Annotated in this window: 213 protein-coding genes and 3 tRNA genes (1 of these 216 running past the window's edge); 127 read left to right on the top strand and 89 right to left on the bottom strand. The window is 70.2% G+C overall.

What is annotated here, in order from left to right; all coding sequences use genetic code 11:
• The first annotated feature begins 70 nt into the window (after window positions 1–70).
• The 6 genes from FPT20_RS00300 to FPT20_RS00325 all read left to right on the top strand — a co-directional run bounded on the left by FPT20_RS00300 (window position 71) and on the right by FPT20_RS00325 (window position 8,684).
• A complete protein-coding gene (locus tag FPT20_RS00300) occupies window positions 71–1,075 on the top strand; it encodes a LacI family DNA-binding transcriptional regulator (protein WP_158861701.1) in 1,005 nt (334 codons plus the stop codon).
• Window positions 1,076–1,205: 130 nt separating this feature from the next.
• Window positions 1,206–3,305: a beta-galactosidase gene (locus FPT20_RS00305; RefSeq protein ID WP_158861702.1), complete on the top strand. Its 2,100-nt coding sequence runs from the start codon at window positions 1,206–1,208 to the stop codon at window positions 3,303–3,305.
• A gap of 40 nt (window positions 3,306–3,345) precedes the next feature.
• Window positions 3,346–4,704: an ABC transporter substrate-binding protein gene (locus FPT20_RS00310; RefSeq protein WP_233265323.1), complete on the top strand. Its 1,359-nt coding sequence runs from the start codon at window positions 3,346–3,348 to the stop codon at window positions 4,702–4,704.
• 77 nt (window positions 4,705–4,781) lie between these two features.
• The gene (locus FPT20_RS00315) at window positions 4,782–5,735 is read left to right on the top strand and encodes a carbohydrate ABC transporter permease (protein WP_158861703.1); all 954 of its coding nucleotides are present in this window, start codon (window positions 4,782–4,784) and stop codon (window positions 5,733–5,735) included.
• Window positions 5,728–6,669: a carbohydrate ABC transporter permease gene (locus FPT20_RS00320; RefSeq protein WP_158861704.1), complete on the top strand. Its 942-nt coding sequence runs from the start codon at window positions 5,728–5,730 to the stop codon at window positions 6,667–6,669. The genes FPT20_RS00315 and FPT20_RS00320 overlap by 8 nt, the downstream gene beginning before the upstream one ends.
• On the top strand, window positions 6,666–8,684 hold the full coding sequence (locus FPT20_RS00325; protein ID WP_158861705.1) for a beta-galactosidase: 2,019 nt from the start codon (window positions 6,666–6,668) through the stop codon (window positions 8,682–8,684). The genes FPT20_RS00320 and FPT20_RS00325 overlap by 4 nt, the downstream gene beginning before the upstream one ends.
• A 21-nt stretch (window positions 8,685–8,705) precedes the next feature.
• Here FPT20_RS00325 and uxaC read toward each other — a convergent pair whose 3' ends face one another.
• Together uxaC and FPT20_RS00335 are read right to left on the bottom strand one after the other, a co-directional pair.
• Window positions 8,706–10,121 (bottom strand): glucuronate isomerase, encoded by a 1,416-nt coding sequence (gene uxaC / locus FPT20_RS00330; RefSeq protein ID WP_158861706.1) that lies wholly within the window; start codon window positions 10,119–10,121, stop codon window positions 8,706–8,708.
• Window positions 10,118–11,158: a LacI family DNA-binding transcriptional regulator gene (locus tag FPT20_RS00335; RefSeq protein WP_158861707.1), complete on the bottom strand. Its 1,041-nt coding sequence runs from the start codon at window positions 11,156–11,158 to the stop codon at window positions 10,118–10,120. The genes uxaC and FPT20_RS00335 overlap by 4 nt, the downstream gene beginning before the upstream one ends.
• Before the next feature lie 146 nt (window positions 11,159–11,304).
• On the opposite strand from FPT20_RS00335, the gene FPT20_RS00340 reads away from it, so the two are divergent.
• The 10 genes from FPT20_RS00340 to FPT20_RS00385 all read left to right on the top strand — a co-directional run bounded on the left by FPT20_RS00340 (window position 11,305) and on the right by FPT20_RS00385 (window position 21,638).
• A complete protein-coding gene (locus FPT20_RS00340; protein ID WP_158861708.1) occupies window positions 11,305–12,660 on the top strand; it encodes an ABC transporter substrate-binding protein in 1,356 nt (451 codons plus the stop codon).
• A gap of 13 nt (window positions 12,661–12,673) precedes the next feature.
• On the top strand, window positions 12,674–13,654 hold the full coding sequence (locus FPT20_RS00345; protein ID WP_158861709.1) for a carbohydrate ABC transporter permease: 981 nt from the start codon (window positions 12,674–12,676) through the stop codon (window positions 13,652–13,654).
• A gap of 14 nt (window positions 13,655–13,668) precedes the next feature.
• Window positions 13,669–14,568 carry a carbohydrate ABC transporter permease gene (locus FPT20_RS00350; protein ID WP_158867675.1) on the top strand — a complete coding sequence of 300 codons (900 nt, stop codon included), beginning with the start codon at window positions 13,669–13,671 and terminating at the stop codon, window positions 14,566–14,568.
• Window positions 14,569–15,420 (top strand): sugar phosphate isomerase/epimerase family protein, encoded by an 852-nt coding sequence (locus FPT20_RS00355; RefSeq protein ID WP_199245619.1) that lies wholly within the window; start codon window positions 14,569–14,571, stop codon window positions 15,418–15,420. It begins immediately after the preceding gene.
• Window positions 15,417–16,568 (top strand): Gfo/Idh/MocA family protein, encoded by a 1,152-nt coding sequence (locus FPT20_RS00360; protein ID WP_158861710.1) that lies wholly within the window; start codon window positions 15,417–15,419, stop codon window positions 16,566–16,568. The genes FPT20_RS00355 and FPT20_RS00360 overlap by 4 nt, the downstream gene beginning before the upstream one ends.
• Entirely contained in the window at window positions 16,565–17,428 is an 864-nt protein-coding gene (locus FPT20_RS00365) for a sugar phosphate isomerase/epimerase family protein (RefSeq protein WP_158861711.1), read from the top strand. Before FPT20_RS00360 ends, FPT20_RS00365 begins: the two co-directional genes overlap by 4 nt.
• Window positions 17,425–18,741, top strand: a complete 1,317-nt coding sequence (locus FPT20_RS00370; protein ID WP_233265324.1) for a mannitol dehydrogenase family protein — start codon at window positions 17,425–17,427, stop codon at window positions 18,739–18,741. The genes FPT20_RS00365 and FPT20_RS00370 overlap by 4 nt, the downstream gene beginning before the upstream one ends.
• A complete protein-coding gene (gene manD / locus FPT20_RS00375) occupies window positions 18,738–19,988 on the top strand; it encodes a D-mannonate dehydratase ManD (protein WP_158861712.1) in 1,251 nt (416 codons plus the stop codon). The genes FPT20_RS00370 and manD overlap by 4 nt, the downstream gene beginning before the upstream one ends.
• The gene (locus FPT20_RS00380; protein ID WP_233265325.1) at window positions 19,985–20,521 is read left to right on the top strand and encodes a gluconokinase; all 537 of its coding nucleotides are present in this window, start codon (window positions 19,985–19,987) and stop codon (window positions 20,519–20,521) included. Before manD ends, FPT20_RS00380 begins: the two co-directional genes overlap by 4 nt.
• A gap of 361 nt (window positions 20,522–20,882) precedes the next feature.
• Window positions 20,883–21,638 carry an SDR family oxidoreductase gene (locus FPT20_RS00385; protein WP_158861713.1) on the top strand — a complete coding sequence of 252 codons (756 nt, stop codon included), beginning with the start codon at window positions 20,883–20,885 and terminating at the stop codon, window positions 21,636–21,638.
• A gap of 1,407 nt (window positions 21,639–23,045) precedes the next feature.
• Here the strand turns inward: FPT20_RS00385 and FPT20_RS00390 are convergent.
• Both FPT20_RS00390 and FPT20_RS00395 read right to left on the bottom strand, forming a co-directional pair.
• Window positions 23,046–24,359: a DUF1254 domain-containing protein gene (locus FPT20_RS00390; protein ID WP_199245621.1), complete on the bottom strand. Its 1,314-nt coding sequence runs from the start codon at window positions 24,357–24,359 to the stop codon at window positions 23,046–23,048.
• A gap of 290 nt (window positions 24,360–24,649) precedes the next feature.
• Window positions 24,650–25,645 carry a helix-turn-helix transcriptional regulator gene (locus FPT20_RS00395; protein ID WP_158861715.1) on the bottom strand — a complete coding sequence of 332 codons (996 nt, stop codon included), beginning with the start codon at window positions 25,643–25,645 and terminating at the stop codon, window positions 24,650–24,652.
• Window positions 25,646–25,733: 88 nt separating this feature from the next.
• On the opposite strand from FPT20_RS00395, the gene FPT20_RS00400 reads away from it, so the two are divergent.
• The gene (locus FPT20_RS00400; protein WP_158861716.1) at window positions 25,734–26,111 is read left to right on the top strand and encodes a VOC family protein; all 378 of its coding nucleotides are present in this window, start codon (window positions 25,734–25,736) and stop codon (window positions 26,109–26,111) included.
• A 72-nt stretch (window positions 26,112–26,183) separates the two neighbouring features.
• Here the strand turns inward: FPT20_RS00400 and FPT20_RS00405 are convergent, their stop codons facing one another.
• Window positions 26,184–26,873, bottom strand: a complete 690-nt coding sequence (locus FPT20_RS00405) for an SDR family NAD(P)-dependent oxidoreductase (protein ID WP_158861717.1) — start codon at window positions 26,871–26,873, stop codon at window positions 26,184–26,186.
• A 112-nt stretch (window positions 26,874–26,985) separates the two neighbouring features.
• Between FPT20_RS00405 and FPT20_RS00410 the strand changes: the two genes are divergently transcribed.
• A complete protein-coding gene (locus FPT20_RS00410; RefSeq protein WP_158861718.1) occupies window positions 26,986–27,849 on the top strand; it encodes a helix-turn-helix domain-containing protein in 864 nt (287 codons plus the stop codon).
• A gap of 42 nt (window positions 27,850–27,891) precedes the next feature.
• Here the strand turns inward: FPT20_RS00410 and FPT20_RS00415 are convergent, their stop codons facing one another.
• Window positions 27,892–28,770, bottom strand: coding sequence for an NmrA family NAD(P)-binding protein (locus FPT20_RS00415; RefSeq protein ID WP_158861719.1), 879 nt, complete (start codon window positions 28,768–28,770; stop codon window positions 27,892–27,894).
• Window positions 28,771–28,857: 87 nt separating this feature from the next.
• Between FPT20_RS00415 and FPT20_RS00420 the strand changes: the two genes are divergently transcribed.
• Window positions 28,858–29,421 carry a TetR/AcrR family transcriptional regulator gene (locus FPT20_RS00420; RefSeq protein ID WP_158861720.1) on the top strand — a complete coding sequence of 188 codons (564 nt, stop codon included), beginning with the start codon at window positions 28,858–28,860 and terminating at the stop codon, window positions 29,419–29,421.
• A gap of 38 nt (window positions 29,422–29,459) precedes the next feature.
• Here the strand turns inward: FPT20_RS00420 and FPT20_RS00425 are convergent, their stop codons facing one another.
• A complete protein-coding gene (locus FPT20_RS00425) occupies window positions 29,460–30,014 on the bottom strand; it encodes a TetR/AcrR family transcriptional regulator (protein ID WP_158861721.1) in 555 nt (184 codons plus the stop codon).
• A 109-nt stretch (window positions 30,015–30,123) separates the two neighbouring features.
• Between FPT20_RS00425 and FPT20_RS00430 the strand changes: the two genes are divergently transcribed.
• Entirely contained in the window at window positions 30,124–31,224 is a 1,101-nt protein-coding gene (locus FPT20_RS00430) for a zinc-binding alcohol dehydrogenase family protein (protein ID WP_233265326.1), read from the top strand.
• Between the two features lie 13 nt (window positions 31,225–31,237).
• Here the strand turns inward: FPT20_RS00430 and FPT20_RS00435 are convergent, their stop codons facing one another.
• Window positions 31,238–32,119, bottom strand: a complete 882-nt coding sequence (locus tag FPT20_RS00435; RefSeq protein WP_158861723.1) for a LysR family transcriptional regulator — start codon at window positions 32,117–32,119, stop codon at window positions 31,238–31,240.
• Between the two features lie 121 nt (window positions 32,120–32,240).
• Between FPT20_RS00435 and FPT20_RS00440 the strand changes: the two genes are divergently transcribed.
• Window positions 32,241–33,161, top strand: coding sequence for a zinc-binding dehydrogenase (locus FPT20_RS00440; RefSeq protein ID WP_158861724.1), 921 nt, complete (start codon window positions 32,241–32,243; stop codon window positions 33,159–33,161).
• A gap of 46 nt (window positions 33,162–33,207) precedes the next feature.
• On the opposite strand, the gene FPT20_RS00445 is transcribed toward FPT20_RS00440, so the two are convergent.
• Window positions 33,208–34,158: an alpha/beta hydrolase family protein gene (locus FPT20_RS00445; RefSeq protein WP_158861725.1), complete on the bottom strand. Its 951-nt coding sequence runs from the start codon at window positions 34,156–34,158 to the stop codon at window positions 33,208–33,210.
• Between the two features lie 105 nt (window positions 34,159–34,263).
• Between FPT20_RS00445 and FPT20_RS00450 the strand changes: the two genes are divergently transcribed.
• The gene (locus tag FPT20_RS00450; RefSeq protein ID WP_158861726.1) at window positions 34,264–34,848 is read left to right on the top strand and encodes a TetR/AcrR family transcriptional regulator; all 585 of its coding nucleotides are present in this window, start codon (window positions 34,264–34,266) and stop codon (window positions 34,846–34,848) included.
• An 11-nt stretch (window positions 34,849–34,859) separates the two neighbouring features.
• On the opposite strand, the gene FPT20_RS00455 is transcribed toward FPT20_RS00450, so the two are convergent.
• Window positions 34,860–35,459 carry a TetR family transcriptional regulator gene (locus tag FPT20_RS00455; protein WP_158861727.1) on the bottom strand — a complete coding sequence of 200 codons (600 nt, stop codon included), beginning with the start codon at window positions 35,457–35,459 and terminating at the stop codon, window positions 34,860–34,862.
• An 88-nt stretch (window positions 35,460–35,547) separates the two neighbouring features.
• Between FPT20_RS00455 and FPT20_RS00460 the strand changes: the two genes are divergently transcribed.
• Entirely contained in the window at window positions 35,548–36,306 is a 759-nt protein-coding gene (locus tag FPT20_RS00460; protein ID WP_158861728.1) for an SDR family NAD(P)-dependent oxidoreductase, read from the top strand.
• Window positions 36,307–36,324: 18 nt separating this feature from the next.
• On the opposite strand, the gene FPT20_RS00465 is transcribed toward FPT20_RS00460, so the two are convergent.
• Window positions 36,325–37,254 (bottom strand): LysR family transcriptional regulator, encoded by a 930-nt coding sequence (locus tag FPT20_RS00465; RefSeq protein ID WP_158861729.1) that lies wholly within the window; start codon window positions 37,252–37,254, stop codon window positions 36,325–36,327.
• Between the two features lie 121 nt (window positions 37,255–37,375).
• Here FPT20_RS00465 and FPT20_RS00470 point away from each other — a divergent pair, with 121 nt between their 5' ends.
• From FPT20_RS00470 to lysA, 4 genes are all read left to right on the top strand, one after another.
• Window positions 37,376–38,923, top strand: coding sequence for an aminotransferase class I/II-fold pyridoxal phosphate-dependent enzyme (locus FPT20_RS00470; RefSeq protein WP_158861730.1), 1,548 nt, complete (start codon window positions 37,376–37,378; stop codon window positions 38,921–38,923).
• A 74-nt stretch (window positions 38,924–38,997) separates the two neighbouring features.
• A complete protein-coding gene (locus tag FPT20_RS00475) occupies window positions 38,998–40,491 on the top strand; it encodes an amino acid permease (protein ID WP_158861731.1) in 1,494 nt (497 codons plus the stop codon).
• Window positions 40,488–41,399, top strand: a complete 912-nt coding sequence (locus FPT20_RS00480; protein ID WP_233265327.1) for a universal stress protein — start codon at window positions 40,488–40,490, stop codon at window positions 41,397–41,399. The genes FPT20_RS00475 and FPT20_RS00480 overlap by 4 nt, the downstream gene beginning before the upstream one ends.
• Before the next feature lie 26 nt (window positions 41,400–41,425).
• Entirely contained in the window at window positions 41,426–42,685 is a 1,260-nt protein-coding gene (gene lysA / locus FPT20_RS00485) for a diaminopimelate decarboxylase (RefSeq protein WP_158861732.1), read from the top strand.
• Window positions 42,686–42,707: 22 nt separating this feature from the next.
• Here the strand turns inward: lysA and FPT20_RS00490 are convergent, their stop codons facing one another.
• The gene (locus tag FPT20_RS00490; protein WP_158867685.1) at window positions 42,708–42,989 is read right to left on the bottom strand and encodes a DUF4287 domain-containing protein; all 282 of its coding nucleotides are present in this window, start codon (window positions 42,987–42,989) and stop codon (window positions 42,708–42,710) included.
• Here FPT20_RS00490 and FPT20_RS18095 point away from each other — a divergent pair.
• The 3 genes from FPT20_RS18095 (at window position 42,989) to pntB (ending at window position 46,309) form a co-directional block, all read left to right on the top strand.
• Window positions 42,989–43,234, top strand: a complete 246-nt coding sequence (locus FPT20_RS18095; RefSeq protein WP_267902688.1) for a TetR/AcrR family transcriptional regulator C-terminal domain-containing protein — start codon at window positions 42,989–42,991, stop codon at window positions 43,232–43,234. The genes FPT20_RS00490 and FPT20_RS18095 overlap by 1 nt on opposite strands.
• Window positions 43,235–43,337: 103 nt before the next feature.
• Window positions 43,338–44,888 carry a Re/Si-specific NAD(P)(+) transhydrogenase subunit alpha gene (locus FPT20_RS00500; protein WP_158861734.1) on the top strand — a complete coding sequence of 517 codons (1,551 nt, stop codon included), beginning with the start codon at window positions 43,338–43,340 and terminating at the stop codon, window positions 44,886–44,888.
• Window positions 44,885–46,309: a Re/Si-specific NAD(P)(+) transhydrogenase subunit beta gene (gene pntB, locus FPT20_RS00505; protein WP_158861735.1), complete on the top strand. Its 1,425-nt coding sequence runs from the start codon at window positions 44,885–44,887 to the stop codon at window positions 46,307–46,309. Before FPT20_RS00500 ends, pntB begins: the two co-directional genes overlap by 4 nt.
• Window positions 46,310–46,330: 21 nt before the next feature.
• On the opposite strand, the gene FPT20_RS00510 is transcribed toward pntB, so the two are convergent.
• Genes FPT20_RS00510 through FPT20_RS00520 form a run of 3 tightly spaced genes read right to left on the bottom strand, consistent with a single transcriptional unit; the run spans window position 46,331 to window position 48,728 of the window.
• Window positions 46,331–47,584, bottom strand: coding sequence for a phosphatidylserine decarboxylase family protein (locus FPT20_RS00510; protein ID WP_158867687.1), 1,254 nt, complete (start codon window positions 47,582–47,584; stop codon window positions 46,331–46,333).
• A gap of 57 nt (window positions 47,585–47,641) precedes the next feature.
• Window positions 47,642–48,385 carry an SDR family oxidoreductase gene (locus tag FPT20_RS00515; protein ID WP_158861736.1) on the bottom strand — a complete coding sequence of 248 codons (744 nt, stop codon included), beginning with the start codon at window positions 48,383–48,385 and terminating at the stop codon, window positions 47,642–47,644.
• A 19-nt stretch (window positions 48,386–48,404) separates the two neighbouring features.
• Window positions 48,405–48,728: a hypothetical protein gene (locus FPT20_RS00520; protein ID WP_158861737.1), complete on the bottom strand. Its 324-nt coding sequence runs from the start codon at window positions 48,726–48,728 to the stop codon at window positions 48,405–48,407.
• Between the two features lie 183 nt (window positions 48,729–48,911).
• Between FPT20_RS00520 and FPT20_RS00525 the strand changes: the two genes are divergently transcribed.
• Window positions 48,912–49,121 (top strand): hypothetical protein, encoded by a 210-nt coding sequence (locus FPT20_RS00525; protein WP_158861738.1) that lies wholly within the window; start codon window positions 48,912–48,914, stop codon window positions 49,119–49,121.
• 34 nt (window positions 49,122–49,155) lie between these two features.
• On the opposite strand, the gene FPT20_RS00530 is transcribed toward FPT20_RS00525, so the two are convergent.
• The 4 genes from FPT20_RS00530 to FPT20_RS00545 are packed head-to-tail and all read right to left on the bottom strand — an operon-like array spanning window position 49,156 to window position 54,237.
• Window positions 49,156–49,992 (bottom strand): DUF6671 family protein, encoded by an 837-nt coding sequence (locus tag FPT20_RS00530; RefSeq protein WP_158861739.1) that lies wholly within the window; start codon window positions 49,990–49,992, stop codon window positions 49,156–49,158.
• Window positions 49,989–50,306, bottom strand: coding sequence for a P-II family nitrogen regulator (locus FPT20_RS00535; protein ID WP_233265328.1), 318 nt, complete (start codon window positions 50,304–50,306; stop codon window positions 49,989–49,991). The genes FPT20_RS00530 and FPT20_RS00535 overlap by 4 nt, the downstream gene beginning before the upstream one ends.
• A complete protein-coding gene (locus FPT20_RS00540) occupies window positions 50,303–52,714 on the bottom strand; it encodes a DUF2309 domain-containing protein (RefSeq protein WP_158861740.1) in 2,412 nt (803 codons plus the stop codon). Before FPT20_RS00540 ends, FPT20_RS00535 begins: the two co-directional genes overlap by 4 nt.
• Window positions 52,711–54,237 carry a proton-conducting transporter transmembrane domain-containing protein gene (locus FPT20_RS00545; RefSeq protein WP_158861741.1) on the bottom strand — a complete coding sequence of 509 codons (1,527 nt, stop codon included), beginning with the start codon at window positions 54,235–54,237 and terminating at the stop codon, window positions 52,711–52,713. Before FPT20_RS00545 ends, FPT20_RS00540 begins: the two co-directional genes overlap by 4 nt.
• Before the next feature lie 119 nt (window positions 54,238–54,356).
• Here FPT20_RS00545 and FPT20_RS00550 point away from each other — a divergent pair, with 119 nt between their 5' ends.
• On the top strand, window positions 54,357–54,644 hold the full coding sequence (locus FPT20_RS00550) for a helix-turn-helix transcriptional regulator (RefSeq protein WP_158861742.1): 288 nt from the start codon (window positions 54,357–54,359) through the stop codon (window positions 54,642–54,644).
• A 22-nt stretch (window positions 54,645–54,666) separates the two neighbouring features.
• Here the strand turns inward: FPT20_RS00550 and FPT20_RS00555 are convergent, their stop codons facing one another.
• The 4 genes from FPT20_RS00555 to FPT20_RS00570 form a co-directional block, all read right to left on the bottom strand.
• Complete coding sequence (locus FPT20_RS00555; protein WP_233265329.1) at window positions 54,667–56,328, bottom strand: SulP family inorganic anion transporter; 1,662 nt, start codon at window positions 56,326–56,328, stop codon at window positions 54,667–54,669.
• Complete coding sequence (locus FPT20_RS00560; RefSeq protein WP_158861743.1) at window positions 56,313–57,074, bottom strand: SDR family NAD(P)-dependent oxidoreductase; 762 nt, start codon at window positions 57,072–57,074, stop codon at window positions 56,313–56,315. Before FPT20_RS00560 ends, FPT20_RS00555 begins: the two co-directional genes overlap by 16 nt.
• Before the next feature lie 100 nt (window positions 57,075–57,174).
• Window positions 57,175–60,333: an HAD-IA family hydrolase gene (locus FPT20_RS00565; protein WP_158861744.1), complete on the bottom strand. Its 3,159-nt coding sequence runs from the start codon at window positions 60,331–60,333 to the stop codon at window positions 57,175–57,177.
• The gene (locus FPT20_RS00570; RefSeq protein WP_158861745.1) at window positions 60,315–60,557 is read right to left on the bottom strand and encodes a hypothetical protein; all 243 of its coding nucleotides are present in this window, start codon (window positions 60,555–60,557) and stop codon (window positions 60,315–60,317) included. The genes FPT20_RS00565 and FPT20_RS00570 overlap by 19 nt, the downstream gene beginning before the upstream one ends.
• A 139-nt stretch (window positions 60,558–60,696) precedes the next feature.
• Here FPT20_RS00570 and FPT20_RS00575 point away from each other — a divergent pair, with 139 nt between their 5' ends.
• Window positions 60,697–60,972 (top strand): hypothetical protein, encoded by a 276-nt coding sequence (locus tag FPT20_RS00575; RefSeq protein WP_158861746.1) that lies wholly within the window; start codon window positions 60,697–60,699, stop codon window positions 60,970–60,972.
• Window positions 60,969–63,620, top strand: coding sequence for a cation-translocating P-type ATPase (locus FPT20_RS00580; protein WP_199245624.1), 2,652 nt, complete (start codon window positions 60,969–60,971; stop codon window positions 63,618–63,620). Before FPT20_RS00575 ends, FPT20_RS00580 begins: the two co-directional genes overlap by 4 nt.
• On the opposite strand, the gene ftsH is transcribed toward FPT20_RS00580, so the two are convergent.
• The 6 genes from ftsH to acsA are packed head-to-tail and all read right to left on the bottom strand — an operon-like array spanning window position 63,528 to window position 70,841.
• Window positions 63,528–65,486: an ATP-dependent zinc metalloprotease FtsH gene (ftsH, locus tag FPT20_RS00585; RefSeq protein WP_158861748.1), complete on the bottom strand. Its 1,959-nt coding sequence runs from the start codon at window positions 65,484–65,486 to the stop codon at window positions 63,528–63,530. The genes FPT20_RS00580 and ftsH overlap by 93 nt on opposite strands.
• Window positions 65,483–65,728 (bottom strand): acyl carrier protein, encoded by a 246-nt coding sequence (locus FPT20_RS00590; RefSeq protein ID WP_158861749.1) that lies wholly within the window; start codon window positions 65,726–65,728, stop codon window positions 65,483–65,485. The genes ftsH and FPT20_RS00590 overlap by 4 nt, the downstream gene beginning before the upstream one ends.
• A 14-nt stretch (window positions 65,729–65,742) precedes the next feature.
• Complete coding sequence (locus FPT20_RS00595; protein WP_158861750.1) at window positions 65,743–67,104, bottom strand: dihydrolipoamide acetyltransferase family protein; 1,362 nt, start codon at window positions 67,102–67,104, stop codon at window positions 65,743–65,745.
• The gene (locus FPT20_RS00600) at window positions 67,097–68,074 is read right to left on the bottom strand and encodes an alpha-ketoacid dehydrogenase subunit beta (protein ID WP_158861751.1); all 978 of its coding nucleotides are present in this window, start codon (window positions 68,072–68,074) and stop codon (window positions 67,097–67,099) included. Before FPT20_RS00600 ends, FPT20_RS00595 begins: the two co-directional genes overlap by 8 nt.
• Complete coding sequence (gene pdhA, locus FPT20_RS00605; RefSeq protein WP_158861752.1) at window positions 68,071–69,042, bottom strand: pyruvate dehydrogenase (acetyl-transferring) E1 component subunit alpha; 972 nt, start codon at window positions 69,040–69,042, stop codon at window positions 68,071–68,073. Before pdhA ends, FPT20_RS00600 begins: the two co-directional genes overlap by 4 nt.
• Complete coding sequence (gene acsA / locus FPT20_RS00610; RefSeq protein WP_158861753.1) at window positions 69,039–70,841, bottom strand: acetate--CoA ligase; 1,803 nt, start codon at window positions 70,839–70,841, stop codon at window positions 69,039–69,041. Before acsA ends, pdhA begins: the two co-directional genes overlap by 4 nt.
• A gap of 150 nt (window positions 70,842–70,991) precedes the next feature.
• On the opposite strand from acsA, the gene FPT20_RS00615 reads away from it, so the two are divergent.
• Complete coding sequence (locus FPT20_RS00615; protein WP_158861754.1) at window positions 70,992–72,059, top strand: alcohol dehydrogenase catalytic domain-containing protein; 1,068 nt, start codon at window positions 70,992–70,994, stop codon at window positions 72,057–72,059.
• A gap of 16 nt (window positions 72,060–72,075) precedes the next feature.
• Here FPT20_RS00615 and FPT20_RS00620 read toward each other — a convergent pair whose 3' ends face one another.
• A complete protein-coding gene (locus tag FPT20_RS00620) occupies window positions 72,076–73,377 on the bottom strand; it encodes a phosphoribosyltransferase family protein (protein WP_158861755.1) in 1,302 nt (433 codons plus the stop codon).
• Between the two features lie 203 nt (window positions 73,378–73,580).
• On the opposite strand from FPT20_RS00620, the gene ppsA reads away from it, so the two are divergent.
• Genes ppsA through FPT20_RS00635 form a run of 3 tightly spaced genes read left to right on the top strand, consistent with a single transcriptional unit; the run spans window position 73,581 to window position 77,837 of the window.
• Complete coding sequence (ppsA, locus tag FPT20_RS00625; RefSeq protein ID WP_158861756.1) at window positions 73,581–75,992, top strand: phosphoenolpyruvate synthase; 2,412 nt, start codon at window positions 73,581–73,583, stop codon at window positions 75,990–75,992.
• Complete coding sequence (locus FPT20_RS00630) at window positions 75,985–76,839, top strand: SDR family NAD(P)-dependent oxidoreductase (protein ID WP_158861757.1); 855 nt, start codon at window positions 75,985–75,987, stop codon at window positions 76,837–76,839. The genes ppsA and FPT20_RS00630 overlap by 8 nt, the downstream gene beginning before the upstream one ends.
• Window positions 76,836–77,837, top strand: coding sequence for a 1-phosphofructokinase family hexose kinase (locus FPT20_RS00635; RefSeq protein ID WP_158861758.1), 1,002 nt, complete (start codon window positions 76,836–76,838; stop codon window positions 77,835–77,837). The genes FPT20_RS00630 and FPT20_RS00635 overlap by 4 nt, the downstream gene beginning before the upstream one ends.
• Before the next feature lie 3 nt (window positions 77,838–77,840).
• On the opposite strand, the gene FPT20_RS00640 is transcribed toward FPT20_RS00635, so the two are convergent.
• Together FPT20_RS00640 and FPT20_RS00645 are read right to left on the bottom strand one after the other, a co-directional pair.
• Window positions 77,841–79,811 carry an erythromycin esterase family protein gene (locus tag FPT20_RS00640; protein WP_233265330.1) on the bottom strand — a complete coding sequence of 657 codons (1,971 nt, stop codon included), beginning with the start codon at window positions 79,809–79,811 and terminating at the stop codon, window positions 77,841–77,843.
• Window positions 79,812–79,823: 12 nt separating this feature from the next.
• Window positions 79,824–81,200, bottom strand: coding sequence for an MBL fold metallo-hydrolase RNA specificity domain-containing protein (locus tag FPT20_RS00645; protein WP_158861759.1), 1,377 nt, complete (start codon window positions 81,198–81,200; stop codon window positions 79,824–79,826).
• A 338-nt stretch (window positions 81,201–81,538) separates the two neighbouring features.
• Between FPT20_RS00645 and FPT20_RS00650 the strand changes: the two genes are divergently transcribed.
• The gene (locus FPT20_RS00650) at window positions 81,539–82,735 is read left to right on the top strand and encodes an ABC transporter permease (protein WP_158861760.1); all 1,197 of its coding nucleotides are present in this window, start codon (window positions 81,539–81,541) and stop codon (window positions 82,733–82,735) included.
• 31 nt (window positions 82,736–82,766) lie between these two features.
• Here FPT20_RS00650 and FPT20_RS00655 read toward each other — a convergent pair whose 3' ends face one another.
• Window positions 82,767–83,162, bottom strand: a complete 396-nt coding sequence (locus tag FPT20_RS00655) for a hypothetical protein (RefSeq protein ID WP_158861761.1) — start codon at window positions 83,160–83,162, stop codon at window positions 82,767–82,769.
• A complete protein-coding gene (locus tag FPT20_RS00660; RefSeq protein WP_158861762.1) occupies window positions 83,162–84,721 on the bottom strand; it encodes an SLC13 family permease in 1,560 nt (519 codons plus the stop codon). The genes FPT20_RS00655 and FPT20_RS00660 overlap by 1 nt, the downstream gene beginning before the upstream one ends.
• A gap of 114 nt (window positions 84,722–84,835) precedes the next feature.
• Between FPT20_RS00660 and FPT20_RS00665 the strand changes: the two genes are divergently transcribed.
• The 6 genes from FPT20_RS00665 (at window position 84,836) to FPT20_RS00690 (ending at window position 91,575) form a co-directional block, all read left to right on the top strand.
• Complete coding sequence (locus tag FPT20_RS00665) at window positions 84,836–86,536, top strand: MFS transporter (RefSeq protein ID WP_158861763.1); 1,701 nt, start codon at window positions 84,836–84,838, stop codon at window positions 86,534–86,536.
• The gene (locus tag FPT20_RS00670; protein ID WP_233265331.1) at window positions 86,533–88,041 is read left to right on the top strand and encodes a leucyl aminopeptidase family protein; all 1,509 of its coding nucleotides are present in this window, start codon (window positions 86,533–86,535) and stop codon (window positions 88,039–88,041) included. The genes FPT20_RS00665 and FPT20_RS00670 overlap by 4 nt, the downstream gene beginning before the upstream one ends.
• Before the next feature lie 91 nt (window positions 88,042–88,132).
• A complete protein-coding gene (locus tag FPT20_RS00675; RefSeq protein WP_158861764.1) occupies window positions 88,133–89,050 on the top strand; it encodes an ABC transporter ATP-binding protein in 918 nt (305 codons plus the stop codon).
• A complete protein-coding gene (locus FPT20_RS00680; RefSeq protein ID WP_158861765.1) occupies window positions 89,047–89,790 on the top strand; it encodes an ABC transporter permease in 744 nt (247 codons plus the stop codon). The genes FPT20_RS00675 and FPT20_RS00680 overlap by 4 nt, the downstream gene beginning before the upstream one ends.
• A 16-nt stretch (window positions 89,791–89,806) precedes the next feature.
• A complete protein-coding gene (locus tag FPT20_RS00685) occupies window positions 89,807–90,961 on the top strand; it encodes a sensor histidine kinase (RefSeq protein WP_158861766.1) in 1,155 nt (384 codons plus the stop codon).
• The gene (locus tag FPT20_RS00690) at window positions 90,958–91,575 is read left to right on the top strand and encodes a response regulator transcription factor (RefSeq protein ID WP_158861767.1); all 618 of its coding nucleotides are present in this window, start codon (window positions 90,958–90,960) and stop codon (window positions 91,573–91,575) included. Before FPT20_RS00685 ends, FPT20_RS00690 begins: the two co-directional genes overlap by 4 nt.
• Before the next feature lie 3 nt (window positions 91,576–91,578).
• On the opposite strand, the gene FPT20_RS00695 is transcribed toward FPT20_RS00690, so the two are convergent.
• From FPT20_RS00695 to FPT20_RS00710, 4 genes are all read right to left on the bottom strand, one after another.
• On the bottom strand, window positions 91,579–92,520 hold the full coding sequence (locus FPT20_RS00695) for a MerR family transcriptional regulator (RefSeq protein ID WP_158861768.1): 942 nt from the start codon (window positions 92,518–92,520) through the stop codon (window positions 91,579–91,581).
• A 45-nt stretch (window positions 92,521–92,565) separates the two neighbouring features.
• Entirely contained in the window at window positions 92,566–92,856 is a 291-nt protein-coding gene (locus FPT20_RS00700; RefSeq protein ID WP_158861769.1) for a DUF2277 domain-containing protein, read from the bottom strand.
• Window positions 92,857–92,922: 66 nt separating this feature from the next.
• Window positions 92,923–93,135 (bottom strand): hypothetical protein, encoded by a 213-nt coding sequence (locus FPT20_RS00705; protein WP_158861770.1) that lies wholly within the window; start codon window positions 93,133–93,135, stop codon window positions 92,923–92,925.
• Complete coding sequence (locus tag FPT20_RS00710; RefSeq protein ID WP_158861771.1) at window positions 93,132–93,800, bottom strand: sigma-70 family RNA polymerase sigma factor; 669 nt, start codon at window positions 93,798–93,800, stop codon at window positions 93,132–93,134. The genes FPT20_RS00705 and FPT20_RS00710 overlap by 4 nt, the downstream gene beginning before the upstream one ends.
• Window positions 93,801–93,959: 159 nt before the next feature.
• Here FPT20_RS00710 and FPT20_RS00715 point away from each other — a divergent pair, with 159 nt between their 5' ends.
• Complete coding sequence (locus FPT20_RS00715) at window positions 93,960–95,105, top strand: lactonase family protein (protein ID WP_158861772.1); 1,146 nt, start codon at window positions 93,960–93,962, stop codon at window positions 95,103–95,105.
• Window positions 95,106–95,156: 51 nt separating this feature from the next.
• Here FPT20_RS00715 and FPT20_RS00720 read toward each other — a convergent pair whose 3' ends face one another.
• Complete coding sequence (locus FPT20_RS00720) at window positions 95,157–95,837, bottom strand: DUF2461 domain-containing protein (RefSeq protein ID WP_158861773.1); 681 nt, start codon at window positions 95,835–95,837, stop codon at window positions 95,157–95,159.
• Between the two features lie 122 nt (window positions 95,838–95,959).
• Here FPT20_RS00720 and FPT20_RS00725 point away from each other — a divergent pair, with 122 nt between their 5' ends.
• From FPT20_RS00725 to FPT20_RS00735, 3 genes are read left to right on the top strand one after another with little or no spacing between them, the layout of a single operon-like run.
• Entirely contained in the window at window positions 95,960–96,679 is a 720-nt protein-coding gene (locus FPT20_RS00725; RefSeq protein WP_158861774.1) for an ABC transporter ATP-binding protein, read from the top strand.
• Window positions 96,676–97,962 carry an ABC transporter permease gene (locus tag FPT20_RS00730; RefSeq protein ID WP_158861775.1) on the top strand — a complete coding sequence of 429 codons (1,287 nt, stop codon included), beginning with the start codon at window positions 96,676–96,678 and terminating at the stop codon, window positions 97,960–97,962. The genes FPT20_RS00725 and FPT20_RS00730 overlap by 4 nt, the downstream gene beginning before the upstream one ends.
• Before the next feature lie 17 nt (window positions 97,963–97,979).
• Entirely contained in the window at window positions 97,980–98,597 is a 618-nt protein-coding gene (locus FPT20_RS00735; protein WP_158861776.1) for a TetR/AcrR family transcriptional regulator, read from the top strand.
• 79 nt (window positions 98,598–98,676) lie between these two features.
• Here FPT20_RS00735 and FPT20_RS00740 read toward each other — a convergent pair whose 3' ends face one another.
• The 3 genes from FPT20_RS00740 to FPT20_RS18145 form a co-directional block, all read right to left on the bottom strand.
• The gene (locus tag FPT20_RS00740; RefSeq protein ID WP_158861777.1) at window positions 98,677–99,414 is read right to left on the bottom strand and encodes a DUF4397 domain-containing protein; all 738 of its coding nucleotides are present in this window, start codon (window positions 99,412–99,414) and stop codon (window positions 98,677–98,679) included.
• Between the two features lie 561 nt (window positions 99,415–99,975).
• The gene (locus tag FPT20_RS00745) at window positions 99,976–100,251 is read right to left on the bottom strand and encodes a DUF6855 family protein (RefSeq protein ID WP_325064799.1); all 276 of its coding nucleotides are present in this window, start codon (window positions 100,249–100,251) and stop codon (window positions 99,976–99,978) included.
• Window positions 100,193–100,408, bottom strand: a complete 216-nt coding sequence (locus FPT20_RS18145; protein ID WP_325064779.1) for a DUF6855 family protein — start codon at window positions 100,406–100,408, stop codon at window positions 100,193–100,195. The genes FPT20_RS00745 and FPT20_RS18145 overlap by 59 nt, the downstream gene beginning before the upstream one ends.
• A 384-nt stretch (window positions 100,409–100,792) precedes the next feature.
• On the opposite strand from FPT20_RS18145, the gene FPT20_RS00750 reads away from it, so the two are divergent.
• The 16 genes from FPT20_RS00750 (at window position 100,793) to FPT20_RS00825 (ending at window position 115,282) form a co-directional block, all read left to right on the top strand.
• A complete protein-coding gene (locus tag FPT20_RS00750) occupies window positions 100,793–101,758 on the top strand; it encodes an ABC transporter substrate-binding protein (protein ID WP_158861778.1) in 966 nt (321 codons plus the stop codon).
• On the top strand, window positions 101,755–102,693 hold the full coding sequence (locus FPT20_RS00755) for an amino acid ABC transporter permease (RefSeq protein ID WP_233265332.1): 939 nt from the start codon (window positions 101,755–101,757) through the stop codon (window positions 102,691–102,693). The genes FPT20_RS00750 and FPT20_RS00755 overlap by 4 nt, the downstream gene beginning before the upstream one ends.
• Window positions 102,690–103,451: an amino acid ABC transporter ATP-binding protein gene (locus FPT20_RS00760; protein WP_325064780.1), complete on the top strand. Its 762-nt coding sequence runs from the start codon at window positions 102,690–102,692 to the stop codon at window positions 103,449–103,451. The genes FPT20_RS00755 and FPT20_RS00760 overlap by 4 nt, the downstream gene beginning before the upstream one ends.
• Window positions 103,452–103,456: 5 nt before the next feature.
• Complete coding sequence (locus tag FPT20_RS00765; RefSeq protein ID WP_233265333.1) at window positions 103,457–104,671, top strand: M20/M25/M40 family metallo-hydrolase; 1,215 nt, start codon at window positions 103,457–103,459, stop codon at window positions 104,669–104,671.
• A gap of 59 nt (window positions 104,672–104,730) precedes the next feature.
• Window positions 104,731–105,585 carry a MurR/RpiR family transcriptional regulator gene (locus tag FPT20_RS00770; RefSeq protein ID WP_158861779.1) on the top strand — a complete coding sequence of 285 codons (855 nt, stop codon included), beginning with the start codon at window positions 104,731–104,733 and terminating at the stop codon, window positions 105,583–105,585.
• A gap of 46 nt (window positions 105,586–105,631) precedes the next feature.
• Window positions 105,632–107,956, top strand: coding sequence for an FUSC family protein (locus FPT20_RS00775; protein ID WP_233265334.1), 2,325 nt, complete (start codon window positions 105,632–105,634; stop codon window positions 107,954–107,956).
• Between the two features lie 101 nt (window positions 107,957–108,057).
• Window positions 108,058–108,423: a VOC family protein gene (locus tag FPT20_RS00780; RefSeq protein WP_158861780.1), complete on the top strand. Its 366-nt coding sequence runs from the start codon at window positions 108,058–108,060 to the stop codon at window positions 108,421–108,423.
• 189 nt (window positions 108,424–108,612) lie between these two features.
• The gene (locus tag FPT20_RS00785) at window positions 108,613–109,677 is read left to right on the top strand and encodes an ABC transporter ATP-binding protein (RefSeq protein ID WP_158861781.1); all 1,065 of its coding nucleotides are present in this window, start codon (window positions 108,613–108,615) and stop codon (window positions 109,675–109,677) included.
• Window positions 109,674–110,885 carry an ABC transporter substrate-binding protein gene (locus FPT20_RS00790; protein WP_158861782.1) on the top strand — a complete coding sequence of 404 codons (1,212 nt, stop codon included), beginning with the start codon at window positions 109,674–109,676 and terminating at the stop codon, window positions 110,883–110,885. Before FPT20_RS00785 ends, FPT20_RS00790 begins: the two co-directional genes overlap by 4 nt.
• On the top strand, window positions 110,882–111,700 hold the full coding sequence (locus FPT20_RS00795) for an ABC transporter permease (RefSeq protein WP_158861783.1): 819 nt from the start codon (window positions 110,882–110,884) through the stop codon (window positions 111,698–111,700). The genes FPT20_RS00790 and FPT20_RS00795 overlap by 4 nt, the downstream gene beginning before the upstream one ends.
• Window positions 111,697–112,512: an ABC transporter permease gene (locus FPT20_RS00800; RefSeq protein WP_158861784.1), complete on the top strand. Its 816-nt coding sequence runs from the start codon at window positions 111,697–111,699 to the stop codon at window positions 112,510–112,512. Before FPT20_RS00795 ends, FPT20_RS00800 begins: the two co-directional genes overlap by 4 nt.
• Window positions 112,513–112,666: 154 nt before the next feature.
• Complete coding sequence (locus FPT20_RS00805) at window positions 112,667–113,398, top strand: MOSC domain-containing protein (protein WP_158861785.1); 732 nt, start codon at window positions 112,667–112,669, stop codon at window positions 113,396–113,398.
• Window positions 113,395–114,078 carry a DUF2510 domain-containing protein gene (locus tag FPT20_RS00810; RefSeq protein ID WP_158861786.1) on the top strand — a complete coding sequence of 228 codons (684 nt, stop codon included), beginning with the start codon at window positions 113,395–113,397 and terminating at the stop codon, window positions 114,076–114,078. Before FPT20_RS00805 ends, FPT20_RS00810 begins: the two co-directional genes overlap by 4 nt.
• Window positions 114,079–114,088: 10 nt before the next feature.
• Window positions 114,089–114,715, top strand: coding sequence for a DUF2510 domain-containing protein (locus tag FPT20_RS00815; RefSeq protein WP_158861787.1), 627 nt, complete (start codon window positions 114,089–114,091; stop codon window positions 114,713–114,715).
• A gap of 53 nt (window positions 114,716–114,768) precedes the next feature.
• Window positions 114,769–115,092, top strand: a complete 324-nt coding sequence (locus FPT20_RS00820; protein WP_158861788.1) for a hypothetical protein — start codon at window positions 114,769–114,771, stop codon at window positions 115,090–115,092.
• Window positions 115,093–115,193: 101 nt separating this feature from the next.
• Window positions 115,194–115,282, top strand: a tRNA-Ser gene (locus FPT20_RS00825).
• A 590-nt stretch (window positions 115,283–115,872) separates the two neighbouring features.
• Here the strand turns inward: FPT20_RS00825 and FPT20_RS00830 are convergent.
• Window positions 115,873–116,364 (bottom strand): ROK family protein, encoded by a 492-nt coding sequence (locus tag FPT20_RS00830; protein ID WP_158861789.1) that lies wholly within the window; start codon window positions 116,362–116,364, stop codon window positions 115,873–115,875.
• Here FPT20_RS00830 and FPT20_RS00835 point away from each other — a divergent pair.
• The 9 genes from FPT20_RS00835 (at window position 116,363) to FPT20_RS00875 (ending at window position 126,209) form a co-directional block, all read left to right on the top strand.
• Window positions 116,363–117,196 carry an alpha-amylase family glycosyl hydrolase gene (locus FPT20_RS00835; RefSeq protein WP_158867705.1) on the top strand — a complete coding sequence of 278 codons (834 nt, stop codon included), beginning with the start codon at window positions 116,363–116,365 and terminating at the stop codon, window positions 117,194–117,196. The genes FPT20_RS00830 and FPT20_RS00835 overlap by 2 nt on opposite strands.
• A 98-nt stretch (window positions 117,197–117,294) precedes the next feature.
• Window positions 117,295–118,506: an ROK family transcriptional regulator gene (locus FPT20_RS00840; protein ID WP_158861790.1), complete on the top strand. Its 1,212-nt coding sequence runs from the start codon at window positions 117,295–117,297 to the stop codon at window positions 118,504–118,506.
• Between the two features lie 59 nt (window positions 118,507–118,565).
• Window positions 118,566–119,459, top strand: coding sequence for a carbohydrate ABC transporter permease (locus FPT20_RS00845; RefSeq protein ID WP_233265335.1), 894 nt, complete (start codon window positions 118,566–118,568; stop codon window positions 119,457–119,459).
• 25 nt (window positions 119,460–119,484) lie between these two features.
• A complete protein-coding gene (locus tag FPT20_RS00850) occupies window positions 119,485–120,267 on the top strand; it encodes a carbohydrate ABC transporter permease (protein WP_199245626.1) in 783 nt (260 codons plus the stop codon).
• A gap of 59 nt (window positions 120,268–120,326) precedes the next feature.
• A complete protein-coding gene (locus tag FPT20_RS00855; protein WP_158861793.1) occupies window positions 120,327–121,574 on the top strand; it encodes an ABC transporter substrate-binding protein in 1,248 nt (415 codons plus the stop codon).
• Between the two features lie 76 nt (window positions 121,575–121,650).
• Window positions 121,651–122,802 carry a glycoside hydrolase family 15 protein gene (locus tag FPT20_RS00860; RefSeq protein WP_199245628.1) on the top strand — a complete coding sequence of 384 codons (1,152 nt, stop codon included), beginning with the start codon at window positions 121,651–121,653 and terminating at the stop codon, window positions 122,800–122,802.
• A complete protein-coding gene (locus FPT20_RS00865) occupies window positions 122,799–125,027 on the top strand; it encodes a glycoside hydrolase family 31 protein (protein ID WP_158861794.1) in 2,229 nt (742 codons plus the stop codon). The genes FPT20_RS00860 and FPT20_RS00865 overlap by 4 nt, the downstream gene beginning before the upstream one ends.
• Complete coding sequence (locus FPT20_RS00870; protein ID WP_158861795.1) at window positions 125,024–125,863, top strand: hypothetical protein; 840 nt, start codon at window positions 125,024–125,026, stop codon at window positions 125,861–125,863. The genes FPT20_RS00865 and FPT20_RS00870 overlap by 4 nt, the downstream gene beginning before the upstream one ends.
• A 230-nt stretch (window positions 125,864–126,093) precedes the next feature.
• Window positions 126,094–126,209: transfer RNA gene (locus FPT20_RS00875), tRNA-Ser, on the top strand.
• A 718-nt stretch (window positions 126,210–126,927) separates the two neighbouring features.
• Here FPT20_RS00875 and FPT20_RS00880 read toward each other — a convergent pair.
• Together FPT20_RS00880 and FPT20_RS00885 are read right to left on the bottom strand one after the other, a co-directional pair.
• Window positions 126,928–127,305, bottom strand: a complete 378-nt coding sequence (locus tag FPT20_RS00880; RefSeq protein ID WP_158861796.1) for a hypothetical protein — start codon at window positions 127,303–127,305, stop codon at window positions 126,928–126,930.
• 226 nt (window positions 127,306–127,531) lie between these two features.
• Window positions 127,532–127,879, bottom strand: coding sequence for a hypothetical protein (locus FPT20_RS00885; RefSeq protein ID WP_158861797.1), 348 nt, complete (start codon window positions 127,877–127,879; stop codon window positions 127,532–127,534).
• A gap of 105 nt (window positions 127,880–127,984) precedes the next feature.
• Between FPT20_RS00885 and FPT20_RS00890 the strand changes: the two genes are divergently transcribed.
• The gene (locus tag FPT20_RS00890) at window positions 127,985–128,401 is read left to right on the top strand and encodes a hypothetical protein (RefSeq protein WP_158861798.1); all 417 of its coding nucleotides are present in this window, start codon (window positions 127,985–127,987) and stop codon (window positions 128,399–128,401) included.
• A 6-nt stretch (window positions 128,402–128,407) separates the two neighbouring features.
• Window positions 128,408–129,280 (top strand): hypothetical protein, encoded by an 873-nt coding sequence (locus tag FPT20_RS00895; protein ID WP_158861799.1) that lies wholly within the window; start codon window positions 128,408–128,410, stop codon window positions 129,278–129,280.
• A gap of 312 nt (window positions 129,281–129,592) precedes the next feature.
• On the opposite strand, the gene FPT20_RS00900 is transcribed toward FPT20_RS00895, so the two are convergent.
• Both FPT20_RS00900 and FPT20_RS00905 read right to left on the bottom strand, forming a co-directional pair.
• Window positions 129,593–130,288 (bottom strand): hypothetical protein, encoded by a 696-nt coding sequence (locus tag FPT20_RS00900; protein WP_158861800.1) that lies wholly within the window; start codon window positions 130,286–130,288, stop codon window positions 129,593–129,595.
• 95 nt (window positions 130,289–130,383) lie between these two features.
• Window positions 130,384–130,836, bottom strand: a complete 453-nt coding sequence (locus tag FPT20_RS00905; RefSeq protein WP_158861801.1) for a DUF4190 domain-containing protein — start codon at window positions 130,834–130,836, stop codon at window positions 130,384–130,386.
• Window positions 130,837–131,085: 249 nt separating this feature from the next.
• On the opposite strand from FPT20_RS00905, the gene FPT20_RS00910 reads away from it, so the two are divergent.
• Window positions 131,086–131,691 (top strand): hypothetical protein, encoded by a 606-nt coding sequence (locus FPT20_RS00910; protein ID WP_158861802.1) that lies wholly within the window; start codon window positions 131,086–131,088, stop codon window positions 131,689–131,691.
• Between the two features lie 193 nt (window positions 131,692–131,884).
• On the opposite strand, the gene FPT20_RS00915 is transcribed toward FPT20_RS00910, so the two are convergent.
• A complete protein-coding gene (locus FPT20_RS00915) occupies window positions 131,885–133,798 on the bottom strand; it encodes a Na+/H+ antiporter NhaA (RefSeq protein WP_199245630.1) in 1,914 nt (637 codons plus the stop codon).
• Between the two features lie 252 nt (window positions 133,799–134,050).
• On the opposite strand from FPT20_RS00915, the gene FPT20_RS00920 reads away from it, so the two are divergent.
• Window positions 134,051–134,803: an SDR family NAD(P)-dependent oxidoreductase gene (locus tag FPT20_RS00920; RefSeq protein WP_158861803.1), complete on the top strand. Its 753-nt coding sequence runs from the start codon at window positions 134,051–134,053 to the stop codon at window positions 134,801–134,803.
• 48 nt (window positions 134,804–134,851) lie between these two features.
• Here FPT20_RS00920 and FPT20_RS00925 read toward each other — a convergent pair whose 3' ends face one another.
• Window positions 134,852–135,670: a helix-turn-helix transcriptional regulator gene (locus FPT20_RS00925; RefSeq protein WP_158861804.1), complete on the bottom strand. Its 819-nt coding sequence runs from the start codon at window positions 135,668–135,670 to the stop codon at window positions 134,852–134,854.
• Between the two features lie 42 nt (window positions 135,671–135,712).
• The gene (locus FPT20_RS00930; protein ID WP_158861805.1) at window positions 135,713–139,906 is read right to left on the bottom strand and encodes a N,N-dimethylformamidase beta subunit family domain-containing protein; all 4,194 of its coding nucleotides are present in this window, start codon (window positions 139,904–139,906) and stop codon (window positions 135,713–135,715) included.
• A gap of 257 nt (window positions 139,907–140,163) precedes the next feature.
• Between FPT20_RS00930 and FPT20_RS00935 the strand changes: the two genes are divergently transcribed.
• A complete protein-coding gene (locus FPT20_RS00935) occupies window positions 140,164–140,949 on the top strand; it encodes a PASTA domain-containing protein (RefSeq protein WP_158861806.1) in 786 nt (261 codons plus the stop codon).
• On the opposite strand, the gene FPT20_RS00940 is transcribed toward FPT20_RS00935, so the two are convergent.
• Window positions 140,943–141,461, bottom strand: coding sequence for a DUF6611 family protein (locus tag FPT20_RS00940; protein WP_158861807.1), 519 nt, complete (start codon window positions 141,459–141,461; stop codon window positions 140,943–140,945). The two genes, FPT20_RS00935 and FPT20_RS00940, sit on opposite strands and share 7 nt — an antisense overlap.
• Before the next feature lie 373 nt (window positions 141,462–141,834).
• Here FPT20_RS00940 and FPT20_RS00945 point away from each other — a divergent pair, with 373 nt between their 5' ends.
• Window positions 141,835–142,566, top strand: a complete 732-nt coding sequence (locus FPT20_RS00945; RefSeq protein ID WP_158861808.1) for a hypothetical protein — start codon at window positions 141,835–141,837, stop codon at window positions 142,564–142,566.
• 75 nt (window positions 142,567–142,641) lie between these two features.
• Here the strand turns inward: FPT20_RS00945 and FPT20_RS00950 are convergent, their stop codons facing one another.
• Window positions 142,642–143,187 carry a L,D-transpeptidase gene (locus FPT20_RS00950; RefSeq protein ID WP_233265336.1) on the bottom strand — a complete coding sequence of 182 codons (546 nt, stop codon included), beginning with the start codon at window positions 143,185–143,187 and terminating at the stop codon, window positions 142,642–142,644.
• Between the two features lie 488 nt (window positions 143,188–143,675).
• Here FPT20_RS00950 and FPT20_RS00955 point away from each other — a divergent pair, with 488 nt between their 5' ends.
• The 6 genes from FPT20_RS00955 (at window position 143,676) to FPT20_RS00980 (ending at window position 149,422) form a co-directional block, all read left to right on the top strand.
• Window positions 143,676–144,980 carry a C-glycoside deglycosidase beta subunit domain-containing protein gene (locus FPT20_RS00955; protein ID WP_158861810.1) on the top strand — a complete coding sequence of 435 codons (1,305 nt, stop codon included), beginning with the start codon at window positions 143,676–143,678 and terminating at the stop codon, window positions 144,978–144,980.
• Window positions 144,981–145,215: 235 nt separating this feature from the next.
• Complete coding sequence (locus tag FPT20_RS00960; protein ID WP_158861811.1) at window positions 145,216–146,070, top strand: DUF4397 domain-containing protein; 855 nt, start codon at window positions 145,216–145,218, stop codon at window positions 146,068–146,070.
• Window positions 146,067–146,735, top strand: a complete 669-nt coding sequence (locus FPT20_RS00965) for a class F sortase (RefSeq protein ID WP_158861812.1) — start codon at window positions 146,067–146,069, stop codon at window positions 146,733–146,735. The genes FPT20_RS00960 and FPT20_RS00965 overlap by 4 nt, the downstream gene beginning before the upstream one ends.
• A 119-nt stretch (window positions 146,736–146,854) precedes the next feature.
• Entirely contained in the window at window positions 146,855–147,655 is an 801-nt protein-coding gene (locus tag FPT20_RS00970; protein WP_158861813.1) for an alpha/beta fold hydrolase, read from the top strand.
• Entirely contained in the window at window positions 147,652–149,049 is a 1,398-nt protein-coding gene (locus tag FPT20_RS00975; RefSeq protein WP_233265337.1) for a sensor domain-containing protein, read from the top strand. The genes FPT20_RS00970 and FPT20_RS00975 overlap by 4 nt, the downstream gene beginning before the upstream one ends.
• 172 nt (window positions 149,050–149,221) lie before the next feature.
• On the top strand, window positions 149,222–149,422 hold the full coding sequence (locus FPT20_RS00980; RefSeq protein WP_158861814.1) for a hypothetical protein: 201 nt from the start codon (window positions 149,222–149,224) through the stop codon (window positions 149,420–149,422).
• A gap of 120 nt (window positions 149,423–149,542) precedes the next feature.
• Here FPT20_RS00980 and FPT20_RS00985 read toward each other — a convergent pair whose 3' ends face one another.
• Window positions 149,543–150,637 carry a fatty acid desaturase family protein gene (locus FPT20_RS00985; RefSeq protein WP_158861815.1) on the bottom strand — a complete coding sequence of 365 codons (1,095 nt, stop codon included), beginning with the start codon at window positions 150,635–150,637 and terminating at the stop codon, window positions 149,543–149,545.
• A gap of 147 nt (window positions 150,638–150,784) precedes the next feature.
• On the opposite strand from FPT20_RS00985, the gene FPT20_RS00990 reads away from it, so the two are divergent.
• Window positions 150,785–152,383 carry an alpha-amylase family glycosyl hydrolase gene (locus tag FPT20_RS00990; protein WP_233265338.1) on the top strand — a complete coding sequence of 533 codons (1,599 nt, stop codon included), beginning with the start codon at window positions 150,785–150,787 and terminating at the stop codon, window positions 152,381–152,383.
• A gap of 104 nt (window positions 152,384–152,487) precedes the next feature.
• Here FPT20_RS00990 and FPT20_RS00995 read toward each other — a convergent pair whose 3' ends face one another.
• On the bottom strand, window positions 152,488–154,335 hold the full coding sequence (locus FPT20_RS00995) for an amylosucrase (RefSeq protein WP_158861817.1): 1,848 nt from the start codon (window positions 154,333–154,335) through the stop codon (window positions 152,488–152,490).
• 169 nt (window positions 154,336–154,504) lie between these two features.
• Here FPT20_RS00995 and FPT20_RS01000 point away from each other — a divergent pair, with 169 nt between their 5' ends.
• Window positions 154,505–155,059 carry a GNAT family N-acetyltransferase gene (locus FPT20_RS01000; RefSeq protein WP_158861818.1) on the top strand — a complete coding sequence of 185 codons (555 nt, stop codon included), beginning with the start codon at window positions 154,505–154,507 and terminating at the stop codon, window positions 155,057–155,059.
• 22 nt (window positions 155,060–155,081) lie between these two features.
• Here the strand turns inward: FPT20_RS01000 and FPT20_RS01005 are convergent, their stop codons facing one another.
• The 8 genes from FPT20_RS01005 to FPT20_RS01040 form a co-directional block, all read right to left on the bottom strand.
• Window positions 155,082–155,480, bottom strand: coding sequence for a hypothetical protein (locus FPT20_RS01005; RefSeq protein ID WP_158861819.1), 399 nt, complete (start codon window positions 155,478–155,480; stop codon window positions 155,082–155,084).
• A gap of 82 nt (window positions 155,481–155,562) precedes the next feature.
• The gene (locus FPT20_RS01010; protein WP_158861820.1) at window positions 155,563–157,188 is read right to left on the bottom strand and encodes a hypothetical protein; all 1,626 of its coding nucleotides are present in this window, start codon (window positions 157,186–157,188) and stop codon (window positions 155,563–155,565) included.
• Window positions 157,185–157,913 carry a RibD family protein gene (locus FPT20_RS01015; RefSeq protein WP_158861821.1) on the bottom strand — a complete coding sequence of 243 codons (729 nt, stop codon included), beginning with the start codon at window positions 157,911–157,913 and terminating at the stop codon, window positions 157,185–157,187. The genes FPT20_RS01010 and FPT20_RS01015 overlap by 4 nt, the downstream gene beginning before the upstream one ends.
• Complete coding sequence (locus FPT20_RS01020) at window positions 157,795–158,874, bottom strand: lysylphosphatidylglycerol synthase transmembrane domain-containing protein (RefSeq protein WP_233265612.1); 1,080 nt, start codon at window positions 158,872–158,874, stop codon at window positions 157,795–157,797. The genes FPT20_RS01015 and FPT20_RS01020 overlap by 119 nt, the downstream gene beginning before the upstream one ends.
• Window positions 158,874–159,686 (bottom strand): SAM-dependent methyltransferase, encoded by an 813-nt coding sequence (locus FPT20_RS01025; protein ID WP_158861823.1) that lies wholly within the window; start codon window positions 159,684–159,686, stop codon window positions 158,874–158,876. Before FPT20_RS01025 ends, FPT20_RS01020 begins: the two co-directional genes overlap by 1 nt.
• Window positions 159,683–160,741 carry a glycosyltransferase family 4 protein gene (locus tag FPT20_RS01030; RefSeq protein ID WP_158861824.1) on the bottom strand — a complete coding sequence of 353 codons (1,059 nt, stop codon included), beginning with the start codon at window positions 160,739–160,741 and terminating at the stop codon, window positions 159,683–159,685. Before FPT20_RS01030 ends, FPT20_RS01025 begins: the two co-directional genes overlap by 4 nt.
• Complete coding sequence (locus FPT20_RS01035) at window positions 160,741–161,139, bottom strand: 6-pyruvoyl trahydropterin synthase family protein (RefSeq protein ID WP_158861825.1); 399 nt, start codon at window positions 161,137–161,139, stop codon at window positions 160,741–160,743. Before FPT20_RS01035 ends, FPT20_RS01030 begins: the two co-directional genes overlap by 1 nt.
• Entirely contained in the window at window positions 161,139–162,116 is a 978-nt protein-coding gene (locus FPT20_RS01040; RefSeq protein WP_233265339.1) for a zinc-dependent alcohol dehydrogenase, read from the bottom strand. Before FPT20_RS01040 ends, FPT20_RS01035 begins: the two co-directional genes overlap by 1 nt.
• A 99-nt stretch (window positions 162,117–162,215) precedes the next feature.
• Here FPT20_RS01040 and FPT20_RS01045 point away from each other — a divergent pair, with 99 nt between their 5' ends.
• From FPT20_RS01045 to FPT20_RS01065, 5 genes are all read left to right on the top strand, one after another.
• Window positions 162,216–163,031, top strand: coding sequence for a CDP-alcohol phosphatidyltransferase family protein (locus FPT20_RS01045; protein WP_158861826.1), 816 nt, complete (start codon window positions 162,216–162,218; stop codon window positions 163,029–163,031).
• 152 nt (window positions 163,032–163,183) lie between these two features.
• Window positions 163,184–164,212, top strand: a complete 1,029-nt coding sequence (locus FPT20_RS01050; RefSeq protein ID WP_158861827.1) for a LacI family DNA-binding transcriptional regulator — start codon at window positions 163,184–163,186, stop codon at window positions 164,210–164,212.
• Between the two features lie 385 nt (window positions 164,213–164,597).
• Window positions 164,598–165,197, top strand: coding sequence for an alternate-type signal peptide domain-containing protein (locus FPT20_RS01055; protein WP_158861828.1), 600 nt, complete (start codon window positions 164,598–164,600; stop codon window positions 165,195–165,197).
• Between the two features lie 56 nt (window positions 165,198–165,253).
• Window positions 165,254–166,912 (top strand): fibronectin type III domain-containing protein, encoded by a 1,659-nt coding sequence (locus FPT20_RS01060; RefSeq protein ID WP_158861829.1) that lies wholly within the window; start codon window positions 165,254–165,256, stop codon window positions 166,910–166,912.
• The gene (locus FPT20_RS01065; protein WP_158861830.1) at window positions 166,909–167,544 is read left to right on the top strand and encodes a signal peptidase I; all 636 of its coding nucleotides are present in this window, start codon (window positions 166,909–166,911) and stop codon (window positions 167,542–167,544) included. The genes FPT20_RS01060 and FPT20_RS01065 overlap by 4 nt, the downstream gene beginning before the upstream one ends.
• On the opposite strand, the gene FPT20_RS01070 is transcribed toward FPT20_RS01065, so the two are convergent.
• Both FPT20_RS01070 and FPT20_RS01075 read right to left on the bottom strand, forming a co-directional pair.
• Window positions 167,516–168,160 carry a GntR family transcriptional regulator gene (locus FPT20_RS01070; protein WP_158861831.1) on the bottom strand — a complete coding sequence of 215 codons (645 nt, stop codon included), beginning with the start codon at window positions 168,158–168,160 and terminating at the stop codon, window positions 167,516–167,518. The genes FPT20_RS01065 and FPT20_RS01070 overlap by 29 nt on opposite strands.
• Window positions 168,160–168,834, bottom strand: coding sequence for a GntR family transcriptional regulator (locus FPT20_RS01075; protein WP_158861832.1), 675 nt, complete (start codon window positions 168,832–168,834; stop codon window positions 168,160–168,162). Before FPT20_RS01075 ends, FPT20_RS01070 begins: the two co-directional genes overlap by 1 nt.
• 269 nt (window positions 168,835–169,103) lie before the next feature.
• Between FPT20_RS01075 and FPT20_RS01080 the strand changes: the two genes are divergently transcribed.
• From FPT20_RS01080 to FPT20_RS01105, 6 genes are all read left to right on the top strand, one after another.
• Complete coding sequence (locus tag FPT20_RS01080) at window positions 169,104–170,051, top strand: helix-turn-helix domain-containing protein (protein WP_158861833.1); 948 nt, start codon at window positions 169,104–169,106, stop codon at window positions 170,049–170,051.
• Window positions 170,052–170,244: 193 nt separating this feature from the next.
• Window positions 170,245–171,831, top strand: a complete 1,587-nt coding sequence (locus FPT20_RS01085) for a purine-cytosine permease family protein (RefSeq protein ID WP_158861834.1) — start codon at window positions 170,245–170,247, stop codon at window positions 171,829–171,831.
• Window positions 171,828–172,220, top strand: a complete 393-nt coding sequence (locus FPT20_RS01090) for a nuclear transport factor 2 family protein (RefSeq protein WP_158861835.1) — start codon at window positions 171,828–171,830, stop codon at window positions 172,218–172,220. The genes FPT20_RS01085 and FPT20_RS01090 overlap by 4 nt, the downstream gene beginning before the upstream one ends.
• The gene (locus tag FPT20_RS01095) at window positions 172,217–172,897 is read left to right on the top strand and encodes a cyclase family protein (RefSeq protein ID WP_158861836.1); all 681 of its coding nucleotides are present in this window, start codon (window positions 172,217–172,219) and stop codon (window positions 172,895–172,897) included. Before FPT20_RS01090 ends, FPT20_RS01095 begins: the two co-directional genes overlap by 4 nt.
• Before the next feature lie 76 nt (window positions 172,898–172,973).
• Complete coding sequence (locus FPT20_RS01100) at window positions 172,974–173,984, top strand: aldo/keto reductase family protein (RefSeq protein WP_158861837.1); 1,011 nt, start codon at window positions 172,974–172,976, stop codon at window positions 173,982–173,984.
• A 235-nt stretch (window positions 173,985–174,219) separates the two neighbouring features.
• Window positions 174,220–174,993, top strand: coding sequence for a hypothetical protein (locus FPT20_RS01105; protein WP_158861838.1), 774 nt, complete (start codon window positions 174,220–174,222; stop codon window positions 174,991–174,993).
• 87 nt (window positions 174,994–175,080) lie between these two features.
• Here FPT20_RS01105 and FPT20_RS01110 read toward each other — a convergent pair whose 3' ends face one another.
• The 3 genes from FPT20_RS01110 to FPT20_RS01120 are packed head-to-tail and all read right to left on the bottom strand — an operon-like array spanning window position 175,081 to window position 178,168.
• A complete protein-coding gene (locus FPT20_RS01110; RefSeq protein WP_158861839.1) occupies window positions 175,081–176,289 on the bottom strand; it encodes an O-antigen ligase family protein in 1,209 nt (402 codons plus the stop codon).
• Window positions 176,286–177,395: a glycosyltransferase family 4 protein gene (locus tag FPT20_RS01115; protein ID WP_158861840.1), complete on the bottom strand. Its 1,110-nt coding sequence runs from the start codon at window positions 177,393–177,395 to the stop codon at window positions 176,286–176,288. Before FPT20_RS01115 ends, FPT20_RS01110 begins: the two co-directional genes overlap by 4 nt.
• A 5-nt stretch (window positions 177,396–177,400) precedes the next feature.
• Complete coding sequence (locus tag FPT20_RS01120; protein WP_158861841.1) at window positions 177,401–178,168, bottom strand: WecB/TagA/CpsF family glycosyltransferase; 768 nt, start codon at window positions 178,166–178,168, stop codon at window positions 177,401–177,403.
• 79 nt (window positions 178,169–178,247) lie between these two features.
• Here FPT20_RS01120 and FPT20_RS01125 point away from each other — a divergent pair, with 79 nt between their 5' ends.
• On the top strand, window positions 178,248–179,477 hold the full coding sequence (locus tag FPT20_RS01125) for a hypothetical protein (protein ID WP_158861842.1): 1,230 nt from the start codon (window positions 178,248–178,250) through the stop codon (window positions 179,475–179,477).
• 352 nt (window positions 179,478–179,829) lie between these two features.
• Here FPT20_RS01125 and galE read toward each other — a convergent pair whose 3' ends face one another.
• Genes galE through FPT20_RS01140 form a run of 3 tightly spaced genes read right to left on the bottom strand, consistent with a single transcriptional unit; the run spans window position 179,830 to window position 182,887 of the window.
• On the bottom strand, window positions 179,830–180,789 hold the full coding sequence (gene galE, locus FPT20_RS01130) for a UDP-glucose 4-epimerase GalE (protein WP_158861843.1): 960 nt from the start codon (window positions 180,787–180,789) through the stop codon (window positions 179,830–179,832).
• Window positions 180,786–181,343, bottom strand: a complete 558-nt coding sequence (locus FPT20_RS01135; RefSeq protein WP_158861844.1) for an arsenate reductase/protein-tyrosine-phosphatase family protein — start codon at window positions 181,341–181,343, stop codon at window positions 180,786–180,788. Before FPT20_RS01135 ends, galE begins: the two co-directional genes overlap by 4 nt.
• Window positions 181,343–182,887 carry a polysaccharide biosynthesis tyrosine autokinase gene (locus tag FPT20_RS01140; protein WP_158861845.1) on the bottom strand — a complete coding sequence of 515 codons (1,545 nt, stop codon included), beginning with the start codon at window positions 182,885–182,887 and terminating at the stop codon, window positions 181,343–181,345. Before FPT20_RS01140 ends, FPT20_RS01135 begins: the two co-directional genes overlap by 1 nt.
• 138 nt (window positions 182,888–183,025) lie before the next feature.
• Between FPT20_RS01140 and FPT20_RS01145 the strand changes: the two genes are divergently transcribed.
• Entirely contained in the window at window positions 183,026–183,838 is an 813-nt protein-coding gene (locus FPT20_RS01145; protein WP_158861846.1) for a glycosyltransferase family 2 protein, read from the top strand.
• A gap of 102 nt (window positions 183,839–183,940) precedes the next feature.
• Here the strand turns inward: FPT20_RS01145 and FPT20_RS01150 are convergent, their stop codons facing one another.
• The 4 genes from FPT20_RS01150 to FPT20_RS01165 form a co-directional block, all read right to left on the bottom strand.
• A complete protein-coding gene (locus tag FPT20_RS01150) occupies window positions 183,941–185,011 on the bottom strand; it encodes a polysaccharide pyruvyl transferase family protein (protein WP_158861847.1) in 1,071 nt (356 codons plus the stop codon).
• Window positions 185,012–185,108: 97 nt separating this feature from the next.
• On the bottom strand, window positions 185,109–186,347 hold the full coding sequence (locus tag FPT20_RS01155) for a DNA polymerase domain-containing protein (protein WP_158861848.1): 1,239 nt from the start codon (window positions 186,345–186,347) through the stop codon (window positions 185,109–185,111).
• Window positions 186,348–186,356: 9 nt separating this feature from the next.
• Window positions 186,357–186,929 carry a hypothetical protein gene (locus FPT20_RS01160; protein WP_158861849.1) on the bottom strand — a complete coding sequence of 191 codons (573 nt, stop codon included), beginning with the start codon at window positions 186,927–186,929 and terminating at the stop codon, window positions 186,357–186,359.
• Window positions 186,930–186,963: 34 nt separating this feature from the next.
• Complete coding sequence (locus FPT20_RS01165) at window positions 186,964–187,956, bottom strand: TerC family protein (RefSeq protein WP_158861850.1); 993 nt, start codon at window positions 187,954–187,956, stop codon at window positions 186,964–186,966.
• 265 nt (window positions 187,957–188,221) lie between these two features.
• Between FPT20_RS01165 and FPT20_RS01170 the strand changes: the two genes are divergently transcribed.
• Complete coding sequence (locus FPT20_RS01170) at window positions 188,222–188,926, top strand: YoaK family protein (RefSeq protein WP_158861851.1); 705 nt, start codon at window positions 188,222–188,224, stop codon at window positions 188,924–188,926.
• Window positions 188,927–188,943: 17 nt separating this feature from the next.
• Here the strand turns inward: FPT20_RS01170 and FPT20_RS01175 are convergent, their stop codons facing one another.
• Window positions 188,944–189,162, bottom strand: a complete 219-nt coding sequence (locus FPT20_RS01175; RefSeq protein ID WP_158861852.1) for a hypothetical protein — start codon at window positions 189,160–189,162, stop codon at window positions 188,944–188,946.
• Window positions 189,163–189,268: 106 nt separating this feature from the next.
• Between FPT20_RS01175 and FPT20_RS01180 the strand changes: the two genes are divergently transcribed.
• The 3 genes from FPT20_RS01180 to FPT20_RS01190 all read left to right on the top strand — a co-directional run bounded on the left by FPT20_RS01180 (window position 189,269) and on the right by FPT20_RS01190 (window position 191,303).
• On the top strand, window positions 189,269–189,811 hold the full coding sequence (locus FPT20_RS01180; protein ID WP_158861853.1) for a sigma-70 family RNA polymerase sigma factor: 543 nt from the start codon (window positions 189,269–189,271) through the stop codon (window positions 189,809–189,811).
• On the top strand, window positions 189,801–190,541 hold the full coding sequence (locus tag FPT20_RS01185) for an anti-sigma factor (RefSeq protein WP_158861854.1): 741 nt from the start codon (window positions 189,801–189,803) through the stop codon (window positions 190,539–190,541). The genes FPT20_RS01180 and FPT20_RS01185 overlap by 11 nt, the downstream gene beginning before the upstream one ends.
• Before the next feature lie 183 nt (window positions 190,542–190,724).
• Window positions 190,725–191,303 carry a TetR/AcrR family transcriptional regulator gene (locus FPT20_RS01190; protein ID WP_158861855.1) on the top strand — a complete coding sequence of 193 codons (579 nt, stop codon included), beginning with the start codon at window positions 190,725–190,727 and terminating at the stop codon, window positions 191,301–191,303.
• A gap of 218 nt (window positions 191,304–191,521) precedes the next feature.
• On the opposite strand, the gene FPT20_RS01195 is transcribed toward FPT20_RS01190, so the two are convergent.
• The 4 genes from FPT20_RS01195 to FPT20_RS01210 form a co-directional block, all read right to left on the bottom strand.
• Window positions 191,522–192,148: a LysE family translocator gene (locus FPT20_RS01195; protein WP_158861856.1), complete on the bottom strand. Its 627-nt coding sequence runs from the start codon at window positions 192,146–192,148 to the stop codon at window positions 191,522–191,524.
• Between the two features lie 18 nt (window positions 192,149–192,166).
• Window positions 192,167–192,898: an alpha/beta fold hydrolase gene (locus tag FPT20_RS01200; protein ID WP_233265613.1), complete on the bottom strand. Its 732-nt coding sequence runs from the start codon at window positions 192,896–192,898 to the stop codon at window positions 192,167–192,169.
• Window positions 192,825–193,490, bottom strand: coding sequence for a phosphatase PAP2 family protein (locus tag FPT20_RS01205; RefSeq protein WP_158861857.1), 666 nt, complete (start codon window positions 193,488–193,490; stop codon window positions 192,825–192,827). The genes FPT20_RS01200 and FPT20_RS01205 overlap by 74 nt, the downstream gene beginning before the upstream one ends.
• Before the next feature lie 68 nt (window positions 193,491–193,558).
• Window positions 193,559–194,224, bottom strand: coding sequence for a TetR/AcrR family transcriptional regulator (locus tag FPT20_RS01210; RefSeq protein WP_158861858.1), 666 nt, complete (start codon window positions 194,222–194,224; stop codon window positions 193,559–193,561).
• Window positions 194,225–194,320: 96 nt separating this feature from the next.
• On the opposite strand from FPT20_RS01210, the gene FPT20_RS01215 reads away from it, so the two are divergent.
• The 4 genes from FPT20_RS01215 (at window position 194,321) to FPT20_RS01230 (ending at window position 198,459) form a co-directional block, all read left to right on the top strand.
• Window positions 194,321–196,078: an MDR family MFS transporter gene (locus FPT20_RS01215; RefSeq protein WP_158861859.1), complete on the top strand. Its 1,758-nt coding sequence runs from the start codon at window positions 194,321–194,323 to the stop codon at window positions 196,076–196,078.
• A gap of 23 nt (window positions 196,079–196,101) precedes the next feature.
• Complete coding sequence (locus tag FPT20_RS01220) at window positions 196,102–196,587, top strand: MarR family winged helix-turn-helix transcriptional regulator (RefSeq protein ID WP_233265340.1); 486 nt, start codon at window positions 196,102–196,104, stop codon at window positions 196,585–196,587.
• Between the two features lie 202 nt (window positions 196,588–196,789).
• The gene (locus tag FPT20_RS01225; RefSeq protein WP_158861861.1) at window positions 196,790–197,590 is read left to right on the top strand and encodes a COG4705 family protein; all 801 of its coding nucleotides are present in this window, start codon (window positions 196,790–196,792) and stop codon (window positions 197,588–197,590) included.
• An 86-nt stretch (window positions 197,591–197,676) separates the two neighbouring features.
• Window positions 197,677–198,459, top strand: coding sequence for a hypothetical protein (locus FPT20_RS01230; RefSeq protein WP_233265341.1), 783 nt, complete (start codon window positions 197,677–197,679; stop codon window positions 198,457–198,459).
• A gap of 155 nt (window positions 198,460–198,614) precedes the next feature.
• On the opposite strand, the gene FPT20_RS01235 is transcribed toward FPT20_RS01230, so the two are convergent.
• On the bottom strand, window positions 198,615–199,643 hold the full coding sequence (locus tag FPT20_RS01235; RefSeq protein WP_158861862.1) for a PHP domain-containing protein: 1,029 nt from the start codon (window positions 199,641–199,643) through the stop codon (window positions 198,615–198,617).
• A gap of 46 nt (window positions 199,644–199,689) precedes the next feature.
• Here FPT20_RS01235 and FPT20_RS01240 point away from each other — a divergent pair, with 46 nt between their 5' ends.
• Window positions 199,690–200,259, top strand: coding sequence for a dihydrofolate reductase family protein (locus tag FPT20_RS01240; RefSeq protein WP_158861863.1), 570 nt, complete (start codon window positions 199,690–199,692; stop codon window positions 200,257–200,259).
• 30 nt (window positions 200,260–200,289) lie between these two features.
• Window positions 200,290–202,632 carry an ATP-binding cassette domain-containing protein gene (locus tag FPT20_RS01245; protein ID WP_158861864.1) on the top strand — a complete coding sequence of 781 codons (2,343 nt, stop codon included), beginning with the start codon at window positions 200,290–200,292 and terminating at the stop codon, window positions 202,630–202,632.
• A 15-nt stretch (window positions 202,633–202,647) separates the two neighbouring features.
• On the opposite strand, the gene FPT20_RS01250 is transcribed toward FPT20_RS01245, so the two are convergent.
• From FPT20_RS01250 to treY, 5 genes are all read right to left on the bottom strand, one after another.
• Window positions 202,648–203,115, bottom strand: coding sequence for a GNAT family N-acetyltransferase (locus FPT20_RS01250; RefSeq protein ID WP_158861865.1), 468 nt, complete (start codon window positions 203,113–203,115; stop codon window positions 202,648–202,650).
• 58 nt (window positions 203,116–203,173) lie between these two features.
• Window positions 203,174–204,031, bottom strand: coding sequence for a serine/threonine-protein kinase (locus FPT20_RS01255; RefSeq protein ID WP_158861866.1), 858 nt, complete (start codon window positions 204,029–204,031; stop codon window positions 203,174–203,176).
• A complete protein-coding gene (gene glgX, locus FPT20_RS01260) occupies window positions 204,031–206,067 on the bottom strand; it encodes a glycogen debranching protein GlgX (protein ID WP_158861867.1) in 2,037 nt (678 codons plus the stop codon). The genes FPT20_RS01255 and glgX overlap by 1 nt, the downstream gene beginning before the upstream one ends.
• Before the next feature lie 221 nt (window positions 206,068–206,288).
• The gene (gene treZ, locus FPT20_RS01265) at window positions 206,289–207,998 is read right to left on the bottom strand and encodes a malto-oligosyltrehalose trehalohydrolase (RefSeq protein ID WP_158861868.1); all 1,710 of its coding nucleotides are present in this window, start codon (window positions 207,996–207,998) and stop codon (window positions 206,289–206,291) included.
• Window positions 207,995–210,247: a malto-oligosyltrehalose synthase gene (treY, locus tag FPT20_RS01270; protein WP_158861869.1), complete on the bottom strand. Its 2,253-nt coding sequence runs from the start codon at window positions 210,245–210,247 to the stop codon at window positions 207,995–207,997. Before treY ends, treZ begins: the two co-directional genes overlap by 4 nt.
• A 190-nt stretch (window positions 210,248–210,437) precedes the next feature.
• Between treY and FPT20_RS01275 the strand changes: the two genes are divergently transcribed.
• Together FPT20_RS01275 and FPT20_RS01280 are read left to right on the top strand one after the other, a co-directional pair.
• The gene (locus FPT20_RS01275) at window positions 210,438–210,611 is read left to right on the top strand and encodes a CsbD family protein (RefSeq protein ID WP_158861870.1); all 174 of its coding nucleotides are present in this window, start codon (window positions 210,438–210,440) and stop codon (window positions 210,609–210,611) included.
• Window positions 210,612–210,751: 140 nt separating this feature from the next.
• Window positions 210,752–211,024, top strand: a complete 273-nt coding sequence (locus FPT20_RS01280; RefSeq protein ID WP_158861871.1) for a hypothetical protein — start codon at window positions 210,752–210,754, stop codon at window positions 211,022–211,024.
• A gap of 7 nt (window positions 211,025–211,031) precedes the next feature.
• On the opposite strand, the gene FPT20_RS01285 is transcribed toward FPT20_RS01280, so the two are convergent.
• Window positions 211,032–211,985, bottom strand: coding sequence for a helix-turn-helix domain-containing protein (locus FPT20_RS01285; RefSeq protein WP_158861872.1), 954 nt, complete (start codon window positions 211,983–211,985; stop codon window positions 211,032–211,034).
• Window positions 211,986–212,070: 85 nt separating this feature from the next.
• Between FPT20_RS01285 and FPT20_RS01290 the strand changes: the two genes are divergently transcribed.
• Window positions 212,071–212,289 (top strand): hypothetical protein, encoded by a 219-nt coding sequence (locus tag FPT20_RS01290; protein ID WP_233265342.1) that lies wholly within the window; start codon window positions 212,071–212,073, stop codon window positions 212,287–212,289.
• A 169-nt stretch (window positions 212,290–212,458) separates the two neighbouring features.
• Here FPT20_RS01290 and FPT20_RS01295 read toward each other — a convergent pair whose 3' ends face one another.
• The 3 genes from FPT20_RS01295 to FPT20_RS01305 all read right to left on the bottom strand — a co-directional run bounded on the left by FPT20_RS01295 (window position 212,459) and on the right by FPT20_RS01305 (window position 214,205).
• On the bottom strand, window positions 212,459–212,824 hold the full coding sequence (locus tag FPT20_RS01295; protein ID WP_158861873.1) for a hypothetical protein: 366 nt from the start codon (window positions 212,822–212,824) through the stop codon (window positions 212,459–212,461).
• A 77-nt stretch (window positions 212,825–212,901) separates the two neighbouring features.
• Complete coding sequence (locus FPT20_RS01300) at window positions 212,902–213,894, bottom strand: quinone oxidoreductase family protein (protein WP_233265343.1); 993 nt, start codon at window positions 213,892–213,894, stop codon at window positions 212,902–212,904.
• Window positions 213,895–213,911: 17 nt separating this feature from the next.
• Window positions 213,912–214,205 carry a GNAT family N-acetyltransferase gene (locus tag FPT20_RS01305; protein WP_158861874.1) on the bottom strand — a complete coding sequence of 98 codons (294 nt, stop codon included), beginning with the start codon at window positions 214,203–214,205 and terminating at the stop codon, window positions 213,912–213,914.
• A 229-nt stretch (window positions 214,206–214,434) separates the two neighbouring features.
• Here FPT20_RS01305 and FPT20_RS01310 point away from each other — a divergent pair, with 229 nt between their 5' ends.
• From FPT20_RS01310 to FPT20_RS01370, 13 genes are all read left to right on the top strand, one after another.
• A complete protein-coding gene (locus tag FPT20_RS01310; RefSeq protein ID WP_158861875.1) occupies window positions 214,435–215,214 on the top strand; it encodes a dienelactone hydrolase family protein in 780 nt (259 codons plus the stop codon).
• A 91-nt stretch (window positions 215,215–215,305) separates the two neighbouring features.
• A tRNA-Arg gene (locus FPT20_RS01315) sits at window positions 215,306–215,378 on the top strand.
• Between the two features lie 291 nt (window positions 215,379–215,669).
• The gene (locus FPT20_RS01320) at window positions 215,670–215,960 is read left to right on the top strand and encodes a WXG100 family type VII secretion target (RefSeq protein ID WP_158861876.1); all 291 of its coding nucleotides are present in this window, start codon (window positions 215,670–215,672) and stop codon (window positions 215,958–215,960) included.
• A gap of 24 nt (window positions 215,961–215,984) precedes the next feature.
• Complete coding sequence (locus FPT20_RS01325; protein WP_158861877.1) at window positions 215,985–216,488, top strand: hypothetical protein; 504 nt, start codon at window positions 215,985–215,987, stop codon at window positions 216,486–216,488.
• Complete coding sequence (locus FPT20_RS01330) at window positions 216,485–216,724, top strand: EsaB/YukD family protein (protein WP_158861878.1); 240 nt, start codon at window positions 216,485–216,487, stop codon at window positions 216,722–216,724. The genes FPT20_RS01325 and FPT20_RS01330 overlap by 4 nt, the downstream gene beginning before the upstream one ends.
• 3 nt (window positions 216,725–216,727) lie before the next feature.
• Complete coding sequence (gene essB, locus FPT20_RS01335; protein WP_158861879.1) at window positions 216,728–217,867, top strand: type VII secretion protein EssB; 1,140 nt, start codon at window positions 216,728–216,730, stop codon at window positions 217,865–217,867.
• A gap of 35 nt (window positions 217,868–217,902) precedes the next feature.
• On the top strand, window positions 217,903–222,312 hold the full coding sequence (gene essC, locus FPT20_RS01340) for a type VII secretion protein EssC (protein WP_158861880.1): 4,410 nt from the start codon (window positions 217,903–217,905) through the stop codon (window positions 222,310–222,312).
• Between the two features lie 3 nt (window positions 222,313–222,315).
• The gene (locus FPT20_RS01345; protein ID WP_233265344.1) at window positions 222,316–222,771 is read left to right on the top strand and encodes a DUF4176 domain-containing protein; all 456 of its coding nucleotides are present in this window, start codon (window positions 222,316–222,318) and stop codon (window positions 222,769–222,771) included.
• A gap of 110 nt (window positions 222,772–222,881) precedes the next feature.
• Window positions 222,882–223,037, top strand: coding sequence for a hypothetical protein (locus FPT20_RS17915; protein WP_233265345.1), 156 nt, complete (start codon window positions 222,882–222,884; stop codon window positions 223,035–223,037).
• Entirely contained in the window at window positions 223,034–223,390 is a 357-nt protein-coding gene (locus FPT20_RS01355) for a hypothetical protein (RefSeq protein WP_158861882.1), read from the top strand. Before FPT20_RS17915 ends, FPT20_RS01355 begins: the two co-directional genes overlap by 4 nt.
• Window positions 223,381–224,616, top strand: coding sequence for a hypothetical protein (locus FPT20_RS01360; protein ID WP_158861883.1), 1,236 nt, complete (start codon window positions 223,381–223,383; stop codon window positions 224,614–224,616). Before FPT20_RS01355 ends, FPT20_RS01360 begins: the two co-directional genes overlap by 10 nt.
• A 5-nt stretch (window positions 224,617–224,621) precedes the next feature.
• Window positions 224,622–225,470 carry a hypothetical protein gene (locus FPT20_RS01365; protein WP_158861884.1) on the top strand — a complete coding sequence of 283 codons (849 nt, stop codon included), beginning with the start codon at window positions 224,622–224,624 and terminating at the stop codon, window positions 225,468–225,470.
• 43 nt (window positions 225,471–225,513) lie between these two features.
• Window positions 225,514–225,744, top strand: the 5' portion of a protein-coding gene (locus FPT20_RS01370; protein WP_158861885.1) for a hypothetical protein. The gene runs 27 nt beyond the window's last position; 231 of the gene's 258 nt are visible here — the first part of the coding sequence; its start codon is at window positions 225,514–225,516; its stop codon lies off the right edge, out of view.

Genomic DNA, 225,744 nt, shown 5'->3' on the forward strand with positions numbered 1-225,744 from the left:
AATATCTCCGTAACAGTCCTCGTCCACCGTCTTTCCTCCCCCTGTCGCCTCGGTGGCTACACTCGGTTCCATGAAGCGTGCCACCATCTACGACGTGGCACGCGCGGCCGGTGTCTCGCATCAGACCGTCACCCGTTATCTCAACGGATTCGAGGGCATTCGCCCGTCGACTCGGGAGCGGGTGCAAGCGGCGCTGGAGGAACTCGACTATCGGCCGAACGGAGCGGCGCGCTGGCTGCGGTCGCGGCAGTCGAACCGGATCGGCATCCTCGCTCACCGCATGGAGCTCTCGGGTCCCGGTCGGATCATGGCGGGCGCGACAAAAGCCGCCCGCAGTCGTGGCTTCGTGCTCGACATCGCGTCGATGGACGGAGAGGACGCCGCGTCGGTGGACCGCGCGCTCGACGTCGTCATGGAGCACCAGATCGCAGGCGTATTTGCGACAGCCCAGACCGTCGTGGTGCGCGACGCAGTCGCCGACCGTCACCTGGACGTTCCCTTCGTCTTGGATTCCGCGGAGGCTCTCGAGCTTGTCGGAGGGCATTCGCGCGCCTATCCCGGGCGGCTCGCCGCCGCACACCTCGCGCAGCTCGGCCACCGGAAGGTCGCATTGGTGAACGGTCCGCACGTGTGGACCGCGTCCGGCGAGCGCCGCAGCAGCTTCGTCGAAGCCGCCGCCGGGCTGGGTCTCGAGGTGGTCTGGGAGTGGGAGGGCGACTGGTCGGCCGAGTCCGGATACCAAGCGGCCGGCCAATTCCCCGGAGAGGCGACCGCGGTGTCTGCGGCGAACGACAGCATGGCCATCGGCCTGATCTACGGGCTCACCGAGCGCGGCATCCGGGTTCCCGAGGACATCAGCGTCATCGGTATAGACGATTCCCCCGAGTCGAGGTTCCACCTGCCTCCGCTGACCACCGTCCGCCTCGATTTCGAGGGCGAAGGCGCGTACCTGATGAATGTGCTGATCGCCAAGATCGAGGGGGAGGATGTCGGTGGCGTCCCCGCCTATCGGGTGCCCGAACTCGTGGCCCGTGGATCGACGGCGGCGGTCGGGTCCTCCGACGCGCGAGCGTAACCGTTCGGTCACGGTTCTTGTGGCGACGTGCGCGTCTGTGTAGCCTGGCCCTCACGAAATGTTGTCGACAACATTGACCGGTCACATCCGGGGTGTTGTCGACGAGCTGAATTGACGCGGAAGGTCGACGATGACGCTTAACCCCCGGTTCCCGGGTGTGCTCTTCGGAGCCGCCTACTACGCGGAGTACCAGGAGGAGGGCGCGCTCGATCGAGATCTCGACCTGATGGTCGAGGCAGGATTCACGGTGATCCGGGTGGGTGAATCGGTGTGGTCGACGTGGGAGCCACGCAACGGCGAATTCGACCTCGACTGGCTCCAGCCCGTGCTGGACGGCGCGCACGCCCGAGGAATCGCGGTCATCCTGGGCACGCCGACATACGCGATCCCGCCGTGGCTGCAGACCTTGCACCCGGAGATCGCCGCGATCGACGGGCAGGGGCACATGCGCGGCTGGGGTGGACGCCAGGAGATGGACCAGTCGGTGCCCGTGTACCGCTGGTACGCCGAGCGGATCATCCGGAGAGTCGTCGCCCGCTATGCCGACCACCCGGCTGTCATCGGGTACCAGGTGGACAACGAACCCGGCAACAATCTGCCGCACAACGAGAGCACATTCCAGGCCTTCGTCTCTTGGCTGCGCGCCCGGTACGGCTCCGTGGAACGCCTCAACGAGGAGTGGGGGCTGGTCTACTGGTCGCACCGCATCGCCGAGTGGTCCGAACTCTGGCGGCCCGGCGGCAACATGATGCCTCAATACCAGCTCGACTGGCGGAGGTTCCAGGGGGAGCAGGCCACCGACCTCATCGCCTGGCAGGCCGACATCGTGCGCGAGTACGCCCGGGAGGACCAGTTCGTCACCACCTGCATCTCGTATTCGCGCCCTCAGATCTCCGACGACCAGCTCGCGGCCTCACTCGATGTCACGGCGGGCAATCCCTACTACCTCATGCAGGACGGCCTGTCGGCCGATGTCGACCTTCCGCGGCGGGCCGACTGGTGGCACACCGGCCCGTGGGCGCTCTTCCAGTGGGCCGACCGCGCGTTCTCCTCCCGCCAGGAGCGCTTCCTCGTCACGGAGACCAACGCCCAGTCCATCGGCGGCCCATGGCAGAACCAGCCCCCGTATCCCGGACAGATCAAGCAGGCCGCACTGGCGCTCGTCGCGCGCGGTTCCCGCATGATCGAGTACTGGCACTGGCACACTCTTCACTTCGGTGCCGAGACCTATTGGGGCGGTGTCCTGCCGCACAGCCAGGTTCCGGGACGCATCTACCGCGAGGTGGCGGAGCTCGGCGCGAGTCTCAAGCGCATCGGGAGCGCGCTCGACGGGTTCGAGCCGGATGCCGACGTGCTGATGCTGTATTCGACCGACACCAAGTGGTCGTTCGAGTTCTACCCGCCGCTCGCAAACGAGGACGGGGAGGCGGACCCCCGATCGTACGCGCGCATCACGGATGCCTTCTACCGCGGTCTCAACGAGGTCGGCGCCCAGGTGCGCGTCCAGCACACCCGGCAGTTCGTCGAGCAGTCGGCCGCGGAGTTGTCCGCGCGGTATCCCGTGCTCATCGCGGCCGCTGAGTACGTCGCGGACGACACGGTGCTCGACGCCCTCCGCGAATACGCTGCGGCCGGCGGTCACCTCGTGCTCGGCATCCGGACCGGTTATGGCGACGAGCTGGCTCGCGCTCGTCGCGGGGTCGCCCCCGACCGCCTGCACGACGCCGCAGGCGCGTGGTACGACGAATACAGCAACCTTGCCGAGCCGCTCGACGTGACCGCGGAGGAGGGTTTCGAACTCGAAGCCGGTTCGCAGGCGACCGCCTGGATCGACGTGCTCAACCTCGACGGCGCACAGGCGCTCGCCCGCTACGAGCCGAACGAGCTCGGCGCGGTGGCCGCCATCACGACGGCAGCGTTCGGAGCCGGCCGGGTGACCTACGTCGGCACGGTGCCGAACGAGCCGCTTGCTCGAAGCCTCGGTCGCTGGCTCGTCCCGGCCAGCGCGGCGGCTGCTTGGCGGGCCGAGATCCCCGTCACCGTGTCGACCGGCCGCACGCGCGGCAAGGAGCTCGCATTCGTGCACAACTGGTCGTCCCGTTCGCACGCGGTCACGGTCCCCGCGGAAGCGATCCACGTGGAGACCGGCGAGAGATTCACTGCGGGATCCCGCTTCACCCTCGAGCCGCGCGGCGTCGCCGTGTTCGAGGTCTCCGCGTCGCAGCCGTGACCGGAAACTCCCCGAGAAACCAAGAGAGAGAGAAACGCTCATGAGCAAGAAAGCACCGAGAACAGCACTGGCGCTGGGCACCGGCCTCCTGGCTGCCGCGCTCGTGCTCACCGGCTGCACCGGAGGGGGCGCCGGCGCCTCGGACGCCGGCAAGCCCGTCACGCAAGCCGAGATCGACAAGGCGATGACGACCCCGACGACCCTCACCTTCTGGACCTGGGTGCCCGACATCAAGAACGAGGTGGCGCTGTTCGAGAAGAAGTACCCGGCCATCAAGGTCAACGTCGAGAGTGTAGGCCAGGGCGCGCCGCACTACCAGAAACTGCGAACGGCGCTCAAGGCAGGCAAGGGCGCGCCGGATGTGGCGCAGATGGAGTTCCAGTACATCTCGTCCTTCACGGTCACCGACAGCCTTCTGAACCTCGCCCCCTACGGCGCGTCCGATCTGGGCGACCAGTACGTGCCGTGGGTGTGGAACCAGGTCAAGCAGAACGACGGCGTCTACGCGATCCCGCAGGACTCGGGGCCGATGGGCAACCTCTACCGGGAGGACATCCTGTCGAAGGCGGGCATCACCGCACCTCCGAAGACCTGGGACGAGTACGCGGCGGACGCTGCGACCGTCAAGGAGAAGACGGGCGCATACATGTCGAACCTCGCTTCCGGACAGGCCGGCCAGATGCTCGGACTGATGTGGCAGGCCGGAGTCAAGCCGTTCGGCTACGACGGCAAGAAGGGCGTCAAGGTCGACGTCAACAGTGCGGAGGCCAAGAAGGTCGCCGCGTACTGGCAGGACCTGATCCAGAAGGGCTACGTCTCGACCGACCCCGACTTCACCGACAGCTGGTACCAGGGTCTGGCCAACGGGAAGTACGCCGGCTGGCTCACCGCGGCATGGGCGCCGGTCTTCCTGCAGGGGACGGCGGCGAAGACCTCGGGTCTCTGGCGGGCGGCGGAACTGCCGCAGACGCCCGGGAGCAAGGCTGCGTCCGGCAACTGGGGAGGCTCGTCCGATGCCGTTCTGAAGACGACCAAGAACCCGATCGCGGCCTACGAGCTGGCCAAGTTCATCAACAATGACCCCGAGTCCACACTCATGCTCGCGACCAAGCAGTTCCTGTTTCCGACCTCGACAGCGACCCTCAAGGACCCCGAGTTCGTCGACCAGCAGGCGCAGTTCTACGGCGGCCAGAAGGTCAACGAGCTGTTCGCCGGAATCTCGACCACCGTCGACACCGAGTTCGATTGGCTCCCCTACATGGACTACGCCTACTCGAGCTACACGGAGACGGTCGGCAAGGCGCTCGCAGCCAAGGGCGACCTCTCGGCCGGATTGGATGCATGGCAGAAGGCGCTCGTGACCTACGGCACCCAGCAGGGCTTCTCCGTCAACAAGTAGCGGCGAACCACGTCGGCGGCGGGCGTGTGTCCCGCCGCCGGCATGGCCGACGTGCACCGAACAAGGGAGTTCACACCATGACCCAGTCCGTCGCGCCCGCCCGGGTGCGTGACCGATGGGCCGCGAGCGACCCGCGGCCCCGGCGCAACGCCAACCAGCGACGGCTGAACCGCGCCGCCTACCTGTTCGTCGCGCCCTTCATGCTCGTCTTCGTCGTGATGCTGCTGCTGCCGCTGTTCTACTCCGGATACTTGAGCCTGTTCACGACGCAGCTCATCGGGGGGCAGACGTTCGCGTGGTTCGCGAACTACATCCGCGCGTTCACGGATCCGGATTTCCTGGCCGGCCTCGGGCGCATGGCGCTGTTCCTGATCATCCAGGTCCCGATCATGCTGGCGCTGTCCCTGTTCTTCGCTCTCGCGCTCGACAGCGGGCGGGTGCGCGGCTCGATCGCCCTACGGCTGCTCATCTTCCTGCCGTTCGCCGTTCCCGGTGTCGTCGCGACACTGATGTGGGGGTATCTCTACGGCAACGACTTCGGTCCGATCGCGCAGACGTTCCGCGCCGTCGGGCTCGCCGCCCCCGATCTCCTGAGCGCTCAGAACATGCTCGGCTCGATGATGAACATCGTCACCTGGGCGTTCGTCGGCTACAACATGATCATCATGTACGCGGCCCTGCGGTCGATTCCGGCCGAGCTCTTCGAGGCGGCCGAGATCGACGGCGCCGGCCAATGGCGTGTCGCATGGAGCATCAAGATTCCCGGCATCCGTCCGGCGATCATCCTGACGATCATCTTCTCGATCATCGGGACCTTCCAGCTCTTCAACGAACCGAGCTTGCTCCACGCGATCGCCCCCGACGTGATCGACAACGGCTACACCCCGAATTACTACGCGTACAACCTGGCGTTCACCAATCAGGACGTCAACTACGCCGCAGCCATCGCCTTCCTGCTCGGACTGGTGATCGCGATCGTGTCGTACGTCGTGCAACTCACCACCCAGCGGAGGGAGGCCCGCAATGAGTGAATCCGCGACCCGTATCGCTCCGATCCCGGTCCGCGAGGCAGAGCCGCAGCGCCGCGGCGCTCGGGGACCCGCGAAGGCCTACAACCGCGAGACCCGCCGGAGCACGCTGTTGACGGTGCTGCTCTGGATCTGCGCCCTGTATTTCGTGCTGCCGATCGTCTGGCTGTTCATCGCGTCGACGAAGAGCAACGGCGACCTCTTCACAACATTCGGTTTCGCCTTCGGACGTTCCTTCGAGCTGTTCTCCAATATCGGCGCCGTCTTCACCGTGCAGAACGGCATCTACGTGCATTGGGCGATCAATACCCTCGTCTATGCCCTGGTGAGCGCCGTAGGAGCGTCGCTGCTGGCGACGATGGCCGGCTATGCCTTCGCCAAGTACCGGTTCCCCGGCGCGACCGCCATGTTCAGCGTCGTCCTGGGGGCGATCATGATCCCGCTCACGGCGCTGGCGCTGCCCACCTATCTCATGTTCAGCCAGCTCGGGATCACGAACACTCCGGCCGCCGTCATCGTGCCTTCCCTGGTCAGCCCGTTCGGCGTATTCCTCATGCGCGTCTATGCGGCCGACGCCCTTCCCGACTCGATGATCGAGGCGGCCCGGGTCGACGGCGCCGGTGAGTTCCGGATCTTCTGGCAGGTGGGACTGCGTCTGCTCGCGCCGGGCATCGTCACCGTCTTCCTCTTCGCGCTAGTGGGGACGTGGAACAACTATTTCCTGCCGCTCATCATGCTGAACAGCTCAGACCTGTACCCGCTCACCGTCGGCTTGGCTCAGCAGCAGGCCACGAGCGCGGCAGGCGGGGGATCGCAGGCGCTGTTCTCGGTCGTCATCACCGGGTCGCTCGTGTCGATCATCCCCTTGGTCATCGCGTTCCTCTTCCTGCAGCGGTACTGGACGACCGGACTCGCGAGCGGGAGCGTGAAGGAATGAGCGACGCGGCGCGGGCGAAAGCCTTCGGCTACGGAGGCGATTACAACCCCGAGCAATGGGCGCCGGAGATCTGGCGCGAAGACGTCGAGCTGATGAAGCGGGCCGGGGTGAACCTCGTGTCGGTCGGCATCTTCTCCTGGGCGCGGATCGAGCCTCGGGACGGCGAATTCGACTTCGCTTGGCTCGACGACGTCCTCGATCTCCTCCACCAGGGAGGGATCAGGGTCGATCTCGCCACGGCGACGGCGTCGCCTCCGCCGTGGCTGGCGCTGAAGCACCCGGAGTTGCTCCCCGTGACCGCGGATGGCGTCACGCTCTCCTCCGGGAGCCGGCAGGCGTACTGCCCGAGTTCGCCGGTCTATCGGCACTATGCGGCCCGTCTGGTGCGGGCGATCGTCGATCGATATGCGGAGCATCCAGCGCTGGCGCTCTGGCACGTCAACAACGAGTACGGCTGCCACGTCAGCCGCTGCTACTGCGACGCGTCGGCGACCGCCTTCCGGTCCTGGCTCGAACAGAGGTACTCCACGATCGAGGCGCTCAACGACGCCTGGGGCACCGCCTTCTGGTCGCAGCACTACGCCGCATTCGACGAGATCCTGCCGCCGCGCGCGGCACCGACCTTCAAGAACCCCACCCAGCTGCTCGACTTCGACCGGTTCAGCTCCGACGAGCTGCTCGCATGCTTCCGGGCGGAGAAGGAGATCATCCGCTCCCGGTCGACCGTGCCGATCACCACGAACTTCATGGGCTTCTTCAAGCCGGCCGACTACTGGGCGTGGGCTCGGGAGGTCGACATCGTGTCAGACGACTCCTACCCGGACCCTGCCGACCCGCTCTCGCCGGTGTATGGGGCCATGCAGCGCGACCTGATGCGGTCCCTCGGCGGCGGCAAGCCCTGGCTGCTGATGGAGCAATCCCCCGGAGCGGTCAACTGGCGCGAGCGAAACGCAGCGAAGCGACCCGGGCAGATGCGGGCGTGGTCGTACCAGAGCATCGCCCGGGGCGCGGACGGCATCATGTTCTTCCAATGGCGCCAAGCCGTGGCCGGGGCCGAGAAGTTCCACGCCGGAATGGTTCCGCACAGCGGCACGGATACCCGGATCTTCCGTGAGGTCGAACAGCTCGGCTCTGAGCTGGCGGCGCTGTCCGAGCGCGAAGGACCCCTCGGCGCCGCCGTTCCGGCGTCGGTGGCGGTTGTCCTCGACTGGGACTCGTGGTGGGCCATCGAACAGGAGGCGTCCCCGACGGCGATCGATTATCTCGCCGGCGTCTTCGCCTGGTACCGGGCGCTTTTCGCCGCGGGCGCCACGGTCGACTTCGTGCGGCCGACGGACGATCTCGCTCGTTACGCCGTCGTCGTCGTTCCGTCGCTGTTCGTCGCGGACGACGCGCAGCTGGCGGCTCTGGCGGGCTACGCGGCCGACGGAGGCACCCTGGTCGTCGGCTACCAGTCGGCCATCCTCGACAAGGATCTGCACGTGCGGACCGGAGGGTACCTGGGCGCGCTCCAGCAGACGCTCGGCATCCGGATCGAGGAGTTCGCGCCTCCCGCGGCACCCGACCTCGCAGCCCTCGGCGGCGGTGAGCCGCCGAGGCTGCGGGTCCGCGGCGATGCGATCGGCGGCACCGGGTCCGCGTCGCTGTGGGCCGAGTACGTCCGCGCGGATTCCGCTGAGGTGCGCGTGGTGTTCGACGGTGGCGTGCTCCACGGCTTCCCCGCGGTGACCCGTCGCCGTTCCGGCTCGGGTGAGGCGTGGTACGTCGCCACCCTTCTCGATGACGACGCGCTCCTCGTCCTCCTCGACGGCATCATGACATCGGCGGGCGTCGAGCGGGGCCCCCGTGTGCCGGGGGTGGAGGTCGTCCGCCGCGGACGTCATCTCATCGCCATCAACCACACGGATGAACCGGTCGAGATCGACCTGCCGGGCGCCGACCTCCTCACCGGGGCGGGCGCGAGCGGTCGCACGCTGGAGGCGCAGGGTGTCGCGATCGTCGGAGGGCTCCCCTGACGACCGCGGCACACCCCGGCGTCAGCCCAGGCGGAAGGTGGCACGCGGTACGTCATCGACGAGCCGGCGCGCGATGCGGAATGCGTCCTCCTCGGAGACCTGATGGGTGAGCACCAGCGAGGCGAGATACGACGAGTCCACACGCCGCGACATGTCGTGGCGGGCCGGAATGGAGCAGAACGCGCGCGTGTCGTCGATGAATCCGCTCGTCTTGGTGAACCCGGCGCTGTCTGTGATGGCTTGGCGGTAGCGGAGTATCGCCGCAGGCGTGTCGAGGAACCACCACGGGGCGCCGGCGTAGACCGAGGGGTAGAAGCCCGCCAGCGGCGCGATCTCGCGAGAGAAGGTCGACTCGTCGACGGTGAAGAGCACGAGACGGAAGGTCGGATTCGTGCCGAAGTCGCGCAGGATCGGCGCGAGCGGGGCGGTGAATGCGCCCACGGCCGGGAGATCGTGTCCGGTGTCGGGGCCGTACGCCTCGAACGTCGGCCGGTGATGGTTGCGGTGGACGCCGGGATGGAGTTGCATCACCAGTCCGTCGTCGGCGGACATCTCCGCCAGCCGGTAGAGCATGTTGCGGCGGTAGGCCACGGCCTCCCCGGACGTCATCGACCCGTCGAGCGCGGCACGATGAATGCGCGAGGCCTCCGCCGGCTCGAGGGGTTCGCAGCCGGCGTCGAGGACGCCCGTGTCGGTGGCCGTCGCTCCCGCCGCGGCGAACGCCGCTCGGCGCGCGCGCAGCGCCTCCAGCAGACCGGCATACGTGGAGGTGTCGACATCGGCTCGCTCGGCGAGCGCGCGGAGCCGGACCGGCCAGTCCTGCTCCTCCGGGTGCATGTAGCGGTCGGCGCGGAACGTGGGGACGACGCGCCCCGTGAAGGTCGGATCGGACGCGAGGCGAGCGTGCGCCTCGAGGTCGTCGGCCGGGTCGTCGGTGGTGGCGAGCACCGCGATGCGGAACCGATCGAACAGCGCCCGCGGGCGGAACTCCGGCGAAGCAAGCGTCGCAGAGAGCTGGTCGTAGAGGTCGTCGGCGTTCGCGGGCGACGGCTGCTCGGTGAGGCCGAACACCTCGCTGAACTCCGACTCGAACCAGAACCGCACCGGCGTGCCGAGGAAGAGATCCCAGTGCTCGCAGAGCGTCCTCCAGACCGTGCGTCCGGGCACCTCGGAGGGCACGCCGTCGCGGGCCAGTCCGAGATCGCTGAGAGGGACTCCGACCGCGTGCAGCATCCGTGTGACGTAGTGATCCGGTGTGATCAGGAGGGCGGACGGGTCGGGGAACGGCTCGTCGTCGGCCAGCACGGACGCCGGCACGTGTCCGTGGGGGGAGACGATCGGGAGGTCTGCGACGGCTGCGTGGAGCCGACGCGCCAGCGCGCGTTCTGCGGGGTCTGCGGGGAAGAGTCGATCCGGGTGCGGGGCGAGCGCGGTCATGCGCGTCCTTTCGTTGGTGCCGGCCCGGTGGAGGCGCGAACAGTGAGATGAGTGGGCAAGGTCGCCTCCTGACGGGTGGCCGGCGCCGGCGTGTCCTGGAGGCGTCCGAGGAGCATGGCGACGGCCGTTCGGCCGGCCTGTTCGATCGGGGCGGTGAGCGTCGTCAGCGGCGGGTTGCAGAAGTCGGCGCCGAAGATGTCGTCGCACCCGACCAGGGAGACGTCGCCTGGGACGTCCACCCCGCGCTCCCGGAACCGGGGGAGCATGCCGATCGCGAGGAGATCGTTGAATGCCAGGCACGCGGTGGCCCCGCTGTGCAGCACGGCATCGGCAGCGGCAGGGCCCGCGTAGAGCCGCGGCGCGAACGGGCCGATCCGGCGCGCTCTGACTCCGTACAGCTCGGCGGCCCGGACCATGGCGCGCCAGCGGCGTTCGCCCGACCAGGAGCTCTCGGGTCCAGCCGCGTACACGAGGTCCGAATGGCCGAGCGAGACCAGGTGGCCGACGGCTTGCTCGACCCCGTTGGGGGTGTCGATGAACACGCTGGGGACGCCGCGAGTCTGCCGGTTGACGGCGACCAGGGGCATCTCCGAGGCGATCGTCGTCAGCCGCCGGTCCGTCAGCCGCGAGGCGGCGAGGATCGCCCCGTCGAAGGAGGGACGGAGCATCCGGAGCATGCCGTCCTCCAGCTCTTCGGACTCTTCCGTGTCGACGAGGATCTGAGTGTATCCGGCTGCTTTGAGCTGATGCTGCGTACCCCGGATGATGCCGAAGTAGTAGGGGTTGGTCACGTCCATGACGAGCACCGCGACGGCACGAGTCCGGCCGCTGGTCAGCGCCCGAGCTTGAGAGTTCGGGATGTAGTTGAGTTCCCGTGCGGCCCGCTGGATCCGCTCCCTCGTCGCGGCGTTGACGCGACCGGGATTGGACAGGGCGCGCGAGACGGTCGATGTCGCGACGCCGCAGGCAGCGGCGACGTCCGCCAGTGTTGCGGGCCTCTCCGGGGCCGCACCCGCCGACGGTGGCTGGTAACTCATATCCGTATCCCATCACGAAATGGCAAACTTTGGCAATCGCTTGCGTTAAATTTGTCGCACTCTCTACAGTCAGCTCAAGCCCCCCGGGACAGAGCCGGCTTTCCGGGCCCCCATATCGATCACCATCCTCAAGGGAGAGACATACGATGAGATCTCGTTTCACGCTGGCAGCGTCGGCGGGAGTCGCCGCCCTGGCGCTGCTGCTCGCGGGATGTTCCGCGAGCACGAGCCAGCCCACCAGCAGTGCCAAGCTCGACGGACGGGGCAAGACCCTCGATGTCATGGTCAACGCCAACGGCAATTTCCCCACCCAGCAGCAGCAGTGGTTCGCGGATGTGTCGGATCAGTTCCAGAAGGAGACCGGCGCCACGGTCAAGTTCGAGACGTTCGCCACGGCGAACGACGAGCTGACCAAGATCCAGACGTCCGTCCTCAGCGGACAGGGTCCGGACATCTACAGCCTGGGAACCACCTTCACCCCGACCGCCTACTCGACCGGCGCCTTCGTCAAGCTCACCGACGCCGAATGGGCCAAGGTGGGCGGCCGCGACCGCTTCGTGCCTGCCACGCTCGGAATCTCGGGCCCCGACGCCAAGGACCAGGTCGGGATCCCGTTCGCGAGCCGGCCGTTCGTGATGGCCTACAACAAAGACCTCCTCGCTGCGGCGGGCATCGACAAGCCTGCCACCACGTGGGACGGGCTGGCCGAGCAGGCCAAGAAGCTCACCTCGGGGGACGTGCACGGCATGGCGATCGCCTATGCCGATACGTTCGATCCGTGGAAGTTCGTCTGGGCGATGTCGATGCAGCAGGGCAACACGATCCTCGACCCCAAGACGAAGAAGGCCACGATCGACGACCCCGCGGTGAAGAAGGCGTACGAGACCTACTTCGGCTGGCTGACCGATGACAAGATCGTGGACCCGGCTTCCGTCGGCTGGAAGAACGCGCAGGCGGTCGCCGCCTTCGCCGCCGGCAAGGCCGCATTCCTGCCGATGGTCTCCTCATCGTCCCGCGTGACGCTGGACAAGTCTGCGGTCGCGGGCAAGTACGCCTACGCCGTGATGCCCACGGTTCCTCCCGGGTCGACCTCGCTCCCGGCCGGAGGCAAGGGCGCCGCGACGATCATCTCGGGTGACAACATGGTGGTCGCCAAGTACTCGAAGAACCAGGATCTCGCGTTCGCCCTGATCAAGATGCTGACGAGCGCCGAGAACCAGGAGCAGTACACGAAGATCTTCGGGGATCTCCCGACGAACGCGACCGCCGCGAAGCAGGTCGAGGACGGCAACGAGCTGATCGCTCCCATCCTCGAGGCCGGCAAGAAGGCGTACAGCACTCCGTTCAGCGGCGCCTGGGGTGACACGCAGCTGGCCCTCGTCAACGTGGTGGTCCAGTCGATCCCGGGCCTGTCGAGCGGCAAGGTCTCCTCGGCCGACCTCGACGCAAAACTCAAGGCTGCGCAGGACACCGCGCAGAGCGCGCTGAGCAAGTCGAAGTGATCCGAGGCGCTCGATGTCGAACTCCACTCTGACCACGTCTTCGGACCAGGTCGTGACGGGCGCGCCGCCCGCGGGGAACACCCCCGCGGGCGGCCGCCCGGCCCGTCGGCGCAGAGGCGAGCGGAACCGCCCGCTCTGGATGCTGCTCCCCGGCGGCATCCTCATGCTCATCGTCATCGCGGTGCCCCTGTGCGTCGCCGTGATCATGACGACGCTCGATCTGGACCAGTACACCCTCCAGAGCTGGCTCCAGGCGCCCTTCATCGGTCTCGGGAACTACATCGAGGCGGTCACGGCATCGCCCCTTCTGCGGTCGATCGGAATCAGCGTCTCGTTCGCGGTGATCGCGGCACTGGTGACCATGCCGATCGGGGTGGCCGCCGCGCTCGCGACTCAGAACCGCTTCCGCGGCCGTGCTCTTGTCCGCTCCCTGTTCCTCATCCCGTACGTGGTGCCGGGATTCGTGGTCGGCACCCTCTGGCGGACCATGCTCCAACCCGGAGGCGTCGTCGACACGACGCTGGGTTCCATCGGCATCCACCCCGGGCTCTGGCTCAACGGGCCCCTGAGCTACTGGGCACTCATCATCGTCCAGATCTGGGCATCGTGGCCCTTCTTCTACCTGCTGGTGCTGGCCGGGCTCCAATCGGTCGACCATGAGGTGCACGAGGCGGCCGCCCTGGATGGCGCCACCTGGTGGATCAAACTGCGGGACATCGTGCTCCCGTACCTGCGCGGACCGATCTTCCTCGCGCTGATCATCGCCTTCCTCCACAACATCAATGCCTTCACGCTGCCGTTCGTGCTGTTCGGCGTTCCCGCACCGCAGGATGTCGACGTTCTGCCCGTGCTCACCTACGTGACCAGCTTCCAGAGCTTCCGTTTCGGCCTGAGCGCCGCGATGGCCGTCTGCTCGCTCGTGCTGATCGCCGTCCCCCTGTACGTCTACCTTCGAGCCGTGAAGCTCGACTCCGGAGAGGAGGAGCAGCGATGACCGAGACGCGTGCGATGCTTGCCGTCTCCGCGCCGAAGCCGGCGCGCCGGCGCGGCCCTGCGTCCGACGTCACCAGGCTCCTGCCGCGCCCCCTGCTCGTGGCGGTCATCGCAGTCCTGCTGACCGTGGTGCTCGGACCCGTCCTCTACATGGTGTTCTCCTCGGTGAACTCGGATGTCTCCGTCGCCTCGGGGGCGTTCTTCCCCACGGAGCTCCACTTGGACAACTACCTCAAGGTGTGGAGCACCGTCGATCTCGGCACCGGCCTGATGAACAGCGTCATCATCTGCAGCGGCGTCGCAGTCGTCTGCGCGTTCCTGGCGGTGGCCACGGCCTACGTCCTGGTGCGCTACGAGTTCCGGGGCCGGCTCACGTTCCTTCGCGGGCTCCTCGGGCTCCAGTCGATCCCGGGCACTCTCATGCTCCTGCCCGTCTTCGTGCTGTTCTCCTCGATCGCCACGGCCTTGGGCGTGCAGATCATCGGGACGCGCACGGCGGTCTTCATCACCTACCTCACGTTCGCTCTGCCGTTCTCGACCTGGGTGATGGTGACCTACCTCCGCGGGCTGCCGAAGGCGCTCGAGGAGGCTGCCCGCATCGACGGCGCGTCATCGTGGCGCATCCTCACCCAGATCGTGATCCCGCTCAGCTGGCCCGGGATCGTCGTCTCCGGCATCTTCGCCTTCCTGCTCGGCTGGAACGACGTGCTCTTCGCCTCGGTCCTCACCAATCCCGAGACGCGCACGGCGGCGGTCGCACTGCAGGTGTTCGCCGCCTCCCAGGAAGGCGGGGCCGTTCCCATCTACGGGCAGATGATGGCCGCATCGCTCATATGCGCCGTGCCGGTCGTCGTGCTGTACCTCGTATTCCAGCGCTACCTGATCGGTGGCCTCACCAGTGGAGGAGTGAAGTAAGTGAGTGACGTTTCCGGGGTGTCCTGGCAGCTGTCCGGATTCGGCGACGAGATCGACCCGGACCCGGCTGTTCAGGTAGCCGTTCTGCAGGCGCTGGGCGCGAACCACATCGAGGTCCGGAGCGCCTGGGGCGTCAACGTGGTCGATCTCGACAACGCACAGCTCGACCGGCTCGCCGGCGTCTTGGCCGAGCGCGGCATGCGCGTCTCCGCCATCGCATCGCCGATCGGGAAGGTCGACGTGTCGCTGCCGGTGGAGCACGAGATCGAGCGGCTGGGCCGTGCGATCGAGGCCGCGAAGCGGCTCGACTCGCGCTACATCCGCGTGTTCTCGTTCTACCGGGGCGCCGGGGTTCCCGTCGAGAGCATTCGCGAAGCCGTCATCACTCGGATGCTTGCGCTCGCTGAATCCGCGGACGCCGCCGGAGTCGTGCTGCTGCATGAGAACGAGAAGGACATCTACGGCGACACGCCCGAGCGATGCCTCGACATCGTCGAGTCTGTCGGTTCGAGCGCACTGCGGCTCGCCTGGGACAGCGCGAACTTCGTTCAAGTGGGCGTGGGCCGCCCGTTCGATGACGGCTATGAGCTGCTCCGCCCGCACCTCGAATACCTCCAGGTGAAGGACGCCCTCTCGGCAACCTCTGAGGTCGTCCCCGCCGGGGAGGGCGACGGGGAGGTGCTCAAGACGATCACCGCTCTGCGGGACGACGGCTACGTCGGCTTCGCCTCGCTCGAGCCGCACCTCACCGACGTGAACGCCCTCGGGGGATTCTCCGGGCCCGCCGCCTTCGGCGTCGCCGCCCGTGCTTTCCGTCGCCTCACAGACCAGATCGGAGTCACCCTCGCATGACCGGCAGCACCGCCTCCATGCCCCTGCGCGTCGCCATCGTCGGCTGCGGCATCATCGGCCTCAACCACGCCCGAGCGATTCTCCGGCATCCCGACCTGGTCATCACGGCGCTCGTGGACGCCGTCTCCGAGGCGGCCACCGCCCTCGCCGACCAGATCGTGGCCGAGCATGGCACGCCACGGCCGGCCGAGTTCGGTTCGTTGGCCGCCGCGCTCGCCGGATCGGATTTCGAAGTGGTCGTCATCTGCACGCCGAGCGGCCTCCACGTTGCGCTGGCCGAGGAAGCCCTCACGGCCGGCAAGCACGTGGTCATCGAGAAGCCGCTCGACGTCTCCATGCCGAGAGCGCGGGAGATCCTGACCCTGTCGCAGCGGGCCGAGCAGCAGGGGCTGCTCGTCTCCGTCATCAGCCAGCACCGGTTCGACCCGGCATCGAAGGTCGTCGCTGACGCGGCGCACTCCGGGGGCTTCGGTCGTCTCACCAGCGGTGTCGCCTCCGTGGCCTGGTGGCGGAGCCAGGAATACTACGATTCCGGCGACTGGCGAGGCACCTGGGAGCTCGACGGCGGCGGCGCACTGATGAACCAGGGCGTCCACACGGTCGACCTCCTCGTCTGGTTCCTCGGGAGGCCGGTCGAGATCGACGCGCGGACGGCGCTCCTCGCACACGAGCGGATCGAAGTCGAAGATGTCGCGGTCGCCACGATCCGCTTCGACTCGGGCGCGCTGGCCGTGCTGCACGCGACGACCGCCGCATATCCGGGACTCTCCGTGCGCATCCAGGTGCACGGAGACCGGGGGTCGGCGATCATCCACGACGACCAGCTCGAGTACTTCTCGGCGCCCGACGCCGGGTCGCCGGACAGTCCGGGCAATATCGCAGCCGACCTGCTGCCCGCGAGTGAGGTGCGCGGAGGGGACCGCGGACCCGATCAGTTCGTGATCGGCCACCTGCGTCAGTACGAGGACATCGTCGCGGCGATCCGCGAGGGGCGCGCACCCGGCGTGACCGTCGCTGACGCCTTCCTCTCGCTCGCCGTCGTGCGCGGCGTCTACCTTTCGGCGAGCCTCGGGAGACCGGTGCTTCTCGACGAGGTGCTCGACGGCGCACTCGACGACGTCGTCGTCTCCACCGGGGTGCACGCATGAAGTTCTCCGTCTTCACGGCGTCCACCCCGGAGTGGACGCCCGAGCAGGCCGTCCGCATCCTCGCCCAGCAGGGCTGGGAGGGGGTCGAGTGGCGCATCGTCGACCAGCAGCCCGCCGACGAGCCGGGATTCTGGTCGGGCAACCGGGCCACCTGGCCCCTCTCGGGCCTGGAGGGCGCCCTCGCCGAGATCGCTGCGGTCACGCGGAGCGCCGGACTCGAGATCTCCGGGATCGGGGGCTACGTTCGGTGCGACGATCACGAGAACGTGGACCGCATGCTCGCCGCGACGGCCGCACTCGGCGCGCGGCAGGTGCGGGTCCTCATGCCCCGGACCGATGAGGGCGAGTACCGCGACCTGTTCGCCGCCGCGCGGCGCGACCTGGAGCGCGTCTCCGCGACGGCGTCGTCGCTCGGGGTGAAGGCGCTCGTCGAGCTCCACCACGAGACGATCACCTCGTCCGCCTCGGCAGCCTTCCGCCTGGTGGAAGGCCTGGATCCCGCCACGGTCGGCGTCATCCACGATCTCGGCAACCTCGTGATCGAAGGGTGGGAGCGCACGCTCTCCGCCTTCGAGCTGCTCGGGCCCTATCTTGCCCACGTCCACGTCAAGAACGTCGCATGGGTTCCCGGGGGCCCGGAGGCGGACGGCACCGTGCGCTGGCGACACGAATGGGCCCCCCTTCGCGAAGGCGTCGGCGATCTGGACGAGTACTTCCGGGCGCTGCGCGAATTCGGATACGACGGATGGGTGACGAGCGAGGACTTCTCGACCGTGCTGCCGCTCGAAGAGCGCACGCGCGACAACCTCGGCTACCTCCGCGCCGTGGAGGAGCGGACCCGGATTGCGGTGACCGCGTGATCCCTCCGGAGTCGATCGCGTCCGCGCGCCGGGCGCGTCATCCGGTCCGGGTGGCGCACCTGGGGCTGGGCGCGTTCCACCGCTCGCATCAGGCCTGGTACACCGAGCTCGCCAATGCCTCCGAGGGAGCCGGCGAGGGCTGGGGGATAGCGGCCTTCACCGGCCGCTCACCGGCCGCTGCGCAAGTGCTGGCGGCCCAGGACTCGATGTACACCCTCATCGAGCGGGGGCCCGCCGGAGACTCCGCGGTGATCGTGGAGGCGCTCAGCCGAGTCCACGACGGAGGCGACGCCGACGCCTGGCGACGCACGCTCTCGGATCCGGACGTCGGCGTCCTCACTCTGACCGTGACCGAGGCCGGCTATCAGGCGGGATCGAGCGCGGCCCGTCGCGTGCTCGACGGACTTCGCGCCCGGTTCGAGGCCGGAGCGGGCGGGATAGCGGTGGTCAGCTGCGACAACCTTCCCCGGAACGGGGAGGTCATCAGAGATGTAGTGCTGGCGCTGGTCGAGGGCGGCACGGACTTCGACACGTGGCTCCGGACGGACGTCTCGTTCGTCTCGTCCATGGTGGACCGGATCACGCCGGCGGCGACGGACGCGGATCGCGAGACCGCGCTGTTGCTGACCGGCTTGTTCGATGCCGCACCCGTCGTCGCCGAGCCGTTCACCGAATGGATCCTGGCGGGCGACTTCCCGGCGGGACGTCCCGCATGGGATGCTGCCGGTGCTCATTTCGTCGACGACATCGTCCCGTACGAGCGTCGCAAGCTGTGGCTGCTGAATGCAGGCCACTCCCTTCTGGCCTACCACGGTCTGGCGGCCGGTCACGCGACGGTCGCGGAGGCCGTGTCGGACTCCGCCGTCGCGGCCGAGCTGGAGGCCCTGTGGAGCGAGCAGGGAACCGAGCTGCCCTTCGACTCGGCGACGATCGACATCGCCTTGAGCAGCCTGCGCTCCCGGTTCGGCAATGCGCGCATCGAGCACCGTCTCGTCCAGATCGCGTCGGACGGCTCGCAGAAGCTCGGCCCGCGCATCGTCGATGCGATCCGCTCGCGCCTGTCCGCGGGCCGCGATCCGGGTCAGGCACAGCTGGGCGTCCTGGCCGCATGGTGCGTGCACCTCACCGGGCCCGACGTGCGCGACCCCGGTGCCGCGAGCCTCATCTCCGAGCTGAGCCGGAGCGGTTCGCCCGAACAACGGGCGGCCGCAGTGTGGGCGGCCCTCGCCCCCGACCTCATCGATCTGACCGACCCGCTGGCGGCACGCATAGCGGCGGCCGACAGCACAATCTGGCAAGGAATCAACGCATGATCATCACCGCAGCAGACGTTCTGATCTCGAGTCCCGGACGGAACTTCGTCACCCTCCGCATCACCACGGACGACGGGTTCACCGGTCTCGGCGACGCCACCCTGAACGGGCGCGAGCTCGCTGTGGCCGCATACCTGAGCGAGCACGTGGTGCCGCTCCTGATCGGTCGCGATGCGCACCAGATCGAGGACACCTGGCAGTACCTGTACCGCGGCGCCTATTGGCGGCGCGGCCCGGTGACCATGGCCTCGATCGCCGCCGTCGACACCGCGCTCTGGGACATCAAGGCCAAGGTCGCCGGTCTGCCGCTGTACCAGCTGCTCGGCGGTCGCAGCCGCGAGGGCCTCCTCGTCTACGGGCACGCGTCGGGCGCCGAGCTGCCCGAGCTGTTCGATTCGATCACCGAGCACCTCGAGGAGGGGTACCGGGCTGTCCGTGTGCAGACCGGCATCCCGGGCCTGCCGTCGGTGTACGGCGTCGCCTCCAGCCGCAACGCCTCCGCCGGTGCGGACAGCGGCACGGACAGCCGCTACGACTACGAGCCGGCGCGGCGCAGCGCCGTCCCGGTGGAGGAGAGCTGGGACACTCGCGCGTACCTCCGGCACGCGCCGTCGGTCTTCGAGGCCGTGCGCAACGAGTTCGGGCCGGAGTTGCCCCTCCTGCACGACGCGCACCACCGGCTCACGCCGATCCAGGCGGCGAAGCTCGGCAAGTCGCTCGAGCCGTACGACCTGTTCTGGCTGGAGGACGTCACCCCGGCCGAGAACCAGGCGGCCCTGCGCCGGGTGCGCGAGCACACCACCACGCCCCTGGCGATCGGGGAGGTGTTCAACACCATCTGGGACTACCGCGAGTTGTTCGAGGAGCAACTGATCGACTACGTCCGCTCGCCCATCACCCATGCCGGCGGCATCACCGCCCTACGCCGCATCTTCGACTACGCGGCCGTATACCAGATCAAGTCCGGTGTGCACGGCCCGACCGATGTCTCCCCGGTGGGGCTCGCGGCGGCGATCCACCTCGGCATCGCCATCCCGAACTTCGGGATCCAGGAGTACATGCGGCACAGCGCGGACACCCACGAGGTCTTCCGCACCACCTACGCATTCGAGGACGGCATGCTGAAGCCCGGTGAGGCGGCCGGTCTGGGTGTCGAATACGACGACGCCGTGGCCGGGGCGTTCCCCTATGAGGCTGCCTACCTGCCGGTGAACCGTCTTCTCGACGGTTCCATGCACGACTGGTGAGCGCATCGGACTCCTCCCCGTCCGCCCCGCGCATCGTCGTCATGGGGGTGTCGGGGTCGGGGAAGACCACGATCGGTGCACTGCTCGCGAGCGAACTGGGCGTCCCGTTCGTCGACGGTGACTCGCTCCATCCCGCCGAGAACGTCCGCAAGATGGCGAGCGGCCTCCCGCTCGACGACGCCGACCGGGCACCGTGGCTCGACGCGGTGGGGGAGGTGCTCGGCTCCGCGCCCGACGGGCTCGTCGTGGCCTGCTCCGCGCTGCGTCGCCGCTACCGCGAGATCATCCGGGCCCGGTGTCCGCAAGCAGTGTTCGTGCATCTTTCGGGCTCGCGGGAGGTGCTCGCCGACCGCGTGGCGGGACGCAGCGGCCACTTCATGCCGGCCAGCCTCCTCGGCTCGCAGCTGGCGACCCTCGAACCGCTCGCCGCGGACGAGCGCGGCGGCGCGGTCGACATCGGCATGCCGGTTCCTGAGGTGGTCGCCGCAGCCGTGAAGCTGCTGTCGCAGACAGCCGTCGACCGGCGGTTCTGACCGGAGGGGCGCCACCCGCAGGGCGCCCCTCCCGAGCTCTGTCCAGTGCGGCGCCCGCGGCGGTCGAGCACGCCAGCGCGCTGAGCAGGGCGAGTACCGACTCGTGCTGACTCGGGTACCGGAATGTTTCGCAGGTGCTCGAGGTTGGGCTGACACAGCTGCAGTCACCGAAACATCAGCGTTGAGAGGGAGGGTCTGATTTGAGGACGAACGCGAACGTCGTCGGGGCGACTGTCTCGGTGAGGCGCGAGGGCGTGGCGGTCGCGAGTTCTGAATTGCGGGACTTCAGCCGTGCGGGTCATTCGCCGAGCGAGCGTCGGAGGGTCGGATACTCCGATGCGTCCCGCCGGGAGGCGGCACGATGACGACGCCCGGCGCACTCCTGTCAGGAAAGACAGCGCTCGTGCTGGGAGGCACGGGCAATGTGGGCTACTACCTGGTCGATGGTTTCATCAGGGCGGGGGCGGAGGTTCTCGTCGTATCGCGCAGTGCCGGCAATCTCGACCGGCTGACCGCGCGGCTGGGTACAGACCGAGCGGAGCGGATTTCGCCGATCATCGGGGATATCGGGACACCGGAGGGTGCACGAGCCGTTCAGGCTGCGGTGCGGGATGCCACCGCGAGACTCGATGCGGTCACGGTGGCGGCGGCGAGCTGGCACCAGACCCCCAGCATGCTCCAGGCCGGCTTCGAAGACTTCAAGCGGGTCATCGAGACGCGGCTGTACCCTCACTACCTCGCTGCGGAGGCGCTGCTCCCGCTGGTCGACTCTGCCGGGTCGTATACGACGATCAACGGTCCCGCCGGGTTCATGCCGTCGCCGCGACAGGGGCTCGGACCCATCTCGGTCGTCTCGGCGGCTCAGGACAAGCTCACTCGCAGCTTCGCCGCCGAGACGGACGGGCATCCCCGCGTCAATGACCTCGTGCTGACAGTGTTCATCGGCCCCCATGGCACGCGTCCCGGTTCACCGGTTTCGGGCGAGCAGGCGGGCGACTACGTCGCAGCTCTCGCGTCAGCCGCCGGCGCCGGCGTGCACAATCGGACACTCGATCTGAGCCGGCCGGAGCAGGTAGCCGAGGCCGTCGCGGGACGGTTCTCGGACTACCGCATCTAGGCCCTGCATTCCATTTTCCGGTCGTCATCATGCGGCTGGGCGGTCGCCATCGCCGCCGCTGGAGTGTCACTTGGCGCTGGCCATCCGCACCAGCCGCGGTCTGGAGAGGTAGGAGACAGCCAGAGTGATCGGCTATCGGCTTGACTAGCACGCCCACAGCGAGGTCGCGTCGACACAATCTGGACACTCTTGTGTCCATGGCCATGTGATCGTCGGGCTGGGAAGAAGGGCGACCTGGGGAACGTCGCGGGGGTCGACGGCGGTCCCACCGTGCGGCAGCGGGATGTTTCCTGGGGACTGGTCGTGACCACGTGTTCGCTTGAGGGCACACGTCAGCCCGGAGCACCGATCGCGAGGCCGCATCGCCGCGATTGGCACGGGCGGTGTAACGTCTGCTGTCCGCGGTCGATCGCATAGGCTAACGCCGCCCGGGCGTCCAACCGACGACGCTGGCGACGGGTAGCTCTCCCCGGCGAGAGCGAACATTTCCGCGGGCGAGCCCGTATGGTGTCCGTCAGTGAGGGAGGGCCGAATCGCGGCTTCCCCGCACGCTATCCAATCGCATCGCGCCGACGCAGTCGGGTGGGTGCGCTTGTTTGATTGGCAGGGCTATGCCGCTCCGTAGAAGTACACCGATGGCGACCCCGCCGGGGGTCGGCCGATACGCGTGGAGTTTCGGAGCGCTGTGGCACGCCGGTGGGAGTGTCGGTATAGGCGGTGGAGCGGGGTGTGACCGCTCGTCTCGCGCACAAATATTGGTCGGAGCGGGAACGCCCGCGCGTGTGGAGTGCGATCCAGTGGAGAGGTCGAGTCATGTCCCGATGGACGAAGTCATGGTGTAGCGCGCGATTGCGTTCCACCTCATCGGCTGCGGTCTGCGTGACAACCATTTGACAACAATCGGGCGAGATCGGAGTGCACTGGGCGTCGTTTTGTCCCGCTGAGATCATCGTGATCTCGCGGATCTTGGCCAATTGCGAGGAGATGGCGGGTCCGTCGCTAGAGTTCGAATCCCACGCCCTCCGCAGTGTCTTGAGTCGCGACATAGGTCTCACCTGTGTCGCGTCTTAGGTCTCATTGTTGGAAGCCCTCGGCCATCGGCCGGGGGCTTTTTGTTGGTTTCGCCAGTAGTAGTGGTCGGGGTCGAGAAGAGCAGGTAGCGCGAGTGGTCGTCCAGCCAGTTCAGGATCTCGACGTCGGTGCCGACTGTGAGCCGCCAGTGGGTGAAGGTCGAACATGGTGGCGCCCGGGCGACGTAACCCGGGTCCAGGCGGAAGGAGTCGCTCGGTTGAAAGGCCCGGTGAGGACGATTATTGCCACAGCGCAGTTCGGACTAGTGTGGCGTCGTCGGCCGAAAGAGGGCGCCCAAGACAGAAGGTTGCGAGCGTCAGGGGTTATCGGATCGTCTCAATCGAGCCGTTTGATGGCAGGAGGTTGCCAGCTTCCGTCGAGTGCGGCGGTATCGGGCCAGTACAGCCGGAGGTTCATGCTGAAGGTGCCCTCGCGCGGGGTGGGGAGCCAGTTGGGCTTCAGGTCGTCACTGGGTGCGTCACGCTGGATGTGCAACTCGAGCGACCCATCCTCGCCGTAGGCGAGTGGGTTGCGATCGCCCAGGGTGTATCGGTCGAGGGGGTTCTCCGTGAAAAGTTGGCGCTCGTCGTACATCGTGAGTGACCAGAACGCTCGTGCGGGAGGTGTCTGACCGGGTTCGAACCGCACGAGGTAGCGGTGGTTCGCAGTCAGGGGTTGGCCGTCGGAGTCTGTGAACGCGGTCGGGTAGATGGCGTCGTCTGGAGCGTTGGCCCCGAGCGCTCCGTAGGCGACGCCGGCGCGGTGCAGGTAGTCGGTGCCGTAGGTGCCGATCGCCGTGAGGTTGGTGTACCAGCCGTTCTGCAGGACGCCGGCCGCGGCCCAGGCGGCTTTGATCCGCGCGAGCGACCGCGGGACCGCCTCCTCCAGTGCTCGACGGAGATCGGCAGGAGCATCCGCCCATGCGAAGGGGCGGCCGGGCACGATCCCAATCCGTCGTAGTCGGTCCAGTATCGGGTAGTCGTTCGGGTGCGGCTGATGCACCGCGAGCAGGTCGGCGAAGAGCGGGAAAAAGGTGGCGGCATCCATCCGCTCGACCTGGTCCGGCGGAGCAGACATATCCTGGTCCGGGTTCACCGACCCCTGGGGTGGTATGTAGTCGGTGCCCCACGCGCTCAACGGCACCGCACGGATGCCGTCCTGGAATGCGTGGACGGCCGCGTAATCCTCGACACCGTTGGTTTGGGTGCGGCCGCCGATCCATCCCCGTGGTGTCGGCGCCACATAGAACGGCATGCCATCGGGAAGCGAACCCTGCCAGTGCGGGCCGACGATGGCGAACGTGCGGGCAGCGGACCCGGTCGTGCGGGTGCCGGGAACCGTGAACACATCGGTCCACATGTCCAGCATTGGAAGCAGATAGAAACGTCCCCCGGACTCCGGGACGCTGATGATCATCGGCTCATTCCTCAGATCGAAGTTCATCGAGCTATAGAGCGTGTCCGCGTTAGGCCGCACCACAACTGTGAACGACGGATCCGGGAACTCTCGACCGTGCGCGAACTGATTCATGGGGGACAGCAGCCCAATCGGCTGCGCCACATTCGTGGAGACGAGGCCGCTGACGTGCATCAGCACCAGCGGATAGGCGTACACGTACGCCTCACCTGCGATCCGTTCGGCTTCGTCCATCCGCATCCCCTTCTTCGCCCTGCTAAGCGTCAGCCCGTGGTAGTCGCATCCTGGCCTGGCGCAGGCGACCGCCGCAAGGCCCTGTCACGTCCAAGGTTTTGCCCCCCTCGAGAAGAGCGTTGAACGCGTGATCTTGCTGGCCGGGCGGAGTCGGTTTCCGTCGCGACCCTCAGGTCTTCCTGCAGCCGGGTGACGAGGTCGCGGTGGAGGTTGAGGGCGTGGGCAGGATCGACAGTCGAGTCGTGGCGGAGGGCGTCCGAGGCGGCTAGGTGCGGTTCTACTGCGAAGCCTTAGCGACCTTCGGGTCGATGGAGTCGTTCCGCAGTGCGGTTGATGAGCGCCGTGACGGCTTCGCTCAGTTCGGCAGGGCTGTTGATGATGAAGGGAGCGTCGATGCTCACGATGGCTGCGGCGACCCAGTCGAGCCGCTCCGCACGCAGGCGGACGCGCCGCCATTCTTCGGCGGCCTTGCCCGAGGGGGCTTCGGCTCCGGCGTCGCGGACCTCAGCAACATTGGCAGGAAGGTGGGACCGGATCCGGCTGTCGGTCGCCCGCACAAGGAGCGATACTTCGTATCGCCACGGGGTGCGGGACAGGGATTGCTGCACTTGGCGTGTCGGGTCGAACTGCTCGGGCACGGTGAAGTGCCCTGGCGCGACTTCGACGCGCTGGATGCGGTCGATCCTGAATGTGCGAAGCTGCCCGCTGGAGAGGTCCGGGCCGGTCACGTACCAGTTGCCGCCGTGCGCCACGATTCCCCAGGGAAGAATCGTGCGGGAGCTGATGTGATCGCTGCGGTTGCGGTACTCGATATCGAGCGGGCGGTGATCGTATGCCGCTTCGGCGACGGTCAGGAGGACCGGAGACGCCGCAGTGCCGTCTTCCGCGGCCGCCACGGGTCGCGCACTCGTTTCGAGAAGGGCTCGGACGCGCCGCTCGAGCGCTGCCGGGAGCACCCTGCGGATCTTGGAGACGGCGGTCTCCGTCGCTTCTGTCTCACCCTGCAGGCCGATGTGGACCGCGGTCGTGAGGCTGACCATCGTGACGACCGCCTCGTTCTCGGTCAGCATCAATGGCGGGAGTCGGTGACCCGCCCCGATCCGATAGCCGCCATAGCGGCCTCGGATCGTCTCCACCGGGATCTCGAGGTCGGCGAGGTGGCCGATGTAGCGACGCACGGTCCGCTCGTCGACATCGAGCCGGGTCGCGAGTTCCTTGACCGTGAAGACGCGGCCGGTCTGCAACAGGTCGAGGAGCGCGAGCACCCGGGCAGTTGGGCGGCTCATCACCGCAGTTTATCTATACCGGACTGATTGTGTCCGGTTTGGCCCGTACCGTCATCAAAGAAATCACCCCCCCGAACAAGGAGATCCCGTGAACTTCGCATCCATCCGCATCATCACCTCGGACGTCGACCAGCTGGCCGCCTTCTACGGTCGGCTGACGGGACTGGAGGTGCTGCGCCCGAACCCGCTCTTCGCTCAGATTCCCGGACCCACGGGGCTTATTGCGATCGCAAGCGACAAGACCGTACCGGCCATGTCCCCCGCCGATCTCAGCGCCGCGGCGAACCGCAGCGTGATCATCGAATTCCTCGTCGACGACGTCGACCGCCTCATTCAGGGTCTCTCACTCGGCGAGGGCGAACTGGTGATGGAGCCCCGCACAATGCCCTGGGGAAACCGGTCCGCCCTGGTGCGGGACCCTGACGGTAACCTGGTCAACCTGTACGCGCCGCCGTCGACCAACTAGGACTCGTCGGTTGGGGATGCCCGGAACGCGCCTCCCGCGCAGCCTCGGGCGAGCTCGAGGAGCAGTCCCTCCTCACCACGGCACCGGCCCGGTGCGGTCGAAGAATCCGCCGGTGGGCGTGTCGGGGCCGAGCGTTGCGAGCCGGACGACGGCGTCGGTGCCCTCCGTGATCGTCTGGGTCCCGGAGTGGCCGTTGAGGTCGGTGGCCGTGTATCCGGGGTCGACGGCGTTGAAGCGGATGTCGGGGAGCGCGTGGGCGTACTGAACGGTGAGCATCGTCAGCGCCGACTTCGAGGCGCTGTATGCGGGTGTGACGAACCGTCCCCATTCCGTCGTGGTCACCACGGTGAACGATCCGAGCCCGCTGGACACGTTGATGACCGACGGCGCGTCGGCCTCGCGGAGCAGAGGGAGGAAGGCGTGGATGACCCGGACGGCCCCGAAGACATTCGTGGCGAAGACCCGTTCGACGTCGGCAGCGGTGAGGTCGTCCGCGGGAATCCGGCCTCCGGTGATGCCGGCGTTGTTGATGAGCACATCGAGGTGGCCCGAGGCGGCACGCACGGTGTCGGCCGCGGCGGCCGCGGACTGGTCGTCGGTCACATCGAGCGGGACGAAGCGCGCCCCCAGCGCCTGGGCCGCGGCGGCTCCGCGTTCGCGGTCGCGCGCGGCGATCCAGACGTCGTGTCCGGCGGCGAGGAGGCGGCGTGCGGTCTCGTGGCCGAGGCCCTTGTTGGCCCCGGTGATCAGTGTGGTTGTCATGTTTTCATCGTCCGATCGGTCGTTCGACCGGGCCAGGCACCACTCGTCCGTGGGACTGGCAGTACCACCCGCGTCCGACGCGCGGAGGAGCAAGAAGGAGCACACTGGAGGTGTGACGACACGAACCGAACTGGGTGCGGCGGTGCGCGCCTGGCGCGAGAGGGTGAGTCCGCAGGAGGCAGGCCTTCCCGGGGGAGGCGATCGCCGGGTCCCAGGCCTCCGTCGCGAGGAGTTGGCGCTGCTGGTCGGCATCTCGGTCGACTACCTGGTCAGGTTGGAGCAGGGACGCGCCACCCACCCGTCCGCGCAGGTGCTCGCCGCTCTGTCTCGCGCGCTTCGTCTGGGAGGGTCGGACCGGGAGACGCTCTATCGGCTCGCGGGGGCGGTGCCTCCACCGTCCGGGTCGGTCCCTCGTGAGGTGCCGCGCGGCGTCCGGAGGATGCTCGACCGGATGAGCGACACCCCCGTCGCGGTGTTCACGGCAGCGTGGGACATCGTCCAGTGGAACGCCCTGTGGGCCGAACTGGTCGGCGATCCCGCGGCAATGGACGGCCGAGACCGTAACCTCGTCTGGCGGCATTTCGCCGAGCCGGCGGGTCACCCCTCCCGTGTCAGAAGGGACCCGGACGAGGAAGACGCGTTCGAGCGCGAGATGGTGTCGGATCTTCGTCGCGCGATGGACCGCTACCCGGATGATCGGGCGGTCTCCGAGCTCATAGCCGCGCTGATCGAGACGAACCCGCGCTTCGCCGAACGGTGGGCGCGGTTCGAAGGCGTGCCGACGGCTCCGGCGCGCAAGACCATCGTTCATCCCGTTCATGGTCCCGTCGAGCTGGACTGCGACGTGCTCACGATCGGCGGCGGAGACCTGCGGATCGTCCTCTATTCGGCTGAGCCCGACTCACCCGAGGCTGTCGTGCTCGAGAACCTTCGCTCGGGGGTTCCGGACGTGACGATGAGCTCGCATCGGGGGTGAGGGGCTCCTCGCGTACAGCGCGGATTCACCCGCGGAGGGGCGTCACCCGGCCGCAACCGCCGGCGCCAGCACCTCGCTGCACCAGGTCCGGAAATCCGTCGGGCCGACGTCGGCCTTCTTCCAGTCGGCGTCGTAGATCCCGTCTGCCTGGGCGGTGAACATCGCCACGGTGTCCTCCACGGCCTGCTCGCTCGCGCCGCGCGAGCGGAGCAGGGCCGCGAAGTCCTCGGTCGACATCTGGCGGTAGCTGATCGGGCGGCCCAGCGCGTCGCTCATCGTCTGAGCCATCTGGGTGGGCGTCAGGCGGTCGGGTCCGAAAAGCGGCAGGTCGGACTGCCCTCGCCAGGAAAGATCGGTGAGCAGCTCAGCGGCACGGGCCGCGATGTCTCTCGTCGCTATCGTCGGCAGGGGCTCAGCCGGATTGCAGGTGAGCGAGAACATCCCGCCGGTGCGGATGGAACTCGCTTGACCGAGGAGGTTCTCCATGTAGAACGGCAGGGAAAGGGCGCGGAACGCCGCCCCCGTCGCTCGCAGCTCGTCGTCCATCGCGAAGGCTGCTGAAAGGATTCCCGCCGGTTGCGTCCAGCCGTGGCCCGCGCTCGTGATCGAGACGACATGGCCCACGTCATGGCGTCTGACGGCGTCTGCGGCGGCGCGGGCGAACCGCAGGTAGTGCGTCATCGCGCTCGGCGCCGATGAGTCGGGCGGCACCAGCCAGAACAGTGCGTCTGCGCCCGCGAGCGCGCGGTCGAGCACCCGGGGGTCGGCATGGGACCCTTCGACGAGCTCCACCTCTGAAGCGACCTCCTCGCTCAGGCGCGACGAATCCCGAGCGATGACCCGGACGTCGCTTCCCCGATCGAGCAGGCGGGACACGAGCTGTTTTCCGATGCGCCCGGTGGGCGTCGTGACGGCGATCATGGACTCTCCTTCTTCGTATTCGGAACCGGAACTCCGGTTACGGATCAAACCACATCGTTCTCCGTCGGTCAACTAGAGTGAGAGTCCATGGCTCTGGCTGATCGATCGTTGCGCTCGGACGCGCGCCGCAACCGCGAGATGATCCTGGACGCCGCCAGCGAGCTTTTCGCGGTCGGGGGAGACGGCGTCCAGATGGACGACATCGCGGCCCGTGCGGGACTCGGTGTCGGCACGCTCTACCGGCATTTCGCCGATAAGCAGGCGCTCCGCGCCGCCATCATCGCGCGCCGGTTCGACGCCGTGACACAACTCGCCGAGACGGCGTCCGGCATCGAGGACCCGCTCGTGGCGTTCGAGACTCTGCTCTACGGCTACCTCGAGTCCGCCGAGTCCGATGCGGCGTTCCGGGTCTCCATCCTGGGCTCGGAGACGCCTGCGTGGGAGACGATCGCGGCGCAGAAGCGCGCGTTCAACCGTGTGGTCGCGGCGGTCGTCGAGCGCGCGGTCCGCGCCGGGGTCCTCCGCGACGACTTCACGACCGCCGACTTCGTGCTCATCACGCGCGGAGCGATGGCGAACATGGATGTCGACACCGGTTGGCGAAGGTTCCTGGCATTGCAGCTCGAGGGGATAGCCGCCCCCTCGCGGTGATCGCCGGACCTCGGGAGCGTCGGTTCGGCAGAGGACGTTCAGGGCATCGAAACGAGTTCCGCGGCAGTCTGGTCGACGGCATCGGCGAGGGGGCGCGACGCGTCGCTCAGCCACTGCTCGAGACCGAGTTCGAACGCGAGCGATGCCAGCCGGCCGAGGAGGAGCGCTTCGCGAGGGTTCGCGCCTCGGTCGAGGAGCGCCGCGCGAACGGCATCGGCGAGCCGGTCGTACTGGAGGAGCTCGCGCTCCCGGAGCTGCGACTCCCGCCGGATGATCCGATGGCGCCGAGCTATCGGTTCGCGCAGCGACTCGAGCTCGAGCGCGGCGCCCCGCAGGCCGAATCTGACCAGTTCGCTCGGGCGCGCGCCGTCGGGGGCGGCGGCGAGCGACGCGCCGACGACCTTCGGGAACTCCCTCTCCCGCAGGAACAGCACATCGCGCTTGTCGGCGAAGTGACGGAAGAACGTGCGCGTGGTCAGGCCGGCGCGCTCGACGATCTGCGGAACGGTCGTCTCCTGGTAGCCCTGTTCGTCGAACAGGGCCAGGGCGGACTCCTCGAGGCGGAGCGCGGCGTTCGGCGACCAGCGGGGCATGCCTCCATGATGACATGTCGTGTCATGAGAGGTACAGTGATGACACTGCATGTCATCAAACGAACGGACTCCCGTGTCTCTCCCCTCCTCGCCTCCAAACGTCGCCGCCGTGATTGATCGTCCGTTTGCCGACCTGTCCGTGCGCCCGGTCCCGTTCCCCGAGCCCGCCGCCGGTCAGCTCGCGGTGCGGGTCCGTGCGGTCGCGATCAATCCGCTCGACGCCATCGTGCAGTCCACCGGGAGGCTGATGTACGGCTGGCTCGACTACCCGGCGGTGCTCGGGGAGGACGTCGCCGGTGAGGTCGTCGCGGTCGGCGAGGGTGTCGACGCCTTCTCGGTCGGTGATCGTGTCTGCGCCTACGCGATGGGTATCGAGAAGGGGCGCGATGCTCTGGCGGGAGGCGGTTTCCAGCACTATGTCGCGGTGGAGGCGTCCATGACGGCGCGCCTCCCGTGGGACCTGTCGTTCACGGAGGCGGCTGTCCTTCCGCTCGCGTTCTCAACCGCAGCGGCGGCGCTCTTCGAGCGCTCGCAGCTCGGGCTGGACCACTCGACCCTGGGCTCCGCTCCTCCTCGCGACGAGATCGTCGTGATCTGGGGAGGCGCGACATCGGTGGGCGGCAACGCCATCCAACTGGCCAGGGCGGCCGGCTACCGGGTGATCACGACCGCGTCTCCCGCCAATCACGATCGGATGCGAGCGCTCGGTGCTGAAGCGGTCTTCGACTACCGCTCCCCGGATGTCGTGCGCGCGATCACCGAAGCAGTAGGAGGCTCGGCGGTCGCGGGCGTCGTGGCCATCGCTGCGGGGTCAGCCGAGCCTTGCGTGTCCATCGCCGCGCGGACGCGGGCCCGAAGAGTCGCGCTCACGAGTCCCTCCGTCTCCTTCTACGACCAGCCCCGGCACGGGGGCCTCTCCGTGCGCCGGGCGCGTCTCCTCTCGCGTCTGGTGCTCTCGAACATCCGGTTGCAGGCGCAGTGCGCGCTTCACGGGATTCGCGCGCGCTTCGTCTGGGGGAGTTCCATCGCGGACAGCCCCGTCGGGGCGGTCGTGTGGGGTGAGCACCTGCCGGTGGCGCTGGAAACCGGCGGGCATCGACCCGTCCCGTCGCCTCGGGTGATCGGGAGCGATCTGGGCGCCGCTCAGCGCGGGCTCGACCTGATGCGCCAGGGCGTATCCGCTGAGAAGCTCGTGATCGCGCTCGAGTAGACCGATCCCGCCGTCACGGAGCTTCCCGGTGGCGGAGGCTCTCCTCCGCGAAGTCCGCGATCAGCCGGCGCCGCACGGGATCGCGGAACGCCAGTTGGACCGGAACGCCGATCCGGGGCCGAGTCGGGTGCAGCCGGACCGTCGACGGCGTCACGAGCGGGGTCGACGCATAGAGCAGCGTCCAGCACTCGCCTGCCGCCACATGTCCGCTGACGGTGTCCTGCGGCGTCGTGAACGGCGGGCCGGGCAGCGGCGCGAATCCCGCTGCGGCGCAGGCTTCGAGAATGATCGCGTGGACGCCCGGATTCAGCCTGCCGTCTGCGAGGGAGAGGGGCAGCGCGGCGAGGTCGGCGAGGTCGATGCTGCCCGACGGGTCGGCCCATCGCGCGGGCACCGCGGCGACCAGGTCGTCCGTCCACAGGTGCCGCACGACGATGCCGTCCCGTCGTTCCGCAGCGCGGACGAATGCGACGTCCAGGGCGCCGGTCATGAGGTCATCGAGTTTGCGCGCGGTCGCCTTCGAGTCGAAGCGCAGCCGGACATCCGGGTGACCGGCGCGGAAGGCCCCGAGGATCGCGTCGAGTCGCGGCCCGAGCACATCGCTCGTGCCGATCCGCAGTTCGCCGCGCCGGCCGGCGACGAGATCCGCGGCCACTCGCTGCGACTCTTCGGCAGCAGCGAGCACCTTTCTGGCCTGCTTCAAGAAGACGATGCCCTCGGCGGTCAGGCTCACCCGTCGATGGGAGCGGTCGAACAACGGGAGGGACAACTCCCGTTCCAGCCTGGCGACCTGCTGGCTCACCGCCGCCTGAACGATGCCCAGGTCCTCCGCCGCCCGACCGAAGTGAAGGGTCTCGGCCACCGCCACGAAGTACCGGAGCTGACGCAGTTCCATTCGCCCTCCCGCCGGGGATCGATCACGCGGAGTGATCGTTCCGATTCCATTCTGGCCCTTGGTCGGCCGCATCCGGTCTTCTTACCGTGGTCACGCAAACGACAGAAAGGTACGCATCACCATGCGCGCAGTATTCAACGCCCCCGAGGACCCGATGCGCGTCGCCATTCGCGATGGCGCTCCCGAACCGGACCCCGCCCCGGACGAGGCGATCATCGAGGTGCACGCCTTCAGCCTCAATCGAGGCGAGCTCGCCCTCCTCGCTACGCGACCGGCGGCGTGGCGACCCGGCCAGGACGTTGCCGGAACCGTGATCCGCGCCGCGGCGAACGGAACCGGGCCGGCCGTGGGCTCCCGGGTCGTGGGCCTCGTCGAGCAAGCGGGATGGGCCGAACGGGTCGCCGTCGCCGCGGATCGGCTCGCCGAGATCCCCTCGGGCGTCGAGACCATCGCCGCCGCGACCCTCGGGATCGCCGGGAGGACAGCACTGAACACCGTCCGCCTGGGAGGCGCTCTGCTCGGCCGGCGCGTCCTGGTCATCGGGGCCGCAGGCGGACTCGGTCGTTTCCAGGTTCAGCTCGCGGCGCAGGGAGGCGCGGAAGTCGTCGCGGTCTCCCGACGCGCCGGCGCCGTTGCAGACCTCGGAGAGCTGGGCGCCGACGCGGTGGTCTCCCGAACCGAGGATGCTCCCGGGCTGTTCGACCTCGTCCTGGACGGGGTCGGCGGTCGCGCCACGGAGGCGGCGGTGCAGAAGGTCGCACCCTCCGGGACGGTTGTCCTCATCGGTGCTTCCGAGCGGGAGCCTGCCCGAGTGGCCCTGACGGACTTCTTCGGCCACGAGAACGCGGCACTCCGCACCTACTTCTCCTACGCGGAGCAGGCCCCCGTGAACGGTGACCTCTCCTTCCTTCTGGGCCTGCTGCGAGAGGGGCGTCTCCGCGCGGACATCGGCTTCACCGGCCCGTGGGAGACGCTCCCTCAGGCGCTCGACGCGCTCGCCGAGGGTCGCGTCGACGGTAAGGCGGTGCTCACCCTCCAGTGACGCCGTCCGGCAGCGCGGTGATCGCTCACCGCGCTGCCGCTGCCTGTCAGGCGCCCTTGCGCTTGATCGCGGCGACGTCACGGCCCGCGGTGTCGATGATCGACGCTGCGTCCGCCCAGCTGGAGGTGTCGACGGACAGGGCCGTCCGCAGGTACGCGGTCGTCAGACGCTGGAGGACCGCGACGCGGTCGGGGTTCTCATCCGTCGTCTCCGCCACCTCGTAGCCGGGGATCCCTCCGAGAGAGTGCTCGCCTCCGATGAGTGTGACGAGGTGTGTCGCGCCCGGGCTGTACGTGAAGGCGTCCGTGAACCAGTCGGGTCCCCGGCTCGACATGCGCGACTGGTCCTGGTCGCCCGCGACCACGAGCGTCGGCTTCGTCAGCGTGCTGAACGAGGGGTACATGAACGGGAAGGTGGCCTGGGCGAACGGGTGCAGGTGCGGGCCGCCGACCCCGGTCGCAGCAAGGAGGATCCCTCCGGACACGCGCGGGTCGGACAGGTCTTCGCCCTCGGATCCGTCGGGTCCGAGAACGCGGGCGCCCAAGAGGGACTGCGCGGTCTGCGCTCCCCACGAATGCCCGACCGCGGCCACGCGCGCCGGATCGACGCGTCCGCTGAGCCCCGGGACCGCCGAAACGAGGTCGTCGAGCTGGTCGAGGATGCGCTTGAGATCTGCGATGCGCTCGGTCCAGATGAGCGGGAACCGGGGGTCGTCGAAGCCGATCGCGTTGCGGCGCGAGTCGAGATGAGTGGGCTGGATCACCACGAAGCCCCGGGAGGCCCAGAACGCGGTCAGCGGCGCGTAGCCGTCGTGGTGCCAGCCGTTCCCGTGGGAGAAGAGGATCACGGGAAGGCGGGTGCCCTCCACGGGTGCAGAGATCCGGACCTGGAGAGGCAGGGGGCGGCCGGGGGCGGTGAGGCCGACGGGCGCGACCGAGATCACCGGGGAGGCGGGGCCGGCTGGCCTGTCGAGGTCGGCGATGAGGGAAACGGACACGGAAGAACCTTTCTCGGGCTGCGATAATCAAACGGAGCGTTGTTCCGAAAACTACCGGAACAATGTTCCGTTTAGCAATGACCGATCGTAGGAGGGTAGTCCGCCATGAGCGAAACCGTCCCAGCTTCGCGGAAGCGTGCCGACGCCAGGCGCAACGAGGATGCGGTGCTCAGCGCGGCGGCGGAAGTCTTCGCCCGTGCCGGCGTGGATGCGCCGGTCCGCGACATCGCGGTGCGGGCGGGGGTGGGCGTCGGGACGATCTACCGTCATTTCCCGACTCGGTCCGAGCTCGTCGTGGCCGTCTACCGGCATCAGGTCCGAGCCTGCGCGGACGCCGGGCCGCTGCTTCTCGCGTCATCCGCCACCGCGGAGGAAGCGCTGAGGCGGTGGGTCGACCTCTTCGTTGATTTCCTCGTGACGAAGCATGGCCTCGCGAACGCGCTACAGGGTGCGCAGGACGATGCAAGCGCCCTTCACTCGTTCTTCGTCGAGACACTCGTCCCGGTCTGCGGAGCGGTGCTCGCCGCGGCCGTCAAGGAGCGGCACCCCGGCGACGCGCCGCACCCGGACCCCTACGTGTTCCTCAAGGGCATCGGGAACCTCTGCATCGGTGCCGGCCGTGATCCCGGCTACGCCGAGCGGGACGCCGTGGGGTGGTTGGTCTCCGGAGCTCTGGCCGCGCCCGCCTGAGGCTTCGAGAATTATCCGCCGGCAGGAGGTGACGCGAGCCTGCGCGCCGCCTCGACGACGAATCGCCGGCGTCGGGCGCGCTCCTGGAGGTCGTCCGGGCCCGCTCCCGTGATCATCTCGGCGAGTTGCGGAACCGTCTGCCACCAAGCGGCCAGTGCGATGATCGCGAAGACCAGATGATCCGGGTCGAGGCTGCTGTCGAGCACGCCGTCCCGCTGCGCGGCCGCGAAGCGGGCGACCTTGTCCTGATAGTGGGCGGTCCGGCCGTCGAGGTCGGCGGGGGTCCCTCCCTGGAGGCCCTCCCATTGGAGGAGCCTGCTGAGCGCCGGGTGGGCCGCGTGGTAGTCGAAGGTGGCGCCCGCGAACTCGCCGATGTCATCGAGGCTCGCCCCGCTGAGCGCGACCGCGGAGGCGAGGCGTTCGAGTTCGGTCGAGAGCACGAGGCGCCACAGGGACTGCTTGTCGCCGAAGTAGCTGTACAGGCGCTCCTTGTTCACGCCCGCCTTCTCGGCGATCGCCGCGACGGTGGTCCCGTCGAGACCTCGTTCCGCGAATTCCGAGAGCGCGGCGTCGCGAAGCCGGCGTCGCGTCCCTTCGGTGTCCCAAGCCACGACGAGCAGCCTACCGGGGGTGCTTGGCCGCCCGGCTCGACCGTGGCTATAATCCAACTACAGCGTTGGAGTTGGAATTGGAGGATGTATGACCGGAACGGATCTGGCAAACGCGGATGAGCTCTTGGCGGGGTCGGGGTTGGTGGCGCTCGTGACGGGCGGCAACAGCGGTATCGGTTTCGAGATCGCCCGCGAGCTGCTGGCCAGGCGGGTCGAGGTCTGGATCGGGGCCCGCGATCGACGGAAGGGGGAGGCTGCAGCGCGCGAGCTCGGCTCGTCCGTTCGAGTCGTATCGCTTGATGTGACCGACCCGGCGACCATCGAAGCGGCTGCGGCGGAGATCGGCGATCTGGACATCCTGATCAACAACGCCGGGATCAACCCGGGCGGAGAAGACATCTCCGCAACCAGCGTCGACCAGCTGCGACGGGCATTCGAGACGAATGTCTTCGGTCTGGTCGCCGTGACGCAGGCGTTCCTTCCTGCACTGGAACGATCCATGCATCCGCGGATCGTGAACATCTCCAGCGGCACCGGCTCGCTGGCGTGGAACAGCGGGCCCAATCCTCAGTTCGACTGGGAGCGGGTGAAGGGCGGCGGCTTCGCCTACCGCATCTCGAAGACCGCGGTCAACGCGGCGACGCTGCTGGCCGCGCAGGCGTTGGGCGACCGGGTCAAGGTCAACGCACTGGCGCCCGGTCTGCGGCGCACGAACCTCCTTCCCGGTATGACCGCGGGCGGCGACCCGGCCGAGGCGGCCGGGGGCGCGGTGCGTCTCGCGCTCCTCCCAGACGACGGCCCGAGCGGGTCGCTCTGGTCCTGGGATGGTTCCCGCGTGCCGTGGTAGGCGGCTCGTGCCGCTCGCTCACACCCCCGCCCGCACCGCCGCGAACCCGTCCCGGATCGCGGCGACGAGCTGCCGCGCGGCCGCGGAGGGGCGGCGTGACGCGTCGTCCGCCGGCGTCGCCACGAGGATCGAGCGCACGAACGACGGGTCGTTGATCGGACGGAGCACGATGCCGGGGTGCTCAGCGGTCGTCGCGAGGCTGGGTATGAGGCCGATCACCATCCGTGCCGCGGTCATGCCCAGGAGGACCTGGAAGTCGTCCGTCCGGATCGCGACGTCGAGGCTGTGCCCCTCGGCCGCGAACGCGTCGGCGACGATGCGGTCCATGGCGTCGTCGGCGGCGGTCGCGAAGACCCAGCGCTCGTCGCGCAACGAGAGCAGGGCGGCGCGATCGACCGGGGCGCGCGACGCGAGCGGGTGCCCCGCCGGCAGGGCGAGCATCAGCGGATCGCGGTGCACCTCCGTCGTCACCACGTTCGGGCGGAAGGGCAGCTCGTAACCGGGCACGGTGTAGACGAGTGCCGCGTCGAGCGCGCCGCGGTTGATCCGGTCGACGAGGGCGGGGACCTCCTCCAGCAGGGCGTCGATCTCGATTCCGAGGTCGCCCACCCGGGAGGCGACGAACGGCAGGATGCTCGCGGCCGCGGTCGGGAAGGTGCCGAAGCGGAGCCGCACCCGCCCCAGCTGGCTGAACTCGCGAGCGTCGCCGATCGCCCGTTCGCTCAGGGTCAGGATCTCCTGCGCCCGCTCGAGGAGGAGCATGCCGACAGGCGTCAGCCGGCTGCCCCGGGGGGAACGAGCGAGCACGGGGGAGCCGACCAGCCGTTCCAGGTTCTTCAGGTGGTAGTCGACGGTGGGCTGGCCCCACCCCAGGCGGCGGGCGGCCGCGGTCACCGACCCCTCGGCGTGGACGGCTCTGAGAGCTTCGAACTGGCGCAGATCGGCCATCGTCGCCTCCCTGTCCTGTGTGCGCGATTCCCGCGTCGGGCGCGGAGTCACATACAGTGTATGTGGGTAGGGCGACGTTCTGGGGATTCTGACCGCGGAGCGCGACCCGCACCATGGAGGGATGGCACCCTCGCATCCCTCAGCGATCGACCGCTCGCGTCCGCTGCCGTCCGCCGCGGACCTCCGCCACTGGGAGACGCCGTACGCCGACGCTCTGGAGCGTCACGCCGCGCGCGGGCCCCTCGCGCTGATGGTGCCGGGACACGGAGGCGACGAGCTGGGTCTCTCCGCACGGCTGGCGGACTTCCTCGGGTCGCGTCCGCTGGAGCTCGACGTCCCGATGCTGATCGACGACATCGACCTCGGCGAGGACTCGCCGCTGAGGCGCTCCCTCGACCTCGCGGCGGACGCGTGGGGTGCGCGTCGCACCTGGTTCCTCACCGGAGGCGCGTCCCAGGCCAACCGGGTAGCCGCGCTGGCGGTGCGCGGGCTCGGCGAGAACATCCTGTCGCAGCGCAGCGCGCACTCCAGCTTCAGCGATGGCGTGCTCTCGGCGGGTCTGGTGCCCTCGTTCGTGCTGCCCTCCATCGACACGGACCACGGCGTGGCGCACGGCGTGTCGCCCGCCGCGCTCGACGACGCGCTGACCGCGGCGGCGAGCAGCGGACGTCCGGCGGACGCGGTCTACATCGTCTCGCCGAGCTACTTCGGCGCCGTCGCCGATGTCGCCGCTCTCGCGCAGGTGGCGCACGCCCAGGGCGCTCCGCTGATCGTCGACGGCGCGTGGGGGCCGCACTTCGGGTTCCACCCCGGCCTCCCGGAGTCGCCAGCGCGGCTCGGCGCGGATCTCGTGGTCTCGAGCACCCACAAGCTGGGAGGCTCGCTCACGCAGTCCGCCATGCTGCACCTCGGCCACGGCCCGTTCGCCGCTGCGCTCGAACCGCTCGTCGAACGGGCCGTCTCGATCACCGCCTCCACCTCGACGTCCGCGCTCCTGCTCGCCTCGCTCGATATCGCCCGGCACTCGCTCGCGACCGGCGCGGAGCTGATCGGCCGGTCGATCGCGGTCGCCGACGCGTTCCGGGAGGCGCTGCGCAGCGACCCGCGATTCGGCGTGCTCAGCGACGGGTTCGGCGCGTTCGGCGACATCGTCGCCGTCGATCCGCTGCGCGTGGCGATCGACGTGTCGGGGACCGGGGTCAGCGGCCACTGGCTGCGTCAGCGCCTCATCGACGCCGACAGGATCTTCTTCGAGATGTCGACCGCGACCTCCCTCGTCGCTCTCATCGGCGCGGGCAAGACCCCGGATCTCGGGCGGGCGCACCGGGCGCTTGCGGCGGCGGTCGACTCGGAGGAGGCACACGCCGAGCGAGCGGAGACGGCCGCCCACGAGTTCCCCGCGCTGCCCGAGTCGGGCGCGCTGCGCATGCTGCCCCGTGACGCCTTCTTCGCCGACACCGAGCTCGTGCCCGCGGCCGAGGCCGTGGGCCGGATCTCCGCCGACACCCTCGCCGCCTACCCGCCGGGGATCCCGAACCTCATCCCCGGCGAGGAGATCACGGCGCCGACCGTGGCCTTCCTTCAAGCGGTCGCCGCCTCCCCGTCGGGTTTCGTGCGCGGCGCGGTCGATCATAGAGTCGAGCGGTTCCGGGTGACCCGTCCGGACTGAGCCGGCACGAGGACAGCGACGCCGGCCCCACACCCGATCGGAGACGGCGACCCCACCAATCAAAGGAGACTGGTATGCCCACCATCGCTCAGCAGCTGCTGCGCCGAAAGCCCACGACGCCTCCCGGGACCGAGGAGGTGCACCTGAGACGCAGCATCGGCCTCTTCTCGCTGACCATGATCGGCGTGGGAGGGACGCTCGGCACGGGGATCTTCTTCATCCTGTCCCAGGCCGTCCCGGTCGCCGGGCCGGCGGTGATCTGGTCGTTCGTCATCGGAGGCGTGGTCGCCGGGCTCACGGCTCTGTGCTACGCCGAGATGGCGGGCGCGGTCCCGGCCTCCGGGTCGACCTACTCGTACGCGTACGCGACGCTCGGGGAGGGCACCGCGATGGCGGTCGGAGCGTGCCTGCTGCTCGAATACGGCGTCTCGACGGCAGCGGTCGCCGTGGGGTGGTCCCAGTACGTGAACCAGCTGCTCCAGAACCTCCTCGGCTGGCAGCTCCCGGTGCAGCTCTCCCAGGCTCCGGAGCAGGGAGGCATCGTCAACATCCCCGCGGTGATCGTCATCGTGCTGTGCTCGCTGCTGCTCCTGCGCGGCGCGCGCGAGTCGACCACGGTGAACAGCATCATGGTGGTCATCAAGATCGCCGTCGTGCTGTTCTTCTGCGCCGTCGCCTTCACGGGGTGGAACGCCGACCACTTCCACAACTTCGCGCCAGCCGGTTTCGCCGGCATCGTCGGCGGCGCGGGGATCATCTTCTTCTCGTTCGTCGGCCTCGACTCCGTGTCGACGGCCGGCGAGGAGGCGAAGAACCCGAAGCGGAACCTTCCGCTGGCGATCATCTTCGCGCTGCTGATCATCGTCGTGCTGTACGTGCTCACGAGCCTCGCGGCCCTCGGCGCCCAGGCCCCGGAGAAGTTCGCGAACCAGGATGCGGGACTCGCCGCGATCCTCCAGCACATCATCGGCGCGACCTGGCCGGGGACCATCGTGGCGATCGGGGCGATCATCTCGATCTTCTCGGTGACGCTGGTCGTGCTCTACGGGCAGACGCGCATCCTGTTCGCCATGTCGCGCGACGGGATGATCCCGCCCGTGTTCGCGAAGGTCGACCCGCGCTCGATGACGCCGGTGCAGAACACGGTCATCGTCATGATCGCCACGAGCATCCTCGCCGCCGTCGTGCCGATCGACTTCCTCGCCGAGATGACGAGCATCGGCACGCTCGTGGCCTTCCTCGTGGTGTCGCTCGGTGTCATCATCCTGCGCGTGCGCGAGCCGGAACTGGAGCGCGGCTTCCGCCTCCCGCTCGGCTGGACCATCCCCCTCCTGTCGATCGCGGGCTGCATCGCGATCATTACGCAGCTGCGGCTGATCACGATCATCGTGTTCCTGATCTGGACGGCCGCCTTCCTGGTCTTCTACTGGTTCTACGGGCGCAAGCACTCCAGGCTCCAGGTGGGGCAGCCGGTCGTCGAAGAGGCTCCCTACACGAGCAACGTCGCGCAGCCGAGCAAGAGCGAGATCCGCGAGGCGGCCGAGCGCCGGAAGGCGGGCCGGAGATGAGCATCGTCGTCGGGGTGGACCCCGCGCACCGCTCGGCCTCGGCGCTGCATCTCGCCGCGATGCTCGCGCGGTCGTCCGGCACCGGCCTGCTCGTCGCCGCCGTCGTCCCTCCCGCCTGGCCGACGACGGCGGGAGGCGCGGACGCCGAGTGGCGCCGCTACACCCGGGACAACGCGGACAGTGCGCTCGACCACGCTGCCGCGGTGCTCGGCACCTCGGTCGCGGCGGAATACGTCCTGCACGAGGCCCCGTCGGCCCGGCGCGGTCTGGTCGGGCTCGCCGAGGAGCGGGAGGCGGCGCTGATCGTCGTGGGCTCGGCGACCGACGGGCCGATCGGGCGCATCGCGCTCGGGGCCGAGAGCGACACGCTCCTCCACGCCTCACCGGTTCCCGTCGCGATCGCACCGCGGGGCTACCGGACGCAGCAGGGCTCGCGTGTCAGCCGCGTCACCGCGGCCTACCGGGGGACCGGCGCTTCGGCCGGTCTCGTGCTCGGCGCGGCCGCGGTCGCTGCGTCCGTCGGGGCTGAGCTGCGCATCGCCTCCTTCGCCGTCGTACCGCCCGACTCGGGCACATCGGGCGCCGGGCTCGACGCCGAGCAGGCCATCGCGGACACCTGGGCTGCGGACGTCGAGCGGCACGCGGCATCGGTGGTGCGCCGGGTGTCGGAGCTCGACGACGCTCCCGCCGTAGCGGGCGTCGCGATCGGGATGGGCGAGACGTGGGAGTCGGCCATGGCGGACGTCGCGTGGGAACCGGACGAGGTACTCGTCGTCGGCTCGAGCACGCTCGGCCCGATCGCACGCGTGTTCCTCGGCTCCCACGCCGCCAAGATCGTCCGCCACTCGCCCGTGCCGGTCGTCGTCGTCCCGCACGGCGTCGCCGCCCGGGAATCAGGCGCCGCCTGATCCGCTTCCGACCGAAGGACTCAGCCATGCCGCACCCCATCCTCGACCTCTTCCCGGCCGGGACTGTCGTCGACCGCGACGGCACCCTGGTGATCGCCGGCTGCCGGGTCGACGACCTCGCCCGGGAGTTCGGCACTCCCGCGATCGTCGTCGACGAAGGCTTCCTCCGGGCGCGTGCGCGCGAGTACCGCACCGCCCTCACGTCGCGCCGGCCGAACGCGCGCGTGGTCTTCGCCTCGAAGGCCTTCCCGGCGACCGCGGTGCAGCGTCTGATGGTGGAGGAGGGGCTCGGCCTGGACGTCGCGGGCGGCGGCGAGCTGCTCGGCGCGCTGCGCGCGGGCGTGGACCCGGCGCTCGTCGTCATGCACGGCAACGCCAAGACGACCGAGGAGCTGCGGATCGCGGTGGAGGCCGGGATCGGGCTCGTCGTGGTGGACAACGCGGACGATGTCGATCGGCTCGAGCAGCTGGTCGCGCCCGGGAAGGTCCAGGGCGTGCTCGTCCGCGTGGTCCCCGAGGTCGCGTCGTCGACGCACCCGCACGTGCAGACCGGGCAGGTGGGGTCGAAGTTCGGGCTGACCGCCGCGGCCGCGCGCCTCCTCATCGCCCGCATCGAGGCGAGCCCGCTGCTCGACATGCGTGGCGTGCACGCGCATGTCGGGTCGCAGATCATGGACGCCGCGGAGCTCGCCGCGGCCGTCGCGCCGCTCGCGGCACTCGGCGCCTTCCCGGTCTACGACCTGGGAGGCGGCCTCGGCGCCCGGTACACCTACGAGGACCGGCCGGCGTCGGTCGACGAGTACGTGGAGGCGCTGCTCGCGGCCGCCCGGGAGCATCTGCCCGCCGACGCCGAACTCATCATCGAGCCCGGCCGCAGCATGGTGAACGGGTCGGCGCTCACCCTCTACACGGTCACCACCGTCAAACGGGACGCCCGCACCTTCGTCGCCGTCGACGGCGGCATGGGCGACAACCTCGAGGTGGCGATGTACGGCCAGCGGTACGAGGCCGTGCTGGCCTGCCGCATGCACGACGAGGACGCCGAGGATGCGGTGGTCGTCGGCCGGCACTGCGAGTCGGGCGACGTGCTCATCGACCCGCTGCGCCTCCCCGCCGCGCGGGTCGGAGACCTCCTCGCCGTGCCGGCGACCGGGGCGTACACGCACACCATGGCGAACAACTACAACGGGTACCGGCGACCGCCCGTGGTCTTCGCGCACGACGGTGCGGCTCGGGCCGTCATCCGGCGGGAGACGTGGGAGGACCTGTTCGCCCGGGACGTGTGAGCACCTTCATCCGATCGCGACATCAGGCGGGCTTCGTCGCCACGCCGTCGAGCCAGAGGGTCTCGGACTCGTCCCGGTGGACGCCGTCGGTTCCGACGTGTTTGATGCTGATGGTCGGTCCCTTCTGGATCACATGGACCAGGGCCATGCCGTGCCCGCGGCCGAGCTCGTAGTCGTCCTTCAACCACGCGAGGATCGCGCCCGCCTTCGTCCCCGGGGCGTCGAGGCCCTTCTCATGCGCTATCCCGACGAGCTGACGCGGCGTCAGACCGGTCTTCTTTTTTCGGACCTCGGAGCCCTGTATTGGGAGCGCGGCTTCCTCCGCATGCTCGACTCCGTCGCGCGCTGTCTCTCGATCCTCGACCAGCGCGGATTGCTCCGCGTCCCCGACCCGGGCTGGCCGCGCAGCAGTTCGCCGGGATGCTGCTGTGGATCCCGAGCAACCGGGCGATGTTCGCCGTGACGGCGAAGCCCGTCGACGAGAGCGACCTGGCCCCCGTGATCGACGCCGGGGTCGCGGCCTTCCTGCGCGCGTACGGCAGCGGCTAGCGCGGAGCTTCGAACTCCTCACGATGCGGGGGAGAAGAGATACGTTTCTCTCAGGCACTGGCGCCGCCCGCCCGGCGCGCCTCCACTGAGCGGAAGGTGATCGATGGCTCGCATCGGCATCGTCGCCGAGCCACCCGGCGAGAACCGGGTCGCGGCGACTCCCACGACCGTCCCGCGACTGGTCGAACTCGGCTACCAGGTGGTGGTGGAGGCGGGGGCCGGGGAGCGCTCCTCCTTCTCGGATGCCGCGTACGCGCAGGCGGGGGCGACCATCGTCGACGGCGCGCACGCGTGGGCGTCGCCGATCGTCCTCAAGGTGAATCCGCCGGCCCGGGCGGAGATCGACCGGCTCTCGGACGGGGCGGTGCTCGTCGCGATGCTCAGTCCCGCGCTGAGCCCGGACCTCCTCTCCGCCCTCGCCACGCGAGGCCTCACCGCCATCGCTCTCGACGCCGTGCCGCGGATCTCGCGGGCGCAGTCCATGGACGTGCTGAGCTCGATGGCGAACATCAGCGGCTACCGGGCCGTGATCGAGGCGGCGAACGAGTTCGGCCGGTTCTTCACGGGGCAGGTGACCGCGGCGGGCAAGGTGCCGCCCGCCACGGTGCTCGTCGCGGGCGCGGGGGTCGCCGGTCTGGCGGCGATCGGCGCCGCCTCCAGCCTGGGCGCGATCGTGCGGGCGACGGACCCGCGGCCCGAGGTCGCCGACCAGGTGGCATCCATCGGCGGCGAGTACCTCCCGGTCGTGGTACCGGAGGAGTCGGTTCAGGCATCGGCGGACGGATACGCCAAGGCGACGAGCGAGGCCTACGACCGCCGCGCCGCGGAGCTGTACTCCGAGCAGGCCGCCGACGTCGACATCATCATCACGACGGCGCTCATCCCGGGCCGGCCGGCACCGCGCCTGATCACGAAGGCCGATGTGGCGTCGATGCGCCCGGGGAGCGTGATCGTCGACATGGCCGCGGCCCAGGGCGGCAACGTGGAGGGATCGGTCGCCGGTGAGCGCGTCGTGACCGAGAACGGGGTCGTGATCCTCGGCTACACGGACCTGCCCGGCCGGTTGCCGCAGCAGGCGTCCCAGCTGTTCGCCAACAACCTGGTCAGCCTCCTGAAGCTGCTCACGCCCGAGAAGGACGGCACGCTGACGCTCGACTTCGACGATGTCGTGCAGCGCACCGCGACGGTGGTGCGCGATGGCGTGATCACGTGGCCGCCGCCTCCCGTCGCCGTCTCGGCGGCGCCCGCGCGCGCACTGCCGGAACCTGTGGAGGGGCCGCCCGCCGAACAGAAGACGGCGTCGCCGGTAAGACGCGCTGCTCTCGTGGCGCTCGGCATCGCCGCGTTGTTCGCCGTCTGCGCCTTCGCGCCTCCACCGCTTCCGCAGCACTTCCTCGTGCTGACCCTGGCCGTCGTCGTCGGCTTCTACGTGATCGGCAACGTGGCGCACGCGCTGCACACGCCGCTGATGAGCGTGACCAACGCGATCTCGGGCATCATCATCGTCGGCGCCATGGTTCAGCTCCTGGTGCCGAACCCGCTCGTGCAGGTGCTCGCCGCGATCGCGGTGCTGCTGGCCAGCATCAACATCTTCGGCGGGTTCGCCGTGACGAGGCGGATGCTCGCGATGTTCCAGAAGGGGCAGGCGCGATGACGGCGGCGGGCGCGATCGCGAATGCGGCCTACATCGCTGCCGCGCTCTTGTTCATCCTGAGCCTCGCCGGGTTGAGCAAGCACGAGACGAGCCGCCGCGGAATCGGCTTCGGGATCGCCGGCATGACGATCGCGCTCGTGGCGACGGTGGCCCTCGTCGTGTCGGGCGCGTGGGGCGAGCCGCAGACGGTCGCCGGGCTGCTCCTCCTCGTCGTCGCCGTGATCGTGGGTGCGGCGATCGGGCTCTGGCGGGCTCGCGTCGTCCGGATGACGGGCATGCCCGAGCTCATCGCGCTGCTGCACTCGTTCGTCGGCCTGGCCGCCGTGCTCGTCGGCTGGAACGGCGCCCTCTACGACGCCGGCGTCCCGTCTGCGCTGCAGGGCGTGCATCACGCGGAGGTGTTCGTCGGCGTCTTCATCGGCGCGGTGACGTTCACCGGGTCCATCGTCGCCTTCCTCAAGCTGTCGGCGCGGATGCCGTCGAGGCCGCTGATGCTGCCGGGCAAGAACCTCCTCAACGTCGGTGCGCTGGTCCTCTTCGTGATCCTGACCGTCTGGTACGTGGTCACCCCGCAGCTGTGGCTCCTCGTCGTCGTCACCCTCGTCGCGCTCGCGCTCGGCTGGCACCTGGTGGCCTCCATCGGGGGCGGCGACATGCCGGTCGTCATCTCGATGCTGAACAGCTACTCCGGCTGGGCGGCGGCCGCGGCCGGCTTCCTGCTCGACAACGATCTACTGATCGTCACGGGTGCTCTCGTCGGCTCCTCGGGCGCCTATCTCAGCTACATCATGTGCAAGGCGATGAACCGCTCCTTCCTCTCGGTCATCGCGGGCGGGTTCGGCATCGAGGCGCCGAAACCGAGCGACGACGTGCTCGGGGAGCATTCCGAGACCGACGCGAAGTCGGTCGCGGACGCGCTCGCCGATGCCTCCCGGGTGATCATCACCCCCGGGTACGGCATGGCTGTGGCGCAGGCGCAGCACGGCGTGGCCGAGCTCGCCCAGCGGCTCCGCGACCGCGGCGTCGACGTGCGGTTCGGCATCCACCCGGTGGCCGGGCGCCTGCCCGGGCACATGAACGTGCTCCTCGCCGAGGCGAAGGTGCCCTACGACATCGTGCTCGAGATGGACGAGATCAACGACGACTTCGCGGGGACCGACGTCGTCCTCGTCATCGGTGCGAACGACACCGTCAACCCGGCCGCGTCCGAGGACCCCGGGAGCCCGATCGCGGGCATGCCCGTACTGCGGGTGTGGGAGGCGCGACAGGTGGTCGTGTTCAAACGCTCGATGGCCTCCGGGTACGCGGGCGTGCCGAACCCGCTGTTCTACCGCGAGAACACCCGCATGCTCTTCGGCGACGCCCGCGAGAAGGTGGACGAGATCGTCTTCGAGCTGTCGCGCATCGAAGCGACGACGTGAGGACGGAACCGCTACCCTGCCTCACCCTCGCGGCGCCACCGCGAGCTTGGACCGCACCTTGATCACCGGCGGGGTCTCGGCGCTCATCTCCGGGAGGGCCGCCAGGGAGAACTCCTCGACGGCGCCCGGCCGGAACACCAGGCACTCCGTCGACCCGCCGAACTGGAAGCAGCCGAGCTCGTCGCCCTTCTCCACGTGGTGTCCGGGCACGATGTCCTCGCCGATCAGGCAGGACGACACCTCCACCATGCCGACCGGCACGACGGCCATCAGGCCGATCGCCGGGTTGTCGGCCTCGATGAGGATGATGGCGCGCGCCGCCACGTGGGCCAGATAGCCCTGCGAGACCTGCGCCTCCACCGCTTCGGCCCCCTCCGAGTCGGCCTCGGAGAAGTAGGTGCCCGGCTGGACGAAGGCGCGGACGATCGTGCCCGCGACGGGGCTGTGCCACCGGTGGTAGTTCAGGGCGCTGAGGAACCCCTGGTACACCGTGCCGCCGACGAACTGGTCGACCGATTCGTCGTCGGCGAGCATGTCCTGCAGCGAGTAGGGCTGGCTCTTGATCCAGAACTCGCTGTGGCGGGCCACCTCCCGGCTGATGCGGTAGGGGGTGGACTCGCAGGCGCTGACGATCACCGAGTCATCGTCGGGATCGGCGACGGGGCGGGCGCCGTCGGCGAGCCGGCGGGTGAAGAAGTCGTTCCAGGAGGTGAAGCCCCAGTGCGCGTCCTCCGGGTCGTGCTGGAACTGGTCGATGCCGACGACCTCACGGGCCTTCGGGGACATCCAGCCCTCGGGGGAGTCGTTGAGGACGTACAGGGAGGCGGGGCTGTTCAGGTACTCCGCCCACGCGTCGAGGACCTTCTTCAGGATCGCGTTGACCCGCGGGTCCCGGTAGGCGGCCATTCCCGACGGTGTGGCCATGGTCCAGTCGAGGATGCCCGTCAGCGGCGTGGTCACCATGGCGCCCTCGCTGAACTCGGGCGCCGTCGAGAGCACCTCGTCGATCAGGTGCAGCAGCTGACGGACGCTCGTGATGTGACGCTTGCTGTAGTGGCGCGTCTTCGGGACCTCCTCGATCATCCGCGTGAAGTACATGCGGATGATCCCGTCGCTCTCGACGAGGTCGGCGAACTCCTGGATCACCGGGTGCCGGAACGGCTCGTCCTCGTCGCCGAGACGGTCGATCCTCCCGTCCAGCCACTGCTCGAGCTCATCCTGCCCCTGGGGCAGCCAGCCGCCCTGCCGCTTCGGGTCCCGGTTCGTCGTTCGCATGCTCACGCGCACACCGTACGCCTCGGAACGACGGTCGCGGTCAGGCTGAACGGATCCTCACCAGGCGAGCGGCGCTCCGTCCCGGAAGAACCCTCCGGTCGGGCCGTCGTCCGGGAGGGTCGCCGCCCACACGACGCTTGCGGCCCCCTCGGCCAGCGGGCGGCCGCCTCCACCCATCTCGGTGTTCGTCCAGCCCGGGCAGACGGCGTTCACGAGGATGCGATCCGCGCGCAGCTCTCCCGCGAGCAGCCGGGTCAGGGCGTTGAGAGCCGCCTTCGAGATCGAGTAGGCCGGCAGGCCGCCGGTCATCCCGGCGATCGATCCGGCCTCGCTGCTGACGTTGACGATCCGGCCGTGCGCGCTGCGACGCAGCAGGGGGAGGAGCGCTTGGGTTGTCCGCCACGCGCCGAACAGATTGGTGTCGAGATCCGTGCGCGCCCGCCCGAGGTCGGCCGTCACAGCCGACTGGTCGGAGTCGTAGTCGATCGCCGCGTTGTTGACCAGGACGTCGAGACGGTCGTACCGCTCGCCGACCCAGCGGGCCATCGCCGCGACGCTGCCGTCATCGGCGACGTCGAGGGCGCACACGCTCACAGCGCTCGCCAGCTCGCCGAGCCTGTGAACGGCCTCCTCGCCCCGGCCGAGGTCGCGCGCACCCAGGATCACCCGGAATCCCCGCTCCGCCAGCGCCCGGACCACGCCGAAGCCGATCCCCCGGTTCGCGCCGGTGACGAGGGCGATCGGCGCGTCGTCGTTGGTCCGGCGCAGTGGCGAGGGCAGCGAAGGGTCCACGGGGGTCATGAGTCCATGATGCGCGGTCTCAGGCCGGCGCCGCTGTCGAGCCGCCCAGAGCGGGCGACAGGCTCTCGATGATGTCGGCCGCCGGAGAGGCTTGCGGCACGGCGTGCTCGTCGATGATCTCGACGATCCGCCGCTTCACGCGGCCGGGCTCGTCGGCGAAGCGAGCGGCCTCGGCCCAGAGCTCGGTCCAGATCCGCTCGAACGCCGGGTCGGCGGCGGCGCCCAGCCGGTCGACGCACAGACCGTAGATCTGGGCGCTCAGTGCGTCGTACAGGGACGCGAACGCGTCGCGGTCGCCCTGCGCCGCCCGGAGGAACAGGGAGCGCCACGTCTCGTTCGGCATCCCGACCCCCTCTGCGGCTGACATCACTACCACGATCCCGCACGGACGCAACAATTCGATGCCCCTTGTATTCGCTCCGAGAACGTGCCTCACCGGCGGCCCTGTCGGAGCGGAGAATGCGAGGCGCGGAGGCGGGACCTACGTCCCTCCCCGCCCCGGCTCCGATCGGCGGACCCTGAGCGCATGAGGACACGTGACGGCAAGCGCTCGAGAACCTTCGGGGACGACGACCGGGGACACCCCCGGTTCGCCCTGCTCGAGATGCTCCTCGTCTCCGCCGCGTGGTCGGTGCTGATGTTCGGCGTCGGCTGGGTGGCGCTCACCGCGACCGGGTCGCTCTTCGGGTCGGGAGTCGCTCAGCTCCTCCGCGTGTTCGGGGTCGTCAGCCCCTGATCGATCCGCCGTTGCGGTCCCCGCGCGGCCAGCGTCACGGGTTGCAGCTATCGCACCACTGCGGGTCGATGCTATGCGCGGGCCGCGGCACCGCCTCCCGGCGCGGGCACAACGCGCAGCCGTGGATGTCCGCGGAGATGGCGGCGGTCGGCTGCCCGCAGACGCTGCAGGGCAGTCCGCGCTGGACGTCCACGGCGCCGTAACCCGGGGTGCCGCAGTCGGGACAGTGCCGCCCGAGGCGGTTCGTCATCCGGTAGGACAGGTCGCGGATCACATCCCGGCGGGGTGGGTTGTTGTGCGCGCGGTAGTCAGCCTCGACACGGAGGCGGGGGCTTCGCCGCAGAAGGAGGCGGGCGATCGACTCCAGCTCGGACGCGGTCCGGATCCCCTTCCGGTGAACCGGCGGGTCGGCGTCGGTACTCAGCACCGCGGCCGTGGCGGGGAAGCCGAACCGTGTGGCGGCGCTCAACGCCTCCTCGGGGCTGGAGGCGGTCGCGGTCCCGTAGCCGGCGGTCGTGACGCGCGCGTTCTCGGTCACGGTGAGGCCGCTCTCGCGGTCGTGGAAGAGCAGCAGTTCGTGATGCAGGGTCAGGACCCCGAAGGTACTCGTGTAGGTCGCCTCGCTGGCGAGCCCGTACCGGGTTCCGGTGAGGACCATCCCCAGCTGCGCCTTCGCGAGCGCGGCCTGCCGCGGGCTCAGGGTGCGCGGGATGTCGCCGGTGAAGGTGCCGAAGCGGTCGGTGTCGATCCGCGCGGGTGCGATGACCCGGGCGCCGAGCTGGTCCGCGAACGCTTCGCGCGCCGCCTCCTCCTTGCCGTGCCGCGTGGCGAACACGATCGTCACGCCGCGGAACCCGGAGGGGGCGCTCACCGGAAGTACTCCGGCCGGGAGACCCGGGTGTCGGACACGAACATGACGCCGCTCCCGCCGCTCAGGAGGGTTCGGATCGCGTCGATGAGCGGCTCGGCCCGGTCGGGAGGGAGCACCGTGATCGTCATGCCGAGCGCGTCGTGATCGTTGAAGAGGTGGGGTCCGTTGTGGGCCCCGCCGTGGCCGACGCCGGAGACGCCCGACACGTTCGTGTAGCCGGTGGCGCCGGCCGACGCGATGAGTTCGCGGACGGCGGCGGTGGTGGCGGCCGGGGTGATGACCTCGATGCGCGTCATGGGGGTGAGCTCGGTCACGCGGGTTGTCCTTCCTCGGGGGTGAATCCGTATGGGGTGTAGCGGTGCCACACGTCGCCGGTCGTGGCGCGGGCGTGCAGGGTGATCCAGCCGCCGTCGAGCAGCCGGCGCAGGGTGTCCTCGGCCGAGACGATCCGGCCGATGCGGTCGAGCGGCGCCTGGATGAGGACGCTCAGCCGCAGGGGCTGGTGCAGGAGGCGGCTGCCGGCCGCCACGGACTGCCAGGGGAGACCGCTGCGCAGGTCGCCGAGGTGCCCGGCGAGCACCCCGATGTCTCCCACCGGGTTGTGCACCGTCTTGCTGCCTGCGCCGTAGCGATCGGGCAGCACCGTGGAGAAGTAGTACTGGGCGTTGATCCACTGGGCCACGATGAGCGGCGCGGTCATGATGTTCTCGAGCCCCGACCCGTCGGGGTCGGCGGCGGGGTCGTAGTCGTGCAGGAAGACCCGTCGCTGCAGGTCGGCGCCGCGACTGATCGATCGCGGGCCGATCAGCAGGGCGGCATTCCCGGCCAGCCCGAGCTCGGGGAACATCTCGGCCCAGTCGTTCGCCCGCGCGCGGACCGAGGACGGCCGCGAGCCGCGCCGGGCACCCGGCAGCGCCGCCGTCCGCTCCCGGGTGAGCCGGTCCGCGGCGCGCTCGGCCTCGCGCTCGAGGGCCGACACGCGCTCGCGGTGGGACGCGGGCACGAGGTGCGGGTCGAGAAGGGTCAGCCGGTCGGTGGTCGTGTCGTGCTCGGCGGCAGCGAACCAGGTGCTCTCGGGAATCCGGATGCCCCGCTCGGCCAGTCCGGCCCGGACCTCCGGGTCGTTGAACACCGCTGCCGCGGCGCGCGCGTTGACGCCGCCCGGGTTGCCGCCGCAGGCGCCGCAATCCAGAGCAGCCCGGTACAGGTTGTTCGTCGTCGTCGAGCGGTGCCCCACGAAGACCACGAGGGGGGCGAACGCCGTGAGGCCCGTCATCCGGCAGGCCGTCTCGGCGAGGGCGATCCGCTCCTCGAGGTCGAGGCGTTCGCAGATGTCGACCGTCGTGGCCACCGCGGCAGCGCCGTCGCGGCCGGTGCGCGCGGTGAGCGACCGCACGATCGCGGCGACGGGTGCCGCCCAGCCCGAGATCTCCGCCCAGCTGAAGGAGGCGATCGGCGTGGAGGCGACGGTCCGGCCGGCCGAGGCGCGGGCAGCGCGATCGCTCAGACGCCCGCCCTGGTGCCGCGCCTCCTCCCGGTCGACCGCCACCTCCCCGCTCGGGATGCCGGAGCTGAGCAGGGCCGGGAACTGTTCGCTCGTCACGGTCGAATTCAGCCCGGTGTGGAGGAGGGGGATGCCGAAGAACCCGGCCATGCCGAGAGTGCTGATCCCCGGGTCTTGCTCGAGCTGGCGCCGCATGCCCTCCGACCGCACGTCGATGCAGAACAGGAGCTGGGACTCCGGCTCCGCGGTCGACGGCGCGGCCGTCTCGAGGCGGCGGAGGAGATCCGACCGGTAGGCGCACTCGGCGGCGGTCTGCCACAAGAGCCTCCGCGTGGCCGGGTCGAGGGCGGCGACGACGTGGAACGACAGGGCGCGACCGGCCTGCGTCCCGAAGCAGTGGTCGCTCACGTCCGCCACCCAGGACGCGTCCGGTCGCCAGCCGGCGCTCTCCGGCGGGGGAGGGGCGCTCAGGTCGTGGCCGAGCGCGTCGAGGAGGGACAGGCGCATCGCCAGGTAGTCGGTGAGGGTCGCGTCGCCGGTGCGCGTCGCGCGCCAGGCGAGGTGTGCGGCCCACCCGGGGAGGCCGTCGAGCTGAGCGTCGAGCAGTCGATCGAGATCGTCGACGCCCCGGCCGTCCCAGCCGTTGCGGTGGAGGACGGTCGCGATGGCGTCGCCCGCGTCACGTGGAAGCGCTCGAAGCACCCGTCGCGCGGATCGCGGGAGGAGGCGGTCGCCCTCCGCCACGGCGAGGAAGCGCGCGAACAGGCCGTCGGCCCGCGGGGGCGCCCAGTACGGGTCGCCGTACAGCCGGCTCAGCAGGTGGGAGAGGTAGTCGTCGACGTCGCGGGCCTGCTCGTGCTCGCGCGAACCGCGATCGGGGTCGTCCGCCGGCGCGTGCAGCAACGCGCAGATCGCGATGTCGATCCCGGTCGCGGTGCGGTCACCGGCGGTGAGTGCTCCGATCGCCGCCACCTCGGGGAGGAGCATCCCGATGGCCGTCCGCAGGGCCGATGGCGGGATGGATCCCGTCTCGTACTCCCGGAGGTACGCCGCCTCCGCCCGGGTCGGGGCTCCGTGCGGGAGCTCGGCGAACGGCACGGCCACCGAACCGGCGAGCGGGTTCACGGCGATGAACGACCCCAGGGGCCAGACGGGTGCGATGGATCGAGCGGTCCGGGCGACGTGCGCACGGATCTCGGGAGCGGAGTAGAGGGTCATGCGAGCTCCTCGGAGGGGTGGAGGACGAAGGCGGGCTGCATCGTGGGGGCGGGACGCCGGCGGCCGCGCGCCCGGAGCGGCCGGAGCGGGGTCACCGCGATGCGGGAGAGCAGGGCATACACAGGGGAGGCGGTGGCGGGGCGAAGGCGCGGAGCGAGGCTGATGAGCGCCACCAGCGCCAACGGGAGGAGGAGGACCCACCCCGGTGCGACCCATCCGACCCCCGGGACGTCACTCGCGATGAGCGCGGAGAACGCGTGCACGGCCTCGACGTAGACTGCGGAACCCGCGGCGATGCCGGCGACGACGAGAGCCTTCTTGGCGGGCCCCCAGGCGGTGCGGGTCAGGAGTGCCTCGGCGAGGACGGCCGCAGCGATCCACCCGTACACGGCGAGCACGAGGCCGGAGGTGTCGGTTCCCGCGACAGCGGCCGTCAGGGCGATCGCCGCGCCCGGGACGCCGGCCGCCGTCAGCATCGCGCCGAGCCGGTGTCCGCGCGACGGGGTTCGCAGAGCATCGGGAGCACCGGCAGCCGCCCGGATCCGGTCGATCTGGCCGCCGGCGCCGAGGAAGAGCCGGGCCTTGTAGATGCCGTGACCGATGAGGTGGAACACCGCGGCGCCCCAGGCCCCGACGCCGAGGGTCATCACCATGAACCCCATCTGCGCGGCCGTCGAGGCGACGAGGCGCCCCTTCAGATCGCCGTTCAGGAGGTACCCGGCGGCTCCGGCCAGCATCGTGAACGACCCGCACGCGAGGAGCACGATCATCGCGGCGGGCACGGCGGTCAGCACGCCGGCGAAGCGCAGCGCCAGGAATGTCGCCGCATTCACCACGCCCGCGTGCATGATCGCCGAGACCGGCGTGGGCGCGGCGAGCGTGGCGGGCAACCAGCGATGGAACGGCGCCTGCGCCGACCGCGACAGAGCGGCGATCGCGACCAGGAGGGCCGCCGCCGCGCGCACGGGAACCGGCAGTCCGGTCACCGACCCGGCGAGTCGGGTCCACGGGATGTCGCCACCCGACCCCGCGGCCAGCAGCGCCACCGCCGCCCAGAGCGCCGCGTCGCCGACGAGGAGGGCGACGCCGGTCCGCACGATGCCCGACCGCGCCTGCCCGGAAGCCGGACCGCTCGCGAGCAGCGTCAGCAGTGCCGCGCCCGCGGCGGACCAGGCGACGGCGAACCACAGCACGCTCGGCGCGATCACCACGCCGACGGAGGCGCCCGTCAGCGCGTTCACCGCGCCCACGAACCTCCGCTGGCCCGGGTCGGCCCGGAGGTGGCGGACCGAGAACCACTGGACCCACACGCTCAGGCCGGCGATGAACGGCCACGCGATGACCGCGAACCAGGGCAGCGCCACGAGTCCGAGCGGGCGCCCGGCCAGCACGGCGGCACCGAGCATGGCGCCGAGCGCTGAGCTGACCACGCCGACGCGGGCGACGACAGCCCCCGGGATGCGCGGCGTCATCGCCAGGAGCATCGGCAGAACCCAGGACAGCAGACCCCAGGAGACCTCCATGAGCACCTCATTTCTCGAATTGTGATACGCGAGAACCATAACCGGAAATGGATGTCGTGTAAAGATTGTCCAGTAATGAATGTCCGAGTGGCGGGAGGGAGTGGCCTAGCATGGACCCCATGGCGCAGTGGACGTTCCTCACCAACCACGCGCATGTTCTGCTCTGCGTGGCGAAAGCGCCCGAGATGCGCCTCCGCGAGATCGCCGACACCGTCGGGATCACGGAGCGGGCCGCGCTCCGGATCGTCACCGAGCTCGAGGAGGCGGGCTACCTCACGCGCACGCGGGACGGCCGCCGCAACCGCTACACGCTCAACCCGCAGATGCCGATGCGGCACCCCATGGACCAGGAGCACAACATCGGCGAGCTCGTCGGGTTGCTGGCGCCGGGCGACGCCACGGACTGATCCGCGCGGCCGTCTCGGTCTCTCACCGCTCGAGCGCGTCGATGGCCGCCTGGTTCGTTCCGTAGAGCGTGCGCCCGCCGACGAGGTCGAAGTGCTCCAGCCGCCGCTCCAGGTCGGGGCGCACGCGCGAGTAGTGGAGGGTGACGCCCTGGTCGGCGAGCCAGCCCTGGACGCTGTGGAATCGTTCGGCCGCCGTGATGTCGATGTCGGTGACCGCCTCCAGGTCGAGCACGAGATCGTGGAGGCGGTCCGGTCCCGCCTCGGTGACGGCCCGCTTGACGGCGTTCTCGAAGACGTCCGCGTTGGCGAAGAACAGCGGCGCAGCGAACCGGAGGACGATCAGCCCGGGCGCGGTCTGGGTGACCGGCCCCTCCACGGGCAGCAGGGAGTGGTCGGGCGACGCGGTGGTGCTCAGCACGTCGACGGCGGGGTTCGCAGCGCGCCGCGCCAGGTTGATGAGGGCGAGCACGACGGCGATGAGGATCCCGGCGACCGGGCCGATGAGGAGCGCGCTCAGGAAGCAGGCGACGGCGATGCCGAGCTCGAAGCGCGAGAGGCGCCACAGTTCGACGAACTCGCGGACGTCGAGCAGGGGCAGCACGGCCACGGCCACGATGGCGCCGATCGCGGGCGAGGGGATGTGCTCGAGGAGCGTCGTGCCGAAGACGATGAGCAGCAGTGTTCCGGCGGCCGTCACGAGAGCGGGCAGCTGGGTGCGCGAACCCGCGTGGTCCATCGCCGCCGTCCGCGAGGTCGACGAGCCGATCGTGAAACCGCCGGTCAGGCCCGAGGCGATATTGGCGGCGCCGAACGCCAGCAGGTCCCGGTTCGGATTCACCCGGTAGCCGCGGCGCTCGCCGAACGCGCGCGCGACGAGCAGGGCCTCGCCCATGGCCACCATGGTCAGCGAGAGCGCCGACGGCACGAGCCCGATCCACTCGGAGAGTCCGACCGCCGGCCACGCGAACGTCGGAGCCCCCTGCTTCACCGGCCCGAGCGTGGACACCCCGTGCTGCTCGATGCCGGCCAGGAACCCGACCGCGGTCGCGATCACGAGGACGATCAGTGCCCACGGGAGCCGCGGCGCGAACCGCCTCCCGAGCAGGAGGACGAGGAGGCAGCCGGCCGCGATGACGACGGACCAGATGTTCGGCCGCACGATCCCGCGGAACAGCTCCGCCCCACGGGTGAGGAAGTCGGCGCTGCTGGTGATCGGCACGCCGAGCATCGTCGCGATCTCGCTGAGCAGGATGTCGAGGGCGAGGCCGCCGACGAAGCCGACCAGGATCGGCTTGGACAGGAAATCGGCGAGGAACCCCAGGTTGAGCACCGCGAAGAGGATGAAGATGACGCCGCCGATGATCGCCTGGACCATCGCGAGGACGAGGTAGTGCGCCGTCCCCGCGATCGCGAGACCTCCGAGCGACGCCGCGACGAGCGCTGCGGCCGCGGCGTCCGGAGAGGCGACCAGCTGACGGGAGGAGGCGACGAGCGCGTAGACCACGGCCGGGACGATCAGGGCGTAGAGCCCGGCGGTGGGCGGGAGGCCGGCGATCTGGGCGTATCCGATGTTGACGGGCACCGAGATCGCGAGCAGCGTCACGCCGGCCAGCGCCTCCCCGGGCAGCGTGCGCAGCGTGAGGCCGGGCAGGACCCGGGGCAGTCTTCTCAGATCACCGACCACCCGTTGTCGCTCGGAAGGATCGCGCCGTTCACATTGGACGAGTCGTCGCTGAGCAGCCAGGCGATCGCGGCGGCGAGCTCCTCGGCGCTCGCCGGCTGCGGCACGTTCGTCTGAAGGTACGGACCCATCCGCTCCGTCGAATAGGGGGAGCGGAACTCCGCCTGGATGTTGGTGATGGTGGCCCCCGGCGCCACCGCGTTGCAGCGGACCCCGCGCGGGCCGTAGAAGAAGGCCGTGCTGCGGGTGAGGCCGATGACCGCGTGCTTGGACGCGGTGTAGGCCGCACCGGCCGCCGAGCCGCGCAACCCCGCCTCCGACGACACGTTGACGATCGTCCCGGCGCCGCGCTCGAGCATGCCGGGGAGGACGGCCCGGGTCAGGCGCATGACCGCGGTCAGATTGACGCGGAGCACCCGGTCCCAGAGGGCGTCCTCGACCTCGGCGGGAGGCAGGAAGTCGTCCATGATGCCGGCCACGTTCGCCAGCGACGTGATCTCGCCGTCCGCGATCTGCACGACCTCGGCGACGACCGTCTCGTCGCTGATGTCGCCCGCGACCGTGAGCAGCCGGTCGGAGCCGAGTTCGCTCGCGAGCTCGGTGAGCCGTTGCACGCTGATGTCGGTTCCGATCACGGTGGCGCCCTCCGCGAGGAGCCGCGTGGCCGTCGCCTTGCCGATGCCGGAACCGGCGCCCGTGACGATGACGCGCGCGCCGGCGAAGCGCCCCTCGACGATGTGTGTGCTCATGCTGGAGCCCTCCTGTGACGTTTCGGAACGCCGTCACGGTATCCGGGCGCGGTGACGCGGCCTCAGGGCCGAAGGTCCCGCGTGCGCCGGCCGCCGCCGGTCACAGCTCGAACGTGCGGGCCTCCCCGGTGTGGAGGAGCGCGGGCTGTCCCTCCACCATGATCCGGACCGGGTCCGCGTACCCCGGGGCGGAGCGGATCTCGAGCGAGCTGTGCGTCACGACGAGCCGCAGCCGGTGCGACCGGTACAGCACGCCGAACTCGAGGCGCTCGAGCTCGCTGGGGAGGAGCGGGTGGAACCACAGCATGTCGGCGCGCGTCTCGAGCCCGGCATAGCAGCGGGTCAGCAGGTCGACCGAGCCGGCCATGGCCGCGAGGTGGATGCCGTCGCGGGTCGTCCCTCCCTGGATGTCGGCGAGGTCGCTCTGGAGGGTGCGCTCGAGGAAGCGCCAGGAGCGTTCGCGGTCGCGCCGCGCCTCCAGCCAGGAGTGCACCACGTTCGAGAGCGTCGAGCCGTAGGTGGAGGTGCGCGAGTAGCGCTCGACGGTCCGGACGATGACGTCGGGGTCGAGCGCGTGCCCGAGGTGGGCGAGCAGCTCCCGCAGCTCCTCCGCCGAGAAGAGGTAGAGGAGCATGAGGCAGTCGGGCTGCTTCGAGACCTGGTACCGGTTGGTCGAGTCGCCCTCGGCGTCGAGGATCAGATCCATGCGCTGGATGTTCGGGTAGCGGGCGCGGTACGCGTCGAGGTCGAGCTGCTCGAGCCGGTCGTAGCCGTCGAACTGCGAGAGCGTGCCGTCGGCGTTGAAGACGATCCTCAGGCGCCGGGCGATGCGCGCCCACTCGTCGAGCTCGCCGGGCGAGATCCGGAGGGCGTCGTAGCAGCCGGTATCGGGCCGGGCCGAGAGGAGGCGGACCGTGTCCGCCGCGCGCAGCAGAACCCACGCCGTCATGACGTTGGTGTAGACGTTGTCGGTCAGTCCGCGGCCTGCGGCGTCGGGAGGACCGTCGTGGAACTCGTCGGGCCCCATCACTCCCCGGATCGAGTAGTTGCCCGTGGCCTCGTCCCACTCGGCCGCCGACGCGAAGCACCGCGCGATCTCGACGATGAGCTCGCCGCCCTCCTCGGCGAGGTACTCGGCGTCGCCGGTGGTCTGATAGAACTGCCACGCGCTGTAGGCCACGCCGAGCCCGACGTGCCGCTGGAGGTGCGAGTGGTCCGGCATCCACGCGCCGGCCAGCGGGTTGAACAGGCGGTCGGGGGTGACGTCCTCGCCGGTCGTGGCGCTCTGCCAGGGGAAGAGAGCGCCCGCGAGTCCGGCTGCTGCCGCAGCGAGGCGCGCCTGCGGCAGCCGCCGATGGCGGTAGCGCAGCAGTTCCCGGGTCAGGCCCGGGCGGCGGAGGGTGAGCACCGGATAGACGAAGAGCTCGTCCCAGAAGACGTGACCGCCGTACGCCTCGCCGTGAAGGCCGCGCGCCGGGACGCCGACGTCGAGATCGGGGTCCGCGCCGGCGAGGGTCTGGAGGAGGTGCATCGTGTTGAGAGCGAGGGCGACGCCGAGCGGGCCCTCGGGCTCGGTCGTCACGTCGAACACCGACCAGAGCTCCTCCCAGGCGCGGGCGTGCTCCTCCAGGATCTCGGCGAAGCGAGGGGCTCGGCCGGCCGCGGCCCGGGCGGCCGCCTCGGGGGACCGGATCGCCCGGTCGCGCGACGTGGAGACGGCGACGACCTTCTCGACCGTCAGCGGGCGGCCCTTCTCGAGCTCGATGTCGAACTCCTGGGCGATCGACGAGTCGTCCGTCACGGACTCCGGCGAGACGCCGAGAAGCGCGCTGCCGCGGTAGGCGCGCGTCCGCGCGACGAGGGCGATGTGCACGCCGGAGGCCACCGTCTCGCTCTCGCAGAGGAGGGTGTCCTCGGCGACGGCGCGCAGGTCGCGGACCGTGAGGTGAGTGCGATCGGCTCCCGCGTCGACACCGGTGCGGACGGCCAGGCGGCCGCTCCAGTTGCGCGCGGTGATGACGGCCTGGACGGCGCCGATGCGGCGGTCCGCTTGCGAGACGATGCGCCGGAACCGCAGAGACGTCTCGCGCCCCCGCTCATCCCGGACGGTGAAGGAGCGGGTGAGAAGGCCCTGCCGGAGGTCGAATTCCTGGTGGAACGACGCAGGCGACGCATCCTCGGCGCGGAGCCAGTCTCCGCCCTCGGGCCGGAAGAGCAGGGGGAGCCAGTTCGGCGCGTTCACGAGGGCCTCGTCGGCATGGGAGCCGCCCTCGCCGGAGTCGTAGACGCCCGCCAGATAGGTGCCGGGCCGATGGAGGCTGTCGCGGCGGGCCTCCTCGGCCGCTCCTCGGGTCGCCCAGTAGGTGTTGGCCAGGGTGCACAGGCTCTCCCGCGTCCGTTCGGCGGCCGGGTCGTACCCGGTGAAGCGCAGCAGCCAGGGGTCGCCTCCGTCGCGCGCGAGGATGAGACCCGGCGGCTCGGCCCCGAGCGCCGTGAGGTCCGGCACGATGAGGTCGGCCTCCCGACGCCGGAGCCCGGCGGCGTGCGCGGGTTCGGCGGCGCGGCCGACCACCACCGCGAACCCGGCCGCGACCGCCGCGGTGACACCGGCCTCCGAGTCCTCGACGAGGAGCGCCTCCTCGGGTGCGACGCCGATCCGCCGGCACGCCTCGACGAACAGCGCCGGGTCGGGCTTGGAGGGCAGCCCGAGGGCTTCCGCGTCGTTCCCGTCGACCAGCGCGTCCACGAGCGACAGCACGCCGGTCGGTTCGAGCACGCGGTTCGCGTTCTTGCTGGCCGTGGCGATCGCCACCCGCACCCCGGCGTCGCGGAGCGACCGGATGAACCGCGCGGCCCCGGGTTCGAGCGCGACCCCCTGGGTCGCGACGAGGTTCTCGAAGAGCTGCTGCTTGCGGCTCGCCAGCCGCTCGACGAGGCGCCCGGTGATCGCGTCGGCACCGACCCCTTTGGCCGCGAGAAGGGTCCGGACGCCGCTCTCCCGGCTCCGGCCGTCCACGGAGGTCGCGTAGTCGCGCGGGGTGAAAGGAGGCGCGGCGGGCGCGAGCTCCGGAAGCTCGGCGTCGAACAGCATCGTCCACGCGCGGAGGTGCAGCACCCGCGTGTTCGTGACCACCCCGTCCATGTCGAGCACAGCGCCGGCGAGCGCGCGGGGCAGCAGCGGCGTCATCCCGGCCCCGCTTCCCGGCGCGGCGTCCGCGGTCCCCGAACCGTCGGGGACGCTCAGGTGAAGATCGACCACTCGTCGCGCCGGAGCTGGGTGTGGGCGCCGCGGACGAGCAGGTACCAGAACTGCTCGTCGCGCCGGAGGTACTGGGCGGCCAGCGTCGAGTAGCTCCACTCGCCCTCCCGCATCGACCACCGGATCAGCGAGATGTGCTGCAGGCGGCGCAGGTAGGGGACCGCCGCGTAGTCGTCGCCACGCGGCTGGGGCGGTGTCACGCGCTCGGCGTTCGAGCTGCTCATGCTCTTACCGTGCGCATCCGCGGGCCGTCCGGCATAGGTCGAAGGTCACGCGGCTGCGTGTGCCCCGTCCGGGGGACCAACGACTCTTCACCCGGTTCGCCCCCTGCGACGACCATGGCCGCCAGGAGGTGGTCTCGCCTTGTACTCCACGGATACCCCGCGACAGGACCCCGTGACGGTGGTCCTGGAGGAGGCCGTCCCGGTGCGGATCGACTGGAACGGCTCGCGGTTCTACGTCGACGAGCCCCCGGTGCCGCGCGGGCGCCTCAAGTACACCCCCGAGGGTGAGGAGGCCGACCCTCGTTTCGTCACCGGCTGGAGCGTCGCGGCCAGCGCACCCGGCGGCGAGCACCACGTCTTCGTCCTCACGAGCGGTGACGGCGCCCGGTGGTGGCTGACCACGCTGGACCCGTGACCGCGCCGGTGCAGGAGCGCCCGACCCGCGAACCGATCGAGCTGCTGCTGCGCGATCTCAAGACGGGACGGGAGGGGCTCGGCAGCCGCGAGGCCGCTCACCGGCTCGAGGTCTCCGGGCCCAACGCCCTGCCGCGCGGCCGCCGCGCGAGCTGGGTCGCCGAGGTCCTCCGCCAGCTGACGCACCCCCTGGCCCTGCTGCTGTGGGCGGCCGCGGTGCTGGCCTGGATCGCCGGGACCCCGGTGCTGTCGTGGGCGATCCTCGGCGTCATCGCCATCAACGCCGCGGTCGCCTACCTGCAGGAGCGGCAGGCGCAGCGCGCCATCGAGGCCCTCGCCCGCTACCTGCCGCAGCAGGCGACGGTGCTGCGCGACGGCGCGGTCGCGACCGTCGCGGCCATCGAGCTCGTGCCCGGCGACGTTCTGCTCGTCGGCGAGGGCGACCGGGTGTCCGCGGACGCCCGGCTCATCGCGGGGAGCGTCGAGGTCGACCTGTCGGCGCTCACCGGGGAATCGGTCCCCGTCAGCCGGTCGGCCGGCGCCGTCGACACGGCCGACCGGCTCGTCGACGCCCCCGACGCGCTCTTCTCCGGCTCCCAGTGCCTCTCGGGGGAGGGGCGGGCCGTCGTGTTCGCGACCGGCGCCTCCACCGAGCTCGGCCGCATCGCGACCCTGTCCCGCCAGGGCCGCCCGACCGCCAGCCCGCTCGAACGTCAGGTCCGGCGCTCCACCTGGCTCATCGCCGGGGTGGCCGTCGGCGTGGGCCTCCTCTTCCTGCCGCTCGGGCTGTGGGCGGGGCTCTCCTTCTCCGAGGCGGCGATCTTCGCCATCGGCCTGCTGGTCGCGAACGTCCCCGAAGGACTGCTGCCGACGATCACTCTCGCGCTCGCCGTGGGCGTGCGGGTGCTCGCGCGGCAGGGCGCGCTCGTGAAGCAGCTGTCGGCGGTGGAGACGCTGGGCTCGACCACGGTCATCTGCACCGACAAGACGGGCACCCTGACGCAGAACGCCATGCGCGTGAATCAGTTGTGGTGCGGGGGCGCCGGCTACGACGCGGCCGCTCGCGACCCGGTGCTCCAGCCGCTCGCCGAGGTGATGGCGGACTGCAACCAGCTCGAGCGGACCTCCGACCCGATGGAGGTGGCGCTGCGCGACGGCGCCGCCGAGCTCGGCGTCGAGCCCGCTCCCCGCGTGGCGACGTTCGCCTTCGACCCGGAGCGGAAGCGCATGAGCGTCGTCAGCCGGCGCGGGGCGGCCCTCACCGTGCTCGTCAAGGGAGCGCCCGAGATGCTGCTCGGCCTGTGCGCGTCGACCTACGACGGGCGGGCGCGGCAGCCGATGTCCGGCGACGGTCGCAACGCGGTGCTGGAGGCGGTCGACGGCTTCGCCCGGCGCGGACTGCGGGTGCTGGCGCTGGCCGCGAAAGAGGTGGAGGTCGTGCCTCCCTCAGCCGAAGCCGCCGAGTCGGGCCTCTGCTTCCTCGGGCTCGTCGCGCTGCTCGATCCGCCGCGGCCCGAGGTCGCGGCGGCGGTGGCGGCCTGTCACAGCGCCGGGATCACCATCCACGTCGTGACGGGCGACAACGGCTCCACGGCCGCTGAGATCGCCCAGGAGGTCGGCATCGGCGCGGAGCGCGTCGTCAACGGGCCGGACGCCGACGCGATGTCGGAGCCGCAGCTAGACGAGCTGCTCGGGGCCCCGGGCGAGATCGTCTTCGCTCGGAGCTCGCCCGAGGGCAAGCTGCGCATCGCGGAGGCGCTTCAGGAGACCGGCCACACCGTGGCGATGACGGGCGACGGCGTCAACGATGCGCCCGCCCTCCACCGGGCCGACATCGGCGTCGCCATGGGTCGCTCCGGGACGGATGTCGCCCGCGAGGCCGCCACGATGATCCTCACCGACGACAACTTCGCCACGATCGTCACCGCCGTCCGGGAGGGGCGGCGCGCGTACGACAACCTCCGCAAGTTCGTGCTCTACATCTTCGTGCACGCGGTCCCCGAGGTCGCTCCGTTCCTCCTCTTCGCGCTGGCGGGCGGTCTCGTCCCGCTGCCGCTGACCGTGCTGCAGATCCTGGCGATCGACCTCGGGACAGAGATCCTCCCCGCGCTGGCGCTGGGCCGCGAGAAGGGCGAGCCCGACCTCATGTCGCGCCGGCCGCGGCCGCGTTCCGAGCCGCTCATCACGCGGCGCCTGCTCGTCCGCGCCTGGGCGCTGATGGGGACCATCTCGGCCGCGCTCGCCCTGGGCGTGTACTTCATCGTGCTCCGGTCCGGAGGCTGGTACCCCGGAGCCCCGGTCGACGCCGCGAGCCCGCTCCACGGCGTGTACCTCCAGGCGACGACGGCGACGTTCGCGACGATCGTCGCCTGCCAGGTGGGCACCGCGTTCGCGGCCCGGACCGAGCGCTCCTCGCTGCGCGCGCTGGGCGTCCTGAGCAACCGCCCGCTGCTCGGGGCGATCCTCGTGGAGCTCCTGTTCGTGGCGGCCTTCTGCTACCTGCCGCCGCTGCAGGCGATCTTCGGCACCGCCGCGCTCCCCGGCTGGGTGCTCCTCCTACTGATTCCGTGCCCCGTCATCGTCTGGTCCGCCGACGAGTTCGTGCGGTGGCTCGGGCGCCGCCGCGGCGCCCGGAGGAGCCGTCGCTGACGGCGGGGTCGCGGCGAGGTCGGGGACGCGCTCGGGCGCCGGCCGGCCGACGATGTCGTAGACGACCGCGCCATCCAGCGTCTCGGCCTCGATCAGCCGCGCCACCAGGGCGTCGAGAGCCCCGCGGTGGGTCGCGATGAGGTCGGCGGCGCGGCTCTCCGCCTCCCGGAGGAGACGCGACACCTCGGTGTCGACGGCGCGCTGGGTCTGCTCGGAGTAGGGGCGGTTGAGCGTCGCGCCGCTGGCGGTCGGGTCCTCGCCGGTCGGGTAGCCGACCGGGCCGAGCTCGTCCGACAGGCCGAAGTCGCGCACCATCCGCGTGGCGAGCGAGGTGGCCGCCGCGAGGTCGGCCGCGGCGCCTGTCGAGCCCTCCCCGTAGACGATCAGCTCGGCGGCGCGCCCTCCCAGCTCGGTCGTCAGGCGGTCGAGCAGCGCTCCCTCCTGCTGGATGCGGTGCTCGGCGACCGGGAGCTGCTCGGTCGCGCCGAGGGTCTCGCCGGCGGGGAGGATCGTGATGCGGTCGACGGGATCCGCCCGGTCGCACAGCGCCGCCACGATCGCGTGGCCGCACTCGTGGACGGCGACCTGCTGCTTCTCCTCGGCGAGCAGCACGCTCGAGCTCTCGCGCCTCCCGAGGATCAGGCGATCGCGCGCGGCCCCGAAGTCACGGCGCGCGATGGAGGTGCGCCCCGCCCGGACCGCCTCGATGGCGGCCTCGTTGGCGAGGTTCGCGAGGTCGGCTCCTGAGAACCCCGGCGTCGCCCGGGCGATCTGCCCGAGGTCGACGTCGGAGTCGAGCGGTTTGCCCTGGCAGTGCACCGCGAGGATGGCGGCCCGCTCCGCCGCGTTCGGGAGCGGGACCGTGATGTGCCGGTCGAACCGGCCGGGACGGAGCAGAGCGGGGTCGAGGATATCGGGCCGGTTCGTCGCTGCGAGCACGACCACGCCGCTGGAGGTCTCGAAGCCGTCCATCTCGGCGAGCAGCTGGTTGAGCGTCTGCTCCCGCTCGTCGTTGGCGGCGAACGAGCTCGCGCTGGAGCGGCGCTGACCGATCGCGTCGATCTCGTCGATGAACAGGATCGCGGGTGCGCTCGACCGGACCTTCTCGAACAGGTCGCGCACCCGGGAGGCGCCGACACCGACGAACATCTCGACGAAGCTCGAGCCGTCGACCGAGAAGAACGCGACCTGCGCCTCCCCGGCGACGGCCCGCGCGAGCAGGGTCTTGCCGGTGCCCGGCGGCCCGACGAGCAGGACGCCGCGGGGCGCCTTCGCGCCGAGCCTCCGGTACCGCTCCGGGTTCCGCAGGAAGTCGACGATCTCCGACACCTCGGCCTTCGCCCCCTCGTAGCCGGCGACATCGGCGAAGGTCGTCTGGGCGGGCGACGGCGTGAACAGCTTGGCGGACGAGCGGCCGACCCCGAAGAGGCCGCCGCTGCGCGACGCGCTCTTCGAGATGCGCGACCAGAACCAGATGATCAGCCCGATCGGCGCCAGGATGAGGAACCAGGTCAGCAGGGACGACCAGATCGATCCCTGGCTCGCCGGCTCGGCCGTCACGTCGACCTTGCCCGCGTGGAGGGTGCCGAGCAGCTGCTCCCCGGCGAGCGAGACCGGCACGACCGTCGTGTACGGCGCTCCGGACGAGAGGTCGCCGGTGACGGTCCCGTCGGTGCCGATCGTCGCGGTGGCGACCTTGTGCGCCTCCACATCGTTGAGGAAGGCGGAGTAGGTGAGCGTCTTCGTCTGCTGCCCCGCGGCGGCCGGGAGGAAGAGGGCTATTCCCGCGCCGATGAGGAGGAACGCGGTGAGCAGCCAGAGAATCCAGGATCGCCGTCGCGGAGGACCGGAGGAGGGGCTGCTCATCGGGCGTGCGCCGCCACGTAGTCGACGAAGCCGCCCACCGTGTCGAGGCGGCGGTAGTCCTGCTCCGGCGTGTCCACCCCGGTCGTGTCGGCGATCAGCTGGACCAGGCGCAGGAAGTCGAACGAGTCGATCTCGAGATCCTGGCGCAGCCGGGCTCCGTCGGTGAGCTCGCCCGGGTCGACGTCGGGCGCCACCTCCGCGAACGCGGCCTGGACGGCGGCTCGGGCCTGTCCGGTGTCCATCGGTCCTCCTCTGTTCACAGGGCTTCGGGCTTCTGGAGAAGCTCGTCGATCCGGCTGAGGAAGCGCGCCCCGCGCATCCCGTCGCTCACCCGGTGGTCGGCCGACAGCGTGGCCGTCACCGCGGGCCGGACCCCGACCATCCCGTCGTGCGCCCACGGCTGCTCGCTCACCCGGCCGAAGCCGACGAGCGCGACCTGGGGCGGGTAGATGACGCCGAGGACGCTGTCGACACCGAGCTCGCCGAGGTTCGTGACGGTGATCGTCGCCTCCGTCATCTCGGCGCGCTGCAGGCGCCCGGACCGGGCCCGGCCGACGACGTCGCGGAACCGCTCCATCAGCTCGTCGAGGGGGAGAGCATCCGCGTCGAGGATGGCCGGCGCGATGACGCCCCCGGTGCGCAGGGAGACGACCACGCCCAGGTGGACGCCCGCGCCGGCCACGAAGCGGCCGTCCGTGAAGAATCCGTTCATCTCCGGCATCTCCCGCGCGGCGAGGCTCGTGGCGCGGAGGAGCAGCACGGCGGGGACGAGTCTCGCGGCGACGGGCCGGGAGGCGTTCGCCTGCTCTAGCCAGGTCATCGCCGCGCGCAGGTCGATGGTGCAGGTGAGGTAGTAGTGCGGGATCGTCTTCTTCGACCGCGCCATGAGGGCGCCGATGGTGCGGCGGAGGCCCGCGGTGCGCTTGGCGGCCGCGCCCTCGGGCGGTCGATGCGCGGGCGCCGGCGCGCGCGTCGGCGCGGGGGGCGGCTCGGTCGTGCGGCGCTCCGCCGGCGCCTCGGGGCGTGCGAGGTCGGCCTCCGTGACGGCGCCGCCGGGCCCGGTTCCCGTTACGCCGGCCAGGTCGATTCCCGCCTCCGCCGCGAGCCGCCGCGCCCGCGGGGAGGAGCGGCGACGCCCGGCAGCCGAGGTGGCGGCCCGCGCGGGAGCGGCCTGGGCGGCCCGTTGGATGTCGGCACGCGTGACCGCCCCGGCCGTCCCGGTCCCGTGGACCGTCCGCAGGTCGACACCGGCCCGGTGAGCGAGTTCGCGCACCGGTGGCGTGGCCCGAGGAGGCGCGGCGTGGGGGGCGGCAGGGGGAGGCGCGGCGGGGGAAGGAGGCGCGGCGTGGGTCGGCGGCGCGGGGGTCGCGCCGGCGGACGCCGGGGTCGGCACGATCCGCGCGAGCGGGGCGCCCACCGGCAGCCGGTCGCCCTCGTGGGCGAGCAGCTCGGCGACCACCCCCTCCTCGAAGGTCTCCACGTCGATGACCGACTTGTCGGTGTCGACCGCCGCGACGAGCTGTCCCCGGTGCACCAGGTCGCCCGGCTTCACCATCCACTCGACGAGCGTGCCCTCCTCCATGTCTGCGCCGAGCGCCGGCATCGTGAACTCAGCCACGACCCACCGCCTGACGGGCCGCCGCGACGACGCGCTCGGCCGACGGGAACGCGGCGGCCTCGAGGTCCTTGGCGTACGGGATGGGGACCTCGGCGCTGCAGACGCGCCCCACCGGGGCGTCCAGGTCGTAGAACGCCTCCTCCGCGATACGCGCGGCGATCTCGGCCGAGAGGCTGCCGCTGCGCCACCCCTCGTCGACGACCACGGCGCGGTGCGTCTTCGCGACGCTGCCGAGGATCGTCGCGTCGTCGAGTGGGCGCAGCACGCGCAGGTCGATCACCTCGGCCTCGATCCCGTCGGTCGCGAGCGTCTCCGCCGCGTCGAGTGTCAAGGGGAGGGTGCCGCCGTAGGTGATGAGGGTCACGTCCGTGCCGGGCCGGCGAACGGCGGCGCGCTCGATGTCGACCGCGCCCGCGTCCTCGGGCAGCTCTCCGCTCACGGGGTAGAGCGACCCGTGCTCGAAGATCAGGACCGGGTCCGGGTCCTGGAGGGACGTCCAGAGCATTCCGCGGGCGTCCGCGAGCACCGCCGGCGCCAGGATCCGCAGCCCGGGGATGTGCGCGTACCAGCCCTCGAGGCTGTGCGAGTGCTGGGCGGCGAGCTGCCGCCCGGCACCGGTCGTCATCCGGATGACGAGGGGCACGCTGAACTGGCCGCCCGACATGTGCTGCAGGGTCGCGGCGTTGTTCATGATCTGATCCAGCGCGAGCAGGCTGAAGTTGACCGTCATGATCTCGACGATGGGGCGCATCCCGCCCAGGGCGGCTCCGATGCCGGCGCCGACGAATCCCGACTCCGACAGCGGGGTGTCCCGGATCCGCTCGGGACCGAACTCCTCGAGCAGCCCGAGACTCACGGCGAAGCAGCCCCCGTAGCGGCCCACGTCCTCGCCCATCAGGAAGACCCTCTCGTCGCGCTGGAGGGCGTCGCGCATCGCGGCGCGCATGGCCTCCCGGTACGTCGTCTTCATGACCGCGCCTCGCTGTACACGTAGCGCTCGAGGTCGGTCACCGGTTCCGGCGTGCCCGCCTCGGCGAAGGCGACGGCGTCGTCGATCTCCCGGGCGACCGCCTCCTCCAGGGTCTTCCGGTCGGCGTCCGAGAATGTCCCGCGCGCGACGAGCCGCGCGTGGAGCGCGTCGATCGGGTCGCGCTCCTTCCACACCTCCACCTCGGCCTTGTCGCGATACCGTTCCGGGTCGTACATGGAGTGGGCGCGGAACCGGTAGGTGCGGAGCTCGAGGAAGTGGGGGCCGCCGCCGGAGCGCACCGCGTCGATGGCCCGCGCGGCGGTCGCGGCGACCGCCTCCGCGTCCATCCCGTCCGCCGCCCACGCGGGGATCTCGTACGCCGACGCCTTCAGGGCGATGTCGGTCTCCGACTCGGAGCGGTCGAGCGCCGTGCCCATCGCGTAGAGGTTGTTCTCGCAGCAGAAGAGGACGGGCAGCTGCCACAGGGCCGCCAGGTTGAGGGCCTCGTGGAACTCGCCCTCCGCCACGGCGCCCTCGCCGAAGAAGCACACGGTGACCCGGTCGCGCCCCGACAGGTGCTCGGCGAGGGCGAGCCCGACCGCGAGCGGAAGGCCGCCCGCCACGATGGCGTTGCCGCCGTAGAAGCGGGTGTCGCGGTCGAACAGGTGCATCGAGCCTCCCCGGCCGAGGCAGCACCCCTCGGAGTTGCCGTACATCTCGGCGAGGATCGCCCGGGCGGAGACGCCTTTGAGCAGGGCGTGCCCGTGCTCGCGATAGGTGGCCACGACCGCGTCGTCCGGCCGCACCGCCGCCATGACGCCGGCCGCGACGGCCTCCTCGCCGATGTAGACGTGCATGAAGCCCCGGATCTTGGCCGCGCTGTACAGCTCGACGCACTTCTCCTCGAGTCGCCGGATGCGCACCATCTGGGTGAGGAGCTCGACCGGCTCGGCCGCGTCGGCGCTCATCGCGGCGCCTCCACCGTCGAGGTGTCGCCCTCGGGCAGCCCGAGCTCGCGGGCCTTGAGGAGGCGCCGGAGGATCTTGCCGCTCCGCGTGCGGGGCAGCGCGTCGGTGAACTCGACCGCCCGGGGAGCGACCGCCGGTCCGAGCCGCTTGCGCGCGAACCCGATGATGTCGAGCCGGAGCTCGTCGGAGGCGGTCCATCCGCTCCTCAGCTCGACGAACGCCTTCACGATCTCGCCGGCGACCGGGTCGGGGACGCCGATGGCGGCGGCCTCGGCGACCGCGGGGTGCTCCATGAGCGAGCTCTCGACCTCGAACGGGCCGATGAGGTGCCCCGACGACTTGATCACGTCGTCGCCGCGGCCGACGAACCAGAAGTACCCGTCCTCGTCGCGGCTGACCAGGTCGCCGGTGAGATACCACCCGCCGGCGAACGACGCCCGGTACCGGTCCTCGTCGCCGAGGTACCCGCGGAACATCGAGGGCCAGCCCGGCCGCAGCGCCAGCTCGCCGACGGCTCCGGGCTCGGCGACCAGCTCCGCCTCCCCGTCCCGGACCACGACCGCGCCGGCGTCGTCGCGGCGGACCACTCCGGCGACGATGCCCGGGAGGGGTCGCCCCATCGAGCCGGGACGGATGTCGGCCGCCAGCAGGTTCGCGATCATGATGCCGCCCGTCTCCGTCTGCCACCAGTTGTCGTGCACGGGCAGGCCGAGCGTGCGCAGCCCCCAGAGCACGACCTCCGGGTTGAGCGGTTCCCCGACGCTCGCCACGAAGCGCAGGCGCGACAGGTCGTGCCTGCCGATGACCTCCTCGCCGGCCTTCATGAGCATGCGCAGCGCCGTCGGAGCGGTGTACCAGACGGTCACATGCTGCTCCTCGAGGATCCGGTACCAGCGTTCGGCGTCCAGCTCCTCCTCGTCGACGATCGTCGTGACCCCGCGGACCAGCGGTGCGATGATCCCGTACGACGTGCCCGTCACCCAGCCGGGGTCGGCCGTGCACCAGTACACGTCGTCGGGGTGCAGGTCGAGCGCGAGGCGCCCGGTGGCGGAATGCGCCACCACGGCGTCGTGGACGTGGATCGCCCCCTTCGGGCGCCCCGTCGTGCCGCTGGTGAAGTGCAGGAGGGCCATGTCCTCCGGATCGGTGCGGACGATGGGCGCGGACGGGCCGGCGTCGAGCATCAGGCGCTGCAGGTCGAGGGTGCCGGGCGGGAGCTCGCCGCCCTCGCCGCCGTCGACGAGGAGCACGTGGGCGAGGTCCGGCAGCGCCTCCCTCACGGCCGCGACCTTCCTCCGGTACGCCGCCCGTGTCGTCACGAGCACGCGGGCCCCGCCGAGCGTCATGCGCTGCCGGATCGGCTCCGGTCCGAACGCGGAGAACAGCGGGCAGAACACGCTCGCGTTCTTCAGCGTGCCGAGCGCCGCGGTGTAGAGCTCCGGCCGGCGGCCCAGGAGGGAGAAGACGCGTTCCCCCCGGCCGACGCCCAGCCCGCGGAGCACGCTCGCGAAGCGATCCGTGGCCCGGGCGAGCTCGGCGAAGGTCGTGCTCTCGACCGTCCCGTCGCTGCGGACGAACCGCAGGGCGTGCTTGCCGGCGCCCGGGCCGGCGGCGTGACGGTCGACCGCCTCGTAGGCGATGTTCAGCCCGCCACCCGGGAGGCCGTCGAGCGAACGGCGCTCCGCCTCCCAGGTGAACGACTCGTAGGCCGCCTCGTAGTCGAGGAGGTTCGGGGCCACGCGCATGCGGATGAGGTCCTTGCGGATGATGCGCTGCTCCGTACTGCTCTGCACCGTCATGGGGTCAGCCAAACCGGCGCCCGCGCCGTCCGCCAGGGCCCAATGTCCCGTGGGTTCGGGCCGGGACCGCCCCGGCGTGCGGGACCTTCGGCCTCCACAGCGTGCCGCCGGGCGCCGAGACTGGGCGGCATCACCGGAGGGAGCACCGCCATGCGCGCAGCCGTCGTCACCCAGTTCCATGAGCCTCTCACGATCGAGGACCGTCCGATCCCCGCACCGGGACCCGGGGAGGTGCTGGTCCGGCTCGAGGCGTGCGGCCTCTGCCACACCGACATCCACGCCATCGACGGCGACTGGCCGGTCAAGCCGGCGCTGCCGTTCGTGCCCGGCCACGAGGGCGTCGGCATCATCGAACGGCTCGGCGACGGCGTGAGCACGCGCATCCTCGGGCAGCGGGTGGCGCTCCCGTGGCTCGGTCACGCGTGCGGGGAGTGCCGCTACTGCGTCGACGGGCGCGAGAACCTGTGCGAGCAGCAGTACAACACCGGCTACTCGCGCGACGGCGGATACGCGGAGTACACGCTCGCCGACGCCCGCTTCGCCGTTCCCGTCCCCGAGGGGATCCACCCGATGGAGGCGGCCCCGCTCACCTGCGCCGGCGTCACGACCTACGCGGCCGTCAAGGCGGCCCGGGTCGTCCCGGGCGAGCGCGTCGCGGTCTTCGGCATCGGCGGCCTCGGCCACCTGGCGATCCAGTACGCACGGCTGGTGGGTGCCCAGGTCGTGGCCGTCGACGTCAGCGAGGAGAAGCTCGACCTCGCGGTCGAGCTGGGGGCGGATCACGCCGTCAACGCGCACGACGTCGACCCGGCGGAGGCCATCCGGCATCTCGGGGGCGCCGACGTGGCGATCGTGCTCGCCGTCGCCCCGGGCGTCTTCGACCAGGCGTTCCGCTCGCTCAACCGGGGCGGGCGGCTCGTCCTGGTGTCCCTCCCGGCGGGCGGGAGCTTCACGGTCCCCGTCTTCGACACCGTGCTCCGGGGCATCTCGATCATCGGCTCGATCGTGGGCACCCGGCAGGATCTCGCCGAGGTGTTCGCGCTGCACGCAGCTGGCCGCACGCGCGTCGTGGCCGCGCCCCGCGACATCCGCCAGGTGAATCGCGCGGTCGCCGAGGTGCTCGCCGGGGAGGTGCCGGCGCGGCTCGTGTTCGTCTACGACTCCGCGCTCCCCGTGGAAGAGCCGTCCAGCGCGGCAGAGGCGTCGCGCGAGGGGTGACCGGCCGCCGAGCGGCTCAGGCGGGCTTCCCCGTCGGGACGAAGTGGTCGGCGAACCATGACGACGCGAGGCGGGCGACCTCCTCCAACGCGCCGGGCTCCTCGAAGAGGTGCGTGGCGCCGGGAACGATCTCGAGCCGCGTCGGGCAGTGCATGCGCGACTGGGCGAGCCGGTTGAGCTCGAGCACCTCGGTGTCGGCGCCGCCGACGATGAGGAGGGTCGGAGCGCGCACCCGTCCCAGACGGTCGCCGGCCAGGTCCGGGCGTCCGCCGCGCGAGACGACGGCCGTGACGCTCGATCCGGGCTCGGCGGCCGCCGTGAGCGCCGCCGCCGCTCCGGTGCTGGCACCGAAGTACGCGGCCGGGAGGTTCGCGGTGGCCGCCTCGTCGCGGGCCCACCGGGTGGCGACGCCGAGCCGCTCCGCCAGCAGGTCGATGTCGAAGACTAGCCGGCGGTCGTGCTCCTCCTCCGTGGTCAGGAGGTCGAGGAGCAGCGTGGCGATGCCGCGGCCGTTCAGCACCGACGCGACGTACCTGTTGCGGGGGCTGTGGCGCGAGCTGCCGCTTCCGTGGGCGAACAGCACCAGGCCGACCGGGTCCTCCGGGACGGTGAGCGAGGCGGCCAGCTCGGCCGACCCCGACCGCACGGTGACCTCCGGGTCGGACGCGGCCGCCCAGGACCCGGACGGCGCCGCGGCGGCCCGGGCGAGCAGCCGGACGACGTCCTCGTCGTCGGTCTGCGTGAAGTCGCGGTACGCCTGGCCGACCGCGAAGTACTCCTCGGGCTGCTCGAGGCAGACGACCTCGTCCGCTTCCGGGACGCGTGCCTCCGCCTCCACGGGCCCGACCGGTGCGGCGAGCACGACCCGTGCTGCGCCGAGCGACCGCGCGACGCGGCAGGCCGCGCGCGCCGTGGAGCCGGTGGCGATGCCGTCGTCCACGATCACGACCGTGCGGTCCGTCAGCGACAGGGGAGGCCGCCCCTCCCGGAAGCGGCGGCTCCGGCGTTCCAGCTCCGCCCGCTCCCGGCGCTCGACCGCCTCCACCTCCTCCGGAGGCACGCCCGTCATACGGAGCACGGCGTCGTCGAGGAGCCGCACGCCGCCCTCGCCGATGGCGCCCATCGCGAGCTCCGGCTGGTAGGGCACCCCCAGCTTGCGGACCACGAGGACGTCGAGCGGCGCGTGCAGCGCCGCCGCCACCTCGTAGGCGACGGGGACCCCGCCGCGCGGCAGGCCGAGCACGACCGGATGCTCCGCAGCAAGCGGCCGGAGGCGCGCCCCCAGCCGGCGCCCCGCCTGCGACCGGTCCGCGTACATGGTGCATCGCCTCCCGCCCCCGAACCTACGGTGCGGCCGGGTGCGGCAGGAGGGCCGGAGGTCCCGTCCTCCGCGTCCCCTGCCGTCCCGGGGGCGCGGCAGCGGGTCGAAAGCCCCTGTCCGCCCGGGCGTCCCCGGCCGTAGCGTGCCGCCGATGGCGCCCTGCGCCGTGGTGCGCCGCGGCCGACGATCGGAGGAAGCCCGTGGACGAGTACGTGGTGTGGTTCGAGGAGGTCGGGGTCGGCGACGTCCCGCGGGTGGGCGGCAAGAACGCATCGCTCGGCGAGATGATCCGGTCGCTGTCGACCGCGGGCATCCGGGTGCCGGGGGGCTTCGCGACCACCGCCTCCGCGTACCGGGCGTTCGTCGCGGCGAACCGGATCGAGCCAGCCATCCGGGAGCACGTCGCGCAATATCGCGCGGGGACGATCACGCTCCGGCAGGCGGGGGAGGCGCTGCGCCGGCTGTTCCTCGCGGGCGAGTTCCCGGCCGACATCGCCGAGGCGATCGTGGCGACCTACCGGGCCCTGGGGGAGCGCGCCGGGTCGGCCGCTCCCGCGGTGGCTGTGCGCAGCAGCGCGACCGCCGAGGACCTGCCGGAGGCGAGCTTCGCCGGTGCGCAGGAGACGTTCCTCAACGTTACGGGCGAGCGGGACCTGATGGATGCGTGCCGGCGGTGCTACGCCTCTCTGTTCACCGACCGGGCGATCAGCTACCGGGAGGTGCGCGGCTTCGACCACCTCCAGGTCGCCCTCTCGATCGGGGTCCAGACGATGGTCCGGTCGGACCTCGGCGGGTCCGGGGTCATGTTCTCGATCGACACCGAGACCGGCTTCCCGGAGGCCGTCGTCATCAGCGCAGCCTGGGGTCTCGGCGAGCTGGTCGTGCAGGGCTCGGTCGACCCCGACCGGTACCAGGTCTTCAAGCCGCTGCTCGACGAGCCCGGCGCCCGGCCGATCATCGAGAAGTCGCTCGGCGGCAAGGCCCACAAGATGGTCTACGGCGGGGGCGGAACCGCCCGGACCCGCACGATCGACACCCCGGTGCGCGAACGGCGGGCCTTCGTGCTGAGCGACGACGAGATCCTGCTCCTGGCCCGCTGGGCCCGGTCGGTGGAGGAGCACTACGGGCGCCCCATGGACATGGAGTGGGCGCGCGACGGCGCGACGGGCGAGCTCTTCCTCGTGCAGGCGCGACCCGAGACCGTCCAATCGGCGAAGAGCGGCTCGGTCTTCACGCAGCATCACCTGACGGGCACGGGGCCCCTGCTGCTCTCCGGCGCGGCGATCGGCGACTCCATAGCGACCGGGACGGCCTGCGTGATCCGCGACCCGTCCCAGATCGCGCGGTTCCGTGACGGCGCCGTGCTCGTCGCCGAGATGACCGACCCGGACTGGGTCGCGATCATCGCGCGGGCGTCGGGCATCATCACCGACCACGGAGGCTCGACGAGCCACGCCGCGATCGTCGCGCGCGAGCTCGGCATCCCCGCCGTCGTCGGCACGGGAACGGCGACCGAGACGCTCGAGGACGGCCGGACGGTCACCCTCTCGTGCGCCGAGGGCGACATCGGCCACGTCTACGACGGCGAGCTCGCCTTCGAGACCGAGGAGATCGACCTCGCCCGGGTGCCCGCGACCCGGACTCGGGTGTGCGTCAACGTCGCCAGCCCGGACGCGGCGTTCCGGTGGTGGCGCCTCCCGACGGCCGGGGTGGGGCTGGCGCGGATGGAGTTCATCGTCAACACCCTGATCGGCATCCACCCGATGGCGCTGGTGCACCCCGAGCGCGTGACCGATGAGTCGGACCGGGCGAGGATCGCCGAGCTGACCCGCGCATTCGACGACCCGAGGGAGTTCTTCGTCGAACGGCTCGCCCTCGGTATCGCCAAGCTGGCGGCGCCGTACCATCCGCACGATGTCGTGGTCCGGATGAGCGACTTCAAGGCCAACGAGTACGCGCACCTCCTCGGCGGATCCTCCTTCGAGACGCCCGAGGAGAACCCGATGCTCGGCTTCCGCGGCGCCTCCCGCTACTACGACCCGCGCTACCGGGAGGGATTCGCGCTGGAGTGCGCGGCCGTGAAACGGGCACGGGAGCGGATGGGGTTCGCGAACATCATCCCGATGGTGCCGTTCTGCCGGACGCCCGGCGAGGCCGACCGGGTGCTCGACGAGATGGCCGCGAACGGGCTGGCGCGGGGGGAGGCGGGCCTGCGGGTGTACATGATGTGCGAGATCCCCTCCAACGTGATCCGCGCCTCCGAGTTCGCCCGGCGCTTCGACGGCTTCTCGATCGGCTCGAACGACCTCACCCAGCTCGTGCTCGGCGTCGACCGCGACTCCGAGCAGCTGGCGGCCCTGTTCGACGAGCGCGACGCCGCCGTCGAGTGGATGATCGCCGAGGCGATCCGGAAGGCGCACGAGGCGGGCATCCCGATCGGGATCTGCGGGCAGGCGCCCAGCGACCACCCCGATTTCGCCGCCTTCCTCGTCGCGAACGGCATCGATTCGATCTCGCTCAACCCGGACAGCTTCCTGCGGACGGTGGGGCCGATCGCCCAGGCGGAGGCGCTCAGCGCTCCGGCCGCGGAACCCGTGATGCCGCGTGGCTAGGCGACGGTCGCTCTACGGCCGCGTCGCCGTGGTCACCGGGTCGACGCGCGGCCTGGGCTTCGCGCTGGCGCGCGAGCTCGGGAGGAACGGGGCGATGGTGGTCCTCGCCTCCCGGTCCGAGACCCACGTCGCTGCGGCGGTCCGGGCGCTCCGCGACGAGGGGCTCGAGGTGTCGGAGGTGCGCTGCGACACCCGGGAGCTCGACGACGTGGAGGCCCTCCGGGACCACGCGCAGCAGCGGGGCCGCCTCGACATCTGGGTCAACAACGCGGGTGTCGCGGGCGTCTACGGGCCGACCGCGTCCACCCCGGTCGACGACTTCGAGCGGGTGATCCGCACCAACATCGTGGGCACCTTCCACGGGGCGCGCGTGGCGCTGCCGGTCTTCCTCGAGCAGGGATCCGGCGACCTCGTCAACCTCTGGGGGCAGGGGGACAACGGACCCGTCGCCATGCAGAACGCCTACGCGTCGAGCAAGCGCTGGGTGCGGCAGTTCACCGAGACCCTGCAGCGCGAGACGAAGGGCACGCCGGTCCGGGTGCACGGCATGAACCCGGGCCTCGTCATGACGGACCTGCTGGGACACGTCACAGCGCAGGCGGGATACGAGCGGCGCCTCGCCGCGCTCCCGATCGTGGTGGCGCTCTGGGGCCAGACGCCGGCCGTCGCGGCTCGTCCGATCGTCGGGCTCGTGACCTCCCGCCGGCCCGTGTACCGCGATCTCTCCGGAGCGGGGCTCGTCGTGCGCGGCCTCCGCAACGCCCTGTCCGGGCGACTCCGTGAGGAGAACCGCATGGCGCTCGAGGTGACCACGGTGCCGCGACAGGAACGGCTCCCGGTGCGATGACGGGAGGTCCGGGAGCCCAGCAGATCGTCACGCTGACGATCAACCCGGCGCTCGACGTGAGCGCCTCCACCGACCGCGTGATCAGCGGGCACAAGCTCCGGTGCAGCGCGAGCCGGCTCGACCCGGGCGGAGGCGGCGTCAATGTCTCCCGGGTCGTGCGCCGGCTCGGCGGCCGCACGCTGGCGGTCTACACGGCCGGCGGCCCGGTGGGGGAGGCGTACCGGCGCCTGGTCGACGCCGAGCGGGTCCCGAGCCTGGTCGTCCCCATCCGCGGAGGCACCCGCCAGAGCTTCACCGTCGACGAGGCGTCGACCGGCGAGCAGTACCGGTTCGTCCTCGGTGGCCCGGAGCTGGACGCCGACGAGTGGGAGGCGTGCCTCGACTTCGTGGGCCAAGCGGCGACCGCGGGAGGGTACGTCGTCGCCAGCGGCAGCCTCCCGCCCGGTGTGCCCGACGACTTCTACGCCCGGGTGGTGCGCCTCGCACGCGATGTCGGTGCCTTCTGCATCGTGGACGCGACAGGGGCTGCGCTCGCGGCGGCGCTCGCCGAGCGGCCGTTCCTCGTGACACCCAGCAGGCGCGAGCTGGAGGGGCATGTCGGCTCGGCGCTCGACAGCGAACGAGCCGAGCGGGAGGCGGCCGGCGCGCTGATAGCGCAGGGGGCCGCCGATCATGTGGCGTTGACGCTCGGCGACCGGGGCGCGGTGCTCGTGTCGGCGGAGCGCGTGATGCGGCTGCCGGCCCCTCATGTGACGGCTGCCAGCACGGTCGGCGCGGGGGACAGCTTCGTCGCTGGGTTCGTGCTGCGGCTCGCGCAGGGGAGGTCCCTCGATGACGCCTTCCGGACGGCGGTCGCCGCCGGCAGCGCCGCGGTCTCGATGCCGGGGACCGAGCTGTGCCACCGGACCGACGTCGAGGCGCTGGAGGCAGCGCTCGGCCCGGTCGAGACCGTCCCCGTCGGCGGCGTCGACGCCGTCGGCAGCGTCGACGCGCTCTGACGGTCAGAACCCCGTCGGCTCGGTCTCCAGTTCCGGCGAGACCGGCTCGGCCTCGTGGCTGAGCGGCGTCAGGGCCGTCGTCTCGGGGATCCAGATCAGGGCGTCGTACCGCCGGCCCATCACGGTGGGCACGTAGTTCCCCGCTTCGCGCCGCGGGTCGTAGACGACGCCGACGGCGCGGTGGCCGCGCTCGCGCGTCAGCCACTCGCGGCCGGTCGCCGCGGCGAACGAGAGGACCGCTGGGCCGGTCAGGGTCCGGCCCAGAAGATCCTCGTGGCTGCCCGCCCGGGCGCCCGGCAGCCGGTACGCCGTCTCGGTCGATCCCCACGACCGCGCGGCGAGCACCGTCCCGCGTCGGGTCGCGAAGCCCAGGAGGAACACGTCGTCGAGGCCGTGGCGCTCGCGCAGGAGCTGACCGATGTTGACCATGCCGTCGCCGCCCATCGTGGTTCCGCGCGCATCGCCGACGTGCGTGTTGTGCGCCCAGATGACGCCCTTGCTGCCCGGGCCCGTGTGCTCCGCCAGCCGATCGGCCGTGTCCGCCATGTGGATGTCGCGGACGTTCCACGAGTCGCGGTCCCCGCGCAGCATCACGCGGTAGTAGTGCTCCGCGTCGGCCGCGACGAGGGCGTTCTGGAGCACGTCCAGCCGGGACTCGTCGTCCTCGAACCCCGGGGTCGGCAGTCCGGCGCGCTCGCGGACGCTGGTCAGGAGGGCGACCACGTCCGGCTCGCATGACCGCGGGACGAGCCGGGTCGCCCAGGCGTACTCCTGCGGGTCCTCCCCGTACGGCTCGAAGCAGCGCCAGGCGCGCAAGGCTCCGGGGAGGTCGTCCGGCGCGTTCGCCGCCAGCCAGTCGATCACCGCCTCGAGCGACTCCCAGAGCGAGTAGACGTCGAGCCCGTAGAAGCCGACGCGCTCCTCCGCCGGGCGCGCCATGTTGTACGTGTGCAGCCAGTCGAGGAAGTCGGCCACGTCGGTGTTGGCCCACATCCAGCGCGGCCAGCGATCGAACTCGCGGAGGAGCTCGCGGGCGTCCCGCCACTGCTCGACGTGGCCGCGCACCCAGCGGTCGATCCGGAAGCAGTCCGGCCAGTCCCCTTCGACGCCGATCCACCGGACGCCGTCCCCCTCGATCAGGCGCTTGGTCAGCGCCGCCCGCCACGCATAGAACTCGTGCGTGCCGTGGGAGGCCTCGCCGAGGCAGATGAACCGCGACCGCGCCGCCCGGCGGGCGAGCGCCTCCAGGTCGTCGGCGGTGGTCAGCGGGGCGGCGAGCTCGATCACGTCCTCGGCCGCCTCGCGGTCCTGCGGGTCGCCCGGCTCCGCACGGCGGCGCACCGGCCGGAGGGACGCCTCGCGGAGGAGCCGGACGACCTCCGAGTCCGGCGTCGGCGCGAAGTCGCGGTAGTAGTCGCCCACCGCGCGGAAGCCCGCGGGGAGCAGCACGCAGGAGAGCCGGTCCGCATCCTCGAGCTCCTCCACCGCGCCGGGAGCGATCACGGGCGCGGCGATGACGATCTCGCCGGCGCCGAGGCGGCGGGCGACGAGGGCGGCGACCCGTGCGGTCGCGCCGGTGGCGATCCCGTCGTCGACGATGACGGCCGTGCGCCCGCGCAGGTCGACGGGAGGCCGTCCCTCCCGGAACATCGCGAGCCGTTCCTCCAGGGTGCGGCGCTCGGTCCGCTCCGCGTCCTCGATCTCCTGCTCCGAGATCCAGCCTCGCGACACGATCGTGGGGTTCAGGACGCGCGCGCCGCCCTCGCCGATCGCCCCCATGGCGACCTCGGGCTGGCCCGGGAGACCCAGCTTGCGGACGACGATCACGTCGAGGGGGAGCTCGAGAGCCTCGGCGACCAGCGCGGCGACCGGGACGCCCCCTCGGGGGAGCCCGAGGACCACCGACTCGGATCCGCGCAGATCGATCAGGCGCTGCGCGAGCTGGTGTCCGGCCTGGATGCGATCCGCGAACATGGTGTCTCCTTCTCAGGGCTGAGTCGTGGCCGCCGCGTCGACCGTCTCGCCGAAGTCCGGCACCCGGGCGTGCCAGCCGAGTTCGCGGGCGATCCGGATGCGGAGGGCGTCCGACGCGCCCGGCTCGCCGTGCGTGAGGTAGACCGCCCGGGGCGCGGCCGGGGCCGTCCGCAGCCAGTCGATGAGCTGGGATGCGTCGGCGTGGGCCGAGAGCATCTCGAGGCTGTGCACCCGGGCGCGGATCGGGACGTCCTTGCCGTAGATCCGCAGCGACCGTTCGCCCCGTTTCAGCGCGGCGCCGCGGGTCCCGCCGGCCTGGAAGCCGGTCAGCACGATCGCGTTCCGCGCGTCGGGGCCGTAGGCGGCCACGTGGTGCAGAACGCGGCCGCCCTCGAGCATGCCGCTCGCCGAGATGATCACGGCCGGACCGCCGCGCAGGTTGAGCAGCTTGGACTCGTCGACCGAGCGGACGAGTGTCGCCAGCCCGTACATCGCCCGGAACTCGTCGGGCCGGAGGCGGTGCTCCTGCGGGTAGCGCGCATAGATCTCGGAGGCGTCGACGGCCATCGGGCTGTTGAGGAACACGGGCACCGCGGGGATGGCGCCGCGGGCGCGGAGCCGGCTGAGATGCAGCAGCAGCGTCTCGGCGCGGCCGACGGCGAACGCGGGCAGCAGCACCACGCCTCCGCGGCCGCAGACGTCGCTGACGATGCGGCCGAGCTCCTGCGCGGCGTCGACCGCGGGATGGATCCGGTCGCCGTAGGTGGACTCGCACACGAGGACGTCCGTCGCCTCCAGCGCACGGGGCGGCTGCATCAGAGCGTCGTCGACGCGGCCCAGGTCGCCCGTGAAGTGCAGTCGGCCGTCGGTCGTCGTGATGAGGGCCTGCGCGGCGCCGAGAATGTGGCCGGCGGGCGCGAACCGGACCGTGACCGCGCCGACGGTGAAGCGCTCGTCGAACGGATGGGGCTCGAACCGGGCGAGGGCCGCCTCCGCGTCCGCCTCCGTGTACAGCGGCTTCGGAGGCGAGTGCTTGGAGGTGTGGTGCCGGTCCGAGTACTGCGCCTGCTCCTCCAGCAGACGGCCGCTGTCGCGGAGGACCAGCCGGCTGAGCTCCAGCGTGCCGTAGGTCGAGTGGATGCGGCCGCGGAAACCGTCGCGCACGAGGGCCGGAAGGTAGCCGGTGTGGTCGAGGTGCGCGTGGGTCACGATGACGGCGTCGATCTCGGCGGGGTCGATGGGGAACGGACGCCAGTTGCGCTCGCGCAGCTGTTTGTAGCCCTGGAACAGTCCGCAGTCGACGAGGATTCGCGACGCCTCCGACTCGAGGAGGTAGCGCGACCCGGTGACCGTGTCCGTGGCGCCGAGGAAACGCAGTGTCGTGGTCACGGGGCCTCCGCATCTGGGACCGGTATCGGGCGGCGCCCTTGCGCCGCCCGGTACCGAGCCTCCCGTTCACGACCGCGGGCGAGCAGGGTCGAAAGACCCGCGCGGGGCTTTAGGCCCTGTTGGAGGTGATCGCCTGTGCGACATCCTTCAAACGTGGCCGCCGGAGCGTCCCGCACCCGCGATCGAAGTGGGGCGGATGGAACCCCGGCGACCGGACCTGCGCCGCGCTAGGGGGGCCTGTGCGGCGCAGGTCCACTCACGCCCTCAGGAGCCGAGCGACCGCAAGACCGGCTAGGCTTCAATATGTCACATGTGACATGGATACGAGAGGGGTGGGCGTGAGTCGCGCAGCACTCGGCGTGGTCACGCGGTTCGAATTGACCCGCACGCTCCGGAAACCGCAGTTCTGGGTCACCGCCCTGCTGTTGCCCGCGATCATGGCGGCTGCCGTGCTGATCGTCGCATGGGCAGGAGACGCGCGGCCCGAGGCGACGAAGCCGGTCTCCTTCGAGTACCGCGACCACTCCGGACTGATCTCCGAGACCGTCGCCTCGGCCCTGGGAGGGTCTCCCGCCCGGTCGGGCGCGCAGGGGCGGGCGCAGGCCGGAGAGATCGACGCATACATCGTCTTTCCCGTCGATCCGCTCCGCGAGCCGGTCACGATCGTTGCACAGGACCGGGGAATCATCGCCAACGGCGACTACGCCGCCGTGGCGGGCCAGCTCTTCACGGCCAGCGTCGACGCCACACTCGACTCCCCGAAGACTGTGGAGCTGGTTCGGGCGACCCCGCGAACCCAATTGAGCACGTTCGCTGCGGGACAACCAGCCGCAGGACTCGGAGCCATGATCGTCCCCGGTCTGCTGGCCATCCTGCTGGTGCTGATCGTGTCCCTGCTGGGCAACCAGATGCTCAACTCCACCGTGGAAGAGAAGGAGAACCGCATCAGTGAGATGCTGCTGGTCTCCCTTCCCGCCAGAGCGCTGATCATGGGCAAGATCCTGGCCCTTGCGCTGGTCGGTCTCATCCAGATCGGCATCCTCGCCGTCGGGTGCCTGATCATCTACATCTCCACCTCTTCGTGGCTGAAACTCGACGCGATCGGGATCACGACGGTGACGCTCGACCCTGTCCGCATCGGCGTCGGGCTGCTCCTGCTGGTCGGTGGGGTGCTCGTGATGACCGGGCTCCTCGTCCTGATCGGCGCGGCCATGCCGACCGCCAAGGATGCCGCCCCGAACTACACCGGGGTGGTCCTCTTCACGATCGTTCCGCTGTACCTGATCTCAACCATCCTGGTTAGCCCGAACAGCCCGGTGATACACGTCCTCACCTACTTCCCCCTGACGGCGCCGATGACGGCCTTGCTCCTCAACGCCACCGGCGCCCTCCACCCACTCGTCGGCGTCGGCATCGGTCTCGGCCTTCTGCTCATCGGAGCCGTGATCCTGCAGCTCGCGATCCGGACATTCCAACGCGGCGTCCTCCAGTTCGACCGTCCCCTGCGCCTGAAAGATCTCGGCGGCAGCGCCTAGGCACTTCTGAAGTGCCCCTCCACCAGGCTCGTCACGCGCCGTCGCGGGGCAGCAGGCGCCGCACACCGCCGCGTGCCAGCATCAGCACCACGATGAGCAGTGTCACCGAGAAGAACCCTCCGAGGTGGACCGCGTCGCCGAACACCAGATCGACGAGCTCGAGCACGAGCAGTTTGCTGCCCGGAAGCACGAGGAGCAGCGCGATCACGTTGACCGCTCGCACCCAGGCCCTCCCCGCCCCGCGGATCCGCGCGACGATGCGCTTCTTGACCGTGAGCACGACCTCCAGCACCGCTTTCAGCAGGACGGCGGTCAGCAGCGCGATGAGGAAGGTCTCGGAGATCACCTGGGGGAAGAGCTGGATGAAGACGCCGAGCACGACGAGGTAGACGAAGACGTCGACGAGGTCGACCGCACGGACGCGCATCAGAACGGCCAGATCACCGGCACCAGGGCCACGGCGACGACGAGGAACAGCAGCAGGAGCGGCAGCCCGAGCCTCCAGTAGTCGGTGAACCGCAGGCCGCTCGGACCCATGACCATGAAGTTCGCGGGCGTGGCGACCGGCGTGAGGAAGGCTGCGGCGCAGACCACCGCCATCGCCATGAGGAACGGCAGAGGCGAGACGTGCAGCGTCGCCGCGACCGAGACGGCGATCGGGGCGATGATCAGGGCGGTCGCGGTGTTGCTGATCAGCTGTCCGAAGACGGCCGCCACAACACACAGTGCGGCGAGCACAGCGGTCGGCCCGGCGCCTCCCACCCAGCCGATGAGCGCCGTGGCGATCGCTGCCGCCGTGCCGGTCTGCGTGATCGCGGTCGAGAGCGGGATCATCCCGGCGACGAGCAGGAGGGTCGTCCACGAGATCGACCGGTGCGCGCGCTCCACCGAGACCACCCGGGTGAGCACCATCGCGCCGGCGGCCAGCAGGCCGGTCACGGCGGGAGGGAACACCCCTGTCGCCAGGAGCACGACCATCGCCCCGAGGATCACGAGCGCTGTCCATGCCCGCCAGCCGAGCGGGGCCGCCTGGCGCCGGATCGCGTCCGGCTCGTCGACGACGAGCACGTCCGGGTCGGCGAGGTTGGCGTCCAGGTGCTCCCAGCGGCCCTCGAGCAGCAGCACGTCGCCGGGCTCGAGGAGGGTCTCCGCGTCCACCTGCTCGCCGCGGCGCTGCACCGCGAGCAGCACCAGGTCGCCGCTGTCGGTCACCATGCCGGGGAAGGCCCGCGAGCCGACGAGCGCGGATCGGGGCGGGACGAGCACCTCGGCGACACCCGCGTCGGCGCCGATCAGCGCCTCCCGGTCGAGTGACGGGTAGTCGCGCACCAGAGTCCGCGTGTGCTCGCTGAGGTCCTTGCTCATCGCGGTGGGCGTTCGGTCAGGGATCAGCCGCCTCCCGAAGAGGATGCACAGCACCGCAGACCCGATGAGCAGCGGCACCCCGACGAGGGCGAACTCGAAGAACCCGAACGGCCGGCCCGCCGACGCGGCGGCGTACTCGCTCAGGAGCACGTTGACCGGGCTTCCGGTGAGTGTCAGCAGCGAGCCGGCGTGCGCGCCGAACGCCAAAGGGAGGAGCAGCCGCCCCGGCGCCACCGAGATCCGGGAGGCGATCACCACGACGACCGGCAGCAGCGCGGCGACCGCGCCGTTGACGCTGATCAGCGCCGAGAGCACGGCGACCACGGCCATGACGAGGAACGTGAGACGCCGCGCCTCCCCGCCGCCACTATGCACGAGCTGCCGTCCCGTCCAGGCCGTGAGGCCCGACGAGTCGAGGCCCTCCGACACGACGAACAGCGAGGCGATGAGGATGACGGCGGGGTCGGCGAAGCCTGCGAACGCCTGCTGCAGGTCGAGCACCCCGGTGGCGAGCAGCGCGAGCGAGACGCCGACGGCCACGAGCCCGGTCGGGATGCGCCCGCTCAGGAACGCGACCACCGCAAGCAGCAGGATGACCACGGTGATGGCCGAGGCGCTCATGGGCGCACCCTAGCAACGCCCCGCCGCGGAAAGAAGCCTTTTTTGGACGGCCCGCCCGCGCCATACTGAGCGCACCCGGTGAGCCACCCGGCCGGCCCGGCGGAGGGAGAACCGTTGAGCGCAGAACCGTTGAGCACCGAGACGACCGCGGCGCGGACCAGCTGGCTCCCCCTGGTCATCGTGGTCCTCACCCAGGTCCAGGCGTCCTTCGCCGTCAACGCCCTCACCGTCTCGATGGCGGGGATCACGCACGACCTGCGGATCGCGGCGACGAGCGTCGGCACCGCGATCACGGCCGGCACGTTCGCGATGGCGGCGTTCATCCTGCTCGGGGCGAAGGTCGGCTCGCGATTCGGCAGCAAGGGCGTGTTCCAGATCGCCGTGACCGTGCATGCGCTCGCGATGCTCGGCGTCGCCCTGGCGCCCAACGGGACCGTGCTGTTCGTCGCCCAGGCCGCCTCCGGCGCGGTGATCGCGCTCATCGCGCCGGCCCTGACGGTGTTCATCGCGACGAACTACCACGGGAGGCAGCAGGCCACCGCGATCGGTCTGCTCGCGGCGGCCATCCCGCTGGCGGGCGTGCTCGCGCTGCTGATCGCCGGGACGTTCGCGACCACGATCGGGTGGCGGTGGTCGTTCCTCCTCATGGTGGCGCTGGGTGCGATCAATCTGGCGCTCAGCACGACCCTGCGTCGCGTGCCGTCCCAGCCCCTCCTCTCGATCGATTGGACCGGCGCGATCATCGCCGCCGTCTCGATCATCCTGCTCAGCTTCGGTTTCAGCGGTCTCGAGCCGTGGGGTCTCGTCATCGCGTCCGACGGGGCGCCGTTCAGCGTGCTCGGCCTGTCGCCGGCGCCGATCCTCGTGATCCTCGGACTGATCGGCGGCCAGCTGTTCTTCGTGTGGATCCGGCGACGTCAGAAGGCGGGCCGGCCGCGGATCTTCGACCTGCGCGTGCTGCGGTCGCGCTCCGAGCTGGCGATCACCGCCTGCATGGCGATCATGCTGTTCGTCGGCACCGCGGCGAACTTCCTCATCCCGCTCTACATGCAGGTGGTGCAGGGGCTCACCGGCATCGAGACGAGCTTCTCGATCATCCCGTACACGATCTCGATCTTCCTCGCCTCCACGTTCGTGGCGACGCTGTACGGCAGGTTCTCGCCGCGCCAGCTCGGCGCCGCCGGTTTCGTCGTGGTCGCGCTGGCCCTCGCGCTCCTGGCCTTCGCCATCCGCAACGAGTGGGGTCAGGCGCTCGTCGTCATCGGGCTCGTGCTGCTCGGCCTCGGCCAGGGCTCGATTGTCGCGCTCGTGTTCAACACCCTCCTGTCGCGCGCGCCGAAGCAGCTGGCGGGCGACGTCGGCGCGTGGCGCGGTCTCGTGCACAACCTGTCGGGGAGCGTCGGCATCGCCGTCATCAGCGTCTTCGCGGTGAGCGTGCTCACCGGACTCGTGGCCGCGCAGGCGCAGGACCATCCCGAACTGCGGCCCGCGCTCGTGGCCCAGGTCAACCTCGACAACGTGAACTTCGTCACCAACGACCACCTCAAGGACGTGCTCTCGAAGACCGACGCGTCGGCGTCGGAGGTCGACGCAGCGGTCGGGATCAACGAGAACGCCCGCCTGCAGGCCCTCAAGATCTCGCTGCTGTCGCTGGCCGTCCTGTCGCTGCTGGCGATCGTGCCCGCGACCCGGATGCCCGACAAGCTGCGCGACGAGCTCCCGGAGCAGGTGGAGCCCGACGACCCCGACGCCGTCGTGGATGACGACGAGGACAACGACGACGAACTCTCCACTCAGAAGCAGGAGGCCCGATGATGCCGGCACGACGGCCCGAGAAGCTCATCCCCGACACGTTCACGCCGGTGCCGTCCGTCGCGTGGCTGGAGGCGCTCGACATCGGCGTCGGCGACGGATCCGGTGGCGATCTCGACGCGCTCGGTCTCGCGATCTGGGAGGGCGGCGACGCGCCGGCCGAGCTGGAGTTCGACCTGGCTGCGCTCGAGCGGGCCGGGTTCACCGGCAAGAAGGGAGAGACGCTGGTCGTGCCGCAGGCGTCGGGGCCGGCCGTCGTGCTGGTCGGCGCCGGCCCCGCGGGGGAGGCGTCTCCTGCGACGCTGAGAGACGTGGCGGCGGCTTTCGCGCGGGCCACCGCACGGCACGCTCGGATCGGCCTCCGCGTTGAGGGCCGCGGCGGGGTCGACGCGACGGCCGCCGCGCGCGCTCTCATCGAGGGTGCCGTGCTGGCCCGCTATCGCTACCGCGTCCTTCGCGCTGAGCACAAGGAGGCGGTGCTCACCCGTCTCGAGCTGGCGCTGCCCGGGGCGGACGCCGCCGAGGTCGACCGTGGTGTGGTGGCCGCCGTGGCGTCGGTCCGCGCCTCCTGCGTCGCGCGCGATCTCGCAAACACGCCCCCCGGTCACCTGACCGCCGTCGACCTGGCCGCGGTGGCCGCCGAACTCGGCGCCTCCTTCGGTTTCACCGTCCAGGAGTTCGGCCGCGAGGCCCTGATCGAGCTCGGCTGCGGGGGCCTCCTCGGGGTCAACGCCGGCAGCGCGGAGGAACCGCGCATGATCCGGCTGAGCTACGGCAGCGGCGCCGGCCGCAGGCTCGCCCTGGTAGGCAAGGGCATCATGTACGACTCCGGTGGGATCTCGCTGAAGCCCTCCGACCCGATGCACCTCCTCATGAAGATGGACATGGGAGGCGCGGCCGCCATCCTCGGGGCGTTCACCGCGTTCCGCGATGTCGGGGTGGACGCCGACGTGTCGGCGTGGCTGATGTGCACCGACAACATGCCCTCCGGCTCGGCCTACAAGCTCGGCGACGTGCTCACCGCGCGCGGGGGCAAGACAGTGGAGGTGAAGAACACCGACGCCGAGGGCCGCCTCGTGATGATGGACGGACTCGTGCTCGCGACCGAGTGGGAGCCCGACGCCATCGTCGACATCGCCACGCTCACGGGCGCGGCGCTCATGGCGCTCGGCCCGCTGACCGCGGCGCTGTTCGCCAACGACGACACCCTCGCCGGGCGCGTGACCGAGGCCGCCGCCTCCACCGGCGAGCAGCTCTGGCGCCTCCCGCTGGAACGCGGCTACCGCAAGCAGCTCGACTCCGACATCGCGGACATCTCGAATCTCGGCGGACCCTACGCCGGAGCGACGACCGCCGCGCTGTTCCTCGACGAGTTCGTCGCGGGCCACCCTTGGGCGCACCTCGACATCGCCGGCACCATGCAGTCGGCGAGCGACGACTCGTGGAGGGCCACTGGGGCCACCGGGTACGGGGCGCGGCTGCTCGCCGACCTGGCGGCGCGGTTCTGACGGCTGCTCCCGTCGGTCCATGACAAATGTCAGGCCGACAAGCCGCCGGTCGGCATAATCGTCTATCCCGCGTCGGAGCCAGCATGGATCCATGAACAGCGCACCGGCTCTCCGGCTGGAGGGTCTCAGCAAGACCTTCGGCCCTCTCACCGCCGTCGACGACCTCACCCTGAGCATCGAGCCGGGGGAGGTGGTCGCCCTGCTCGGCCCCAACGGGGCCGGCAAGTCCACCACCATCGACCTCGCCCTCGGCCTGTCCACCCCGACGCGCGGTTCGGCTGAGCTCTTCGGCCTCCCGCCGCGCTCGGCGATCGCGGACGGCCGGGTGGGCGCGATGCTGCAGGGAGGCGGTCTGCTGCCCACCCTCACCGTCGCCCAGTCCGTCGCCCTCGTCGCCTCGGTGCACAAGCGCCCGCTGAGCGTCGACGATGCGCTGGAGCGCGCCCGGTGCGCGGACATCGCCGGTCAGCGGGTCGCGAAGCTGTCGGGCGGCCAGCTGCAGCGCGCACGCTTCGCGGTCGCCGTCGTCTCGAACCCCGATCTGCTCATCCTCGACGAGCCCACCGCGGCGATGGACGTGGAGGCCCGCCGCGTGTTCTGGCGTTCCATGCAGGAGTTCACGTCTCAGGGCCGCACGGTGGTCTTCGCGACGCACTACCTCGACGAGGCCGACGAGTACGCCGACCGGATCGTCATGCTGGCCGGAGGGCGCCTGGTCGCCGACGGGACGCCCACCGAGATCAAGGCGGTCGTGTCGGGCCGCCGCATCCGGGCCACGATCGGGTTCGAGTGGACGCCCGAGTCCGCAGCCTCGATCGCTGCGCTCCCCGGCGTTCGCACGGCGGACGCTCGGGGAGCGCAGCTCACCATCGCGAGCGAGGACTCCGACGCCACGCTGCGCGCACTGCTGGCCGGCCATCCGGACATCCATGACATCGAGGTCACCTCGCACAGCATGGACGATGCCTTCCTCGCCCTCACCGAGACCGGGAACGGAGTCCGCTCATGAATCTCACCTACATCCGACTCGAGTCCTGGCGGCAGCTGAAGAACGCCAGGAGCATGGTCTTCAGCCTGGCCGTCCCGATCGTCATGCTCTTCGCGTTCGGCGGCGCCTACGGCGGCAGCGGCGCCGTCGACCCCTCGACCGGGCTGCCCTGGCTCGTCGTGCTCACCATCCAGATGTCCGCCTACGGGGCGATGGTCGCCGCGCTGGGTCAGAGCTTCAGCATCGTCACGGAGCGCTCCATCGGCTGGAACCGACAGCTGCGAGTCACCCCGCTCACGGGCACGGGCTACCTCGTCTCGAAGGTGATCGCGGCCATGGCGGTGGCGGCGATGTCGATCGTGGTCATCGACGCGATCTCCGTGATCGCGCTCCGGACGCCCCTCCCTCCTCTCGGCTGGCTGTTCGCGGGGCTCGCGATCTGGTGCGGAGTGATCCCGTTCGCCCTCATCGCGATCGTGATCGGCCAGGTCGCCAAGCCCGAGTTCGGCCAGCCGCTCTTCACGGTCGTGTTCATGGGGCTGTCGCTGCTCGGCGGCCTGTGGGTGCCGCTCCAGATCTTCCCCGCGTGGGTCTCGGGCGTCGGCCGGGCCGTCCCGTCGTATTGGCTCAATCGTCTCGGTCAGATGGGGGCGCACCAGTCCGGGGACATCCTGTCGCCCGCGCTGGTGCTCGCGGCCTGGACCGTCGCCCTCGCCGCGTTCATCGTCTGGCGCTACCGCCGCGACGCCGCCCGCGCGTGACCCGCGAGCAGCTACAGTGACGGACGTGGAGGCGGTGCTGAGCGATTCGGGGAGCCGGTCGTGGTGGGCGAACGCCCGGGCGAGCATCCTCAGCCGCAACGCGCGCGGCTGGTACTTCGGCTCCATCTTCGGTCTCGTCTACCAGGTGCTGATCTACATCGCGGTCTGGGAGTCGCCGGGCTCGGTCGGCTCGAAGGTGACGGTTTCCGCGATCCTCCTCGTCTTCTACGCGCTCTTCCCGATCCTCCCGCCCATGCTGTGGTGGGCTCCGCTGCGCCAGCGCGTCATCGGCATCATCGCCTACTGGGTGTTCGCCGCGGCCGTCCTTCCGCTCCTCGGCTGGGACGGCCTTTGGCTGTTCACGCTCGTGGCTGCCGTGGTCGGGACGCTGTGCGAGGAGGTCAAGGTCGCGGCGGCGTTCACCGCCGCGCTCGCCGTGGTCCCTCTGGTGCACGGATTCGCGACCGACTTCTCCGACTCGGCGTCGCTCAGCTGGATCTTCATCGTCGCGATCGCCTCCATGATGTTCACGCTCACCCGGCAGATCCGGACCGTCAGGGAGCTCCGCGAGGTGCAGGCCGAGGTGGCGCGCCTCGCGGTGGTGGAGGAGCGCAACCGCTTCGCCCGCGACATGCACGACGTGCTCGGCCACTCGCTGACCGTTGTGTCGGTCAAGTCGGAACTCGCCCGTCGCCTGCTGGCCGCCGATCCCGATCGTGCTCAGGAGGAACTGGCCGATATCCAGCGCCTCACCCGGTCCGCGCTGACCGATCTGCGCGCCGCTGTGGCCGGCTACCGGGAGGCGGACCTGGCCACCGAGCTCGACGCGGCGCGCGCGGCGCTGGCGGCGGCCGACATCGCGGCGGTCCTCCCTCCCGACGGCGACGCCGCGGCACCCGAGCTCCGCGCCCTGTTCGCCTGGGTGCTCCGCGAGGGCGTCACGAACGTCATCCGCCACTCCGACGCCCGCACCTGCTGGGTCCGGCTGACCCGCTCCGAGCTCACCGTCGAGGACGACGGGACGGGCATCGCGCCCGAGGCGCAGGGGACCGACGGCGGCAGCGGTCTGCGCGGCCTCCGCGAACGGGCGGAGGCGGCCGGCGCCGCGCTCGAGATCGCTCCCAGCCCCCACGGCGGTGTCAGGCTGGCCGTCCGGAGGCGGGCGTCGTGAGCGATCCGGTCCGCATCCTCATCGCCGACGACCAGGCTCTGATCCGGGGCGCCCTGGCGGCGCTCCTCGACCTCGAGCCCGATCTGCGGGTCGTCGCGCAGGTGGGTCGCGGCGACGAGGTCGCGGCGGCGGCCCGGCGGACGGAGGCGCAGGTCGCCCTGCTCGACGTGGAGATGCCGGGGCTCGACGGCCTGTCCGTGGCCGCGCAGCTCCGCGACGAAGTGCCCGCGTGCCGGTCCCTGATCGTCACGACCTTCGGGCGGCCCGGGTACCTGCGCCGGGCGATGGAGGCGGGAGCGAGCGGCTTCATCGTCAAGGACACACCCCCGGACCAGCTGGGGGACGCGGTCCGGCGCGTCGCCGCCGGCCTCCGCGTCGTGGACCCGGCGCTCGCCGCCGAGTCCCTCGCGGCGGGCGCGTCGCCGCTCACCGCCCGCGAGACGGACGTGCTGCGGGAGGCGAGGCTCGGCGGGTCGATCGCGGACATCTCGCACGCCCTCCACCTCTCACCGGGAACCGTCCGGAACCATCTCTCGAGCGCGATCGGGAAGACCGGGGGACGCAACCGGTCCGACGCGGCCGCGATCGCGGCCGAGCACGGGTGGCTGCTCTGACGGCTACACCGGGTTCTCGCGCAGCCAGGCGAGCACCTGCTGGGCGTGCGTGTTCGGCGGGAAGATCGGGTAGAAGACGTGCTCGATCCGTCCCTCCCGGATCACCAGGGTCAGCCGCGCGTACAGCCGGTCGTGGCCCTCGGCGGCGAAGGTCGGCAGGCTGAGCGCGTCGGCGAGGAGGAACTGCTCGTCCGAGAGCATCGGGAACGGCAGCCGGAGCCGATCGACGACCTCCGCCTGGTAGTCGGTGTGCTGGCTCGACATGCCGAAGACCGCAGTGACGCCCTCGGCGGCGAGTTCGTCAAAGTGGTCGCGGAAGTCGCACGCCTCGGTCGAGCAGCCCCGCGCGCCCGGTATGGCGTCCCACCCCTCGGGCAGGTCGACGCCGGGGCGGCCGGTCAGCGGATACAGGTACACGATCGCGCGGCCGCCGGCGAGTCGCCCGAGGTCGATCTCGCGTCCGTCCGTCGCGCGGAAGGCGAGCGACGGCAGGGCCCTGCCGGGCAGGTGCGCCGCGGCGCCGTCGTCCTCCGGGACGGGCAGCCCGGCAGGCAAGGTCGTGTAGTCGGTCATGGGTCTCTCCTCCGTGAAGGTGCGGGAGGCGCCCGCGTCGAGACGCTCGACGAGCAGGGCGCGGCGGGCTCGGAGGGTCGCGATGATCTGATCGATCTCGGTGATGCTGTCGCGATACGCCGCGAGCGACGACACGCAGTCGTCCCCGTGGTCGTGGCCCGACGCGAGGCACTCGAGGAAGGGGGTGGACTTGCGCGCGCTGATGCCCGTCGCCGCGAGCCCCCGGATCTCGAGCACGGCGCGGAGGTGGCTCTCGTCGTACTCGCGGTACCCGTTCGACGACCGGCCGGGTTCGAGCAGGCCCAGCCGCTCGTAGTACCGCAGCGCCTTGGGCGTCACGCCCGCCCGCTGCGCCAGCTCACCGATCCTCATCGCACCCTCCGGGTCCGACCGTAAACCCTGTCCCGCCGGTCAAGGTCAAGCCGTGCGGATCCTCACCTCGCGCTCCATGCGCTTCTCGTGGCGCTCGCGGCCCTTCGCCGCCTCCAGCTCACGGCTCTTCGGCGGGGCGTTCGTGACGAGCTGATCGAGCATCCTTCGGGTCGCCTGCGCGATCTCGTCGATGGCCTGCTCGAACGCGGGCGTGTTCGCGCGGGAGGGATGCGTCGACCCGCTCACCTTGCGGACGAACTGGAGCGCCGCCTCCCGGACCTCATCGTCGGTGGTGGGCGGCTCGAAATTGTGAAGGCAACGGATGTTCCGGCACATGCGCCGACGATATCCCCGGAGGGCGGGATGGCGCACCCCTGTCACGGCGCTGCGCCGGGAGCAGACTCAGCCGCGGAGCGCCGCGAGCAACCCGTCGAAGTCCTGCCCGCAGGCTGGGCAGCGCTTGAGGTGGATGGCGACGCCCGGGTAGCGGGCGGCCGCATCCGCACCCGAGAGCACGAGCTCGGCGTAGACGTGCATCAGCGACATGGTCTTGGAGCAGCCCGCGTCCGCACGGTCGGTGCGGAGGAAGTCGCCCACGCGCGATCGAGCGCTCATGTCACCTCCCGCCGGTCGTCGTCCAGATAATGATGAGTGACAAGGTAGCCCCGCAACTTTCGTCTCGCGTCGAAGAGCGTCTTGTAGAGGGCGCCCCGGGTGGTCTTCCGCGTGACGGCCAGCGCCTCTAGGGGCACGCCATTGACCACCACGGCGAGGAGCACCTCGCGCTGGCGCCGCGTCAGGACGGTCTCGATCGCGTGCTGGAGCGCCGCAAGCAGGTCTCGGGCCACGCCCTGCTCCTCCGGGCTGATCCCCAGGCGGTCCGGGAGGCGCTCCCAGCCCGCCGCGTCGAGCGACACCGCCGGGTGGTTCCAGAAGTGACGGCCGACCTTGCTCGACACCTCGAAGATCGCGAACGTGTACGCCCAGGTCGTGAAGCGGCTCTCGCCGCGGAACTCGTGCAGGCGCCGCAGGACGCCGATGACGGCATCGGCTGCCGCCTGGTGCGCGATGTCGTCCAGCTCGGGGCCTGAGAACGGGAGGGACGCCGACCGCCGGCGCAACTCCCCGCGCGCGACGCCGAGCAGCATCCGGTACAGGTGCTCCTCGGCGGAACGCTTCGCCGCGCCGCCTCCGGTCAGCGCGCGCCGCCATGCATCGGTGTCGGCCGGAGGGTCCGACGACGATCGCCGCAGCGCTGGCGTCGTGTCTCCGGCATCCATGCGCCGATGCTACCTGCGCCTCCCCGCCCGAGCCCCGGATCAGGATGCACCGGTTTCGTAAGCATCGGCCGTCTCTCGTCACTAACGGGTCGAGCGCGCACGCTGCGCTCGTCGGGCGGAGCCGGTCCGGAGCCGCCCGCGATCGATCGAAGGAGAATCATGAGAACCGCTCTTCGTCTCGCCATCGGGTCGGCAGCCGCGCTCGCCGCTGCGGCCCTGTTCGCCTCCCCGGCGCTCGCCGCGCCAGCCCATGCCGACGACCAGGACCTCGCCGGGCACGCGTCGTCCGTCGTCTTCGCCCAGACCGACGGGGTCGCCGGCAACGCGATCGTCGCCTACGACCGGTCGCCCGACGGCTCCCTCCATCAGGCCGGCACGTACCAGACGGGTGGCCTCGGGGGAGTGCTCACCGGGTCCGTCGTCGACCATCTCGCCTCTCAGGGATCACTCGTCTACGACCGAGGACTCCTGTATGCCGTGAACGCGGGAAGCGACACGGTCACGGTGTTCGCCGTGCACGGCGACCAGCTGGTGCGCCGCGAGGTCATCTCGTCGGGAGGCGCGTTCCCTGTGAGCGTGACGACTCACGGCAACCTCGTCTACGTCCTGAACGCGCGGTCCGGCGGGTCGGTGCAGGGATACGTCCGCGTGGCGGACTTCCTGGTGCGGGTCCCGGTCTGGAACCGACCCCTCGGTCTCGACCCCACGGCGACGCCCGAGTTCACCCACACTCCCGGTCAGGTCGCTTTCACGCCTGACGGCTCCAAGCTCGTCGTGACGACGAAGGGCAACACCAGCGCGATCGACGTCTTCGGCGTCAACCCGCTCGGCGGACTGACTCAGCAGCCGGTCGTCAACGTGGAGGCAGGAGCCGTGCCGTTCGCAATGAGCTTCGACGCTGGAGGGCACCTCCTCGTGGCGGAAGCCGGGACGAACTCCGTCGCCAGCTTCACTGTGAACGCCGACGGCACTGTGACCCCGATCGCGACGGCCGCCACCGGCCAGGGCGCCACGTGCTGGATCGCCCGCGACGGGTCGTTCTTCTATGCGTCGAACGCAGGCAGCGGCTCGCTCTCCGGCTATGCGGATGCCGGGACCGGGTCGCTGACCGCTGCCGGGACGACCGCGACCGACGCGGGGACCGTGGACGCCTCGGCGACCCCGGACGGTCGCTTCCTCTACGTCGAGGCCGGTAAGGCCGGGATCGTCGACGGCTTCCGCGTCAACGCGGACGGATCGCTGACGAGCACCGGATCCGTCGTCGTGCCGGGCGGCGCGGGCGGCGAAGGAATCGTCGCACTCTGACCCGGGAGGCTCCGCGGACCGGGCCCATCGGGTCACCGGTCCGCGGGGCCTTCACTGACGAGATCGCGGAGACCGCGCCTCGCGTGCGTGGCCCTCGAGGTCCGGAGGCACCGCGTCACCCAGCCATTCGTTCCAGCGGTCGGCGGACCGCCAGAGTCGCGTGATCGTGTCGAACGCCTCGACCGACTCCAGCCACGGGCCCGGTGGGAGATGGGTCGAGATCGACAGCCGGGTCAGGCGGAGCAGGTCCAGGCGGGGATGGTCGCGGGGGAAGCCCCGGGGAGCGGTCTTCAGCCGAGACCCTTCGTCGGGCAACAGGCCGTCCTGGGCGCGCTCGGCGAGTTCCGCCTCCACATCGGAAGCCGTTCGGGAGTCGTCGACCAGCTCGCGGAAGCGACGGAGCTCTGCCGGCGAGGGCTGCCATCGGCCTCCGGCGATCGTGACCCCGGCCGCCCCGAACTGCGCGTAGAGGACTCCGCCGGGTCGGGAAGCGGCGAAGCTGCTGTGCTCTTGATAGGGACGCTTGTCGGCCGAGAAGCGAACGTCGCGATACGGCCGGAAGCGCTTGATGGGCCCGAAGACCTGCTCCAGGTCGCCGACCAGCCGGTCCATGGGCTCGTCGACGTCACGGCGGTACCGCTCCAGGTTGGCCTGCCACCAGGCGCGGTCGTTGTTGCGGCCGAGCTCGTCGTAGAACGCGAGCATCGCCGACGGGAACCCCTCGAAGCCCATGCGGTCCTCCTGTGCTGGATGTGTCGGCGCGGTCTCAGTGTCTCTCGTCAGGGTATCCGCGTGGCCTCCCGGACAAGCCAGGAGTATAGGCAGTTACTGCCTATTTAAGTTACAGTGTTCGCATGGATGCATCTCACGCAACGCAAACAGAGCAGCCCCTGATCGAGGCTCGGCGGCTCTCGAAGTGGTACGGAAAGGGCGACGGCCGGTTCCAGGCGCTCGACGGCGTCGACCTGCGGATCGAGCGCGGGGAGTCGGTGGCCATCGTCGGGAGGAGCGGCTCGGGCAAGTCGACGCTCATGCACCTGCTCGCGCTCCTCGACCGGCCGGACGAGGGGGCCGTGCTCATCGACGGGGCCGACGCCTCCGGGCTGCCGAAGCGCGAGGTCGATCGGCTGCGGAACCGCCGCTTCGGCTTCGTCTTCCAGCAGTTCTTCCTCACTCCCGGCGCGTCGGTGCTCGAGAACGTGACGCTGCCCCTGCTGATCGCCGGAGTCCCCCCGCGGGAGCGCAGACAGCGGGGTATGGAGGCGCTGGCCCGCTTCGGACTGGCCGACAGGGCGTCCAACCGAGCGACGGATCTCTCCGGCGGTCAGAAGCAGCGGGTCGTGCTGACGCGTGCGCTCGTCGCCGAGCCGGACATCGTCTTCGCGGACGAGCCCACGGGCAACCTCGACTCGGCCACAGGCGCCGTCGTCGAGGACGAGCTGTTCGCGCTCAACCGGAAGCAGGGGATCACTCTCGTCGTGGTCACCCACGACGCCCAGCTGGCGGCGCGCTGCCGGCGGCAGGTCCACGTGGGCGACGGGCGCATCGTCGAGGCGCTGGAGGCGGCGGCATGAGGACTACCGACCTGATCCGTTCGGCGCTGTCCAGCACCTTCCGAAGCAAGCTGCGGACGACGCTCACCGTTCTCGCGCTGTTCGTCGGCGCGTTCACCCTCACCCTGACGACCGCCCTCGGCGCGGGGGTCTCCGACTACGTCACCAAGCAGGTCGCCTCCCTCGGCGCGGGGGACGTGTTCCTCGTATCGAAGGCGTCGGCCGCCGGCAACGCGACCGGGCCTGAGAGATACGACCCCGAGAGCTCCGGCCCGTCGAGCGGGACGGGCAACCCGCTGACAGGTTCCACGCAGACACTGACGGACGGCGACATCGAGACGCTGCGGTCGATCGACGGACTCACTGACGTCCATCCCGTATCTCCGGTGGCGATCGACTGGATCCAGGCGGCCGGCGGTGCCAAGTATCGGTTCTCCATCGCGCCGACCTCCTCCATCGGGCGTTCCGACCTCGCGGCGGGTCGCCAGCTCCACGGCGGGAGCACTGACCCCGAGCTGGTCCTCCCGAAGGAGTACGTGGAGGCGCTGGGGCTCGGGAGCCCCGCGGACGCCGTCGGGCGCGCGGTCGTGCTGGGCTTCACGGACGTCCTCGGCAAGCAGCACCAGATCACGGCGACGATCGTCGGGGTCTCGAACGCGAGCCTCCTCAGCGCGGGCGCGGGCGCGAACGCCGCCCTGGTCGACGCGATCGCCGCCGAGCAGAAGGCGGGCTCGAGCGCACCCGACCGCTATCAGGTCGCCGTCGCGCACTTCCCGGCGGCCGCCTCCCCCGAGAGCATCGACGCCCTGAAAGCCGAGATCGCACGCAAGGGCATGTCTGCTCAGACGATCCAGGATCAGCTCGGCGTCATCCAGACGGTGATCAGCGGCATCACCGGGGTGCTCAACGCCTTCGCGGTGGTCGCGCTGCTCGCCGCGGCCTTCGGGATCGTGAACACGCTGCTGATGAGCGTGCAGGAGCGCACGCGAGAGATCGGCCTCATGAAGGCGATGGGCATGGGCGGCGGCCGCGTGTTCGCGCTCTTCAGCCTGGAGGCGGCGATCATCGGCCTGCTCGGCAGCGCCCTGGGCGTCGTGGTCGCCGTGCTGGTGGGCCTGCCGGTGAACTCGGCGCTCGCCGCGGGGCCGCTCAAGGGCCTGGAAGGCCTGCGGCTCCTCCTCTTCCAGCCGTCCGGGATCGTCGGCGTCATCATCCTGATCGTGCTCATCGCTTTCCTCGCCGGGACGCTGCCGGCGCGTCGGGCAGCGCGGAAGGCGCCGATCGACGCGCTCCGCTACGAATAGTCGGGTACGAATAGAGGGTGGACGGACCGAGGGACGCGGGAGCGCGTGAGCGGGCGCGGGGGAACGCGCGGGGCCGGGCAACGGTCAAAGCGATCGAGCAGGCCGCCGTCCGGCTCGCGCGGGAGGTCGGCGTGGCCGGGCTGACCGTCGATCGAATCTGCGCCGAAGCGGGCATCAAGCAGCGGACCTTCTTCAACCACTTCGCGACGAAGGAGGATGCGATCCTCGGCCGCGAGCTTCCTCGCCTCGACGAGCAGCGGGTCCGTGAATACCTCGCCGCGACGGAGGTCGGAGTGCTCACGGGCGCGCTCCGCCTGGTCGTCCTGCCGGGCACCGACGACCCCGCCGACACAGCCCTGGCGGCCGCGCGCTTCGAGGTGCTGTCGACCTCGCCCGCGCTCGCCGAACGGCAGGCCGTGAGGATGCTGCCCCTGGTCGGCGAGGTGCAGGCCGTGGTGCGGCTGAAGCTGCGCCAACTCGAACCCGAAGCGTCGGAACGATCGATCGACGATGCCGCGGCGGTGGTCACGCAGCTCGGCGCCTCCTTGATGCTGTCGCGGGCGCCGGGACGCGACCCGGTTCCTCCCGAGGAGAGGGTCGCATCGCTCGCGTGGGTCTGGGACAAGCTGCTGTGAACCGGCGAAGCGCTCGCGCTCCGGGCCGCGGAACCCGACCCGGAGCGCGAGCCTCACGAGAGGCAGAACCGAGCGGTCCTCAGTGGCGCGGCATCCAGGGGAACGAGAGGAGGCTTCCCTGGCGCAGCGTCTGCACCGCGACGGTCAGGTTGCCGGCGCTCGCGCTGCCCCACGCGTACACGATCGTGTCGGTGCGGTTCGTCACGGGAACGGCGGCCGGCCCGATGACCGGTGCCGTCGTCCCGGCGAGAGCCACGCTGGCCTGCACGGTCCCCGCCGGCAGGGTGAGCGCCGCCTGGTTCGGGTTCGTGAGCCCTCGGATCACGGGCATCCCTCCCGCGAGCACGTCGACCGCGGGGGCCGCTGCCGTGTGGCGGACGATGAGCCGACCGGTGCCCCACGGAGTGGGCGAGATGTCGTTGGTGAACACCGACGCTGTAGGCGCTCCCGCTGCCGTCAGGTGCGCGGCGACCGTGTAGCTCGTGTTGCGGGCGAACGTGACGTTCACGGGGCCGATCACCGGGTGGCTGTCGTCCCGGGCGTCGGCGGCCGTGATGTCGAGACGGTAGGTGCCGCTCGGCAGGAGGTACGGTCCGGCGAACGTCCCGGGCTGGAAGTCGTTCAGCACCCGGACGTGGTCGACGTAGACGTCGACGGGGGTGTTCGGCACGCCGTGGAACACCGACACCTGGGCGATCCCGAACGGCGCCCACGCGGGGCGCGCCGCGGGAGCGGCCTGGGCCGGGGCGGCGACGCCGATCAGCGCGCCGATCGCGGCGAGGGCGACGCCGAGGCGCCACCAGGTCCGTTTCTTCATGTTCGTGCTCCTTCGCATCGATGAGGAGGCGGTGCCGCCTCCACCCGATGTATTCCGGTTCCGAAAGGTGTTCGGATGCACGTGAGTTCCTGCCGAATGTGGGGCATCGTGCTGCCTGTCGCGACATTCGTGCCGAATGGGGCCTCGCGCTCCCTTGCGTTGCCGACATTCGTGCCGAATGTGGGGCGTCGTGCTTCCCGTGGCGAGGTTCGTGCCGAATGTGGCGGGTGGCATCGCGGAGACGTCGGCACGTGCCTCCACGAGGCCCCGTCGGGGTGGCTGACGGGGCACTTGGTGGCGTCTCACAGGCCGTGGCGCCCTCCGGTTGTCGACAACTTCGGCACGAGGCGAGTCGGGTCCGTCGAGGTGCTCGCAGATGCGCCGCAGTTCAGCGTGTCGTCGGCACTTGCGAGCACCTCGATGGAATGACCCGCGCAAACGCAGCCGAGATTCGTCACGAATGTGCGTCTCGGCGCCGCTTTTCCTAGATTCGTGACGAATGTGCACCCAGCCGGAGCCAGGGAGGAGGCGCAGCGCGCGCGAGGCACGCAGCGCCCTCGGTTACAGCGCCCGCGCCTTGTTGTTGCGGGCGTCGTGGGTGAGCTCGATGAGGCCGAGCGCCTCCGCGAGGGGAGGGACGTACATCCCGAACCGTCCCCGGTAGCCCTTGCGCAGGCCATACCAACCGCCGACCGGGTTGCCGGGGTCGCGGCCCCAGGCCTCGATCGTGCCGTCGGCCGCGGGCTTGTTCTCGTCGGCGGCGCCGAGCGGCACCCAGTCACCCTGCTCGCGCAGCCAGGCGACGAGGTCGTCGACCGCGCTCGCGCGGTAGCTCAGGCGGGTGGCGCCTACCTGGCAAAACGAGGGCGGGAGGGTCGGCCGAGTCGTCCCTCCACATCGTGTACTCGGAGGTGCCGGGCGCGGTCTTCAGCCGCCACGGGTCGTCCGCTGTTCCTTCGGGCATGGTGACCTCCACTGCGTCGCTCGCGCCCATTCTGATGGGGCACGCTTTGCGGGCAAAGCCCTGATCGCGGCGGCGGCGGGCGCGCGGCGGGCGGACGGCGGGTGCGCGCGGCTCGGCGCGCGCCCTGAGGCGTCACTTGTGGCCCCCTCACGACCCGACGAGCCCAGGGAGGTGGCACCTACTGACGTCTCACACCCCGCGTGGCCACCCCACCTGTGGAAAACCGCCCCGAGACGTCACCAAGCGCCCACACGCCGCGCCGCGCGGCCCCGACCGCGCCGCGGTCCCGCCCCGACCCCGCCTCGACCCTCACCCCTCCTGGAAGCGCATGTTACAAATACGTAAAAAGCTGGCAAATCAGAAACGTCTGTTACATACTGTCGGAGACCGAACCCACCACCGGAAAGGCCTCTCGTGGCTCCCATCCTCCGCACACCACTTCGTCTCACCGTCGCGACGATCGTGCTCGCCGCTCTGTCGGCGACCGTCGCGGGCTGCTCCTCCGAGGGCGCAGCGCAGCCCGCAGCGAGCGGCGCCTCCTCCTCGGCCGTCACCGTCGACGGCGTCAAGATCTCCGTCGACGCCGCAGCCCGCAAGCTCGTGCCCCAGCGGTACCTCGATTCCGCGAAGGTCGAGGTGGCCTCCGACGTGCCGTACGCGCCGTTCGAGTTCTTCACCGCCGACGGGAGTGACAAGATCACGGGCGTCGACTACGACCTCGGGCAGGCGATCGGCGCCAAGCTGGGCCTCGCCTTCGAGTTCAAGCAGCAGACCTTCGACGGCATCATCCCCGCCATGCAGGCGGGCAAGTTCCAGGCCGCGATGTCGGCGATGACCTCGAGCGTCGCCCGGATGGACGTGCTCGACTTCGTCGACTACTCCGCCTCGGGCACCGGCATCCTCGTCGCCAAGGGCAACCCGCAGCGGATCAAGACGTTCCTAGACCTGTGCGGCAAGGCCGTCGCGGCGCAGAGCGGCTCGAAGCAGGTCGACCTCGTGAACAGCTGGCAGGCCAAGTGCAGCACGGCCGGCAAGAAGCCGATCGCGCTCTCGCAGTTCCCCAAGGACTCCGACGGCCAGCTCGCGATCACGAGCGGGAAGGTCGTCGCGAGCGTCGCCACCAAGCCGAGTGCGGGCTACGTGGCGAAGTCCACCAACGGCGGCAAGACGTTCCAGGTCATCGACGACCCCGCGGCCCCGACCGGCTACGACTCGACCCTGAACGGCATCGGCGTCGTCAAGGGCGACAAGCTCGCCGAGGCGGTCCGCGCGGCACTCCAGTCCCTGATGGACGACGGCACGTACAAGAAGATCCTCGACCACTACGGCGTCGCCGGGATCGCGATCCCGAAGGCCACCATCAACGGAGCGGCCAAGTGACCGTCACCCCGCACCCCGCGATGACGCGGTACCCCGAGACGGCGCCGGCCGGTCCGCCGATCCGGACCGTCCCGCTCCGCCACCCGGGCCGCTGGGTCGCCGCCGTGATCGTCGGCATCGCCGCCGCCCTGCTCGTGGTCGGATTCGTGCAGAACCCGAACCTGGACTGGCCGACCGTCGGCGCCTACCTGTTCGCACCGACCACGCTCAGCGGCCTGGCCACGACGATCTACCTGACCGTGGCCGCCATGGTCATCGGCCTCGCCGGAGGGATTCTGATCGCGGTCATGCGGCTCTCGCCCAACCCGGTCCTCCGAGTCGTGAGCGGGCTGTTCGTGTGGGTCTTCCGCGGGACGCCCGTCCTGCTGCAGCTCATCTTCTGGGGCTTCATCGGCGCCTTCATCCCGAAGCTCGTCATCGGCATCCCGTTCACGAGCATTCACTTCTGGTCGGTCTCGACGGCCGATCTGATCCCCGCGACCGTGGCCGCGCTCCTCGCGCTGGGCCTGAACGAGATGGCCTACGCGGGCGAGATCGTCCGTGCCGGGATCCTCGCCGTCGACCCGGGTCAGACGGAGGCGGCGCACGCCCTCGGCATGACCTCGGGGAAGACCCTGTGGCGCATCGTGCTCCCGCAGGCCATGCGGGTGATCGTGCCTCCGATGGGCAACGAGGTCATCACGATGCTCAAGACGACGTCGCTCGTGGCCGTCATCGCGGGCCACGACCTGATGAGCAACATCCAGACCGTGTACGCGCAGAACTTCAAGATCATCCCGCTGCTGATCGTCGCGGGCATCTGGTACCTCATCCTCACCAGCATCCTGACCATCCCGCAGATGTGGCTGGAGCGACGTTTCGGACGCGGGGTCGCAGCGCATCGACCAGGTCTGCTCCACCGCGTTTCGAGCCTCTGGAAGGGGGCGGACCGATGACCCCGATGGTCCTCGCCGAAGACGTCCGCAAGCGCTTCGGGTCGGTGGAGGTGCTGAAGGGCATCACGCTCGAGGTCGAGCGCGGGCAGGTGGCATGCCTCCTCGGCCCGAGCGGCTCGGGCAAGTCGACGTTCCTCCGCTGCATCAACCACCTCGAGCGGCCGGACTCCGGACGCATCCGCGTGGCCGGCGAGACCGTCGGCTATGCCGACCGCGGAGACAAGCTGTTCGAGCTCCGCGAGAAGGAGGCCGCAGCGCAGCGACGCCGGGTCGGCATGGTGTTCCAGCGCTTCAACCTCTTCCCGCACATGACCGCCGTCGAGAACGTGATGGAGGCGCAGATCCAGGTGCTGCGCCGCCCCAGGTCGGAGGCCCGGGACCGCGCGGTGGCGCTGCTCGACCAGGTGGGCCTCGCCTCCCGTGCCGGCCACTACCCGTCGGCGCTCTCGGGAGGCCAGCAGCAGCGTGTCGCGATCGCGCGGGCGCTCGCCATGGACCCCGAGCTCATGCTGTTCGACGAGCCGACCTCCGCACTCGACCCGGAGCTGGTCGGCGAGGTGCTCGACGTGATGCGAGGGCTCGCCGAGTCGGGCATGACCATGATCGTCGTGACTCACGAGACGGGGTTCGCCCGCGAGGTCGCCGACACGGCCGTCTTCATGGACGGCGGCGTGGTCGTCGAGTCGGGGACGCCCCAGCAGGTGCTCGTCGAGCCGCGGGAGGAGCGCACCCGCGCCTTCCTCTCGAAGGTGCTGTGAGCGGCGTGACGGACACGGTCCCGGCCGCGCCCCTCCTGACCAGCGCGGATCTGGCGGTGCTCCAGGCTCTCGCGGCCGACACCATGGAGTCGTTCACAACGGACCTGGCCGAGCTCGTGGCGATCGACTCGGGGTCGGCGGACCGTGCGGGTGTCGACCGCGCGGGCGCGTGGACCGCGGGACGGCTCGCGTCTCTCGGCTTCGACGTGCGCTCGATCCCGACGCAGCCTGTGGGCGCGCAGCGTTTCGGCGGCGTGGTCGTCGGCAGGCGGCGGGGGGACGGAACCGGCACCGTGCTGCTCTTCGCCCACCTCGACACGGTCTTCTCCGCGGGTACGGCAGAAGCCCGGCCGTACCGGGAGGAGGGCTCGCGCGCCTTCGGCCCCGGCGTCTGCGACGACAAGGCCGGGGTCGCCGCCGCACTCCACGCGGCACGAACGCTCACCGCTGCCGGACGCCACGACTACGGCGAGCTGATCGTCGCGTTCACGCCCGACGAGGAGGTGGGGTCCCCGGCGAGCCGCGACATCCTCGCGTCGCTGGCCGCGGAGGCCGACCTCGCCCTGTGCCTGGAGTGCGCTCGCGAGAACGGCGACCTCGTCGCCGCCCGGAAGGGCGTGGCCGACGTGCGCATCCGGGTGACCGGCCGCGCCGCCCACTCCGGCGTCGAGCCGCACCGCGGGATCAACGCCGCACTGGAGGCGGCCCACCTGACGGTCGAACTGCAGGCCCTCTCCGGCAGCCGGGACGGCCTCACGGTCAACGTGGGCCGTCTCGAGGCCGGTACCCGGGCGAACGTGGTCGCGGCGGAGGCGCTCCTCACGATCGAGGTGCGCGCCGAGCGCCGCGCCGACCTGGAGGCCGTGCTCGACGCCATCGACGCGCGCGCCGCCTGCCCGGTGGTGACGGGCGCCGCGATCTCCGTCGCCCGCGACGACGTGTGCCCTCCGCTGGAGCCTGAGTCGACCGGCCGCCTCCTCGCGCTCGCCGAGAACCTCGGCGCGGAGCTCGGCGTGCGGGTGAGCGGCGCAGCGACGGGAGGCGCGTCCGACGCGAACTTCGTCGCCGCGGGAGGGACGCCCGTGCTCGACGGCGTCGGCCCGATCGGAGGGGGCGACCACTCTCCTGCCGAGTGGCTCGACCTCGGCAGCGTGCCGGAACGCGTGGCGCTCCTGTGCGGCCTGATCCTCCGCGGGCCGTCCGCGGTGGCGCCCGCGTGAGCCTCCCGGCGCCGTCCCTCGCCGCCGGAGACGATACTGTCGGAGCCGGAGGTGCAGGCATGACGCAGCCGGGGGTGGCCGAGTCGATTCGGCAGCGGATGGGGGAGTGCTCGCCGGCCGAGCGCAAGGTCGCCCGCGTGCTGCTCGCCTCCTACCCGTCGGCCGGTTTCGAGACGGTCGCGCGGCTCGCCGAACGGTCGGGTGTCAGCGGCCCCACGGTCGTGAGGTTCGTCACGCGGCTCGGGTACACGGGATTCCCAGACTTCCAGCGCGCGCTCCGGGAGGATCTCGACCAGCGCTCGGCGTCGCCCAGCGCGATCTTCGCGCGGGACGGCCTCCCGGGCGATCCGCACGTCGACCTCATCGAACGCGCCGGCGGTATCGCCGTCGACACGCTGCGGCGCACATTCGACCGGCTGGTCCCGCACGACCTCGACCGCTGCATCGGCCTGCTCGTGGAGGCGCGGCGCGTCTTCATCGCCGGCGGCCGGTACAGCGGACTGCTCGGCCAGCTGCTCGCCCAGCACCTCCAGCAGCTGCGTCCCTCCGTCAGCGTGCTCGCGCCCGAGCCGTCGGCGCGGGTGGCGCAGGTCGGCGACCTGACCAGGCACGACCTCCTCGTGGTCTTCGACTACCGGAGGTATGAGCCGCACCTCCTCGCCCTCGCGGCGCAGGCGCACCGCGCGCACCTCCCGGTCGTCCTGTTCACCGATGCGTGGCTTTCGCCGATCGCCTCCGATGCCGACGTGGTGCTGCCGAGCGAGACGGAGGCGCCGTCGCCCTTCGACGCGCTGACCCCGGTGCTCGCCCTCGTCGAGACCGTCGTCGCGGGCGTGCTGGAACGGCTCGGGCCGGCCGCGACCGAGCGCATGGCCGCGGCCGACCGCACCGCCGCAGAGCTCGGCCTGTACTGACCGCGCGACCGCCGCTAGGGTGGCGTCGACTGCGGGAGGAGGCCGCGTGCGCGTCGGGAGGTGGTTCAGCCGGCACGATCCGGGGCTGAGCGCGCTGCGTCGCGCCGGTCGCGCGGCGATCGTCATGCCGCTGCTCTTCGCCTTCGGCAGCCGGGTGGTCGGCAACCCGGACGTGGCCGTCTTCGCGGCTTTCGGCTCGCTCGCGATGCTGCTCTTCGTCGACTTCAGCGGTCTCCTGATCGAGCGGCTGCAGGCGTACCTCGCGCTGGCCGTCGCGGGTGCGGTGCTCGTGACCCTCGGAACGCTCGCGTCCCAGCCCCCGTGGCTGTCCGCCGTGGCGATGGGCGTGGTGGGGCTCGCGGTGATGTTCGCGGGCTCGGTCAGCTCGACGCTGGCGTCGTCCAGCACGGCGCTCCTGCTGGCGTTCATCCTCCCCGTGACGCTGCACGGGAGCATCGCCTCCATCGCGCCGCGCCTGCTCGGCTGGGGCATCGCCTCGGCCGTCGCGATCGCTGCGGCGCTCCTCCTGTGGCCGGCGCCGACGCGCGAGCCGCTGCGCGGGGCGGCGGTGGAGGCGTGCCGCGCGTCGGCCGCGCGCCTCCGGGCCGAGTCGGCGTATCTCCACGGGGGAGACCCCGCGGCGACGGAGGAGCGGGACCGGACCGCCTCCGAGGCTGCGGCCGCGATGGCGGCGCTCGGGCGCACCTTCGTCGCGACCCCCTACCGCCCGACCGGGCTGAGCGCCGCGGCGAGGACGGTCGTGCGCCTGGTGGACGAGCTCACGTGGCTGAACACGGTCATCGACCAGTTCGACCGGTACGGGCGCATGGTCTCCTCGTCCGAGGAGCCCGCCCACGCGGCCGCGTGGCAGGTCAAGGAGGCCGCCGCCGACGCCCTCGAAACCGGAGCGGCGCTCCTCGCCGGGCACGGCGGCGACCCGTCACCGCTCGAGACCCGTCTGGAGCGGCTCGAAGCGGCCCGAGCCTCCGTCGAGGCGGTCGCGATGTCGCACCCGCTCGCGAGCGCCGACGCCCGCGCCGCCCCGAGCCGCTCGATGGTGCGTGAGGCGATGATCGGCCTCGACCCGGCCTTCCGCGCGCAGGAACTCGCGTACGCGGTCTCGACCGTCGCGCGCAACATCGTCCTGACCGCCCGGGCCGAGCGCCGGACGTGGTGGCAGCGCGTGCTGGGCCGCCAGCCGAGCGGCCTCCCCGGCCCTGTCGCAGCGGCGGCGGAACGGGCCAGCGGATTCATCGGGCGGGACTCGGTCTGGCTGCGCAACAGCATCCGGGGGGCGATCGCGCTCGCCGTGGCCGTGCTGATCGCGAACCTGACCGGAGTCCAGCACTCGTTCTGGGTCGTCCTCGGCACGCTCTCGGTGCTGCGGTCGAACGCGCTCAGCACCGGTCAGACGGTGCTCCGCGGAATCGCCGGGACGACCGTCGGCGTGGGGCTCGGCGCGCTCGCCGTGATCGTGATCGGCTCGAACCCGGTCGCGCTGTGGGCGGTGCTCCCGGTCGCGATCCTGGTCGCCGGGGTGGCTCCCGCGGCCATCTCCTTCGCCGCGGGGCAGGCGGCCTTCACGATCCTCCTCGTCATCCTCTTCAACATCATCGCGCCGACCGGGTGGACCGTCGGGCTCGTCCGCATCGAGGACATCGCGATCGGCTGCGCCGTCAGCCTCGGGGTCGGTGCGCTCTTCTGGCCGCGGGGCGCGTCGGCGTCGCTGCGCAAGGCGGTCGCGTCGGCGTATGCCGCCTCGATCGACTATCTGGCCGCGGCCGTCGCGGACGGGGTCGGGACCTCGACGGTGGAGGGGCCCGGCGCCTCCGGGCGCGCCCCCGGCCGCGCGTCCGATGCGCAGACGGGAGGCGTCCGCGCAGCCGCCGCGTCGCGACGGCTCGACGACGCCTTCCGGACGTACCTCGCCGAGCGCGGGCCGAAGCAGCGGCCGCTCGCCGAGGTCGCCGCGGCCGTGACCGGCGTCGCGGGCGTCCGGCTGGCCGCCGACGCGGTCGTCGCCCTGTGGACCAGACAGTTCGACGACGACCCGGTCCGGGAGGCGGCGTCCGCCGCCATGGCGCCGAGCGTCGAGCAGCTTCGAGCCTGGTACCGCGGACTCGGGGAGTCCCTGGTCGCCGCCGGTCGCCTCCCGGCCCCCGATGCCCGCGATGGCGAGTTGGAGGGGCGGCTCGCCGACGCGCTCACCGCCGGCCGACCGGAGCCCGCGACCGCGGTCCGCATCGTCTGGACGGCCGACTACCTGGAGGCCGTGCGGCGCCTCGAATCGTCGATCGCCCTCCGCCCGCTGGTCGACGAGCCGGCGGAGGCCGAACCGCCCACCATCGAGTCCCCCAAGAGTTCGTCCTGAATGGCTGATTTTGTGAACTCTTGGGGGACTCGATGGTGGGTGGGCGCGGCTGTTCGGGCCGGCCGCCACGTGATGCCAGCCAAGCGATAAGGAGACATGACATGCGCATCCGACAGATCGCCCAGCACGCCGATGACCTCGACCGCGCTGCCGCGTTCTACGAGAGGCTGCTGGGGCAGGCGCCGACGGCGGTGTTCGACCCTCCCGGGCTCGTCTTCTTCGCCGGCGGCGGCTCGCGCCTCCTCCTCGACCGGGTTGCGCCGAGCAGCCTCGTGTACTTCGAGGTCGACGACGTCGACGTGACGGTCGAGCGGATGCGCGAGCACACCGTCGTCACGAGCGAGCCGCACGTGATCTTCTCGCACGAGAACGACGATCTCGGCCCGGCGGGCAGCGACGAGGTGCAGGCCTTCCTCGAGGACAGCGAGGGCAACACGATCGGCCTCATCGGCTTCCGCCAACGCTGACGCGCGCCCCGCCCCCTCCCGGCCCCGCCCCCTCCCCGCGCCGCCCACTATCGAGTCCCCCAAGAGTCCGTCTCAAAGGACCGATTTCGCGAACTCTCGGGGGACTCGATAGTGGGCGGAAACAGGGGGAGGGACGGTGAACATATGATCGCATATGATTGAGCCGCCCTGAGGTCGAAGGAGACACGTGTGAGCACGCAGCCGGCCATCCGACTGACGCAGTTGACCAAGCAGTTCGGCTCCGTCTTCGCGGTCGACCACCTCGATCTTGAGGTGGCGCCCGGCGAGTTCTTCTCCATGCTCGGGCCGTCCGGCTCGGGCAAGACCACCGTCCTCCGCTGCATCGCCGGCTTCGAGCAGCCGACCTCCGGCACGATCGAGCTCTTCGGACAGGACGTGACCGCCAAGCCGGCCGCGGCCCGCGCCGTCAACACGGTCTTCCAGGACTACGCGCTCTTCCCGCACATGTCCGTCATCGACAACGTCGCCTACGGCCTGCGCGTGCGAGGCGTCGGCCGGTCCGAGCGTCGCAGACGGGCCCTGGAGGCGCTGGCCAAGGTGCGCCTCGACGGTTTCGCCGATCGCCGTCCCTCCCAGCTCTCGGGCGGACAGCGCCAGCGGGTGGCGCTCGCGCGCGCGACCGTCGTGCAGCCGAAGGTGCTCCTCCTCGACGAGCCGCTCGGCGCCCTCGACCTCAAGCTGCGCCAGCAGATGCAGGTCGAGCTGAAGCAGATCCAGCACGACCTGGGCATCGCCTTCATCTTCGTCACGCACGACCAGGAGGAGGCGCTCACGCTCTCCGACCGGATCGCCGTGTTCAACAACGGGAGGATCGAGCAGCTCGGCACTCCGCGCGAGCTGTACGAGAACCCGCAGTCGCGCTTCGTCGCCGACTTCGTCGGCACATCGAACCTGTTCGCCGGCGACGACGCTCGGAGCATCCTCGGCCGGGACGGGGAGTACTCGATCCGTCCCGAGAAGCTCAGCCTGTCGACCGGCTCCCCGGCGTCCGGAGGTCCGAACGCCACGGGGACGCTGATCGAATCGGTGTACGTCGGCAGCAGCATCCGGCGGGTGGTCGACCTCGACGGAGGGCCGCGCATCTCCGTCCTGGAACGCAACGACAGCTCGCACGGTGCCGACTACGACCGCGGTACCCGGGTCCACGTGACCTGGGACGACCGCGACCTGCGCGAACTCCGGGCGTCAGACGTCGCCCGCACCGTGGGGGAAGAAGAGAGGCAACAATCATGATCCGACGGACACACCCTGGTGCCCGGGGCGTCGCCGCCGTCGCGGCCGTCTCCGCGCTGCTGCTGGCCCTGGCCGGCTGCTCGGGAGGCGGGGGCGGCGGGAACGGCTCGGCCGGCTCCGTCCCGAACATCCCGATGGCGAAGAAGCTCGGCAGCAACGAGGGCCAGCTCAACCTCATCGTGTGGGCGGGCTACGCCGAGAACGGCTCCAACGACCCGAAGGTCGACTGGGTCACGCCATTCCAGAAGCAGACCGGCTGCCAGGTGAACGCGAAGGTGGCCGGCACCTCCGACGAGATGGTGCAGCTGATGCGCACCGGCGCGTACGACGGTGTGTCGGCGTCGGGCGACGCCTCCCTCCGCCTCGTCTACGGCGGCGAGGTCGCGCCCGTGAACACGGGCCTCGTGCCGAACTACAAGACGATCTCGAGCTTCCTGAAGGACAAGTCCTGGAACTCGGTCGACGGCCAGATGTACGGCATCCCGCACGGCTGGGGCGCGAACCTCCTCATGTACAACAAGGCCGTGGTGAGCCCGGCGCCCGACTCGTGGTCGGCCGTGTTCGACGACGCCTCGAAGTACTCGGGCAAGGTGACCGCGTACGACTCGCCGATCTACATCGCCGACGCGGCCCTCTACCTGAAGGCGAAGGACCCGTCGCTCGGCATCAAGGACCCGTACTCGCTGACCGAGAAGCAGCTCGACGCGGCCGTGTCCCTCCTGAAGAAGCAGCGCCAGTCGGTGGGCGAGTACTGGTCGGACTACACGAAGGCCGTCCAGTCGTTCGAGTCGGGCAGCAGCGTCGTCGGCACCACCTGGCAGGTGATCGCGAACCTGATCCAGAGCGACGGCAAGGTCCAGGTGGCGACGACCATTCCCAAGGAGGGGTCGACCGGCTGGTCCGACACCTGGATGATCGCGGCCAAGGCGAAGCACCCGAACTGCATGTACCAGTGGATGAACTGGATCACGTCGCCCGAGGTGAACGCGCAGGTCGCCGAGTGGTTCGGTGAGGCCCCCGCCCAGACGCTCGCGTGCCAGCACACCCAGGACCCGACCTTCTGCGAGACGTACCACGCGACCGACGCGGCCTACGCGGCGAAGATCCACTACTGGGCGACCCCGCAGACGAAGTGCATCGACGGGAGCGGCACGAACTGCACCGCGTACAGCGAGTGGGTCAGCAAGTGGCAGGAGATCAAGGGATGAAAGCACGCCTGGGCTTCCTGCTCGGGCCTCCCCTCCTGTGGCTCGTCGTCATCTACCTGGGCTCGATCGCCGTCCTCCTGGTCTCGGCCTTCTGGACGGTCGACAGCTTCACGGGCGCGGTGGTGCCGACGTTCACGCTGGACAACTTCGCCACGCTGTTCAGCGACCCGGTCTACGGGACCGTCGCGCTGCGCACGCTGGGCGTCGCCATCGTGGTGACGCTGATCGACGCGGTCATCGCCTTCCCGATGGCGCTGTACATCGCGAAGGTCGCCCGGCCGAGCCGGAGGGCCATCTACCTGGTGGCCATCACCACGCCGCTGTGGGCCAGTTACCTGGTCAAGGCGTACGCGTGGCGCATCCTGCTCGAGCCGGGCGGCCCGATCGCGAGCCTGACCGGAGGCGCGACCCCGGGATTCGGCCTGACGGCGGTGATCATCACGCTGGCCTACCTGTGGCTGCCGTACATGATCATCCCCGTCTACGCCGGGTTCGACCGGGTGCCAGACTCCCTCTTCGAGGCGAGCTTCGACCTGGGGGCGTCGACGTTGCGGACCATCCGGTCCGTCGCGTTCCCCCTCGTCTTCCCCGCGATCGTCGCCGGCTCGATCTTCACCTTCGCGCTGAGTTTCGGCGACTACATCGCCGTGACGATCGTCGGAGGGAAGACGCAGCTGCTCGCGAACCTCATCTACGGCCAGCTGGTCACCGCGAACAACCAGCCGCTCGCGGCGGCGCTCTCGGTCATCCCGTTGGTCGCGGTGGTGCTCTACCTGCTCGCGGTCCGCCGGACGGGCGCATTGGAGAACGTATGAAACTCCTCTCGGGGCCGGCCCGGTTCGTCGTCGGGATCTGCCTGTGGGCTGGGCTCGCGGTGCTGTGGATCCCGCTCCTCCTCGTGGTGCTCAACTCGTTCAACAGCTCGCGGACGTTCGGGTTCCCTCCGGCCGGTCTCACCCTGAAGTGGTGGGTGGCCGCGCTGCACTCGAGCGGAGCCCTCGCGGCCCTCGGCACCTCCGTCGTGGCGGGGCTGTGCGCTGCGGCGATCGCGCTCATCCTGGGGACGATGGCGGCCTTCGCCGTGCAGCGGTTCGAGTTCTTCGGGCGGCAGAGCGTCAACTTCTTCGTGGTGCTGCCGCTCACCCTCCCGGGCATCGTCACCGGCATCGCGCTGGCGTCGTCGTTCACCGCGATACTGGGGCCGATCGGGGTGACGCTCGGCCTCGCCACGGTCATCATCGGGCACGCGACGTTCTGCATCGTGATCGTCTACAACAACGTGCAGGCGCGGCTGCGGCGCATGGGCGGCTCGCTCGAGGAGGCGTCCAGCGACCTGGGCGCGCGCGGCTGGCAGACGTTCCTCTGGGTGACGCTGCCGCAGGTGCGGGGCGCCCTCGTGGCGGGCGTGCTGCTGGCGTTCGCGCTGAGCTTCGACGAGATCGTGGTGACGACGTTCACGGCGGGACCGACCGTGCAGACCCTCCCGATCTGGATCTTCCAGAATCTGTTCCGTCCCAACCAGGCGCCCGTGGTGAACGTGGTCGCGGCCGTGCTGACGATCCTCGCGATCATCCCCGTCTGGATCTCGCAACGCGTCGCCGGCGACTCCGTGACGAGCCGCGTCTGACTCGCCCGCGGTGGCCGCGCCTCGTGCCTGCCTCCGCCCCCGCGCGGCTCCGCCCACTATCGAGTCCCCCGAGAATCCGCCTCCTAGGGCCGACTTCTTGAACTCTTGGGGGACTCGACAGCGGGGTGCGGGCCCGGTGTGGCAGGGTGAGGGCGTGAGCGCGACCGTCACCGCCCTGAGGCGCTACCCCGTCAAGTCGATGGGAGGCGAGGGGCTGACGAGCGCGCAGCTCGACGCCCGCGGCTTCGCCGGCGACCGCTGGTTCGCCGTGGAGGACGCCGACGGCCGTTTCGCCTCGGGCAAGAGCACGCGCCGGTTCCGGAGGCGCGACGCCGTCTTCGGGTACGACGCCGCGACCGCGCCCGACGGCCGCGTCGAGGTCCGCGCACTCGACGGTACGCACTTCACGGTGGGCGACGCCGCCCTCGACCGGCACCTCTCCAAGGCGATGCGAGCACCCGTCCGCGTCACCCCCGAGGCCGACGTTCCGCACCAGGACATGGGCGCCGTCTCGCTCATCGGCACGGCGACCCTCGCCTGGTGCGCCGCCCGCTGGGGCGGGAGCGCCGACCCGCGCCGCCTCCGCCCGAACATCGTGATCGACACCGATGACCCGTTCATCGAGGAGACCTGGGTGGGCGCCGAGCTCGAGATCGGCTCGGCGCGCCTCCACATCGTCGAGCGCGTGCCGCGCTGCCGCATGATCGACGTCGACCAGGACGGCGCACGCCCCGGCACGAAGTGGCTGAGGGCCCTCACCAGGGAGCGCGGCATGGCGCTCGCCGTCTACGCCGACGTCCGCAGGGCCGGCGCCATCACGCTCGGCGACAGGGTGGAGGCGCGGCCCGCTAGTCTCGGACCCGAACCCCGAATGGAGGCGCCATGACGTACTCGAGCGGACAGCCCGCCGCCGGGTGGTACCCGGACCCGCATGGAGGGGCGAGCCTCCGCTGGTGGGACGGCGCGCGCTGGACCGAGCACACCTCCACGCCGCCGGCACCGCAGTACGCGGCCCCCGCCTCCCTCTACGCGGAGCCGGACCGGCTCGAGCCGGGTGCCGGGCTGTACTCCCCGTGGATCTGGATCGCGGCCGTGCTGCCGATCGTCGGCCCGTCGCTGCTGTTCCTGGCGCTCCCGTCGGGAAACCTCAGGCACCTCCTCGCTACGGCGACCCCGCGCCCCGGCGACGTGTTCGCTCTCATGAGCGGCCCGGCCCTCCTCGCCACCTCGCTGGTCAGCTGGCTCGCCATCGCCTTCGCCGTGGTCTGCGCATGGCTCGACTACCGGTGGCTGCAGCAGCGCGGGATGCGCCGGCCGTTCCCGTGGGCGTTCGCCTTCATCGGGGTGGTGTTCAACCCGCTGGGGCACCTCGTCTACGTGATCGGCCGCAGCGTCGTCGTCCGTCGTGCAGCGGGAGGGAGGGGCGGTCTCGCGCCCATCTGGGTCGCCGTCGCCGCGCAGATCCTCGCGCTCGTGCTCGGTGGCATCTGGCTGGCCGTCTTCTTGACCACTTTTCTGAGCGGCAACCTCGGCGACCTGTCGGGCACGACGATCAGCGGGGCATGAGGGAGGCGCGATGACGGAACTCGGCGGGCACGCCGCTGCAGGCTGGTACCCGGATCCCACCGGGATGCAGGGCCTTCGATGGTGGGACGGCCTCCGCTGGACGGCCCACACGGCGCCAGCGGTGAACCCCTATGCCGCGCCTGCGCTCGATCGCCGTCCCCTGCCGGCGACCACGTCGGTGAACACGGTGTGGATCTGGTTGGTCGTCCTGCTGCCGCTCGTCTCCAGCTTGCTGATCCTGCTCCTTCACCCGCAGCTCGATCTCCTGGCCTCCCCTTCCGGACGGCCAGGATTCGTGGACCCTTTCGCCCTCCTGGGCGGCCCGCTTTACTTCGTCGTCATGTTCGCCAACTGGACCATCAGCGCGGCCATCATCGTCTTCTCGTGGCTCGACTGGAGGGAGCTGACCCGTCGCGGAGTGGACCGCCCCTTCCACTGGGCGTGGGCCTTCCTCGGCATCGTGTACCCGATCGGCCGGAGCGTCATCGTCCACCGCGTCGCGGGGAGGGGCCGGGCTCCGCTGTGGACGGCCATCGCCGTCCTGATCGCCACGACAGCGATCATGCTCGTGTGGATGGCGGTGCTCTCCGCGCAGATCGCGGGCAGCATCGCGACAAATCTTCCGTCCGGGGCCTGACAACCCGCGCGGCATCCGGTTGGATGGTCGCACGCCCCCCCGAGAGGAATCGCATGACTGACAGCCCCGTCCCCTCGTTCGAACTGCTCGCCGCCGAGCTCCTGAAGGACCCCGACCTCGACGTCTCGGTGACCGCGACCGGCCTGCACGTGCACGGCCGCCTGTTCGCCTACCTCGACGGCACCGAACTCGCCGTCGACCTGCCGACCGACCGCGCCGGCGACCTCGTCGCGCGCGAGGTGGCGACCGAGGTTCCCGCCGGCCGCAGCGAGCCCAAGGGTGCCTGGGTGCGCGTGGCCGACGCCGAAGACTGGCCCGAGCTCGCGAGCGAGGCGCACCAGTTCGTCGGGGAGCCCGCCGTCGGTCACGACTCCTGACGCTCGCTCTGCTCGTCGCTTGGCATGACTGCGAGGCCGTGTCGGGAGGGACAGGGATCGTCCGTTATGATGGCTGACGTGCGTCCGCTCGCGGGCGTGCTGGAGACGTCGCATAGTCAGGCCTAGTGCACCACCCTGCTAAGGTGGAGTCCCCGTAAGGGGACCGAGGGTTCAAATCCCTCCGTCTCCGCCGAAAAATGCTGCTCAGAGGCAGTTTGTTGCAGCCCCGAGTGACCTAGTCGAGGCCTTTCAAGCTCTCAGGAACTGCACCCCAGGACAGCGCTGGGACAGCGGGCGTGTCGAGAAGTGCAAGTGCAGCTCGGTTCGCATCGACGCCGAGCACGGGAGTGTAGGTGGATAAGAGGACCGTGGGGTTCTTGTCTCCGTAGCGCCATCAGGCAATGGCGCGCTCTGAATGGCACGTCCGTAGTACAGGGTTCGATCGGGGCGCATACTGTGCCCGCATGCTTCAGATCGCCAACTCAAGACGTCGCTGGGGTCATGCCGGCTGAATCGTCTCATCGATTTTTCCAGTCGGCTCTGCTCTCCGTCCGCAGGGCTACGCTTGGCCGCGAGTGGTACCCGCTGTAACAACTTCGCCCTCCTACGAGTGGTTGGTGCGGGTTGGTCACGCTGCGTAGTGGATCAAGACTGACTCGTCATCTCCGGCCGGTCGAGCTTCAGGACATGCTTGACATCCTCCGTGATAGGCGTTTCGCGCGGCGTAGGGGCAGCGTTGGACGAGTGGCTCACGTTGGGGGTACCGAAGCACAAGAGCCTCTAACGGTCGGCTCCGGGCAAGGCTACGCCTTCTCCGCCGAGAATGATTCTTTGCGCCATGGTCAAGTTGGCGACAGCGGCCACCAGCCGACCGAGCGCGCGCCCGGCATCCTGAACTACACGTCGAGCCGCTCCGACGTTCTGCGCGGCCATAGCAAGAGCCTCCTCGTAGGTGACTCGCTTGTTAAGGGCGGCATCTATAGGGTCCGTGATGGCTTTCAGTGTAAGCAGGCTGTGCGCACACCCCCGGTGGCCGGCGGGACATAGAGGTCCGAAGGGGTCAAGCGGGAAGTGCCCGATCAGTCCGATACCTGCGTCTTCGTCTGCGACGACCTCGTCGTGGATGACCAGACCGTATCCGACTCCGGCCCCGAGCGTAATCACCGCATACCGTTCGAGTCCTCTCCCGTAACCGAACCAGTGTTCTGCCTCCGTGAACGCGATCACGTCGTTTTCGATGATGGTGGGAATATGAGTACGAGACTCCACCATCGAGTTTGAGCATGTTGGTCTCGATCACGGCGAAGGCGGCAAATGGGATCTCCGCGACGTGAGCACGCTGGAACTGAAGCAGTCGTTCCAGCGCTGGCAAGAGGGCCTAGCTGAGGTTGGCTGGAACAGCTTGTACTGGAACAACCACGACCAGCCTCGAGTCGTCAGCAGATTTGGTGACGATCAACTGCACTGGCGGGAATCGGCGAAGGCTCTGGCGACCGTCCTGCATCTCCAGCGCGGCACGCCTTTCATCTACCAGGGCGAAGAGCTCGGAATGACGAACGCTAACTTCGAGACGATCGAGGAGTATCGCGATATCGAATCTCTTAACCATTTTGCTGAGGCGGTTGGGACCTTCGGGAAAGCCCCGGAGAGGGTGCTGCGAGCGCTTCGTGCCTCAAGTCGTGACAATGCGCGGACGCCGATGCAGTGGTCGCACGGTCGCCATGCAGACTTCACGACAGCTCAGCCGTGGATTGCCGTCAACTCAAACCATGTCCGCATCAACGCCGAGGACCAGAGGAACGATCACGACTCTGTATTCGCCTACTACCGGGCCTTGATAGCCCTGCGCCACTCCGAGCCAGTCGTATCGCACGGAACGTTCCGTATGGAATTGTCGGCGCATCCCACCGTTTTCGCCTTCAGCCGCCGTTTGGGCGCCCGCCACCTGCTCGTCCTCGCAAATCTCAGTGAGAACTGGACGGAGTATGAGGTGCCTCTGGGGTGGGCGAACCTCGAGCTGGTACTCGCTAATCGCGTGGACGCGCCTCTCTGGTCCGTGGGGCGTCTCGCGGCGTGGGAGGCCCAAGTGTTTCGCAGTAGTTAGCGGAGCTCCGCGCATGTGGCGACGCGGTTAGAAATCCGGTCTTGCACTCGTTCATGACTATGTTTTAGTGTTTATTTAGACATGAACAAAGGCAGGCAATGACGCTTTCTTCCACATCACGCACCGATGTCAACCGCACCGCGATCCTCGCTCACCTCGGAGCTCAGGGGCCAGCGTCGCGCGCTGAGCTTGCGCGGTTGCTCGGCGTGTCGCCTGCCCTGGTGACCCAGCTTTCTCGCGATCTTCTTGCGGATGGTCTCATCGAGGAACTAGATCGGAGCACTGTCTCAGGTGGTGGGCGTCCTGGTCGGCTGCTCGGTCTTGCCTCTGCAGGACTGTCGGCCATCGGCGTGAAGGTCGCGCCGGATCACGTCGCTTTCGTCGAGGTGGGGCTTGGCGGCAACGTGCTGCGCTCCGCCGTTGAAGATTTCGATGCAGTGTCACCGTTAGCCGCATCAAAGCTTGTCGAGAGGCTTCGCGCGTTTATCGCCGCGCCAACGGGGGACCGCATACTCGGAATCGGTGTTGGGCTACCGGGAACCGTCGTCGAGCAGGGTGTTGGGGTCGTCGACTCCACCCAGCTGCGGTGGAGTCAGGTGCCCCTCGGGGCGACGTTGCGTCGCGCATTGGATCTCCCCGTCGTCGTCGAGAACAATGTCAACGCGTTGAGCGTGGCCGAGAAGCTCTTCGGTCAGGGACGAGGATTCGACGACTTTCTCGTGGTGACAATCGGCAATGGCATCGGAGCGGGTGTCATCGCCGGCGGCTCGATCCTGCGCGGACGCGCCGGCGGTGCCGGTGACATCGGCCACGTTCCTGTGGTCGCGGACGGCCCGCTGTGCCAGTGCGGTAACCACGGCTGCCTTGAGGCGCTGATCGGACAGGGTGCTCTGGTGTCTGCAGCGCGAGCCGCCGGCGTGATCGAAGGTTACGAGGGAATCGATCAGCTCCGAGCCGCCGCCGATGCTGGCGACGAGCGCGCGCAGGCCATTTTCGCCTCCGCCGCCCGCCTGCTCGGGCGCGTGCTCGCCGGCGTGGTGAACGTGCTCGATCCCGAGCTCGTTGTGCTCCTCGGTGAAGGCGTGGAAGCGTGGCGGCATTGGGAAGGCACGTTCGAGCCGGCCCTCCGCGCCTCCCTCGTGCCCGGCAAGCGCGGCGTCGCGGTGACCGTTGAGACGTGGAGAGATGATCGGTGGGCGCAGGGCGCGGCTGCTCTCGTGCTGGCCACGCCCTTCGACTCCGACGGCATCGCTGGAGAGCAAGGACGACTGGTGCGTGAGCGCCTTGTCGCGACTGCGGAGGCGCTCTGATGGCCCTCTCGGTTGGGCAAACGACGGCCGAGGAAGTGCGGGTCTTCGGTCGTGGACAAGTGACGCGGAAACGGCCGGCGAAACACCGTCTGCGCTACGCCGGCACGGTCGCCATCTTCCTCCTACCCAGTCTCGTCCCGCTCCTGGCGTTCGTGATCGGCCCGATGATCTCTGCCGCCTGGACGAGCCTCCACCAGTGGAATCTCATCGGCGAAATGACCTGGGTCGGATTCGACAACTACGCCCATCTAGTCTCCGATCCCGCGACGCAACAGGCGTTCCTCCACACCGTGTACTACATCATCGGTTACCTGCCGTTGGCCTATCTCGGAGGCCTGAGCCTGGCGCTCGCGCTCAACTCCCGGCTCAAGGGGCGATCCCTCCTCCGCGGCGTCTACTTCCTGCCTGTCGTCACCAGCTGGGTCGTCGTGGCGCTCGTCTGGCGCTGGCTCCTCAACCCCAGCGTCGGAGTGGTCAACACCCTGCTCGGACTCGTCGGGATCCACGGGCCCGGCTGGTGGACGGACCCGGCGTGGTCGATACCCTCGATCATCCTGGCCTCGGCGTGGAAGGACCTCGGGTTCGTGATGGTCATCCTGCTGGCCGGTCTGCAGACCATCAATCCCGATCTGTACGAAGCGGCGGAGATCGACGGCGCCGGGTGGTGGCGTCGTCTGTTCAGCATCACCCTTCCGATGCTCTCTCCGTCGACGTTCTTCGTGATCGTGCTCTCGCTCATCAACGGATTCCAGGTCTTCGACCAGGTGTACGTCATGACCGGAGGCGGACCGAACAACTCCAGTCAGGTGGTCGTGCAGCAGGTCTACGACCTGACCTTCCGCTACGGGCAGGCTGGCATGGCCTCGGCGCTGTCTTGGCTGCTCTTCCTCGTCATCCTCCTGGTCACCCTCGTGCAGTTCTACGGGCAGAAGAAGTGGGTGAACTATGCGTAACCCGGTCGCGCGAACGTTGCTCTACGTGGCGGTCATCGTCGGCGCGTTGGTCATGATCTTCCCCTTCGTGTGGACCGTCGTCACCTCAATCAGCCCGGGCGCGAGCCTCACGACCACACCGAAGCTCATTCCGGACAACGCGTCTCTTTCCCCCTACCTGGCGCTGTTCGACCGTGTACCGTTCGCGCAGGTCATTCTGAATTCGCTGATCATCGCTGTTGTCAGCACCTGCCTTCAACTGGTGACCAGCGCAATGGCGGGGTATGCCTTCGCGCGCCTACCTTTCCGCGGCCGTGGCGCGATCTTCCTTCTCTACCTGGCGACCATGATGATCCCGTTCCAGGTGCTCATCGTTCCCCTGTTCGTGGAGATGAAATCGCTCGGGCTGATCAACACCTACGCCGGCGCGATCCTCCCCACCATGGCGTCCGCCTTCGGCGTCTTCCTGCTTCGTCAAGCGATCAGCACAGTACCGCCGGAGCTGGACCAGGCGGCGACCCTCGATGGTGCAGGCCACTTCCGCATCTTCTTCCAAGTCGTTCTCCCGCTGGTGCGGCCCGCGCTTGCGACACTCGCGGTGTTCGCTTTCCTCAATACGTGGAACAGCTTCCTGTGGCCGCTGATCATCCTGCGCGACCCTCTCATGCAGACGCTGCCCGTCGCGCTCTCCAGCCTGGTCGGCCAGTACTCCACGCAGTGGGACGTCCTGATGGCCGGCTCGGTGATCAGCATCCTCCCCATGTTCGCCCTCTACGTCTTCGCCCAGAAATACATCGTTCAGGGCGTCGCCGGCACCGGCCTCAAGTAGGCCGCTGCATTCACCCCACCCCAACCCCCACCCCCCTGCATCGAAGGAGATTGCACCTCATGAAGAAGACACTCGTCGCGGCCGTCGCGGTCGCGGCGCTCGCGTCACTCGGCCTGGCCGGTTGTAGCGCGTCCGGCTCTTCCGGCGACTCGAACGCGAAGGCCACCGTCACTTACTCGAACTTCATCTCCAACGGAGGAAACGAGAAGAACCTCCAGGCCATCGTCGCCGCCTTCGAGAAGGCCAACCCGAACATCACGGTCAAGGTGACGACCACCGACTACAAGGACTACTTCACTAAGCTTCAGACGGACATCGCGGCCGGCACACAGTCCGACGTCTTCGATGTCGACTCCGGCAGTTACGCGAACCTGCAATCGAGCGGGTCGCTTGCCTCACTCACAGGGATCGACGCGTCCAAGTACCGCAAGTCGCTCCTCGACACGTACAAGACCGACGGCAAGCAGTACGGGCTGCCCACCTCGTTCTCCGATGTCGTGCTGTTCTACAACAAGAGCCTGTTCGACAAGGCCGGCATCGGCTACCCGACGAAGGACTGGACGTGGGCCGACGAAAAGGCTGCCGCTCAGAAGCTGACGGACAAGGCGGCCGGCGTCTGGGGCGACTTCCAGCCGGCCACGTATTACGAGTACTACAAGGCGGTTCAGCAGGCCGGCGGCCAGTTCCTCGGAAAGAACGGCAAGGAGGCGGCATTCGACTCGGCCGCGGGCAAGAAGGCGGCCGAGTGGATCGCCGGAAAGTCGGGGACCGTGATGCCGACCGAGGCGCAGGGTGCCAGCACGGCCGACTTCGACTCCGGGCTGTTCAAAGCGGGCAAGCTCGCCATGTGGCACTCGGGCATCTGGATGTTCAGCACGCTGGGTCAGCTCCCGTTCGGCTGGGACATCGCCGTCGAGCCGGGAGACACCCAGAAGGCCGCAGCTGCCTTCTCGAACGCGGTCGTGGTCTCGAAGGACGCCAAGAACAAGGCCGCGGCGCAGAAGTGGGCCGACTTCCTTGCCAGCTCCAAGGAGACCGTCGACGTGCGCATCAAAGCCGGGTGGGAACTCCCGACAGTGTCCGATGAATCGCAGCTGAAGCCCTACCTGACAGCCGGCGCCCCCGCCAACCGTCAGGCAGTGTTCGACTCCCTCGAGAGCGTAGCTGCGGCCCCCCAACTCGGGACGAACGCGCAGAAGATCCAGGACGCCGTGACGAACACGCTGGGCGAGATCGCCGCCGGCCGCCAGTCCGTCGACTCCGCGATTCCCGCGTTGTCAGACCAGGTCTCCGGCCTGCTCAAGTAGCCACCACAACCCCGGCCGCGCCCGAGAGTCCCCCGCCTCGGGCGCGGCCGGCCCCTCTCTCGCAGAAAGCAGCATCTTGCAGCGTTATCTCGACTCCCCGCTCTCGCGTCGCAGCGCGGAGCTCATACTAAGACTGCAAACCCCGGAAGGGGCGTACCCAGCCAGCCCGACCTTCTCAGCGTACGCCGGCTACAGCTGGTTCCGGGATGGCGCCTTCATCGCGGACAGCATGTCGGTGATCGGAGAGATCGAGTCTGCGTCGCGATTCTTCGACTGGTGCAGCCGCGTACTCGTCGACCGAGTCGACCATGTGCGCTGGATCATCACCCAGGCCCGGTCCGGGCGCCCTCCCGGCCATGATCAGATGCTGCCGGCACGTTTCACCTTCGCGGGACATAACGGCGACGACGAGTGGTGGGATTTCCAGCTCGACGGGTACGGGACGTGGTTGTGGGCGGTCGTCGAACACAGTCGGCGTCACGCGCTGGATCTCGACAGGTGGGAGCCGGCGATCTCGATGACCGTCGAGTATCTGACTACGTCGTGGTCGCGACCATGTTACGACTGGTGGGAGGAACACAGCGACCACGTGCACGTGTCGACCCTGGCTTGCGTGAGCGCCGGCCTGGACGCGGTACTGTCCTCCGGGGTCATGGAGGCCGGGCTCGTCGATGCAGCTCGAGAAGCCTCATCTCAGATCAAAGCCACCGTCTTTGAACGCGGCCTTAGCGATGGGCACCTCGTGAAGTGGCTCGGAAGCACTGCCCTCGACGGCAGCCTGGCGGCAGCGATCGCGCCTCTGGGCTTCGTCGGAGCGCGCTCGATCGTCGGCCAGCGAACGATCGATCAACTCGAACGCCAGTTGACCGTCGACGGGGGAACCCATCGTTATCTGGGGGACACGTTCTACGGCGGCGGCCAATGGCCGCTCCTCAGCTGCTTCCTCGGCCTTGCCCATGCTGCCGCCGGCGATGTTTCGCGCGCACGAGAACTCTACGACTGGGCAGCATCGACGGCGAACTCCGATCTCGAGCTGCCCGAGCAGGTCGGGGGGCACCTCATCGCACCAGGAATGCGAGCCGAGTGGGTGGAACGGTGGGGGTCCATCGCAACTCCGCTGCTCTGGAGTCACGCCATGCTTCTCCGGCTCGGAGCAGCGCTCGATCCTCGCATTCCCCCGCACAACCTCGCGGCCCGATCCGGCCGCGAGGAAGGAGCACCCCGTTGATTCGCCACTCGCCTCTCGGGTCTGGTCACCCGTACTCCGTCGACACCGATCAGCGCTGGCCCGTCGTGCCCGAAGCCGGTGGCACCGCGTCGATCGGTGTTCGCGCCGATTCGTCCGTTGTCGCCGTTTCGGCCGAACTCGTGTGGCGCGCGGACACCGGTGAGGAACACCGTGATCTGCTCACCCTGTCCCGCGTAGCGAACACCTCGCGTGGCCGCACCACGGACGGCGGTCATCTGGCCTCGGCCCAAGCACGGCTGTCCCGGGCTGCGGGGGGCTGGCAGGTCACGACCCCGGTCCTCGATTTCGGAGGCGAGTACCGGTACCGCTTCACCGGAACCCGCGACGACGGTCGTGAAGAACACACCCGCTGGTTCTCGTTCCGCGCAGCGCGCTGGCGGGAGGCCGCGGATGCTGTGATCGCGAGCGGCTCGTCCCGGGTGCTTCGCCACTCGGTGTCCGTCCTCGATGACGGACGGCGGGCCTGGCGCGTGCGTTTCTCGCTCCCGCTCGCTCCCGGCGAGCACGTGAGCGGGCTGGGCGAGAGGTTCGACGCGATCGATCACGCCGGTGAGTCGCTCGACTCGGTGGTCTTCGAGCAGTACAAGAGCCAGGGAGCGGAGCGCAAGACCTACCTCCCGATGCCGTTCGCCCACGTCGTCGGAGGCTCGGGCTGGGGGTTCCACGTGGACACCTCCCGCCGCGTCTGGTTCGACCTCGGTGCGAGGGAGCCGGGAGCGATCCAGGTGGAGGCGGAGGCGGGTCCCGAGGGGACTGTTCCGGTCCGCTTCTTCGAAGGCGACCCGCTCACCGTCCTCCGGGGCTTCCTCGATGGCGTGGGCCGTGCCGAGGAGCTGCCCGACTGGGTCTTCCGCCTCTGGGCCAGCGGTAACGAGTGGAACACACAGGCGGAGGTCATGCGCCAGATGGATCTGCACCGGGAGCACGACATCCCGGTTGGCTCGGTCGTCATCGAGGCATGGAGCGATGAGACCACGTTCACCGCGTTCCGCGACGCCCGCTACGACGTCACGGAGGACGGCGCTCCGCATCGGCTCGCCGACTTCCAGTTCCCGGCCGACGGTGCATGGCCGGACCCCAAGGGAATGGCCGACGAACTCCATTCCCGGGACATCCGACTCCATCTGTGGCAGATCCCGCTGCTGAAGATGCGCCCCCACCCGCAGGCACAAGCGGCGGCCGACGCGCGCGCCGCCCTCGCCGAGGACGTGCTGATCGCGGAGCCGACGCCGGCAGGAGGCCGGCGCCCGTACCGCAACCGGGGCTGGTGGTTCCCGCTCGCGCTCATGCCCGATCTGACCGACCAGCGAGCTGCACGCTGGTGGACCGAGAAGCGTCGCTACCTCGTCGAAGAGGTCGGCGTCGATGGCTTCAAGACCGACGGCGGCGAACACGCGTGGGGCGCGGAGCTCGTCTACCTCGACGGCAAGCGAGGGGACGAGAAGAACAACACGTTCCCCGTCGCGTACGCCGCGGCTTACGGCGAGCTTCTTCGGAGTGCGGGAAAAGCGCCCGTCACCTTCAGCCGGGCCGGGTTCGCGGGCTCCCAGGCCCACGGTGCGTTCTGGGCGGGCGACGAGAACTCCACCTGGGACGCTTTTCGCTGGTCGATGAACGCCGGCCTGTCCGCGGCGGCCAGCGGCATCGTGTACTGGGGATGGGACATCGCCGGGTTCTCCGGAGAAGTCCCCGACGCCGAGCTCTACCTGCGCGCGACGGCGGCCAGCGTGTTCGTGCCGATCATGCAGTACCACTCCGAGTTCAACCACCATCGCACTCCCTCGCGCGACCGGACTCCGTGGAACATCGCGGAGCGCTCGGGTGAGGAGAGAGTCATCCCGATCTTCCGGGACTTCGTCAAGCTGCGGGAACGGCTCCTCCCCTACCTGGCGTCGTCCGCGGCGGAGACGGTGCGGTCCGATCGGCCGCTCATGCGGCCGCTCTTCTTCGATCACCCGGAGGATCCGGCCTCATGGGCCGGGATCCGGTGGATGCTCGGAGCGCACCTGCTCGTCGCACCGGTCGTCGAGCCAGGTGCGACGACCTGGCCGGTGATCCTCCCGGACGGCGAATGGACGGACGTCTGGACCGGCGATACCGTCTCGGGCGGCCGCACGATCGAGGTCGACGCGCCGTTGACGCGCATCCCGGTGTTCGCCGCGGCCGGCGCGCCCACCGAGTTGCTCGCGGTCTTCCGGCTGTGATCGACGCCGTCGACGCCTTCGACTCGTACACGCAACGGGTCGTCGATGGGGCTCGCGGGGATCGTCGGGTCCTCGGTGTTGCGCTTCTAGGTTCCGGAGCGGAACGATCACGGATCGACGAATGGTCGGACCATGATCTCCTCGTTCTGGCGCGCCCGGACGCGGTGAGCGAACTCCGCGGCGATCTCTCCTGGCTCCCCGATTCCGAGCGGCTCGTTGCAGTCGGACGCGAGTGGCACGACGGAATCAAGGTGCTGTTCCGGGACGGCCGGGTCCTCGAACTCGGCATCACCGACCCGATCCGATTGCGGTCCTTCCCCGTCTCTGCGTTCAGCGTCGTTTACGACTCAGGCGTGCTGGCGGAGGGTCTCGCCCAAGCGAAGGCGAACACGCGCGTTCGAAGCGGGAATCGCGGTGGCGATGCAGCGGCGGTGCTCCTGGTCCAACTCGTCACGGGGATCGGACGAGTGCGGCGGGGTGAGCGGCTCAGCGGCGGACACATCATCCGATCCGAGGCGGCGCTCACTCTCATGGACCTGCTCCTCGACCTCGCAGGCGAGCCCCATCCCGATCCTTTCGACGGGTGGCGCCGGATCGAGCGTGTCCTCCCCGAAGCAGCGTCGCGACTACGGAGCTTACTCGATCAACCGGTCGAGGCTGCAGCGCTCGGGATCTTGGACTTGGCTGAGGAAGTCCTAGCACCTGGATGGAAGGACTGGCCGCGGGCGGCGGCCCGTGTGGCAAGAGAGCGCCTGAGCGTGTCGGCGGTCTCCCAACCCGCACCTATCCACATCGAAGATCGTTGTTGCGAAGACAGTGGTCACGCTCGGTCGTGATCACTGCGGGCTGTGGCGCGGCGACCGAGTGCGAGCCTTCTTTCAGAAGCTGATCGCGTGTCCTCCTGGTTGGCGTACAGCGTAGGCTTGTCTTTAGATAGCGCCGCCGGCCCTCCGCCTTTACGTCAGATTCGTCCGGGCACCAACGGCTACGCACGACAGGTAGGCGCCGCTTGATCCAAAGGCGGACAGCGAGGGGACGGTTGCAGTGATCTCTATGTTGTGCAGCGGGAGGCATTTGTTGCAGCTTGTCTCCGAAAATGCGGCTGGTCGCCCGGTTGCTCGACCCTGCTAAGGTGGAGTCCCCGTAAGGGGACCGAGGGTTCAAATCCCTCCGTCTCCGCCATGGCATGTGTCGAGTCATCCTTCCGGGATGTGTCGGGACATGGTTCCTGATTCCCCCTCCTTCGGGAGGGGGTTTCGTGGTTTTTTGGGGTTGGTAGTCGCGGGTGGGGTCGAGGACGAGTTCGCGGATGAGTTCTCCGGTGTCGAGGTTGATGATGTGGGCCGGGTTCGAGATGCGCCGCGAGACGCTCTCCCCAGGGCTACGACCCACTGGGCCGAGATGGTCACCGCTCACGCCCGCTGAACCACGGACGCAGCTAAGGCACCGGACCGGTGGTCCCCGGGGCCTTAGCTCCGTCTGTATTGGCTAGCCGGTCGCGGGTCAGAAGTCGAGGACGGCGACAAGCGGCGCAGGGCCGGCCGCATATCACGCCGGCCCTGCGCTTATATGGATGACAACCCAGCTAGCATCATCGTCCCTAGCAGCTGCGCCCACGTCAGGAGGAGCGGACAGCACAAGATGACCGCGACGATCCCGAGGGGCCTTCCGCGGCGTTCGATGCAGAGCGCGAGGATCCCGACGACAAGGCCGGTGAGCGGCACCAGAAAGGACGCCCACACTGCGTAATCGAACAGCTGCGGAAACAGCACAACCCCGATCAGGCCGGGTCCCGGCGCGATTGCGAGGGCCAGCGCGCTGACGCTCAGCCAGACGCCTCGATATCGTCGTTTCGGGGGTGAGGGCGGGGGCGCGCCCGCCGGCGTCGTAGTGTCGGCGCTCATGAGGCCCTGACTCCAAACACGGCGACGGCGAAAAGCACTGTCGCGAACATGACGAACACCCAGTACGCAAGAACCAGCCCGCAGAGGATCATGCCGACGATTGGTAGGGCTCGCCTGGACCGTTCTTGCACCAGCGCGACGGTGGCGAGGATCATCCCGGGAAGCGGCAGCAGCACGGCCCCGCCGACGAGGTAGATCCCGACGGGTGGATAGACAAACTCGGCGACCAGACCGACAACGGAGACCACTCCGAAGATCAGCGAGAGCCTACTGAGCAGCCCTGCCGGTTGGCGTTTGGTGCCGGAGGTCTGTGAGTCGCGACCGAGGGTGGTGGCCTGCGGCGTGGGCGGCGAAGGAGGAGATGCGTTGGTCATGCTGCTTCTTTCCTCCGTTGTGCTCGACGGTGTGGACGGTCATCGGGGTTCGGCGTGTTGGAAGTCAGGACGAAGCTCTCGATGCCGGCAGGCGGGGGGTCCCGCACCGGCTCTCCGGTGTCTCGCACAGCACGACCGCAATTCCGCGGAGCAGGTGCAGGATCTCGCATCCGTTCTCCAGTACCGCAGTCGACGCGTGCGCCGGCTCAGGGGCAAGGCGCCGCGCTCATGTGTGGGGAGTGCTGATCGCCGCCCCGCCGAGGAAGAGCAGAGAAATCAGCATGATGCCGAGGATGAGCAGGGCCCACACCGAAAGGATCACCGAGCACAGGATGGCACCGGTGAGGGCCATGCCGCGGCCCGCTGGCTCCTTGCGCAGGCCGAGGACGCCGAGAACGAGCCCGACGACCGGGACCACGAAGGTGAACCCGGCTGCGATCGAGACGAGCCCGAGCACCATGGAGGTGATGCTGAGCCCTTTGGGCTCGCGCGCGGCTGCGTAGATCGGCACGGCGTAAGCCGGCGGCCCATACACGGGGGTCGGCGCGGGTGACGGCGTGGTCTCCTCGGACATGGTGGTCTCCCTCTCGCACGCTTGTCGGGCCGACGTCGTTCGGCTTTCTTCGTCATGGCCTCCGACCTAGTATCTCACTATGAGATACCACATCAGAAATTCTGAATGTATCAATTGCAGCGGGCGGAGAGTTCAGCGATGAGCCGGAACCCGGAACGCCGTGGCCGTGTCCGGTCGTCCCGGATGCCGGGGATCGATTTGGCGCGGTTCCTCGCAATTGTGGGCATGATCGCCGTGCACACACTCCAGGTGACCGCCCCGAATCCGGTCTTGGACCTCTCGAACGGGAACGCGTCAACGCTGTTCGCCGTGCTCGCGGGCGTGGGGGCAGCGCTGGCCTCCCGGGCCGCACTCCAGGCCGGCGCGACCGCCACCGCTCGATTGGCGCTCGTCGCCCGTGGCGCCGGACTGGTCGGCCTCGGGCTTCTTCTCGGGCTGATGCCGTCCCCCGCCGTGGTGATTCTGGTCTACCTGGGGGTGACTTTCGTGGTCATGGCCGCGTTTATCCGTGCGCGCTCCTGAGTGCTGATGGTCGGCGCAGGGGTCCTGGCGGTGGGCGGGCCCGCGGTGAATGTGGCCGTACGCACGAGCCTCGGCCTGGTCAACGAGACGGGTTCGGCCGGGATCGACCAGCTGGTTGCCGATCCGCTCGCCTACGCACGTGGGATCTTTCTGACCGGCACCTATCCGGTGACGACCTGGATCGTCTACGCCTTGATCGGGATCCTCCTCGGGCGCGGAGTCCTTGCCGCCATCCAGGCCGGAACACTCCACCGGTTCGCGGTCCGCTCGCTCGTCGTCGGGGCCGCCGCCGCGATGAGCGCCCACGTGCTCTCCACCGCGGCGTACTTCGCTTTTGCCCGGAACGACCTGCTCTCCGACCTGCTCTCCAGGGTCGACCCGGAACAACTCGCACCGATGAAGGACCGTATCGATGAGTTCCTCCTCGGAACCGGGTACGGCGCCCCCACCGGGTGGGCAGCTCTCGCCCTCGATGTCCCCCACACCGGGACCGTGCTGGACATTGCCCGCGGCGTGGGGGTCGCCACCGCGATCATCGGCGCGTGCTTGCTTCTTCCCCTCCGAACGCCGGCCCCAATCCTCCTGCGACCCGTGCTCGCCGCCGGGAGCGCACCCCTCACCAGCTATGCCGCCCACCTCCTCCTGCTGGCGCTCACAAGCGGCGTGTGGATGATCGAAGGGCTGCCGCTCCCCCGCTTCACGGGCTGGACCGCATTCTTGGCCAATGTCGGCCTTCTCCTTGCCCTCGGTGCGGCTCTGGCGCTGGTCGGTCGGCGCGGGCCGCTGGAGACTCCGCTCGGCCGGCTCGCCGCCATCCCGGCCGAATGGGCGCGGCGAAACGGCTCGAGCCATCCCACCAACAGCAGGGGCGCGGCCTGATGGTCGGCGCTGCGCGTCGTCACTTAGACCCAGTACTTGGCCCACACCCAGAACAGGGTGAGCGCGGCCGCGATCCCCGATAGCCACAGCGCCGTCTTCGGGGTGAGCCGGCGTCTTTCCTCTGTCGGCATTCGGGCTGGCTTGTCCTCCCAATAGACGCGGTCCTTGGATCTCAGGTAGGCCAGATAGGCGTACTCACCGGGAGGCTCGGCATCACCGAACCGGGAAAGAGCATCACGCAGAGCGTTTGGGTGGGGTCCGGGACCGAGCGGTCCCGGGCCCCCGTCGGCGGGGCGAGTCGGTTGTCGGTGCTCAGAAGTTGACGACGCCGACCTCGTGGATGGTGTCGGTGACGGTGGGAAGGTCGGCCGCGTTCCCGCACATCCCAACGATGATCAGGCCCATACCGATCGAGGTGAATCCGCGCGCCCAGACGGAGAGGTTCCCGTTGCCGATGAATGACAGGCCGTCCACGCCGGGGTCTCCGGGCTGCGGAGCCTTGTTGACGCCGTAGCCGATGCGGGACTCGGTGATCTGGTCAGCGGCGAAATGCTCCCCGAGCAGGGCGCGGTACACGTCGAGCGTGTAGGCGCGGTCATCGGAGCCCGCGGAGGCGACGTCGGTGAAGGCGCCCTGGAACAGCGAGATCTCGCAAGTGTTCGTCTTGGACTTGTACACCCACTGGCCCGCGTCCATCCGAGTGGATTCCGGGACGACCTCCCAGTCAGGAGACGTGGCCAGGTGATTCAGGAAGGCGGGTTTGGACGGTTCAGAAGCCAGACCTACGTTCCGGCTGTTGGTCCAGGTGTATCCGGACTCGGCGCGCGACACCTTCTCGGGACGGGTCTCCGCCTTCGGCTTCGGAGGTTTCGTCGTGGTCCGCGGAGACGCCGCCGTCGTCTTGGGTCCGCTCGCGCCGCCGGCAGTGGGCACGCAACCGGTCAGGAGCATGCCTCCTGCGACGAAGGCGGCGAGGACGCCCACGGCACGCAGACGCCGTCGCGGCATGGCTCGCTCCTCGGTTGGGTGGGCAGACACAGTTCTGCCCTTCGTTTCTGTTGTTAGGTGACTAGGCATGGTCTTCTCGTTCCTGGCGTTCGCGGTCAGTAGTCGTAGTCGTCGGAGGAATAGCCGCCGGTGCGGCTGTCCGAGTCGGAGTAATCGTTCGGGTCGAAGCCGTGGCTCGTGCCGTCGCCGCTGGCGGGGTCGAAGGCGAACCCGAACGCGGCCGGATCGGCGATCACGATGGCGACCGTCACCGCGGCCCACACCACGGTGAGTGCGAGGAGGCCGTAGCCCAGAATGAGGGTGGTGATCGCGAGACCGCGGCCGCGCTCCCCTGTGCGTCGCAGCTGGCCGAAGCCGATGTGGGCGAGCACGACACCGAGGATCGGGTTCATGCTCACCACGACGACGCCGATCAAAGACAGGACGTTGTAACGGGCGGTCGGCGCCGCCAGCGCATCGGTCGGAGTCTCGCGCGGGGCGTCCGCGGCGCTGGCCGGCGAAACGACGGCAGGGGCGACGATAGGCATGATCGGAGGAGGGTTGGTCATCTCAGGGCTTTCTCTGGGTGAGGGATTGCCACAGCAACTGCGGCTCAGAACGATCGCCGCAAAATCTCATGTTCTAAAATTTCTGTGGCGAATTAGAGTATGCCTCCCCCCACCGACTCCCGCCAACGTTCAGCCCACGCCTCCTCGTGTGGCGGCGGCTACCGCCACCTCCGGAGACCGGCCCGCAGGGGCGCCGCGTCTGGCCGGAGCTAAGCCCCGGATGGCCTCTTGTGCCGTTAGGGTGTGACCGTGAGTGACGAGCGGGCCGATCTGGCCCAGTTCCTCGGCGTGCTGAACACCGAGTACTTCGTGTTGCAGGGCGCATCGAACGCATCCATCAGCGAGTCCAGCAGCCGGTCTTCGCTGTACCTGGTGACGCTGTCGAGCGCCCTTGTCTCACTGGGCTTCGTCTCGGGGGCGTCGCCCGGCCTGTTCCTGCCGTTCGCGGCCGCGGCCCTGACGACCGTGTTCGTGCTTGGCTGGTTCACCATCGCCCGTCTCATCGACACGGCGATCGAGAACATCCGGGCTCTGCGCGGGATGGCGCGTATCCGGCGCTACTACGCTGGCGTGCACCCCGAGGCGCCCGCGTTCTTCGAGACGACCGGGGATGATGCCTCCGATGCGTACGCCATGCTGGGCATGCGGTCGTCGAGGCGATGGGTCGTGGGGACGATGGCCAGCATGGTCGGCGCGGTGAATGCGGTCGTCGGCGGCTCCGGCGTGGCGATCTTCATCGGGGCCATGGGCGCGGGGACGCCAGTCTCGATCGTCGTGGGTGTGATCGTCGGCGCCCTTCTGTTCGCCATGTCCGCCGCACTGCAGATCCAGAGGTTCAAGCGCGCGTTCCCGTGATGTCGGGGAATGGCAGGTTCGGCGCGGCGCGAGCTATGAATCCGGCGATGGCGTCGGTGAGCGCATGCGGCGCCTCCAAACGAGGCGCTGGTCGTAGACCGGTGATGCGGAACTCGCGCATGCCAAGCTCGCGGAGGTCACGCGCGCGTCGATCTCGGGTAAACGACGGTCGCTTCAGTGAGGCGCTACGCGGCTAAGACCGCTGCGCGTTTCCTGCACCGGCGCGGGCGGCGTTGATCGCTTTCGAGAGCGAGTCGATGTCGACAGGTCCTTCGTGGCGGAGCCCGTTGATGAAATAGGTGGGGGTGCCCGCCGCGCCGCTTTGATCCGCGGAGGCGATGTCCTTCAGCACGCGGTCGGCGTGAGCGTGCGAGAGGACGTCGTCCAGGAACTTCTCGGCGTCGATGCCGAGTTGCTGAGCGTAGCCCGCGAGGTCGCGGATGCCGAGGCGGTCCTGGTGCGCCAGCAGGAGGTCGTGCATCGGCCAGAACGCGCCCTGCGCAGCCGCCGCTTCCGCAGCTTCGGCGGCGCGGAGCGCATTCGGGTGGACGTCCGTCAGTGGGAGGTGGCGCCACGCGACCGCCACGTCGGGGTGGCGTTCCAGGAGTTCACGGACCGTCGGTTCGCCGCGGCGGCAGAACCCGCACTCGAAGTCGCCGTACTCGACGACGGTCACTTGCGGGTTCTCGGCACCGCGCACATGGTCCGCCTCAGGGTCGACGGGGCTCAACAGGTCGAGGGTGGGGTCGGGCCGTCCGTTCAGGGCGAGGCTCCGCCGGTTCGCCGGGATGAACCTCACGCACGCGAAGACCAGCCACGTGAGCGCGGCGGAGCCGATCACAGAGAAGAAGATGCCGATCTTCGCCTCGGCCAGCCCCTCCCCGGTCAGGACGATGCCGGCGATGAGGAGTGAGACGGTGAAGCCGACACCGGCAGCGGTGCCGCTGCCCACCACCGCGAGCCAGCCGACCTGTGGATGGATGCGCCCGCGGGAGAACCTGGTGAGCAGCCAGGAGCCGCCGGCGACCGAGACCGGCTTCCCGATCACATAGCCGACGACGATGCCGATCGTGATCGCACTGGTGGAGGCGCGCGCCAGCAGTTCGGGCGAGATGACCACGCCCGCGTTCGCAAGCGCGAAGATCGGCACGACGACATAGCTGGTCCACGGGCTGAGCCGGTAGAGGATCCGTTCGTTCTCGGACAACGAGTCCGCGAGCCCGGCCGCCGCCGACCGCGCCAGCTCGGCGTTGGGGCTCTCGCGATAGTCGCGAACCAGCCCGGTGGCTCGTTCCAGGTCGGCGCGAACCGGAATGTAGGCCGACGTCGCCAGGCCGATGGCGAGACCGGAGACCACCGGGTCGATACCGCTCAGCAGCAGGGCCAGCCACATCAGCACGCCGAGGACGATGGCCAGGCTGCGTCCGATCGTCCGGTCGAGCCTCCGCGCGACGATGATGCCCGCGAATGCCAGAACCGCGACGAGGAGGGGGAGCGGGGAGATCGGCCCGCTGTAGAGCACGGCGATGATGATCAGGGCGGCGACATCGTCGACGACGAACGCCGTGAGGAGAAAGGTGCGGGTGCGCTTCGGCGCTCGCCTGGCCAGCAGTGTCAAGATGCCGAGCGCGAGGGCCGTGTCCGTCGACATCGCCACGCCCCAGGCCCGAGCCGAGTCCAGTCCCTGGTTCACGAGCAGGTAGACGGCGACCGGGAGCGCCATGCCGACGAGGCCGACGGTGATCGGGAGGATCAGGCGGCTGCGCTCGCGAAGGTCGCCCAGATCCAGTTCCCGGCGCGCCTCCAGCCCCACCGCCAAGAAGAACAGCGTCATGAGTCCGCTGTTGACCCAGGTACGCAGGTCGAAGGAGAGTGCGAACCGACCGGCCGTGATTCCGACCGGCTCGGTCCAGAAGGCCTCATACCCGCCGATGTTCGCCCACACCAGCGCGACGACGACCGCTGCCACGAGGAGGACGGAGGCGAGAGCGCCCGCCCGCAGGATGCCATGGAAGGTGCGTTTCGGATGCACCATGACCGTGCGGTCGTCGCTGCCTGCGGGCGCTCTCTCCTCGGTCGCAGCGGGATCAGGCATCACGTGGCTCACCGCCCTCACTGTCGGGACGCCGCCGGCCAGCGGCCGGTGACCACAATCTAGTCTGAGCTGGCCCGCGGCGCACGGTCTGCACTGCCCGGTCCGCGGAGCGGCGGCTTGAGGCGTCAGGCGCGCGGCCCGTCGTCCCCGCACGCCGCATCCGGCAAGGGGGGTGCGCCGCACCCCGGAGGACCCCGTCCTTCTCGCGTCTCCACCGTCCCGGCATCGTTGATGAAGACCCCCTGATTGGAAGGACTCATCACCGTGCCCGACACTTCATCGCTCTATGACCTCACCGACAAGGTCGCCGTGGTCACCGGTGGCGCCCGTGGAATCGGCCGCGCCACCGCCGACCTGCTCCGCAGCCGCGGGGCGCGGCTGGTCGTCAGCGACATCGCGGATTCCGTCCGCGACCTCGATGCCCCGGACGTTGCCACCTACGTCGGCGATGCGTCGTCCGAGCAGGCCGCCCGCGCGACGATCGACCTCGCCGCGCAGCGCTTCGGCCGGCTCGACATCCTGATCAACAACGCTGGCCGCACCCTGAACAAGCCGATCACCGAAACCAGCGCCGAGGAGTTCGACGCCATCCTCGCGGTGAACGCGCGCGGCAACTTCCTGCACGCGCGGGAGGCGTTCCGTGTGATGCAGCAGGCCGGCAGCGGCTCGATCGTCTCGATCGCCTCCGTGTCCTCCATCGTCGCGTTCGCGACGCAGACCGCCTACGCCGCCTCCAAGGGAGCGCTCGCGCAGATCACGCGTGTGCTGGCGATCGAGGGCGGCGTACACGGCATCCGCAGTAACGCGGTGCTGCCCGGAGTCATCGATACCGACATCATGGAGGGCGTGGTCGAGAACGGCCGTGAGATGCTCGCGTCCTTCGGGCCCGCGCATCCCATCGGCCGGATCGGCACACCGGCGGAGGTGGCCGAGGCGGTCGCGTTCCTCGCGTCGCCGGCAGCATCGTTCATCACGGGCGCCCTGCTCGCGGTGGACGGCGGGTGGACTGCGCAGTAGGCGGCGACTCCCCGGGCGGGGTGGCGGAGTGCCGCCCCGCTCAGCGGCTCAGCCGCTCGGGCGATCGAGGGACGCGCGCAGCCGCCCCAACCGCCGGGCTGAGACCGTCCCCGGCTCGGCGCGGTAGACGACCAGCTCCTGCCCGGGCGCTGCGCGGACGTCGAAGGAGTGGATGCTCAGTGTCATGTCACCGACGAGCGGATGCGCGAAGCGCTTGACCTCGAGCCGGCGCCCCTGCACGCGGTGCTCGTTCCAGTAGGACCGGAACTCGGCCGAGGAGGCGAGCAGGCCATCCCGGAGCTCCACGATGCGCGGGTCGCGCGGCTGAGCCGACTCCAGCAGCCGGAAGCCCGCGATCGTGCTCTCGGCGATCTGCTCCCAGTCGGCGTAGAGGTCTCGGGCAGTGGGGTCGACGAACAGCGACGCCAGCATGTTCCGGCTCTGCGGGAAGCCGAGGAACAGAGCCTCGCCGAGCGGATTCGTGTCGAGGACGTCGAAGGCGTGACCGAGGATCACCGCCGGGTGCTCGCGCCACTCCGCCAGCAGGGCGTGAAGGCGCGGGTCCACTGTCGCGGGCGTCGCCTCCCCGCGCGTCGGGGTCAGCCCGGCGAGACGGTACAGGTGCGCGATCCCGTGCTCGTCGAGTGCGAGCGCCCGGCCGATGCTCTCCGCGACCGCAGGTGACGGCGAGACCTCGCGCCCCTGCTCCAGCCGCGTGTAGTAGTCGACGCTCACGTCGGCGCGCGCCGCCACCTCCTCGCGGCGCAGCCCCGGCACGCGGCGCCTGCCGCCCCTCTCGATCCCGACCGTGGACGGGTCGACCCGGGACCGGCTGTGGGCGAGGAACTCGCCGAGCGGCGACGGCACGCGCACGATTCTAATCCGCGTGGGAACCGTCGCGCCGTTCCCTCAGCCGATCCAGGTCATGATGTTCCAGCCGGAGCCGACCTGGGCCGGGGGTCCCCAGCCCGAGAGGCCGCTCGCCGGATAGACCACCAATGCGCCGCTCGAGGTGCGACCGAGGATGTCGTCGTGGCCGTCGCCGGTGAAGTCACCGACGGAGACGATGGCGGTCATGATGTTCCAGCCGCTTCCGACGACGACCGGCGGCTTCCAGCCTGAGGCGCTGTGGGCGTAGAACCAGAGCCGGCCGTACGGGTCGCGCGCCAGCAGGCCCGGGTTGCCGTCGCCGGCGAAGTCGCGGATTCCGACGATCGAGGTCATCCCGTTCCAGCCCGAACCGATAGCCTGCGGGGCGAGCCAGCCACCGTGCCCGTTGCCCGGGTACAACCACAGCGCACCGGAGGCGTCGACCGCGACGATGTCCGGGTAGCTGTCGCCGGTGAAGTCGTGCGCGGCGACGATCCTGGTCATGATGTTCCAGCCGGAGCCGACCTGTCGAGGCGTACCCCACCCTCCCGCACCGTTTCCGGGGTAGAGCCAAAGCGCCCCGGCGGCGTCGCGGGCGAGGACGTCGTTGTGGCCATCGCCGTCGAAGTCGCCCGGCGAGACGATCGCGGTCATGATGTTCCATCCGGAACCGACCTGGACCCCTGCGGGATTCAGCCAGCCGGCCGCGCCATTGCCGCGGTACAGGAACAAGGCGCCGCTGCCGTCGCGGGCCAGCACGTCGGCGTGGCCGTCGGAGTTGAAGTCGCCCAGCGTCAGCGATGCGGGCGCCGCGGCTTTGACCGTGAATGACCAACTCTGTGTCGCGAGTGTCGCCCCTCCCGCGGATCGGGCACCGGAGAGCGTCGCCGTCATCGTTGCCCCGGCCGGCAGTGCGGCCGCAGGGGTGAAGGTGATCGTCGAGCCGTCGCTCGACTGCGACACCGCTCCCGCGACGGCCGAGCCTCCGGCGGAGACCGACAGTGCGTACCCGCTGGCGACCGGGCCCGAGACGGTGATCGACACCTTGGTCGCCGGGTCGACGTTCACCGCGCCGCTGGCTGGCGACTCGGAGACGACCGTCAGCGGGCTGGCGGGTGTAGCGAACACCACATCGACCATGTAGTTCGTCGTGGATGCGGAGCTCGGGAAGCCGTCGGAGTACGAGTACGCAGCGACCGCGTTGCCCGCCACGAGCGGCGCCCGCGTGATTCCGGAGCCGGAGAAGTCGCCCGGTGTCGCCGAGTAGAACCCCGTGGGAGAGCGGTACGACACGAGGTAGTCGGTGTTAGCGGCGATGTTGACCGGCGTCGAGAAGGTCAGCGTCTCCCAGCCGGCGGTGGACTCGCCGGTGAAGGTGCCGGTCGCCAGCTGTTGCCCCGACGAGGTCCACAGGGTTCCGACGTGGGTGCCGGTGTTGTTCACGCTCTTGTAGAAGCGCACGCCGGTAACAGCTCCGGCGACCGTGCTGTAGAACTTGACGCCGAGCGTGACGGGCAAGTCTTTGACTTCGAGGATCGATGGAACGGTCGAGTCGGTGAACAGGCTGCACGGGCACACACCGGGGGCGGGGTCGGGTTTGACGGTGGTGAAGCTCCAGGCGCCTCCGGAGGACAGGGTCTTTCCGTAGAGGTCTTTGGCGGTCATGGTGACGGTGTAGTTCACGAACCCATTCAGCGCGGAGGTGGGGGTGAAGGTCGCGGTGCGGGTCGAGGCCGTGTAGGTGACGGTGCCTGCGACGGTGACGCCGTTGGCGTCCTTGACGGTGGAGGCGATGCTGGCCGGGTCGACCGCTTTCGACATGACCGCGCCGATGGTGGTGCTGAGCGGCACGCTGGAGGAGCCGGGGAGCGGCCATTGACTGGAGGCGGTCAGCGGTGAGTTGTCGACGGTGGTGAAGACGGCGTCGACCCAGTAGTTGGCGTTGTTGTAGCTGCTCTGCGGGTAGGTGCCCAGCGCGCTGCTGTACACACCAGCCGCCGGGGCGCCGAAGCCGCCGGCGACCGAGTAGACGTTGTCGGAGAGTCCGCGGTAGGCGAACGCCCATGAGGTTGCCGAGTAGTGGCCGGCGGGGGCGGAGTAGGAGACGACGTACTTGGTGCCCGCGGTCACGGCCACGGCCGAGGTGAAGGAGGCGGTCTGCCAGCCGGAGGCGCTCTCACCGGAGAAGGTCACGGTCGCGAGCCGGTTGCCGGAGGTGTCCCACAGCGATCCGGTGTGGGTGCCGGTGTTCGTGGAGCTCTTGTAGAACCGGACCCCGCTGATGAAGCCGTTCTGCTGCGCCGTGAACTGCAATCCCACCTCCACCGCGGAAGCGTCACCCGAGTCCGCCACCGCCGGGACCTGTGACCCCAGGATCGACGCGGGGCCGGTCACCGTGAGTGGGACCGCTGTCGGCGACGATGGGTAGTTGCCGCTGTCGTCCGTCGCCCTGACTTGGATCGTCTGCGTGCCGAGACCGTTCTGCACGTAGCTGTAAGTCCAGGAATTCGTTCCGGATGCGGGGTGCCAGCTCGTCCCTCCATCGGTCGACACCTCGACCCCGGCGACCACGCCGCCGACGTCGGAGGCCGTGCCGGTCACCGTGACCGACGCGCCGTTCGCGATGCTCGCCCCGGCCGCCGGCGACGTGACGGTCACGGTCGGGGGTGTCGTGTCGGTGCTCTTCGTGGAGGCGGTCAGCCCGCTCTGCAGCGATCCGGGCTGAGCGCCCATGTCGGCCATCAGGTTGATCTGCGCCTGCTGCATGCGCGGGTCGGCGGCCGCGCCGGTGCCGTCATGCTCGGCGTCCAGACCCCACGACCACTGGATGGTGCCTGCTGAGAACACCAGCGCCCCGCTCGGCGCTCGGTGCAGCGTTACATGGTGGGTGGTTGTGCCCGGCGCGACGGTGTTGCCGAAGTCTTGCAGGTACTGGGGGACGGCGCCGGTCGTCGTCGACAGGTCGACGAGCCCGGCCGGCCTAAACCCGTTATCCAGGTCCTCATCCGACTCGTACCCGACGGTGTGCTGCGCGAGTGCGCTGGTCGACCCGGCGGCGAGCGAGGTCAGACTGGTGTTGCGCCAGAGTCTGGTCTTGCCCTGAGCGGCCGTGACCGTGATCGGCAGGTCGGAGAAGTTCGACATGTACATCGTCCCGGTGACGCCGTTCTCCGGCAGCCCCGCTCCGTTCGCCGTCGAGGCGAACCGCGGATCCCGCCACGTCCCCGTCCAGGTCGTGGAGGGGTCGATCTTGGCGTTGGCCCAGGTCTCCTTGTAAGTCACCAGGGTGCGGTAGTTCGTGGCCGCACCGGCGACCGAGGGTTCGTACCGGGTGTGCCAGTACATTTCATTACCGGAGAGGAACTGCGCGTTCACGCCCGCGTTGATCGCCGCCTGCACATTCGCCCGCTGCCCGGTGCTCCAGTACTCGTCGTGCCCGACCGAGAGGAACACTTTGTGGTTCAGCAGCTGCGACCCGTACCGGTCGGTGTCGACCCCGGAGAAGTACGACATGTTGTAGCCGTTCTTCTCCAGGAACCGCACCTCCGGGTACTCGGCCCCGAAGTAGAAATCCCGGCCCGCATTGTTGCCACGGGTCGCGAACGGCCGGTTATAGCTCACCTTGTACGCGCGCCCGTTCGCCGCTCCCTGATAGAAGTCCGAGCCTCCATACGTGTTGTACGCCTCCCACGTCGGGTCGGAGGTCTGATACAGCACATCCGAGTGGCTGGCGTCGTTGCGCACGACGAAAGTGATCTGGCTCTTGCCGCCCGTGTCCGTGCGGGTGAGCAGCGCGATGTAGACGCCCGAGACGGCTGACGGCGGCACGGACCACGACGCGGAAAGCGCCCAATTCCCGCAATCGGTGAGCTCGACCGTCGGGTCCCAATAGCACGCCGGCTGCGTCTGCGGCAGCGAGACCGACGGAGTCACATCGGCGATCTTGCGCGCACCGAGCCCCTGGTAATACCCCGTCCGGAAGATCTGAATCGTATAGGCGGGCGCGTTCGTATTGATCTTGAACCCGATCGTGCCGCCGATGTTCACGCTGATATCGGTCGAGAATCCCTGGATCGTGTCATCGCCCGACCCGTCCACGTCCCAGACCGACGGGTCAGCGCCGGCAAGCGCGTTCTCGCAGACGATGGGATTGGCTGCCGCATTGCATCCATCGTCCGCGTGCGCCGGCGGCCCGGCGGCCACCACGCCCGAGGTCATCAGTATGGCCGCCATCGCGCCGATGAGGACAGTACGGAGCCGACGCCGCCCCCGTATCGGGTCCAGGGAGTTAACCCGAGCATTCCTCATAATAGGAGGCTCCCACGGCTGGGACGCGAAGGTAGGCCCCCAAACAGGGGACGAACAGCCGCGGAGATGCCCGGGCGGCGACAGGACCATCCGCGCCCCTCCCGAATGTCGCGCGCCCGGCGTACAGTCTCCGGAAGTCGGCCGGCGCCTTGCCGGTCGCTCGGATCGGGCAGGAAGAGGTCATGGCGGGCAGGCACGTCGAGCGGCCCAGGCGACTCGGCCGCATCGGAGCTGTCATCGTCTCGCACCCGTTCTCGACCGGAGGCGTGGTGACCGCCGCGCTGGTGGCGGCACTGGTGGTCGCGCCCCTCGGCATCAGCGGCCTGATGCCCGCACCTGATCATTCCCGTGCCCCCGTGCCGCCGGCGGCGGCTCCTGCGGTCGCTCGATCCGTACCCGATGTCGTCGGTCTCACTGAGCCCCGCGCCGCGGACGTCATGCGCTCGAGCGGGTTCAGGACGGAGGTGCGCCCCGAGTCCGGCGGCCAGGCCACCGCCCTGACGAGCGGCGTCGTGATCCGGCAATTCCCGAGCGCGGGGGAGCGCGCAGCAATGGGAACGAAGGTCGTCCTGACTGTCGCACCGGCCGGGACGGGTGGCACGACGCCCCCGCAGAACGGCGGAGGTTCCTCGGCAGCGGTAACCGTCCCCGGACCGACAGGACCCGGTGGCACCTCGGCGACGGGCGGAGTCGCCGGGGCCGGCTCCGGCGGTGCGGGAACTGCAGGCGGAACGGCTGGCGGGGGTGCTGCCGGGAGTGGCGGTTCGGTGCCTGCCGGACCGGCACCGGCACCGGCGCAGACCACCGGTGCCGGGCCGTCGAGCCCCGCGCCCGCTCCGCAGCCACCCGTGGCCCCAGCCCCGGTGCCGGTCCAGCCGCCGCCGTTGCCTATCCCGCTGCCGCCGGTCGTTCCGGTGCCGGCGCCGCTCCTGCTCTCTGTGGTTCTCCTCGGCGTCCTGTCTCAGTGATCCTGGAGGGCCGGAGCTGTCTTCGCGGGCAGTGCGTCGTACACAGCCGCCCACTCCGCTTCGTACGTGACCGCGGTCACGTCCCCGGATCTCCGCCGGTTCTCCAGCTCCGTCAGCCGGCCGACGGAAGTCCGCAGGAGGTGGACGTCGCCGAATTCGCGCACTTCACCGCCGACGTATTCTGAAGCGACCGTCAGGACTCGGCTGCGTCCGCGAAGGTCTCGGGTGAGCCGTGCGGTAACGGCGAAGCCTGCCCCGTAAGCCGCCAGCACGGCCGCCAAGCTCAGCACGGGGCCCGCGCCGCTCAGCGCGACGAGGCCGAACAGGCAGAGGATCCCGCCCGCGACGGGCCAGATGTGCGCGACATGCAACGCGCGGCGTTCCCCGTGCGTGATTCCCGGCGGGTAGACCGTCAGCCGGACGCGCTGCCAGAGGCCCCGGCTCGCAGGGGACACGTCGAGGGTCCCCCAGGGGGCGCGGCCCTCGGTCAGGCGCCGAAGGAACTCGTTCATGCTTCCAGCGTGCGCCGCGTTCCCGCGCGCGCGGGGGATCCTCGCGATCTCCATACGGAAGCGAGCGGAATGCTAACGGGTTCCTAGCGGTGGGGAGGCCGGCTCGGGCCGCCGAGGCGCGTTGTTCTGCTGGGCGTCGGGCGGTGGGGGAGCGGTCCGTGCGCGGTCCCCCAATGCGGGGGAGGGAGGCGAGGTTGTCTCTCTCAGCTGCTGGCCCAGCGGGCTGCGGACCCTAGACTCATGTCGAGCGGGCCCGACGGAAGGGGCGCCGCGCCGCCGTCAGCGCTGTGTGTGACTGCGACTGCACACCATCGAAGGGGATGCACCCATGTCGTCACGCTCAACCGCCCTCGGGACCACGGATCGCCGAAAGGTGACGCGAACGGCAGCATTGCTCTCGGCGGGCGTGCTCGCCCTGGGGCTGGCCATCGGGGCTCCCGTCGCTGCAGAAGCGGTGCCGTCCACAACCCTCGTTTCGAGCGCTACGACGGTCACCGCGAACGGCCAGGTCACGCTCACTGCCGCGGGTTTCACGGCGGGCGAGGCGCTGGCCTTCTCGCTCGATTCCGACCCGCTCCCCACGTACGGGCAGGTTTCGGAGTCCGCGGATGCGACCGGTAAATACAGCGGAGTCGCAGTGATCCCTACGGGCACCACCCTCGGCACCCACACGATCACGGTCACCGGAGCGAGCTCGCCGTCCGCCACCGCGACGATCGATGTGATCACCAAGCCGACATCGTCGGTGAGCCCGGCTACCAGTGCACTCTCTGACTACCTGAGTACGGGAGTCACAGCGACCTTCTCGGGATTCGCCCCGGGCTCCACCGTCCAGTTCAGTATCTACACACCCGTGATGGGCGACCCGGCCGGTCCCGATGTCGTTGTGGGCGCTTCCGGGGTCGTTACGCTTCACTTCGTCCCCAAGCCCGGTAGCAATTACGCGAATCCGGGTACCTACGGCCTCGGCGCCATGACTGACACCCTGAACATTCAGGCTGCTCCTCTCTCGTTCGAGGTCACCGCGAACCCGGTCGTCTCGGCTCCTGCACCGGTCGCAGCCCCGGCGACTCCCGTGAACGCGCCGGCGACATTCACCGGCTGACCGGGACGCTCGTCCGCGAGTCACCCCGGAGGTCCCTCTCGCGGGTCGTGTCAGGTACTCGCGGGACGCGCCAAGTCAGCCGATGACGACGGGTGTCCCGAGGGGGAGGAGGCTCGCCAGCTCGGTGATGTCGGCATTGGACAGGCGGATGCAGCCGTGGCTTGCGGCGTGGCCGATGCTGGCGGCGTCGTCGGTGCCATGGAGTCCGATTTGGCCTGGTCCGCCGCCGAAGCTGGAGAGGACATCGGAGAACGCGGAGAGACCGAACGCGTAGGGCCCATAGCCGTCGTTCGTCGGCTTGAGGAGTTCCGTGATGTAGAACGATCCGTGCGGCGTGGGTGTGCCACCCGTGCCCGTGGCGGCCGCGTAGGTCTTCACCGGAGTCCCGTTCTTCAGCAGAGTCAGGGTGTTCTGTTCGGTGGACGCTTGCAGGCTGTATACGAGGCTGCGGAGGGTGACCGTGCCTGCTTTTATCCACCCGGTGCTGCCGTTCGGGCGCTGGGCGAGGTCGACTTCCAGCCAGTCGCCCTGGCTCGAGGCGACGAGGAAGGTCAGCGGGGCTCCGGACGGTTGCGGGTTCGCCAACGACTCCGCGACAGCGCCGCCCGGCGATTCGAACACGGCGACCTGCGGCGAATTGGCGGTGGCCGACGTTCCCGTCGCGGTCGGCGTCGGGGTCGGAGTCGCAGAGGGAGTCGTTGCAGGCGCAGCGCTCTGGGTTGACTCGCGCGCGACCGGTGAATGTGTGGAAGAAGGAGCAGCTGTGCAGCCGGTCAGGAGGATGCCGCACAAGAGCGCGGCGGCCGCGAATCGATAGGACGCGGTCGGACGGCAGAACATGATTCCTCCCGAGGGGGCCGGTGCTGGAAGAGCGCCCGCCGGCTGAGAGCGGCGGCCGGGCCCCCCGAACAGATTACGTGTGTTCGGTGTCCTTCACGACCGTCCACCGAAGATGAACGTCGACGTGCACCGGACTTCACGGTGACTGACGGTTCGATGTACCTGGCTGGCTCGATCAGTTGTGTCCAGACCTTGCATTCTTCTGTCGGAAACGGACAGAATGGCTCAAGCCCGCATCCGCAGCGGCCCCAGCAAGAGAGTGAGCACCGATGCTTCTCGAAAGAGACCTCATCCAGTCCGTCGGCTTCCGCAACGTCCGGGAGGGCGACCGGGTCGTCGGGTTCCAACTGCGGCTTCGCATGCCGAACTACCGCGGGCTCGCCGCCTCCCTGATCGATGGTGTGGCCGTGAGGGTCGGCGATCTCGTCGACGTCCCGGCCGACGTGCCGCGGTGGACGTTCGGCGACCGCACCTACACGCTGCAGGAGCTCTGGGACAGCGACGGGGTGCGCTGGCAGCTCGAAGAGGCGGCGGTGGTCACGGTGCCGTTCGAGGGTGGTCTGCCGCAGGGCGTGCACGAGGTCGCGATCGACCTGCGCCTCCGCATGTCGTACATCCCCGAGGAGCACCAGCCATCGGTGTTCCGCGAGACCAAGCACGTGACACTCGCTCCCGATGGAGGCGGGGCTCCCTTCAAGTACGGCGTCTCGCTGTACAGCTTCACGACCGACTTCGGAACGGTGCTCGACCCCGAGAGCTCCCTGCGCGCCGTCGCAGATGTCGGTGCGACGGGTGTCGAGATCCTCGGCGAGGGACACGTCGAGAACTATCCGGAACCCTCCACGCACTGGATCGACGCGTGGTTCGCCCTGCTCGACACCTACTCGCTGGAGCCCACGAACTTCGGCTCCTGGATCGACACCCGGCTTCACTCGCGCGGCCCGAACGCCCGTCCGATGACCGCCCTGGAGGGAGCGGAGAAGCTGCGGGGCGACCTGCGGCTCGCGAGCCGCCTCGGGTTCACGACCATCCGCCCCAAGATCGGAGTGGTGTCGAGCGACCTCATCCCGGACCCGATCTGGACGGAGGCCGTGGAGCGCTCCCTCGACCTCGCGGCCGAGCTCGACATCGTGATCTGCCCCGAGATCCACTCGCCGACGCCCATCAAGCACCCCGTCGTCGATGACTACATCGCCCTGATCGAGCGCACCGGCACGAAGCACTTCGGCCTGCTCATCGACACCGGGATCTTCCAGGACCGGCCGATTCCCCTCCGCGAGGGGGAGACGCGGGAGACCCGCCCGGCGTTCCTCGACGGCATCGGCGTCGACCCGGAGGACTTCAAGGACATCGCGAAGTACGTCGTCTTCATCCAGGCGAAATTCCACGACATCGACGAGAACCTCGAGGATCAGCAGATCCCGTGGCGACCTGTCCTCCAGGCCCTCAAAGACTCCGGCTACACCGGATACCTCTCCAGCGAATACGAGGGGGAGCGCGACCCGTGGCGCTCCATCGAGCAGGTCCGCCGCCAGCACTCGCTGATCCGCACCATCGCCGACTCGCTCGACTGAGACACGGCGGCGCTTCGCATCCGCCACCGAGTCCCCCCCAGAATGCGCCGGTCCACGCCTCGCGCGTGCAGTCTTGGGGGGCTCGACGCCCCCCCCGGCTATCGAGTCCCCCCCAGAGTGCGCGATTTGACCGGTCCCACCTGCACTCTTGGGGGACTCGATGCATCCGAACCCCCGATCCTCCGGAACGTATAGGCATGCGGCGCGAACCCGCGCCCTTACCCAAGGAGGATCGATGAAGATCAGAGCAGTCTCCGCCGCCGCGGTAGCGGTTGCGGCCCTCGCCCTCGCCGTCGGTGCCGCACCAGCCACCGCGGCCGGTTCGAACGCCCAGCTGTCCGTCATCCACGGAGTGCCGGGAACCCCGGTCGACGTGTGGGTGAACGGTACGGACACCGTCAAGAACTTCCAGCCCGGAACCATGGCCGGCCCGCTCGACCTGGCTCCCGGCACCTACAGCGTGTCGATCACGAAGGTCGGCGCCGCCTCGGCGACGGACAACCCGGTGATCGGCCCGATCGACCTGTCGCTGGCGGCCGGAGGGAACTACTCGGCCGTCGCGCATCTCGACGCCAACGGCAAGCCCACTGCCACGCTGTTCACCAACGACACCTCGGCCACCGCTGCGGGCCAGGGGCGACTGACGGTTCGCCACGTCGCCGCGGCGCCGGCCGTGGACGTCGTCGTGGGCGGGAAGGCCGTGATCAGCAACCTCACCAACCCGAACGAGCAGAAGCTGGATCTCCCCGCCTCCACCGTGTCGGCGAGCGTGACCGCGACCGGGACGACTCAGCCCGCTCTCATCGGGCCGGCCGACGTGACCATCAAGGACGGCACGAACACCATCGTGTACGCCTGGGGCAGCGCCACCGACAAGAACCTCGCGCTGATGATCCAGACGATCGACGGCCTGGGCACCCCGCCGAACGGCGTGCAGGCCGGTACCACCGGTGCGGCGTACCGCGCCGAGCAGGCCGCTCAGCTCGAGCAGACCGGGCTGTGGGTGGGAGCGATTGCGCTCCTCCTCGCCGGTGCGCTCACGGCGGGCATCGTGGCACGCAGGAAGCGCGCGGCCAACGCCCGCGGATGAGCCTGTCGTTCCGAGCCCGTGTGGGGGCGGCGGCCGTGGCCGCCGCCCTCACGCTGGTCCCGCTGGCCGGGTGCGCCGCGGAGGGCGCCCCGTCCTCCACCGCGACGTCGGCTCCCCGACCCACGGCGTCGGCGACGCCGCCCTCCCCTCCGGCGCCGGCGATCACGGACATCCCGCGGACCGACATCGACAGCCGCGCTGACCCGCAGGGGCTGCCGGCCGAGCCGCCGGTGCGTGTCACCGTCCCCGCCCTGGGCATCGACATGCCCGTCGTCTCGGTCGGGCTGGACGCCACCGGGGACGTCAGCATCCCTCCGGAATCGCACAAGGCCGGCTGGTACCGCTTCTCCTCGGGCCTCCGAGACCGGACCGGATCGATCGTCGTCGTCTCCCACATCGACGCGTGGGACGGGATCGGCCCCTTCAGTCGACTGAAGGACGCCGCGGCAGGGATGGAGGTCGCACTCTCGGGCGCGGACGGCAGCCGGTCCTTCCGTGTCGACGGCGTGGCCCAGCCTCAGAAGGCGCCCGGATCTCTCGCCGGGTACTTCACCCCGACCGGCCCGACCCGGCTCGTGCTGATCACGTGCGGCGGCGTCTTCGACGACTCGACCGGGCACTACCGCGACAACGTCATCGTCACCGCGACACCCGTGGACGGGTGAGCATGGCTTCATCCTCGGGACCCACCCGGGTCCCGCGCGTTGAGCCACCCGCGATTCAGCGTCCATAATGAGCGGACGCCCCTCCTCATCGACGGGGAGGCGCGGGTGAGGCGAGAACAGTGAGCGTTGAGGTGGTTCGGCGCAACGACGTCCGCGATCGGGGCGTGCCGTCCGGCCGGCCGCTGGTCTTCGCCCACGGTTTCGGCTGCAGCCAGGAGCTGTGGGGGCGAGTGGTCCCGCACTTCCTCGACGACCACCGCGTGATCACCTTCGACCATGTGGGGTCGGGCCGGTCGGACCTGAGCGCGTACGACCGGACGAAGTACGACTCGCTCCACGGCTACGCCGACGATCTGCTCGAGATCATGGAGGCGCTGGACCTCCACGATGTCGCGTTCGTCGGCCATTCCGTCAGCGCGATGATCGGCGTGCTGGCGGCGAACATCTCTCCCGACCGCTTCGGCCAGCTGTTCCTGGTGGGTCCGTCGCCGAGGTACATCGACGACGGCGACTACCGGGGAGGCTTCAGCACGGCGGACATCCGCCAGCTGCTCGAGGCCCTGGACGCCAACTACCTCGGCTGGTCGGCCGACATGGCGCCGGTCATCGCCGGCAACCCGGATCGTCCGGAGATCGGGGCGGAACTGTCGGCGAGCTTCTGCCGGACCGACCCGGACGTCGCCTCCCAGTTCGCCCGCGTCACCTTCCTCTCCGACAACCGGCGCGACCTCCGGGACGTGACCGTGCCGACGGTGGTCCTCCAGTGCGCCGAGGACGTGATCGCGCCGGACGCCGTCGGGCACTACGTGCACGAGCAGATCCCGGGCAGCCGGCTGGTCGAGCTGTCGGCGACGGGTCACACGCCCAGCCTTTCCGGACCGGACGAGCTCGCGCGGGCCATCAGGGCGCACCTCAGGTGAGCGACGACGTCTTGTCCTCCGCCGAGAGGGCGCTGTCGCCGGCCGAGTTGTACGAGCGCGTCCCGTGCGGCCTGCTCGTGACCGATGCGGTCGGCCGGGTGCTGCGTGCGAACACGACTTTCGCGGGGTGGCTCGGCCGGACCCCGGAGGAGCTGAGCGGGACCGCTCTGGCCGACCTGCTCGAGCCCGGATCGCGGATCTTCTACGAGACGCGCTTGCTCCCGTCGCTGGGGCTGCGAGGTGACGTGCGCGAAGTCGCCCTCTCCCTGATCGCTCCCGATGGCGACGACCTCTTCGTCATGGTCAACGCCACCCTCGATCCGCAGAGCGAGGGCGAGCCCGTCGCGCTCTATGCGCTGTTCCCCGGCTCCGAGCGGAGGGACTACGAACGGCAGCTCCTCATCGCCCGGCGGAGCGCGGAGGAGTCGGAGGCGCGCACCCGGGTGCTTCAGGACGCGACCGCCGCCTTCGCGGACAGCCGCACCGACGCCTCCCTCGCCCAGGCGCTCGCCGACATCGTCCGCTCCGCCCTGAACGCGACGGTCGTCGCAGTGCACCTCGCCGGCTCCGAGCCGGCCGTCGCCGGAGGGCCGATCCCCGTCGCCATCACCACGCTGCCCGGCGGTACGGCCGACCTGCTGGACGAGCAGGACATCCGCACCTGGTCGGTGCGAGACGACGCCGACTCGACGGTGAGCCGTGGGCTCAGAGCGGCTCGCCTGGAGACCGCGGTCTCCGTCCCGCTGATTCGGGACGGAACGGCCGCCGGCGCCATCGCCTGCTACTTCGCCCGGGAGCCGGAAATCGACGAGCACCGGCTCGACATGGTCCGTGCGCTGGGCAGACAGGCGGTGCAGACGCTCGGGCGCATCCGCCTGCAGGGAGAGCTGGCGGCCATCGCCCTCCAGGACCCGCTCACCGGTCTCGCCAACCGGTTCCTCCTGGGCAGCCGGCTGGCGGCCGCGGTGGTGGAAGCCGAAGAGCGGGAGCAACCTCTGGCCCTCCTGTTCGTCGACCTCGACGACTTCAAGACGATCAACGACGAGCTCGGCCACGCCGCGGGAGACGAACTCCTCAGGCAGGTCGCGCGCCGTCTCGTCGCGGCCGTGCGCGCGGAGGACCTGGTCTGCCGCTACGGAGGCGACGAGTTCATCGTCGTGTGCCGGAACACCGACGAGCAGCACGCGGCCGAGATCGCGGAACGGATCCGCCTCGCCATCCGGGAACCGATCGTCGGCGACGGCTGGGAGCGATCGATCTCGGGGAGCATCGGCGTCACGGTGGGCGCCGGAGCGGCGATCCTCGGCGGTTCGGAGCTGCTGCACGAAGCCGACGGCGCCATGTACCGGTCGAAGAGCCGGGGGAAGGACCGGGTCACGCTGATCGAGCACTGACGGCGCTCATCGTCCCTCCGCGTTAGCCGGGTTTCATAGCCATCGGGGGTGCCGCAGCGTAGCCTGAAGAAGCGGGCTCCTCCTGAGGCGATCTCTGCCGGCCGGTGGTGTGCGACCCCGGGGGCTTCTCGCACAGCTGATCGGATCCGTGTCGGTCAGGGAGAGGGTCGCCATGTCGGAACCGCTGTTCCCGGAGGATTCACCCGAGCAGACGGAGCGTCGCATCGAGCGTGCCTGGGAATCGCTGAGATCCTCTCGCCGGGACGACCCGGACAGGATTCAGAAGGCGCACGACGCCTACTTGTCGGATCCGATCGACGAGGAGACGCCTGCGGGTTCTGAACTGCTGGAAGGCAGATCGTACCCACTCTGACGTGGGCCGGTGAACTGCATTTCCCAGCAGGGGCGACGGCGGGGCGTGCGCGCCGGAAACGGTGCGGGCACGCCGTAGTCGTCCCGATGCTGTGCGGGCCCGGGATGCTGTGCGGGCCGGTCAGACGCGTCGGAGGCTCTGCGCGGCGGGGCAGTCGAAGGGGTCGCGCGCGGAGAGACCGACCCGGTTGAGGTACCGGATGACGATGCCGTAGGAGGCGACCAGCCCGGTCTCGGTGTAGGGGATGTCGTGGACTGCGCAGTGCTCGCGGACGAGCTCGCGGGCGCGCCGCAGGTGCGGGCGCGGCATGTTCGGGAAGAGGTGGTGCTCGATCTGGTGGTTGAGGCCGCCCATGAGCGCGCTCATCTCCCAGCCGCCGCGGATGTTCCGGGAGGTGAGGACCTGCTTGTTGAGGAAGTCGACGCGGGCGCCGTCGGGCAGCAGCGGCATGCCCTTGTGGTTGGGCGCGAAGGACGCGCCCATGTAGACGCCGAAGACGGCGAGCTGCACCCCGAGGAAGGCGAAGGCCATGCCGACCGGTAGCATCACGAAGAGGATGGTGACGTAGACCGAGAGGCGCAGCGCGATCGCCACGAGCTCGGTGCCGCGACGCTCGACGGGCCCGCGGGCCAGCAGGGAGCGGATCGAGGTGGCGTGCAGGTTGACGCCTTCGAGAAGCAGCAGCGGGAAGAACAGGTAGCCCTGGCGACGCGTGATCGCGGCGATCAGCCCGCGCTGCTTCGCGGCGTCCTCCTCGGTGAAGGAGATCGTGTCGAAGGCGATGTCCGGGTCCTTGCCGACCGTGTTCGGATTCGCGTGGTGGCGCGTGTGCTTCGTCATCCACCACTGGTAGCTCATGCCGACCAGCCAGGTGCCGATGAACCGGCCGACCCGGTCGTTGACCGGCCCTGACGCGAACACCTGGCGGTGCGAGGCCTCGTGCGCGAGGAAGGCGAACTGGGTGAAGATCAGGCCGAGCGCGCCCGCGATCAGCAGCTGGAACCAGGAGTCGCCCAGGAGGACGAACCCGGCGGCAGCGCCGGCGAGCGCGATCGTGAGGAGGGAGAACACCGCGATGTAGAAGCCGCGCGTGCGCTCGAGGAGCCCCTCCCCGCGGATGCGCCCGAGCAGTTCGTTGTAAGTGCTCGTGACCGGCGGACGGGTGGTGTCTCGCGGTTTGGTCCGGAGGACGGGGCCGAGAGTGGGTGCGGTCATACTGTTCCTCCGCTGGATGGCGACGACTTCCCAGCCGAGGATGCGGGCAGAACGCCCAAGATGATCTCAAGCGTATTCTCGATTGCTGAGTGTTGGCGGTACGGGGCGAGGCGGCGCGTCCTGCGCCCGGGGGCGTATTACTGAGTGGTGACCACCGCAGAGAAACCCCAGGGATCGCACGGCGGATGGGCTCCCGACCCGGCCGAGCTCGTCTACGGCCTCGACCTGTCCCGGTTCGCCGACGGCGACGGCGACGGCTTCGGCGACTTCGCCGGCGCGATCGAGCATCTGGACCATCTTGCTCGCCTCGGCGTGACCTGGATCTGGCTGCTGCCCTTCTACCCGAGCGAGCGCCGCGACAACGGCTACGACGTCGACGACCACCTCGAGGTCGATCCGAGGTTCGGCGACCTGGAGGCGTTCCGCCGCTTCCTCGACCGCGCTCACGACCTCGGGATGCGCGTGCTGCTCGACGCCGTGCTGCACCACACGTCCGACCGGCACGACTGGTTCCTGGCGGCTCGGGAGGATCCGGACGGCCTGGCCGGGCGGTTCTTCGTGTGGAGCGACGACGACGCCGTCGAGCCGGGCGACCACCCCATGTTCCCCGGCGAGGAGGACCGCGTCTGGGCCCGCGACGAGCGCGCGGGCCGGTTCTACCACCATCAGTTCTACTCGTTCCAGCCGGACCTGAACGCCACCGATCCGGACGTCTTCGACGAGATCGTCCGGGTGCTCACCCACTGGCTCGAGCTGGGCGCCGACGGCTTCCGGATCGATGCGGCGCTCCTCCTGGTGCAGGGCAAGGGGCGGCCCCGCACCGATGTCGACGACGGGCGGTTCTTCGACCGCTTGCGGGCGCGGTTGCGGGAGGTGCGGCCCGACGTCGCCCTGATCGCCGAGGCGGATGAGCCTCCCGAGCTGATGGCCGCGCTGGTGGAGCACGACCGGTTCGACGCGGTCATCGACTTCACGCTGAACAACGCGCTCATCCTCGCCCTGACGCGGGGGCGCGCCCGCCCGCTGCTCGATGTGCTGGAGCGTCTCGACAAGACGATCCCGCCCGAGGCGCGCCTGAACTTCGTGCGCAACGCCGACGAGCTCGACCTGCAGCAGCTCACCGACGAAGAGCGGCGGGAGGCGTTCGCGCACTTCGCGGCCGACCCGTCGATGCTCGTCTACGGCCGCGGGATCCGCCGCGCGTGGGCGCCGATGCTCGAGCCTGCGGAGCGCGTCCGCATGACGATGAGCCTCCTCCAGGCGCTCCCCGGAGTGCCGCTGCTGATGGCCGGCCAGGAGCTCGGCGTCGGGGACGACCTCACCGTCGAGGGGCGGGCCGCCTCCCGCACGACCATGCAATGGGACGACTCGCGCTGGGGTGGCTTCACGACGGCGGAGGACTCACCGCTGACGCTTCCGGCGCAGAGCGGGGGGCCTCTCGGCTTCGCGTCCGTCAATGCTCGCGATCAGGAGCGCGACCCGGCCTCCCTCCTCCAGCTGACGCGACGCGTGGTGGCCTTGCGCCGCGAGCTCCACGCGGCCGCGGGAGGCTGGACCGCGGCCGAGGGCGGTCACCCGGCGGTCATTTCCTTCAGCCGCGACGGCCTCCTCACCCTGCACAACCTCTCAGCGGAGGAGGTCGCCGTGGAGGTGCGCGACGGTTACGAGACCTGGCTCGCGGAGGGATGGGACGGCCGTCGGCTCGCGCCGTACGGCTTCGCCTGGCTGGTGACGCCGCCCGCCTAGAACGAACATCAGCGACGACTGCCCTCTGTTGGGACGCGTGCGGCGCTGCGCCGAGGCGCGGATGTCCCGCAGCACGGCAGAACCCGCTTCGGAGGATGCCGGGGTCAGGCCCGTACGAGCCACAGCACCTCGTGCGCGGCGAGGGCGACACCATCACCGAGCGTCCGGGACCGCCGGGAGATCAGGTCTGTCCAGGCTCCGGGGAAGTCGGCGAAGGCACGATCGGCGGCCTGCTCGGGGTAGTCGCCGACGTTGGCCAGGACCAGGAGGGGCTTGCCCCCTCCCGGACGCTCGAACGCGAGAATGCGGCTGTTGCCCGAGTCGATGGTGCGGAGCTCCCCTCCCGCGAACTGGCTGTTCTCCTTGCGCAGCTGGATCAGCCGGCGCATCCGTGAGTACACCTTGCCCGCGTCGGTGGAGGGGTCGTTGCGCTCCGAGTAGAGGCGGGCCGGGTAGTTCGGGCGGCCGACCCAGCGGGAGTCGCCGCTGCGCCCCTCCACCTCGAGCTGCCCGTAGTCGTTGAGCTGGCCCACCTCGTCGCCCAGGAACAGGAGGGGTATGCCGCCCGTCGACAGGGCGAGCGAGTAGGCCAGCAGGATGCGGTCGATCGCGCCGGCATCGCCCGACTCGAGACCGAGGAGCGACGCGGTCGCCCCCGAGACGCGGCTGTCCCCGGTCTTCGGGTTGAACTGGAAGGCGACCCCGCGCGAGAAGCTGCCCTCGAAGCGGCCCGTGTAGTAGTCGTTGAGGAACCGCCGGTGCCCCGAGGGGTCGATGCCGAGCCGGACGGCGTCCTCGTCGGCGAAGGTCCAGCCGATGTCGTCATGGCTGCGGACGTAGTTGACCCACGCGGTGCCGTCGGGCAGGCGGTGCCGCTCGGCGAGGGCGTGGTGGAGGAGGCGCACATCGCGGGTGGCCAGCGCCTCCCACGTGAGCGCCATCTGCAGCGGGTTGTAGCTGAGCTGGCACTCGTCGGGGCGGACGTAGCCGACGACGTCGTCGGGGTGGACGATCGCCTCGGAGAGGAACAGCATCGCGGGGGCGGCGATCCGGCACACCGCGTTGAACGCCTGTAGGAGCAGGTGCGCCTGCGGGAGGTTCTCGCTGGAGGTGCCGAGCTGCTTCCAGATGAACGGCACCGCATCCATGCGCAGCACCTCCACGCCCTGGTTCGCGAGGAAGAGCATCTCACCGGCCATCGCCACGAAGACGGCCGGGTTCGCGTAGTTGAGGTCCCACTGGAAGGAGTGGAACGACGCCCACACCCACGTGCCGTCGTCGAGCTGCACGAACGAGCCGGGATGGTCGTCGGGGAAGATCTCGCGCGTGGTGGCCTCGAAGGCGTCCGGCAGCTCGCGCGTGTCGAACATCCAGTAGTAGTCGCGGTAGACCGGGTCTCCGGCCGCGGCGCGGCGGGCCCATTCGTGGTCGCTCGCGGTGTGATTGAACACGAAGTCGACGGCCAGCGAGATGCCGGACGCGCGGAGCGCCTCCCCGAGCAGCCGCAGGTCGGTGATGGTCCCGAGCCGCGGGTTCAGCTCGCGGTAGCTCGAGACCGCGTAGCCGCCGTCGGAGTTGCCCTCCGGCACCTTGAACGGCGGCATGACGTGGAGGTACGTGAGGCCGAGCTCACGAAAGTACGGGATGCGCTCGCGGAGGCCGGCCATGCCTCCCGCGTACAGGTCGGCGTAGCAGAAGCCGCCCAGCATGTCGTTCGACAGGAACCAGTCCGGGTGCTCGAGCCGGCGGCGGTCGAGTTCCTTCAGGTCGGGGGAGCGCTCCTCCCAGGAGGTGCGGGCCAGCCTGAGCGCCGCCTCCAGCGAACCGGCCAGGGCCGGATGGTCGCCGTAGATCCGGCCGAGGAGGCGCGCCAGCCTGTCGCCCTCGGAGCGGAAGCGCTCCTCGAAGTCGTCGCCGCCGCTGGACCCGATGCCGGACTCGCCGCTCGTCATGCGTCGACGATAGCGAACGCCGGGCGCCGGGAGGAGAGTCCGCCGCCACGCGAAAGCTGCCGGCGCCGCTTCTGCGCCTCCCCGGGACATTTGCCGTTGCGCGCGCGGGCGCAGCCGTCCCGCGGAGGCGCAGACGCGCGAGGCGCAGGCCGCCCGGTAACGTGGCCCCATGTTCTCGAAGACCCTCACCTCCTGCGGCGTGCTCCGCGCGCTCGAACCGTGGCACGCGGAGGAGTTCGCGGCGCACCTCGACCGGGCGCGCGAGCACATCCGGCCGTGGGTGGGGCCGTCGTTCGTGACGACCGATGTGGCCGGTGCCCGGGCGACCCTCCACCGGTACGCCGAGCGCGCCGCGCGCGACGGTGCCGGCATCTACGGGATCTGGGTGGCGGGCACGCTCGTCGGCGGCGTGATGTTCGTCGAGTTCTCGACCGCGACCGGCTCGTTCGAGGTCGGCTGCTGGCTGGAGCCGGGCGCCGAGGGCGGCGGCCACATCACCGCCGCCGTGCGGGAGCTGCTCGCGTACGCTTTCGACGAGCGCGGCATGCACCGGGCCGAGTGGAGGTGCCGGAGCGACAACGAACGCAGCTCGGCCGTCGCGCGACGCATCGGGATGTCGCTCGACGGGGTGCTGCGGGAGGCGTGGCCGGTCGAGGGCGTCTTCCACGACAAGCAGGTGTGGTCGCTGCTCGCCGGCGAGTGGGGCGCGCGGGCTCGGGACTGACGGCCGCCCGGGCCGGGTCCGGTCAGGCCAGCTGCGGCCTCCGCCGGAGCTCCACGCCGGAGGTGATCCCGAGCACGACGATGCCGATCACCTCGACGATCACGGTCTCCGGCACGAGCGTGAAGCTCCACACCTCCCGGATGCCGAACAGCCCGACGGTGAGCGCCAGCAGCAGCGCCGCGAGGCTGGCGATGACGAAGAGGAGGCTCAGCACCGTCGCCGTGCGCAGCCAGGCGCCGCGCAGGGCGAGCATCCCGATCGCGAGGACGAAGCCCGCGATCGTGTTGAGCACGAACATGGTCCCGAGCAGACCGCCCACCCCGTCGACGACGAGGAAGAGGTGGATGCCGGCGATCGCGGCGAGGATGATCGCGCTGAGGATTCGAAGGAGCCACAGCGGCCCCTGGCGGTTCTGAGCCATGGGAATACCAGCTTCCGGTCTGAGCCTCCACCGACAGGAGGCCACACCGTCAACACGAGCCCGCCTCCGAAAAGGTTCACCGTCAGGGGCCGTAGGCCTGCAGGAACCGGTCGCGGAAGGCGTCCATCCGCCACACCGGCGCGGTCGGCGACGGCAGCATGCCGGGCTGCCAGGCCCACCCCCCGATGCGCTGGATCACGGCGGGGTCCTTCGCGATGATGCTGATCGGCACGTCGTGGTCGGCCGCCGCTCCGCTCACGACGCTCGCCGGCTGGTGGTCGCCGAGCACGACCACGACGAGGTTCGGGTCGTCCGTGTTCGTGAGGAACGAGAACAGCGACTCCAGCGAGTACTGGATGGACTGCCCGTACAGCTGCTGCACGTGACGCGGGTCCTGCCAGACGACGCTCGGAGGCTGTCCCTCCGCCGGTTGCGGGTCGTAGGCGGACCCGTCGCCGATCGACCTCCACGGCAGAAGGCGCGGGAGGGGCGTCCACGGTGTGTGGGACGACACGAGGTCGATCTCGGCCATCAGCGGCGAGTGCGGCCGCGACAGCTCGTGCTGCTGGAAGTAGGCCCAGGTGTACTGGTCGGGGACGCGCGCATAGCTGAAGGCGGGTCCGCGGTAGCCGACGTTAGTCGCGTTCAGCTCCGTGCCGTACCCGTAGAAGCTCGACCCGACCGCCCACGGCTTCGTGTCCGACGGCACGTCGCTGACCGTCCGCCAGCCGGCCTTGCGGAAGGCGCCGGCCAGCGTGAGCCGCCGCCCGGCCGTGACCTCGTCGTACTTCTGCTGCGAGTCGATCCACAGTCCGGACTGGAGGGTCGAGTGCGCGAGCCAGCTGATGCCTCCGAAGGTGGGGGAGGTCAGGAACGCACTGCGTTCGGCGTAGCCGTGGGCCGTGAGTTGGTGCTCGCCGCGCCGCAGAACGGCGTCGACGCCGGCCGAGAACGAACTGTCCTGCACGGCCGATCGACCGTAGCTCTCGACGAAGGCGACGACCACGTCCTTGCCGCGCAGGCCCGTGAGCAGGTCCGAGGCCGGGAGGTGCGCGTACGGATCGGTGGAGGCGGCCCGGTCGAACACGGCCTTGTCACGAGCCGCGACGGCCACCTGGCCGGCCTTCGCGACGACCTGCTGCACGGCGTCGTCCGCCGCGACCGGCACACCGGAGAGCACCTGGACGGCCGCGATCGAAAGCACCGCCCACGCGGCCGTCGCGGCCGTGGCGCCGACCAGAGCGGCGCGCCGCCGCGGCCGGAGCGCACTCGCGAGTCGGAGGAAGGAGGCGCTGACCGCGGCGACCAGCCCGACGGCGAGGACGCTCACGAGGAGGAGCAGCACGAAGGCGGCGATCGAGCCCGTGGAATCGCTGACGACGCCGTAGCCGTCGGTCAGCTCCTGCCAGCCCGTGGCAACGTCGAAGGGTCTGCCGACTTCAGCGAGAAAGACCCGATCGAGGGCGGCACCGACGGTGGCGAGCACCAGCAGGGCGGCGGCGCCCACCGCGACGGCGACCCGCGCGCCTCGCCACGGAAGCAGGAGCAGCAGGGCCAGCACGACGACGCACTCGATCGGGAGGCGGAGGGCGGCGAGCGGGGAGCCGGCAGCGATGAGCCCGGGGGCCAGGGCGACGACGAAGACGACGACGGCCGAGACGACCGTGCCGATGATCCGCTTCCGCGGCGGTATCCCACCGCGCGTCATCGGCTGCCCGAGGACGCGGCGTGCGCGGCCGGGGAGCCCAGCACAGCCCGGTCGCTCAACGCGTACCGGAGCAGCACGACGTCGCCGATGGTCCGCGCCTCCATCAGTGGGGCGCGCCGCTCGGCTGTCCACGGGAAGGCGCCGTCGCCGACGAAGCGCGGCGCGCGACGGTCGCCGACGAAGAACGGCGCGACCGCGACGTGGAGCTCGTCGACGAGGTCGCCGCCGAGGAACTGGGTGAGCGTGGAGCCGCCTCCCTCGACCAGCACACGCCCGGCCCCACGCTCGCCGAGGTCGCAGAGCAGGTCCGCCATCGCCACCTCCTCGCCGAGGGGCACGACGGTCGCCGGGCCGCCGAGCCTCCGCCGGATCCGCCGCTCCTCGCCACGGGGACAGTAGACGAGCTTCGCGGTGTCTCCCACACTGAAGAAGGCTGCCTGCGGGTCGAGGTCGCCCGTGGCGGTGACGGTCGCCTTCGCCGGCGTGGGCGCGAGGCCTGACGCGACCCGCTCGGCGCGACGGTCGGCGCTCCGCACGAGGAGGCGCGGATTGTCGCGACGCACGGTGCGGGCGCCGACGAGGATCACGTCGGCCGCGGCGCGCAGCTCATCGACCCGGTCCAGGTCTGCGGAATTCGAGAGCACGAGCCTCGGCGGCTGGGCCGTGTCGAGGTAGCCGTCGAGGGAGATGGCGCAGTTGACCACCACGTAGGGTCGCTGGATCACGGTGTTCCTCCTTGCGGACGAGGGCTGCGGCGGCGACGGCCGCGCCGGGGGCGACGGCGATGAGCGCGAGCACCCCGAAGAGCGTCGCCGCGGCGACTCCGGTCGAGACGCCGAGTCCGGCGACGGCGAAGGCCCAGCCGGCGACCCCCTCCCGGGGACCCCAGCCGCCGACGTTGACCGGGATGGCGGCCCCGAGCAGCACGACGACGCCGAGTGTCGGCAGCTGCGCGGGAGGGACGGCCGCGCCCACGGCCGCGATCGCCACCCACAGCGTCGCCAGGTGGCAGCAGCAGGCGATGAGGGAGGCGACGACCACCCGGATGAGCGTGCCCGCGGACCCGAGAGCGGCGCGAAGTTCGGCGGACTCCCGTCGGAGCGTCCGCCGGATGCGCCTCCCCGTGAGTGCCGCGACAGCGACCGCCATCGCGACGGCCGTCACGCCGACCGCGATGGCGAGAAGAGCGACCGGGCCGGGACCGGCACTCGGCGGGCCGTCGCCTCCGATCGCGGCCGGAGGGGCGGCCACCGCCGCCCACAGGAGGACGCCGACGGTCAGCGCCAGCTGCACGCCCTGGGCGACCACGCGGTCGAGAGCCGCCGCTCGGATCGCCGTCCCGGTGTGTCCCGTGGTGCGCCCGTGGTCGACCGCCCGATGCACGTCGCCGACGACGCCGCCGGGGAGGACCATGTTGAGGAACTGCGACCGGTAGTACATGCCGATCGCGGCACATAGCCCGACATCCACGCCGAGGCGGCGGGCGATCAGCCTCCACCGCCAGGCGGACGCGGCGGTGGCCACCGCCATGAGGCCGATCACCGCCGTGACGGGAACCGGTTGGATCGCAGCGAGCGCGGCCTGGAACGGGCCCGCGCCGACGCGAGCGACGACGGCGACCAGCACGACGGCACCGATCCCCGCGCGGAGAGCCGGACGGATCCATCGCGAGCGCGCGCCGTCCATCACGGCCACGCCAAGACGTCGAGGTGGTACACGACAGCGGAGAGCTCGCCGCGGAGTTGCTGCTCCTCGCGCAGCCGCCGGTAGGAGCGCGCCTCCTCGCGGAAGCCCGGCTCCTGCTCCTCGGCGGCGTCCGCCCAACCGTCGAACCAGTCGGCGAGCAGCGTGGGCTCGCGGTCGTCGAGGCGCCAGGTGGTCAGGGCCTTGCGGACGTGCCATCCCGCCCGGGCGAAGAGCCCCTGGACGATCGGAGCGCCGAAAGGTCCGAGCAGGCGGCGTCCGTCCGCCTCCCGGCGCTGGTGCGCGTTGAAGGCCCGCGCGTACCCGACGTCGCGTGCATCCCACGGGTGCAGCTCCACATCGCCGGTGACGGTCAGGGCGCACAGCGCGGGCGTTCGCGTCGTGAGGCACGCGTCGACGATGGCATGCGCCTCCTCGGCCGTGATGACATCGAGCAGGGCGGACGCGGTGACCAGAGACGCCCCCGCGAGGTCGGCGGCCCGAAGGTCCTGGAGCTCGCCGACGTGCAGATCGACGGTGACGGGCCTTCCCTGCGCATCGCGCGGCGTGTCCTGTGTGGCGAGCCGCGCGAGCTCCGCATTCCAGTCGTGGAGCACCCAGCGCTGCGGGCCGGGGAGGAGCGGAGCCAGCCAGCGCATCATCGAGCCGGTGCCGCTGCCGAGGTCGTGCACGTCGAGGGGGCCCGGGGGGAGAGCCGGCCGCAGAGCCTCGACGAGAGCGAGCGACCGCGCGCGCCCGTCCTCCGCCTCGCGGAGCGCGAGCCAGTCCGGGCTGACCTCGACGACCCCGGTCATCGCGCGGCCGCCGTTCCGAACGACGAGGGCGGGGGAGGGGCGACCGCGTCCTTCTCGTCGGCGAGCTCGCCGAGCACCGCGCCGACCGTGCTGACCGTGCTGCCCCAGGACCAGGAGAGGTCGCGTGCCGCGCGGGCCGCGGAGGCGAGCGCCTTTCGTCGGCTCGGATCGCCCAGCCACTGCCGAAGGACGACACGAAGGGCCCACGCGTCGTCCGGCGGCACCGTCATGGCGGCGTCCGGCCGGGGGATCGCCTCCGCGACGCCGCCGACGTCGGTGGTCAGCACCGGGACGCCGTGGGCCAGCGCCTCCGCGAGGACCATCCCGTAGCTCTCGGACCGGGAGGGGAGGACGAGCAGATCGGCCTCGCAATACGCGGCCTCGAGCCGGTCGCCGTCGAGCGCCCCGCGGAACCGGATCCGGTCGCCCAGTCCGGTCGAGTCGACCACGCTCGCGAGCGCGGAGACGAAGTCGGGATCGAGGTGAAGCGAGCCGACGATCGTGCAGGTCCACGACGGCTCGTCCGCCAGCGCGGCCAGAGCGCGCACGAGCACATCGATGCCCTTGTGCGGCGCGACCGCCGCCACGCAGAGGAGCCTGCCTCCCGTCGGGGACGGTGTGCTGATCGCTCCGCGGTCGGCCCCGGGCCACGCGACCACGACCCGCGACGGATCCGCGCCGTCGACAGCGACCAGTGCTGTGCGGGTCCACTGGCTCGTCGCAATCACACGCCGAGCGACGCGGTACACCGCGAGCTGGGCATCGTCCGGGGCCATGTGAGCGATCACGACCAGTCGCAGGCGGCGGGCGTGGGCCGCCACGGCCTCGGGTTCGCGGGCCGCGAGGAGCCCGTCGAGCAGGACCAGCGCCCCGTCCGACAGCCGGGCGAGCGCACGGTGCGTCCACCCGCTGCCGCGGTCGGTGACGTGCAGCATGCGCACGTCCCACCCGGCCGCCCGGAGGCCGTCGCGGACTCGCCGGTCGTAGACGTTCCCGCCGCTCACGCGCTCCGGGTCGTCGATCGCGTCGGGCACGACGAATGCGACAGCAGCCATCACACGGGCCTCCCGTAGCTCGCCCACGCGATGTGCGACTCGTGGAGGGTGACGGTAACGCCTGTCAACGAGCCGTCCCTCCCCAGGGCGCCGGCAGCGATGCGCGCGGCCAGCCGGTCGGCGACCACGCGGCACAGCACCTCGGTCGTCGTGTTGATCCCGGCGAACTCCGGCTCGTCGTCGAGGTTGCGGTAGCCGAGGGAGGCGGTGATCGCACGGAGCGCCTCGGCGGCGCGGGCGATGTCGATCACGACGCCGTCCGCGTCGAGCTCGTCGGCGTGGAACGATGCGTCGACCACGAACGTGGCGCCGTGGAGGCGCTGCGCCGGGCCGAAGGACTCGCCCGTGAAGCTGTGCGCGACCATCATGTGGTCGCGGACGGTGACGGTGAACGGCATCAGGCGTCCCTCCAATCGATCGTGCGGCAGATGTCCGCTCCGGGCGCCGACGCCAGGCGGGCCATCACGCCGGGGAGCTCGCGCCACGTCGAGGTGCCGGTGAGCAGGGCGTCGAAAGCGGGATCGCGGAGCAGGTCGAGCCCGAGCGCGAGCCGGTCGGCCGTCGTGCGGCGGTCGCGCCGCCGGGGAGGGACGGCGCCCACTTGGCTCGAGCGGATCGTGAGCCGCCGGGAATGGAAGTCCGCGCCCAGCGGTAGCGTCACCGGGCGGTCGCCGTACCAGCTGGCCTCGATCACCTCGCCCTCGGTCACGACGGTCTCCAGCGCCAGCCGGAGACCCGCCTCCGATCCGCTGGTGTTCACGACGAGGTCGCGATCGCGCGGAGCGTCCGCGGGGGACGCGAATCCCACGCCGAGGGCGTCCGCGACGCTCTTCCGTGACGACGTCGTGTCGACGAGGGTCACGTCGACGCCGGGGATGCCCCGGGCCAGCCGCGCGACGCAGCAGCCGATCATGCCCGCGCCGACGACCGTGATGCGGTCGCCCAGCAGCGGGGAGGCGTCCCACAGGACGGTGATGGCGGTCTCGACCGCCCCGGCGAGCACGGCACGGCGTGCAGGCATGCCCTCGGGGACGGGGACGACGGCGGTGGCCGGGACCGTGAAGGCTGACTGGTGAGGGAACAGCGTGAACACCGTGCGCCCGGCCAGGTCGGCGGGCCCCTCCTCGACGACACCGACGTTCAGATATCCGTACTTGACCGGGGCGGGGAAGGCGCCCTCCTGGAACGGCGCGCGCATCCGCTCGTGCTCGCTCCCGGGGACCCCGCCGCGGAACACCGTCGACTCCGTGCCCCGGCTGACCGCGGTGTACAGGGTCCGGACGAGCACCTCTCCCTCGGCGGGGGCAGCGACGGGCCGGCGTCGGAGCGCGCCCCTGCCCGGCTCCTCCACCCAGAAGGCGGTGGACTCGATCACGTCCCCATCCCCTCTCCGGTTCGCGAACGCCGGTGAACCATCGGTGCGCCGGCGGCGTGTTAAGCGCAGAGCCGGTCGTATGAGGGACACGAGGCGCGCATGAAAAGGGTTCAACAGGAGGCGCTGGGCTGGGCCGCCGCAGGGGCGGGCGCCGGCGTCGTCCTGGTCGGTGCGGTGCTCGCGGTGGATGCGCAGATCTCGCGAGCAGCGGTGCCCGCGTTGTTCGTCGCCCTCGTGTACCTCGCGATCTCGAACGCGCTGCTCGCGCGCGCGCTGCGACGGACCGGGGCGGAGCGCTTCGGGGCCGCCAACGTCGTCACCTCTCTGCGCTCGACCCTGGTCGGCTTCGTGACCGCACTGGTCGTCGCCTCCCTCGTCGTGAGCGTGCCCGCGTGGCTGCTCGTGGCTCTGACGGTTCCGGCGCTGTCGCTGGACGCGGTCGACGGATGGGTCGCTCGCCGCACGCGGACCGTGACCGAGGTCGGGGCGCGGTTCGACATGGAGGTGGATGCCTTCCTCCTGCTGGTCTTGAGTGCATATGCCGCTACGCGCATGGGAGGCTGGGTTCTTGCGATCGGCCTCCTGCGGTACGCGTTCGTGGTCGCCGGCTGGGCGCTCCCGTGGATGCGGCGGAGCCTTCCGTACCGGTACTGGCGCAAGGTGGTCACGGCGTTCGCCGGCATCGCGCTCGCGTTCGCGGCGTCCGGGCTGCTGCCCGGCGTGGCCGTGATGCTCGTGGTCATCGCGCTCGGGCTGCTGGTCGAGTCGTTCGGGCGCGACGTCGTCTGGCTGGCGCGGCGACGGTCCGAAGTCGGCGCGGCGGTTCCGTCCGTGTCGGAAGGGCCTGCACCGCGTACCGCCCCGGAGGCCTCCGGACCTGGTCTGGTCGTACCTCGCACTGACACCCGAGCGTGACGCCGAGCTCCGGCGCGCCCCCGGCCGCTCGAGGTGCTCGCAGCTGTCGTCGCGCACGGCGTGTCGGCCCCAACTACGAGCACCTCGCCGCCCGGCCGTATGGTGATCTCAGACTGTCTGGAGGTCGCGAGTGCAGAGCGAGGGTGACACCGATGCCGTCTGAGGTCCCCACCATGCAGACGGTCGCCGAGGAGGCGGGCGTCTCGCTCGGCACCGTGTCGAACTACATGAACCAGCCCTCGCTGGTCGCGCCCGCCACCCGGGTGAAGGTCCAGGCGGCCATCGACCGGCTCGGGTACATCCGCAACGCCGCCGCGCGCGACCTGAAGCGCCAGGGGAACGACGGCATCGGGCTGATCGTCCCGGACATCCTGAACCGCCTGTTCGTGGAGATCGCCCGCGGCGCGCAGCTCGCCTCCAATCGGGAGGGCCTCAGCCTCCTCATGGCGAACGCGGTCTACCGGTTCACGTCCTTCGAGCCCCTGGCGACGGACGACCAGCAGGATCAGTACCTGGACTTCTTCGCGGAGGAGCGGGTCAGCGGGATCCTGTACGCCGCCATGAGCGACCCGACGGCCGGCATCAACCGCATCCGCGGTCACGTCCGCCCCGTCGTGGTGATCAACTACGACCAGCCGGGCGACTGGTGCTCGGTCCTCCTCGACAATCAGCAGGCGGGGAGGCTCGGCGGCGAGCACCTGCACGAGCGCGGTTTCCGCCGCGTCTATTTCGTGTCGCCTCCCGATGTCGCGCAGCCCCTCACGGACCGGCGCGCCGGCGTCCGGGATGCGGCGTCCCGCCTCGGGCTCGACCTCATCGAGTTCACCGCCGGGGGCCTCTGGTTCGACGACGGCCGGCGCGCCGCGGAGGAGATCCTGCGGAGCGCCCCACCGGGTGAGCGGTTGGCATTCCTCGGCGCCACGGACGAACTCGCGCTCGGCGCGCTCAGCGTGCTCCGCGAACGACCGGAGGTCCGCATCCCCGAGGACGTCGGCGTGATGGGGCTCGACGGGGCGCACGACGGTCAGCGCTCCGACTGGGTGCCCCTCACCTCCGTCATCGTCCCCGGCAATCGCATGGGCGAGGAGGCGATCCGGCTGGTGCTGGGCGAGGCGCGGCCGGGCCACCGGCATGAGCGCCTCACGCTGCCGGTCGCGCTGCGCGGGGGCCGCAGCACCTGACGGCGCGATCGGAGTGCGGGGCAAGGAATCACCCCGGCGCCTGATTCCGCCCGTTCAAGCCGGGCGCCACGCACGAAATCGGCGTAAGCGCCGCTTCATACGCTCAGTCCGCTCTCGATGTGTCCCCCGATCTGGGTGCAGTGAGCTGCTTGTCCGCGAAAAGGGGGACAAGTACTCTCTACCAAGGACCGGCAGTGCCAACCCGACAATCGGCGCTGGGTGGTCCGTTGAAGGGAACCCGACCCTCCCCTCGTGAACACCCCTCCGGCTCGCCGGAGGCCCCCAGCTCGAACGTCGACCCGAACGGCGTGAGGGCCGGATCCGCCCGCGGCACCCGTGGGCGCGTCCGGCCTGCTCCCGTGCGGGACGGCGTCCACAACAGATTGTGAGCACGCTCGTCATGAACAGGTTCGCCAAGGGCGCCATCGCCGGAGCAGCCGGGATCCTTCTCCTCCTCAGCGGCGCGGGTACGTTCGCGCTGTGGAACGGCACGGCCAGCGCCGCCGCCGGTTCCGTCAAGTCGGGCACCATGACCATCGCGACGGACACGGCCGCCGGCTCGTGGAGCGTCGTGCACGGCACCGGCACGTCGACTCCCATCGCCGACATCTCCACGTTCCGCGCCGTCCCGGGCGACGTGCTGACCTTCACGCAGAACGTGAAGATCACGGCGATCGGCGACAACCTGTCCGCGATCCTCACCGTCGACCCGTCCACCATCAAGGCCGCCAACAGCGCTTCGGCCGCCGACAACGCGCTCGTTGCCGCGCTGAAGAGCGGGTTGAGCTTTGCCGTCACCTCCCCGCTGCCGACCGGCATCACCGCCGGCACCGCGGCCAACACCTACACGGTCAGCGGCAAGGCGGGCGCACAGACCCTCACCGTCGCGGTGCAGCTGCCCTTCGACTCGACTACGACCGGCACCGTCGCCCAGGGCGGCACCGTCGACCTGAGCGCGCTGGGCTTCACCCTGGCCCAGCAGTAACCCGAGCAGGACACAGCCCGTTCGGCACCGGGGCCCGGAGGGAGGGGCAGAGCGACATGAACCGTCTCGGCCTCCGGTCCCCGGTGTCGCGGGCTCTGCCCGCGCGGCGCGTCCGTCATGGCCGGCTGGCGCTGGCGGCTCTCGCTGCCGGGGCGGCCACGTTCCTCCTGCTGCCCGGCGGCGGCAGCTACGCCCTGTGGAACGGCGCCAGCACCGCGAAAGCGGGAACGCTGACCGCCGCGACCGTCTCGGTCACCGAGACGATCGCCCAGCCGCTGAGCCCCGTGTTCAAGACGGGCAGCACGACCACCACCGGCGCCGTCGTGGTGACCAACACGAGCAACGTCGGCACCGCATTCCGGTCGAGCGTCGGTCTCGCGCCTGCCGGCTCGGCTCCGCTGTCGGCGGCGATCACTGCGAGCCTCTGGCCGGTCTCTTCTGCAGCGTCGTGCACGCCGAGCGCGGTGGTCCCTCCCGGCGCCTTCACCGGATCGCTCGCGGCGATGGCGGCGACGCCTTTGATCGCCGGCACGCTTGCCGCCGGCGCCACCTTCACGTTCTGCCTGCGTGAGTCGATGAACGTCGCCTCGGCGACGGGGATCGCGAGCGGTTCGAGCGTCGGCCTCGCGCTCTCGGCGACCGTCACGGCCGGGCAGGTGTGGTCGAGCACGGCCACCGCGGCTGTCTCGCAGACCTTCGTCGACGACCTCGCCCCCTCGGCCCCGACGGGACTCATCGCGCGGACGACGGCGGCGACCCCGGTCGCTCTGACGTGGACGGCATCGATCGACAACGTCGGGGTGGCCGCGTACGACGTGTACCGCTCAGGAACCCCCGGACCGATCGGCTCGACGGCGGTCCCGACATTCACGGACAGTGGAGCGGCCGCGAACACCAGCTACACCTATACGGTCTACGCCCGCGATGCGGCCGGCCTCATCTCGGCGGGGTCGACTCTCTTCGTGGACAGGACGCCGCCGGGCCAGCCGTCCCTGACGCTGACGGGGAGCACCTCCACCTCTGCTTCGCTCTCGTTCAGCGCGACCGACAACGTCGGCGTCACCGCCTACACGGTGTACCGCGACGGCGTCGCGATCGCGACGGTCGCGGCTCCGGCGGCCTCGTACACGGACACGGCGCTCCCGATCGGCGCGCATCGCTACACGGTCACGGCGAACGATGCCGCAGGCAACGTTTCAACTCCGTCGGCGGCGGTCACGGCGACCGGCTCGTACCGCTCGGGCTCCTGGTATCAGATCGTCAACGCGGCGAGCGGCCAGTGCGTCACCGCACCGACTCCCATCACGAACGGCGGCGCACTGACTCAGGCCGCGTGTGCGAGCCCCCTCAGCGACGCGCAGGCGTGGCTGGTCACGACGTCGGGCACCGGGGTCACGGTGACGGCGGCGCTGCCCCTCCCGACGAGCAGCCAGTACCTCTGGGCCGGATCGCGCACCGCCCCGGTGAGCGTCACCTCCACGGGAGCGGCTTCGAACGGCTCGACCCTGTGGACCTTCACCCTCCAGTCGGACAGCACCTTCTCGCTCGGCAACACGATCACGGGCGACAGTGGGAACGGGAACGGCAACGGCTGGGGCAACGTGACCACCCTCTGCGCGACCGCGTCGGCGAGCGGAGGGGGCCAGCTCACGACCGCGACGTGCGCGGCCGGGACGGCGACGCAATCCTTCACCCTGAGGCCGGTGACACCATGAGCGACGACACTGCCGGACAGCGCCCTGCCAGGTCCTTCCTGCACTACCTCGGCATCGGACTGAGCGCGGGGCTCCTCGGTCTCGTGCTCTTCGTCGCCGCCGTGGCGATCGTGATCCCCCGTGCGGCCGGCGCCACACCGGTCACCGTCCTGACCACCTCGATGGAGCCGACCCTCCCTCCCGGCACACTCATCGTGATCCGGCCGAAGCCCCTCTCCGACATCCACGTGGGCGACGTCATGACCTACCAGATCCGCTCGGGCGACCCTGCCGTGATCTCGCACCGGGTCGTCGCGATCACGAGCTCGACGACGAACGGCCTCACCTTCACGACGAAGGGCGACAACAACGCGCGCGCCGACGCCCCCGTCGTGCCCGCGCAGGTTCGGGGCGTCGTCTGGTACAGCGTGCCGCTGATCGGCTACGTCAACAGCGCGCTCGACCCGAGCCAGCGCTCGTGGCTGCTCCCCGCGGCCGGCGTCCTCCTCCTGCTCTACGCGGGATGGGTGTTCGTTCGCGGAGCCGCGGCCTCGATTGCACGGCGCAGGAGGCGGTCCGAGGCGTCCGGCTCCGACGGCCGGACGGCCGCGGACGCCGCCGGCCTCAGCGGATCCGGAAGATCCGCCTCGTGATGGCGACGGCTTCGCTGTCCTCTCCGGACCGGAGCGCCCTCGCGAGCTCGGCGTAGTCGCTGCCCAGAGCCTCCAAGTCGGCATCGAGCGCCCGGGAGGTCACGTTCACGTGGTAGCCCAGGGAGGGGCCCACCTGCGCCACGAGCCCGACCGTCACCGGGTTGGGGCACAGCTCGAGCATCCGCCGGAAGTAGTTCTCGGCGGCTCCGGTGATCGCCGGGACGTCACCGGTCCGCTGCGCAGCAGTGACGTCGGCGGCCAGACCCGCCAGTGCCTCCCGATCGCTCTCGGAAAGGCCTCCGAGCGTCAGTACTGTGGCTCCGACGGCGAGCACGCCGATCGTCTGGAGGTTCTCGAGCACCTCCTCCGCCCGTGGCGCGATGACCGCGGTGTGCGACTGCGGCGAGGTCTCGACCAGGCCCTCGAGGGTCAGCGTGTGCAGCGCCTGGCGGATCGGCGTGCCGGAGACCCCGAGCCAGCGCCGCAGCTCGCCCTCGTCGAGGCGCTCGCCGGGGAGGAGCACCCCGGTGAGGATGGCGTCGCGCAGCTGCGCGTAGACGCGCTCGCGCACCAGCTCGCGGGGCGTCGGCTGCTCGAGTGCGGAGGGGACCGGCATCAGGACGCGCCTCGTCTCGTCAGCTGCGGCATGTCGATCCGGAAGACCTGCCCCGCGGCCGCGGAGACGGTCTCCGCGTCGCCGGCGCCGAGAGCCTCCCGCAGCATCGAATAGGAGTCGACCGCCTCCTGCCACTGGATGCCCAGCGCGCGGTAGGCGACCCCGACGTAGTAGGCGCGGGCGGAGAGCGACCGCTGCGCCAGCCGGATCAGCGCGCGATTCGGGCAGAGCCGCATCAGATGCTCGTAGAACACCTGGGAGGCGCGGAGCGAGCCTTCGATCTCCTCAGTGCGCAGAGCGTCGATGAGCGCATCGATCTCCGCGAGCAGGCCGTCGCGGTCGTCCTCCGAGAGGACGCCGATCGTCAGGTCGAAGACGCCGATCACGAACACGCCGATCGTCTGCAGGTGCAGCACGGCATCCTCCGGGCGGGGCTCGATCACCCGGGTGTACGACTGGGCCGCCGTCTCGACGAGCCCTTCGACGGTGAGAGCGTGGAGGGCCTGGCGGATCGGTGTCTTCGACATGCCCAGCCACGCCTGGAGCTCGCCGTCGTCGAGTCGCTCGCCGGGCAGGATCGTGCGCTCCAGGATCGCCGTCTTAAGCGCCTCGTAGGCGCGGTCGCGGGCGAGAACTCGCACCGGCTGCAGCTCCGGTGCCCCCGGGACGGGCATCTCCACCTTCTCTCCGCCTGTGCTTCTGTTCCGATGGTAGCGGCCGGTCCGGGTGCCGGGAACTGGAGTCTGGATTAAAGTTCCAATCTCGGCGTATACTTCCGATCGAAGCGGAGCTTCTGTCAGTTTCATGGCACGGAGACGCCGACCCCCCGCGGCGGCTCCGCCCGGTGCGCACCGATTCGGGCACCGGGCACCACGGGGGGTCCTGCGTTTCGGGTACGCAGGGCCCCCCGGTATCCCGCTCGCGCCGGCCCGAGGAGGCGGTGATGGGAACCCGGGCCTGCGAGGCAGCGTCCACGTACTTCGACGCCCGCTTCCGCTCGCGCGACCGCGATGAGACGCAGCACTGGCTCTCGGGGCACTTCGGGCTGGTCGACGTCGGCAGCCGTTTCGCCGGTTACGCCGAGCATGTCGTGGGCGACGACAAGTTCCTCCTCGCCGACGCGACCATGTTCGGTCAGGCGCGCTGCGTCACCAGCACCGACGTCATCCTGATCTCCGCCGGGACGCCCGGGAGCGGCTGGGAGCTGGGGGAGGAGGCGGGCAGCTTCGCCGCCGAACCCGCGCTGTTCCAGCCGCATCGCGTCTCCCTCCATCGGATGGCGGATACCGAAGGCCGGGTCGTCGGCTTCCGGCCCGAGCAGCTCGCCCGCACGGCCCGTCAGCTGTACGGGCAGCCCGAGCTGGAGCTGAGCTTCGACGGGCCGCGGCCGATCAACGCCCGCCGCGCCGCGATGTGGCTCGCGGCACTCGAGGTCGCGCGGAATCGCCGCCGGGCGGGAGCGCTGGCCAACGACCTCGTGCGGGCGGAGACCTACCACCAGCTGGCGGTCGCGGCGCTGGAGACGTTCCGGCTGACCGGCGAGCGCCCCACGCCGAGACCCTCCGTGGAGCGGCGAGCCCGGGTATTCCGGGCGGCCGCACGGTTCCTGGACGATCACGCCTCCCTGCCCATCACGATCGACGACGCGGCCGCTGCCGCGGGCGCGTCCGTGGGGGAGGTCGTGCTCGCGTTCCGTTCGCACGGCGACGGGCGGCTCGGCCCGGCCGCCTATCTCCGCCGGGCGCGGCTGATCGGCGCCGCCGACGAGCTGCGGAGCGCCGGGACCTCCGTCCGGGAGGTGGCCGAGCGCTGGGGCTTCTCGTGCGAGGAGTCGTTCCTCCGCGAGTACCGCCGGGAGTTCGGCGGCGACTTCGCCTCGTCGGAGGCGTGAGCCGAGTCGTCTCGGCTGCGTCGGTGGTCTCGGGGTCCTCGGGGCCTTTCGGAGCCTGCCTAGGCGGCCCGTTGACGTGCCGTGCTGCCGCGTTGTAGCCTCTCGTGCAACAAAGGTTCCATTTCAGACAACGCACTGGCCCCCCAGCCGCCCCTGCCCCCGGCCCCCACCCCTCCCGAGAAAGAGAACCCGCATGTCCGACGACGACGTCGCTCCCGCTCTCAACCGTCGCCCCAAGGTCACCGAGGTCGAAGCGCACGGGATCGACACGATCCCCGACGCCGACCGCACCTCCACCTGGCTGGATCTCGCCCGCATCCAGTTCGGCGGCGTCAACACCTTCGCCACGATCCTGCTCGGCACCTTCCCGATCGCGCTGGGGCTGTCGTTCTGGCAGGCCGTCCTCGCGAGCGTGCTCGGCGTCGCGGTCGGCATCGTCTTCCTCGCGCCGATGGGCCTGTTCGGCCCGAAGACGGGGACCAACAACGCGGTGTCCTCCGGCTCGCTGTTCGGTGTGCGCGGTCGCGTCGTCGGGTCGTTCCTGTCGCTGCTGACCGCGATCGCGTTCTACTCGATCTCCGTCTGGGTGTCCGGCGACGCGATCGTGGGCGCGCTCACCCGGCTGGCCGGGGTGCCCGACTCGGTCGGGCTCCGGATCGGCATCTACGCGCTGATCGGGCTCATCGTGATCATCGTCGTCGTGTACGGCTACCAGTTCATGCTGCTGGTCAACAAGGTCGCGGTGGTCGCCAACACGATCCTCATCCTCCTCGCCGTCGGCGCTTACGCCGGCGTCTTCAACGCGGGCTACGACCCCGGCCCCAAGGCCTTCGCGATCGGAGGGGCGTTCTGGCCGACCTTCATCGCCGCCGCTCTCATCGTCATGGCCAACCCGATCTCGTTCGGCGCCTTCCTGGGCGACTGGTCGCGCTACATCCCCCGCCCGACCACAGCGCGGAAGCTCTTCGCCGCCACGGTCATCGGCCAGGGCCTCGGGCTCATCCCGCTCCTGTTCGGCGTCGCCACCGCCACGCTCGTCGTCGGCAAGTCCGACTACGTCGTGTCGCTGATCCAGGTGTCGCCGCTCTGGTACGCCCTGCTCCTCCTCGTCGTCGCCTTCATCGGCGGACTCTCGACCGGGACCACCTCGCTTTACGGCACGGGCCTCGACTTCTCGTCGGTCGTCCCGCGCTTCAGCCGGGTGCAAGCGACCATCTTCATCGGCAGCCTGGCGTTCGTGTTCATCCTCGTCGGCCGTCTGGTGTTCGACCTGCTCGGCACGGTCAACGCCTTCGTCGGGGCGATCGTCGTCACCACGACCCCGTGGATGGTCATCATGACGATCGGCTACATTGTGCGCCGCGGCTTCTACGACCCCTCCGACCTCCAGGTGTTCAACCGCGGCGAGACCGGCGGCCGCTACTGGTTCACCGCCGGGGTCAACTGGAGGGGCATGACGGCCTGGATCGCCGCTGCGGTCATCGGCCTCCTCTTCGCCAACTACCCGCCGATCATCGTCGGACCGTTCAGCAACCTGGCGGGCGGCATCGACCTCAGCCTCCTCTCGAGCGTTGTCGCCGCTGCCCTCATCTACATCGTGCTGCTCGTGGCCTTCCCTGAGCCGCGGTACGTCTTCGGTGCCGAGGGCCCCCGGGGAGTCCCCGCCCGCGACGGGGTGATCCCGGCCGTCCGCCTCGACGAGCGGTCCTCCGCAGCGCGCGCCCACGCCGTGCGCCGCGCCAAGGCGGCCTCCATCGAGGCGCAGGAGTCGGGCGCGTGAGCGAGCAGGAGGCGGTGCTCGCCGCGGTCGACCGGATCATCGACGACTTCGGTCACCACCGGCGTGATGCGTACTTCGCCGGCTTCGCCGACGACGCGACCTTCGCTTTCCACACCTCGCCCGCCCGGCTCGAGTCGCGCGCCGACTACGAGGCCGAGTGGGACAAGTGGGAACAGGACGGCTTCCGGGTGCTCGCCTGCCGGTCGACCGCGCGGCGGGTGCAGCTCCTCGGCGACGATGCGGCCGTCTTCACGCACGACGTCGAGACCGAGCTCGCCGACGGCGAGGGGCGGACCACCGTGACCGAGCGCGAGACGATCGTCATGCAGCGGCGCGACGGAGTCTGGCTGGCCGTGCACGAGCACCTCTCCCCCCGGGAGGCGGCGTGAGGGTCGTCGACCTCAGTCACCCGCTCAGCACGGGTATGCCCGTCTTCCCGGGCGACCCGGAGGTGCGGATAGCCACGGCGGTGTCCATCCCGGAGGCGGGCGCCAACGTCATGAGCCTCGAACTCGGCAGCCACTCGGGCACGCACGTCGATGCCCCGTCGCACTCCATCGAGGGAGGCGCGACGATCGACGAGATCGATCCCTCCCGCCTCATCGGGCCCCTCCGGGTGATCGACGTCGTCGGGCTGCCGCCGCGCACGCGGATCTCGGCGGCGGACATCGCGGGACAGCTCGCCGAGGTCCGCCGGGGCGACATCGTGCTGTTCCGTACCGGATGGTCGCGGCACTTCGGCGAGGCCGCGTACCTGGACCATCCCTTCCTCGACGCCGGGGTGGCGGTCGCGCTGCTGTCGTCCGGAGTGACGGTGATGGGTGTGGATGCGCTGAACCCCGACGAGACGCCGGCCGAGGACATCGCGCCGGACCTGCCGTTCCATGCCGCCTTCCTCGGAGCAGGCGGGCTCATCATCGAGAACCTCACCCACCTCGACGAGCTCGGCGACGGCGGCCACCGCTTCATCGGCCTCCCCCTCGCCATCACGGGGGGCGACGGCTCACCCCTCCGGGCGATCGCCGTCGACGCGGGCGCATTCAGCACTCCGGGCGCTGGATCCTAGAAGGAACGACTGTTGGAGTTGCTGAATCGGAGTGCCTAGCATCGCTTCCGACCCCCGCAAGCGAAAGGCGATGACAGTGCAGTTCAGACATCTGGGCAACTCCGGCTTCAAGATCTCCGAGATCACCTACGGCAACTGGCTGACCCACGGGTCGCAGGTCGAGAACGACACCGCGACCGCGTGCGTCCGCGCCGCGCTCGAAGCCGGCATCACGACCTTCGACACGGCCGATGTGTACGCGAACACCGTGGCGGAGTCGGTGCTGGGGGAGGCGCTGAAGGGCGAGCGGCGCCAGTCGCTCGAGATCTTCACCAAGGTGTTCGGGCCGACCGGTCCGAAGGGCCACAACGATGTCGGTCTCTCGCGCAAGCACATCCTCGAGTCGATCGACGGTTCGCTGTCGCGTCTCCAGACCGACTACGTCGACCTCTACCAGGCGCACCGCTTCGACTACTTCACCCCGCTGGAGGAGACGATGCAGGCGTTCGCCGACGTCGTCCGCCAGGGCAAGGCGCTCTACATCGGGGTCAGCGAGTGGACTGCCGAGCAGCTGCGCGCCGGCGCCGCCCTGGCGAAGGAGCTCGGCATCCAGCTGATCTCGAACCAGCCCGAGTATTCGGCGCTCTGGCGCGTGATCGAGGCGGAGGTGGTTCCGACCTCCCGGGAGCTCGGCATCTCGCAGATCGTCTGGTCGCCCGTGGCGCAGGGCGTGCTGAGCGGCAAGTACGCGCCCGGTGCGCCCCTCCCCGAGGGCAGCCGCGCCACCGACGAGCGCGGAGGCGCCCAGGCCGTGAAGCGCTGGCTCACCGACGACGTGCTCACCCGCGTCCAGGAGCTCCGGCCCATCGCGGACGAGCTCTCGCTGACCCCGGCGCAGCTGGCCGTGGCGTGGGTCCTGCAGAACGACAACGTCGCGACCGCCATCATCGGCGCCTCCCGCCCCGAGCAGGTCGTCGAGAACGTCAAGGCCTCGGGCGTGACGATCCCGGCGGAGCTCCTGGCCCGCATCGACGACGTCCTCGGCTCCGCCGTGGAGCGCGACCCGTCGCACACGGCGGAGCGCTCGCCGAAGCACCGGGAGGCGTGAGGGGCGGGGCGGGCGCGGCCGCGGTTCGGCCGCTCCGCGTCCGCCCCGCCTTCGGGGCTCCGTGCCCCCGCACCCGCGCGTTAACCAAACGCGCCGAGCCGCGTCAACCACCCTTTCCAACCTCGCAGAGTGTCCGCACGAACGGTCCAGACGGGGTCCGTAACGTCGCTCGGGCCCGCGGTCCGAAGGGGCCGGCACACCGGCCGGCGCCAGCGCGGGACACGGAAAGGATCCCATGGACCACAAGAAGAACACCTCCGTTCGGAAGAGCAGCGCCTTCACCGCCAAGCGTGCCGCGGTGGGCGCCGCGTCGCTCGTCGCCGCCACCGCCCTGGTGGGCGTCGGAGCGCAGGGCGCATTCGCGACGACCGTCGACGGCGGGGCGTCGGGCTCCGGTTCGGCCTCGCAGTCGTCGGCGCACGCGTGGGTGTCGACCGATGCCGGCCATGACCTGTTCGCCGGGCACGTGAACGGCGCGAAGGCGCAGGCCCTGGCGAAGCGCGTCATCGCCGACAAGGCACTCTTCGCGCTGCTGCCCGACGCGCTCCAGAAGGACGTGACGTCGCTCGCCCACGCCTCCGCGGACGACCGCGTGGCGGACGCGAAGAAGATCGTCTCCACCGCCCTGAACGGCGGCTACGGCAGCGCGATCAAGGACCTCGCGACCCACCTCAAGGAGGCTCGCGACGACGACCGCGACGTGCACGGTGTGGAGGGACTGAGCGGCCTGAAAGGGCTCGTCTCCGACCTCCGTTCGGGCGATTTCTCGTCCCCGGAGCTCGGCGCCGCCGGTGCGGCCGTCGCGGTCGAGGTGACCGGCGACGCGCAGCTCGCGGCCAAGCTCCCGTCGTCGCTTCGCAGCGACCTCACGCAGCTCGCCTCGGCGGCGAGCTCCGCTCGCACCGCGGACGTTCAGAAGATCGCCGCCACCGCGCTCAGCGGGGGCTACGGCGCCGGCATCCAGCAGCTCGCGCAACAGGCCGAGCAGGGCATCGCCTCCGGCCACTGAGCGCGCAGGGAACTGCGCAGGCGCGGCCGCGGGAGTCCTCCCGCGCCTCCCCCTCGATCGGCCCCGGTGGGCGCCAAGCTCTGGCGTTCACCGGGGCCGTTCCGTGTTCCCCGCCTCCCGCGCCGGCAGCCCGAGCGACAGCCCGATGAGGACCCCGAGCGGCAGCATCGCGAACGGGTAGACGAAGACGTTGTCGGTCGCCGCCGCAAGAAGGACGGCGACGAGGGCGAACAGCGCGGCCCAGTGGACGGCCCGGTCGGTGACGATCGCTCGTCGAGCGATCCGGATCAGCAGCCAGATCACGCCGGCGGCGAAGACCGCGAGTCCGGTGTAGCCGTAGTCGTGGGCGAGCCGGAGGTAGTCGTTGTGCGGCTGCTGGATCGGCGCGAACCGGGCGGTGACGAGCTGCACCGCGCTGCCGGGCCCGTGCCCGAACAGCGGGTTGGTGTCGATGCCCTCGATGACCGCCTCCCAGAGCGACGACCGCCCGGAGGTGTTCAGCGCGATGCCGCCGAACTCGAGGGCGTTGTCGCCGGTCAGGAAGCGGTCACGAAGGGGAGGGAAGACCGTGACGAGCGTCCAGATGCCGGCTCCGGCGGAGGCCACGCCCGCAAGCGCGAACAGGGACCGCCGCCCCCGGCGCATGCGCACGACCAGACCCGACAGGAGGAGGACGGCGAGCACGGTGGCGGTCCGAGACAGGCTGGCGAGCACCGCGCCCGCGATGACGATCGGTGCGATCCGCGACCACCACCGCACTCCCGGGGTCGCCACGGCTGCCGCGAGCAGCACGAGCGCCGCCAGCGCGAACGAGCGGGTCCCGTACACGACGGCCCCGGTGGCCGCCTGGACGAGGAAGACCGTCGCGGTCGCGAGCCCGGTCCCCGCGAGCAGGACCAGGCCGGCGCCTGCGCGTTCGACGCTCGACGCCCGCGCCGAGAAGGCGATGCCCAGGAGGAACAGGGTCAGCACCGCGATGTTCTGCAGCCCCTCCATGGAGAAGTCGGCGAACAGCCGGACGATCGCGTAGAGCACGAACGCGGTCAGCGGCCAGGGGATGACGGCGAGCGCGCGGCTTCCGGCCAGGAGGGGCGCGAGGGCGGCGAGCGCGACCGCGGCACCGAGCGTGACCGCCGCCGAGCCGGACACGGGCCCGAGCCCGACGCGCCCGGTCAGGTCGACCAGCAGCGCGATGACCGCCGCGACGACGGCGATCCACGGCGCCGGGGTGCGCTCGGCGGGAGCGACGGCCCGGACGTCCCTCCGCCGGGGAGCCGCGAGCGCGTGCACCGTCATGAGGCGACCCTCCTGATCGTCTCCTCCCATGCTTCGGAGAAGGCCTGCGCCGAATGCACGTCGGCGAAGCGCTCCCGCGCGCCGGCTGACAGCCGGGCGTGCAGCGCGTCGTCGGTCTGGAGACGCAGGACGTGGTCGGCGAAGGTCAGCTCCTCGCCGGGAGGGACCAGGTATCCGGTGACGCCGTGCTCGATCAGGTCGGCGATGCCGCCGCGACGGAACGCCACGACCGGCACGCCGCACGCCATCGCCTCGATGATCGTCAGCGGTTGCGCCTCCTCGAGCTCCGACGTGAACGCGAGGGAGCGCGCGCCGTTCAGGGCGCGCCACTTGGCCTCGCCAGCGACCGGGCCGATGAGCGACACCGCATGGGTCGCGGAACGCTCCTCCAGTTCCGCACGCACAGCCCGCTCGACAGCCGGCTCACCGGCGTGCCCAGCGATGACCGCGCGCAGGCTCGGGAGGCGCGCCGACGCGGAGGCCGCGATGCGCGCGAACGACTCGGCTCCCTTGCCACGGATGAGGTTGGAGAGGAACAGCACCGTCGACGGCTCGGCGGAGCGGTCGAGCACCGGCTCCTCGGCCGGAGTGTTCGGCAGGCAGCTGATCGGCGACCGCGCGAAGGGGGCGGGGTCGGCGGTCAGGGTCGGCCCGAGGCAGACGACCTCGTCGGCGCAGCCGAAAAGCCGCCCGACCATGAAGCGCCACGGGCCGTCGCGCTCAGCCAGCTGCCGGAACCCCTGTGAATGCAAGTAGAGCACGATCCGGCCGCCGGAGCGCCGGGAGAGCCGCAGCACCTCGCTGACGAGCCAGTCGACGACGAAGGATGCCGGACGCGTCGTGGCGAAGAGGATCGTGACCTGCGGCCTCCAGCCGATGACCATCCGGAGGGTGCGGGCCAGCAGGCCGAGGAGGGCGAAGACCTTGCGCACCGAGGGCACGCCGATGTCGGAGACGGCCCGGCTGAACCGCTTGTCGACGAACCGCACCGGGTGCCCGAGCGCTCGCAGCGTGTCGAGCAGCCGCGCGGTCATGAGCGTGGCCCCGTGGACGGGAGGCGGCGTCTGGCTGATGACGGCGACGCGGCGGCGGGGAGCCCGGCTCATCCGGCTCACCCGCTCGCGGTCGCCGTGCGGCGGCGCGGTCCGAAGGCGGCACGGAGGAACACGGCGTTGCCGATGAGGTAGCGGCGCCACAGCCGCTTCGGCTCGCTCAGGAGACGGAACAGCCACTCGATTCCGAGCGTCGTCATGATGCGCGGCGCGACCGGCTTGCGGCCGGCGACGAAGTCGAACACCACGCCGACCCCGATGGCGACCTTGCCGAGCTCGCGGGCGATCCGGCGCGTCTCGGCGTCCTGCAGCGGCGTCCCGAGGCCGACCCAGACGATGTCGGGGTCGGCGGCGCGGATGTCGGCATCCTGGGCGGCGAGCTCCGCAGGCGTGAGGGGGCGGAAATAGGACTTGTGCGAGCCCACGATCGTCACTCCCGGGTAGCGGCGCTCGAGCTCGGCGCGCAGGTCGGCCAGCACCTCGTCGGTGTTGCCGAGGAGGTAGTGGCGGATGCCGCGCTCACGCCCCTTGTCCATCAGATCGTCGAACAGCGACGGTCCGCGCACCTGCGACAGGCGCGCGCCGGGCAGCAGGCGCGAGGCCCAGGTGAGCGGTTTGCCGTCGGGCAGCACCGCAGCGCCTTCCGCGAGGAGGCGGTGGTACGCCGGATCGCGGTGCGCGAGCGAGACGACGTAGGAGTTGGCGAGGTGGATGTCGGCGCCGCGGCCGCTCAGGGCGGTGTCGCAGATGGCGGTGACGGCCTCATCCGGCGTGGTGACGCAGACGGGCAGGCCGGCGAGTTCGCGGCGGGGGAGCGTGTCGAGCACGAGCGTTCCTCTCGTCGTGGTTTGTACTCTGATATTTCGATACTATAGCATAGTAAAACTACAAACCGGGAGGAGGAGCATGCGCCGCATCCGAGCCCTCGCTCTGCCGCTCGCCGCTCAGGCGCTCTTCAGCGCCGCCCAGGTGAGCGTGACGCTCGTCGGCGCGGCCCTCCTGCAGCCGGCGGAATGGGGCCGGATCGCGATCCTCCTCGCCGAGTTCTTCGTCGTGATGGCGGCGGTGCGCGGCGCGGGCTCACTGCCCGTGCTGGTGCACGCGTCAGGCGATCGCGCGCTGGCGCTCGCGTTGATGCGGCCGGCGATGAGCATCGCCTCGCTCATGGCCGTGCCCGGCGCGCTCATCGTCGCCGCGACGGGGTGGGGACTGGGCGACCCGCTCTCCGGTGTGCTCCTCGGGATCGGTCTCGTCGGGTACGCGCGCTACGAAGCGGCGCGGTCCGCGCGCATGGCCGCAGGGATGTACCGGAGCGTTGTCATCGTCGACGCTGCGCTCCTCGTCGTCCTCGTCGCCGGATCGCTCGGTACCGGCCTCGTGCCCGGCCATGCCTACCTCCTGCCTTTCGCGATGAGCCTCGCTTACTGCGCCACCGCGGTCGCGTCGGGCCGAACCGCCGTGGAGGGATCGGTCGCGCTCGGCGACTTCGTCCGGCGCTATCGCCGCGACATGCCCTTCCTGGCGCTCGACGGCCTCCTCATGGCCGCCGCGATGGGAGCATTCGTCTTCATCGCGGGCGCGCTGCACTCCGTCAGCGCTGCCGGTCGCTTCCGCACGGCTGTAACCCTGCTCGGCGGGCCCCTCCAGATGATGCAGAACGGGTTGGGCCCGCTCGTCCTCCGAGCGCTCCGCTCGCGCGCATTGCGATCCGAGACGGGTTCGGGATGGAGGTCGCTGCGGCTTCCCCTCGCGATCGTCGGAGGTGCGGCCGTCGCGGGCGGTCTCTATCTCGCCGCGGTGCTCGTCCCGGGGTCCCTCGTCTTCCGGGCGCTCGGCTGGCAGACCCTTCTGGAGGCATCCGCGCTAGCCGTCGGGGTGTGCGCGCTGACCTCGTGCCTGTGGATCGCCTCCGTCTGGTCCGGGTACGCCCGGTACCGCTCCGCCAGCGCCGAGATCAGCGTGGTGCGGGCGGTCACGCTCCTCGCCTCCCTGGTCGGGTTCGCCGCGCTGGCCGCACTCGGGGACCTCAACCTGGCCGCCATCGTCGGCGCGATCCCGTGGTTCGCCGTCCCGGCGGCGCACGCGCTCGCGCGAGCGCGTCGCGTGCCCGCGGCGCCCGAGATCGCCGCCGGCTGACGCGCGGGCCCGGCGCGGGAGCGGGGGTTCTCGTGGCGGCGGTTCTCTGAGCGCCGCTCCGCGTGGCGCCGCTCCGCGTGGCTGACTCCGCCGGCGCACATTCGTGACGAATGTGGCTCCCGGACCGCTCCTGCGCCGCATTCGGCACGAATGTGTCCCGCAGCAATGCGTCTCCGCGCCTCCGGGAGGCCGCATTCGGCACGAATGTGGCCATTGGCGCAGGCGCGCGCTGCATTCGGCACGAATGTGGCCCGCAGCGGGTTCCACGCGTGCCGTATTCGGCACGAATGTGGTCGGCGGGGCACGCGTGGGCAGCATTCGGCACGAATGTGGCCCGGTGTCGGCCCGAGGCTCAGTGCGTCGCGGCCAGCCAGGCCGACGCGACGATCTCGTCGAGGCCGCGGACGGCCGACCAGCCGAGAACGGCTCCGGCGCGGGAGGCGTCGGCCACGAGTGCCGGCGGGTCCCCCGCGCGACGCGTGCCGATCGCGGGCCGCACACGCTCGCCGCTGACGCGGGCGACCGTATCGATGACTTCGAGAACGGAGGCGCCCCTCCCGGTGCCCAGGTTGAGGCGCTCGGCCGCGACGCGACCCGTCGCCAGCGCGTCGAGCGCGGCGAGGTGCGCCTCAGCGAGGTCGAGCACGTGGATGTAGTCGCGGATGCAGCTGCCGTCGGCGGTCGGGTGGTCGAGGCCGAAGACGAGCGGCGGCTCGCCGGAGCGGACGCGCTCGACGACGATGGGGATGAGGTTCTGGGCGACCGTGTCGCGGAGCTCGGGCCAGCCGGCGCCCGCCACGTTGAAGTAGCGGAGCGCCGTGAACGAGAGGCCCCACGCCTCGCGCGCGGCGTCGAGCATCCACTCGCCGACGAGCTTCGTCTGGCCGTACGGGTTCATCGGCGCGCACGGGTCGCTCTCGTCGACGACGGGGTCGGCGGCGTTGCCGTACACGGCGGCCGATGACGAGAAGACGAGGCGGCGCACGTCCGCATCCTTCATGGCGTCGAGGAGCGTGCGCACGCCGCCGACGTTGATGCGGAAGTAGCGCTCCGGGTCGGCGACCGACTCGCCCACGTCCTTCACAGCTGCGAAGTGGATGACGCTGTCGACGTCGAACCGGCGCATCGCGCGGGCGAGCTCCGTCGCGGCGGAGTCGGCGGCGAGGTCGAGCAGGAGGAGCGGCGCGGTCACGCGCGCGGGCGCACCGGTCGACAGGTCGTCGACCACGAGCACGTTCTCGCCGCGGGCCTGCAGGAGGCGCACCACGTGCGATCCGATGTAACCGGCACCGCCGGTGACGAGCACGGTCATGGCGTGCCTCCCGCGAGAGTGCCGCGAAGGAAGGCGCCGATGCGGTCGCAGGCGCCGTCGATCGCCGTGGCGGCCTGACGCTGGAACTCCTCATCGCGGCCGTGCGGGTCGACGACGTCGAGCGAGTCGGGATCGAGCTGCACGACCGGGCGTCGTGCCGCGAGCGCGGCGAGCGCGTCGGGGAGGGGCCGAGGGACCGCCTCCATCGTCTCGGCCAGCCGGGCGAATTCGAGCAGGGTGAAGGTCCGGCGCACAGCCTGCGGAGCAGCCTCCGCGACGTGCCGACGGTGGTCCAGCCCCGCGGTGAGAACGAGGTCGGCATCGATGGCATCCGCGGGCTGGAAGCGGCGAGAGCGGTGCGTCGCCGCGGCCTGGGCGCCGAGTGCCGTGGCCCAGGCCAGGGTCTCGGGCGGCATGGGCTCGCCGTCGCGCGCGGAGGTCCCGGCGCTGCGGATGCCGACCGGAAGGCCGGCCAGCGCGACGCGCAGCAGCTCGGCGGCGAGCGGGGACCGGCAGAGGTTCCCGGTGCAGACGACGAGGATGCGCACGGTCATCAGGCGGTCCTCCCCGTTCGCGTCGCGGCGCGCCCGACACGGCCGGCAGCACCGGCACCCCGGGCACCGCCGACACGCTCGACACGCCCGGCGCGCCCGGCGCGCCCGGCCGCTCGGCGGTCGCTCGCGCGCTTCCGTCCGAACCGCCCTCGGCGCCGCGACGGCTCGCCGGAGGAGGCCGTGTACTCGGCGTACGAGTAGTCGCCGTACGCGTCGGCGTCCGGGCCGCGGAGCGGGAGCATCGTCGCGATGACGCCGAGCACGTCGGCCTTCACCCCCTCGAGGATGCGCATGGCCCCGGTGAGGTCGGCCCGGCGCACCCGCCCGGAGGCGCTGACGAGCAGGACCCCGGCGGCGGCCGAGCTGAGGACGGCGGCATCGGAGACGAGCAGCAGCGGGGGAGCGTCGATGATGACGTACTCGAAGCGCGCCTCCAGTTCGCTGATGGTGTGCGTCATCGCCTCGGAGCCGAGCAGCTCGCTCGGGTTCGGCGGGATCCGGCCGGAGGGGAGGATCGCCAGCCCGTTGGTGCCCCACGGCTGGATGACGTCGTCGAGCTCGGCCCGCCCGATCAGGAGATCGGTGAGCCCGGCGCCTCCCTCGAGCACGAAGTTGCGGTCGACGGTGGGGCGCCGCAGGTCACCGTCGACGAGGACGACGCGGGCGCCGGTCTCGGCGATGGCGATCGCCAGGTTCGCAGCGACGTTGCTCTTGCCCTCGCTCGGCCGCGAGCTCGTCACGACGAACGTGCGCCGGCCCCCGGGCACGGTGAGGAACTGCAGGCTCGTGCGAAGCCGGCGGAAGCTCTCGGCGCGCACGCTCTGCGGCTCGGCGTGGACGACGAGCGGGCGCTTGGGCGCCTCCGGGTCGGTGAGGATGCCGCCGAGGAACGGCTTGCGGCTGATCGCCTCGAGCTCGCGAACGGTCCGGATCCGGGTGTCGAGGAGGGAGCGCGCGACGCTCACGGCGATGCCGCCGGCGAGCCCCGCGATGAGGCCACCGAGGATGAGAAGCGGCGAGTTGGGCGCGCTGGGCTTGGACGGGGCCGCCGCGGGCTGGATCGTCTTCACGTTGACGAGCGACTCGCCCCCTCCGGTGGGCTTCTCGAGCTCCTCGGCGAGCACCTCCCGGAAGGTCTCGCCGGCGGCGTTCGCGATGTCGGCCGCACGCCTGGGGTCGGGGTCAGTGACGGCGATGTCGATGAGGGAGGTGCCGGACGGCGAGGAGGCGCGGACGCTCCCCGCGAGCTCGGCGGACGACTGGGGGAGGTCCAGCTCGGCGACGACCTTGTCGAGCACGATTGCGCTCGAGATGACGTCGGCGTAGGTGGTGACGGCCTGCCGGGCGAAGGTCGTGCCCTGGTTGAGGTCCTGGCTGACCGCGGTGTCGCTGGCCCGGACCGAGACGTACAGGCGCGTGGAGGCCGTGTACTGCGGGGTCGTCGTGGCAGCGACCGCGCCCCCGGCGAACGCGCCGAGCAGGGAGGCGGAGGTGATGAGGAGCCAGTTCTTCCGCAGGATGCGGACGTAGTCGAGCAGTTCCATCGGTCGGGGCCTTTCGGTAGGTCGCGGCTCACCCGGGCGGCGGTCGGATCGCCAGGCGCTTCGGGTCGGAAGTCGTGTTGTGATGCAACAGCATGCTAACATTTCAACATACAATCCGGCAAACCGAGAGGGAGGCGCATGCCCGAGCCGCGCTTCAGCGTCGTCATCGCGGCCTATCAGGCCGCCGGAACGATCGGCGACGCCATCCAGTCGAATCTCGCCCAGGACTACGCCGGGTGGCACGAGGTCGTCGTCGTCGACGACGGCTCGTCGGACCGGACGGCGGAAGCGGCTGCAGCGATCGACGATCCGCGCGTGCGCGTGCTGCGGCTGCCGCAGAATCGCGGGCGGGCGTACGCGCGGAACGCGGGTGTCTCGCTGGCGCGCGGCGACGTCGTCGTCCCGTGCGACGCCGACGACCGCTCCTTCCCCGGCCGCCTCAGCGCCCACGCGGCGGCCTTCGGCCGCGCCCCCTCGGCCGAGGTCGTCTTCGGGCGGATCCAGGCGCGGACCCCGCGCGGCGAGGTGCGTCACTGGCCGGTGATGCCCGACACGACGGCCGGTGTCGACGACGACTTCCTCCGCGGCCAGATGGGCGTCGCGCACGGGGCGAGCGCGTTCCGGCGCGAGTGGTTCGAGCGGGTGGGAGGGTACGACCCGGGGCTCCGCGTCGCCGAGGACTACGACCTGTTCGCACGAGGCTGGGAGCCGGGGCGGTTCGTGCCGCACGAGGAGTTCGTGCTCGAGTACGCCGTCCCGGGCGTGTTCCCGGCTTGGGACTACTGGTGGCAGAACGAGCGCCACCGCCGGGCGATCACGCAGCGGGCATGGAGCGGCGGCGAGCGGGAGCCGATCGGACCGTACCTGGCCCGCACCTCCACTCGACCGCGGAAGCTCGTCGAGGCCGCACGGTACACGGCGCACCGCGTGCTGGACGCTGTGCGCGACTGATCGGGTCGCCGCACGGCGCGACAAGCCGCGCACCGGGCGCCGCACGGCGCGATACGCCGCGCACCAGGTCGGTGCGCGGCGGAGAAAGCCTCTTGCGAGCGGTCAGGCCGCGATGGCGCCCGCGTCGGCCGCCAAGTCCTGCGTGGCCACGTCTCCGCGCAGCCACGCGGCGAGGTCCCCCACCACGGCGGAGAGCCGCCCGGTGAGGTCGTCCACCCGCTCCATGGTGCTCCGGCGGTTCGGCTCATCGAGTGCGCTCAACGCCGCGGCCACGATGTCGTCGGCGTTCGCGCCCACCCGGACCGGGTCGGTTCCTGGTGCGACGCTCCTCCAGAAGTCGTCGCACTTGGAGGCGTAGGCCAGCGAGACCGTCGGGACCCCGAGCGCGACCGCGGCGACCCCGCCATGCAGTCGCTCCGAGATGAGGAGCGCCGCCGACGACAGATCGGTCATGGTCTCGTGGACGTCGCCCCGGTAGGTCCGGATGACCCGGAACCCGCCGAGCCGGTCCCGGAGGGCCTCGCATACCGTGGCGTCCTCGTCGGCGAGTTGGAAGATGCGGACCGGCATGACGCCGGTCAGCACGCGCAGTTCCTCGATCGCCTCCGCGAGGGCGTCGAGGTCGAACCGGGTGCGACCACCCGCGCCGATCGAGACCCCGAGGAACGGGTCCCCCGGCCTCTCCACCGGGCGGACCCGCGGGTAGAGCAGGGCCGGGTCGCCGACGATGGAGGCGCGGCGCCAGAAGTCGGTCGCCTCCCGGGCGCTGATCGGGCCGCGGACGCCGAAGAGGGCGACCTCGTCGATCGCCTTCCACTCCGACCAGTCCTGCTCCTGGGTCGAGAGCGCGTGAGCGTCGTCGCGGGCAGCGATGCCGGCACCGGCGACGACGAGCGCGTCCGCGCCGTAGGCCCGCAGAGCCCGGCGAGCGTTGCGCCCCCAGTTCGCGAAGCCGACGGTCGTCCCTCCGCCCAGGAGCACGAGACGCTCCCGCCCCAGACCCCGAAGCCGCGCGACTGCGACGGAGGGGGCCCGGCGGAGGTAGTCGCGGCCGAGCGGGGCGCAGACGTCGAGAGGGTGATCCAGGGCGGCGCGCCAGGTCTCGTGCAGCAGGTCGTCGCCGAAGTTGCGGAAGCCCTGCCAGCCCAGATAGATGAGGTCGCGCTTCGTCATGTCTTCCTCTCGTTGTGACGTACTAGAATTTCACAATCCCTCCCAGAGTAGCAGCCGGTTCTGATATTCCAAAATACGAGGCGGCCGATCGGCTGCGTCAGGGACGTCCGGGCCAGTCCCTCCCGGACCACGGATCGTAGTCGGCGACCAGCTCCTCCTGGCCGGGGCGCTGCGCCTCCGGCACGTGCTGGAGATTGATCCGCACCCGGTACCAGAGCGAGCTCGAGCCGCGCATGCCGTCGACGAGCTCGTCGGCCGGGTGGAGGAGCGCGGCGGCCTCCGCGTGGGCGGCCTTCCACTGCTCGAGGGCCTCGAGCGCCTCCGGCTTCGTCTTCGTGCGGGCGACCTCGATCAGCGGCATCTGCGAGACGCGGCGCCCCCCGCCGTCGCCGCCGCGAGGGGGCTTCTCCGCCGGGCCTAGCCGCTTCGCCAGCTCCAGGAGGGCGTCGAGCGAGCCCGCGGCGCCGTCGATCCCGGCGTGCGGGTCGCCGCGGTCGGCGAACCGCTCGAGCACGGTGGGCACGGTGAACTCCTCCGGGCGGCGCGAGCGCACCTCCTCCCAGTCGAGCGGCGTCGACACCCGGGCGTCGGGCAGCGGGCGGATCGAGTAGGCGGACGCGACGGTCCTGTCCTTCGCGTTCTGATTGAAGTCGACGAACACGCTCTCGCCGCGCTCCTCCTTCCACCAGCGGGCGGTGGCGAGACCGGGGGCCCGGTTCTCGACCTCGCGCGCCAGGGTCTCGGCCGCGAGGCGCACATCGGCGAACCCCCAGCGGGGCTCGATCCGGACGAGGATGTGCAGGCCGCGCGATCCGCTCGTCTTCGGCCACCCCACCAGCCCGTGGTCCGCGAGCACCTCGCGCGCGACGAACGCGACGTCGACGATCTGCGACCAGTCGACGCCGGGCATCGGGTCGAGGTCGACCCGCAGCTCGTCCGGGTGGTCGAGGTCCTCCGCGCGCACCGCGTGGGGGTTGAGGTCGAGACACCCGAGGTTCGAGACCCACGCCAGGCCGGCTGCGTCGCGGACCACCGCCTCCTCGGCGGATGTGCCGCTCGCATAGCGGAGCGTGGCCGTGCCGATGTACGCGGGATGCCCCTCCGGAACACGCTTCTGGAAGAACGGCTCCTGCGTCAGCCCCTTCACGAAGCGCTTCAGAACCATGGGCCGCCCTCCGGCACCGCGAAGGGCGCCGTCCGCCACGGCCACGTAGTACCGGGCGAGGTCGAGCTTCGTCAGCCCTGGTTCCGGGAAGACGACCTTGTCGGGGCTGGAGATGCGCACCTCCTCACCGCCGACCTCGATGAACGTCTCGGACTTCGACGACGGGCTCATGCCGCCACACTAGGCTCGTCCGGCGCGATCGGGCCAGGGTCGCGGGCGCGAGACGAGCCAGTCGACGACGACCCAGGCCACGACGACGGCGAGCCCGCCGAGGAGCGCGAGCATGACATAGAGGAGGGTCTGCTCGGCTCTCAGCTCCGTTCGCTGCAGCGATTGCCCGGCGATGACGACTCCGCCGTGCGTCGTGGGCTGCGCCACGATGGCGAAACGCAGACCGGGCTCGGGCTGCCATGTGACGGCGTCCTGGCCGCGTTCCCGGGCTGAATCGAGCACTCCGGGAGGGACGACCGCGAGGCTGCCGTGGAGGAGTCCGTTCCCGGCCGTCGGCTGGTTGCTCGAGTCGTAGCGGATCCAGAAGACGCCCTGATCGTGGGCGAGGTCACGTCGGCGGGGCTGCCCGGCCGCGTCGACGGCCCCTGTGCCCCCGGTGCTTCGGGCAGAGGAGAGGAGGGCGCGTGGTGCGTCCTCGGCCGAGCTGCGGCCGTCGTGCTGCGCCACGATGTACACGGTTCCGAGCGCGAGGACGAAGAGCGCGTACAGCGCGACGGCGAGGAGGCTCCTGCGGATCCACATGAGCCCAGGATGCGCCTCCCGGCGGCCCGCGGCGTCAGTCTGAGGAGGTATTCGACGAGACGGCCTGTTCCGCCCGCGTCTTCGCCAGACTGGCGACCGCCGCGACCGCGATGGTCGCCCCGATGAAGACGAGCGAGAACCAGATCGGGATCTCGGGGACCCACTCCACGTGCCGGCCGCCGTTGATGAACGGCAGCTCGTTCACATGCAGGGCGTGGAAGACCAGCTTGACGCCGATGAAGGCGAGGATCACGGCCATCCCCTGGGCGAGGTAGACGAGACGCTCGAGCAGGCCGCCCACCAGGAAGAAGAGCTGCCGCAGCCCCATGAGCGCGAAGGCGTTCGCCGTGAACACGATGTAGGCCTCGCTCGTCAGCCCGTAGATGGCCGGGATCGAGTCGACGGCGAAGACGACGTCGACCACGCTGATGGCGAGCACCGTCAGCAGCAGGGGCGTGACGAAGCGGCGGCCGTCGAGCTTCACGGTGAGGCGGTCGCCGTGGAACTCCTCGGTGACCGGGAGGCGCCTCCGGACGAACCGCATGAGGCGGCCGTCGGCAGGGTCGGAGGAGTGCTGCGAGAACGCCTGCTGCCAGGCCAGGAACAGCAGGAACGCCCCGAAGACGTAGAAGACCCAGGAGAAGTTGGCGATCAGCGCCGCCCCCACGGCGATGAACCCGCCGCGCAGGACCAGGGCGATGACGATGCCGATCATGAGCACCTTCTGCTGGTACGCCTTCGGCACGGCGAAGGTGGACATGATCATCAGGAACACGAACAGGTTGTCGACCGACAGGACCTTCTCGGTGAGGTACCCGGCGAAGTACTCGCCGCCGAAGCTCCAGCCCGAGACCATGCCGACGCCCACGCCGAAGAGCAGCGCGAGGCCGATGTAGAACGCCGACCACCGAGCCGACTCGGCGATCGTCGGCTCGTGCGGCTTTCGGACGTGGCTGAAGAACTCGTAGACGAAGAACGCGATCGTGACGGCGATGGTGACGATCCAGACGACGGGGGTGACCTGCACCGGGACTCCAAGGGTAGGCGTGGACGATGACGCCAAGGTCTCCTCCACCCGCTCGCACCGACCGATGCGACCGGGCCGCGGACCGGGGTGCCGAAGGCACCCGTACTGACGGAACCGCTGCCGGTGGGAGTACTCCCCTTGAGTTCTCTCAGAATACCGGGTCCGGCGCCCGCGGGACCGCTGGGCCGCGCGATCTCAGGGCGCTTTTCCAGGTGGAGGCTAGCCTGGTACGCGGGCCGGGGCGGAACGAGGAGGAACGGAACGGATGACGGACGACACCAGACGGCAGCGGGACATGACGCTCGTGCTCATGCTCGCCCTCACGTTCTCGACCGGCATCGTCGACGCGGTCGGCTACCTCGGTCTCGACAAGGTCTTCGCGGGCAACATGACGGGCAACGTCGTCATCCTGGGCATGGCGCTCGTGGGCGCCGAGCACCTCCCGTGGGTGGGTCCGCTGCTGGCGCTGTTCGCGTTCATGGCGGGCGCGGTCGTCGGAGGTCGGACGCTCCGCCGCGAGCACGAGGGCTGGAACTCGCGGACGAGCTGGTCGTTCACCGCTGTCGCCGCTGCGCTCTTCGTCCTGACCGTGGTCGCCCTCATCGCGGGAGGCGTTCCTCCGAAGCCGTGGGAGCTCGTCATAACCATGCTGCTCGCCGCCTCCATGGGCTTCCAGGCGGCCGTTGCGCGCCACCTCGCCGTCAAGGACGTGACGACGGTGGTCGTCACGTCCACCATCACCGGTCTGGCCGCGGACTCGTGGCTCGCCGGGGGCCGCGGCCAGCCGTGGAGGCGCCGAGCCGCGGCGGTCGTGCTCATCGCGCTCGGCGCGCTGACCGGGGCGGCGCTGCTGCGCCTCCACATCGCTGTGCCGCTCGGGCTCGCCACGGTGATCACCGGAGGCGCGGCCGTGCTCGGGCATCTCGCCGCCCGGGAGTCCCGGCCCGTCCGGGCCGTCGACCGCGTCTAGCGCGTCGAGCCGCCGGTTCAGGCCGCCCCGAGCCGGCGGAAGAAGCCGGTGATGACGGCGCGCTCGCGGCGGTTGCTTCCGGCGATCAGCCGGGCGATGTCCTCGACGGCCGGGAGCGAGCCGGAGTCGTAGAGGGCCGAGACGGCGAGTGCGATGTCGTCGGCGGTCACCTGCTGCAGCGGAGTGGCCGGGGCGCTCTCCTGGGGCGTCTGCGGCTGGGTCTGGGTCAGAGTCATGGCGAAGATCTCCCTCCTTCACCTAAACCTTCGGTGTTTCTGCCAGAACGGATGCAGCGGATCCTGAGATCTGGTGCGCCGTGCCTCCCGGCACGATGATGAGGGTGTGGACGAGACGGAGCGCTCCCTCGTCGCCGGGCTGCGGTCCGGGGAGGTGGACGCGATCGAGCGGATGTACCAGCGCTGGGGGCGCCTGGTCTACTCGCTCGCGCTGCGGTCCCTCGGCAACGCCTCCGATGCGGAGGACGTGACTCAGCAGGTCTTCGTCGCCGCGTGGCAGGGGCGGCAGTCGTTCGACCCGGAGCGGGCGAAGCTCGCCACGTGGCTCATGGCGATCACGCGCCACAAGATCGTCGACGCGCACGAGGCGCGGGTCAGGCGGCAGCGCGAGCTCGAGGCGCTCATGGAGGCGGTCTACCTGCAGTCCCTGAACTGGACGGACCAGATCGCCGACAGCGTCGCCATGACGCAGGAGCTCGAGCGGCTGGAGCCGGTACCGCAGCAGATCATGCGGCTCGCCTTCTACGACCGGCTCACCCACACGCAGATCGCGGCCAAGCTGGGTCTGCCGCTCGGCACCGTCAAGAGTCACATCCGCCGGAGCCTGCTCCGGCTCCGAGCGCGGCTGGAGGACGCGGATGAGTCATAGCGATCCCGACGTCATCGCCATGCTGGCCCTGGGCGAGACGGACGTGTCGGAGGCCGACGTCGATCACGTGATGACCTGCCCGGCGTGCCGGTCGGAGCTCGACCGGCTCACCCGGGTGACCCGTGCTGTGCGCGAGAACGGTGAGTTCGAACTGGAGCTCGTCGACCCTCCGACCCGCGTGTGGGACCGGATCCGTGAGGAGGTGGAGGCGGGCGCCGTCGCGCCGGCTCCCGTCGTCAGCCTGTCGGACCGGGTACCCGCACAGCGCCCGCGGAGACCGCGCCGTCGCCTTCCGCGCTTCACCATGCTGATCGCCGCGGCCGCAGTCGTCCTCATCGCTGCCGGCGCTGCGCTCGTGCTCGTCTTGCGGCCGGGGGCGACGGTGGAGGCGCACGCAGCGCTCGCCGGATTGCCGGCCTGGTCGTCGTCGAACGGGTCGGCGACGATGGAACGCGAACCGGACGGGACCACCGTCCTCGACGTGCAGCTGGCGTCGCCGGCGACGGCGTCGGGGTCGGGTCATTTCCGGGAGGTGTGGCTCATGAACCGCGAGCTGACGAAGTCGATCAGCGTGGGGCTCCTCGACGGTTCGGAGGGACGGTTCGTCATGCCTCCCAACATCTCGGCGGCCGACTACCCGGTGGTCGACGTCTCGCAGCAGCCGCTCGACGGCAATCCTGCGCACTCCGGCGACAGCATCGTGCGCGGGACCCTCGCGCCGCGAGGATGAGCGAGGGTGACTCGCTTTTCATCCGTTGATCAGGTCATTTCTGGGGATGAACGACCTGTCTGCCGTAGACGGCGCGTTCTTGTGGACCTTGTGAGAAGGGTCTTGTGGCGCGCCTCCTGAGGGCCGCCGGCACGCTATCGTCAACTCGTCCCACCCCTCCCTAAGCAGACAGGCCGCAGCGGCATGCCGAGACAGGAACGCGCAGAGCGGACCCGCGTCACGATCCTCGACGCGGCCGCCGTGGAATTCGACGAGCACGGGTACGAGGGCGCCCGTCTGGAGCGCATCGTCGAGCGGACGGGCGCCACCAAGGGCGCCGTGTACTTCCACTTCCGCTCCAAGCTCGACCTCGCGCGAGCCCTGGTCGAGGAGAAGTACGCGAACTGGCCGGTGATCATCGACGCGGTCGCTCAGTCCGGGCTGCGCGGCATCGCGGCGGCGGAGGAGCTCACCCAGCGGGTCGCGGCCATCTTCGTCGGCGATGTCCGAGTGAGGGCCGCCATGAAGCTCAGCCAAACGGTGCTGCCGCCCCCGGTCGACGACAACCCGTACGACCGCTGGCGCGGCATCATCGGCGGGCTGCTCGCCCAAGACCTGGAGGAGGGGACGAGCCGGCGGTTCGACCCCGACGAGATCGCGGTCGTCGTGGTGCAGGCGTTCTTCGGCGCGTACATGATCGCGGACGAACTCGGCCGGCTGGACGGTCTCCACGACGACGTTGCGAGGCTGTGGCGGATGGTGCGGTCGTCGCTCGACGGATGACGCGCGTCACCGCCGCGTCACCGACCCTTTACTTGCATTAAAAACAGGGCACCCCGTATGTTCTATAGCGGGGAGACCGACGGCCCAGCCGTCGCGGGGGAGAACGCCCCGGCTCGAGCGGGGGCATGAGCCGGGGACGTTCCCGCCCGGCGCGAGGGGGAGCGCCGGTGCTGGCGCCGGCGTGTTGCCGGACGCGGTGCCTTCGCGCTGCGGGCCCGTTACTCGACGCTGAGCGCGATCGTCCCGAGTCCGAGGGCGGCGAGGATCCCCGCCGACACCCGCTCCAGCCACGTCGTGACGGCCGGGCGCCGCAGCCACGCCACGGCTCGGGACGCCAGGAGCGCGACGCCAGCGAGGTAGAGCGAGCCGATGCAGGCGTAGGTGGCGCCGAGGATCAGCGTGCTGCCGATGGCGGAGCCGTCATGCGGGATGAACTGCGGGGCCACCGCCAGGAAGAAGAGCCCCACCTTCGGGTTCAGCATCGTCGACACGGCCCCGGCCGAGAAGCCCGACCAGAGGGAGGTGCGGCGCGTCGTCGGCTCGATGCCGGCGGTCGCGCGCCTCCTGCTCGCGACGAACGCGGCGATGCCCAGATAGATCAGGTACAGGCCGCCCACGATCTTCACGATCCGGTAGATCTCGGCCGACTGCTCCAGCAGCGCGGCGAGACCGAGGGCGACCGCCGCCGCCCACGCGACGGACCCGATCGCGGACCCCGCCGACGCCGCCAGCCCCGCCGCCGGCCTCGAGAGGCTGAAGCGCAGGACGAGGAAGGTGTCCGGCCCGGGAGTGACCGCGAGGACGACGCAGAGCCCGGCGAAGGCGAGGAGGCTGGCGGGGGTCATGCAGACGAGTATGCCGCCTCAGGACTGGAGCCAGGCCAGCAGGTCGGCGTTGATCGTGTCGGCCTGCGTGGTGGGCATGCCGTGGGGGAACCCCGGGTACGACTTCAGGGTGCCGTTCTGCACGAGCTTGACCGAGAGAGTGCCCGAGTCCGCGAAGGGGACGATCTGGTCGTCCTCGCCGTGCATGACGAGGACCGGAACGGAGATCTTCTTGAGGTCCTCGGTGAAGTCGGTCTGCGAGAACGCGACGATGCCGTCGTAGTGCGCCTTGGCGCCTCCCGTCACCCCCTGTCGCCACCAGTTCTCGATGATGGCCTCCGACGGCTCGACGCCCTCGCGGTTGAAGCCGTAGAACGGCCCCGCGGCCAGGTCGCGGTAGAAGACGGAGCGGTTGGCGGCGAGCTGCGCCTGCAGGCCGTCGAAGACGCTCTTCGGCAGGCCGCCGGGGTTGCTCTCCGTCTGCACCATGATCGGCGGGACCGCGCTGATCAGCACCGCGCGGGCGACGCGGTCCTCGCCGTACGTCACGATGTAGTGAGCGACCTCCCCGCCACCCGTCGAGTGCCCGACGTGGATGGCGTCGCGCAGGTCGAGGCGCTCTGCCAGTACCCGCAGGTCGGCCGAGCCCGCCCCCGACGGGGAGTGTGGAAATCCGAACCTCCGGTGAACGCTGCGTTCAGGCGGTGCGGCGCGTGCGACCTCCGAGGAACCGGCCGGCGAAGAGGTTCCAGAGGCCCGCGAACAGCACAGCCCCGGCCACGCCGTTGAGCACGCCGCCGACGACGTCCGTGCCGTAGTGCACGCCCACATAGAGCCGCGACCAGCACACCAGGAGGATGAACAGGATGCCGACGATGAGCACCGCGGTGCGGACCCCCACCGTGCGGCACGCCATCACGAGCGCGGCGACGAGGGCGGTCGCGAAGACCACATGCCCGCTCGGGTAGCTGAGCGTGGCCGGGTTCACGTGGAGGAGGTGGGTGAGCCCCTGCGTGGTCGGGCGGGGCTGGGCGACGACGGTCTTCACGACGAGCGTCGTGATCCAGCCGAAGCCGGTGACCACACACACGCCGAGGGCGCGCCTCCACCCGGTCAGGAACAGCAGGATGACGAACACGATCACGAGGATCACCGCGACGACGACCGGTTGATCCAGGCGGTCGAGGACCAGCGCCAGGCTGTCGAGCAGACTCGAGTTGACCCGGTTCACGCTCGCGTCGAGGCTGTCGAACCGCAGGGCGGGGACGGCCTTCGCCGCGAAGCCGAGCCCGAACGTGAGCACGAAGAGGACGACGGTCCAGACGATCCAGTGGCGCGGGATGCGGAGCAGGGCAGAGTTCACACCCCGACGCTACGCGATGACGGCTGCGAGGAGCGCCCGGCCCGCGTGGCGCTCCGCTGCGAGAGCGTTCAGGCGAGGGGCTGGAGGAGCGGGGCCAGGGCGCCCGCGACCCGCGTCGCCCGGGCGGAGACGTCGGCGATGTCGCCGCGGGCGCCGTCGGCCGCCCATTCGCGGACGGCGACCCGCACGGCGGCGATCGCGGTCACCACGAGCAGCTCGGCCATCGCCTCCCCGTCGATCGACGAGTCGAGCGCCGCGATCTCCGGGCGCTCGCGCGCGATGAGCCCGGCCACGGCGGAGACGAGTCCCGCGCGCAGGCTCTCCAGGCGGCGCGTCCGGACGTCGACGAGGCCGGGGTGGCGGGAGGCGATGAGCAGCCGGGAGGCCTGCAGCCCCGGCTCGCTGTGCTCGGCCGGGAGGGAGCGGAACAGCGTTTCCACCACGGCCGCCAGCACACTGCCGTCGTACTCCGCCGCCAGCTGCTGGGCGACCAGGTCCGGGTCGCCCCAGGCGCGGCGGATGCCGAAGAGCGCGTCCTCCTTGCTGTCGAAGTAGTTGAAGAAGGTGCGGTGAGAGACCGGGACGCACGCGCAGATCTCGTCGACGGTGACGGTGTCGAAGTCGCGTTCCAGGGCGAGCGAGACGGCTGCGCGCTCCAGTTCGGAGCGCGTCTGCGCCTTCTTGCGCTCCCGGAGTCCCGGGAGGGCGGAGGAGGGCTGCGAAGAAGTGTGCATAGTCGGAAATTTTGCGTTGGTGCAGATTGTTAGTTGATATCGGTCATCTAATTATATATCGTTGATAGTCGTCAACCAATTATGCGAAGGACACACATGTCAGTAACTCTCACCGGAGTCGACGAGGCGCCCGCGGCGAGAATGTCGCACCGGCAGGTGCTCGAATCCCTCTCCGGACTCCTCCTCGGCATGTTCGTCTCGATCCTCGCCGGCACCGTCGTCTCCACCTCCATGCCGCGGATCATCTCCGAGCTGCACGGCGACCAGACCGCCTACACGTGGGTCGTCACGAGCACCCTGCTCGCCACGACCGTGTCGACGCCGATCTGGGGCAAGCTCGCCGACCTCCTCAACCGCAAGCTGCTCATCCAGCTCGCGCTCGGCATCTTCGTGGTCGGCTCGGCGCTCGCCGGCTTCTCGCAGAACACCGACATGCTCATCGGGTTCCGCGTCGTCCAGGGGCTCGGCGCCGGAGGTCTCACGGCTCTCAGCCAGATCATCATGGCCGACATCATCAGCCCGCGGGAGCGCGGCCGCTACATGGGCCTCTTCGGCGGGATCATGGCGGTCGGCACGGTCGGCGGCCCGCTCATCGGCGGCCTGCTCACCGACTCCGTCGGCTGGCGCTGGAACTTCTTCGTCGGGGTTCCCGTCGCGGTCGTCGCGGTCATCCTCCTTCAGGTCACGCTGAAGCTGCCCGACCGGCGGCGCGACAGGGTCCGCATCGACTACCTCGGGGCGATCCTGCTCGCTGCGGGCGTGTCCCTCCTTCTCATCTGGGTGTCGCTCGCCGGCAAGGACTTCGACTGGTGGAGCGCTCAGACGGTCTGGATGGTCGGAGGCGCCGTCGTCCTCCTCGCCGCCACCGTCGTCACCGAGCTGGTCGTGAAGGAGCCCATCATCCCGATGGGGATGTTCAAGAACCGGACCTTCACCCTGGCGGTCATCGCCTCCATCTCGGTCGGCGTCGCCATGTTCGGCACGTCGGTGTTCCTCGGTCAGTACATGCAGCTGGCGCGGGGTGCGACTCCGACCGAGTCGGGCCTCCTCACCCTGCCGATGATCTTCGGCCTGCTGCTCTCGTCGATGATCGTCGGCAACCTGATCAGCCGGTTCGGCAAGTGGAAGGCGTTCATGGTGACGGGGTCGATCCTCCTCACCGTCGGCCTGTTCCTGATGAGCACGATCGAGTACGACACCGACTACCTCCTCGTCTCGGTCTACATGCTGATCCTCGGCGCGGGCGTCGGCATGGTCATGCAGAACCTCGTCCTCATCGTGCAGAACACGGTACGCCCCGAGCAGCTCGGGGCGGCGAGCTCGAACGTCGCCTTCTTCCGGAGCCTCGGAGGCACGATCGGCGTCTCGGTGATGGGGAGCATCCTCGGAACGACGGTGACGAACCTCCTCGCCGACCGGAAGGCCGACCTCCAGACGGCGATCGCCAAGCTCGGCAAGCAGGGTCTCGAGGTGGCGCAGTCGCTGCAGAGCGGCCAGCTGCCCGAGGTGTCGAAGCTGCCGGAGGGGGTGCGCGTCATCATCGAGTCGGTCTACGGGCAGTCCGTCGCCGACATCTTCCTCGTCGCCGTGCCGCTCGCGGTGGTCACGATCATCGCGATCCTGTTCCTCCCCAACCAGAAGCTCGGCACGAAGACGGCGATCGAGCGGATGCAGGAGGGCGACGCCCCGGCCGATGCCGCTGTGCGCTCGTCGGCGCGGTCCGCGCGACCCGCGAGGCCGGCGCGACCCGCGCTGGCCGCCGCGGAGGTCGACGCGGTCGAGGTGGCCGAAGCGCTCGTCGGGGCGCCCGCAACGGGATCGACCGCCGCCCTCCGCGCCCAACAAGACCGCTGACCGGCCGCGTTATGATCGCGGCCATGAAGCAGACGGCAGGGGAGGCGGCGGCGGCCGCCTCCCTCCCCGCGGACCCGGGCACCGACGAGGCCATCGCCGCCGTCGAGGAGCAGTTCACCCGGCTGTTCACGCAGGTGAGCATGTCGATGCGCGACCGGGCGGCCCGCATCCACCCGGACCTCCAGCCGGGAGGGTTCCGCCTTCTGAGCGCCATCGTCCGCAGCGGTCCCACCCACGCCGGAGCGCTCGCGGCGATGCTCTACACAGACAAGAGCGTCATCAGCCGCCAGGTGCGCATGCTCGAGGACATGGGCTTCGTCGAGCGCCGGACCGACCCCTCCGACCGGCGCGCGAGCTTCATCGCCGCGACACCGGAGGCGATCGAGAAGGTCGGGGAGGTGCGCGCCGCCGACCAGGCGCAGCTCTACCGCAGCCTCCGGCAGTGGGGCGAGGCGGACGTGCGCCGGCTCGCCGAGCTGCTGGCGCGGCTCAACGACGCGGGCCGCTGAGCGGCGCTGCGCCCGCGGGCGGGCCGGCCCCCATCCGTCGAGTCCCCCAAGAGTTCACGAATTCGGCTGCCGAAGACGGATTCTTGGGGGACTCGCCGGATGGGGACTCGACGGTGGGCGGCAGTGCCCGGATGCGGAAGTTCTCAGGGAGGCGGGGGTGCGGCCCCAGCGTCTCCCAGTGCGGGTTCGGCAGGCTGGGGGGATGCTCCGTACGAAGGTCCCTCAGCTCACCGTCCTGTTCTGGGTCACGAAGCTGCTGACGACCGCGATGGGCGAGACCGCGTCGGACTACCTCGTGAAGCACTTCGACCCGGTCCTGGCGGTGTGCGCGGCGTTCGTCGTCTTCGCGGTGGTGCTCGCCGGGCAGTTCGCCGCGCGCCGGTACATCCCGTGGCTCTACTGGGCGGCCGTGCTCATGGTGGCCGTCTTCGGGACGATGGTCGCCGACGTGCTCCACGTCGAACTCGGAGTCCCGTACCTCGTCTCCACGCTCGTCCTGGCTGTGGCGCTGGCAGTCATCTTCACGGTCTGGTACCGCACCCAGCGCACGCTCTCGGTGCACAGCATCGACACCAGGGCCCGGGAGGCGTTCTACTGGTGCGCGGTGCTCGCGACCTTTGCGCTCGGCACCGCTGTCGGCGACCTCACCGCGGTGACGTTCGGCATGGGTTACCTGCTCTCGGGCGTCGTGTTCGCGGTGCTCTTCGCCCTGCCGGGCATCGCCTACCGCTGGTGGGGTCTGGGCAGCGTCGCCGCGTTCTGGATCGCGTACGTGCTCACCCGGCCGCTCGGTGCCTCCTTCGCCGACTGGCTCGCCGTGTCGCACGCCCGCGGCGGTCTGGACCTCGGCACCGGACCGGTCAGCCTCGTGCTGTTCGCCGGGATCGCGGTGTGCGTCGCCGCCATGACCGTGGCGGACGTGCGGGAGCGCCGCGCGCGGGCGGTGCCGCTGGTCGTGGCCGACCCGGCCGTGGCGGGCGGCGGGGACGCCTCCGCGGCGTGATCGGGCGGCGGGCCGATGTCGCCGGCGGCGGCCGGGACGGGGCTCAGGGTACCGGTTCGGCGGGGCCCTGGTACCCTACATCGGGTATGCAGTCCGCCCCCCTGCCCGCACGCGCTCGCGGCCGTCGCTCGTCCGGCCGCCGCCGCGCCGCGCCCGCGGGAGGCACGCGAGCGCCCCGCAGCGCCCCGGCACGGAGGCCGCAGGGGCGCAGACCGCTCCGCCTCCCGCTGCACCGCCGGCTCGGCGTCGCCCTTGCGGTGATCGGGCTGGTCTGCGGGTTCTCGATCGTCCCCACCGACGATGCGCTGGCCGCGACCCTCGTGATGGCCCCGGCGACCGTCGTGGCGCCCGGGCACCCGGGGCCGGTCGCCCCCGTCCAGCGGCTCGCGGTCGACGCGACCATCGCCGCGCCTCCCATCAACCGCGACAACCTGAACGCGACGGACGGCCTCCAGACCCTCGCGCGCCAGGGGACCAACGAGTCGTGGGCGCGGCTCGTGCTCATGTTCGGCGGGTGGCAGCAGACCGACGCGAACGTCACCGTCATGCTGCGGTGGATGCGCCAGGAGAACGGGCCGCCCGACTGGTGGAACCGCAACAACCCCCTCAACAACGGCTACGGCTCGGGAGGCGGTGCCGGGCTCGGCAGCTACCCCGACCTCATCACGGCCGCCGAGTACTGCGCGAAGAACCTGCAGCGCGGCTACCCGGCCGTGGTGGCCGGCCTCGTCGCGGGCAACGACGCGAACGCCACCGCCGCCGCGATCTGGGCGTCGCCGTGGGCGTCCAGCCACTACGCGTACGGGGCGCACTGGAGCACGGCGCCCGTGCAGATCGTGCAGGCGCCCGCGTCGGCCTGGGGGCTGTAGGGTTCACGGGCGCGCGGGGCGGGCTCCCCGTGGCTCCGCGCCTCCGCGTGCCGGCGTCGAGGTGCTCGTAGGTGCGGTGTCGTGCGGCGTGTCGTGCGCAGCTGCGAGCACCTCGAGCGAAGGGAGGCGCGGCCCCAGAAACGCAGGCCGCCCCCTCACCCTTTCGCGAGGAACCCGCGCAATCGCTCCAGCGGCCACGTGGTGATGATGCGCTCTGCGGGCACACCGTTGGCCGCTGCTCGCGCCGCCCCGTAGGACAGGAAGTCGAGCTGGCCGGGCGCGTGCGCGTCGGTGTCGATCGAGAAGAGGCACTCGGCGTCGAGCGCGCGCTGGATGAGGTCGTCGGGCGGGTCCTGGCGCTCGGGCCGCGAGTTGATCTCGAGCGCGACCTGGTGGGAGGCGCATTCCGCGAACACCGCGTCAGCGTCGAACTCCGAGGGCGGTCGGGTTCCGCGCGACCCTTGCACGAGACGCCCGGTCACGTGGCCGAGCACGTTCGTGTGCGGGTCGCGGACGCCGCCCAGCATCCGCGCGGTCATGGTGCGGCTGTCGGCGCGCAGCTTGGAGTGGACGCTCCCGACGACGACGTCCAGCCGGCCGAGCAGGTCCGGGGTCTGGTCGAGCGTGCCGTCTTCGAGGATGTCCACCTCGATGCCGGTCAGCAGCGTCACGGTTCCGCCGTCGGCCCGCGAGACGGCCGGCAGAGCGGCGATCGCCTCCAGCTGATCGGCGAGGCGTTCGGCGCTGAGACCGCTCGCGACCGTGAGTGTGGGGGAGTGGTCCGTGATCGCCTGGTACTCGCGGCCGAGGGTGGCGGCCGCGGCGGCCATCACCTCGATCGGCACGGTGCCGTCCGACCACTCCGTGTGGCTGTGGAGGTCGCCGCGCAGCTGCGCGAGGAGATCGGTCCCGCCGGAGTCGAGGGGAGCCGCGTTGCGCTCGCGGAGGGCGGCGAGGTACTCGGGGACCTGTCCCTCCACCGCCTGGGAGATCACCTGGAAGGTGCGGTCGCCGATGCCCTTGGTGCGCTTGAGGCGACCGTCCGCGACGCGGCGGCCGAGCTCCTCCTGGTCGAGCGGCGCGATCGTGGCGGCGGCGCGGCGGAACGCCTGCACCTTGAAAGTCGGAGCGAGCTCGCGCTCCAGCCAGAAGGCGATCTCGTTCAGGGCGTCGACGGCATCCATGCGGCCATGCTCCCACCGTGTCGGCGGTGCGCGGTACCGTCGCGGCATGGGGAGGATCATCTTCGACACCGCCGCGACCATCAACGGGTGGATCGCGGACGAGAACGATTCGCTGGCGTGGCTGTTCGCCGTGCCCGGAGGGGACGAGCCCGCGGAGGGCCTGGTGCCGTCGGGTGCCGCCGTGATGGTGGAGGGGCGCACCACCTACGAGTGGGTCCTGCGCGAGACCGACATCCTCGCGCACCCCGAGCGGTGGCAGGAGTTCCACGGCACGAAGCCGGCGTTCGTCTTCACCCACCACGAGCTGCCCGTGCCGGAGGGCGCCGACATCCGGTTCGTCTCCGGCTCGGTCGACGACGCCCTCCCGGCCATCCGCGAGGCGGCCGCGGGGGGCGACATCTGGGTCGTCGGCGGCGGTGACCTGGCCGGTCAATTCTTCGACGCTGGGGCGCTCGACGAGCTGGCGGTGTCGATCGCCCCGGCCGTGCTGCCCGGAGGCGCGCCCCTGTTCCCGCGGCGCGTCGGCCCCGAGCGCCTGCGGCTCGAGTCCGCCTCCGCCATCGGGCAGTTCGCGCGCCTCCGCTACACGGTGCTGCCGCCGGAACCGGTCCGCTAGCGTGGTCAACGCTCGAGGGAGGGAGAGGGCATGACCGCGAGGGCCGACAGCCATGACGTGATCCGCGTTCAGGGGGCGCGCGAGAACAACCTGAAAGAGGTCAGCGTCGAACTGCCGAAGCGGCGTCTGACCGTGTTCACCGGAGTGTCGGGCTCGGGCAAGAGCTCGCTCGTCTTCGGCACGATCGCCGCCGAGTCGCAGCGGATGATCAACGAGACCTACAGCGCGTTCGTCCAGGGGTTCATGCCGACCCTCTCGCGCCCCGACGTCGACGTGCTCGAGGGGCTCACCACCGCGATCATCGTCGACCAGGAGCGGATGGGCGCGAACGTGCGCTCGACGGTCGGCACGGTGACCGACGCCAACGCGATGCTGCGGATCCTGTTCAGCCGGCTCGGGCAGCCGCACATCGGCTCGCCGCAGGCCTTCTCGTTCAACATCCCCTCCGTCACCGGGAGCGGAGCCATCACCGTGGGCGGCAAGACGGAGCGGCGCGAGTTCTCGCAGCTGGGCGGCATGTGCCCGCGCTGCGAGGGCATGGGAACCGTGAGCGAGATCGACCTGTCGCAGCTGTTCGACGAGACGAGGTCGCTGGCCGAGGGCGCCATCACGATCCCCGGCTACACGGCCGACGGCTGGCAGGTGCGCATCTTCACCGACTCGGGCTTCCTCGATCCGCAGAAGCCGATCCGCGAGTACACCGACACCGAACGCCAGGACTTCCTGTACCGCGAGCCGACCAAGGTGCGGATCAACGGCATCAATCTGACCTTCGAGGGGCTCGTGCCCAAGGTGCAGAAGTCGATGCTCTCGAAAGACGTCGGGTCGATGCAGCCGCACATCCGCGCCTTCGTGGAGCGCGCGGTCACCTTCGCCCCGTGCCCGGAATGCGGCGGCACGAGGCTCAGCGAGGCTGCGCGCTCGTCGCGCATCCGCGGGGTGAGCATCGCCGACGCGTGCGCCATGCAGATCACCGACCTCTCCGACTGGGTACGCGCGCTCGACGAGCCGACCGCCGCACCCCTCCTGAAGAACCTGCAGCACCTGCTCGATGCGTTCGTCGCGATCGGCCTCGGCTATCTGTCGCTCGATCGCGCCTCCGGCACCCTCTCGGGAGGCGAGGCCCAGCGCACCAAGATGATCCGGCACCTCGGCTCCTCGTTGACCGACATCACGTACGTCTTCGACGAGCCGACCGTCGGCCTCCATCCGCACGACATCCAGCGCATGAACGAGCTCCTCCTGCAGCTGCGCGACAAGGGCAATACCGTCCTCGTCGTCGAGCACAAGCCGGAGGCCATCTCGATCGCGGACCACGTGGTCGATCTGGGCCCCGGAGCGGGCGGCAACGGCGGCCGGGTCGTCTTCGAGGGCACGATCGAGGGCCTGCGTGCCAGCGGGACGCTGACCGGCCGGCATCTCGACGACCGAGCGCGCCTCAAGGAGAGCCTCCGCAGCCCGAAGGGTGTGCTCGAAGTGCGCGGCGCCTCCGAGCACAACCTCCGCGACGTCGACGTCGACATCCCGCTCGGCGTTCTGGTTGTCGTGACCGGGGTCGCCGGCTCGGGCAAGAGCTCGCTCATCCACGGGTCCGTCGCGCCCCGGGAGGGCGTCGTGTCCATCGACCAGACCGCCATCCGCGGTTCGCGGCGCAGCAACCCGGCGACGTACACCGGGCTGCTCGAGCCGATCCGCAAGGCGTTCGCCAAGGCCAACGGCGTGAAGCCGGCCTTGTTCAGCGCCAACTCCGAGGGCGCCTGCCCGAACTGCAACGGAGCGGGCGTCATCTACACCGACCTCGGGGTGATGGCGGGTGTCTCGACCGTCTGCGAGGTGTGCGAGGGGAGGCGTTTCGACGACTCCGTCCTGGAGTACAAGCTCGGCGGCCGCGACATCAGCGAGGTGCTCGCGATGCCCGTCGACGAGGCCGAGCGGTTCTTCGCCGCGGGCGAAGGGAAGCTGCCGGCCGCTCACGCGATCCTCCGGCGCCTCTCGGACGTCGGTCTCGGGTATCTCACCATCGGTCAGCCGTTGACGACCCTGTCCGGCGGAGAGCGTCAGCGCCTCAAGCTCGCGACGCACATGGGCGAGCAGGGCGGCGTCTACGTGCTCGACGAGCCGACCACCGGACTGCACCTGGCCGACGTCGAGCAGCTGCTCGGTCTGCTCGACCGCCTGGTCGACGCGGGCAAGTCGGTGATCGTGATCGAGCACCACCAGGCGGTCATGGCCCATGCCGACTGGATCATCGACCTCGGACCCGGTGCCGGCCATGACGGCGGCCGCGTCGTCTTCGAGGGCACCCCGGCCGACCTGGTGCGCTCCGGGTCGACGCTCACGGGACAGCATCTCGCCCGGTACGTCGGAGAGTGACCGGGCGAGTCGGGTTCAGAGCACGAGCGTGAAGTAGGCGCTGTTCGGATCGTCGGTGTACGTCCCGAACGGCGCGCACGGCACGAACCCGGCCCGCTCGTACAGGCGGCGCGCGGGCGCAAAGAAATCCATCGAACCGGTCTCGAGCGACACTCGCCGAACCCCGCGCGCCCGCGCGTCGCCGAGGGCTGCGTCGAGGAGCAACCCACCGATGCCCTGGCCGCGGCGCAGCGGGTCGGTCCGCATGCTCTTCAGCTCCTCATGGCCGGGCTCGAGTCCCGCCAGCGCCACCGTACCGACGATCGTCCCGGCGTCGGTCGCCGTCCACAACCGCACGTGCGGGCGGCGCAGGCCGTCGAGGTCGAGCGCGTGCCGGCTCTCGGGCGGCGACGTCGGCTCCATGTCGTCGAGATGCTCCTGCAGGAACCTCGCCAGTGCCGGGTCGGAGAAGTCGGCGCGCTCGACAACGATGGGTGCGGTCATTCCAGGCACGGTACCGAACAGTGGTTTCGGGCGTGTTTCCGGCCGCGGGGCCGCTGCCCTACACCCGCTCCTTCAGCCCCGCCGCGGTGATGACCGCCTCCCGGAAGACCGGGGTGAGCTGCGCGGCGGTGGGCCGGTCCTCCGGGTCGCGGGCCGTCATCGCGCGCAGGATGCCGGTCCACTCGTCCGGGAGGCCCTCGGGGATGGGGGGCTCGTGCTCGAGCCGCGCCAGGGCCGACTCGATCACGTCCCCCGGAAAGCTCACCTGGCGCGTGAACGACTCGAGCAGCACCAGACCGAGGGAGTAGATGTCGCTCTTCGGGGTCGCCGGGAGCTTCGACGCCTGCTCGGGGCTGAGGTAGGCCGCCGTGCCGGTCGTCTTGCCCTCCTCCACGTGCTGCTGCGACCGGATCACGCCGCTCGCGATGCCGAAGTCGGTGAGGCGGGCGCGCGCCCGGAAGGTCGTCGTGCCGTACGTGACGAGCATGATGTTCGACGGCTTGATGTCGCGGTGGACGACACCGTGCGCGTGCACGTACTCGAGCGCCTCCCCGATGTCGTAGGCGATCTCGGCGATCTCCTCCGTGCGGAGTTCGCGCTCGGAGAGCTCGGTCGCCAGGTCCGTCCCCTGCACCAGCTCCATGATGAGGAACGGGCGCGGATCCTTCGGGCTCGTGTAGTCGATGCCGGCGTCGATGAGCGACACGATGCCGTGGTGACTCAGCCGCGCGAGCGCCGCCTGCTCGGTGCGGTACTGCTCCATCTCCTCCTCGCCGCCGGAGCGGTAGAGCTTGATCGCGACCTCCCGGCCGAGGAGTTCATCCACCGCGCGGAAGATGCTGGCCTCGCCGCCGCGCCCGATCACCTGCTGCGGACGGTAGCGCCCGAGCAGAGCGGGGATGGTGGATTCGGCCATCAACGCCCCCTCGAACGGAGGAGCGCGAAGGAGCGCTCGCCGAGGATGACGCTGTCGCCGTCACCGAGAGCGAGCTCAGGGTCGCTCGACAGCTCGAACTCCCACGCCTCCCCGAGCGATTCCGGCAGCCGGAACTCGACGCCGTTCGACGCGCCGTTCAGCATGAGGAGGAACGAGTCGGCGCCCTCGTGCCGCAGCTCGAAAGCGATGGACCGCGCCTCCGGGTCGCCCCAGTCCTCGTCCGTGAACGGCTCGCTGTCGGCGCGCAGGATGCAGACCACGTCCGGGCCGCCCACCTCGGGCGCGTGGCGGTACCACTCCGGCCGGAGCGCCGGCTCGGTCCGGCGCAGGTGGATGAGCTTCGAGGTGAACGCGTGGAGGTCCCAGTCGGCGTTCTGCCAGTCGAACCAGGAGATCTCGTTGTCCTGGCAGTAGGCATTGTTGTTGCCCTGCTGCGTCCGCCCGATCTCGTCGCCGCCGAGGATCATCGGCACACCGGCCGAGAGCAGGACGGTGGCGAGGAAGTTCTTGCGCTGCCGCTTGCGGAACGCGTTGATGCCCTCGTCGTCGGTGGGTCCCTCCACACCGTAGTTGTTCGAACGGTTGTCGGACTCGCCGTCGCGGTTGTCCTCGCCGTTCGCCTCGTTGTGCTTCTCGTTGTAGCTCGTCAGATCGGCGAGCGTGAAACCGTCGTGCGCGGTGACGAAGTTGACGCTCGACAGCGGCGCTCGCCGCGAGTCCTCGTAGATGTCGGGGCTGCCGAGCACGCGCTGCGACAGCGTGGACAGGACGCCCGGCTCGCCGCGCCAGAAGTCGCGGACGTCGTCGCGGAACTTGCCGTTCCACTCCGACCAGTCGGCCGGGAAGCCGCCCAGCTGGTAGCCCGCGACGTCCCACGGCTCGGCGATGAGCTTCACCTGGGAGAGGGTCGGGTCCTGCTGGATCAGGGTGAGGAAGGCGCTGTGGAGGCTGGCGTCGCCTCCCTGCCGGGTCAGCGTCGTCGCGAGGTCGAAGCGGAACCCGTCGATGTGCATGTCCTCGACCCAGTAGCGCAGCGAGTCCATGATGACCTGCAGCGCAGCGGGGTGGCTGACGTTGAAGCTGTTGCCCGTGCCGGTGGTGTCGAAGTAGTGCGCGCCGTCGCCGTCCACCAGCCGGTAGTAGGACGGGTTGTCGATGCCCTTGAAGCTGTACGTCGGACCGAGATCGTTGCCTTCCGCCGTGTGGTTGTAGACCACGTCGAGGATGACCTCGAGCCCGGCGGCGTGCAGCGCCTTCACCATGCCCTTGAACTCGTCGACCTGGTGGCCCGTGTCGCCGGTGGCCGCGTACTCGTTGTGGGGCGCGAAGAAGCCGATCGAGTTGTAGCCCCAGTAGTTGCGGAGGCCCTTCTCGGCGAGGTGGGAGTCCTGCACGAACTGGTGGATCGGGAGGAGCTCGACCGCAGTGACGCCGAGGTTCTTCAGGTACTCGACCGCCGCCGGGTGCGCGAGGCCGGCGTAGGTGCCGCGGAACTCCTCCGGTACCCACTCCATCAGCTTGGTGAAGCCCTTCACGTGGACCTCGTAGATGATCGTCTCGCTGAGCGGGATGCGCGGGCGCTCGTGGTCGCCCCAGTCGAACTCCTGCCGGTCGATCGCGACGCCGAGAGCGACGTGCCGCGCCCCGTTGGTGTCGCTGCGGCGCTTCGGACGCGCGAGCTGGTGGCCGAACACCGCCTGGGTGTTGTCCCAGGAGCCGGTGACCGCGCGCGCGTGCGGCGGGAGGAGCACCTTCGCGGGTGAGAAACGGAGCCCGTTCGCCGGGTCCCACGGTCCGTCGACGCGGAGGCCGTAGCGGGTGCCGGGGACGAGCCCGGGGACGAACCCGTGGAACACGTGGCCGGTCCGCGTCGTCAGTGCGGTCTGCGTCTCGCGGCCGCGGTGGTCGAAGAGCGACACGATGACCTTGTCGGCACGCTCGCTGTAGACGGCGACGTTTGCGCCTCCATCACGGAGGGTGATCCCGAGCGGATACGGGAAGGAATCGCCGCTCACCGGTGGGCTCCGGGGCGGGCGGGCAGCGAGTGCTGCAGGGGGCAGGGCTTGGGCACGGTGCCTCCGAATCGGTAGAGCACAACCGTAACCGCCGCGGCGCGCCGCCACCATCCCATTGACAAGCCGCCCCCGCGCACGCTACCCGCCCACTATCGAGTCCCCTATGAATGCACGTTCTGGACCGAAAGCGACGCACTCTTGGGGGACTCGATGGTGGGTGGTCAGGTGCGGGAGGTGCGGGAGGCGCGGACGGCGTCGTCGAAGGCGGCGAGGGTGCGGGAGGCGTCGGCCGGCTCGCCGAGGCCCCGTCCGCTGAGCGACGCCTCCACGAGCACGCCGCCGCGCACGAACCGCAGCACCCCGTCGGCCAGCTCGACCTGCTCCGCGCGCGCGTCGGCCGGGATGCCGCGACGGAGGCCGGTCAGCGTCCGGTACCACTCCAGCATCCGGGCATTCTCCGGCCGGTCGGGCTCCGACCAGTCGAGCTTCGAGCGGAGGAACGTCTCCGGGTCCTGCGGGTCGGGCACGATCGACCGGTCCCAGCCCATGCGCGCGAACTCCTCGATCCGTCCCTCCGCGGTCGCCTTGCCGAGCTCCGGCTCCGGATGCGACGTGAAGAACTGCCACGGGGTCGTCGCCGCCCACTCCTCGCCCATGAAGAGCATCGGGGTGAACGGCCCGAGCAGCGTGAGCGCCGCCGCGACCGCGAGCCGTCCGGGGTCCAGGGTCGCGGTGAGCCGGTCGCCGGCCGCCCGGTTGCCGATCTGATCGTGGTCCTGGCTGAAGGCGACCAGGCGGGTGAACGGGATGTCGGGGTCGAGCGGTCGCCCGTGACTTCGCTCCCGGAAGCTCGACCAGGTGCCGTCGTGGAAGAAGCCGCGCTCGAGCACCCGGATGAGCGCCTCCGGCTCGGCGAAGTCGCCGTAGTACCCGGTCGCCTCCCCGGTGAGGTTGGCGTGGATGGCGTGATGCACGTCGTCGTCCCACTGGGCGTGCAGGCCGTAGCCGTGGTGCGCGCGGGCGCGGATCAGCTTCGGGTCGTTGAGGTCGCTCTCGGCGATGAGCGTGCGGGGCCGTCCGGTCTCGCCGGCGAGCTCGTCGGCGAGAATGGCCAGCTCCTCCAGGATGTGCGTCGCCCGCGCGTCGGGCAGCGCATGGACCGCGTCGAGCCGGAGCCCGTCGACGTGCATGTCCCTCAGCCAGTAGGCGGCGTTGTCGAGGATGTAGCGGCGGACCTCGTCGGACAGCGGCCCGTCGAGGTTCAGCGAGACGCCCCACGTGCTCCGCCCGTGGCCGAAGTAAGGCCCGAACTTCGGGAGGTAGTTTCCGCTCGGCCCGAGGTGGTTGTAGACGACGTCCTGGATGACGGCGATCCCTCGGGCGTGGCACGCGTCGACGAACCGCTGGTACGCCTCCGGGCCGCCGTACTGCTCGTGAACCGCGTACCAGAGCACGCCGTCGTAGCCCCAGTTGTGCGTGCCGTTGAAGGCGTTCACGGGGAGCAGCTCCACGGCGTCGACCCCGAGCTCGACGAGGTGGTCGAGGCGTCCGGCGGCGGCGTCGAGCGTCCCTTCTGGGGTGAAGGTGCCGAGGTGCAGCTCGTAGATGACGGTCCCGGTGAGGTCGCGTCCCTCCCAGGCGCCGTCGGACCAGTGGTGCCGCCGGGGGTCGAACTCGCGGCTGAGCCCGTGCACGCCGTCCGGCTGCCTGCGCGAGCGCGGGTCGGGGAAGGGGCCCTCACCGTCGACGAGGTACCCGTAGTCGATGGGTTCTTCGCCGAGATCGAGCGGCTCGGCGAGGCGCCACCAGCCGTAACCGGGCCGGTCTTCCTCGACCGGGGCCGGCGTCAACGGGTGTGTGCCGCCGCCGGCGACGAACAGATCGACCGAGGAGGCGACCGGCGCCCACACCGCGAAGTCGCGCGCGCTCATCGGCGCACCAGCAGGGCGACGGGGTAGCGGTCGAGGACGTCGGCGACGGGCGTGCGCCCGCGATGCTCGCGTCCGGTGAGTTCGTCGCGCACGGTGTCGTCTCCCAGGTCGATCACGGTCGGTCCCCAGCCGCCCGCCTCCGCGAGTCCGACGGGGAGGCGCGTGGCCAGCGCGATCGCGCCGCCGCGGTCGAAGCCGATCAGGTGGCCGCCCCGCGGGCCGTCGGCGTAGACGGGACGGTAGGTCGTGAACAGTTCCGGACGGTCCCGCCGCAACCGCAGCGCCCGGGAGGTGACGAGCACCTTGGCCGCGCCGGACGAGTCCACGTCGGGCTGCCAGCCCTCGTCGATGTGCGCGAGCAGCCCGGCCGCGGCGTCGAACTCGACCGGCCGCCGGTTGTCCGGGTCGACGAGCGACCGCTCCCACCGCTCGGAGCCCTGGTAGACGTCCGGCACACCCGGAGCCAGGAGCTGCAGGAGTTTGACGCCGAGCCCGTTGGAGGCGCCCGGCTCGTCGATCAGCGCGGAGAGCGCCTCCACCTCGGCCCGCACCCGCTCGTCGTCGAACGCGGCGTCGATCGCCGCTGCCATCGCCGCTTCGAAGCTCTCGTCGGGGTCGGTCCAGCCGGTGGAGGCGCCGGCCTCACGGGCCGCCTTGAGCGCGTACGCCTGCAGGCGCTCCCGCGAGGCCGGCCACGCCCCGACAACCGACTGCCAGAGGAGGCTCTCGAGCGACCCGTCGCCGAAGCCCACCCGCTCGCGGACAGTTCGGAGGAAGCGCTCCCAGCGGTCCGGCACCTCGGCGAGGACGTTGATCCTGGCGCGCGTGTCCTCGCTCCGCTTCGTGTCGTGCGTGCTCAGCGTCGTGAGCGACTCGGGGAGGCGGCGGGCGCGGTCGGCCTGGCGCCGGTGGAACTCCTCGGGCGACAGGGCGAACTCGCTGGGGTCGCCTCCCACCTCGGTCAGCGAGACGAGCCGGGTGTAGCGGTAGAAGGCGTTGTCCTCGACACCCTTCGCCATGATGGCGCCCGTGGTCTGCTCGAAGCGGTGGCCGAGGCGTCCCTCCAGGGCGTCGAAGGCCTCCGCCAGGTCGGGGCGCGAGTCGCGTGCCGCGGCGACCGCCTCCTCGAGGTGCTCGCGCCCGAAGGGCAGGTAGGTCCGGTAGACCGGCAGCCAGGCAGCGAGCTCGGCCACGGCATCGGCGAGCTCGGCGTCCGTCCCCTCGCCGAGCTCTCGTACCACGCGCAGGACCTCAGACCGGAGGATCCCGTCGGCGACCGCTCGCTTGCGGCGGTGCACGAGCGCTTGCCAGTCCTGCGTCTCATCCCGCTCGTCCAGCTCGACGGCGAGAGCGGTCAGCGGCTCCTCCCCGGTCGGATCGACGAAGACGCGGTCGAAGATGCCCAGCGCGTCGTAGCCGGTCGTGCCCTGCGTCGGCCAGTCGGGCATGACCTCGTCGCCCTCGAGGATCTTCTCGACCCAGACCGGCCTGCCCTGCGCGAGTTCTGCGAGGCGCTCGAGGTAGCCGCCCGGCTCGCGGAGGCCGTCGGGGTGGTCCACCCGGAGGCCGTCGACCAGCCCCTCGTCCACCCAGCGGCGGATCTCGCGGTGCGTGTCCTCGAAGACCCGCGCGTCCTCGACGCGGAGGCCGGCGAGCGTGTTGACCGCGAAGAACCGGCGGTAGTTGAGCTCGGCATCGGCGCGGCGCCAGGAGACCAGCTCGTAGTGCTGCCGGTCGTGCACGTCGCGCGGCGAGCCTCCCTCGGTGCCGGGCGCGATCGGGAACCGGTGGTCGTAGTACCGCAGCTCGCCGCCCTCCACGGTCAGGGCATCGAGCTCGTCGGGTGAGTCGCCGAGAACGGGGAGGCGCAGCCTCCCGTCGCCGAACGGCCAGTCGATGTCGAAGTAGGAGGCGTAGCGCGACTCCTGGCCATGGGCCAGCACGTCCCACCACCAGGCGTTCAGGGCGGGCGTCGCGACCCCCATGTGATTCGGAACGATGTCGACCAGCACCTTGAGCCCGCGCGAGTGGGCGGCGTCGCAGAACTCGTGCAGCGCCGCGGCCCCTCCGCGCCCCTCGTCGACGCGGTGGGGGTCGACGACGTCGTAGCCGTGCATCGATCCGGGCTCGGCCTGCAGCAGCGGCGACAGGTAGACCCACTCGGCGCCGAGGCGCTGGACGTGGTCGAGCACCTGAGCGGCGTCGCGAAGGGTGAAGGCGGGAGAGATCTGCAGGCGGTAGGTGCTCACACCGCCTCATTGTGGCCGGTGCGCCGCGGACGGAGAAGGGGCTTGAAAAGCGGCGTGCCCCTCCGGAGTGATACCGCGGCCCCGCGGGGAGGGCTTGACGATCCCACCCGGTCGTGCACCGTTTACGCCGGCCCGTCGAGGTGGGAGCGTCTCTTCGGTAAGACGAACTCGCCGACGAAAGGGGACGTCCATGGGACTCGACGACAAGATCGAGAACGCGACCGAGAAGGCCGGAGGCCAGGCCAAGGAGGCCGCGGGCAAGGCCACAGACAACGACCGCCTCGAGGCCGAAGGCAAGGGCGACCAGGCCAAGGCCGACATCAAGCAGGCCGGCGAGAAGGTGAAGGACGCCTTCAAGCACTGAGCCGATGTCGTCGAAGGCCCCGATGCGATCCGTCGCGCCGGGGCCTTTCGTCGTGTCCGGCCCGCCGCGGAGCGCCACCGCCCGGCACCGCGCGCGAATTCATCTGGTGTTTACCCGCGCGCCGGAGTAGTTTCCGGTGCATGGGCGATCGGACCGATCGCGCACGGGCGGTGCGCGGCCTGAGCGCGGGGGTCCTCCTCGGGCTCCTCAGCGCAGCGGCCACCGTCGCGCTCGCGATCGCCATCCCGACCCAGGGTGAGAACCCGAGCGCGTGGGGCGTGATCGGCTGCGGCGCGGTCACCGTCGTGCTGTGCGGGCAACTCGCGCTGCGCAACTGGAGGCGGCTGCGGCACTTCCGCGGCGCGGACCTCCCGCCTCCGCACGCCCACCCGCGGCGCACGCTGTTCCACTGAGCGCGCCTCAGACGCGCGCGAACGCCGATCGGTAGCGCGTCGGCGGCACCCCGACCTCGGCGTCGAAGTGGTGCCGCAGGAGGGTCGCGCTCGCGAAGCCGCAGCGGCGGGCGATCTCGTCGACGGGCAGCTCGGTCGTCTCGAGCAGGAGCCGCGCGTGGAGGATCCGCTGCGTCGTCAGCCACTGCATCGGCGAGACTCCGGTCTCGGCGACGAAGCGCCGCGAGAAGCTGCGCGTCGACATGTGCACGCGCTGCGCCAGGGCGGGGACGCTGTGCGACTCGTCGAGGCGCTCCGTCAGGTACTCGAGCAGCTCGCTGAAGGTGTCGTCGTCGCAGTCGGAGACCGGCTTCTCGATGTACTGCCGCTGACCTCCGTCGCGCTGCGGAGGCACCACCATGTTGCGGGCGATCGTGTTCGCGACCGCGCTGCCGAGCTCCCTCCGAACCAGGTGGAGGCACGCATCGATCCCCGCGGAGGTCCCGGCGCTCGTGATGATCTGGCCGTCGTCGACGAACAGGACGTCGGGGTCGACCCGTGCGGAGGGGAAGCGGCGCTGCAGCTCTTCCGCGTATCGCCAGTGCGTGGTGCATTCCCGGCCGTCGAGAAGGCCCGCGGCGCCGAGTGCGAAGGCGCCGGAGCACACGCTGAGGAGGATGGCTCCGCGCGCGTGGGCGCGGCGGAGCGCCTCCAGGAGCTCTTCGGGGTACTCGTCGCGCACCTGCAAAGCAGCGATGGCGATCAGATCGGCATCCTCCATCGCCTCGAGGCCGTAGGGCGCGGTGACCGTCACCCCGCCGACGGTGCTCGGCACCGCCGCGCCGGGCGAGCTCGAGCAGACGCGGAAGTCGAACGGCTCTAGTCCGGCGTAGCTCCGGTCGAGGCCGAACACCTCGCAGATGACGCCGAACTCGAACATCGCGAAATCGTCCACGAGCGGGACGGCGACGGAACGGATCATTCCGCCAGTGTACTGGCCGGATCTTTACGAAGATAGACCTGAAGCCACCTCGTGTCCGGATATTTACGTTCGTAACGTTGATGTCATGGCGAATACGACATGGGTACCAGGGATGGAGCACGGGTGGGTGGCCCGCCCGGCTCGGACGAACGGCGGAGAGCTTCCGCCCCGACGGCGCCGCTTCGTGCTGAGCGACTGGCTGCCGGCCGCGGTCCTCGCGCGAGGCGGAACCGTGACGCGGGAGACCGAGCGGGCGCTCGCCGACCTGCGGGCGGCGCAGGATGCGCGGGGGAGCGGGCGGTGAGGGGAGGCGCGCGGCGCGCCGGCCCCCGGTCCCTGGCGGCCGGTTATCCACAGCCCTTCAGGCGTCCGCCAGCTGAGCCGTCACCGAGTGCCCTCATCAGGCCGCGACACGCCGTGCCGAGGGGCCACGAGTGACCGTTCAATCGTTCAACGGATGCGAGGAGGGGCGCTCAGAATACGAACAGCTGGCCCAGGACGAGGACCAGGATGAGGAAGACCGCGACGATGCCGCCCACCACGACGAGCGTCCGCGCCGACATCCGGGCGATGCCGAACCCGACGAGGAACGGGAGGGCGATGCAGGCGAGCGCGACGATCCACCAGAAGGCTGCGAAGCCTCCCTGCGAGGCCGACTCGAGCCTCCCGGTGAAGAGCCGCTGCGTGGCCGGGTGCGTCGCGAAGGCGATGCTGGCCGACAGCGGGTACGCGATCAGGACCGCGGTGATGATGCCCGCGAACGCCCCCCACATCCCGCGATGAGCGCCGAGGCGGAGGGTCTCCTCGGACTGCGGAACCTGCCTGCTCTTGGTGCTCATGGCGCACAGCATAATGAGCGCCCGCGATGACGGGAGGGGGTGATCCGGGGCGGGGGATCCCGATCGCGCCCCGACGCTCACCCGACCGCGAGCACGACCTTCCGCCCTGGCCGGGCCTCATCGGCCGCTCGGTGCGCCTCCCAGATCTGACCCAGCTGGAAGACGTCCGGCGTCTGCGTGCTCAGTTCACCTGAGGCCGCTGCGCCGAGCAGTCGCGCCAGCGCCCGCCGGTAAGCCGCGCGCTGCGTGACCAGATAGAGCGGAACGCTGCACACGCGCTCGCGGGGGTGCCGCCGCCGGAGTGCATCGGCCGTTCCCCGCAGAGAGTCGGCTCGTTCGTGCCCCGGCCGCCCGACGAAGGCGGTCCGTACCACCACGCCATCGCGACCCACCGCCTCCCGGACGGCCGCCGACCCGGTGTGGTCGATCGCCGCACCGACCGGGCCGAGCGCAACGCGACGGACCGCGGCCGCCCAATCGGCCTGTGTGTAGTCGACGATCTCGACACCGAGTCGTTCCGCGGCGGACCGGCTGCGCGCGGAGGCCGTGCCGATCACTGAGCGGCCCTCCTGCAGGGCCAGCTGGGCTGCCAGCAGACCGACGGCCCCCGAAACCCCTTGCACGAGGAGGTGCGGCGCCGGGCCGCAGAGCTCCAGTGCGTGGAAGGCGGTCACGCCGTCGAGAGGCAGCACGGCCGCGTCGGGCGACGAAAGGCTCTCAGGCACGGCGACCAGCAAGGTGGGCGCGACGACGATCCGCGTGCTGTGGGAGCCCATCCGTGGGAGGACCCCGGCCACCCGGGCGCCGCGCCGCAGCCCGAGTGCGACCGATACGGCCGACTCGCTCTCGAGCTCGCCCACGAAGTCGTAGCCGCCGACGAACCCGGGCGCAGGCTGGAGAACGTAGCGCCCGCGTCGCGCGAGAACGTCGGTAGCCCCCAGGGAGGCGTGGGTCACCCGGACCAGGACGTCGTTGCCGGAGGGAGGCGCGACCTCCTGCGCGGCGAGCACCACCGCGGAGGGGTCGCCGAAACGCGAGACGAGCGCGGACGTGCGGGCGATGCCTCCCATGCTGCGCTGCGCCGGTCTCAGCCCGCGCGGCGCTGGAGGAGGCCCGCGCGCTCGGGGTGCGCGTCGAACCACTCGGCGACGTACCAGCACATGGGCACGACGCTCAGGTCGCCGCGGCGCTCGATCTCGTCGACTGCGTACTGAGTCAGGTCGGCGGCGTAGCGCTTGCCGCGGTGCGCCGGCACCGTGAAGGCGCGGGTCAGCGAGATCGCCGAGCCCAGGATGCTGTAGTCGAGCACAGCGACGAGCTCCCCGTCGACGTGCATGGCGAAGCGCTTCTCCGCGGTCTGATCGCTGAACTCGGTGGCCATGCGCCCATGGTACGTCGGCTCGGGGCGATCCGTCGCGGGCGCGGGGCGATCCGTCGCCGGGTCGTGGCGATCCGTCGCCGGGTCGTGCGGACGCGCGGTATCGTGGCGGAAGCGGTAACCCGACCCGCACCCGAGGGCTCCCGCGCGCAGACCGCGACCCGTCACAGCAGACCCAGGCCGCCGGCGGCGCCCGCCGCCGAGCGACGCTCGAACCCGGGAGCTCCCTCCAGTGACGATCGACACCCCGCAGCCCGCCCTCTCCGCCGCCCACGAGGCACTCCTCGCCCAGGTCCCGGTCGGCGAGCACTCCGTCATCGAGGCCGAGACGGTCGCCTACGAGCACGAGGGCGCACCGCTCGAGGGGTACCTTGCCCGCGACGTGCAGGCGGACGAGCGCCGGCCCGGCATCCTCGTGCTCCACGACTGGTACGGAGTCGCCGACAACGTCCGGATGCGCGCGCAGATGCTGGCCCGCCGCGGATACGTCGCGTTCGCCGCCGACCTCTACGGCGCCGGCGTGCGGCCCCGGGGCGACGAGGCGCCCGCCGAGGCGGGCAAGTACTACCGCGATCTGTCCCTCCTGCGCGCCCGCGTCGCCGCAGGATTCAGCTGGCTGCAACAGCACCCGGCCGTCGATCCGGCACGCTTGGCCGTCATCGGCTACTGTTTCGGCGGGACCGCCGCCCTCGAGTTCGCCCGGACCGGGGCGCCGCTGCGTGGGGTCGTGTCGTTCCACGGCGGCCTCATCGCGCACGACCCGTCCGACGCGGCGGCGATCACCGCCTCCCTCCTGGTGTTGACCGGCGGATCCGACCCCGTGGTTCCCGACGAGGCGGTCGTCGCCTTCGAGAACGAGCTGCGCAGCGCGCCGCACGTCGACTGGCAGATCACCACCTACTCGGGCGCGCCGCACGCCTTCACCATTCCGGGCGGCGACAGCTACCGGCCGGTCGCTGACGCGCGCAGCTGGCGGGCGATGGCCTGCTTCCTCGACGAGGTGTTCGGCTGAACTGACGGTGTTCGGCCGAGTCGGGCCGATTGGCGGTCCCGCAGGCCGTCATGTAAGCTCTAATGCGGCCCTGCGGAGAACGCGGGGCCATGCGCCACTAGCTCAACGGATAGAGCATCTGACTACGGATCAGAAGGTTGGGGGTTCGAATCCCTCGTGGCGCACACTGGTTGAGACAGTGACAAACCCCCGGTCATCCGGGGGTTTCGTCGTTTAACCGCTTGGGCGCGCGCCGGGGAGGGGGCCCGGTTCCGTCGCGTCTGCTGACGGTGGGGGACCGTGGAGGGTCGACTCGGATCTGTCGGGACCTCCTCCGCTGCAGGCCGCAGACCTGCCCGTTCGACAGCGCCGCGCGCTTCGTTGTCATCCGTGCTCGAACGCCGTGGTGGCGCCGATTCCTCATCTGATATGTTGCATGAAAGACTCCACACCAAGCACCACCAGGAGGTTCCGCCATGGGTCAGATCAGTGTCACGCCGGAAGAGTTGAAGCAGCAGGCTCAGGTCTATACGCGCTCGAAGGACGAGATCGAGCAGGCGATCCAGAAGGTCGACCGGATGAACTCGACCATCGCCGAGCAATGGAAGGGCCAGGCCTTCCAGGCCTACCTCGAGCAGTACGGCCAGCTGCAGGAGAGCGTTCGCAAGTTCGAAGACCTGCTGGTGAACATCAACCAGCAGCTGAACAAGTACGCCGACACCATCGCCGAGCGCGATGCGCAGGATGCGCAGAGCTTCGGCTTCTAGCCCGGTCTCGACTCCTCCGATCAGATGCGACCGCGGTCCCGTCTCCGTCTGCACGGCCTCCTCGCCGGGGCGCTCGCCGTCGGTCTGACGGCCGGCGCCCCTGGCACCTCGTGGGCCGTCGGCGATCCCGACCGAGACGGCGACGGGCGTCTGGTGCTCACTCCGAACGTGCTGGTCAACGAGTCGGCCGGCATCGGAGGCGCAGGCGACTTCCCGGTCCGAAGCCGACTCTTCATCGATGACGTCGCCGAGCGTGCCGACGCGCGCCGGCAGGCGGCGGCTGCGCGCTTGGACGTCGTCAGCACCTTGACGTTCTCGCGGCCCCCAACAAGCGGCGGCGAATATCGGGCGCTCAAGGCGCGCCTGTTCGACGGCTACGCCGCCCGATCGCTCTCGGTGCAGCCGGAAGACAGGCGCGACGGTCCGATTTCCTCCCTCGCGGTGCTCGCGATCTGCGCCCCTCTCGTGGCGCTGACCGGGGCTGCGGCCGGGAGGCTCTGGGCGCGGAGGAGGCGGGCATCCCCATGATCGAGGTGACCCTGGTGCTCGACGGGAAAGAGCTCGATCTGCTGGTGCCCGGCCGGACTACCTTCGACCGGCTCCAGCGGTTGATCCGCGAGGGCTTTGCATCGCGAGACGTGGCTCTGCCCGCCGATTACTCGCTCGCGCTCGCCGACAAAGCTCTCGTCATCAGCGGCGGCGACATCATCGAGTCGTTCGGTGTGGGGAACGGCGATCGCCTGTACGTCCGAAGGAAGAACTGAGCAATGCGTACCGAGATGAACGACACCCGGCTCGAGTTCCACGCCGACAAGGGAGTTCTCCGCGTCGCCATCCCGAAAGGCGGCTATGACGCGGAGTGCCTCGACGTCATCGCTCGCTATGCTGACGCGACCGAGACCGACACGGGCCTGGTGCTCGCCTACCCGATCCGCGACGAAGAGCTGAGTTTTCGGGAGGCGGTGAGACGCACGACCTCGCGGCTCGATCGTCTGACGCTGGCCCAGAGGCTCGCGGCGTGCGTCCCGAGCCAGGGCGGGTTCCGTGTGCCGGCGATCCATCCCGACAACATCTACGTCCACGGCGACACCCCGCGGGTGGTGCACTGGGGGCTCGAGCGCATCCTCGCCCCCGACGCGTTCGACGCCGACCTCGTCCTCCGGTCGCTCAAGGCGATGGTCCTCCAGATCTTCCGTCCCAACCTCGCCTTCGAGCATCTTCTCGACGGCGGGAGGGCGCTCAGGGATCCGTTCTCCGCGTCGATCTGGGAGGCCGCCGGTCCCGGAGCGCTCTTGACCTTCCTCGATGAGCAGCTGAGGGCCGAGCGAGCCGGTGCCGCCGCGACGCGGGTCAGTGTCCCCAAGCGGCGCTACTCCTGGTATCGCGGGCTCGGAGTCACCGGCGTCGCGCTCGGCCTCGCTGCCGGGGTGTTCGCCTGGCAGGCCGAAAGCCGCAATCGTCTGAGTTCCTCCGTGATCGCGGCCCAGGCGCACTTCGTCGCGAACGACTTCGCGGGCGCGCTGACAGCGTTGGAGGGATACCAGGCGGGTTCGTTGCCGGCGTCCGCGAAGTACGTGCTTGCGGTGTCGAGCATCCAGCTGGATGACCTCACCACGACGCAGAAGCAGGCGATCCTCAACACCATCTCCGCCAAATCAGACGACGTGACGCTGAGCTACTGGATCGCCGTCGGCCGCGGCGAGTTCGAGCAAGCGCTCGACTTCGCGCAGAACCTCGGCGACGACCAGCTCACCCTGCTGGCCTACACGGATCTGTATCACGCCACCGAGCTCGACACCCGGATGGCCGGAGAGAAGAAGCAGCAACGCCTCGAGGAGTATGCCAAGGCGATCGACGACCTCACGGCAAAGCTCGCGGGAGCTGGCGGAGGCGAGGCCCCGCGATGAGCGTCTTCGGTGCAGAGCGGGCAGAGGCGGCCCGGATGGTCGCACTCGACTCCCGACTGGATTCGAGTGAACTCCAGTACCTCGTATACCTGCTGGATGGTGCCCGCGCGACCCGGCTCGCGCTCACCCACGAGCGGCCGTTCCTCGAACACGACGGTCACAAGCTCAGCGTGATCAACGGTGAACTGTATGTCGACGGCGACCAGTTCGTCGATGGTACGAACAGCCGGCGCGGCCTCACCTGGGTGGTGCTCTCCGCGTCCCGCTCCCGCACAGAGTTCTTCACCATCGACCGGGGCGCGGAGTTCGCGATCGGAGACGTGCCCTTCGCCGACATCAGGACGGCCGACTCCCCGCTCCTCATCCTGAGCGACGGGTCGCTGATCGTCGACGCGCGGGACCAGCGCGTGTACGTCGACGACCAGGCGGTCATCGGTCGCCAGGTGTTCGCCTTCGCACCGGGGATGGTGGTGCTGACCGAAGGGTTCCTGCTCGAGAGGCGACCCACCCAGTTCAAGATCACGGAGTTCGGTTCACCGCTCGAGTTCGGCCACGCGAGACTGCTGACCCAGCCTCCGGTGATCGAGTTCCCGCCCGATTTCCCCGACTACCGGCGCTCGCCGCGGATGAATCTCGAGGTCGAACCGGACGAGTTCACGTTGCGTGGGCCCGGCGATCCCGCCGCCAAGCCGAAGAACCGAGTCATGCGGATGGTGGCGCCACCGCTCGCGATGATCGCGGCGACGGGTGCGACCACGATGATCATGGGGACCAATCCCGTGATGCTGATCGGGATGGGCCTCGCCAGCGTCCTGACGGCGTCCTTCACAGTGGCGCAGTACCTCACGGATGCGAGAGAGCACCGGGCACGCGCTGCTCGCGCCGATGACGCCTACGTCCAGTACCTGGTGCAAACCGTCGCTGCCGCCTCCCGGGCGGCGGACTCGGAACGACGGGTCCTGCAGTATCAGCAGCCGAGCCCGCAGCAGCTGGCGGCGCTTGTCGAGAGGTATGACCGGAGGATCTACGAGCGTCAGCGCTACAACAAGGACTTCCTGACGGTCTCGCTCGGCCTCTCCGATCGGCCCTCGGCCGTGCACGTGTCGTCGGACGTAAACGAAATGGACGCCAGGACTCAGGCGCGTGACGTCGTCGAGGTCGCTGCCGCATTCCGTGAACAGCACGAGGTCCCGACACCGATCGGCCTCGCGGATCAGACCCTGGGCTTGGTGGGGCCACCAGATGCCGTTGCCGAGTGTGTGCAGTCCCTGCTGTTCCAGGCTGCGTTCTTCCACTCGTACCGCGATGTGAACTTCGTCTCGCTGCTCGCGCGCGGCTCCTACGCCACGACGTGGAACCGCTGGAGGCTGCTACCTCACTTCACCCTCCAAGAACTCAACCTGCGAGGTCTGATCCATACGGAGAGGCATCGCGACGTGGTCTTGAACAGCTTCTACCAGCTCCTCCAGAAGCGTCGGCATCAGTGGAGGGAAGCCGGAGCGCAGAAGCCGCAGTTCGCCCCCCACTACGTCTTCACGATCGCTGAGGACCGTCTCCTCGCCGGTCACGGGATCAATGAACTCCTCGCCGAAGACATGAGCCACCTCGGTGTCACGGTGATCTGGTGCAGCGAAGACGCGAAGCTTCTGCCGGAGACGGTGACCGCCCTCATCCAGGCGCCGAATCAGGTTCGAGGCGAACTCGTCACCGACGACGGCGTCTACGTCGCGACCCCGTTCACCCCCTACGTGCTGCCCACCGACCTTGAGCGTTCCCTTCGGAGGCTGTCGAACCTGAACCACGTCGAGGTCGAGAAGAACGCCGTGCCGGAGTCGCTCAGCCTCCTCGAGCAGTACGGAGTCAGAACCGTCGAAGAGCTCGCGATCGCCGACCGGTGGAGGCGTGCCGAGCCCAACAAGTCGATCGCGTCGTTGATCGGGTGGCGCGGCAAAGGCGATCGGGTGCATTGGGATCTGCACGAACGCGCGCACGGGCCGCACGCCCTTGTCGGAGGCACGACCGGGTCCGGCAAGTCGGAGTTCCTGACCACCTACCTCATCGGGCTCGCGATCGAGTTCTCACCCGAAGACATCGGGATGCTGATCATCGACTGGAAGGGCGGTGGCATCGCGAACACACTCGACCGGCTGCCGCACTTCATGGGCGCCATCACGAACCTCGACGGCGCCGGCACGGCGCGGGCGCTCGCGAGCATCAAGGCCGAGCTGAACAAGCGGCAGCGCGAGTTCGCCGTGTACGGCGTGAACAGCATCAACGCGTACATGACGTTGTACAAGCAGCGGCACGACCCCAAGCCGGGCGTCACGTACCCGACGAAACCGCTCCCGCACCTGATCCTCGTGTCCGACGAGTTCGCGGAACTGAAGGCGAACGTCCCCGAGTTCCTCGACGAGCTCACCTCGGTCGCGCGGATCGGCCGGAGCCTCGGTGTCCACCTCATCCTGGCCACCCAGAAACCCAGCGGTGTCGTCAACGACCAGATCGAAGCGAACTCCACGTCGAAGATCGCACTGAAGATGGCGAGCGAGCAGGACTCGAACGAGCTGCTGAAGACCACAGACGCCGCGCACATCACGAACCCGGGGCGCGGATACCTCAAGGTCGGCCACAACGCGGTGTACGAGCTCTTCCAGAGCGGTTATGCGGGAGTGCCCTACGACCCCGACGCGGTGGTGAACGAACGGGTCGACGAGCGCATCTACACGATCAACGAGGTAGGCCAGTACGAGCTGTTCCACGACCCCGACGAGGAGGTCGAGCAGGGGAGGGACACGAGCGACCTTCCCTCCCAGCTGGACGCGGTCATCGACGTCATCGTGCGCGCCTTCGCGGCCGACGGGACGCTCACGACACCGGACAAGCCGTGGCTTCCGAACCTCCCGGTGCGCATCCCCGTTCCCGAGTCGCGCCCGGGGAGCGGGGTGGCCGTGCCGCTGGGCATGCTCGACATCCCCTCGCGCCAAACGCAGGAGGAGCACAGATTCGACCTCTCCCGGCACGGGCACACCGCGGTGTTCGGCAGCCCCGGCTCCGGCAAGTCCACGGTGTTGCAGACGCTCGTCGTGAGCCTCGCGACGGTCTGCACGCCCGAACGCCTCCACATCAACCTCATCGATTTCGGCAACAACGGCCTCCTGCCCGTTAGGGAGCTTCCGCACGTCACGGACATCGTCACCCTGGAGGAGGCCGAGAAGCTCGGGAAGATGCTTGGCGTCATCGCCGACCTGATCGCCGCCCGGAAGCAGCTGTTCAGGGAGGCGGGCGTCACGAACCTCGAGCAGTACCGGGCGAAGACGGGCAGCGATCTGCCGATCGTGCTCACCGTTCTCGACGGCTACGACAACCTCACGGTGAACGACCGACGGAAGGATGCCATCGACTCGCTCCTGGTGCAGGTGCTCCGCGAGGGTGCGGCATCGGGCGTCTTCCTGGTCTTCAGCGCCAGTCGCGTCGGCGCGGTCCGCGCCACGATGCTGAGCAACATCTCGACGAAACTGTGTCTGTACCTCAACGACGAGAGCGACCTCTCGCAACTGATGGGGCGCGAGAGGCTGCTGCAGGCCGACATCCCGGGTCGGGGCCAGCTGCTCGCCGACGGGCCGACCGCGATCCAGTTCTACCTCCCCGCACCCGGAGAGGACGGCTCCGAGACCCTCGCGGCGCTCGAGCGCCAGGTCACCGCACTCAACACCGGCTGGACGGGCGCGCGTCCGAGCAGGATCCCGATGGTGCCTTCCGAGCTCTCCACGGATGCTCTCGAAGGTGCAGCGAGCTGGCCGAATGCCCTGTCTTTCGGCCTCAACAAATCGAGCGCGTCGCCCGAAGTCTTCGAACTGTTTCGCGGAGATACCCTGGCGATCTTCCCCGCAAACCCGAGGCAGGCGGCTCTCCTGCATCCATTCTTGGCCGGTCAGATCCCGGATGCGGTTGCCGGTACAGATCTCGTGGTCATCGACGCGAACGGTGCGGTGGAGTCGATTCTGGCGCCTGCAGCGTCGCTCTACATCGGAAAGTCGTTCCTTCGGAGCCATCCGAGCGAAGTGAAGGCGGCGCTGACCAGGCTCTCGGAGAGCGGGACGGAGACCCGTCGGTGTCTGGTGATCAACGGTATGGTCGACGCCTTTGACAAGGTGATGCTCCCGCCGGAGCAGATCGGGGAACTTCTCGGCGCGGGCAGTCCGGACCTCCAAGTGATCGTCCTGGATCACATGTCCAAGGTGGAGGGGGCCTTCGGGCTTCTTAGCGTGGTCAAGGAGAACGTCGCCCAGATCCTCTTCGGAGGCGACTTGAGCTCGCAACGCCTGCTCGGCGGCCTGCCGCTTTCCGTGAAGCAGGAGGCGCACGCCAAGAACGTCCTGCATTCGTGGAAGGACGAGGAGCTCAGCCACATCGTCGTACCGACCGCGAGCGAAAGCGAGGAATGACTGTTGGCGTTGAAGCTCCGAGGAGAACTTATGGGCTTGGGCTCGATCGTGCGGCTTGAGACGGCGGAGGTCTCCGGCCTGTTCGTCGTCGTCGCGCGCGGGGCGTTCCGGCCGGACACGGAACGTGACGATGTGGTGCCTCGCTATCTGGTGGCGCCGCATCCCTACGGCGAGGCGCCGGATCAGGAGACCTTCCCGATCCTCGCCGACGCAATCGAGGAGGTCGTCTTCGAGGGTTACACGAACGCCGCAGATGCTGCCTTCCTCGACGACCTTCTGGACCAGATGCAGAACGGCCGACGTGCGACGAAGCCCGCGCGACGTTTCGCCGGGGCGCTCACCGCCATCCCGGAGACGCCGGATGGCGTCAACAACGATGCCACTGCGGAGGTCGCGAGGGATCCCTTCATTGCGCTTCGACGACTGGCCGACCAGGAAGATCGGAGGAAGAGACCGTGAAGGTTTCGTCGAATCTCAGTGCTGCACAGGATGCTGTGGCGGGTTTCACGAAGGTCGAGGTAGCTCCAGAAGTCCAGCCGGCCACTCTCGGGTCGAGCAACGTCTCGAGCATGAAAGACGGGACTCTCGTTGCGAACTCGCTCATGGACTGCATCGCTGAGCTGGCGTCGGCGGTCAAGCGACAAGCCTCCAAGATCACCGCTCTCGCGACTGAGGTCGGGGCACGCGATGACCGGGACGCCTCGGCCTGGGGTGAAGCGCGATGAACGCTGGTCCGTCAACGCGCAATGACGACATCAAGCAAGAAATCCCGGCGTGCGAGAGCCGCACTGCAGACCAGATCGCAACGCTCCGTCTCCTAGAGCAAGAGTGGGAACGGTATCGGGAGGTCATGCGACTTGATGCTGCGCGCTATGAGGAGGCCGGACACGCGATCGGCGAGAAGGACTATGGCGTGGCCAGGGGGCTGGCGGCGCGAAGAGAAGTCGACGCGTACGTGAGGCAGCTTGCAAACGAACTGGAAGAGCTGGTGGACGAGGGGGCGCGCCAAATGCGCGCGGAGGCCGAGACGGAACGGGAACGGCTGCGTGGGGGGAGAGCGGGTGAATCGTGGGACTGATTTACGATCCCGGAGATTCGAGCAGCATTACGGCCGCTTTGTCAGCCAATCTCGCCGCCGCCGAGTCGGTGCTCGATGCGGTGCAGAGTGCGACGAGCCGCCTGAGAGCCGCGCTGGGCACGGGAGAGCTCTCAGGCAGGGGTTATGCCGCCGTCCAATCGCTGTTCGCGCAGGTCATTGCACCGTGTGTCGCAGATGCGAAGGCCGAACTCGGAGCCATCCGGGATGACCTGGAGAGGTACTCGTACCAAGACTCGAAGATTCGTGCTTTCGGAGTTCTGAAAGAGGACGAGCTCAAGAAGCAGCTCGAAGCAACCAGGCGCCAGCGGGACGCGACCGAGCACCTGATCGAGGTCAATACTGCTGCCTCGAATTCCTTGACAGCGGTACCGGCGCTGTCCGAAGCGCTGCGAGTAAAGAACACTCAGCTGGAAATGGTGCTGAACCAGCTGGAGAACGACATCCGCGATCTGGAAGGCAAGCTGACCGCGCTCCAACAGTTCGATTCGGCTTCGAAGGGTCTCTTCATGGACCGGCTGGACAACCTTGCCGCGGCGACCGGCGACACGGTCGCGCTGCTGAACCAGCTCGACGACACCAAGATCGGGCTCAGCGTCGTCGGCAGTCTCGGCACCGGAGCCGGGACGCTCGCTACCAGGCGGGACATTCTCAATTACCTGGGCGACAAGAAGATCACGAAGGATGCAACGGGTCGGCTCCGGTGGGGTGATCGATATCTCTACCGGCCGGAGGCCAGCGGGCAGAAAGCATTTCTCTATGCGCGCGGCAAGCAGTTCAACCAATCCACCGAGGTCCGGATCGACCACTATCGGCAGCCGATCAAGGCCGGCGTGCGCGGCCTCGCTGCGCCCCTCGATGACTTTCACGGCTGGTCGAGCGCCTCCGCTCTTGGCAAGCTCGGCAAAGGACTCGGCGCAGCCGGCGCCGTCCTCACCGTCGCCGGTAATGCCGACACCTACTTCCGAGACGGCGTTCAAGCCACAGACTGGCCAGACTTCGCAGTCGATACCGGTGTCGACCTCGCGCACGCAGCCGTGTCCGCCGGTATCGGAGCAGCAGCCGGCTCGTTCTTCTTGCCTCCGCTCGGCACCGTCGTTGGAGCCGCAGTCGGGTTGATCGCGGGCGCTGTGATTGATGCTCCGGCGTGGAACGGGATCTCGCCGACGGATGCCGCCAAAGAAACAATCAAGAAGATCTACAGGTAAACAAAATGGGCCAGAAATCCGTCGAGGACGCGAACCGCACATACTTTCAGGCTTTGGCCACAAGTCGGGCATCGCTAGGACAGCTCCCGACTCTGGCGATCCTCATATTGGCGCTTCTGGGTGCTTTGAGCTACTTCTTCAACGCACCGAGTGCAGCTCAAGGCCACCAGGTACTGTGGCTCGTCCGCGACGTCAACATGATCCTCATCGGGATGAGCGCAGTTGTCTTGTTGATATCCGTATTCAGGAGACTGCTCTACCGGTTCCAGGCAATGTTCTCGACCGTTATGGCAGTCGCCGCGCTCGGGCTGGTTTACAGCGTGTGTCTGCTCCCACTTCCCTTGGTGACTTTCGTCGAAACCCAAGGGGAGAGAGAGTATCGCTCAGACATATTCGTCATTTTTGTTATAGCGGCTTCGGCGATCCTGGTTGGCGCAATCGTGGTTCACGCGCTGATGTTGAGGCATCGGTTGCGGGTAGGGCATTCGGAGGAGCGCACGATTGGCAACTTCGTGGCCGTGTCCCGATCGAACAGGTCGAAGATCGTGTGGATCACTTTCGGTCTGGTGGCGGTAGTACCGAACGTGCTGACGTCGGGTCAGTACCTGGCGAACTCCCTTGGGGCGATCGGGCTCATCTTCTTCGCGTGTGTGACGCCGAGTCTTCCGGTGGAGTTCGCGTATCTTGCCTATCTCAAGTCCAAGGATCGCGCCTACTGGGAGGCCCGACCTCCGCGGCTTCCGAAGGATGAGCGTCGCAGGTTGGCCAGGAAGACCGCGATGTGGGTGTTCGGGATCGCGGTCGCCCTTGCGCTGTTCTGGGTCTTCGCCAAGAACTTCTCTGCGGGTGTTTAGCAATGGAGCGATCTCGGTACTGCACGCACCGTCCTCGCGCATCGTGGACACCTACTTCCGCGACGGCGTGCAGGAGAACGACATCCAGGATTTTGCGGTGGGCACCGGCGTCGACCTCGCGAGCGCAGCAGCGTCGACCGGCGTAGGGGCAGCGTTCGGCTCACTCTTCCTGCCGCCACTCGGCACCGTTGTGGGAGCGGGCGTCGGATTGCTTGTGGGTGTTGCGCTGAATTTTCCGTGGATCGAGGGCGACTCCCCGACGGGGCTCGCAAAA

It is taken from the genome of Leifsonia sp. AG29 (assembly GCF_009765225.1).
In the GTDB taxonomy this organism is placed as follows: domain Bacteria; phylum Actinomycetota; class Actinomycetes; order Actinomycetales; family Microbacteriaceae; genus Leifsonia.

Coding starts and splice junctions, on each gene's coding strand:
- FPT20_RS00300 (WP_158861701.1), top strand. CDS start 71: ATGAAGCGTGCCACCATCTACGACGTGGCACGCGCGGCCGGTGTCTCG.
- FPT20_RS00305 (WP_158861702.1), top strand. CDS start 1,206: ATGACGCTTAACCCCCGGTTCCCGGGTGTGCTCTTCGGAGCCGCCTAC.
- FPT20_RS00310 (WP_233265323.1), top strand. CDS start 3,346: ATGAGCAAGAAAGCACCGAGAACAGCACTGGCGCTGGGCACCGGCCTC.
- FPT20_RS00315 (WP_158861703.1), top strand. CDS start 4,782: ATGACCCAGTCCGTCGCGCCCGCCCGGGTGCGTGACCGATGGGCCGCG.
- FPT20_RS00320 (WP_158861704.1), top strand. CDS start 5,728: ATGAGTGAATCCGCGACCCGTATCGCTCCGATCCCGGTCCGCGAGGCA.
- FPT20_RS00325 (WP_158861705.1), top strand. CDS start 6,666: ATGAGCGACGCGGCGCGGGCGAAAGCCTTCGGCTACGGAGGCGATTAC.
- uxaC (WP_158861706.1), bottom strand. CDS start 10,121: ATGACCGCGCTCGCCCCGCACCCGGATCGACTCTTCCCCGCAGACCCC.
- FPT20_RS00335 (WP_158861707.1), bottom strand. CDS start 11,158: ATGAGTTACCAGCCACCGTCGGCGGGTGCGGCCCCGGAGAGGCCCGCA.
- FPT20_RS00340 (WP_158861708.1), top strand. CDS start 11,305: ATGAGATCTCGTTTCACGCTGGCAGCGTCGGCGGGAGTCGCCGCCCTG.
- FPT20_RS00345 (WP_158861709.1), top strand. CDS start 12,674: ATGTCGAACTCCACTCTGACCACGTCTTCGGACCAGGTCGTGACGGGC.
- FPT20_RS00350 (WP_158867675.1), top strand. CDS start 13,669: ATGCTTGCCGTCTCCGCGCCGAAGCCGGCGCGCCGGCGCGGCCCTGCG.
- FPT20_RS00360 (WP_158861710.1), top strand. CDS start 15,417: ATGACCGGCAGCACCGCCTCCATGCCCCTGCGCGTCGCCATCGTCGGC.
- FPT20_RS00365 (WP_158861711.1), top strand. CDS start 16,565: ATGAAGTTCTCCGTCTTCACGGCGTCCACCCCGGAGTGGACGCCCGAG.
- manD (WP_158861712.1), top strand. CDS start 18,738: ATGATCATCACCGCAGCAGACGTTCTGATCTCGAGTCCCGGACGGAAC.
- FPT20_RS00385 (WP_158861713.1), top strand. CDS start 20,883: ATGACGACGCCCGGCGCACTCCTGTCAGGAAAGACAGCGCTCGTGCTG.
- FPT20_RS00390 (WP_199245621.1), bottom strand. CDS start 24,359: ATGGACGAAGCCGAACGGATCGCAGGTGAGGCGTACGTGTACGCCTAT.
- FPT20_RS00395 (WP_158861715.1), bottom strand. CDS start 25,645: ATGAGCCGCCCAACTGCCCGGGTGCTCGCGCTCCTCGACCTGTTGCAG.
- FPT20_RS00405 (WP_158861717.1), bottom strand. CDS start 26,873: ATGACAACCACACTGATCACCGGGGCCAACAAGGGCCTCGGCCACGAG.
- FPT20_RS00415 (WP_158861719.1), bottom strand. CDS start 28,770: ATGATCGCCGTCACGACGCCCACCGGGCGCATCGGAAAACAGCTCGTG.
- FPT20_RS00420 (WP_158861720.1), top strand. CDS start 28,858: ATGGCTCTGGCTGATCGATCGTTGCGCTCGGACGCGCGCCGCAACCGC.
- FPT20_RS00425 (WP_158861721.1), bottom strand. CDS start 30,014: ATGCCCCGCTGGTCGCCGAACGCCGCGCTCCGCCTCGAGGAGTCCGCC.
- FPT20_RS00435 (WP_158861723.1), bottom strand. CDS start 32,119: ATGGAACTGCGTCAGCTCCGGTACTTCGTGGCGGTGGCCGAGACCCTT.
- FPT20_RS00440 (WP_158861724.1), top strand. CDS start 32,241: ATGCGCGCAGTATTCAACGCCCCCGAGGACCCGATGCGCGTCGCCATT.
- FPT20_RS00450 (WP_158861726.1), top strand. CDS start 34,264: ATGAGCGAAACCGTCCCAGCTTCGCGGAAGCGTGCCGACGCCAGGCGC.
- FPT20_RS00460 (WP_158861728.1), top strand. CDS start 35,548: ATGACCGGAACGGATCTGGCAAACGCGGATGAGCTCTTGGCGGGGTCG.
- FPT20_RS00465 (WP_158861729.1), bottom strand. CDS start 37,254: ATGGCCGATCTGCGCCAGTTCGAAGCTCTCAGAGCCGTCCACGCCGAG.
- FPT20_RS00470 (WP_158861730.1), top strand. CDS start 37,376: ATGGCACCCTCGCATCCCTCAGCGATCGACCGCTCGCGTCCGCTGCCG.
- FPT20_RS00475 (WP_158861731.1), top strand. CDS start 38,998: ATGCCCACCATCGCTCAGCAGCTGCTGCGCCGAAAGCCCACGACGCCT.
- FPT20_RS00480 (WP_233265327.1), top strand. CDS start 40,488: ATGAGCATCGTCGTCGGGGTGGACCCCGCGCACCGCTCGGCCTCGGCG.
- lysA (WP_158861732.1), top strand. CDS start 41,426: ATGCCGCACCCCATCCTCGACCTCTTCCCGGCCGGGACTGTCGTCGAC.
- FPT20_RS00500 (WP_158861734.1), top strand. CDS start 43,338: ATGGCTCGCATCGGCATCGTCGCCGAGCCACCCGGCGAGAACCGGGTC.
- pntB (WP_158861735.1), top strand. CDS start 44,885: ATGACGGCGGCGGGCGCGATCGCGAATGCGGCCTACATCGCTGCCGCG.
- FPT20_RS00510 (WP_158867687.1), bottom strand. CDS start 47,584: ATGCGAACGACGAACCGGGACCCGAAGCGGCAGGGCGGCTGGCTGCCC.
- FPT20_RS00515 (WP_158861736.1), bottom strand. CDS start 48,385: ATGACCCCCGTGGACCCTTCGCTGCCCTCGCCACTGCGCCGGACCAAC.
- FPT20_RS00520 (WP_158861737.1), bottom strand. CDS start 48,728: ATGCCGAACGAGACGTGGCGCTCCCTGTTCCTCCGGGCGGCGCAGGGC.
- FPT20_RS00525 (WP_158861738.1), top strand. CDS start 48,912: ATGAGGACACGTGACGGCAAGCGCTCGAGAACCTTCGGGGACGACGAC.
- FPT20_RS00540 (WP_158861740.1), bottom strand. CDS start 52,714: ATGACCCTCTACTCCGCTCCCGAGATCCGTGCGCACGTCGCCCGGACC.
- FPT20_RS00545 (WP_158861741.1), bottom strand. CDS start 54,237: ATGGAGGTCTCCTGGGGTCTGCTGTCCTGGGTTCTGCCGATGCTCCTG.
- FPT20_RS00550 (WP_158861742.1), top strand. CDS start 54,357: ATGGCGCAGTGGACGTTCCTCACCAACCACGCGCATGTTCTGCTCTGC.
- FPT20_RS00560 (WP_158861743.1), bottom strand. CDS start 57,074: ATGAGCACACACATCGTCGAGGGGCGCTTCGCCGGCGCGCGCGTCATC.
- FPT20_RS00570 (WP_158861745.1), bottom strand. CDS start 60,557: ATGAGCAGCTCGAACGCCGAGCGCGTGACACCGCCCCAGCCGCGTGGC.
- ftsH (WP_158861748.1), bottom strand. CDS start 65,486: ATGAGCAGCCCCTCCTCCGGTCCTCCGCGACGGCGATCCTGGATTCTC.
- FPT20_RS00590 (WP_158861749.1), bottom strand. CDS start 65,728: ATGGACACCGGACAGGCCCGAGCCGCCGTCCAGGCCGCGTTCGCGGAG.
- FPT20_RS00600 (WP_158861751.1), bottom strand. CDS start 68,074: ATGAAGACGACGTACCGGGAGGCCATGCGCGCCGCGATGCGCGACGCC.
- pdhA (WP_158861752.1), bottom strand. CDS start 69,042: ATGAGCGCCGACGCGGCCGAGCCGGTCGAGCTCCTCACCCAGATGGTG.
- acsA (WP_158861753.1), bottom strand. CDS start 70,841: ATGACGGTGCAGAGCAGTACGGAGCAGCGCATCATCCGCAAGGACCTC.
- FPT20_RS00615 (WP_158861754.1), top strand. CDS start 70,992: ATGCGCGCAGCCGTCGTCACCCAGTTCCATGAGCCTCTCACGATCGAG.
- FPT20_RS00620 (WP_158861755.1), bottom strand. CDS start 73,377: ATGTACGCGGACCGGTCGCAGGCGGGGCGCCGGCTGGGGGCGCGCCTC.
- FPT20_RS00635 (WP_158861758.1), top strand. CDS start 76,836: ATGACGGGAGGTCCGGGAGCCCAGCAGATCGTCACGCTGACGATCAAC.
- FPT20_RS00640 (WP_233265330.1), bottom strand. CDS start 79,811: ATGTTCGCGGATCGCATCCAGGCCGGACACCAGCTCGCGCAGCGCCTG.
- FPT20_RS00655 (WP_158861761.1), bottom strand. CDS start 83,162: ATGCGCGTCCGTGCGGTCGACCTCGTCGACGTCTTCGTCTACCTCGTC.
- FPT20_RS00660 (WP_158861762.1), bottom strand. CDS start 84,721: ATGAGCGCCTCGGCCATCACCGTGGTCATCCTGCTGCTTGCGGTGGTC.
- FPT20_RS00670 (WP_233265331.1), top strand. CDS start 86,533: ATGATGCCGGCACGACGGCCCGAGAAGCTCATCCCCGACACGTTCACG.
- FPT20_RS00675 (WP_158861764.1), top strand. CDS start 88,133: ATGAACAGCGCACCGGCTCTCCGGCTGGAGGGTCTCAGCAAGACCTTC.
- FPT20_RS00680 (WP_158861765.1), top strand. CDS start 89,047: ATGAATCTCACCTACATCCGACTCGAGTCCTGGCGGCAGCTGAAGAAC.
- FPT20_RS00695 (WP_158861768.1), bottom strand. CDS start 92,520: ATGAGGATCGGTGAGCTGGCGCAGCGGGCGGGCGTGACGCCCAAGGCG.
- FPT20_RS00700 (WP_158861769.1), bottom strand. CDS start 92,856: ATGTGCCGGAACATCCGTTGCCTTCACAATTTCGAGCCGCCCACCACC.
- FPT20_RS00705 (WP_158861770.1), bottom strand. CDS start 93,135: ATGAGCGCTCGATCGCGCGTGGGCGACTTCCTCCGCACCGACCGTGCG.
- FPT20_RS00710 (WP_158861771.1), bottom strand. CDS start 93,800: ATGGATGCCGGAGACACGACGCCAGCGCTGCGGCGATCGTCGTCGGAC.
- FPT20_RS00715 (WP_158861772.1), top strand. CDS start 93,960: ATGAGAACCGCTCTTCGTCTCGCCATCGGGTCGGCAGCCGCGCTCGCC.
- FPT20_RS00720 (WP_158861773.1), bottom strand. CDS start 95,837: ATGGGCTTCGAGGGGTTCCCGTCGGCGATGCTCGCGTTCTACGACGAG.
- FPT20_RS00725 (WP_158861774.1), top strand. CDS start 95,960: ATGGATGCATCTCACGCAACGCAAACAGAGCAGCCCCTGATCGAGGCT.
- FPT20_RS00730 (WP_158861775.1), top strand. CDS start 96,676: ATGAGGACTACCGACCTGATCCGTTCGGCGCTGTCCAGCACCTTCCGA.
- FPT20_RS00740 (WP_158861777.1), bottom strand. CDS start 99,414: ATGAAGAAACGGACCTGGTGGCGCCTCGGCGTCGCCCTCGCCGCGATC.
- FPT20_RS18145 (WP_325064779.1), bottom strand. CDS start 100,408: ATGGGCGCGAGCGACGCAGTGGAGGTCACCATGCCCGAAGGAACAGCG.
- FPT20_RS00760 (WP_325064780.1), top strand. CDS start 102,690: ATGACCCCGATGGTCCTCGCCGAAGACGTCCGCAAGCGCTTCGGGTCG.
- FPT20_RS00770 (WP_158861779.1), top strand. CDS start 104,731: ATGACGCAGCCGGGGGTGGCCGAGTCGATTCGGCAGCGGATGGGGGAG.
- FPT20_RS00780 (WP_158861780.1), top strand. CDS start 108,058: ATGCGCATCCGACAGATCGCCCAGCACGCCGATGACCTCGACCGCGCT.
- FPT20_RS00790 (WP_158861782.1), top strand. CDS start 109,674: ATGATCCGACGGACACACCCTGGTGCCCGGGGCGTCGCCGCCGTCGCG.
- FPT20_RS00795 (WP_158861783.1), top strand. CDS start 110,882: ATGAAAGCACGCCTGGGCTTCCTGCTCGGGCCTCCCCTCCTGTGGCTC.
- FPT20_RS00800 (WP_158861784.1), top strand. CDS start 111,697: ATGAAACTCCTCTCGGGGCCGGCCCGGTTCGTCGTCGGGATCTGCCTG.
- FPT20_RS00810 (WP_158861786.1), top strand. CDS start 113,395: ATGACGTACTCGAGCGGACAGCCCGCCGCCGGGTGGTACCCGGACCCG.
- FPT20_RS00815 (WP_158861787.1), top strand. CDS start 114,089: ATGACGGAACTCGGCGGGCACGCCGCTGCAGGCTGGTACCCGGATCCC.
- FPT20_RS00820 (WP_158861788.1), top strand. CDS start 114,769: ATGACTGACAGCCCCGTCCCCTCGTTCGAACTGCTCGCCGCCGAGCTC.
- FPT20_RS00830 (WP_158861789.1), bottom strand. CDS start 116,364: ATGGTGGAGTCTCGTACTCATATTCCCACCATCATCGAAAACGACGTG.
- FPT20_RS00840 (WP_158861790.1), top strand. CDS start 117,295: ATGACGCTTTCTTCCACATCACGCACCGATGTCAACCGCACCGCGATC.
- FPT20_RS00855 (WP_158861793.1), top strand. CDS start 120,327: ATGAAGAAGACACTCGTCGCGGCCGTCGCGGTCGCGGCGCTCGCGTCA.
- FPT20_RS00880 (WP_158861796.1), bottom strand. CDS start 127,305: ATGACCAACGCATCTCCTCCTTCGCCGCCCACGCCGCAGGCCACCACC.
- FPT20_RS00885 (WP_158861797.1), bottom strand. CDS start 127,879: ATGTCCGAGGAGACCACGCCGTCACCCGCGCCGACCCCCGTGTATGGG.
- FPT20_RS00890 (WP_158861798.1), top strand. CDS start 127,985: ATGTATCAATTGCAGCGGGCGGAGAGTTCAGCGATGAGCCGGAACCCG.
- FPT20_RS00895 (WP_158861799.1), top strand. CDS start 128,408: ATGGTCGGCGCAGGGGTCCTGGCGGTGGGCGGGCCCGCGGTGAATGTG.
- FPT20_RS00900 (WP_158861800.1), bottom strand. CDS start 130,288: ATGCCGCGACGGCGTCTGCGTGCCGTGGGCGTCCTCGCCGCCTTCGTC.
- FPT20_RS00905 (WP_158861801.1), bottom strand. CDS start 130,836: ATGACCAACCCTCCTCCGATCATGCCTATCGTCGCCCCTGCCGTCGTT.
- FPT20_RS00930 (WP_158861805.1), bottom strand. CDS start 139,906: ATGGCGGCCATACTGATGACCTCGGGCGTGGTGGCCGCCGGGCCGCCG.
- FPT20_RS00935 (WP_158861806.1), top strand. CDS start 140,164: ATGGCGGGCAGGCACGTCGAGCGGCCCAGGCGACTCGGCCGCATCGGA.
- FPT20_RS00940 (WP_158861807.1), bottom strand. CDS start 141,461: ATGAACGAGTTCCTTCGGCGCCTGACCGAGGGCCGCGCCCCCTGGGGG.
- FPT20_RS00955 (WP_158861810.1), top strand. CDS start 143,676: ATGCTTCTCGAAAGAGACCTCATCCAGTCCGTCGGCTTCCGCAACGTC.
- FPT20_RS00960 (WP_158861811.1), top strand. CDS start 145,216: ATGAAGATCAGAGCAGTCTCCGCCGCCGCGGTAGCGGTTGCGGCCCTC.
- FPT20_RS00965 (WP_158861812.1), top strand. CDS start 146,067: ATGAGCCTGTCGTTCCGAGCCCGTGTGGGGGCGGCGGCCGTGGCCGCC.
- FPT20_RS00980 (WP_158861814.1), top strand. CDS start 149,222: ATGTCGGAACCGCTGTTCCCGGAGGATTCACCCGAGCAGACGGAGCGT.
- FPT20_RS00985 (WP_158861815.1), bottom strand. CDS start 150,637: ATGACCGCACCCACTCTCGGCCCCGTCCTCCGGACCAAACCGCGAGAC.
- FPT20_RS00995 (WP_158861817.1), bottom strand. CDS start 154,335: ATGACGAGCGGCGAGTCCGGCATCGGGTCCAGCGGCGGCGACGACTTC.
- FPT20_RS01000 (WP_158861818.1), top strand. CDS start 154,505: ATGTTCTCGAAGACCCTCACCTCCTGCGGCGTGCTCCGCGCGCTCGAA.
- FPT20_RS01005 (WP_158861819.1), bottom strand. CDS start 155,480: ATGGCTCAGAACCGCCAGGGGCCGCTGTGGCTCCTTCGAATCCTCAGC.
- FPT20_RS01010 (WP_158861820.1), bottom strand. CDS start 157,188: ATGACGCGCGGTGGGATACCGCCGCGGAAGCGGATCATCGGCACGGTC.
- FPT20_RS01020 (WP_233265612.1), bottom strand. CDS start 158,874: ATGGACGGCGCGCGCTCGCGATGGATCCGTCCGGCTCTCCGCGCGGGG.
- FPT20_RS01025 (WP_158861823.1), bottom strand. CDS start 159,686: ATGACCGGGGTCGTCGAGGTCAGCCCGGACTGGCTCGCGCTCCGCGAG.
- FPT20_RS01030 (WP_158861824.1), bottom strand. CDS start 160,741: ATGGCTGCTGTCGCATTCGTCGTGCCCGACGCGATCGACGACCCGGAG.
- FPT20_RS01035 (WP_158861825.1), bottom strand. CDS start 161,139: ATGCCGTTCACCGTCACCGTCCGCGACCACATGATGGTCGCGCACAGC.
- FPT20_RS01045 (WP_158861826.1), top strand. CDS start 162,216: ATGAAAAGGGTTCAACAGGAGGCGCTGGGCTGGGCCGCCGCAGGGGCG.
- FPT20_RS01050 (WP_158861827.1), top strand. CDS start 163,184: ATGCCGTCTGAGGTCCCCACCATGCAGACGGTCGCCGAGGAGGCGGGC.
- FPT20_RS01060 (WP_158861829.1), top strand. CDS start 165,254: ATGAACCGTCTCGGCCTCCGGTCCCCGGTGTCGCGGGCTCTGCCCGCG.
- FPT20_RS01065 (WP_158861830.1), top strand. CDS start 166,909: ATGAGCGACGACACTGCCGGACAGCGCCCTGCCAGGTCCTTCCTGCAC.
- FPT20_RS01070 (WP_158861831.1), bottom strand. CDS start 168,160: ATGCCGGTCCCCTCCGCACTCGAGCAGCCGACGCCCCGCGAGCTGGTG.
- FPT20_RS01075 (WP_158861832.1), bottom strand. CDS start 168,834: ATGCCCGTCCCGGGGGCACCGGAGCTGCAGCCGGTGCGAGTTCTCGCC.
- FPT20_RS01080 (WP_158861833.1), top strand. CDS start 169,104: ATGGGAACCCGGGCCTGCGAGGCAGCGTCCACGTACTTCGACGCCCGC.
- FPT20_RS01085 (WP_158861834.1), top strand. CDS start 170,245: ATGTCCGACGACGACGTCGCTCCCGCTCTCAACCGTCGCCCCAAGGTC.
- FPT20_RS01105 (WP_158861838.1), top strand. CDS start 174,220: ATGGACCACAAGAAGAACACCTCCGTTCGGAAGAGCAGCGCCTTCACC.
- FPT20_RS01110 (WP_158861839.1), bottom strand. CDS start 176,289: ATGACGGTGCACGCGCTCGCGGCTCCCCGGCGGAGGGACGTCCGGGCC.
- FPT20_RS01115 (WP_158861840.1), bottom strand. CDS start 177,395: ATGAGCCGGGCTCCCCGCCGCCGCGTCGCCGTCATCAGCCAGACGCCG.
- FPT20_RS01125 (WP_158861842.1), top strand. CDS start 178,248: ATGCGCCGCATCCGAGCCCTCGCTCTGCCGCTCGCCGCTCAGGCGCTC.
- galE (WP_158861843.1), bottom strand. CDS start 180,789: ATGACCGTGCTCGTCACCGGCGGTGCCGGTTACATCGGATCGCACGTG.
- FPT20_RS01135 (WP_158861844.1), bottom strand. CDS start 181,343: ATGACCGTGCGCATCCTCGTCGTCTGCACCGGGAACCTCTGCCGGTCC.
- FPT20_RS01140 (WP_158861845.1), bottom strand. CDS start 182,887: ATGGAACTGCTCGACTACGTCCGCATCCTGCGGAAGAACTGGCTCCTC.
- FPT20_RS01145 (WP_158861846.1), top strand. CDS start 183,026: ATGCCCGAGCCGCGCTTCAGCGTCGTCATCGCGGCCTATCAGGCCGCC.
- FPT20_RS01150 (WP_158861847.1), bottom strand. CDS start 185,011: ATGACGAAGCGCGACCTCATCTATCTGGGCTGGCAGGGCTTCCGCAAC.
- FPT20_RS01155 (WP_158861848.1), bottom strand. CDS start 186,347: ATGAGCCCGTCGTCGAAGTCCGAGACGTTCATCGAGGTCGGCGGTGAG.
- FPT20_RS01160 (WP_158861849.1), bottom strand. CDS start 186,929: ATGTGGATCCGCAGGAGCCTCCTCGCCGTCGCGCTGTACGCGCTCTTC.
- FPT20_RS01170 (WP_158861851.1), top strand. CDS start 188,222: ATGACGGACGACACCAGACGGCAGCGGGACATGACGCTCGTGCTCATG.
- FPT20_RS01175 (WP_158861852.1), bottom strand. CDS start 189,162: ATGACTCTGACCCAGACCCAGCCGCAGACGCCCCAGGAGAGCGCCCCG.
- FPT20_RS01185 (WP_158861854.1), top strand. CDS start 189,801: ATGAGTCATAGCGATCCCGACGTCATCGCCATGCTGGCCCTGGGCGAG.
- FPT20_RS01190 (WP_158861855.1), top strand. CDS start 190,725: ATGCCGAGACAGGAACGCGCAGAGCGGACCCGCGTCACGATCCTCGAC.
- FPT20_RS01195 (WP_158861856.1), bottom strand. CDS start 192,148: ATGACCCCCGCCAGCCTCCTCGCCTTCGCCGGGCTCTGCGTCGTCCTC.
- FPT20_RS01210 (WP_158861858.1), bottom strand. CDS start 194,224: ATGCACACTTCTTCGCAGCCCTCCTCCGCCCTCCCGGGACTCCGGGAG.
- FPT20_RS01215 (WP_158861859.1), top strand. CDS start 194,321: ATGTCAGTAACTCTCACCGGAGTCGACGAGGCGCCCGCGGCGAGAATG.
- FPT20_RS01220 (WP_233265340.1), top strand. CDS start 196,102: ATGAAGCAGACGGCAGGGGAGGCGGCGGCGGCCGCCTCCCTCCCCGCG.
- FPT20_RS01225 (WP_158861861.1), top strand. CDS start 196,790: ATGCTCCGTACGAAGGTCCCTCAGCTCACCGTCCTGTTCTGGGTCACG.
- FPT20_RS01230 (WP_233265341.1), top strand. CDS start 197,677: ATGCAGTCCGCCCCCCTGCCCGCACGCGCTCGCGGCCGTCGCTCGTCC.
- FPT20_RS01235 (WP_158861862.1), bottom strand. CDS start 199,643: ATGGATGCCGTCGACGCCCTGAACGAGATCGCCTTCTGGCTGGAGCGC.
- FPT20_RS01240 (WP_158861863.1), top strand. CDS start 199,690: ATGGGGAGGATCATCTTCGACACCGCCGCGACCATCAACGGGTGGATC.
- FPT20_RS01245 (WP_158861864.1), top strand. CDS start 200,290: ATGACCGCGAGGGCCGACAGCCATGACGTGATCCGCGTTCAGGGGGCG.
- FPT20_RS01250 (WP_158861865.1), bottom strand. CDS start 203,115: ATGACCGCACCCATCGTTGTCGAGCGCGCCGACTTCTCCGACCCGGCA.
- FPT20_RS01255 (WP_158861866.1), bottom strand. CDS start 204,031: ATGGCCGAATCCACCATCCCCGCTCTGCTCGGGCGCTACCGTCCGCAG.
- treZ (WP_158861868.1), bottom strand. CDS start 207,998: ATGAGCGCGCGCGACTTCGCGGTGTGGGCGCCGGTCGCCTCCTCGGTC.
- FPT20_RS01275 (WP_158861870.1), top strand. CDS start 210,438: ATGGGACTCGACGACAAGATCGAGAACGCGACCGAGAAGGCCGGAGGC.
- FPT20_RS01280 (WP_158861871.1), top strand. CDS start 210,752: ATGGGCGATCGGACCGATCGCGCACGGGCGGTGCGCGGCCTGAGCGCG.
- FPT20_RS01285 (WP_158861872.1), bottom strand. CDS start 211,985: ATGATCCGTTCCGTCGCCGTCCCGCTCGTGGACGATTTCGCGATGTTC.
- FPT20_RS01290 (WP_233265342.1), top strand. CDS start 212,071: ATGGCGAATACGACATGGGTACCAGGGATGGAGCACGGGTGGGTGGCC.
- FPT20_RS01295 (WP_158861873.1), bottom strand. CDS start 212,824: ATGAGCACCAAGAGCAGGCAGGTTCCGCAGTCCGAGGAGACCCTCCGC.
- FPT20_RS01300 (WP_233265343.1), bottom strand. CDS start 213,894: ATGGGAGGCATCGCCCGCACGTCCGCGCTCGTCTCGCGTTTCGGCGAC.
- FPT20_RS01305 (WP_158861874.1), bottom strand. CDS start 214,205: ATGGCCACCGAGTTCAGCGATCAGACCGCGGAGAAGCGCTTCGCCATG.
- FPT20_RS01320 (WP_158861876.1), top strand. CDS start 215,670: ATGGGTCAGATCAGTGTCACGCCGGAAGAGTTGAAGCAGCAGGCTCAG.
- FPT20_RS01325 (WP_158861877.1), top strand. CDS start 215,985: ATGCGACCGCGGTCCCGTCTCCGTCTGCACGGCCTCCTCGCCGGGGCG.
- FPT20_RS01330 (WP_158861878.1), top strand. CDS start 216,485: ATGATCGAGGTGACCCTGGTGCTCGACGGGAAAGAGCTCGATCTGCTG.
- essB (WP_158861879.1), top strand. CDS start 216,728: ATGCGTACCGAGATGAACGACACCCGGCTCGAGTTCCACGCCGACAAG.
- essC (WP_158861880.1), top strand. CDS start 217,903: ATGGTCGCACTCGACTCCCGACTGGATTCGAGTGAACTCCAGTACCTC.
- FPT20_RS17915 (WP_233265345.1), top strand. CDS start 222,882: ATGAAAGACGGGACTCTCGTTGCGAACTCGCTCATGGACTGCATCGCT.
- FPT20_RS01355 (WP_158861882.1), top strand. CDS start 223,034: ATGAACGCTGGTCCGTCAACGCGCAATGACGACATCAAGCAAGAAATC.
- FPT20_RS01365 (WP_158861884.1), top strand. CDS start 224,622: ATGGGCCAGAAATCCGTCGAGGACGCGAACCGCACATACTTTCAGGCT.